Here is a 230,686-nt window from a genome sequence, read left to right as displayed (position 1 = left end):
AATGCCATGATTTCGAATTAAGACAGCACCGCAATCTGATTGAATGTGTTTTTTGAATGCTTCGCCTAGAAGCGGAATGTGTGCATAGTTTTCAATAATTGGAATACGAATGGTTGCCCCTTCTTCCCAAATATTAAGCGCTTTTATAATTTCTTGATTTCGAATCATTACTTCTTTATCGTATAGGTTTGTAATCACATTATTATCGGTTGTATGAACATGTAGAACACAGCCAGCATTTGTATGGTTATAAATATGTGTATGTAAAATGGTTTCAGCGGAAGGGCGTAATTCCGTCTCCAATACGGGATTTCCTTGATGATTCACTAATAAAAAGTCATCTGGCGTTGTTTTTGTTTTATCTTTTCCGCTAGCTGAAATAAGAAAGGTAAGCGGTTCATGACTTACCTTGATAGAGATATTACCACTTGTTGCTGGGAACCAATTTCGATTTGTTAATTCTTTTTTTAATTCACTTAACGTATGCCATTTACGAAAAAGTTGTTTCATAGTTTTACCTCCAACAAGTGCTGCAACTCGTTTTGAATATCAGAAAATGTATGAAATGGTGTATAAGGAATATGATATTCTTTGCACTTTGTAATGAGAAAATCACGTGCGAATACTTTATCAGCTTGCTTAGCTGCTTGTAAATCTGTAATAGAATCACCAATGACAATGCGAAAGTCTTGTTGAGAGCTAAGCTTTCGAATCAGCGTGGATTTACAGAGGCCACAATGATGGTTACAATGTTTATCACAAGGATATGGCCATTTTATTTCAATGTATTCTTTTGAAAAGTCAGCTTCATTACAATAAATCTTTTCTTTTGGAACAAGCCCATCTAAAAGGGGATGCACAAAGAAATCCATTCCTCCTGAAATGACATAGAAAGAAAGATCATTTTTATTTATAAACTGTACAAATTCCTGAAAACCACTACGTATACTTGCCTTGTTTTTTAAAAATGAAATGATATTGTCATGGAGATTGGTCGGTAATAAATGAAAAAGTTGCGACACACCTTCTTGAATCGAAAGATCTTGAGCTAATATCTGTTTCTTTATTTCCTCAGCCTTTGGTGGCGCGAAATGTTCCATAATAGAAATGATATTGTCGTTATTTGTAATTGTGCCATCAAAGTCGCAGAAGATTTGAATGCTCATATTTTCACCTCACGCGATGGGTTTCCCCATAATTGTAGTGCGGTATGTAAATCAGCATCATCTACTTCATGTAATGGTGTTCCTTGCAAAGTTGCATTAATTGCTGCACGAAATGCTTTTCCTCCGCCTTGGGCGCCATTGGGATGACCATGGATACCACCACCAGCGTTAATGACAACATCATTTCCAAAGTCACGAAGGGTAAATGGAACAAATCCAGGGTGAATGCCAGCTGATGGAACAGGGAAACTTCTTTTTAAATGAGAATCTGCTATTGTTAATGTTTCTGCAATTTGAAGGGCATCTTCTTTTTCTAACGCAACATTTCCATATGGCGATGGGAATAAAGAAAAGTCTGCACCAGCATAACGAAGCAATTTTCCAAGTAATAGGGAATGGGAAAAGCCGTATAATTTTGATGATGTATAAGCACCGCTAACAGCAGGGTGAGCCATGATAGGAACATGGATATCTTGATCTTCCGCTAGTGCTTGTAGTACATCTAATCCATATGCAAATGCATTAAACAGCAGAAGACCAGCACCAGCATTTACTGCCCGTTTCGCCTTTTCTTTTACATCATAAGTACGCCCGGTTATATTTACTGCATATAAAGTTCTATGACCATATGTTTCATAAACAGATTGCAATACTTCTTTTCCAGAACGAACTCGTTTTTCAAGTGGTGTTAATGCATTTTCGAATAAAATTTCATCATCTTTTACGATATCCACGCCGCCAATTGCTTGATCACGAAGCTGCGTCTTCAAATATCCAATATTTCGCCCAATCATTCCTTTAAAAATGCTCATTAAAAGTGGACGATTATGAACATGTAACCTCTTTCTCACACCCTCAATTCCAAATTTTGGCCCAGAGAACTGTCTTTTCAAATCATCTGAGAACGTGAGATCAATAAGTTTAATTTCCCCATCTAATGATAATTTTCCAAACGTTGTCGTTAAAATTGCTGGTAAATCGGGACTGAAATTTAACGATGGATAATGAATTTTGATTATACCTTTTGTTACTTTTTTGCCAAGATAGTTGTTTACATCTTCTTGTTGTGGGAGTTCTTCTACATGAACAACATTTCCTTTATGTTGTTTTAATTGTTTTTGTAATAAGTGGGGTAAATGTGTCCATGAACCAATCGTTAAGCCAAGAGCGATTTGCTCTGCTGTTTTTGTTAAGTTGTGAGAATCATCATGAATTAAATATGTTGCAATTATTCCGCTCATTTTCATAACCTCCTAGTTAAATAAAAAAACCTCTCAGCTAAGGAGAGGTTTTTTTACAACCAGCTCCTTATCTGTCAGCGCAACGCTGCGAGAATTAGCACCGTGTCTACATTTGTAGATCGGTTGCCGGGCTTCGTCGGGCTCGTCCCTCCACCTGCTCTTGATAAGAAGTATTTGGAAAAATTTTAATTTTTTCGATATCTGAATTTTGACAGAGATAATTTAAATTGTCAATGATTTTTTGAAAATTTTTAATTTACTAATTCGATGAATGGCTTCTTGCAATCGTTCTTCGGTATGTAAGAGGCCAATTCTCACATAGCCTTCACCATGTTCTCCAAACCCAACGCCCGGAGCGACTGCAACGTGCGCTTGATTTAATAATAGATCGGCAAATTGTTCAGAATGATAACCATTTGGAACTGGTAACCAAGCAAAGAAGGATCCCTTTGGGGCCGTAACATTCCAGCCGATGGAATGACATGCTGAGATAAGGGCATTCCTCCTAGATTCATAGCGGTTCACTAATTCGGTTACACATGTTTGCGAACTTAATAACGCTTCGCAAGCAGCTTCCTGGATAGCACCGAAAAGACTAACATACATATGATCTTGCAGTAGATGAATCGTTTCGATGACACTTTCATTCCCAACTGCAAAGGCAATACGCCAACCAGCCATATTAAATGTTTTTGATAATGTATAAATTTCAATGCCTACATTTTTAGCACCGTTAGCCTGTAGAAAACTGATCGGTTTTTTTGTATCAAAACCGATAGCGCCATAAGCAAAATCATGAACAACTAAAATATTGTGTTCATCTGCAAAACGGACTGTTTCTTCAAAGAATTCCTTTGAAGCGATAGCACCAGTTGGATTGTTTGGGTAATTTAAAAACATTAATTTTGCCTGTTTGGCAGTATCTTTGCTTATTTTCATGTAATCCGGTAAAAAATGATTCTCTGCTAATAGTGGCATTGTTTCAAGCTTTGCCTTCGCTAAAGCAATACCAGATAAATAGTCAGGATATCCAGGATCAGGAACAAGAATTGTTTCACCAGGATTTGTAAAACAAAGTGGCAATTCTACTAATCCCGCTTTTCCACCAAATAAAATCGCAACTTCTGTTTTGGGATTTATGTTTACCCCGTATTCACGTTCATAAAATATTGCAACAGCCTCTTTTAAGCTGTTATGTCCACGAAATGGTGGATATTTATGATGAAGCCCCTTTTCTGCTGCATGTTGTAAAGATTTTACGATATGCGGCGGTGTTGGTTGATCGGGATTCCCTTGCCCTAAGTTGATGACATCATGTCCAGCTTCTATTACTTTATTGACTTTTGCGACAAGTGAAGCGAAAAATTGTGTTGGAAGTGATGTCATAAGCTTGGAAGGTTGAAAATCTTTCATACTTTCCACCTCTTTTGAAAGTTGTTACAATTCTAGTGACAAATGATATAATCTTTCCAAGATTTTGTAAAGAGAAAAATAAAGAATGGGGCTGAAAAAATGAAAGTCGCATGTATTCAAATGGATATTGTTTTTGGTGATGTAACTTTAAATGTAGAGCACGCAGAGAAAAAAATAGAAGAGGCAATGAAAGAGAAACCAGATGTAATTGTATTGCCTGAACTTTGGACAACAGGATATGATTTGAAGCGACTTCCTGAAATTTCGGATAAGGACGGAAAACAAACAAAAGAAGTGCTTTCAAAATGGGCAAAAGAATTTAGCGTGAACATTGTCGGCGGTTCTGTTGCAAAGCAGACAGAGAAAGGTGTTACAAATACGATGTATATTATAAATCGCCAAGGAAACGTACAACATGAATATAGCAAAGTGCACTTGTTTCAATTAATGAACGAACATAAGTATTTAATAGCAGGACATGAAACAGGAGAATTTACTTTAGATGAAGTTCAGTGCGGAGGGGTTATTTGCTATGATATTCGTTTTCCAGAATGGATACGCGTACATACTGCTAAAGGAGCAAAAATCGTATTTGTAGTAGCAGAATGGCCGCTTGTTCGCATTGAGCATTGGCGTTTATTACTGCAAGCGAGAGCAATTGAAAATCAATGTTATGTCGTAGCGTGTAATCGAGTAGGAAAAGATTCAAATAACGTGTTTGGCGGTCACTCGCTTATTATTGACCCATGGGGGAAAATTGTCGCGGAGGCACAAGAAGGAGAAATCATTCTTTATGGACATATAGAGCTAGAAAAGATAGAAGAGGTTCGAAAAGGAATTCCCGTCTTTATGGATCGCCGTTTGGAATTGTATAAATAAAAAGATTGACAAATGATTTTTATTCTTGTTATAGTCTTCATCAGAAAGTTAAAAATTCGAATAAGTCGTACAACTCTTATCAAGAGCAGGTGGAGGGATTTGGCCCTATGAAACCCAGCAACCGACCGTAATACCATTGTGAAATGGGGCGCTTATGCGCCAAAAAGGCACGGTGCTAATTCCAGCAGAAAATGAATTTTCTGGCAGATAAGAGGGGAGAAGATACACTTCAAACCTCTTTCTTCATGGAAAGAGGTTTTTCTTATGTTGAGGAAACCTCTGAATTAAAAAGGAGGATGAGACAGTGGGATATTATGCATTAACGGAAGAAACAGCAGTACAATATGTCAAAGAGCAGGGATATTTTGAAAAAGAAGCAACAATCGTTTGCCGAGAAATAGGGGATGGGAACTTAAATTATGTATTCCATCTTCATGATGGGGAGCAAGGAATCATTGTAAAGCAAGCACTTCCATATGCAAAAGTAGTTGGTGAAAGTTGGCCGCTTTCGCTTAATAGGGCGACCATTGAAAGTTCGGCATTACAAATTTTTGCTAAGTATGTGCCAGAATTTGTTCCAAAAGTATACGGACATGACAAAGAATTGGCTGTAATAGTGATGGAAGATTTATCATCTTTGACAATTGCACGTAAAGGGTTCATCGAAGGAGAAGAGTATCCATTATTGTCTGAGCATGTAGGTCGTTTTTTAGGGAAAGTGCTATTTTATACTTCGGATTTTGGACTGAATGCCGAAGAAAAAAGAGTGTTAGATGGAAAATTTATAAACCCTGATCTTTGTAAAATTACAGAAGATCTCGTTTTTACAGATCCGTTTGGAAATTACGAGACAAACGACTATGAGACAGAACTTCGGTCTGTTATAGAAGAGCTTTGGTGTGATAAAAATTTAAAACTGCAAGTTGCGCAATATAAATATAAATTTTTAACGAGAAAGGAAGCCTTAATTCACGGGGATTTACATACAGGAAGCATTTTTGCTTCTTCACAAGAAACGAAAATCATTGATCCTGAGTTTGCAACTTTCGGCCCGATTGGATTCGATTTAGGACAGTTTATAGCAAATTTATTATTAAATGCCTTATCAAGAGAAGAGAAACGAGAAATTATATTTTTTCATATTGAAAAAACATGGGGCTATTTCGTAGATACATTTACAAAACTTTGGATATTGGAAGGCGTTGAAACGTATACGAAGGAAAAGCAATGGCTTCCGATTGTTCTGCAACATATTTTTCGTGATGCGGTTGGATTTGCTGGTTGTGAAGTTATACGCAGAACGGTAGGCTTGGCACATGTAGTAGATTTAGATGGAATTGCTGACAAGGATAGAAGAATACAAGTAAAAAAACAAGCTCTATATTTGGGTAGAAGTCTATTATTACATCAACCAAAGGGTGCAGACATTCAAGTATTCAAAACGTTATTTCAACATATTATTTCTGAAGGAGGGATAAGAGTGTGAATACAACCGTTGCAGTTCCAAGAGCGATAAGTTGGAAAGGTGATTCTATTGCTATTTTGAATCAAACGAAGTTACCGCATGTTACGGAATACAAAACATTAACAAGTATTGAAGATGTTTGGAAAAGTATTGTTATGCTAGAGGTAAGAGGAGCGCCAGCGATTGGTATTATGGCCGCTTTTGGATTAGCTTTAGCTGCTCAAAAATATGAAGCTATAAATATAGTGGAATTTAAAGCGAAATTTAATCGAGACTGTAATTATTTAGGGACTTCGCGTCCGACAGCAGTTAATTTATTTTGGGCTATCGACCGTATGAGAGCTGCGATTGAAGAGGTATCCACGATAAAGACAGCACGAAAAATATTAGAAGAAGAAGCATTGCAAATTCAACAAGAAGATGAACAAGTGTGCCGGAGTATTGGAGAACATGCGTTAACATGTTTCCGAGACGGCGACCGTATTTTAACAATTTGTAATGCAGGTAGTATTGCGACTGCTCGTTATGGCACGGCATTAGCACCATTTTATATCGGAAAAGAAAAAGGAATTCATTTACATGCTTATGCTTGTGAAACAAGACCTGTTTTACAAGGGGCACGCTTGACCGCATGGGAGTTGAAGGAAGCTGGTATTGATGTAACGCTTATTACAGATAATATGGCTGCCCATACAATTCGAACAAAGAACATCTCTGCTATTATTGTAGGAGCGGATCGAATTGTGGTAAATGGAGATACTGCAAATAAAGTAGGAACTTTAAATTTAGCTATATTAGCAAAACATTATCAAGTTCCTTTTTATGTTGCTGCTCCTTTGTCTACATTTGATATGAAAACGAAAACAGGGAATGAAATCATAATCGAAGAGCGGGATGAGACAGAAGTAACAAAGATAAACGGACAACAAATTGCCCCGGCTGGAATTCATATATATAATCCAGCATTTGATATAACACCTCATGAATTCATTTCAGGAATCATTACCGAGAAAGGGATTTTACAGGGAGATTATACAAAAGAAATTGCTTCTTTATTTGAAAAGTAACCTTATGCAAGGGAGTTTGTTATTTCTATGCCCCTATTTCTTGTACATACTTATGTATATAAGAGAAAGGGGGAAAAAAGGTGGAAGAATGGATATCGATGATTGGCAACGTAGGGTTTCCGATTGTTGTGACATTATATTTACTACACCGCATTGAAAATAAGTTGGATGGTGTCATTGTCGCAATCGAGAAACTCCCGCAGCAAATGAAAGGATATGAAGCACCTTACGAACCGAAATAAGAAAGAGCCCGTCCTAAAAAACTTTTAGGGCGGGCTCTTTTCAGAAAAATTATTGGGCTGTATAGCCTCCATCAATCACAACGGCTTGTCCAGTTATTCCTTTTGCTTGTTCACTGGCTAAAAATAAGGCATAGTTAGCAATCTCTTGTACTTCCAGTAATCGTTTTTGCGGCACAAGAGGATAAATAACATCTTCTAATACGCGTTCAAGTGGTACATTTCTCGTATGAGCTAAGTCTTGGAGTTGATTGCGAACAAGAGGAGTATCAACGTATCCTGGACAAAGAGCATTTGCTGTAATTCCATGCGTTGCCCCTTCTAACGCAGCTACTTTTGTTAATCCAATTACACCGTGTTTGGCGCTATTATAAGCAGCTTTTCCAGCGAATCCAACGAGTCCATTAACCGAGGCAATATTAATAATGCGTCCATATTGTTGTTTTTTCATAATAGGAAAGGCATGTTTTATTGCGATAAACGGTGCAATCTGCATAATTTTAATAAGAAGCTCGAACGTATCAGTTGGAAATTCATCAATGGGGGAAACATGTTGCATACCAGCGTTATTGATTAGGACATGTAACGAACCAAATTCTGCTACTGTTTTAGCAATGGCTTCCTCGATTTCTTGCTCAGATGTCACGTCACATTTTAATCCAATTGCTGTATGGCCCATCTTTTGTAACTGTTCAGCCGCACTTTTGGCGCGCTCTTCAAGGCGATCGCTCACGACAACTTTTGCTCTTTCTTTTGCAAAGGCAGCAGCCATTTCATACCCAATACCACTCGCAGCACCTGTTAGAAAAATAACTTGGTTTGTAATCATGATGAAATACACTCCTTTATATGAGATAAGATTTGTCTTACTTGCATTATTTAGAGAGTATAGAATGAAAATCCTGCAAACATTTGGAGAAAAACAGTTAGCTATCTTGTATAACAAGATAGAAGGAGGATTTGAATGATGTCGACAAGTCAAATGCTAAAGGGAATTTTAGAAGGGTGTCTCCTTGCTATCATTTCTGAGGGAGAGATATACGGATATGAAATGAGTGAAAAGCTAGCGAAGTATGGTTTCACCATGGCGAGTGAAGGCAGTATTTATCCGCTATTAATCCGAATGCAAAAAGAAGGTTTCATTACAAGTACAATGAAAGAATCGCCATCTGGTCCAAAGCGAAAATATTATACATTAACAGAAAAAGGGGAAGATGCACTCGATGATTTTATGGAGCGCTGGGAAGCGATGCGTAGTAGCGTGGAGCGTTTATTACAAGGAAAGGGAAGAAGATGATACAGGTTTCCAAAGAAGGAGAAAAGTTTTTAACAGATACAAAGGTATATTTATTGACAAAAGGAATTAAAGAGGAAGAGATCAACACATTTTTAGAAGATGCTGAACTTCATTTGATAGAGGGAGAAAAGGAAGGGAAGACAGTTAAGGATATATTTGGAGATTCGCCAAAAGAGTATGCGGATGAATTGGCGAAAGAAATGGAACGAGATACAAAAGAAAATAGGAAGCTATTAATTGCACTTATAATAGGTGTATTTGCGTACTGGTCGATTCCAGATCTTTTATTTCATAGTGTGAACGAGCCAGTATCTATAACACTTCTTAGTTTCATTGGTTATCCAATTGTATTGGCTATTAGTATTCCTTTGGGGATTATTGCCTTTCGTAAGTCTGCATTTCTTAAAAGTAAATTAAAAGAATTTTCGATATTATTTATAGGTATCACACTTTTACCGATAGGTTTGATTGTTTTTATTATGCTACTTAACAAATGGTATGAGCCACCGCTTTTTTATTTATCCTCGGTGCAAAGTTATATATTAGGAGGGTTACTCCTATTCATATTGGCGATTATTAATATGCGTTTAGCAAGCTGGATGGGATTGCTTCAAGTGGTTGTGTTGTTTACCATTATGTTTATATTTCAATGTACAGCGGTGAAAGATACGAATTTGAGTGCTTTAGAACCAATCTTTTTATATGGTAGTTTAATTGTATTAATGAAAATAGATTTAAAAAGGACAGGAAAAGAAATAAACGCATAAATGAAGGAGAGAGGAGGTTGTCAATTGCTCTTGTTTGTATCATATCTATTTGTTTTTTCCTATTAGCTAGTTTAGGACTATATACTACTTTTGTTAAAAAAATAGATGAAGAGTATTTTGGAAATTTGCTTGAAGATACATCAGGATATTTTTTTTGTTTGGCTGAATAGGAAAAGGGCTGCTTTGGATGTGTAAGCGAATATTCCCGAATCGATATTATAAGATTATATTTCGTTTGATTACATGCTCCTTTAGTTGTTTATTTCTTTTCTGTGCTACATGTATATGGTTTTTAGATTGGAACGGTTTATTTTAAATAGTAACGTTCTCAAGTTACTGTTTTTCTTTATGCAATAAAACGCTTTGTAAAGCTAACTGTTTTTGTTCTTTTGTTAAGAGAGAATCGAGGGGAACCTTATCTGGTCGCGGAACAATTTTATGCATAAGGTTACTTGCTGAAGGGTGATGTTCAGATCCAATGGGAGAATGAGGATCAGCATGGGTAAGTTTTCCATGAATGCGTCTTGTAAATAAAATATGTCCGATTTCATGAGCGAGTGTATAAATGTTCCGCATAGGTGCAGCTGAATTTGTCAAAATAATATAACCGGTAAGATGATTTTGCTTTGCTAAAGAATAAGCACAAGCAATGACCGATTGTTCTTGAAAGTAGTTGCTTCCAATATAGCAAATATAAATATCACAATTTGGAATTTGTGAAGCGCATGTATGAAAAAAGGATGAAACTTTTGGTTGTTCTTGAATAGAGGCAATATAGCTAATTTCATAATCATCAAAGCGGAAGGAATCGTCTAATGTAAGGACATCTTGAATGCGAAACGATATAGGATGCCAGATGAATTCGGCAACGGCTATATCTTTTGCGATACGATTATTTGTAATATTAGATCCTGGTGTAATGCAGATGCATATGTTTATATACGGGGACATGGGAAAACACCTCAAAAGAAAACAAAGTAGTGCTATACAGTATGACAGAAAGCCAGCATGTGTATAGATGGAATCACTATAAGAAGTAATTTTATCCTGCAGTAGCCTGGTTGGTGAGGCCTCATAATCAGTGAGGGATGAAGCCCCCAGCGATTAAAGCTTCCCTTTATCCCCTTATTGACGTTAGCAAGATTCTTTACATTTATACAGCGATTGAAAAAAATAATTTCAATCTATTTAGATTTTAGGTGAGTTAGGGAAAATATTTATGAAATGGGTACATGCAAAGACTCGCTTTTTTTGTGTACTAGGTGCACTATGTCAATAGAAATTATGATTATTATAGAGAGATTTTTGTGAAGTGGCTTATTAACAGCTGTTTTTTTACAGATAAATAAGTGTAATTAGAATTCAGAAAATATTCATAGTTAAATGAAGTAAGTGGCATTTCTTTTTGATATAGTAAAAAAAAGGGGGCAAATATATGTATACATTAAAAATTGTTTCAGACCGAGAAGCTGTCTATCAGTTTGCAAGTTATGTGAAAGTTGTTCAAGGGGTAGAGAACGTATATGTAGAGGTAGGGGAGCCTTTATATGAACACCCACTCATGAAATTTTATGTACATATTGCAATTCAAGAAGCATATGAAAATGAAAAGGCACTGAAAGAAATTGCAAGATTAGTAGAATTAGGACGGTTTACATATGTTCATTACCGAAATGAAGAAATTGAACAGGCATTTGAAGCAGTAAAATATGAAAGTTTTCAAAAATAACGAAAAGAAAGGGAAGCGAATGCTTCCCTTTTTGATGGATCAATTTTTGAGAAGATAAATTGTCATACTTACAGTATTCTTTGTTTAAAATAGGAAAAAATAATACGAGGTTTGTTATGATAAGAAAGGAGAGTTTTTATAATGGGATATATTGAAGAGTTACGGAAATCAGTTGGTACGAGGCCGTTAATTCTTGTCGGATCAGCCGTCATTATTTTAAATGAAAAGCAAGAAGTATTCCTGCAATATCGTTCTGATACATATGATTGGGGAGTGCCAGGGGGCGCAATGGAACTTGGAGAAACGACAGAAGAAACGGCTCGGCGAGAATTATTTGAAAAGACTGGATTAGAAGCAAAGATATTACAATTTCTTGGTGTTCTGTCTGGAAAGGATCTTTATTATCGCTATCCAAGCGGGGATGAGATTTATCATGTTATTCATCTGTATCAAGCTCATCATGTTAGTACAAAAGTAGAATTAGATAAAGAAAGATCGAGTATTGCATACTTCTCTATTCAGAAATTGCCCAATTTAAATAAGATAACGGAAAAAATATTACAAAAGTTTTTCTATACGCTAACAGAATAGAAGTCTGATATTTACCTTATTTTAAATATTTTGATTCTTTAGGGATATTTATAGTATAATACATATAGATAGGCATCTTATGTTATTCCATCTAAAAATTTATTAGGATACATAAGAGAGGGGTAAGTATAAGATGCAGAATGTTGTGATTACAGCAGCAGTTCGTTCACCAATCGGAACTTTCGGAGGAGCGCTAAAAAATGTAACACCAGTAGAATTAGCGGTTCCTGTGCTTCAAGAAGCTGTAAAACGAAGCGGAGTAGAGCCTCATGAAGTGGACGAAGTCATTTTAGGGCACTGCATTCAACGAACGGATGAGGCAAATACAGCGCGAACAGCTGCATTAGCAGCAGGATTTCCAGAAACAGTTACAGGTTATACGATTCAGCGTCAATGTTCTTCAGGCATGCAAGCGATTATGTCTGCAGCAATGCAAATTCAGTTAGGTATGAGTGATGTGGTCGCTGCAGGCGGAGTAGAGGCGATGAGCTCTAGTCCCTATGCGTTAAAACAGCACCGCTGGGGACAGCGTCTTCAGCACGGCGAAATTCGTGATACGGTGTGGGAAGTTTTAGAAGATCCTCTTCATCATATGATGATGGGTGAAACGGCAGAAAATTTAGTTGAACAATATAATATTACAAGAGAAGAACAAGATGAAATTGCGCTTCGTAGTCATCAGCTAGCCCTTCAAGCTATTGAATCTGGTTATTTTGATAACCAAATTGTGCCGCTCACAATAAAAGAACGAAGAAAAGAAGTTGTGTTTTCGCAAGATGAACATCCGCGTGCTGACATTACAGCGGAAAAGTTGGCCAATTTAAAACCGGCATTTCGTAAAGACGGTTCTGTAACGGCTGGAAATGCATCAGGTATTAATGATGGTAGCGCTGCTTTAGTGCTAATGAGTGAAGAGAAAGCGAAGGAAAAAGGTTTGCAACCATTAGCGAAGGTTGTAGGGTATTCAGTAGCCGGAGTAGATCCTAAAATTATGGGAATTGGTCCAGCGCCAGCAATTCGTAAAGGATTAGAAAAAGTGAATTGGTCGTTGGAAGATGCCGACTTACTGGAAATTAATGAAGCTTTTGCGGCTCAATATTTGGCGGTCGAAAAGGAACTCGGTTTAAATCGTGAAAAGGTAAATGTGAATGGTAGTGGCGTGGGTCTTGGTCATCCAATTGGATGCACAGGAGCACGCATTACGGTAAGCTTAATTCATGAATTAAAAAGACGGGGTCTTGAAAAGGGAATTGCTTCCCTTTGTGTTGGCGGCGGTATTGGAGTAGCATTATTTATAGAAGCATTATAAAAAAGAAGCGGCAGTGACCGCTTCTTTTTTATGATTGAAATAAATGATGGAATAATCGCTCGCGATTTTCGAAAAAGAGTTTTGTTATTTGATAGTGCCCGGTTTCTTCTTAATGTTACATTTAGATGAAAATGGAGCGATGGTAATGTCTGAATAGCAAGTAAGCAATAAGGATAAACCGTGAAATTATGCATTTGCTCTTTTTATAAAGAGATGCTTTTTAGAAAAGGGTCATGTTTATTCAATATATAAATCTCAATTCATCGAAGATTTTGTTTCTAGTATAGAAGCGAATACGAGGGTAAGACAGCTTGCAAGGAAAAGAATAAATTGTAAAACTCCAAATCCTAATCCTTCTCATCCATATGTATGTCTCTTTAAAAGGAAAATTAACACTGTAGAAAAAAGACCAACTAGTGCGGGAATATATTTTATTATTTTTAAATGCTTCCAAAAGAAAAAACAGAGATATGTACTTATGAAAAGCGGTATGAGAATCAGAAAAAAGACGAGTGTTATAGACAAAAATATTCCTCCTTCCTCTTTATTCCTGATGATAAAAAGTCTATCATTGAATGTGTAGATATGCCAATGTGAAAATAAGTATTGCATAGAAATGAAGGAAGTCGTTATGATAAAGTAAAACTTTAATCAGTGGGAGGGCTTCATCCCTTATTGATTATGAATCCTTGCCAATCGGGCTGTTACTGCCCTGAAATGGCGGGGTAAAGTGTGCGTGTTATACATATAAATTCATGCGTTAGCTATGAAAAAAGGAGATGTTCTCTTATTTTGTTTCATGCCGCATGGCGCTAAAGTAGACTTCCGTTTTCATATTTTACAAATAGAGAGTATAATAGTATCCAGGTTTACAAGTGTTGTTTACGGGATTTTCACTATTTCCGTTCTATATAAAATGAAAGCAGTATTTTGTTAAATGAATGAAAGTGTTAGGAGTAATAGAATTATGAAAGTATGGAAAAGTATTTGTATTTTATGTAGTTGTCTCTTGATATTAAGTGGTTGTTTTCAAAAGGAAGAAAAGAAAGAACCGAAGAAGACGAAGGTAGAAGCAATTCCAGTGACGGCTGAATATGGTGGGAAAGAATTGAAAAAAGTTGGACAAGCTGTAAAAGAAAAAGGATGGGGAACATTTAAATTACAAAAATTGAAACACGTAAATCAAACATTCGAAGTAGCCCCAGTGAAAATTCATGTACAAGATGTGAAAGTTATTGAGCTATCACAAATGAGTAAAGAGGCAAAGGATACATTGAAAGTTTATACAGCTTTAAGCCCAGAGGAAGTGCAGCGCAGACTTGGAGATAAAGTGAGTCAAGAAGATGCTGAATTATATGCTTCTTTAAGTGGTCAAGAAATTAAGGACACGATACGTTATGTTGAAATTTCATATAAAGTAGAAAACAGTGGAGATAAAGCCATGCAGTTTTCCGCTATAAATGATGTTATGATTAATGAAACACAGCAATTCAATGTAACAAAGCAGAATTTCTTATATGAAGAGAATACAATCGCTGGCACAGAAAGTGTATCAAGAGAGGAGTATAACCCAGGTGAAACGAGGGGTGGTATGATTGGGCTGATACTTGAAGATGGAAAAACAGATGTTACAAACATTTCATTTACAACAGATGTTCTCGCAAGTAAGGATACGCATGAAACAATTTCAGAACCAAAAACGTTCAACATTGCGCTATCTAAATGAAATATCATGAATACAAAAAACAATCAGCTTTCTGTTTCGGCTGATTGTTTTTCTATTTCTTTTACGTACGTATCTACTTTTTGAAACTGTTTTTTAATTTTAAAAGCATCTTTTTGTTCTTGAAATTGTTTTTCATTATACGGTCCAAATCGTTTATTTTGTTTGATATCAATAATCCAATAATACTCGTTTTGTTTATTCGTTAATGTTGCCTCAGGATTATGTGGATCTGATGTTTCCTCAATTTGTTTTGCGGTAATGTATCTATCATCCCAAGCAATTTCTGTTATGTTTGCGGGGATATATTGTGTCGCATATACAGCATCTTGTGTTGGGAAAAGTTCAAATGCATTCCCGGAAGTATTAATAAGTTCATATTCCTCATTAATAGTATAAGTTGGATGATTTCCGCTTCCTGTACAACCTGTGAGTAATATAGTGACAAATAGAATGATCCATCGTCTCAATATGAGTACCTCCTTACAATGCTGTTGTAACACATTGTACAAGAAATGAGAAAGAAACGCTAGTTTACAATGTTTTTTAGAAATGATACGATGAAACGAGTAAAGAAGGATACGAAGGAGTCGACATAAGATGAAGTTAAAGATGCATCGCCCAGCGGTGGTAATGAATCGCATTGGTGCTTCCATAATTGATATGTTTCTAATCTCTGTTTTATACGGGGTGATTGTAGCTATCATAACTGGAAACTACAGTGCGATTTTTAATCGTTTTAATGTTAGCTTGGGTGATTATCGATATGATCTTACACTTGTTTTTCTATTAATGGCTATTTATTTTATTTTTCTTCCCTTTATTTGGAATGGTTGTACCATTGGGAAAAAAATGACTAGAATAAAACTTATATCATTAACAAAGGAAACGTTAACGATACAAATGCTAATGGTACGTTTTTTTGTATTGTTAGTACCGAACATAGTATTTCTTGGAATCCCAGCAATATGTAATGTATATATGATGCTATTTCGTCAAGATAATTGTGGATTCCATGATTTAGTTACAAAGACGAAAGTAATGGGTCTCGTTTAAGAGAGAATAAAGAATGGAAGACAAGTATAGGGTGAATATAAGGAAGTACTTTTCTATATGATTCTCTCTATAGAGATGAAGGATGTATGAGCGTTAGTTTTTCTAACATTCGTACATCCTTATTTTTTAATCAAATTACATTTATCTCGCTATTTTAGAGCGCCCGATTAGTAAGAGTTCATCATTCGTCAGGATGAAGAAAATCTCCACTGATTAACATTTCCCTTTATACATATTTCGTTAGTGTCTTATATGAGTCAGAAAAAGAAAACTAGATTAAAGTTGCTGTCGAGGGAATGGCTGTTCCTGCTTGCGGATTTATCTAGGAAAGGAGTATACTGAAGGACGGTAGGACTTTTAGAAGGGGTAATGACGATGAAACTTGCAGGAAAGGTCATCGTTGTAACTGGCGGTGGGATTGGTATTGGTATTGGACGCAGTACAGCTCTTTTATTGGCAGCAAAAGGTGCTAAAGTGATTGTAACAGATATTGATAGAGAAAGCGGACAAGCGACAGCAGAAGAAATTGTAAATTTAGGTGGAGAAGCACGATTTGTATCTCATAATATGGACAGACAGAGGGAATGGCAACATGTTATTGATGTTGCCATTGCTGCTTATCATCGCATTGATATGTTATTTCATAATGCTGTGTTATATAAAATTGACGCTATTTTCTCTGATCAACAAGGAAACGATTCCAATGCACTTTGTATGAATGACGTTTCGATCGAAATAAAACAATTGACGTCATCATTTATGAAACAGCAAGAAGAAGTGATGCTAACGGATTTGCCTATCTTCGGTGTTATTAGTGCAAAGAAGCAATCATTTCATACAGCTGAAACCCTAGTATAATAGTGGAAAACCGCCCTCGATTTGTACGTAAACACAAAGCCTTTTAGGTAGACCATTTTAAAATGGAAAATCCATATGGTGGAAGTGTAACTTGTAATGAATTTGTTTCTGCTGCAAATTCTTCATTTGTATATAAATTAATGACTTTTTTACTAGAAATATGAAACGGCATAGGAGCCGAAATTTCATGAGTTGTTGGATTTAAAACAAAGAAAATCGTTTCTTCTCTATATGTCTTCGTATAAGAGATATAACCTTGCTTATCATTTGCCTCAATAAATTGAAAGGTTCCATGACCACCAAATGCTTTATATTGTTTTCGTAATGAAATTAATGTTTGTACATGTTCAAATAAGGCTTTATCTTGCTTGTCTTCTTCCCAAATCATGCATTTTCGGCAACCGGGATCCATGCCGCCATCTAGCCCAATTTCATCACCATAATAAATGCATGGTGAGCCGATAAACGAAAGATGGAATACGTAAAGAAGTTTTACCTTACCTTTGTTACCGCCACATATTGTTAAAATTCTAGGTGTATCATGGCTACCTAATAAGTGAAAAGCTACCTCATTTACATTCATGGGATAGGAATGAAGAAAAGCTGTAATTTGCTCCATAAATGTACTCGGTGCTATTGTTTCATATGCAAAATAAGAAAGAAGAGCATTTGTAACTGGATAACTCATGACGGCATCAAATTGATCGCCCTGCAGCCATGGTAGTGCATCGTGCCAAATTTCACCTACAATGTAGACTTCGGGTTTAATCGATTTGATTTCGCTACGAAATTCTCGCCAAAATGCATGGTCAATTTCATTTGCTACATCAAGACGCCAACCGTCAATGTTACATTCTTTTACCCAATAGCGTCCTACTTCCAGTAAATATTCTTTAACTTCAGGATGAGCGGTATTAAATTTTGGCATTTGCGGTGTAAATGCGAATGTATCATAGTTCGGACGTGGCTCGGTTACAATCGGGAATTCATGAATATGAAACCAGTCTTTATATAGAGAACACTCGCCCTTCTTTATAACATCTTGAAATTTATCGAAAAAGTATCCGCTATGATTAAAAACGGCATCAAGCATGACTTTAATTCCTCGGTTATGACACTCGTTTATTAACCTTTTAAAAATTTCTTTCGTACCAAATTGCGAATCAATTTCCGTATAATCAATTGTGTCATATTTATGATTGGAATGTGCTGTAAAGATCGGAGTAAAGTATATACCAGAAATACCGAGTTTCACGAGATAATCAAGATGTTCAATGACGCCAGTAAAATCTCCACCGAAGAAGTTTGTTGGTGTTGGATCTGTACTCCCCCACGGAAGAGTATGCTCAGGATTCCGTGTAATATCTCCGTTTGCAAAACGTTCTGGGAAAATTTGATACCATACTGTATCCTTCACCCATGATGGTGCTGTAAAGACATCCTTTTCATGAATAAAAGGGAAACAAAAGAAATTCCCAACGTCATGATCTGGAATTTCAGAGAAGAAGCCTCGCTCTGTATAAATAAGTGTTTCATCGTTATTGTGTAGTTTGAATCCATATCGCAAACGTTTAAATTTTGGTGTGACTGAAACGAACCAATAATCAAATAAAGCGCAAGATCCAGTCTTTCTCATAGGAGTTTGAGTTGTAATCCACTTTTTATCTTTCCATTCATAAGGGTCGCCATGAACAAGTAGGGCTTCATTTACATCATCCTTTTTTGTGCGGAGCTGAATATGAAGTGTACGTTTATTGTAAGCGTATGCATAATGTTCTTTCGGTCGATGATATATTGCTTCTTGCAACATAGAGAAAAATCCCCTTTCATTTTTTATAAAACAGCAATATATTACAAACGATTGTTTTTTATGTATAACGTTGTTTATAGGAGTAGAATTTATATTTTCATTCGTATTTATTTTTTGTATATGTTTTATGAATTATTTTGTACAGTGGCTAATCAATATTAGCTTTATTTCAGTTGGAAAATAGATTGTATGACAGAGTTATTGTTTACAAAGATAACTTTAAATATGATTTAGTTAGCTATAAGTGACAATTATTCGTCATTAGCTTATATGAAATGGTAGCGAAAAATAGTATATTATAGTATAGGAAAATAAACCTATATCCTTTACAATACATGAAGTGGGAGGATATTCGTTTACATTGATATAATTTATTAAAACGCGAAAGAAATGGGACTTTCTTTTTTCTATAACCCACAAATTTGCAAAATCAAAATAGATGAAGAATAAGAAGAGAGGAGGAGATTGTATGACAGTTACGATTAAAGATGTAGCGAAAAAAGCGAATGTTGCGCCATCAACGGTGTCTCGTGTGATTGCTGATAATCCAAGTATAAGTGAAAAGACGAAGCGGCGAGTTCGTAAAGTTATGAGCGAGCTCGGATATCATCCGAATTTAAATGCAAGAAGCCTTGCCAATCAAACGACGAAAACGATCGGTCTTGTTATGCCAAGTTCTGCAAATAAAGCATTTCAAAACCCGTTTTTTCCAGAAGTTATTCGTGGGATTAGTTCGTTTGCTCATGTTGAAGGGTATGCTTTATATATGTCAACAGGTGAGACGGAAGAAGAGATTTTTAATGGAGTCATCAAAATGGTGCAAGGACGTCAAATAGGAGGCATTATCCTACTATATTCACGTGAAAATGACCGGATTATTCAATATTTAAATGAACAAAATTTCCCGTTTGTTTTAATCGGAAAACCGTATGAGAAAAAAGACAAAATTACATATGTTGATAATGATAACTATACAGCTGCAAGAGAAGTTGCAGAATATTTTATTTCTTTAGGACATAAACGAATTGCATTTATTGGTGGTGGCTCCGATTTACTCGTAACAAAAGATCGCTTAGCTGGGATGAGTGATGCTTTAAAGTTAGCGGATATTCAGTTACCGAGTGAATATATATTCCATTTAGATTTCTCAAGGGAAAGTGGTCAGCAAGCTGTAGAAGAATTAATGGGATTAGAAGAACCACCAACAGCAATTATGGCTACAGACGATCTAATTGGCCTCGGTGTATTAAGTGCCCTTACAGCAAAAGGGATTTCCGTACCGAAAGATGTTTCGTTAGTGAGCTTTAACAATGCGTTGTTATCCGAGATTGCGAGTCCACCTTTGACAACAGTAGATGTCAACATTTATCAATTAGGTTATGAAGCTGCAAAAGCATTAGTCGATAAAGTGGAGCATTCAGAATCAAGTTCAAAATGTATTGTGATTCCACATAAATTATTGAAACGTCAGACTTGTGAGTATTATGAAAAAAGCTAAGAGTGTTCATGAAGTGCACCCCAACTGTTAGACCGCGTCTAACAGTTGGAGGTGCATTTCATTATCTTTTCGCTGTTTGTTTTAAGAAATTTTCTAAACGATCGCAGCCCTCTTTTAATGTTTCCATACTATACGCGTAGGAAAGACGGATATATCCTTCACCGTAATCTGAAAATGCTGTTCCAGGAACAACAGCAACTCCAGCTTTTTTCACAAGGTCAATAGCAAAGTCAAATGATGAAGAAGTGAGATGACCAACATACGGGAAGAAATAAAAGGCGCCCGTTGGTTTTTCGACAGAGAGCCCCATTTGTATGAGTCGATTGTAGACATAATCACGACGTTTTTTATATTGATGGCGCATCATTTTCGGTGCATCTTTTGCTGCTGTTAATGCTTCAATTGCGGCATATTGAGCAATCGAAGTTGCGCAAGTTACATTATATTGATGAACTTTTAAAATATGTTCTGCTAAATATTGTGGGGCAAATAAAAGACCAATGCGCCATCCTGTCATCGAATGTGATTTAGATAAGCCGTTAATAACAATTGTTTTATTGCGCATGTCTGGAAACTGAGCGATAGATCGATGACTTTCTTCATAGACAAGTTCGCTGTAAATTTCATCAGATAAAACGAAAATATTTTTATCTTTTAATACATTTACAATATCCGTTAGTTCTTCTTTTGATAGTGTAACACCAGTCGGATTAGAAGGATAAGGTAAAACAATGCATCTTGTTCGATCTGTCATTGCATTTTGAATCGCTTTTGCTGTTAAACGAAATCCTGTTGGACGAACATCTACAAAAACAGGAGTTGCACCACAAAGTCTAATGATTGGTTCATAGCCAGGATAAATAGGCGCGGGTAAAATAACTTCTGTTCCAGGTTCTAAAATAGTACGGAATGCAATATCAATCGCTTCGCTAGCCCCAATTGTAATGATGGTTTCGTTTTCAGGTGTATAGTGTAAGTTATAATTTTCCTTTAGAAAATTGCAAGCTACTTTGCGTAACTCTAGTAGACCAGCATTATGTGTATAACTTGTATAATTTTCTGTGATTGCTCTCTTAGCAGCTTCTTTTACTAAAGAAGGAGTTGGAAAATCAGGTTGCCCAATTGTTAAAGAGATAATATTGTCATAGTTTTGAATCATATTAGAGAATTGACGGATACCAGAAATTTTAATATCCTTCACTTTTGGATTAATAAATTGTTCCATGTTGACTCCCTTTCTTCGGCTTGAAAAATTATATTTATTTTATCATATTTTTAATTTTTTCGCTTTTCAGCGAAAAAAAAGTCGCTTTTCAGCGACTTTTTAATACCCGTATTCCCAATCTATTTCATCTTCATTCCAAAGTACGGAAGAAACTTTTCCAAGATGTATAACCGTTTCGTTTACAGCGCAAGTACAATTTTCATCTCCAGTTTTGTTTTGTAACTCTTCATACACTGACTTTTCAACATTTTCGAGGACGACTAGATTCTCCTCTTTTAAAACAAGGGTAGTTCCTGCCATATTTATCTCCTCCTACTAAAATAATGATTACTTATTTATAAACATAGATAGTATGGATTATATGTTTGATGTTGTTATAGTTGTCCGTATATTTGGCTTGTTGTGCTTTAATTTTTAATCCGTATTCATTGTATACTGCATCATAGTAATTTGGTACATGGTTTACAATCATTTCGGAAAGTTGTAACATTTCTTATTGTTTGTTCACAAATGATTTACAAATATAAACGGAAAAATCTAAATTTTGAAACAAAGTAGACTTTAAAATGATATAATCAAATCAAAATACATATAGGAGATGAAAGGCTATGGAGCTAATCCGTGATTTAATGATCCAAGTTGCGATTATTATTTTGCCGCTATTTTTATATGAAGCAATCCGTCTTAATCATTATCAAAATATGCTTCCAAAGCCCAATTGTTATTTTATTACATTTTTGTCCAGTGTTACACTTGTGCTTTCGATGACATATCCAATTTGTTTTGGAGAGATTTGTAATTTTAATTTTCATGCGATTCCAATTATGAGTAGTTTCTTATATGGTGGAATGATTGGTTTGATTCCAACTATGATTTTTCTCATATATGAATGGTTTTTACATGGTTTCAATTGGTTTCGGATCATAGAGGTCATTGTGTTAGTCATTATCCCATTATTATTATCAAAAAAGTGGACAGTCTTTCCAAGAAATAAAAAGCTTATTTTATCATTTATTGTCGCGTCTTTATATGTGCTAATCTGTCTCGTAATAGAAATATTTGATGTGTTATTAGGAACTGGATTTACCTCTTCTACTTCACATGTATATAGCGGGTATATCGTTGCTTTATTTATTATGGTGATGACAATGGTATTTCAAGTATATTTAACAGAGTACTTAAATGAAAATGTATTACTGCGTGCAGAAATGCAAAAATCAGAAAAATTAAATATTGTTAGTGAGCTAGCAGCAAGTGTCGCACACGAAGTTAGAAACCCTCTTACTGTTGTGCGTGGTTTTATTCAATTACTCGATAGTACAGAAGATGTGAAAAATAAAGAGTATATGCGTCTTGTATTAGCTGAATTAGACCGAGCAGAACAAATTATTTCTGATTATTTAAATTTAGCCAGGCCACAAATTGAACAAAAAGAACATATTTGTTTATCTGCACAATTAATTGAAATGACTACGTTAATGTCTTCATTTGCAGCAATGCAAGGTGTGTATTTACAGGTTGAAATCTCTGAAAATCTTTATACGATAGGTGATAAGACGAAATTGAAGCAAGCGATTATGAATGTTGTAAAGAATGGCATCGAAGCGATTCAAGAAAACAAAGGCTATTTAAAGGTTACTGCTATTCAGAAAGGTGACACCATTATTGTGCGAGTAAAAGATAGTGGAATTGGCATGACGAAAGAGCAACTAGCGAGACTTGGACAGCCTTATTACTCATTGAAAGAAAAAGGAACGGGCCTGGGGCTTATGGTAACATTTCGTATTTTACAAGCACATAACGGTACGCTGGAATATAATAGTGAAAGTGGGAAAGGGACAGAAGCGATTATTACATTACCAGCAGTTAAAAATAAGGAATAAAAGTTACCGTAAAAGGTAACTTTTTTTATATGAAAACTTGATTATTAGATAGTAAATTGTGACAAGGTGACACTCATGGATTTTTTTCTTGTTTTACACGAACAAATAGATTTTTAAAGGATTGAAATAAACTTTGTTCCTTTGATGCGGCAATCATGCGCTTTGTTTCTTGAATTTCACGAATGACTTGCATCAGTTGAGCATCACGATTATTGTCTTTATTATAAATTTGCTGGATCAGTTTATTCATTTTTTCTTCTTGTTTGGATTCACGCTTATACATATGATTCATTAATAAGTCCATTTTTTCTTTTTGTAAAGCATCGGTATGAGCTGCATGATCGACAAGCTCTTGTAGCATTTTTCCTTGTTTTCCTTCTTTTACATATACTTGTTGCATTAATTCATCAAGTTTTTCATCTTTCAAACGGTTTTGCGTAATGAGCGTAGAGTTTTGATGAATAATTGCTTCATTCAATTGAGCTAACATTTCAAGCTTTAACATGAATTCTTCAAAATTACGATTTTCATCTTTCTTTTGCATGTCTTGCTGCTCTTTTGTAACATTGATTTCCACGGGCGGATGATCTTTTTCCTTTAAAATAATCGGAATCGTTTCTGTAATATCTTCTTGTAAAGTAGCTGCTCGTTCATGAATTAATTTTAATAGCTTTACATCATCTAGTTTGTATATACGAGCATCGGCAGTTCTTGCAATGTTATAACCATACTCTTCTAAAAGTTGACTATATTTTCGAACTATATGTTTTGGGATTCCTGTTTTATTTGTGACATCTTTCGTTTTATAGATTGTCTCCATGATATTTCCTCCCCAAAAAGTATCGTATATATCAATTCCATATTTTATGTGGACTTCCTTTGAAAAAGAATGTCGTAAGTCTAGAAAAATTCTACATAATTAGCGAAAGTTTGAAGGGAAATGAATGTTTTTTGACGCAAATAAGAGAGAGAATGAAAATAATGTCTGAAAACAAATGGATAAAAAGTTTGTTATAATAGCCTAGTCAAAGAAAAGGATTTAAAAAGCGGAGGCATACGTATGAAACAATTGAAAGGGATTATTATTTTAATCATTGCAGTTCTTTCTATTTTAGTGGCTGTTTATGAAGCACTTATACCGACAGAACAAGTAAAACAAAAGGACGGTACATATGATCAAGTTCTAGAATTTCCGAAAGAGCGTTATCCAGAAACCGGAAAGCATATAGAAAATGCAATAAAGGAAGGACATTCTAAAATCTGTACGATTGATAGAAATGGCGCTGGCGACAGACGAAAGCAATCTTTAGCTCCATATCCACCAAAAAAAGGATATGATCGTGATGAATGGCCGATGGCAATGTGTAAAGAAGGAGGCAAGGGGGCCCATATTGAGTATATTAGTCCTGCTGATAATAGAGGAGCTGGCTCATGGGTCGGTAATAAGTTGGATAAATATCAAGATGGTACACGTGTGAAATTTGTAGTGAAATAACGGAAGACAGGAGTGTTGTTTGTGGAATTAACAATTTCTTATGCGCAGTTCATTGTAATGAATTACGATGGACCACCACCGGATATAGAGTGGACGGATGAGGCGTTTGAGAGAGGATATGTGCAAGCGGATGATGCGGTTATTTTTGAAGCAATCTCTGATTATACATGTGAAGTAGAAGGATATGTAGGTCAGCATAGAGAGAGAGAAGGGATTGTAAGAAAGGTATCTGTTCCTTTTGTTGTAAAAGATGAGGGAGTGTTTGTGAAAAGTATTCTTTCTAATACAGTGCATATTGACGTTCCAAAAGGAAATTATATGTTAGTGTTGCAAGTGATTCCCCTTGAAGAGCCAACAGATGATGAACTGTATAGAGTGCGATATGAGTTATATTTTGAAAGAGAAGAATAGTTACGACACTACGATTTGAGAAGAAAGCGAGTTACATAAAAAATAGGTATCCCTATCGAGTAGGATACCTATTTTTATTAAGCGTTCGTTTTCAGTAGTGTACGAGCTTCTTTTGCAGCTTCAACCATATGTTCTAAAGCAGGTAGAACTTCTTCTGTTCTTCTTGTTTTTAACCCGCAGTCTGGATTAATCCAAAAGTATTTTGGGTTACAAACTTTTAAAGATTGCTCTACAATTGTATACATTTCTTCTTTACTTGGTACACGTGGACTATGAATATCGTAGACTCCTAGACCAATTCCTTTTTCATATGTCGTATGTTCGAGTGTATGGATAAATTCTCCGTGACTTCTTGATGTTTCAATTGAAATCACATCAGCATCTAACGCGCGAATCGCATCGACAATATCTTCAAAATTGCTATAGCACATATGTGTATGAATTTGTGTTTCATTTGCCACAGAAGCTGTTGCTAAGCGGAATGACTGAACTGCCCACTCAATATATGAATCCCAGTCCTTTTCTTTTAATGGCATACCTTCGCGAAGAGCTGGTTCGTCAACTTGAATGACTCTAATACCTGATGATTCAAGTCGTTCAACTTCATGACGAAGCGCTAGTGCAATTTGGTAAGATACTTCCTTGCGAGGGATATCATTTCGAACAAATGACCAATTTAGAATTGTTACAGGACCTGTTAGCATACCTTTTACGACTTTATTTGTAAGACTTTGTGCATACACAGTTTCTTTCACTGTCATGTCGTTAATAAATGCAACATCACCGTAAATGATTGGTGGTTTCACACAGCGCGAACCGTATGATTGCACCCAACCGTTTTTAGTAAAGGAGAATCCAGCAAGCCGTTCACCGAAGTATTCCACCATATCAGTTCTTTCGAATTCACCATGAACAAGTACATCAAGACCAATATTCTCTTGGTAGCGAATCCACTTTTCGGTTTCTTTTTCAATAAAGTGTTCATACTGTTCGTTTGTAATCTCGCCATTTCGCCATTGTTTACGCGTTTGACGAACTTCAGGAGTTTGCGGAAAACTACCGATTGTCGTTGTAGGAAGTAACGGTAATTGTAAAGCTTTTTGTTGCAAATCATAACGTTGTTCAAATGGAAGAGGACGAGAGAAGTCTTCTTCTTTTAGAGATGTTCTCGCCGTTTGAACATCTTTCCGATTTCTTGCAGCAGAAGAACGGACTGCTTCATGAGCGTTACGATAAGTAGTGATTTCTATTTCGATACTGTTCAAACCTTCAGAAAGGCCACGTTTTATATGAGTAAGTTCTTCTAATTTTTGGTTTGCAAATGCAAGTGCATCAAATAGTTCCGGTGATAAATGTGTTTCTACTGTCTTATCAACTGGTGTATGTAATAAACTACACGAAGGCTGAATGATCCAATCTTTCGGCGCAATGTGTGTCTTTAATGCTTCAAATAAAGTGAAGACCTCATCAAGATTGGCTCTCCAGATGTTACGGCCATCTATACAGCCGATAGCTAATGTTTTCTCGGCCGGAAATCCATGTTCTACAATTGCTTTTATATTTCCTTCTTTACCGTGAACAAAGTCCAGTCCAATGCCGGCTACTGGGAATGTAATAAGTTCTGTATAGTTTTCTTCAACACTATCAAAATATGTTTGTAAAATTAAGTTTGCACTTGGAACTTCTTTTTGAATGGTTTCATAAAGTTTTTTCGCCTCTATCATTTCCTCTTTTGTTAAGGAAACAAAAATAGGTTCATCAATTTGGATGAGTCGCGCTCCAGCTTCATGAAGCTCATGTAATAATTGTACATATGGTGCAACGAGTTTGTGTAAAATGGTGGAGAATTGATCTTGTGTATATCCTTTTGCTAATTTTAAAAATGTATAGGGGCCTAATATAACAGGCTTTCCGTCTATTCCTAATTCTCGCTTTGCTTCCTCATATAAGCGGAGTGGACGATTATCTTTCAAAGAAATATTTAGTCCTTCTTCATACTCAGGAACAATATAATGATAGTTTGTATTGAACCATTTTGTCATTTCAGAGGCTACATGATCTTTGGAACCGCGTGCCATTGCAAAATATATATCAAGGTAAGAGGAGAAGTTTGAAAAACGTGATGGAATAAAACCAAACATATAAGCAGTGTCTAGCACGTGATCATAATATGTAAAATCACCAATTGGAATGAAATCGATTCCTTTTTCTTTTTGAACCTTTAAATGTTGAAGATGGATTTCTTTCATTGTTGTTACAAATTGTTGTTCGTCAATTTTTTGTGCCCAGAAGGCTTCCAATGTTTTTTTCCACTCTCGCTGTAATCCAATTCGTGGATAACCTAAATTACTTGTGTGAAGTGCCATTTAAATTTCCTCCTCAATTATAAGTAAGCATTTCGGTTTACTTGGAAATACACGTAACAATAAGCATAAAAGGATATAAAATAACCTTAGTTTATTGTTTATAACACCTAATCATCATCCGTGAGTCTATCAGTGTTGTTAAAATAGGCAGGTCTCCTGGCTTATGCCTTATACAATTTCTTTCACCTTCCCTTTTAAATACAAATCGTTTCATTTGTGTACCTATTTTCCTCATTGAAAGGAATTTAACAAGCGAATATGATATTGAAACAAATTCTAACATAATTTTTAGAATTTTGTCTACTGTTTTAAAATAACAAAATTCTAATTTTTTGTTTCTTATGATCCGGAAAAATATATTAGGTAGTGTGAATTGTATGCTGGATCATTTTTGTCCCGATATTTTAAGGCAGTAAGACTCCCACCTCAAGATGCAGAGAGAAGCAAGGAAGATAGGTGGGAGATCAACTGCCCGTAACAGCCCGATTGGTGAGGGCTCATAATCAGTGGGGGATGAAGAAAACCCCCACTGATTAAAGTTTCACTTTATCTTAACTTACTTGTTTATGTTTCTTCTTTTCGCCTGTGAAAAGTCGCTCTTTACTCATTAATAAAATGCAAATATTTCTCAAAGATATTTTGTTTAAGAAATCGAAGTACAATTCATAAAGAATATTGTTATATACAGTTTGACTTGTACTATGAGAATTTCACAAAAAGCATAAAACATATTATGGTCAAATTTGACTAAAAGGCAAACTGTTTTCTTATGTCAAAATCTTCACGCCTATAAATAAGAACTTGAAACTTGGAGCTATAAGGAATAGGAAATCATATGCTTTTCTATTATTTAAAATGGTTTTTCTTTTCATTGTTGAATAAGAATAGAGAAGAGAGAAAAATGGTAAGAGCTTATGTATTGAGCGGATGGAGTGATAAGAAGTTGAAAAAGAATACGTAAGCAGGCTGGGACGTGCGCAGTAAAGATGTACAGTTGATAGATCTAGAATGAGGTGAAATGAGTTATGAGAGCATGGAAGTGTATTTCAAATCAAGAAATGTTTCTTATGCCCCTGCAACCTATTTTATGGATAGAAGGAGGAGGAAAAGGAGAAAAGGAGAGTACAGCTGTTCCAAATGTAACAGCAACTTTACAAATTCGTAGCATGGAAGAAGAGAATTTTTCATATCAAATTGTTTACGATATAGATGGTATTCTCTATATGCAGCTTGAAATCGAAAATAAGGGAGAGAAGGAGATTTCTCGTATAATTGTAAGTCACATGATTCGGGATCATTTTTTGTATGTACCTAATACATTAGAGATGAATAAAGGGACAGGAGAATTTTTATTTCAACTTGTTAGATGGCGAATTGAAAAATTGCTTCCTAACGAAAAAGCTCGGTTAGTTTGTCAGCTCAAAATAGCAAGGCCTAATATCCTTGATACGATGTCATTAAGCGCTACATATACATTTCAGTCCGCAGGAATAACTTACGGACCTTTGCAAACGAAAGAAGCGCGTATAATAAAACGATAAAAGGAACCATTTCATTGGTTCCTTTTTTAGTGAAGATTGTGTTTTTTTAGTAATTCTTTTTGCTCTATTCCTTTTTTACCTACATAGTTGTTTTTGTATCCGAAATATAGAATGAATAAGAATGACGCGACATTTATAATAGCATCAATTTGATCATGTGTAATAAAGGTTAATCCAAATGATTCAAATAGTAGTTTTAAAGATAAAAGAAATCCTGCAACAAAGCGTATAATGTCTGATACGTTTTCTTTTTTGGACATGATATTCCTCCTTGTTATCAAGCTTATATACTATATATATGAAATAGAATAAAAAACGAATACAAGCTTATAAAAAGAAAGGGTGCGAAATTCGTACATTTTTTTGAGGCAAAAAAACATTATTATTATAAAAACATATAGTATGAGTAAAGGAGGTTATACATGAAGCATAAAGGGAAAATTAGTGGGTTATTATTAGGAAATACAGTTGCAGTTACAGAGTGGATTGCTTTGCAGGATGTAATTGCCAAAATGGATGCTCGTTCTTTTTGGACCGTCCTTATTATTTATATTATACAAATGATATTCAGTTATTATTTTGGGCATCGTTATGATAAAAAGCAGGGAGAAAGCCATGACCGGTTAGGAATAAAAAGTAATGAATTTATGATAGATTTTTTTTGGAAAATGGCTGCCTTGTCAGAAAGGAATACCCACAAAGTTACTGTATACATGATTTCCATTTATGAATGGAGTGAATTAATAAGCAATTTGCAAGAGAAAAAAATAAATCAGTTAGTAAAAAAAGTAGAAAATATACTTGTAAATACGGTTCGGAAAAGTGATGTTGTGGCACGTTGGGAAGAAAATCAATATGTAATTATAGCGGTTGATAATGGATATGAAAATTCTAGTATAATCAATCGATTTTTAAATAATATAACGAAAGAACTAGAAAATGATATGGTGAATATTACATTTTTATTTGGAGCTGCTAGTTATCCGATAGAAGGAAGAACAATAGAAGAATTATTAAATAAGGCGAAAACGAATCTATATAAAAATAGGGATCTAAAACATCATAAATAGTAAAAAGTATTTCGTAACAATTTTATCTCTTTTGTTACAAAGAAATGGTCTTTTGTAACAAAAGTCTTTAAAAATACATGTAATCAGCATATAATTGTGATGGATGTGTCAAGCTATTTTGCACATTGTTTTTTTAATTGAAAGTGTAGAGAGGGAAGGACTCTACACTTTTCCTTTTAAGGGAAGGAAAAGAAAAATTGTAAGTTGTTGCAAGTCAGCCTTTACAATGTGTAAAATGAACAAGTAGATTGGTAGAAAGAGAGAAAGGAAATGGTACAATGATAGACGTAAGGAGTCAGAGCCAGCGATCGCCTTTCGTCAGGCGGCTGGTAATAATTGCTCTCGCAATCAGTGCTATCGCAGCAGGGTTTTTCTTGTTTCGCTCCTTTACATCGCCTGCGAAGGCTGTAGCAAATCAAGTGAACATCATTCAAATGGCTAGTGAACAGTCTAAAGTTGAATTAGCTAAGCAAGCACCGGTGAAATTTAATGGACAAGTACGTAAAGTCGCTTATTTAACATTTGATGATGGACCGAGTGAATTTCAAAAAGAAATTTTAGATATTTTAAAGGATAATGAAATAAAAGGGACCTTTTTCATGATTGGTAGTAATATTGCATCCCATAGTGAGAGTGTGAAACGTTTAGTAAAGGAAGGACATTATCCTGGTGTTCATAGCATGACACATAATTATGCGAAACTTTATAAACAAGGGCAATTTGTAGAAGAGATGAAACAAGCACAAAATATGGTGAAAGATATTACAGGGATTCATCCAAAACTTGTTCGGTGTCCATATGGTAGTATGCCAGGATTAAATCAAGGGTTACGTGATCAAATGGTAGCCGCAGGTATGAAAGAATGGGATTGGACGATTGATTCTTTAGATTGGAAATTACCAGGAAATCCAAATGGTGTAGTGCAAAATGTAATTTCAGGGGCTAAACAAGACCGAGAAGTTATTTTAATGCACGAGAAGAAACAAACTGTACAAGCTTTACAAACAATTATTAATGATCTTCGTAAAAAAGGATATGAGTTTGAAGTATATGAGGAATCAGCTCATTTCCCATTAAATTTTTGGCATGATGATCGCATTTAAGTAGGAGGAAAATACGTTGAAGTATAATAAAATAGCAATCGTAACGGCATTATCTATGACTTTATTAGCAGGGTGTTTTGGCCCAAAACCAGAGGAAGAACTATATGTGGCATTTGAAAATGCTGCAAAGCAAGAAAAAACGATGTTTGAAGACGCAAAAAAATTAGAAGCTATGGAAAAAGAAGGACAAGCATTATACACACAAATTGTGCAGGAAGGAAAGGACAATAATCAAGCTGTGAAAGAAAAGCTTAACCAAGCTATTAAAAATACAGCAGAGCGTGGAAAAATCATTAATAAAGAAAAAGAAGCATTAAAGAAAGCGCAAGAAGAGATGAAGTCAGTTGATAAATATGTAAAAAAAATTGAGGATAGTAAGTTAAAAGAAAAAGCGGATCAAGTGAATCGTACATATGAAAAACGACATGAATCATTTAAAAAGATGTATGATAGCTACACGAAATCATTAAAAGCAGAAAAAGAATTATATACAATGTTACAAGATAAAAATGTAAAATTAAAAGCGATTAGTGATAAAGTGAAAGCAGTAAATCAATCTTATAAAGATATCGATACTGAAAAAGATAAGTTTAATGAATATACGAAATCATATAATAAAGAAAAAGTCGTTTTCTATAAAGAAGCAAAAATTAAAATTAAAGAAGAAAAATAAGGATTGGCCATATGGCCAATCCTTATTTTTTTGTATACGTACGTCGATACCACGGAATCGCTTCGCTTAATTTTTTTTCTTGTTTTAAGGCTTCAGGACCGATGAAATTTTGAAGGGTCTTCTTTGCTGCTGTTAAAGAAAGGGTAGTTTTGGGATTACGATAGGAAGATTCAAGAGCACCAAGATGTGGGAGAGTACGAAAATCATCTTTTGTGGGAGGAATGTGGAAAAAATAATCACCTAGACGGATCAAGACATCAGACTGTTGTTGACTGAAGCGTGGGTTTCTAGAAAAATGTAGACCTTCTTTAATCGCCTTTTTTTCAGCGATTAGGCGCTCTAAAGCAACTTTTTTTAACCAATATAAATATTTAGGGTTTGTAGCTGCCTTTGCATGACGATTTACAACAAAAATAGATTGAGCTAATTGATTAACAGAATATTGTTTTTGTGAATGAGATTGAGGTTGGGAGTGTTTCATTGTGTGGATCTCCTTTCTAGTTTTTCACTATTATAGCATAAATAGAATAAGTCATTATTATATACAAAAAATGATTGTGTATATGTTTAATATTAAAGCAATCTTGTTCCAAAAAACAACTATTTTGTATAATAGTGATAGGAAGGGGTTTTAGAAATTTGATTATGAAAGAGTGAAAAAAATGAAAGATATATTGAAACAGCAATATGCCATTATCGATATCGGTTCGAATACGATGAGGCTGGTAATTTATGAAAGACAAAATGGTGGCTTTTATAAGGAGATTGAAAATATAAAAGTTGTCGCTCGTCTAAGAAATTATTTGCGAGGCGGTCTATTGATAGAAGAAGGCACAAAAATATTGCTTCAAACATTGCGCCAATTTCAAGAAAGTACAAGGTTCTATCATTTACAAAATGTACTTTGTGTTGCTACAGCGACTATTCGTCAAGCTAAAAATCAGGAGGAAATAAAAAGGCTTGTTGCAAGAGAAACAGACTTTACGCTTCGGATTTTGTCTGAATATGAAGAAGCACGTTATGGGTATTTGGCAGTCATGAATTCCACTTCATTTTGTGAAGGGATTACTGTTGATATCGGCGGAGGAAGTACAGAAGTTACATATTTTAAAGATAGAGAAATTGTAGAATATTATAGTTTTTCATTTGGAGCTCTTTCTTTGAAACAACAATTTATTCAGCATGAGATACCAACTACAGAAGAATTGAAGAAATTGAGAAACTATCTATATGATCAATTTCAAACGTTGCCGTGGTTAAGAGGAAAAAAACTACCGCTTATTGCGATTGGTGGTAGTGCTAGAAATTTGGTCAAAATTCATCAAAATTTAATTTCCTATCCTTTAGCAGGCCTACATCTGTACAAGATGAAAGAAAAAGATATAAAGGATGTACAAGAAGAGTTGATGAAGCTTTCTTTTGCTGATTTACAAAAGTTAGATGGATTAGCAAAAGATAGAGCAGATACAATCATTCCAGCGGTTGAAGTCTTTCATATTCTCACAAATATGATTGAGGCGCCAGCATTTGTATTAAGTAGGAAAGGTTTGCGGGAAGGTGTATTTTATGAAGAATTAACAAGGGGATTTGGAATTTCCTATTATCCAAATGTGATAGAAGAAAGCTTATATTTATTGTCACATGAATATGAAATAAATATGGATTTTGTTATTCAGCTTATTAAACATGGAGCGGTTATTTGTAAACAGCTTGAGAAAGCTGGACTTATTTCTTTATCAGAACAAGACTGGAAAGCATTTTATCAAGCGGCTAAAGTATTTAATATCGGGAAATATATCGATGAAGAAGCAAGCCGTTTACATACATTTTATTTATTAGCGAATAAAACAATTGACGGTATGATACATAAAGAGCGAGTTAGATTGGCACTTATTGCTTCATATAAGTCAAAGGTGTTATTTAAGCAGCATTTAGCGCCATTTGAAGATTGGTTTGACAAAAATGAGCAGAAAAAAATGCGCTTTTTAGGAGCGGTATTGCAATTTTCGGCTGCTTTAAATGTGAGGCAGCGACAGCTTATCGAAAACATACACATAGAACGAAATAAAGATGCACTTGTATTTCAAGTCTTTTGTAAGCAAGCCGTTTTAGCAGAAATAGTGGAAGCAGAGAAACAAAAAAAACAGTTAGAAAAGATATTAAAGATGAACATTCAGTTGGTATTTACAAAAGAATGTTAAGAAGTACGGATATCTTTACAAAAATTTTACACTTAAATAAATTGGAATTTGATACAATAAATGTACTTAAATTATATTGAGAAAGTTTCAAGGGGAAGTGTGAATAGAATGGAATTATTGAAGGGGAATAGATTAAATTTAAACGATACTGCTTATTACAATAATAGAGAGTTAAGCTGGTTAGCTTTTAATGAGCGCGTATTAGAAGAGGCAAAAGATGTGGGGAATCCGCTTTTAGAAAGATTGAAGTTTATTAGTATTTTCAGTTCAAATTTAGATGAATTTTTCATGGTGCGTGTAGCTGGATTAAAAGATCAAGTAAAGGCTGGATTTAATCAACCGGAAAATAAAGCGGGATTAACGCCAAAGCAACAGCTTAACAAGATTGCAATGAAGGCTCATGAATTAATGGAAGTTCAGTATGATACATTTAAAAATGTCATATTACCTGCACTTAAAGAAGAGGGAATTGAACCTTTAGGATTTCAAGATTTAACAAAGGAACAACGTGCATTTATTGAAGAATATTTTGACGAACAAATTTTTCCTGTTCTAACACCTGTAGCGATTGATGCATACCGTCCGTTTCCGATGCTTTTAAATAAAAGCTTAAACTTAGCTACTATTCTTTATGATGAAAAGCAAGTCGAAGAGGAAAATCGGACGAAACTTGGCATTGTACAAGTGCCATCATTGCTGGAACGTTTTATTTTTTTACCAAGTGAAGGCCAGAAGCAGAAATTTATTTTATTAGAGGATGTTATTAGTAGCTTTACTCATAAATTATTTACAGGATATAAAGTATCATCTGTTACACGCTTTCGCATTACACGAAATGCGGATTTAACAATACATGAAGAAGGCGCACGAGACTTATTAAAAGTAATTGAGAAAGAGCTGAAAAAACGGAAATGGGGCGCGGCTGTTCGCTTAGAAGTTGGAGAAGAGCATGTTGATGAAAGAGTGTTAACTCTTTTGTATGAAGTATTAGAGGTAAAAGATGAAGATGTGTACATGATAGATGGCCCACTGGATTTAACATGTTTATTTTCTCTTTATAAAGAATTAGCACCTTTACATGAACACCTTGTATATCCAGCGCTGATTCCGCAACCGCCACGAGATTTAGATGATGAAGAAAATGTATTTGAAAAAGTGGAGGAGCATGATATTTTATTGCATCATCCGTTTGAATCGTTTCAACCTGTTGTTGAGTTTATACGTGATGCAGCAGATGATCCGAATGTATTAGCGATAAAACAAACACTGTATCGTGTAAGCGGAGATTCTCCCATTATTCAAGCATTGAAGACAGCGGCAGAAAAAGGGAAACAAGTAACTGTATTAGTTGAATTGAAAGCTCGATTTGATGAAGAAAATAATGTGCATTGGGCAAAGGAACTTGAGCAAGAGGGATGTCATGTTATTTATGGTGTGAGTCACTTGAAGACGCATAGTAAAATTACCCTTGTTGTCCGAAGAAAAAACGGAAAAATTGAAAGATTTGTGCATTTAGGGACCGGGAATTATAATGATGCTACTGCGAAATTATATACGGATTTTGGCTATATTACATCTAGAAAAGAGTTTGGAGTAGATGCAACAAATTTCTTTAACTATTTAAGCGGTTATACAACAAAACCACATTTTCATCAGATTTCAGTAGCACCTTTTGATATTCGTAAACAATTTATGAATCTGATAGATGAAGAAATTCGTTACCATAAACAATATGGGAATGGACGTATTATTGCAAAGATGAATTCTTTAACAGATAAACCGCTAATTAAAAAGTTATACGAAGCATCGCAAGCCGGGGTTAAGATCGAACTCATTGTGAGAGGAATATGCTGTTTGCGCCCAGGCATTCAAGGAGTAAGTGAAAATATTCGGGTAATTAGTGTTGTTGGACGTTACTTGGAGCATAGTCGCATTTATTATTTCCATCATAATGGTCATGAAAAAGTTTACTTATCTTCAGCGGACTGGATGACACGGAATATGGAAAAAAGAATCGAAATATCTTTTCCGATACTAGAGTTTGAAATGAAAGCTAGAATAAAAGCAATTTTGCAGCTTATTTTAGCCGATAATGTGAAAACTCGGGAACAAAATAAAGATGGTGAATATTATTACGTAATAAATAACGAAGTTGAAAAAATTGATAGTCAAGTGAAATTGTTTAAGCTAGCTTATCAAGAGATGGATGCAGAATGAAATGAGGAGAGAGAGCCAAAAAGGGATTTCCATCAAATGACATACCATATATAAGTTCGTCGTTGCACATATATAGTACTGAAAAGAGGGTATCCCGTAACTTTTAGGATACCCTCTTTTGCTTTCTCTTTCCAATATTGTTAGTGAAAAATGAGGATGGAGAAAATAGTTTGTTAAACTTGCATAATCCATTCATAAATACAGTTATGTTTAGAAATGGATGGGAAATGACTATTAATAAAAGTACGGTTGGCAAGAAGCTCCGTAACAAGGATATGGTGCTGGTGGATAAGGTGGATAGAATGGTCGAGGACCAAAGGCCAATGCCCCGCCAAGTAATCCGCCAGCAATTCCAGCTAAAAACGGAACACCAAAAAACGGTAGAAAGCGTGAGTCGCCTGCTGGACCAACAGGTGCTGAACGAACTGGGATGGGCTGATAGTAGGAATACATGTAACAACCTCCTTTACTGGACTCATTGTTATCATATGGGGGAAAAACGTGGATGAGCGAGTACAAGAAAGGATATATGAAAATAGGCGTAAGGGTGTTACTTTTCCGTATGCTGTAATGTGAAAAGGGTGATTTCAGGACGAGCCATAAATCGAAAGGGAATTCTAGTCCTGCCAAGACCACGGTTCACATAGAGAACTAAGTCATTGATATGGTAAAACCCTTCAATATATTGTTTAGCAAGCGTTGAAGTAATAACGGCCCCTAGAAACGGCAATTGAACTTGCCCGCCATGACTATGTCCAGAAAGTTGGACATTTACTGGGAATTTGGCGACCTTTGATGCTATATCAGGTTCATGAACAAGAACAATTGTATAGATATTGTGTTTAATATGTTGTAAAGTTTCTTCAATTTTTGGTTTTCCAAGGAGTATGTCATCAATTCCAACAATAGAGATTTCGGTACCATCGAATAATCGAATTCTCTTTTCTTTGTTTTGAAGCAGTTCAAAGCCGGATTCACTCATAATTTGCTGATAGTATTCCGTTCCATAACCGCCGTGATCATGATTTCCATAGATTGCAAATTTTCCAAACGGCGCTCTAATATTACGTAAAATAGCAGAGACGAAAGGAGTTTCGCCATATGTTTGATAATTATCGATTAGATCACCAGTAAACAGGACGATATCGGGTGTAGCATCATTTATTTTAGAAACAATGGTTGATAAACGCTGAAGAGAGAAATAATAACCTAAATGTACGTCGCTAAATTGTATAATTTTCATACCATGAAAGCTTTTAGGGATAAGGGGGGATTGAAGTGTATGGTGTGTAAAAGATAGGAAATTAGGTTCTATATATTTTGCATAGTAATAGCCGATACCAGCTGTAATACAAGTATAAAGGCAAGTGCGTATTCCTGTTTTCATAAAATTTCTTCTTGTCATTTGTTTCATAGAATCATGGATAGGTTTCATGTTTTGAAATAAGGAATATGAATACGATTCATAATGGGTTACCTTTCTCCTTTCTAGTAAGTTCTTGTACATAAAGATATCAGAAAAATTTAAAAATATAAAGAATTCTATCCGATAAAATGGTAAAATGAATGTGTATTCATTTTTGAAGGAGGGGATAGGATTGGAACGTAAAGTAGTCGTGATAACAGGCGGTTCAAGTGGAATGGGGAAAGGGATGGCAACTAGATTTGCGAAGGAAGGAACAAGAGTTGTTATTACAGGGCGTACGAAAGAAAAGCTGGAAGAAACAAAAAAAGACATTGAACAATTTGACGGACAGGTTTTAACAGTACAAATGGATGTTCGAAATACGGAGGATATTCAGCGTATGATTGAATCTATTGATAAGGAATTTGGACGTATTGATGTTTTGATTAATAATGCGGCAGGTAATTTTATTTGTCCGGCAGAAGAGTTATCTATTAATGGATGGAATGCTGTAATTAATATTGTATTGAATGGAACGTTTTATTGTAGTCAAGCGGTAGGAAAGTATTGGATTGAAAAAGGGATAAAAGGAAATATCATTAACATGGTAGCTACATATGCATGGGATGCTGGCCCTGGTGTAATTCATTCCGCAGCAGCGAAAGCTGGAGTGCTAGCAATGACAAAAACGTTAGCTGTAGAATGGGGGCGTAAATATGGTATTCGCGTTAATGCGATTGCCCCTGGTCCGATTGAAAGAACAGGTGGTGCAGATAAATTATGGATTTCAGAAGAAATGGCAAAACGTACCGTGCAGAGTGTTCCACTAGGAAGATTAGGAACACCAGAAGAAATCGCAAGCTTAGCGTTTTATTTATGTTCTGATGAGGCAGCGTACATAAATGGAACATGCATGACAATGGATGGTGGACAACATTTACATCAGTATCCGTTTTAAAGGGATGGGGACATAGATCGGAATCATGATCTATGTATCGTAAAATGTGACGAATTTGTGACACGTTAGAAAAAGGTATTTACAGAAGAGTATATATGAGGTATATTTAAGACCTCTTTTTTCTTCATAGTAGAATTGCTAATTCCCCTTAGCATTTTACCCCTCTAATCCCTTCAGGAAAACTGAAGGGATTTTTTATTATTTTTCTATACATACCGTGTTATAATTTTTTGAAAAGTAAAGGGAGGGAAGCAGTTTGATAGACGCATTAGATGTAATGAGTAATTTGGATAAAGTCCTTCCTTATTATCAAGCTATTTTTAGCGCTGATGAACATACAGTAGTTGGATATGAAGTAGTGGGACGTATCCAAACAGAAGAAGGGATACAAAGCCTGTCTTCTTTCTTTCATGATGATTCTGTTCCAAGTGAGTTTCAGCTTGAAGTGGATAATAACATTGTGGAAAAAGCTTTAAATCAATATTTAAAAACAAATCAATCTTTTTTATTGTTTATACACCGAAATGTTAATGTGCTAATGAATGATGAAGAAGAAAGTTTACTACAGCTTTTATTGATGTATGAAAAAAAAGGATTAAACGTAAGCAATATTGTTTTAGAAATAACGGAGCATGAGTGTAAGGAAGACATTGAACAATTTAATCATTTGTTAATGTATTATCGTACATATGGCATTCGAATTGCAATCAATAAAGTAGGAACAGGTATGAGTAATTTGGAACGAATTAGTGTGTTAGCACCTGATATTTTGAAAGTAGATTTAACAAATTTAAGGCAAACAGCCCTTTTACAATCATACCAAGATATTTTGTATTCTCTATCCCTACTTGCAAGAAGAATTGGTGCAACTTTATTATATGAAGAAATTGATGCGTTTTACCAACTGCAATATGCATGGAAAAACGGAGGAAGGTATTATCAAGGGGATTATTTGAAAGAGTGCTTGCCAGATTTTATTGAAGCAAATATTTTGAAAGAACGTCTTGGTAATGAGTGCCATCAATTTATTCAACATGAAAAGAAGAAATTACAAAAGATTTATCAGCTCACCGAAACATTGCGTGAGCAAGTTGGGAATATTTTATTAAAGCAAAAAAAGAATGAAAATGTGAATGAGTGGCTATTACATTTTAGTCAACATGTATCGTATTGTAGCTTCCGTGTCTTTATCTGCAATGAAGATGGTTTTCAGCAATCAGGAAACGTTATGAAAAAAGATGGGGAATGGATTGTTATGCCTGAATATTATATGAAAAATTGGAGTTGGCGCCCATACTTTTTAGAAAATATAATGAAAATGCGATTTGAGAACAAAGCGAGACTTTCGGATTTATACGCAGATATTGAAACAGGGGAAATGGTGCGAACATTTTCTTTTCCGATTGACGACGAACATTTCTTATTTATTGATTTATCGTATGAATTTTTATATGAAGAAGATGTTTTATTTTAATGCACGAAGCAATTCGTGCATTTTTTTGTTTGTTTTTATCATAAATTGGTAATAGTGAAAATGGTGGTGAAAATGCTGTCTATCATTGTAAAGATTTTACGAACGAAACCATCACTTTCTTTGCATAATCATTGTTACAATGAATACTACAAAGACAAGCTCTTGTAAAGGAAGGTGAAAAAATGAGGAAATATGGAATATGGTTTGTTCTATTTTTGTGTGTTGCCTTTCTAGTGGGGTATAGTGTTACAACGGTTCTTGGGAAAGAAGAAATGAAAGTAAATCAAAAAGAAATATTTACAACAATTCAAAAAGGATATGAAGCGCAATTTTCGATTCGTGGAAAACAGTTATCAATGGAAAAAATGTATGAGGTACTGTCACCATATTTTACAAATAACTTCTTACAAGTGTTTACGGATGAAAATAGTAATCATGACAAACAAAGTGGTGAATATTTACTTCCTACAAAAGAAGCCCCTTTTAGTTTTTCTTCTCAAACGAAACTAGCTTATAATGAAGAGTATCGTCTTTTATATGTATATGAACGCGGAAAAAATAAACAGTATCAAATTGTTACGTTACAAAAGGATGACGGAAGATGGAAGTTAGCCGGCTACCATGAAAGTCAGGAGCTTTTGACAGAAATAACAAAATCACAAGAATTAAAAGAACAGGAATAGTGCATTTTGCCTATTCCTGTTCTATGTTTAATAACTGTTGTAATTTCTCAATTTGAAAGCCAGCGACTACTTCTCCATCAACAACAACAGTAGGTGTTGAATAGGAATCGTAATCATATAACAAACGATCACGAGCAGCTGCATCTTTTTTTACGTTAAATTCTTCATATGCTACGTTATTATATTTTAAAAATTCTTTTACAATTGCACATGGCGGGCAATCAGGTTGAGTATAGACCTCGACTTTTTTCATAATGATTCTCCTCCTATTTTCTGTTTTTTATTATATTCTCCAGCTAAAAAAACCGCAACAAAGAAGACAAAAGATATTCTTTCTGCTTTTTACCTCTTATTTCGACAAATTTTAGTTGAGTTTCTTGCTAATACCCTTTATCCTAGAGTGTGGGACATTTTTTCTGTTATGACGGATAGAATGAGTATAGCTGTAAAACATAATTGATAGGAAGATTAGAGAAAGGAGAGATTTCATGTCTCTACTCCAAGGAATTTTAACTCGACTTGTTAGTCTACAAGAACAAGCTGAAAGCGGTGAAGTAGCACAACGCTATTTCGAAGTGAACGGTGAACGTAAATGTAGCGTGAAATTTTTTGATAAAAGTGAAATGTATGAGTTAGAAGTGTATCAACAAGGTGAAAAACCACAAGTATATCAATTTGATAACATTGATATGGTTGCGATTGAGATTTACGATATCATTTCTTGATACATATAAAAAAGGTATCGCCAAGGGGCGGTACCTTTTTTGTATGTTAAGAATCGCATATGAGCACTTTCATTCGAAATTGTAAAAGTATGTATAATAAAAATTTTTTCTTCCTACACTGATAATAAAATTTTTTAAGGAGTGGTGAAGGTGGAAGGGATGCCGAGGGTTATTTGTCCTAAATGTCATAGTATATTTGAAATAAAGGATGTATTAACAGCTCAGTCGAATCAAAATGTTATTTACACATGTCCCTCGTGTCAGTATATCATGAGAAATATTGAGACGAGTAAAGGATAGAAGTGTTATATTTTTTACTTTTGTCCCATATAATGAAATGACAAAAAAAGTCTGTCTAATTGGGAGGACGTGACTATATGGGCGGGGAGCATAAATTTTATAATATATCCGAAAGATACATGGATTTTGAAACAGTGTTTACTCATATTTGTCATTTTATGAAAAGAGATCCAAGGAATTTATACCGGTTATCAATTGGAACTGATTCGCAAGCACATCAAAAGGAAACTCGTTTTGTTACAGCAGTACATATTCATCGTGTTGGTAAAGGAGCATGGGGATGCTTGCACTATAAAGCTATACATCAAAAATTACCAACATTACGCGAAAAAATATATTTAGAAACACAACTAAGTCAAGAGATTGCATGTTTATTTACAGCAGAACGGATGCAGAAGATCTGGGATTTATTGCATCCTTATGCTCATGAAGGTGCTGGTTTTGTAATGGAAATTCACTTGGATATAGGAAATGATGGGTTAACGAAAGAATTTATTTCTGATATGACAAGAAAAATAAGAGAGATGGGATTGACCGCTAAAATCAAACCAGATTCTTATGCAGCCTTTAGTTATGCAAATCGATATACAAAATAAAAATGAATTTTTTGTCTATTAAATTAAATAAATATTTTATATAATAAACAAAAGGAAATGATTGTAAGGAGAGGAGTACATGCAGAAAGAATTTGGATTAACAAATGAAGAAAAAGAGTTATTGTTAGAAGTTTTATTTCAACAAAATTATGCAAGTGAAATTTTAGCTGTTGAGCTGACAGATATTGAAAGCGGCCTTAAGAAAACAAATATTTCCCAATATAAAAGAATCGCGAGATTATTTTATAGATTAAAAAATGAAGGTTATTAAGGACTACCAGAAAGGTAGTTTTTTTTTTGAGTTCTATGATAAAATGATGTGTGTATATTATATTTTATAGGAATTCGTTACGGACAACATAACGATGTGAAAACGCTGTCATAATATATGAATAGCAGTGGGAAATAAAGTGAAACTTGAATGCGCGGGGGATTTTCTTCATCCCCTACTCATGATGAACCCTCACCAAACGGGCTGTTACGGGCAGTTAATCTCCCACCTAATTTCTCTGCTTCTCTCTGAATCTTGAGGTGGGAGTCTTACTGCCCTAAAATAGCAGGATAAAAAAGAAAGCAGAAGGTTTTTCAGGCTGTACGGGAAATTGTTATGAACAGGAAAAAGGGATAAAAATGGGGGATGTAAAATGATTAGTATTCCGAAAGATGAGTTTCAACAAGTTCTTGTAAAGGATTTAATGATTTCATCAGAAAAGGTTGCACACGTTCAAATTGGTAACAGTTTAGAGCATGCGTTACTTGTTTTAGTGAAGTCCGGATATTCTGCAATTCCTGTGTTAGATCCGATGTATAAATTGCATGGGCTCATTAGTACTGCCATGATTTTAGATGGAATTTTAGGATTAGAGCGCATTGAATTTGAGAAACTTGAGAATATGAAAGTGGAAGAAGTAATGAAAAAAGATATTCCGTTCCTTAAGTTAGATGATTCATTTACGAAAGCATTAGGAATGACGATTGATCATCCTTTTATTTGTGTTGTGAATGATGAGGAGTACTTTGAAGGCATTTTAACGCGACGAGCTATTTTAAAGCTGTTAAATAAAAAAGTAAGGCAGTATAATCGGTAGTGAAGGGCAAGCGACTTCGTAGACAAAAAAGAAGTCGCTTTTTTATCGTGCATCTATTATATTTAAAAAGAAATAAAGATGAAAAGGTAAGCAAACTTTACACTTATTTCACCATGAAAAATGTAAGTTAGACTGTGCATGTTAATAAACATAATGCATATATTGAGGGTAGATGGGTGTTTCGTCATGTAATGACAATACGATAGGGATTTTATGTTAGAAAGGTCAGCTTGGATATTCTCCATTGACTTAATGTTTGTTTTATATGTAGGACAAGGAAAGAGGGAGAAAGTTGCAAATCGATGATTTTCAAATGATGGTTGTCTTAGCACAAGAATCCAATATGAGAAGAGCGGCGGAGCGTTTATTTGTTTCGCAGCCTGCACTAAGTCAACGATTACAATCTATGGAGAAACAATGGGGAATGAAATTTTTTATTCGCTCGCAAAAGGGATTGACAATTACACCAGAAGGGGAAAAGGTAGCTAGTTATGCGAAGGAGATGTTAGAAAGAGAAGAAGCAATTAAGAGTGAGTTAGCAATCTACCACACTGAGACATATGGAACTTTGAAAATTGCTGTTGCTTCTGTCATTGGACAATATTGGTTACCTCCTGTTTTGAAAAAATTTGTACAAAAATATCCTTTTGTGAAGATCTCGCTTTTTACAGGTTGGAGTAGCGAAGTGCAAAAGCATTTTTATGAAGGAGACGTCCATGTTGCTATTTTAAGAGGGACGCAAGAATATAAAGGGCATAAACAACAATTATTTGAGGATGAATTATACTTAGTTGATACAGAAATAAAAGATATTTCTATGTTGAAGGATACAAATAGACCTTTTATACAATTTAAAAGTGATTCAACATACTATGGGCAAATTCAAAATTGGTGGTACGGGCTATTTTCTAATCCTCCTAAACGTACAATCGTTGTAGATCAGATTGAAACGTGTAAGCAACTTGTTTTAAATGGTATTGGCTATGCTTTGTTGCCTTCTACAGTGTTAAAAGAAGTAAAGACAAATACATATAAAACACCTGTACAATTAACAAGAGAAACTTGGCTATTAACAAGTGATTCTGCTAGACAATTAAAGCAAGTGCAAGCATTTTTAGAAATTATAGAAGAAATTCAAAAGGAAAAATAAGATTATTATCTTGCTACTAGCTCTTTCGTTTGATAGAGTAACAATATAAATGGATTTAGGAGGCAACAAGCATGAAAATGATGGATGCAAATGAAATTATTTCATTTATTCAAAAAAGTGAAAAGAAAACTCCTGTGAAGGTATACATAAAAGGGGATTTAAAAGAGGTAACATTCCCTGAAACCGTACAAGCATTTGTGAACAAAAAAGCGGGTGTGTTATTTGGAGAATGGTCTGAAATTAAGGCGGTTCTTGAAGAAAATAAAAAACACATTGCAGATTATGTTGTGGAAAATGACCGTCGTAATTCTGCAATTCCAATGCTTGATTTAAAAGGTATTAAAGCACGTATTGAGCCAGGTGCGATTATTCGTGATCATGTCGAAATTGGTGATAATGCTGTTATTATGATGAATGCAACAATTAACATCGGTGCCGTAATCGGTGAAGGTTCTATGATTGATATGAACGCTGTATTAGGCGGACGTGCAACAGTAGGTAAAAACTGTCACGTAGGTGCAGGTGCAGTTCTTGCAGGTGTTATTGAGCCACCTTCTGCTAAACCAGTTATCATTGAAGACGATGTTGTAATTGGTGCAAATGTAGTTGTTTTAGAAGGTGTGACAGTAGGAAAAGGTGCGGTTGTTGCAGCGGGTGCGATTGTAACAGAAGATGTACCTCCATACACAGTAGTTGCAGGGACACCAGCACGTGTCATTAAAAAAATTGATGAGAAAACAAAATCTAAAACAGAAATTAAGCAAGAGCTTCGTCAATTAAACCCAGAAAAATAAAAAAGCAAAAAGCGTAAGGGAATGAAGAAGCCCTTACGCTTTTTATAAATGGCGGTGTAGATATGACAATCAGTAAATTTGCACAAATTCGTAGGGATTTACATCAAATTCCTGAATTAGGATTTCAGGAGTGGAAAACACAGCAATATATTTTAAATTATATTGAGACACTTCCTAATGAACACATTGAAGTAAAGACATGGAAAACAGGGGTTATCGTTAAAGTTAAGGGAAAGAACCCATTAAAAACAATTGGTTATCGTGCGGATATAGATGGTTTGCCAATTGTAGAGGAAACAGGATATGAATTCGCTTCGACTCATGAAGGAATGATGCATGCGTGCGGTCATGATTTTCATACTACAATTGGCTTAGGGTTGCTTACAGCTACTGTAAATGACAGAATAGATGATGACCTTGTTTTTCTATTCCAGCCCGCTGAAGAAGGGCCTGGCGGGGCACTTCCTATGCTAGAAAGCGAAGAATTAAAAGAATGGAAACCAAATATGATTCTTGGGCTTCATATTGCACCAGAATATCCAGTCGGAACGATTGCTACAAAAGAAGGGTTACTCTTTGCAAATACATCAGAATTGTATATTGATTTAAAGGGAAAAGGTGGACATGCGGCATACCCACATATGGCGAATGATATGATTGTTGCGGCTAGTCATCTTGTTACCCAGCTTCAATCTGTCATTAGTCGTAATGTGAATCCATTGGATAGTGCAGTGATTACAATTGGTAAAATTACAGGTGGAACCGTTCAAAATATAATTGCAGAAAAGTCTCGTTTAGAGGGGACAATTCGAACATTATCTGTTGAATCAATGAAGCGAGTGAAAGATAGAATTGAAGCGATTGTTGCTGGGATTGAGGCTGCATTCCAATGTGAGGCGGTTATTGATTATGGTGCAATGTATCATCAAGTATATAATCATGAAGCATTAACAAAAGAATTTATGGAGTTCGCTTCAAAAGATACGAATATGAATGTGGTTACTTGCACGGAGGCTATGACGGGAGAAGATTTCGGATACATGCTTCGCGATATTCCAGGATTTATGTTTTGGCTTGGTGTCGATTCTGAATATGGTTTGCATCATGCGAAACTAAAGCCAAATGAAGCGGCAATTGATCGAGCAATTGAATTTTTAAATCAATATGTAAAATGGAAAGGGAACAGGGAGTAGACCTGTTCTTTTTTTACGACACGATTTTGGAGAGCAATCCTCGGTGGGGAGATAAAGGAGTTTTAAAATATGTTCTACGAAAAATTAGAATGGGTGTAATGGGAGTAAATTCGGCATATAAGTTAGCAAAGAAGCGATATGTTTTAGTTTACTTTTTATATAAAACGTGTGTAAAATCAATGTGATACATTGAAAAAGGTGGGGAGTCAGGTGCAAATCAGTAGTGCAATATTATGTTTCTTTCTGTATACATACGTTATTATTGCTGCGATATATTTCGGTATCAGCTTTTACGCATATCGCTTAGCTAATAAAGATGAATATAAAGAAACATACCAGTGGGTGAAGAAATACTTATCCCCTGTACTAGAAATTATGAATGGCTTTGTTCTTTTTTTATTTATTGGATTAGTTGCATTTTCAACAAGTTTTGTCGGAAATAAGGCAACTTTATTTGGAATCGGTATTATTATTTTTATGCTGTTAGGTGTTCGAATTGGGAATGCTGTGTTTTGGAATGAACAGAAAATTGAAGGGTGGACAGGGATGTTCATTCCATGTATGCTTGCTGCTATCGTTACAAATATAGAACATGAATATTACCAGCTTCATTTTTGGTTAATTATTGTTTTAACAATTCTTTCTGTTTTATATATAAGTACTGCGTTTTTGACGTACTGTGCAAATGAAAAAGGGGATAAAAATGGTGTTCGCTTTTTTAGGGGGAGAGCACTATTTTGGAGTGTGCCAACAATGTTTGTAATAGTGGTTATCGCAGTAATTATGAACGGCCATCATTTTGGAGGATGGCAACTATTTTTTGGAACATGGTGGATATTTATCATTTCCTTTTGTGCTTTTTTAGGAGCGACGCATTATTTATTTCATCAACATCACTATATGTGGGCACTTTTATTTGCTTTTGCGCAACTGTTGTTTGCATTTTTTGGTCAAGAAACATTAGTATTCGTTTTTCAAACGTTTAGTTCGTTTGGAAATATTTTTGTATTTGGAATGCTAGTCTGCAGTATTTCATTGTATGTACAACAATATTTTTACATACAAAAACAGTAGTAGTAGGCAAGGTTCGCTAGTGAAAATAAAGTATGCTACAATAAAATGAAGTTGGATTTGATGTTATTGGAGGAATTCATGTGAGTGAAAAAGAGAAAGAGTTTGCTGTCATTGGACTTGGACGTTTTGGAGGCAGCATTTGCCGTGAATTAGCACAATTAGGTATGGAAGTAATGGCAATTGACTTAGATGAAGATAAAATTAATGAATTTGCAAATATTGCATCTCATGCTGTAATTGCAGATTCCACAGATGAAATGGTCTTAAAAAGTCTTGGTATCCGCAACTTTGATCACGTTGTTGTAGCAATTGGAGATAATTTAAATGCTAGTATTTTAACAACACTTATTTTAAAAGAATTAGGTGTGAAAAATATTACTGTAAAAGCTCAGAATGATTATCATGAAAAAGTATTAAGTAAAATAGGGGCAGATCATATTGTTCATCCTGAGCGTGATATGGGAAAACGTATTGCAAATAATATTGCTTCTAGCAACGTATTAGATTATTTAGAGCTTTCAGATGAACATAGTATTGTAGAGATTATAGCTAATAAAAAAATCGATGGTCATTCGTTAATCGAACTGGATATTCGTGCGAAATTTGGCTTGAATATCGTAGCGATAAAACGAGGTAAAGAAGTGATTGTCTCGCCGCGAGCTACTGAAAATATCCAGTCTGGGGATATTTTAATTGTGATTGGTCATGATGACGAAGTGGATCGTTTTAAGCATTTCTTACGATGAAAGAATCGTAAGAAAAAAGGCTTGGCTTGTAGATGAGGTCACGGAAAAAATCCACTTCATAATAAAAAGGAGCCCATCACCTACTATATATAGGTGATGGGCTCCTTTTTTTGTAGCTAATGTTTCGTTGGATTGTTATCATTTTAACATGAATGAAGAAAGACCAATTCGTTATACAAATTGGTCTTTTCACTTTTATAATATGTTCCATTAAAATAAGACTATTTCTTTTGGAGCATGTTTTTTTATATTTCCATAATGATTGGTAAAATCATTGGACGACGTTTCGTCTTTTCGTATAGGAATGGAGCTAATGTATCTGTAATTTCATTTTTAATTTCAGACCATTGTGTTGTCTTTCGTTCCATCACCTTGTCTAGATGTGTTGTAATTAATGTTTGTGCGTCATTAATTAAATCGCTGCTTTCACGCATATAAACGAATCCGCGAGAGATGATATCAGGTCCTGCGGCAATTTTAAATTCTTTCATATCGATGCTTACAACGACGATTACAAGTCCTTCTTCTGAAAGAATACGACGGTCACGTAATACGATATTTCCGATGTCGCCGATTCCATTTCCATCAATATAAACAGACCCTGAAGGGATTTTCCCAGCAATATTTGCTTCATCTGAGCGCAGAGCGAGTACATCACCATTGTCCATGATAAAACAATTTTCTTCAGGAATACCACAATCATTTGCTAAGCTCATATGCATGCGTTGCATACGATATTCGCCGTGAATAGGCATGAAATATTTCGGTTTAATGAGGCGTAACATAAGTTTTTGTTCTTCTTGTCCGCCGTGACCGCTCGTATGAATATTTGTAAGCTTACCATGGATAACCTCGGCACCAGCACGGTATAACATGTTGATTGTGCGGCTTACACTAACTGTATTTCCTGGAATAGGGGAAGAAGAAAATACAACCGTATCTCCAGGGATAATTTGAATTTGACGATGTGTACCATTGGCAATGCGAGAAAGTGCCGCCATTGGTTCACCTTGACTACCTGTGCATAAAATAACAATTTTGTTAGCAGGCAGTTTATTAATTTGAGCTGCATCAACGAATGTATCTTTTGGACAACGAATATAACCAAGGTCTTGTCCGATTTGAATGGCAGCTTCCATACTTCGACCAAATACAGCTACCTTGCGATTGTTTTCAACAGCAGCTTCGACAACTTGTTGTAAACGGTGGATATTAGATGCGAAAGTAGCAAAAATAATACGACCTTCTACTTTGCGGAAAATATCTTGAATGCTATCACCAACACGACGTTCAGACATTGTAAAGTTAGGAACTTCACTATTTGTGCTATCGGATAATAGGCAAAGTACACCGTCTTTACCGATTTCAGCCATTTTTGTTAAATTTGCTGGCTCACCAACTGGTGTGAAATCAAATTTAAAGTCTCCCGTATGAACAATTTGCCCTTGTGGTGTTTTCACAACAACGCCAAATGAGTCTGGAATGCTATGTGTCGTACGGAAGAAGGAAACTGATGTTTTTTTAAATTTAATTACATCATCTTCCTGAATTTCGTAAAGTTTGGCTTTACGAAGTAAACCGTGCTCTTCTAATTTATTTTTAATTAGGGCAATCGCTAATTTTCCCCCGTAAATCGGAACATTTACTTGGCGTAATAAGTAAGGGATTCCACCGATATGATCTTCGTGACCATGTGTGATGAAGACGCCTTTAATTTTATCTTCGTTTCGTACAAAATAAGTGTAATCAGGGATCACATAGTCGATCCCGAGAAGTTCGTCTTCTGGAAATTTAATTCCAGCATCAATTATAATAATTTCATCTTGAAATTGAACAGCATATGTATTTTTGCCGATTTCGCCCAGTCCACCAAGAGCGAATACGGCAACCTGATCGTTTTTTAGGAATTTCATAAATTATACGATCTCCGTTAGCTTTAAATCAGCATTTTGCTTTTCGTATTCAAGATGAGCGCCAGTCACTGACTGAACAAACTCAATGTTATATGCGAACTTTTTTAATTTTGCACGAACGTCTCTTTCAGAGTCAGCCTCTAAATATAGAACTTTTGTATTTTCACGTACTGGAACCTCAGTCATTTTTTCTTGATAAAATACTTTAAAAATCATTGGAAAAACCTCTCCTTGTCTATGTTTTGCATTATCTGTTACCTATTATAAAGCAAACAGTCATGTTTTTCATGTTTTTTCGAATGGGAATGAAGAAAAAGCCCGAAATGGGCACGATTTAAGCCATTGTTTTTTTTCGTACTAAATCATTCAAATAGCGTTTTAGCTTTTTCTTCAATTTTTTTAGCATAGCCGCTCCTTCCTTTCCTTATTGTAAAACATACACGTATATTCATCGGGTTTTCTTGCATTATCTTATTCATCGTTTATCGTTTAAGTGCTGGTATGAATAGCACGTCATAATTGACAGTCATTTTACTCGTTATGTGTATAGTATGAGAAAGATGAGAAAAGAAAATTCATTTAGAAAAACCTTGGTACTCGTTCTCGTTAATATATGTGTATGATATGGATAAGGTTAGAAAGCGAATACTTACTTTAAGTATGGTTAATATGTTATACTTTTTTTTGGTATTTGAAAAGTAATAGTAAAGTTAGAAGTATATAAGAAGTGGAAAGGGTTTTGATAAATGAATGATAAAATTGTCTTTTTTGATATTGATGGAACATTGTTAGATCATGATAAAAAAATTCCGCAATCTACAAGAGAAGCGGTGCGTACTTTACAAGAAAAGGGAGTCCATGTGGCAATTGCAACGGGACGTGCTCCATTTATGTTCGAAGATATCCGTCATGAGCTCAATATTCATAATTATGTTAGTTTTAATGGTCAATATGTTGTATTTGAGGATGAGGTCATCTTTAAAAATCCACTACGTCCAGAAGCACTTCGTAAATTTACAACATTTGCAAAGCAAGAAGGGTATCCACTTGTTTATTTAGATGAACAAGATATGAAAGTAACGGTAGAATATCATGATTATGTAAAAGAAGGTTTGGGGAGTTTGCATTTTGAACACCCGGTATATGAGCCTAATTTTTATGAAAACCGTGATATTTATCAAACGCTTGTTTTCTGTCAAACAGGTGAAGAAGAAAAGTTTATTCATGATTATCCAGATTTTCATTTTATTCGTTGGCACGCATATTCAATGGATATTCTTCCAAATGGAGGTTCAAAAGCGAAAGGAATCGAAAAGTTTATTGAAAAATTAGGATTTCAGAAAGAACAAGTGTATGCTTTTGGGGATGGACTGAATGATTTAGAAATGATTGAAGCAGTTGGAACAGGAATTGTAATGGGAAATGGTCATGAAGAGCTGAAGAAACTTGCAAATTATGTAACAAAAGATGTGAGTGAAGACGGGATTCATCACGGGCTACAGTGGGCTGGATTAATTTAAGATAGAGATGAAAACCATTTCATAAAGAAAAATCAGATAAGAATAAAAAAGCAGAAGCGTGGCTTCTGCTTTTTAGCGTTCAAGAGGTTTTGCGTTTTCAGGAGCAGCAAAAGGATTATCTTGATTAATATGGTCATAAAACATGACGCCATTTAAATGATCGATTTCATGTTGAAAGACAATCGCTGGTAAGCCTTTTAACCGTAATTTTACTTCTTCTCCATCAACAGTTGTTGCTTTCACTGTAATTCTTGCATAGCGAGGAACGTATCCAGGTACTTCACGATCGACAGATAAACATCCTTCGCCAGCTGGTAAGTATGTACGTTCAACGGAATGACTAATAATTTTTGGATTGAACAATGCATAGCTATATAATGTTTCATGTGCATCTGTAACATGAATCGCAATCATTCTTTTCGAAATACCAATTTGTGGAGCCGCTAATCCAATCCCTGGGCGCAAATTATATTTTTCAACCATTTCCGGATTTTGACTGTTTATGACAAATTCAATCATTTCTTTTAGTGTTTGTGTATCTTCTTCGCTAGCTGGTAGCTGTACTTCTTCTGCTACTGCTCTGAGAATCGGATTTCCTTCACGAATTACATCGTTCATTGTAAGCATATGTAATCTCTCCTTTCTCCTTAAGTCTACCAAAGGAAATAAAAAAAGTCATGGCAAAGCATATGTAGTACATTGCGAAAAGAGTGTCTTGTTCAAATTTTCAATTCCTTGAAGGAAAAAAGACCCCAAAAAAATCAGGTTTCACTGACTTTTGGGGCACCTCTTTTTCATAGTTGTTGTGTCTTACATTAACGAATACAAGCAGCACCAACGATAATTAAAAGGATAAACAATACAACGATTAAAGCAAAACCGCGTCCAGATCCGCCGCAAGAACCGCCGTAGCCGTAAGAAGGGTATGAGCAAGTTGGATAACAATATGTGTATCCGTACATATATATGACCTCCTTTATCATTTTCCGCTAATATTGCGGTTACTTATAATGTATGGAAGAGTAGAGGGAAATGTATGGGCATTTACCTAGAAAAGGAAGAAGTGTTGCATATTTTTGTTGTAAAGAGAGAAAAACTAAAGAGAATTAAATCGTTTACATATTATTCTAGGGTCAAGAACAAGTGAAACAGGGAATAATATAACAGTAGGTATATGCTTACTAATACAGATGTGAAAATAAAAACATGTATGGATGGCGAAACCTTCAATGTTGTTCATAAAAAAATCGTAATTAAAGTAATTGACATCGTGATTAGAATAGTTGTAAACTAAAAAACGTGATCAAGATTGTATTAATATGTTTCTAAAAAAACATTAGTACAGATTGTTAGGTACACAAATTTATTCTCAGCCGATAAGGATTCCTATCGGTTTACATGATTGCGTTTTCTTTCTAGATGTATGCTAGTGAAAGCGTTTCAGAATATGGTTCAAGAGAGGAAGAGGTGAACGGAATGGGTACTAAAACAAAAAAGACCCTATTTAATGTTGATGAGCAAATGAAAGCTATCGCAGCTCAATTTGAAACATTACAAATTTTAAATGAAAAAGGCGAAGTTGTGAATGAAGCAGCAATGCCTAATTTAACTGATGATCAATTAAAAGAATTAATGCGCCGTATGGTGTATACTCGCGTACTAGATCAACGTTCTATTTCTTTAAACCGTCAAGGACGTTTAGGTTTCTATGCACCAACAGCTGGACAAGAAGCTTCTCAATTAGCAAGTCATTTTGCGCTTGAAGCAGACGACTTTATTTTACCAGGATATCGTGACGTTCCACAATTAGTATGGCACGGTCTACCATTATACCAAGCATTCTTATTCTCTCGTGGACATTTCATGGGTAACCAAATGCCAGAGAACGTAAATGCACTTCCTCCACAAATTATTATCGGTGCGCAAATTATCCAAACTGCTGGTGTTGCGTTAGGTATGAAATTACGTGGTAAAAAATCTGTTGCAATTACTTACACTGGTGACGGCGGTGCATCTCAAGGTGACTTCTATGAAGGTATGAACTTTGCAGGTGCGTTCAAAGCTCCAGCAATCTTTGTTGTTCAAAACAACCGTTATGCAATCTCTACTCCAGTAGAAAAACAATCTGCAGCAAAAACTGTAGCTCAAAAAGCAGTAGCAGCAGGTATTTATGGAATTCAAGTAGACGGTATGGACCCATTAGCTGTATATACAGCAACTGCTTTTGCTCGTGAGCGCGCAGTAAATGGTGAAGGTCCTACTTTAATCGAGACTTTAACATTCCGTTATGGTCCACATACAATGGCTGGTGATGACCCAACTCGTTACCGTACAAAAGATATCGAAAATGAATGGGAACAAAAAGACCCAATCGTACGCTTCCGTGCATTCTTAGAAAATAAAGGCCTATGGTCTCAAGAAGAAGAAGAAAAAGTAATCGAAGAAGCAAAAGAAGATATCAAACAAGCTATTGCTAAGGCTGACCAAGCTCCAAAACAAAAAGTAACTGATTTAATGGAAATCATGTACGAAGAAATGCCTTACAACTTAGCTGAACAATATGAAATTTACAAAGAAAAGGAGTCGAAGTAAGCCATGGCTCAAATGACAATGATTCAAGCAATCACTGATGCTTTACGCGTTGAAATGAAAAATGATCCTAACGTACTTGTTTTTGGTGAAGACGTTGGTGTAAACGGCGGTGTATTCCGTGCTACTGAAGGTTTGCAAGCTGAATTTGGCGAAGACCGTGTAATGGATACTCCACTTGCAGAATCTGGTATTGGTGGACTTTCAATCGGTTTAGCACTTCAAGGCTTCCGTCCAGTTCCAGAAATTCAATTCTTCGGTTTCGTTTACGAAGTAATGGATTCAATTGCTGGTCAAATGGCTCGTATGCGTTATCGTTCTGGTGGTCGTTGGACTGCTCCAATCACAGTTCGTTCTCCATTCGGTGGTGGCGTTCATACTCCAGAATTACACGCTGATAGCTTAGAAGGTTTAGTGGCACAACAACCAGGTCTAAAAGTTGTTATCCCATCTACTCCATACGATGCAAAAGGTCTTTTAATTTCTGCGATTCGTGACAACGATCCAGTTATTTACCTAGAGCATATGAAATTATATCGTTCATTCCGCCAAGAAGTACCAGAAGGCGAATACACAATTGAATTAGGCAAAGCTGAGGTAAAACGCGAAGGTAAAGATGTATCTGTTTTTGCGTACGGTGCTATGGTACATGCTGCATTAAAAGCTGCTGAAGAGCTTGAAAAAGAAGGTATCTCTTTAGAGGTTGTTGACTTACGTACAGTTCAACCATTAGACATCGAAACAATCATTGCATCTGTTGAGAAAACAGGCCGTGCAATCGTTGTTCAAGAAGCTCAAAAACAAGCTGGTATTGCAGCAAACGTGGTAGCGGAAATTAATGACCGCGCAATCTTAAGCTTAGAAGCTCCAGTTCTACGTGTTGCAGCTGCTGATACAGTATTCCCATTCTCTCAAGCTGAGAGCGTATGGTTACCAAACCATAAAGATATTGTTGAAGCTGTTAAAAAAGTAATGAACTTCTAATTTTAGTTATTCATGTGCAAAAGAAGTCAGCACATGCTGATTTCTTTTGTACATATTCCATAATAATGAAATGAATCAGGGGGATGAATTCCGTGGCATTTGAATTTAAACTACCAGATATCGGTGAAGGTATCCACGAAGGTGAAATCGTAAAATGGTTTATTAAACCAGGCGATGAAGTAAACGAAGACGATGTACTTCTTGAAGTACAAAATGATAAAGCAGTAGTAGAAATTCCTTCTCCTGTAAAAGGTAAAGTACTTGAAGTACTTGTAGAAGAAGGAACAGTTGCAGTAGTAGGAGATGTTCTTGTTAGATTTGACGCTCCTGGTTACGAAAACCTTAAATTTAAAGGTGACGAGCATGACGATGCTCCAAAAGCTGAGGAAGCAAAAGAAGAAGCTCCAGCAGCAGCTACTCCAGCGCCAGAAACAACAAATGAACGCGTAATCGCTATGCCATCTGTTCGTAAATATGCTCGTGAAAAAGGTGTAGACATCCATAAAGTAGCTGGATCTGGTAAAAACGGTCGCATTGTAAAAGCTGACATCGATGCATTTGTAAATGGTGGACAAGCAGCGACTACTGAAGCTCCAGCAGCAGCAGCTACTCCAGTGGCTCAAGAAGAGGCACCAAAAGCACAACCAATCCCAGCTGGTGAATACCCAGAAACTCGGGAGAAAATGAGCGGTATCCGTAAAGCGATTGCTAAAGCAATGGTTAACTCTAAACATACAGCTCCTCACGTAACATTAATGGACGAAGTAGATGTAACAGAGCTTGTTGCTCATCGTAAGAAATTCAAAGCTGTTGCAGCTGACAAAGGTATTAAATTAACTTACCTTCCATATGTTGTAAAAGCTTTAACATCTGCATTACGTGAATTCCCAATGTTGAACACTTCTTTAGATGATGCAACTCAAGAAATTGTTCATAAACATTACTTCAATATTGGTATCGCAGCTGATACTGATAAAGGTCTTTTAGTACCAGTTGTTAAAGATGCTGATCGCAAGTCTATCTTTGCAATCTCTAATGAGATTAATGAGCTTGCTACAAAAGCACGCGAAGGTCGCTTAGCTCCTGCTGAAATGAAAGGTGCTTCTTGCACAATCACAAACATTGGTTCTGCAGGTGGACAATGGTTCACTCCAGTTATCAATCACCCAGAAGTAGCAATCCTTGGTATTGGTCGCATCGCTGAAAAACCAGTTGTAAAAAATGGTGAGATCGTTGCAGCTCCAGTATTAGCATTATCTCTAAGCTTTGACCATCGTTTAATTGACGGTGCAACTGCTCAAAAAGCATTAAACCAAATTAAACGTCTATTAAACGACCCACAATTATTAGTAATGGAGGCGTAATAACAATGGTAGTAGGAGATTTCCCAATTGAATTAGATACAGTCGTTGTTGGTGCAGGTCCTGGTGGATATGTTGCAGCAATTCGTGCAGCACAATTAGGTCAAAAGGTAGCAGTTATTGAAAAAGCTAACCTTGGTGGTGTATGCTTAAACGTTGGATGTATTCCTTCTAAAGCGTTAATTAATGCAGGTCATCGTTTTGAGCATGCAAAACATTCTGATGACATGGGTATTATCGCTGAAAACGTAAAAGTGGATTTCACAAAAGTTCAAGAATGGAAAAATGGCGTAGTTAAGAAATTAACTGGCGGTGTAGAAGGCCTTCTTAAAGGAAACAAAGTTGAAATCATTCGCGGTGAAGCTTACTTCGTAGATGCGAATACATTACGTGTAATGACTGAAGATGCAGCACAAACTTATACATTCAAAAATGCAATCCTTGCAACTGGTTCTACACCAATTGAAATTCCAGGATTCAAATACTCTAAACGTGTTATCAACTCTACAGGTGCTTTAAGCTTACCTGAAATTCCTAAAAAACTTGTTGTAATCGGCGGCGGTTACATCGGTATGGAATTAGGTACTGCTTATGCTAACTTCGGTACAGAAGTTACTGTAGTAGAAGCTGGTGACGAAATCTTAGCTGGTTTCGAAAAAGCAATGAGCTCAGTTGTGAAACGCGCTCTTCAGAAAAAAGGAAACGTTACAATCCATACGAAAGCTATGGCTAAAGGCGTTGAAGAAACTGAAAACGGCGTAAAAGTTAGCTTCGAAGTAAAAGGCGAAGTACAAACTGTAGAAGCAGATTACGTATTAGTAACTGTAGGTCGTCGTCCAAATACGCAAGAAATCGGTCTTGAGCAAGTTGGAATTAAAATGACTGATCGCGGTCTAATCGAAATCGATGAGCAATGTCGTACAAATGTATCAAACATCTATGCAATCGGTGATATCGTTCCTGGACCACCATTAGCGCACAAAGCTTCTTACGAAGGTAAAGTAGCAGCTGAAGCTATTAGTGGCCATGCAGCAGCAATCGATTACATTGGAATTCCAGCAGTATGCTTCACTGATCCAGAATTAGCATCTGTTGGTTATACAAAGAAACAAGCAGAAGAAGCTGGAATGAGCGTAGCTGTATCTAAATTCCCATTCGCTGCAAACGGTCGTGCATTATCATTAAACAGCACAGACGGTTTCTTACAACTTGTAACACGTAAAGAAGATGGTCTTCTTGTAGGTGCGCAAGTTGCAGGTGCAGGTGCTTCTGATATTATCTCTGAGCTAGGACTAGCTATCGAAGCTGGTATGACAGCAGAAGATATTGCACAAACAATCCATGCTCACCCAACATTAGGTGAAATTACAATGGAAGCAGCAGAAGTTGCTCTTGGAATGCCAATTCACATTGTAAAATAATATAGTAAGTAAGAAAAAACGTCTCTTATTCTGTAAGAGACGTTTTTTCTTACTTTGAAGGTTTTTTTTATTTCGCTATTTTAGGGTAGTAGCAGCTCGATTGGTGAGGGCTCATAATCAGTAGGGGGATGAAGAACACCCCACTGATTAAAATTACACTTTATTGGAGTTGTTGTATGGAGACAAACTTGTAGATGTGAAACGAAAGCAGTTCACCCTATAAAGGATTGTGGTTTTAAGAAAATAAACTTGTTCCTATTATGGAATTGATTTGCTTTCAATCCCATATATTATAATAAAATAGAGCATGTCAAAGGAGACGGTTCCGTGAAATTCATACATGTTATATTTTATCATTTTCTTTTATGGAGTGGTTTTTCTATTGTGTTATCCTTATCAAGTGGTGATAAGGTTCATTATAAAATAATGCTCTTCTTTGTGTTTCTCTATCTTGCATATGTAATTGCGTATGTTATGCTTCCTATAAGAAAACAAGCATTTATTCTCACTTGTATAAATAGCATCTTGTTTTTAATCATATCGTACCTCTTTTAAATCTTATCGTTTATAAAAATACATGGTTCTTCCATTAAATAGTTGTAGTTCACCCTCTAATTTTTTTGCTAAAAAACGACAAAATTCATTTGCTTTTCCTTTGTCCCCAAATGTTGCTGTAGAAGGCAAAGAAATTTGAATAAAGGTTTGGTCATTTTCCGAGTCAACTCCTACATAAATACAGTTATATCTCTCATGATTCGATTTTAGTTCTAGCGTCGAATTTGAAGTATCCACTATTTCATAAGGGAAGGCAAAGTTTGCATATGCGTAATGAATTTGCCTGCCAGTTTGTGAAGTGATTGTTTTATAATATTGAAAAAGTTCTTTTATGTCGTCTAATGAGACAGACTGTGTTTTAGATTTAGATACAAGTTTTATAAAGGCATGCTGCATAAAAAATCTCCTCCTAACGTCATTTACAATTTCATTGTAACATTATTGTAAATTTTTTGACAATTAAAAGGTTATTGCTTTTTTTCGTGTAATATATACGGGAAGGAAATGGTCTTTAGAAAGGAGCAGTAAGATGTTCGAGAAATTGTATGATGAACATGAGAATGTCCATATACGCTTTTTAGGATTTATGACGCATGAAAATCGCTATGATTTTGGAGTTATTTATACAAATATGTTTTTTGGAAAACCACTTGTCGTTTGTATGCAGACGGGGCGAGCAACACTTCTTGGACCAGATGATGTAGAAAATACCCAACATTTACAAGAAATATTTAAATTGGCATCAGAAGTAGAAGCGAATGATTTAGCACAATTTTTTAAATTTCTTGTTCCACAAACTTCCTCTGTACATGCTGAGTATGAAGAATGAAAAACAGAAACAGTCGTATGAAATATGGCTGTTTTTTGTATGATTGTTTCATACTAATATGAAATAAAAATTTTTAATGTGTTATACTAAAAACCTATTGACTTAAAAAGTATAACATATTAAAATGAAGTCAGAAAGTTAAGCGGTTACAAAAAAGTTTTTGGGATTACAAACTTAGGGGGAAAAGAAAAATGGGAACAATCGTATGTCAAGATTGTGAAAATACAATCGCACACTTCGAAGATGAAAAGGTAACAATACTTTACGGCAAATGTGGATCTTGCGGATGTGGTCACAAGGAACATACAAAGGCCCAGTAGTATATAAATTTGGCAGCTAGAAAAGTTTTTAGGACCATTAACTTAGGGGGAAAGAAAAATGGGAACAATTGTATGTCAAATTTGTGAAAGTACAATCGCATACTTTGAAGAGGAAAAAACAACAGTACTTTATGGGAAATGTGGGTCTCATTGCGAATGCAATCACAAGGAACATGCAAAAGCCCAATAATATATAGAACGTGTAAAGAATTCAATATAACAGTATGAAAGAAACTTAGGGGGAAAAGAAGATGGGAACAATCGTATGCCAAGTTTGTGAAGAAACAATCGCGCATTTTGAGGATGAAAAAACGACAGTACTTTACGGCAAATGTGGATCTCATTGTAAATGTGACCATAAGCAACATGTAAAAGCTTAATAGTAGAAAAAAGCGTCTGCGTATGCAGACGCTTTTTTAATAGATGGTAGTTGTGTGTCCGATAGTTGCTACAATTGCATCGTCTCTAATCGGGATAAATCCTAGTGAGGTTTGTGGCGGGGGATGAGAAGCATATTGACTCATGATGCGACTATCTATACGCGTAATAAAATCGGTTAAATAGGCTGAAATAAAAGCAGAGGGGATTCTTCTATCATTTAACAGATAAATGATTTGTTCTTTTGTTTTTACACCAACTCCATGACCGTAATAAAAAGAGTTACCTAAATAAATTGCATTTTCTCCTTGCCATTCGATAGAAGCAGGATTCACTTGAGGATTTTTAAAGTAGACTAAATCACCTGGTACAATATCTCCACCTGTCTTTGTCATTAATTTTAAATCACGATCATAATCCCATGTATATAATAGAAGGTTTGCAAATAAATGGTTGAATATTTCTTCATCATATAGCTCTAACAATGCTTTATAAAATATAATAATCATTGCTGTTGCACATTCAGTTCCGTACATTTTCCCATTTTTAAAAATATCTCGTATGGCAATAGAAGATGATACACCGGGACGCAATCGAAATCCTCCTAGCGCTGTTCGTTGCCAATATTCTTCATTACAAAAAGATGTCACGAATGTACGGAACTGAAATCCACTTTGAAAAAGTTCCAATGCAGAGGTAATAATATGCATCCTTATATTTAAATCAAAGTTGAGTTCAGCGACTGTCCGAAAGGAGTATACTTCTTGATTTCCAGTCATGATAGATAACATTTGTTGTTTTTCGTTAGCAAATGATTCATTTTCATTCATGATATAAGGATGTACAATAGAACGACCAATCACAATCATAATGGTATCCCACCTATACGTTACATTCTGTAATAGCGTATGAATGAAAGAGGAAATGGTGAAAAAAAAGCCTATCAACTAACTGATAGGCTTAAATTCCTTAATGACACGCAATGTTTGGAGTGTCATATCTTCTGGACCTTGAACAGGTAATCCAGCTTCTAAATTTTTCTGGATATAATCTAAGTTTTCTTGTGTAATAATTTCTCCTGGAGTAAAGATTGGAATCCCTGGTGGATAAACCATTACAAAATCAGCTATAATGCGGCCAGCAGCATCTTCAAACGGAATAACTTCTGTTTCTGAATAAAAAGCATCTCGTGGAGAAAGGGCTAGTACAGGAATTTCTGGGATTTCTACTTGTACTTGAACGCCTTTATCTGCACGATGTTTAAATGTTGTGGCTAGTTCTTGTAGAGCTGCAATGAGTACATTTGTCTCGTCTTCCGTGTCTCCTAGTGTAATCAGGCATAGAATGTTATATAGGTCTGAAAGCTCGACTTCAATATTATAGTGTTTTCTTAACCATAACTCGGCTTCATGGCCTGTAATTCCTAAGTCTTTTACAGATATGATAAGCTTCGTTGGATCGTAACGAAATGTTGCGTCGGTACCTAACATTTCTTTTCCAGGACAATAAAGATGTTCAATATGATTTACAGCATTACGAACACGCTCAGCTAGCTTTATTGTTTTTGTTATTAACTCTTTTCCTTCTGTTGCCAGTCGTTTTCTTGCAACATCAAGGGAAGCTAATAAAATATAAGAAGTCGATGTTGTAGTAAGCATGCTAATGATGGATTGGACATGCTTTACATTTACAAGGCCCTCTCTTACATTTAAAATGGAACTTTGTGTTAAAGAGCCACCTAGTTTATGCACACTTGTTGCAGCCATATCTGCGCCAGCTTGCATCGCTGACATCGGTAACTCATCATGGAAATGAATATGGACACCATGAGCTTCATCAACTAGTACAGGTATTTCATAGGAATGGGCTAATTCAACAATTTGCTGCAAATCTGCGGCAAATCCAAAGTATGTTGGATTAATTACAAGTAATCCTTTCGCATCGGGATGTTCATCGAGTGCTTTTTTTACAGAATGTATGGTAATACCATGTGAAATACCAAGTTTCGCATCAATTTCAGGATGAATGAAAATTGGTTTTGCACCTGAGAAAATAATGGCTGACATTACAGATTTATGAACGTTTCGTGGTACAAGAATTTTATCTCCGGGACCACATACGCTCATCACCATTGTCATAATTGCTCCGCTTGTACCTTGAACGGAAAAAAACGTATGATCTGCACCGAACGCTGCTGCGGCTAAATCTTGTGCTTCTTTAATCATACCTTTTGGGTGATGTAAATCATCAAGCGGTGCAATGTTAATTAAGTCAATTGCTAATGCATTATGCCCAATAAATTCACGAAATACAGGATCCATTCCTTGTCCTTTCTTATGACCAGGAATATGGAATTGAATTGGATTTCGCTTACTGTGCTCTACTAAAGCGGTAAACAATGGTGTTTTGTATTGGGACAATCTATACACCCCTTCTTTTATTTATTTTGATTTGTTTTATGTGACTCTGTTCTATTAGAAGATGTTTTGTTATATCATCGTTCTCAAGAACTAGATTTGTTTGACTTACCACTCATAAAAAATGGAAGTATCATTTTATTTTCTATAAAACAAAAGCATTATATCACCAATAATTATAGATGTATAGAAAAATATTATTTTTAACTGTATGGATTTAAAATATAAAGTAGGGGATATATACCGAAACAGTTTATGGATATAATGACAGCTTAGACTAGCAAAATAGTGTATAATGCAAAGAGGCTATATCACGGATGAAATTGTAGTCTTTACGGTAGCATAATAACAGAACAATAAAGATAGATGAGGTGTAAATATGGAATATCAATATCCACTTGATTATGACTGGTCGAATGAAGAGATGATTACTGTTGTGAAATTTTATGAGGCGATAGAAAAAGCAAATGAAAAAGGAATTGTTAAAGAAGAATTGATGGATTTATATCGCAAGTTCAAAAGAATTGTTCCATCCAAAGCTGAAGAAAAGAAAATTGATAAAGAATTTCAGGAAGTAAGTGGTTATTCAATATACCGTACGATACAAAAAGGGAAAGATACAGAAGAGCATAAGATTGTTAAAATGTAAAAAAATTTTGAAAAATAAATTTTAGAGTGCTATAATATGATAACAACTAAAAACGGACAATAGCAATTGTCCGTTTTCTACTATCGATTGCAAATCTTATATAAAGGAAGGAGTGAGTGGATCGTCGATTCAATCTTAGTTTGAAATTGTTCATTTGTCATAGATGAAAATTCCTCTGGCGCTATATGAATTCCAACTAATAACTCAGCCTTTTTTACAGTAGCTAATCGTTCAATTATTTTTTGTAATTCTTTTGATTCTAATGTGTCATGTGGTAGAACATCTGGTTTAGTGTGGTCAATGGACCAAACGAAGTGATTTGGTATATTTGTTTTTAAATCATTTAAATGTTCTAATAAGGCATGAGCCGCCACCTCTTTTTGTGGACACTCATAGATTAAACCAAAGTATATGAAAGCATGGGTGCCCCATAAGCCAATTTGAAAGTGTGGTAACATTTTATAGCCGCGTTTATTTGTTGAAAAAGCAACCCAAGTATCGTTTGGTGGATTGACTTTGCGACGTGCATGTTTGGCAACATGATAGAAAAAAGGTTCGCCAGTTTGGTCAGATAAGTAATGGGAAAATTGTTCCCCTAATGTTTCTAATTTTGGCTGGATATGTGTTTTGATTGCATTCATACGTCTTTCAAGACCGTCAACTGAAAAGACAGCAAAGTCAGCTGATTGAAAAGTTTGTAATGTCATAATCGTTCCTCCAACTCCTAGTTTGTTTTTATTTTAGCATAGCTTGTACGATTCATAAAAAGAACAGCACAAAAAAATCGGTAAAAAAATATAAATTTGTTGCATAGATACTTTATCCAACATAGTATAGTATAAAACAAAAAATCAGAAAATTAAGTTAATTCTAGTCCGAGGGCAGACGAATATTGGGAGGAGGCAAATACTATGAGACAAGTGATTAATGCATTAAAGAGAACAGATGCAGAAAAAAGAATTCCGGTATTAAGATTAGAGTTAGATTATGAATTAGCAACGTTATATGATGCGATGATGGAAAATGACAATCAGAAAAAAGAAGAGTGTGTCCAAAAATTGGAAGTCTTAAGACTTGAAATGATTCGTTTAGAAGCGTAATAATAGTATATGTATAAAAATTAAGTTGGTGCGAACCTTATAAAGGGTTCGTTTTTTCTGTGAACAGTATAGATCGGAGTGTTTAAAATATGCAAGAGGTATGGAAAGAAATTGATACACATGCAAAACAGTGGGTTCGAGAAGCAGGAGCGAGCTTAAGGGCATCGCTAAAACAAGCCCTTATCATTGAAACAAAGTCAAATGCGGCCGATCTAGTAACGAATATGGATCGGGAAATAGAACAATTTTTTATTGGGAAAATTAAAGAAACATTCCCAGAACATTATATTTTAGGAGAAGAAGGGTATGGGGATGAAGTCACTTCTTCTAATGGGATTGTTTGGTTAATTGATCCAATTGATGGTACGATGAATTTTGTTCATCAAAAACGAAATTTTGCTATTTCGATTGGTATTTATGAGAACGGTATCGGAATAATCGGCCTTATCTATGATCCCGTACATGATGAGTTATACCATGCTGTAAAAGGGGAAGGAGCGTTTTGTAATGGTGTATCTATTCCGATGTTACAAGAAGGAGCGTTAGAAAGTAGCATAGTTGCTTTAAATGCGACATGGCTTACTGATAACCCGTTGCTTCATATGGAAAAAATGATGCAGCTTGTTACAAAGGCAAGAGGAACACGTTCGTATGGTTGTGCGGCATTAGAGATGGTCTATGTGGCAACTGGAAGGTTGGATGCTTATATAACGCCGCGGTTATCTCCTTGGGATTTTGGTGGTGGGAAAATTATTGTTGAAGAAGTTGGTGGCAAAGTGACAACATTTACTGGGACACCAATTTCTATTGTAGAAAAAAGTAGTGTACTAGTGGCGAAACCTGGCGTATATGATGAATTATTACCATTTGTATCACAATAACAAAAAAAGTAAGAGGCTATAGAAAGCTTCTTACTTTTTCACGTTATTGTGATTTGCGCATTTTTCGTTTTGTTATAAAGCCGTATCCAACTGTAACAAATGTACCAATAATGCAAATAATAATACCAATGGGACTATTTTCAGCAATCATAATACCAATGCCGATTAAGAAAATAACACCGATAATAGCTGTTAATAAAAAGCGGTACTGAATGTGTTCCATATCTTCACCCTCCAATTTTATTTTACTTTCACAAAAGTAAGAATACAACTATATTTTTATTCTTGATTTTATTTTGATTGCCATTATATCCTCTTCGCTCTTATAATAGAGAAGGATTAAAAAGACACTAGGAGTTGGACATGTTGAAAAAACGACAAGATTTACGTAATATAGCAATTATTGCCCACGTTGACCATGGTAAAACAACACTTGTTGACCAGTTATTACGTCAAGCGGGAACGTTCCGTGCAAATGAGCATGTAGAAGAACGTGCAATGGATTCGAATGATTTAGAGAGAGAACGCGGTATTACGATTTTAGCGAAAAATACAGCGATTCACTATGAAGATAAACGAATTAACATTTTAGATACACCTGGACACGCTGATTTCGGTGGTGAAGTAGAACGAATCATGCGAATGGTTGATGGTGTTTTACTTGTTGTTGATGCATATGAAGGTTGTATGCCACAAACACGATTTGTATTAAAGAAAGCACTTGAGCAAAATTTAACGCCAATCGTTGTTGTAAACAAAATTGACCGCGACTTTGCTCGTCCAGAAGAAGTTGTTGATGAAGTATTAGATTTATTCATTGAGCTAGGTGCAAATGAAGATCAATTAGAGTTCCCGGTTGTATTCGCTTCAGCGATGAACGGAACAGCAAGCTTGGATCCAAATCCAGCAAATCAAGAAGAGAATATGAAATCATTATTTGAAACAATTATCAATCATATTCCAGCACCAATCGATAATAGCGATGAGCCATTGCAATTCCAAGTAGCTCTTCTTGACTATAATGATTATGTAGGTCGTATCGGAGTTGGGCGCGTATTCCGCGGTACAATGAAGGTAGGACAGCAAGTTGCTTTAATGAAGGTTGACGGAAGTGTGAAGCAATTCCGCGTAACAAAAATCTTTGGTTACATGGGATTAAAACGTCAAGAAATTGAAGAAGCAAAAGCTGGCGATTTAGTAGCTGTTTCTGGTATGGAAGACATTAACGTTGGGGAAACAGTATGTCCGATTGAACATCAAGAAGCTCTACCTTTATTACGTATTGATGAGCCGACATTACAAATGACGTTCCTTGTAAATAACAGCCCATTTGCAGGTCGTGAAGGAAAATATATTACATCTCGTAAAATCGAAGAGCGTCTTCGCTCGCAATTAGAAACAGATGTAAGTTTACGTGTAGAGAATACAGACTCTCCTGATGCATGGATTGTATCTGGCCGTGGGGAATTACATTTGTCAATCTTAATTGAAAATATGCGTCGTGAAGGCTATGAATTACAAGTATCAAAACCAGAAGTAATTATTAAAGACGTCGATGGTGTGAGATGTGAGCCTGTAGAGCGCGTACAAATCGATGTACCAGAAGAATACACTGGTTCCATTATGGAATCTATGGGAGCTCGTAAAGGTGAAATGTTAGATATGGTGAATAACGGAAATGGTCAAGTTCGTCTAACATTTATGGTACCAGCACGTGGATTAATTGGTTATACAACAGAATTCTTAACGTTAACACGTGGTTATGGTATTTTGAACCACACATTTGACAGCTATCAACCAGTACATGCTGGACAAGTTGGTGGACGTCGTCAAGGTGTTCTCGTTTCACTCGAAACAGGGAAAGCATCACAATACGGTATTATGCAAGTTGAAGATCGCGGTGTCATCTTCGTTGAACCTGGTACAGAAGTATATACAGGTATGATTGTTGGAGAGCATACACGTGAAAATGATTTAACGGTTAACATTGTAAAAATGAAACAACAAACTAACGTTCGTTCTGCAACAAAAGATCAAACTTCAACAATGAAAAAACCACGCATTATGACATTAGAAGAATCATTAGAGTATTTAAATGATGATGAGTATTGTGAAGTAACGCCAGAATCTATTCGTCTGCGCAAAAAAATTCTAGATAAAAATGAACGTGAAAAAGCTGCGAAGAGAAAGAAATCTGTAGAAGCGTAAGAGAAGGAGCTGTCTTTTCAAAAGACGGCTCTTTTTTTAAGGGTTATTTTTTGAAAATTTACTCTTTTTAGTGGACAGTATTTTTGTTGCAAGGTACTCTTATAGTAGGTAGTGGAAAATATAATAAAAACTAGAAGAACGCGATTTTTGTTGTTAGTAGGGGGAGAAAAGAGGATGCTTGAGAAAATGTCTTTTTTTGCAAAGCTATATCAAGTAGATGTAAATCCTAAAATGGGAATGTGGATGCTTTACGGCACTATTATCGTTTTAAGTGCCATTGTTTATCATTTAGGGTTTGCGAGGAAGTTATCGGTATTAAAAAATGTTGTTATTTATGCTTTGTTAGCGATTGGATGCACCGTTCTTACATTTTTTGCTGTTTTTTTACCAGTTGGGGAAGGGCTTGTTGTAGCGATAATTGTATTAGGAATTTATAAACTGCGCCTGCGACAAGCAAAACAACAAAAAGTAAGTTAAGAGGAGGGGAACTTCATGCATTCCGTACAAGATGCATTATACAACTGGTTAACAATCAAAATAATTGTTGAAGCACGACCAGATGATATAGCTGCGCAAGAAACCTATGAGCTATTTCACAACATATTATATGAAGATCATCAATTAAAGAATGTGAAAGTAGAAAAAAGAGAAGAGATGTATATAGTTACGTATGAAAAAGAGAAAGAAATGGGTTATGCGAGGTTTCCGTTAGAATTAATCGATTGTTTTATAGACTAGATAAAGTGAAACTTTAATCAGTGTGGTTCTCTTCATCCCCCACTGATTATGAGGCTTCACCAATCGGGAACCAGAGAAATATAAATAAGCCCTTATCTGAATGATTAAGGACTTATTTATGTTACCACTCATCTTCTACTGTTTTATCTTGGTATAAATGAAACTTTCCGGTTGCGTGGCGTTTCATTGTACGTTCTGCAATACGTTCTGTACATTCTGGGCACAGATATGTATGAATTGGGCGGTTACGAAGCTTTTTAGCCAAAGGATTTTCATCATCTAGCTTATCTTTTTTATCGCAAATCATGCATTTGACTCTCATTTCGTCACCTCAATACAAATTCTATCGATATAAGTATATCATGTAAGTTCAATGTTTTTGAGATATAGAGGAAAAAAATAATATTTTCGCAATTCTAAAAATAAGTTATCCTAAAGATAGGAAACATTTGGAGGTGGAAATATGGCGAATATAGTGGAGCTTAAATTATCGGAATCTTTCATACGAATTTTACGTAGAGAGAATATTGTTACAGTTGCTACAGTTGATTTTGAAAAAAAGATTCCCAATGTAAGTGCTATTTCATGGATATATGCAATGAGTGAAGAAAGTATTCGTTTTGCTGTTGATCAGCGCTCGCGTATTGTAGAAAATTTGCGTCACAATACAGGAATTGTATTCACAATCATGGCGAATGAATCCGTATTTTCCATAAGCGGCGAGGCAAAATTTATAACTGAAAAGATGGAAGGAATTCCTTTGAAATTAACAGTGATAGAGGTAGCGATAAAAGAGGTTCGTGATGTGATGTTTTATGGGGCAAGGCTTGCTACTGAACCAACTTTTGAGAAGACATATGATTTACGAGCGGCTAAACAATTAGATCATCAAGTGCTGACGGGTATGAAAGAATTATAAAGGCGATTATGTGTACCTTCTTCTTTTCAGCGAGTGAATAGATAACTTTTGTCTTCTTATAGGTTATAAATTTTGATTTGTTTTCTAAATTGAAGAGGAAGAAAAAATTAAATTTATATGAATTTCGATTCTACCTCGTTTGTACGGTACATATAATTATAACAATGGTTCGTCCATATTATTATGGATGAAACCCTTGTTCTACAAACTTAAAAGTGGAGTCAGGGGGTAACAGGTTGGATAAAATCTACGTGTTAGATACGAATGTACTTTTACAGGATCCGTTATCTATTTTTTCTTTTGAAACAAATGAAGTAGTGATTCCAGCAGTTGTATTAGAAGAGGTTGATTCGAAAAAGCGCTATATGGATGAAGTTGGACGAAATGCTCGCTATGTATCTAAGTTAATCGATAAATTTCGTGAACTTGGAAAGTTATATGACAGTATTCCTCTTGAAAATGGAGGGACATTTCGGATTGAGTTAAATCATCGTTCATTTGTTCAACTGCAAGACATTTTTGTAGAAAAAACAAATGATAATCGCATTTTAGCAGTGGCAAAAAATTTATCATTAGAAGAGCAAGAAAAAGAGGATGGAAAGCCAGTTATTTTAGTCAGTAAGGATGTCCTCGTCAGAGTGAAGGCGGACGCCTTAGGACTGCAAGCTGAAGATTATTTAAGCGATCGAGTTATTGAAGTGGAGAATATATATTCGGGTTTTTTAGAAGGTTACATATCAAAAGTACAATTGGATTATTTTTATGAAAAAGGAGAACTTCCTTTATCGGAAATTGCGAATCATCCGTTTTATCCCAATCAGTTTATTGTGATGAAAGATGCGCTTGGTGGATCAAGCTCTGCGCTTGGAATTGTAGATAGTTTAGGGAAAAAAGTGAAAAAGTTAGTGTTTCATAATGAACAAGTTTGGGGAATACGTCCGCGCAATGTACAGCAAATTATGGGATTAGAATTGTTGTTGCGAGAAGATATTCCGTTAGTTACTTTAACAGGAAAGGCGGGGACAGGGAAAACGTTGCTCGCTTTAGCTGCTGGGCTTATGCAAACAGAAGATTTAGGATTGTATAAAAAGCTCCTTGTAGCGAGGCCTATTGTTCCTGTTGGGAAAGATATCGGTTATTTACCAGGTGAAAAAGAGGAAAAGTTGAGACCGTGGATGCAACCGATTTTTGATAATCTTGAATATTTATTCAATACGAAAAAACCAGGGGAATTAGATGCTATATTAGCTGGTATGGGCTCAATTGAAGTAGAGGCACTGACGTATATAAGGGGAAGAAGTATTCCAGATCAATTTATTATTATCGATGAAGCGCAAAACTTAACAAAACATGAAGTGAAGACGATTTTAACAAGGGTAGGGGAAAAGAGTAAGATCGTATTAATGGGAGACCCGCAGCAAATTGATCATCCTTATTTAGATGAATATAATAATGGTTTAACATATGTGGTCGAGAAACTGAAGGAACAAAAAATTAGCGGTCATGTGAAGTTCGTGAAAGGTGAGCGATCTAATTTAGCTCAATTAGCAGCGGATTTATTGTAAAAAGGAGTAGGGATAATCCCTACTCCTTTTTGTCAAAACAGAAAAGAATCACTCGTGATTGAATACAGAATATCACTCATATAATTATGAATTTCCGGATATTTCGAACCGGATTATTTTGATTCGAACCATCTCCAAAATAAAGATGAACAGGCCCGTCTTCTCTCAGTGGTTTCCCATCTTTTGAAAAACCAAGAATGGCATCTTGTGCTTGTTCTAGCGGCAATGTAATTTCATCATGGAGTGTTTCTATCTTTACCTCAGTCGCATCGTCCATCACTTCCGCGTTTTTAAGAAAGGGTTGAAATGGCATTCCGAAAGTCCCTGTAATCAGTTTTTCCTTTTTAAATTGTTTGACGCTTTTTTGAATTGGTGGGAAAGCTGCTCCATCACGAATCTCTCGATCCCAATGTTCAGAAGTATGCTTTAAATATGTTTCTAATTCAGATGTTTCTTGTTGTGGTTCATGAAAGTAAGTTGTTAAGTCTACTTTTCGATCATCAAAAATCCAAACGCTTGGATCAATCGTAAGTGGAAAACGAACTTTTCCACTAATAAACAAAATTTCGCTCATTGTTGTTCCCCCATTTGTATTATACTCCCACTTTTCAGTATAATAGGATTAGACAAGGATGTCACAAAAAATGTTTCTATTGCAATTTGTCAAAACTATCGCTAATATTAATAGATAGGATAGGAGAGTAGGACGGAAACGGAGGGAATCAATTTGGCGTCTGAGACAGTAGCAAATCATCAGGAAAAGGCACTTGCCCTTCTACAAGCGGATGCGGAGAAGATTTTAAGACTTATTAAGGTACAAATGGACCACCTTACGATGCCGCAGTGTCCATTATATGAAGAAGTGCTAGATACACAAATGTTTGGTTTATCCCGTGAGGTTGACTTTGCGGTTCGTCTTGATCTTATTTCTGAAGAACAAGGAAAAGAGATGTTAGGAGAGCTTGAACGGGAATTATCGGCACTTCATGAAGCATTTACAAATAAAAAATGATGACGGGTTCAAATAAAGGGGCTCAAACTGAATCAGTTTGAGCTTTTTATTTGTCTATAAAGCAGGAAGACAATATATACATATGGAATACAACAATAATTAAAATGAAAATAGAAAGAGGAAATGAAATGAAAAAAATATGGAAAAGAATGGACTATTCATTATTACTTCCTCTTATTATTTTATGTGTGTTGGGAGTTATAATGGTATACAGTGCTAGCTCCATCGTTGCGATTATGAAGAATAAACCAGCGAACTTCTTTTTTAATAAACAATTATTCATTTTAGCTATTGGAGGAAGCGTATTCGTTCTTATTTCGATTATTCCGTATAGACTTTGGAGAAAAAGAATTATTGTAGTATTAATGAGCTTGGGAAGTATAGGATTATTAGCAGCGGCTTATTTGTTTGGTAAAGAGGTAAACGGTGCAAAAGGCTGGATATTAGGAATACAGCCGGCAGAATTCGTGAAAATAGTCATTATTATTTTATTAGCTCGTTTTTTTGCAAGGAAACAAGAGACGGATACGCCGGTTTTTCAAGGTTCCGCACTTACACTGTTTGTTGTTGGTTTGATCATGTTTATTATTTTAAAGCAAAATGATTTAGGAACGGACATATTAATTGGGGGCATGGTAGGAATTATGTTCCTTTGCTCAGGTGTTCGTATTAATATATGGATAAAACGATTTATATTAACCTCTATCGTTTGGATTCCTGTTCTGTATTTTATAGGGAATCACATGCTTAGCGAATATCAAAAAGCTCGTTTTGCTGTGTTTCTCGATCCATTTGCAGATCCACAAGGGAATGGATTTCAACTCATAAATTCGTATGTTGCTATTGCTTCAGGAGGTCTACATGGTAAGGGGCTAAGTAATAGTATACAAAAATATGGATATTTACCAGAACCGCAAACCGATTTTATTATGGCAATTATATCTGAAGAGCTTGGTTTTATCGGGGTAGCGATTGTTTTAATTAGTTTGTTACTGATTATTATTCGCGCATTTCGAATTGCACAAAAATGTAAAGATCCTTTTGGCAGTTTAATTGCAATTGGACTTGCCAGTTTAATTGGTGTTCAAACGTTTGTTAATGTTGGTGGTATGTCTGGCGTAATCCCACTTACTGGTGTACCTTTACCATTTGTCAGTTACGGTGGTAGTTCTTTAACGGCAAACTTAATTGCGATGGGCATATTATTTAATATAAGTAGTCATGTGAAACAGCAAGAGAAACAACGAAGAGAAGTGGAACCGGAAAGAGAGAAAAAGGAACCGCATCTTGTTGTGGTGAAATAAAGTGAAAGAATGATGAGTATTACAACATTATAATTTCCAGAAAAGAGGTTGTCCGAAAAGTTATATTTTAGGGCAACCTCTTTTCTTATAAGTTAAAGTGTTATACTTTTTGTTTGTTTGCAATAAAAGTATGTCATTTTTATTCGAATATGTTATACAAAAAGGGTGTTAGAATGTGGAGAGGTATGCTATACTATTTTTATGAAACAAATTGATTAGAAAACTTATCATTTGTTGAAAAATAAGGTATGATGTATAAAAATAAAGTGAAACTTTCTAGGTATAGGTTGAAAAAGAAAGTGAAGAACTTCACGCTCTTTAGGGTGTGTATCTATGTCTATGTAATCTCTAGAGTGGTAGGAAAGTAGAGGGGGAAAATTATGACAAAGCTGCAACGCATTAAAAAAGTATTGGTAGCTAATCGTGGAGAAATTGCAATTCGTGTATTTAGAGCTTGTGCAGAGCTTGGTTTAAGTACAGTTGCAATTTATTCAAAAGAAGATAGCCGTTCTTATCATCGATATAAAGCGGATGAATCTTATTTAGTAGGGGAAGGCAAGAAGCCGATTGATGCTTACTTGGATATTGAAGGGATTATTGAAATTGCTAAAAATAACAATGTAGATGCTATTCATCCTGGTTATGGCTTCTTATCAGAAAATATTCAATTTGCAAAACGCTGTGAAGAAGAGGGAATCATTTTTATTGGACCGAAAAGTAAACACCTAAATATGTTTGGAGATAAAGTAAAAGCAAGAACACAGGCGCAATTAGCAAATATTCCAGTCATTCCTGGTAGCGATGGACCTGTGGATTCATTAGAAGATGTTGAAGAATTTGCGGCAAAATATGGATACCCAATTATTATTAAAGCTTCCCTTGGTGGTGGCGGTAGAGGTATGCGTATTGTTCGCAATCATAATGAGCTGGAAGAATCATATAATCGAGCAAAATCAGAAGCGAAAGCAGCTTTTGGTAACGATGAAGTATATGTTGAAAAATTTGTTGAAAAACCTAAGCATATAGAAGTGCAAATATTAGCAGATGAAGAAGGGAATGTCGTTCATTTATATGAACGAGATTGCTCTGTACAACGTCGTCATCAAAAAGTGGTTGAAATTGCACCAAGTGTATCACTTTCGGATGACCTGCGCCATCGTATTTGTCAGGCGGCAGTGAAGTTGACGAAAAATGTGAATTATTTAAATGCTGGTACAGTGGAATTTCTTGTGAAAGGTGATGATTTTTATTTCATCGAAGTAAATCCACGTGTACAAGTAGAACATACGATTACAGAGATGATTACAGGGATTGATATCGTACAATCACAAATCTTAATCGCAGATGGCCACACTTTACATAGCGAGATTGTGAGCATACCAAAACAAGAAGATATCATCATTCATGGTTATGCCATCCAATCACGTGTAACAACAGAAGATCCGCTCAATAACTTTATGCCTGATACAGGAAAAATTATGGCATACCGTTCGGGTGGAGGATTCGGTGTTCGTCTTGACACAGGTAATAGCTTTCAAGGGGCAGTTATTACGCCGTACTATGATTCTTTACTTGTAAAAGTGACAACTTGGGCACTTACATTTGAACAAGCTGCCGCAAAAATGGAGCGTAACTTAAAAGAATTCCGTATTCGTGGTATTAAAACAAATATTCCATTCTTAGAGAATGTAGTGAAGCATAAAAATTTCTTATCAGGAGAATATGACACATCATTTATAGATGCATCACCTGAATTATTTGTATTCCCAAAACGAAAAGACCGTGGTACAAAGATGTTGAGTTATATCGGGACAGTAACGGTAAATGGTTTCCCAGGAGTAGGGAAAAAAGAAAAGCCGATTTTCCCAGATGCACGTATACCAAATGTAAAACATTATGAACCGATCCAAATAGGCACAAAACAAATTTTAGATAAGCATGGTGCAGATGGCCTTGTAAAATGGGTACAAGATCAAAAACGTGTACTGTTAACGGATACAACATTCCGTGATGCCCACCAATCTCTATTAGCAACGCGTGTGCGTACAAAAGATTTAATGCAAATTGCTGAGCCGACGGCGAGAATGTTACCAAATTTATTCTCTACAGAGATGTGGGGAGGAGCTACATTTGATGTGGCATACCGTTTCTTGAAAGAAGACCCATGGGAACGATTACTGCAACTTCGTGAAAGTATGCCGAATGTATTATTCCAAATGTTACTTCGTTCAGCAAATGCAGTGGGCTACAAAAACTATCCAGATAATCTCATTCAAAAGTTTGTAGAATGTTCTGCGCAAGCTGGCATTGATGTTTTCCGCATATTTGATAGTTTAAACTGGGTTGAAGGTATGAGAGTTGCTATTCATGCTGTACGAGATAGCGGTAAGATTGCGGAAGCAACAATGTGTTATACAGGGGATATTCATGACTCAATGCGCAGTAAATACGACTTGCAATACTATAAAAACTTAGCAAAAGAACTAGAAGCATCTGGTGCCCATATTTTAGGTATTAAAGATATGGCTGGATTATTAAAACCAAATGCGGCTTATGATCTCATTTCAGCCTTAAAAGATACGGTATCAATTCCAATTCACCTTCATACGCATGATACGAGTGGAAATGGTATCTTAACGTATACGAAGGCAATTGAAGCTGGCGTTGATATTGTCGATGTAGCAGTAAGCTCTATGGCAGGCTTAACGTCACAACCAAGTGCAAATACGTTATATTACGCATTAGGTGGGAATGAAAGACAGCCAGATGTCAATATTCAATCGTTAGAAAAACTTTCTCATTACTGGGAAGATATACGAAAATATTATGCGCCGTTTGAAAGTGGTATGAATGCTCCACATACTGAGATATATATGCATGAAATGCCAGGCGGTCAGTATAGTAACTTGCAACAACAAGCGAAAGCAGTTGGATTAGGAGATCGTTTCGATGAAGTAAAAGCGATGTATCGCCGTGTGAATGATATGTTCGGGGATATTGTAAAAGTAACACCATCATCAAAAGTTGTTGGGGATATGGCATTGTTTATGGTACAAAACCATTTGACTGAACAAGATATTTTTGAACGTGGCCATGCTTTAGATTTCCCAAGCTCAGTTGTTGAGATGTTCTCTGGTGATCTTGGACAGCCATATGGTGGTTTTCCAAAAGAATTACAAAAAATTATCTTAAAAGGAAAAGAGCCATTAACTGTAAGACCAGGTGAATTATTAGAACCAGTGGACTTTGATGCTTTAAAAGAAGAGTTATTCCATAAGCTAGGACGCGAAGTAACAATTTTTGATGTTGTTGCATATGCGTTATATCCAAAAGTATTTATGGATTATGAGAAGGTTGCAGGACTTTATGGAGATGTATCTGTGCTTGATACTCCAACATTCTTCCATGGTATGAGACTTGGAGAAGAAATCGGTGTTGAAATTGAACGTGGTAAAACATTGATGGTGAAATTAGTTTCAATTGGAGAACCACAACCAGATGGAACGCGTGTACTTTACTTTGAATTTAATGGGCAACCTCGTGAAATTGTTGTGAAGGATGAAAGTATTAAGGCGACAGTTGCACAACGCGTGAAAGGAAATCGTGAGAACCCAAATCACATTAGCGCAACAATGCCAGGGACAGTTATTAAAGTTGTTGTGAATGAAGGCGATGAAGTGAAAAAAGGTGATTCTATGGCAATTACAGAAGCAATGAAAATGGAAACAACTGTTCAAGCGCCGTTCAATGGAAAAGTGAAGAAAGTGTACGTGAAAGATGGAGATGCAATTCAAACAGGAGATTTATTAATTGAATTGGAACAATAATGATAAAAGCAACTACAAGTCAGTTGATTTTATCTAACATGGATTCGTCGTTGTAAATCATAAACATAAAGAAAACGAGCTGCTTGATCGCAGCTCGTTTTCTTTATGAAAAGAATCGTTTGTTTTCTGTTGAGGACGATTGGTTTGCATTTACCTTACTTCGAGTTCCTAACATGACTAAATAACATAATACAGCAAAGAGACATGAAATAAAGAGAGAGTGCAGTAATGCCATTGTGAGACTAGCGTTTGTATATACAACTAAAATTCCTACGATTGCTTGAAGTGTAACAAGGATGAATGAAGTAATCCATCCAAGGTATACGACGCGTTCCTGTTTATAATGACGAATAGCGAGAATCATTGCGTATACGATCCAAGCAAATAGTAAGATTGCAGCAATACGATGTCCCATTTGCACCCATTCATGTAATTGAGTAGGCCATGGTCGATTTTTACTACAAAGCGGAAATTCTGGACATGCTAAGCTTGCACGCTCATGACGTACAAGAGCTCCTGTATAGACAACAAGATAGCTGTAAATTGTTACACCATAAATATGGAATTTCATCTTTTTATCCATAATAAGAGAACGTGCATCAAATTTTTTATCGATTTCAAAAATGAGACACGCTAATAAAATAACAGAAGCAAACGAAATTAAGGAAATACCAAAATGAATAGCGAGTACAGCAGGGACTTGTCCCCAAACAACAGCTGCTGCGCCCATTAATGCTTGTGCAACTAAAAACACAAAAGATAAAATAGCAAGCGGTTTTGTTTCGCGCACATGTTTATAATATTTCCAAGATAAAATACAAAGGAGTGTAACAAGAATTCCTGCCGATCCAGATGTTAAACGGTGACTTAGCTCAATAATTGTTTCCATTGATAGATTAGATGGAACAAGTTCACCGTTACAAAGTGGCCATGACTTACCGCATCCTTGACCAGAATCAGTTTTTGTAACTAATGCTCCCCCTAGTAGAACACCTAATAGGTCTAGGCTTGTAATGACTGCTAACCATTTAATAAAGCGTTGCAATCTTTTTCACCATCTTTCTGTTATGAAGTTATTGTAAAATATTTTCATTCCGATTGCGTTTGGAGAGTCAAACGCATTACAGTCCTAATAATATATAAAAACTAATAAAATAGCAAAGAAATGAAGAGGTAGAATAAAACGCGTTCAAAAAGAAAAAACGGATCAAAAAATACATATTTTAGTGAAAAATACTTTTATTATGAAAAGAAATGGGGAGAATGCATGCTAAATATGACAAAATAGTTTATTATAGAGGATAATATCATGTTATGATAGGGATGAACCGGAAAAAGTTTTTAAATATTCGACACAAAAAGTTCATGTTTTCTTCACAAAATGTTTGGGAAATATGATTTAATATATGGGAGTATGAGCGTAGAGTAGCAGTGGAATGAGTTAACAATATTTCTATTGTAATAATATAGCTATATAGAAGCGTACTGCTTTAGAGAGTCTAAGCACAGAAGAAGGACGAATGTTTTAAGAGGGGGTTGAAATGATGAACCATGCAACAAGTGAACTGCATGATGAGTCAGCTGTAACAGATGTACCGGAGACAACGCGTGTCCAAGATTTATTAGCGCTCGTTAAAATGGGGATTGTCAATTCAAATACATTAACTGTATTTACTGGATTTTGGTTAGCGCTACATTTTAATGGGTTGAATGCTTTAGAGCATTTAGATAAAATGTTCTTTACAATCGTAGGTTCCGCACTCATTATGGCAGGGTCATGTAGCTTAAATAACTATATTGATCGCGATATTGATCACTTAATGGAGCGGACAAAAAATCGTCCGACGGTAACAGGAAAATATAAACCTGGATTTGTATTAACGTTAGGTGTTACTTTATTACTTCTTGGATTTGTATTTTTGTTATTGACAACAGCGATGGCAGCATCTATAGGTTTTATTGGTGCTTTCACATATGTCGTTTTATATTCTTTATGGACAAAAAGAGCATATACGCTAAATACAGTGGTAGGTAGCGTATCTGGAGCGGTTCCGCCTTTAATTGGTTGGGCGGCAATTCATCCTAGCTTAGATCATCCAATCGCTTGGATGTTATTCTTAATTATGTTTATTTGGCAAATCCCACATTTTCTCGCTTTAGCGATGAAGCGTGTTGATGAATATCGAAATGCAGGAATTCCAATGCTTCCGGTTGTTCATGGATTTGATATTACAAAACGCCAAATTATGATTTGGACAGTATGTTTATTACCATTACCATTTTATATGAGTGGGCTTGGCATAACATTTATGGTAATTGCAACATTGCTTAACATCGGATGGATTGTTTTGGGATTCTATGGATTCCGTAAGAAAGATGACATCAAATGGTCCGTTCAAATGTTTGTCTACTCCTTGAATTATTTGACAATCTTATTTGTGTCAATGATTGTAGTTACATTCTTCTAAGACAACGACACGAGTGGATTTCTTTACGTTGAGATTTACTTTACTTATTATAAAGTATAATCTAATTCACAAAGAAAGTGGGGGTTGTTTGTATGAAGAAACAGTGGCGACTGTTTTCGTTCGTTTCACTGATGGCTTTACTGTTAGGGGGATGCGGTAAAGCCTTTCAATCTACTTTAATTCCACAAGGTGAAGTAGCGAAAATGCAATATGATTTACTGTTGTTAGCAAGTGCAATTATGGTAGGTGTAGTATTGGTAGTTACTATTATTTTCTTGTATGTAATTGTGCGTTTCCGACAAAGGAAAGGGCAGGAGGATTACATTCCACAGCAAGTTGAAGGAAATCACAAACTAGAGATTATATGGACAGTTATTCCAATTATACTTTTATTGATATTAGCTGTTCCAACGGTTACATATACATTCAAACTTGCTGATGTAAGTGCAATGGAGAAAAAGAATATCGATAAAGACACAATCGTTGTTGATGTAACAGCGAATCTTTATTGGTGGGAATTTTCTTATAAATCAGAAAAGATAGTGACTTCTCAAGATTTAGTTATCCCCACAGGTAAGAAGGTTTATTTAAATTTGAAAGGTGCCGACATTAAGCATTCGTTCTGGGTTCCATCATTAGCTGGAAAAATGGATACGAATACAGATAATGTAAATAAAATGTGGTTAAAAGCAGATAAAGCGGGCACTTATAATGGATTTTGTACAGAATTTTGTGGTCCATCACATTCATTAATGCAATTTAAAGTAAAAGCTGTTAATGAAAGCGAGTACAAAAATTGGATTGCTGATATGAAGAAAATTGATGGCAAAAAAGAAGTAGCTTCTACAAAAGAGCAAGAAGGTAAAGAAATATTTGATAAAAGCTGTATTGGTTGCCATGCAGTTGGATCAAATGATAGTAGACCACCTTCTGCACGTATCGCACCAAACCTAGCAAACTTCGCTAATCGCGATATGGTTGCCGGCATTGCCGAAAACAATGATGAAAATGTGAAGAAATGGCTGAAAGATCCTGAAAATATGAAGCCAGGAAATAAAATGACTGGCAAATATGGAAATTTAACGGATGCCCAAGTTGATGCATTAAATGCATATTTGAAGACGTTAAAAGTTGAGAAATAATAGGGATTATGATTTGCGAAGGGGAGGTTGAAGACGTGAGTTCTGTAGCAAAAAAACAGGGGATGGGTGCTGTTATATGGGATTATTTAACGACAGTAGACCATAAAAAAATTGCCATTCTCTATTTAATTGCAGGTGGATTATTTTTTATCATCGGCGGAATAGAAGCACTATTTATCCGTCTACAATTAGCAATTCCAAACAATGATTTTCTTGTTGGAGATGCTTACAATCAAGTATTAACGATGCACGGTACAACAATGATTTTCCTCGCAGCTATGCCGCTTGTGTTTGCATTTATGAATGCTGCTGTGCCACTTCAAATTGGGGCGCGTGATGTAGCATTTCCATTTTTAAACTCACTTGGATTTTGGTTATTTTTCTTTGGAGGCGTATTTTTAAACTTAAGTTGGTTTTTAGGAGGAGCTCCTGATGCAGGGTGGACATCGTATGCATCGTTATCTTTAGCTTCTGAAGGACATGGTATTGATTTTTATGTATTGGGATTGCAAATATCAGGTCTCGGTACGCTAATTGGTGGTATTAATTTTCTTGTTACGATCATTAATATGCGTGCACCAGGAATGACATATATGCGAATGCCGATGTTTACATGGACAACATTTGTCACATCTTCACTTATTTTATTCGCTTTCCCACCATTAACAGTTGGATTAGGGTTACTTATGTTAGATCGTTTATTTGGTACAAGTTTTTTCAACCCAGCTTTGGGAGGGAATACGATTATATGGGAGCATTTATTCTGGATCTTTGGGCATCCAGAAGTGTACATTCTTATACTTCCAGCTTTCGGAATATTCTCAGAAATCTTTGCGACATTTGCCAAAAAACGATTATTCGGCTATTCATCGATGGTATTTGCAACAGTATTAATTGGATTTTTAGGATTTATGGTATGGGCACACCATATGTTTACAGTTGGTCTCGGTCCTGTTGCGAATGCTATCTTTTCTGTTGCAACGATGGCAATTGCAGTACCGACGGGAATTAAAATCTTTAACTGGCTCTTTACAATGTGGGGAGGAAGTATTCGTTTTACAACACCGATGATGTGGGCTGTTGGTTTTATTCCATCATTTGTAATGGGCGGTGTAACAGGGGTTATGCTTGCTTCTGCACCAGCTGATTATCAGTTCCATGATAACTATTTCGTTGTAGCGCATTTTCACTACGTAATCGTTGGAGGCGTTGTGTTTGGTTTATTGGCAGGAGCGCATTATTATTGGCCTCTTATGTTTAACAAAGTATTGAATGAAACATTGGGGAAATTTACATTTTGGTTATTCTTTATCGGTTTCCATTTAACGTTCTTTATTCAACACTTCCTTGGATTAATTGGGATGCCGCGCCGTTATTACACGTATTTACCAGGTCAAGGATTAGAAATGGGGAACTTAATTAGTTCGATTGGTTCTGCGTTTATGGGACTTGGAACAATCGTTCTTTTATATAACATCGTGAAAACGACAGTGTCTAAAGAACAAGCAGGGCGTGATCCATGGGATGGTCGCACGCTGGAATGGACGATGCCTGCTCCTACGCCAGAATATAACTTTAAGCAATTACCGTTCGTCCGCGGATTAGATCCTTTTTGGATTGAGAAACGTGATGGGAATAAAGAGATGACACCAGCAGAGCCTATCGGTGACATCCATATGCCAAACGCTTCATTTTCACCATTTGTCATATCGCTTGGCTTATTTATAGCAGCATTTGGCGCGATGTATATGCAAGGTGGAAAAGATAAGTTTTGGCTCTTGGTAGCCATTATTGGGCTTATCATTACATTCGGTACAATGTTCTTCCGATCTATAATTGATGATCACGGTTATCATATTCATAAAGAAGACTTGGATGATAAGGGGGGCACGGCATAATGCATGTAGAGGAAAAATTAACGAATGAAACATTTCCAGCAGAGCCTGAAAAAGCAACCCTCGAAGGAAAAAATAAGTTTGTCGGATTTTGGCTGTTCCTTGGAGGCGAAACAGTATTGTTCGCTTCCTTGTTTGGAACATATTTAGCATTAAAAAATTCAACAAACGGTGGTCCTTCTTCGCAAGAAATGTTTCAAATGCCACTTGTGTTTATTATGACAATGCTTCTATTAACAAGTAGTTTAACGAGTGTATATGCAATGTATCATATGAAGAACTTTCATTTTAAACAAATGCAGCTTTGGTTACTTGTTACGGTGCTGTTAGGTTTAGGGTTTCTAGGGTTTGAAATTTATGAGTTTTATCATTATGCGCACGAATTTAAGCATACTATGAGAAGCAGTGCATTTGGTTCAGCTTTTTATGCGTTAGTTGGCACGCATGGATTACACGTATTGTTTGGACTATGTTGGATTTTAACTTTGATTTTTCGCAATGCGAAACGTGGTTTGAATTTATATAATGCTCCAAAGTTTTATGTTGCATCTATTTATTGGCACTTTATTGATGTAGTTTGGGTGTTTATTTTCACTGTAGTATATTTGATGGGAATGGTGGGATAAACAATGGCGACAAAGCAAACAAATAATTCAAAGGTAGATCTCGTTTATCGTAGAAGAAAAAGTGCAGAGGAAATGAAACATCAAGTTATTACATTTGGATTAATGATTTTTTTGACAATTGTAGCATTTGTAGCAGTGGCGTATCCAAAGACATTTAGTCCTATTTTCTCTGTCCCGTTTATTTTATTATTAGCGGTCGTTCAAGTCATATTTCAATTGTATTATTTTATGCACATGAGTCATAAAGGACATGAAGCAGCTTCGTTCTTTCTATACTCTGGATTGTTAATCGGACTATTAACGGTTTTGGCCTTCATGACAATTGTGTGGATATAAGAAGACATGAGGGGAGGGCCTTTGGATTACTATGGCCCTCCTTTTTTATGAAGCGACTACATTTTTGAAAGGTGGGTGTAAATCATGAGTAACTTGTGGATATTTGGTTTTCAAGCATTATGGAGTCCGATTTTTTTCATATTTATGATTTCGATTCTCATCTGTTACTTTTTCATCATTGGACCGTATAGAACAAGATTTGAACATGCAGAAAAGGTTAGTAAAAAACAGATATTTTATTTTACGTCAGGAATTATTCTTCTATATATTGTAAAGGGAGGACCGATTGATTTAATAGGACATATTATTTTCAGTGCTCATATGCTTGAAATGGCAGTGATGTATATCGCGGTACCTCCATTACTGTTATTAGGAATACCAGTTTGGTTATATAGCTATATTACATCTTTTAGAGCGATTCAAGTTATTTTAAAGTTATTTGCGAAACCATTGATTGCTTTATTTGTATTTAATGGCTTGTTTTCTTTTTATCATTTGCCACTTGTATTTGATGCGGTAAAGCAAAGTCAAGTAGCGCACCCCATTGTTTTAGCTATATTGTTTTTTACATCGGTAATGATGTGGTGGCCGATGTTAAATCCATTGCCAGAGCAACAGTCATTAAGTGATATAAAAAAGTTAGGATATATGTTTGCTAACGGTATTTTATTAACGCCAGCTTGTGCATTAATTATTTTTGCAAGCGAGCCATTATTTGCGACCTATACAGATTCAAGCGCTTGGATGAAAGCGATGGAACTTTGTGTACCAGCAGGGACATTGACCGATTTAAATATTACAGGTCCAGAGTTTTTGCATTGGATGCCCGTTGTACAAGATCAGCAAACGGGTGGTATCATTATGAAAATTGTTCAGGAAATCGTGTATGGTACAATGATTGGATATGTATTTTTTAAATGGGCTCGTAAAGAACGGGAAAAAGATGAAGAACAATTACAAGCAGTTCCGCCATATTTGCAAACAAAATAAACAGAATAGGGAAAGTTTTCGGGAGAACAAATAAAACAGGCGCATATCTGTATCGATGCGCCTGTTTTATTTAAGTTGCCTATAAAAGTCTAATTCGTGAGGAATGAAGAATGATGAAAGTGTCACCTTATTCAATCATTTGAAATTCTTTTAGTTCTTTTTCAATATTTTGAAGAAGTTGTTCACTTTTTTGAATAACATTTGTAGGGAAAGTTTCATCTGTACCATACTCAACACCGTGTGGATAATAATGTTTTCCTAACAGTGGTGCAAGCAATTTAATCTGTGCGTGTCGCCCTCCAATATCTCCTTCGACTGCGACACCTTGTACTCTTAAATAATATACATCTTTTAATATCTCGAATTTATAATCATATGTAACCCTCTCATAATCCCATTGGCCTGCTAGCACGAAATGGTGATTTTTCATAATTTCTGTAAGAAGTGTAAAGTCAATTACTGTTCCAATGAGTTTTGAATTTGCGAATTGCATGGAATCCCTCCTTATAAAATAGTAGACGTCAATTTTATAATAGTATGAAAAATTAGAAAACGCAATTCGTATTGGGAGAAAAGAGAGAATCACAACTTTTTTCATCAAAATATGGTATAGTGAAAGAAAAGAGTACGGTACACACAAAAGGGAAAGACTAGTAAGGAATTTGTGTATATCTCAACTTTATGTTTGCCCAGGAGGTATATCGTTTGAAGAAATTATTGCGTATCGTAATGATTACGATTTTTATTTTAGCTATTGATTTGTACGGGAAATTACTCGTTTCACAATATATATTAAGCCCTTCTCATTATAAGCAAGAACAAAAACTCGTAAAGAAAAAGAAGCCGGTAACTGAGGGAGAGGCACAAACGATTGCTGACTTTTTAGGGAGAGATGCTGAAAATTTACTAGCCAAGTGGGGGGAGCCATCTCGGATTGAGCCTTCTGCATATGGATATGAATGGTGGGTATATAATCAAGATTTATCACAATATGTTCAATTTGGAATTGCTGAGCATAAAATTGTAACAGCTTATGCAGCTGGAGATCAAGTTGATGTGACACCATTTCGTATGAATGAAAAATATGAAGAAGCATATAAAAAGAAGCCATTTTCTCATGAGATTTCTTTGAAAAAGGGAAAGAATAGTTATCAATTTGAATTGTCTGATACTGAAATAATGGAACAACCACTTATTTCAATTGAAGAGGATAGTTGGGCACAGTTGTATTTTGATCACTTTACGCATGAGCTTGTTGGAATTCGTTATATGGATGATGATACATTACTACGTCAAAGACCGTATCAACTTGTATATTCCGGTGAATTAATGCCAGAACAACCGATGTCTCCAGAGAAAATGTCACAAGTAGAACATGGAAATATGCAGCAAATTTTAGATTTAACAAATATTATTCGAGAACGTCATCAGTTACCTTTATTAACATGGGATCAACAAACTGCAGATGTTGCATTTGGACATAGTAAAGATATGAAGGAAAATAATTATTTTTCACATGATTCACCAAAATATGGCACATTAGGAGATCGATTACAGCGAGGGCAAGTGGCTTTCCAATTAGCTGGTGAAAATATAGCAGCTCAACATAGTGATGGGATTGCTGCACTGCAAGGCTGGTTGAATAGTGAGGGTCACCGAAAAAACTTGCTAAATGAGCAGTTTACTGGACTTGGTGTCGGTGTATATGACAAGTTTTATACGCAAAATTTTATAAGGAAATAAAAAGGTGCATGAATCGTTTAAAAATAGGCGAACCATGCGCCTTTTTTTTCTTACAATATAGTAGATATATATGAAGAGGTGAGGATTATGCCAACGACAAAAAGAGCGTTACATCCTTCTGTTCAACAATTTAAAGAGTTTGTTAATCATCATCCTAAAATGGTTCATGAAGTTCGCAGTGGCCAAAAAACATGGCAACAATTTTATGAAGAATGGTATTTACTTGGGGAAAAAGATGAAATATGGAAACAGTATCAAGCGGATGGTGAACAAGTATCTTCTCCAGCACAAGAAAGTAAAGAGGAAAGAACTTCAGATTTAATGGAGCAAATGCTTTCTTTTTTCAAAAAATTAAATGTAGAAGAGATGCAGCAACATTTAACAAATGTAACGAGTGCAATCGGAAGTGTCCAACAAGTGATTCAACAATTTAAAGAGAATCGTACACAACCAGAGCAAAGAAATTCTGAAAATAATCCGTTTTTCTTTCAAAAAGATTAGGGGGAAAAGAGGATGAGAGCGGAACTGATGGAATTTATAAAAGCGAATGAAGATTTAGAACGCTATATTCGAGAAGAGCCATATTGGTATCGTAAACTGTCGCGTAATCCAGATGAAAAGGAAGCTTTTGAACTCGCTGCTTTACAACATTTCAAAAAAACTATACCGGATAAAGTAGAAAAATTTCAAAATCAATTAGCGGTGGCGTCCATTATGATTGATATGTTTCAATACATGGCTCAGCAAAATGCAACGTAATGGGAAAGAAAAACTATGTCCGTCATATAAAACTTTTGTTACAATAGAAACGTATTATTGAAAAAAAGGAGTTACAGCATGACGGAAATTTGTTTAGTACGACATGGACAAACTGATTGGAACTTTCAAGAGATTATTCAAGGACGTGAAGATATTCCGCTAAATGAAGTGGGGAAAAAGCAAGCGAGTCAAAGTGCTGCTGCTTTACAATTAGAAACATGGGATGTAATTATTAGTAGTCCTTTGATTCGGGCTCAGGAAACAGCACAAGCAATTGGTGAAGCGGTAGGAATACATTCAATTATTTTGGATGAACGCTTTGTTGAACGGAATTTTGGAGAAGCTTCTGGGAAGCCAGTTGCGACAGTGAGAGAGCAGATTGCAATCGGAAACGTAGAAGGTATGGAATCGGATGAAGAGATTGTAAATCGCTGTTTTACAGCGCTACAAGATGTTGCAAAAAAGCATGCAGGAAAGCGCATCATCATTGTGGCACATTCACATGCAATTAAAGCAATTTTGCACGCGATTTTGCCAGAAGAAATTACATTTAAAACACCTTTGAAAAACGCTTGTATGAATTATGTAAAAGAAGATCAAGGAAAATGGGAAGTTTTAAAATATAACATTGCAGAGCACATTTGCGTATAAGGATGAGAATGGGGAGTTCTATGGCTACTATGTTATATGTAAGTGAGACGGCCAGATTAGTAGTTCTGCTTTAAAATATGTTATGATAGATACTTGGAGGTGTCTCTCATGATTGTAGCGACGCTAGAAAGCGTATTAATTTTAGATAAGGCAGAACAACTGGCACAGGCAGTTGTTTATTCAGATATAGCAGAGAACTATCGCAAGTGTTTCAAGGACTTACAGGAAGATTCGGAAGCGCAGGAGCTCATTCGTCAGTTCGCGGCGATGAAAGAGCGCTATGAGGAAGTTAGAAGATTTGGTAAGTATCATCCGGATTATGCTTTTGTTTCGGCAAAGATGCGAGAATTAAAGCGATCTGTAGATTTGTATGATAAGATTGCTGCTTTTAAAAAAGCGGAAAGTAATTTACAAAAATTATTAGATGAAGTGAGCGTGGCAATTGGCTCGGAAATTTCATCTGCGATTAAAGTTCCTACCGGAAATCCATTTTTTGATGCAGGTGGTTGTGGAGGCGGTTGTGGCTCCGGAGGTAGTTGTGGCTGTAAAAAAACGGGGTAATATACCCCGTTTTTGAAATGTGAAAGAAAAATAAGACCAAAGCTATGGTGTGCTATAATGTCGAAAATTTCTGATTTATGTTAGTAGAATATATAAAGAGTATGATGAAGGAGAAGATTATGTTTGGACAACGACAGAGTTTGATTGTTTATTTACATTCATTAAAACATGCCAAAATTTTACGTAAATACGGTAATATTCATTACATATCAAAACGATTAAAATATGCAGTTGTATATTGTGATATGGATCAATTAGAACATATGATGCATAAGTTAAATAAACTTCCGTTTGTTAAGAGGATTGAACAATCGTATCGTCCGTTTCTAAAAACGGAATTTGAAAATTCACGTCCAGATCGTGCGAAAGAATATGATTATAGTTAAGTAAAAACCCCCCTAGCCGATTTGGGCAGGGGGGTTTTTCGCGTGGAGGGAGGCCCCCTACTGATGAAAGTTTTACTTTATTTCATTGGGGGAATAAAGTGATTCATTCGCAAAATGCCAATTAGATGATTAAAGTACAACTCTTTTTCTGGGAAAGTTGTAGATGGTTTCACAGTAAAGGGAATTACTTTTTTGCCGATTTGTTCAGCAGTTTCTTCAAATAAAATCATTCGCTTACTTTTTTTATGATCAAGTATAGGGATGCCTTCACGACATATGTATAGTGGCTGGAAATCGCCTACAGTTGTTGGTTTTAGGATGACAACAAGTGAACATACTTTTTTATGATTTTTAACGGTTTCGAATTGTAACATATGCGTTACACGTTCTTTGTTTGCTTTGGCAATTTCAAGTAATTCATATAAGTCAGAGTAGCCTTCTCCTAGTTCAATAAAACGTTGAATCATATCATTTTCCTCCTCTTTCTTTTACTGTATCATTTCATTTTTTAAATGAAAAGAAGGCAAAGAAAAAAACCCTGCAAAGCAGGGCCCTTCTTATACTAGTATGTACTAGTAAGAAGGCAAAGGGAGAGGAGAAACCGGAGGAAGAACTTATGGGGAAACGTAAGTCTTCTCCGCGGTTGGCAACAACATCGAAGATGATGTTGTTATCTTTATTTATGTCCAATCTAATTGAAGATATACATAATGAATTTAAAATTTATCGTAGGCTTTTTATTTTTCTTTTATTTTATGATAGGATAAAAAAGGTAAAGTGAACTCGCTGCGTTAATCATAAATAGATAAAGTGTACAGGTTCATTCATTTTCTATTATATTCTTGAAGTGATTGTGAGCTGAATATACACATAAAATATTGCTGAAAATAAATATTTTTCTTTTCATAAGTAACGGATTCAGTTATTCTGTAATGGTAAAATAATTAGAAAATATTGAGGTTTGATAGCGGTTACGAATAATCGCTCCATAGTTTATAGATTGAAATAAAGGTAGTGACAACAAATGAGAGTAGTTTCTGGTAAATGTAAGGGACATCCGCTTAAAGCTGTGCCTGGTAGTACAACACGTCCAACAACAGATAAAGTAAAAGAATCTATTTTTAATATAATAGGTCCATACTTTGAGGGAGGGAGTGCCCTTGATTTATTTGGCGGAAGCGGAGGTCTTGGGATTGAAGCGCTTAGCCGAGGAATGGACAAAGTAATCTTTGTTGATCGAGATCATAAAGCAGTGAAAATAATTCATCAAAATTTGGAAAGTTGTAGAGTACATAATCAAGCTGAAGTATATAGAAATGATGCGGAAAGAGCTGTGAAAGCGCTAGTTAAACGTGAGGTTTCATTCGATCTAATCCTATTAGATCCGCCATATAAAGATCAAAAAATAGTCTCTCTCATTAGCATTATAGATCAACATGGATTGCTGAATGAAGATGGTTTAATTATGGCAGAGCATGGGAATGAAGTGATCTTACCTGAAACAATAGGAGAGCTTGTAAAGGTAAGAGCAGAAAAGTACGGTATTACAGCCATTTCGATTTATAAGTATGAAGGTGGGGGGACCGAATGACAAGCATAGCAATTTCTTCAGGGAGTTTTGATCCAATAACTCTTGGACATTTGGACATCATTAAAAGGGGAGCAAAGGTGTTCGACGAAGTATATGTTGTCGTCTTAAATAATTCAGCAAAGAAGCCATTTTTTTCGGTGGAAGAGCGTTTAGAGTTAATCCGAGAAGCAACAAAGGAGATTCCAAATGTGAAAGTAGATTCACATAGTGGGTTGTTGGTTGAATATGCGAAAATGCGCAATGCAAATGCCATTTTGCGAGGGTTACGAGCTGTTTCTGATTTCGAGTATGAGATGCAAATTACTTCGATGAATCGAAAGTTAGATGAGAATATTGAAACGTTTTTTATTATGACAAATAATCAATATTCATTCCTAAGTTCAAGTATTGTGAAGGAGGTAGCTCGTTACGGAGGGAACGTATCAGGACTTGTTCCATCTTGTGTTGAACGTGCTTTAAAAGAAAAGTTTCAAACCCCGTTAAAATAAAACGGGGTTTTTCTTTACTGATTTTGTTATAGGGAGCAGTGAGATTTTCTCGTAACTCTGTTCGATTCGCTAACGCGTTACAGAGTTAGCGTATGGTGCGTAAGAATAATAAAATAACATATAGATACAAACAAAGTAGTGTAAAAATGGGTCCATAGTGAAGAAGTAATTCCCAAGTATTTGTAAGTGCTGAAGAATAATTGGATAAAAAGACAGGGATATCTTGTTGGTTCGGTGAAAAAGAATGTGATTTTTCATACAGTGGTCCCCAAAATATAAATGTGTAAATAGGAGCAAGAATACTTTGAATGATTCGGGCAAAAAAGTAGGGTTTAAAGCGAATATCAGTATCAGCTAGTATACTTGCTACTTGCGCTTGAATCGAAAGGCCGCTGAAGGCAAGGATAAAGCTTGTAATCATTGCTTGTTCCAAAATAGTTGTATCATTTGTTTGGCTAATCATTTTACTTCCTAGTGTCATTTCAAAAAGGCCAGATAAAATAGGAATACTAAAATGAGTGGACAATTGGAAGAAAGATAAAATATGTTGCATAATAAAACTCAGAGTTGCTGTAATTTGAAAAACGGTAATCATTTTATTGAAAACAGAGAATAAGATAATAAATCCGCCAATCATAAGTAGCGTTTGAATGGAAGAAATAATGGCATCTGCTAGCAGTTTTCCAATTGGTCTTTTTTCTTGTAAACGTGTCTCATGGAGAATGGAAAAAGCATGTTGTAATGGACGTTTTTGAACGGGTGATGCATGTTTTATGTAAGGTTTATTGTCACCATAAAAGCGCATAAGTAGTCCGACAGTAAAGTTACTTATATAATGTGCGGCGGCTAAAATGAAGCCTAATTTTGGATTATTAAAGAACCCGATAGATACAGCACCGAAAATAAATAATGGGTTGGAAGAATTTGTGAAAGAGACGAGGCGTTCTGCTTCAATTTGTGTTAGTTGGTTACTTTGACGTAATCTAGCGCTTAGTTTCGCGCCAGCAGGAAAACCAGAGGCCATTCCCATTGCCCAAACAAACCCGCCGATACCAGGGACTCGGAAGAGAGGGCGCATAAGAGGTTCTAAAAGGACACCGATAAATTTTACAACGCCTATGCTAATTAAAAGCTCGGCAACGATAAAAAAAGGTAATAATGAAGGAAAGACAACCTCCCACCACATATTTAATCCGCGAATAGAAGATTGTAATGCGGCTTGGGGATGAAGTACAAGAGAGAATGTTAGAAATAGCGTTGTGATTGTGAGAAAAGCTGTTTTCCATTTTTCATACATACTGCAAAATCCCCCTTTGTCCCAAAAAACGTTCATTTCAGTATACGTGGATACATAGTAAATTTAGACCATAAGTATGAAAAAGGGGTAAAAAAAGTTTAAGGGTGATTGATATGAGAGAACCGAAAATAGGCTTGGCTCTTGGCTCTGGTGGGGCAAAAGGATTTGCTCATGTAGGGGTTATTAAGATATTACGTGAGTCTAATATTCCTATTGATATGATAGCAGGAAGTAGTATGGGGGCGCTAATTGGAACATTTTATGCTACAAGTTGTAATGTTGAAAGACTTTATCGAATGGCTTCAGTATTTAAGAGGAAATATTATTTAGATTTTACTGTTCCGAAAATGGGATTTATTTCTGGAAAACGTGTAAAAGATATGATTAAAATGTTTACATATAACAAAAAAATGGAAGAGTTAGATATCCCAACTGCAGTTGTAGCCACTGACATTTTAAAGGGGGAAAAAGTTGTATTTACAAAAGGATCTATTGCTGATGCTGTTAGGGCAAGTATTGCTGTACCAGGAGTGTTTGTTCCTGAAAAAATAGATGGGCGCTTATTAGTGGATGGAGGAGTGATTGATCGTATTCCTGTATCCGTCGTCAAAGATTTAGGGGCTGATATTGTAATTGCTGTAGATGTATCCCCTATTAAAGTAAATGGTGAAATCAATTCTATTTATGACGTAATTATGCAAAGCATTGAAATTATGCAGTATGAACTTGTTGTTAATCGACAAATTGCATCAGATTTAATGATGCGTCCAGCAGTAGAACAGTTTAGTTCTCGTGCCTTTACAAATATTGAAGAAATTATTCGAGTAGGAGAAGAAGAAGCAAAGAAACATATTCAAGATATTTACTTATTAATTGAGCAGTGGAAGGAGAAAAATAATGTTTAAGCGTTTTCGGTTTATATATGCGATTTTAATTGGAGTTATATTGGCGATGCTACTTGTATATGTTCGCCTGCCTTACTATATAACAAAACCAGGAATGGCTGCGAAGTTAACCCCTTATGTACAAGTGGAAGACGGAAAGAAAGAATCTGGTGACTTTATGCTTGTGACAGTTTCGATGGGACCTGCTAATGTAATCAATTTGATAGCTGCACAATTTAACAAATATAACCATATTTCAAAAGCGGAGGAAATATTGCAAAAAGGTGAGAGTGATGAAGAATATCAATTTCGCCAAGAGTACGCGATGAAACACTCTCAAAATGCTGCTATTTATAATGCATATAAACGAGCGAATCGTCCTGTTTCTTTTCAAAATAAAGGGATATTAGTCGCTGGTGTTGCAGACAATATGCCGGCAGAAAGAAAATTAAAGCTTGGAGATGTAATTGTAGCTGTTGATGAAAAAGCATTTGAAACGACAGAGCGATTTGCTGAATATATGACAAATAAAAAAGAAGGCGATGTTGTACATATTGAATATATAAGAAATGGAAAACATTTGAAAGAACAGTTGGCAGTAAAAGAAATCCCTGGTGGTAAGGGACGTGTTGGTATTGGAGTTTCTATTGTCACAGAACGAGAGTTAGTTGCAGATCCAAAAGTGAAGATTGATTCTCATGAGATTGGAGGACCATCAGCAGGCCTGATGTTTACGTTAGAGATTTATAATCAATTAATTGAAAACGATATGACAAAAGGGCATGAAATTGCTGGAACAGGTACAATTAATGAAAAAGGAGAGGTTGGTCCAATTGGCGGAATTCAACAAAAGGTGGTAGCTGCAAGCGACGCAGGAGCTGAAATCTTCTTTGCTCCCAATGAAAAAGGAGCGAAAAACTCAAATTATAAAAAGGCGCTTGAAGCTGCTAAAGATATTAAAACAAAAATGAAAATTGTACCGGTGGATACATTGGACGATGCATTAGCTTATTTAGAAAAGATGCCGGAGAAAAAGTAACTTCTTTTTTAAAAGTTTTTTCATTGAACTTAAAACGGAAAGCGATATGAATGATTCGTTCATATCGCTTTCCGTTTTTATAAAAATGTCTTGTCTATTTCATTATATCGAATTGGATGTTGTGTTATATTTTGTTGTATACATTTTGTGCGTAAAGGTTCTTGTAAAGCGGAAAGATAGACGGCATTTGCTCGTCGTTCTATGTTTAAAACAGGATGTTCAAATGTTTTTGTATGAGTCAGAAGAGGAAGACTTATTTGTTTTTTATTTTTAGAAAGGTAAGATTGCCCTTTTTGGGACATGCCAAGTAACCGAATATACGGTGCATGGTTTTCGATTGCGGCGCTCTCTATCTCTTCTTTTGTTGTATTGGTTAAAATATGCGTGCATACTCGCTGCAATCTTGTCCACGTATATCGTTTTGTTTTTATAGCCTCCATAAATGTAAGGAAGGATGTGGCATGCTGTATTTTAGCTAATATACGATGTTCTAAACCTTCTTCCATTTCGTATATATGTTGGAGTTCTTTAGCAGACATCGTCAAGAGTTTGTACTTGAAAAGAGGGAAATACGTTTCCCAATTATGTAATACATGGTATACATGATAATATTCTTCTAAAAGAGAAGAGGTACAATTCGGTACAAATGGATCTATACTGGTAAAGGAGCAATCCTCGATAAACAGTTGTTTGCGAATGCTTGTTGCACTGGCGATGTGCTTGTCTGTAAAGGATTCATCGTGGTAATGAGCTGCGAATCTTTTTATCGTATGAGCACGAATCATACTTTTTTGTGACAAAATGGCTTGAATATAATGTAATCCTAATATATTGTTTGGTTGTGACATATCAATTGTGTTATGTCCTGATAAAATATGAGAAAAGGCTTCAGAAGTTGCTTTTGCATAGCTATTTCCTTCGCTTATATATTGCTGTACGAGCTGATGAAAAGTATTTTGCTTCTTTTGCTGTAAAGATAGAGTATTGTAGAAGTTTTGAACGTGTCCATCTTCACTTCCAAAACAAATATCTGAAACACCAAGCGCGTTTAAAATAGAAATGCCCCCATTTGCAAATGTTTCCGCTTTTTGAGTTGCAAATGCATAAGGAAGTTCTACAACAAGATCAATACCGCCAGCTAAAGCCATTTTTGTTCGATGCCATTTAGATACGAGAGCTGGCTCACCACGTTGTAAAAAAGATCCACTCATGACCGCAATCGTAACATCGCATTGTGTTAACTTTTTTGTTTGTTGCACATGATAAACATGACCGTTATGAAAGGGGTTGTATTCAACGATAATACCGCTTGCCTTTATAATAATCTCTCCTTTCAGTGTAGCATCTTTTCGAAAAACATGATAATCTATATATTATTTACTATAATGACTTCATTATAGTGTAAAGAAAAAACATTGACAAATATAAAATGGCTAGCTATAATTTTGTTTGTTGCCTTGAGGTGATATGATATGAAATGGTCCATCCATCAATTAAACAAATTGAGACATAAAGGATTGACTTTGGATGAGATGGTAGATGTAAGTGAGCTGAAAGAAATCGAGAAAGACATTCGTTCGATTGATCCTGTTCATGTAACGGGTAGAGTTGATTTTGGCTCCAATAAGTTTACGTTTCATCTACATATAACAGGAAGCATGATTTTACCATGTTCTCGCTCTTTAGTAGATGTGACATTACCATTTGACGTGAAAACAACTGAGGTGTTCCAAACTTCAGAAGAAGAGTATGAAACAGAAGCAGAAATCCATTATTTAGAAGGAGAAGTACTTGACTTACTCCCTGTAATCAAGGAAAATATACTTTTGGAAATCCCAATGCAAATTTTCAGTGATGATGTTTCTGGAGGAACACCGATGCAAGGTCAAGACTGGCAAGTGATTTCGGAGGAAAGCAAAGAAAAGTCTGTTGATCCACGATTAGCAGGACTTGCGAAGTTTTTTGACAAATAATCGGAAGACTGGTTCAGGCCTTCATATGAAAATAATAATTTCTTTTAAGGAGGTGGGAAGAATGGCTGTACCTTTTAGAAGAACTTCTAAAACAGTAAAAAGAAAGCGTCGTACGCATTTCAAATTATCAGTACCTGGTATGGTAGAGTGCCCAAGCTGTGGTGAAGCGAAATTAGCTCACCGTGTATGTAAAGCATGCGGTACTTACAAAGGTAAAGAAGTAATCAGCAAGTAATTACGAAAAAATAAACGTAGAAGGATATCCTTTTACGTTTATTTTTTTGTTTTTTATAAAAGTGTTTGAATGGATCCCGCTATTTTAGAGCAGTAAGTCTCACGCGCCTTAAGGTTCGGAGAGAAACAAGGAAGAAAAGTAGGAGCGCGGTTTCCTGTAACTGAAGGGCTCATAATCAGTGGGGATGAATGAGATGAAGTATTTTCATGCTCTTCCTGTAGCTTTTAGAAAATAAAAAATATATTCTTTGCCTATTTGTATTCTATCTTTTCTAGTAACTGCATATGTTTAATAAAAAATGCATAAGGAGGACTAGAAAGATGGTGACAACAAGACAAGATGCATGGACTGATGATGAAGATTTGCTTCTAGCAGAGGTAGTGCTCCGGCATATTCGAGAAGGTGGAACACAACTGTCGGCTTTTAAGGAAGTCGGGAGAAACCTATCTCGCACACCTGCAGCCTGTGGATTTAGATGGAATTCTTATGTTAGAAAGCAATATAAAGAACGTATTGAAGAAGCGAAACAAATTCGAAAACGAGAAAATTATGAACAAAAGCAACCGAAAGTTATATCTCATACTTCTACGACAATTACATTGGATGATGTGATCCATTTTTTGCAAACATATAAAGATGAACAAGAATCAAGAGTGTTACAACAGAAAATTGAATTACTACAAAAGGAAAAAGAAAGACTTCTTCAGCGTCTATCCGTATATGAGGAAGAGTACCGAACGCTGCTTGATTATATTGATCGAAAAAGAAGTGTAATGGTTTTAGAGGCAAAAGGAGAAAACGTTATTCATACGAATGAAACGTTAGAAAAAATAAAAAAATAAAAACAGCTGGGAAGCAGCTGTTTTTATTTTTTTGTGAGGTGTTCTTGAATGTTAAGATAGAACATAATGAATACTATTTCATGCAGATTCTTCGTTTGTAACCGTATTCAAATTAGTTTCTGGATGCCAAATATAAAATTCACCATCTGCAGTTGTGACTTGTTGGAATGATAATGTATTCCAAAATGATGCGGATTGAATACGAGCGATTGTTTTGATAGGTATTTGTAAATTTTTCGCATAATTTACAAGCATTCGACCGAAACCTTGTTTTTGAAAAGATGGTAATACTTCCAGTTTGGACAGTTCGATATAAGGTCCTGTAATATCAAGATTTGCTTCGCCATGTCTTCTCATATACAAGCTCATGCGTGCAATGAGAGAACCACCGTAATAAATTCCATAAAACGGGGATTCGCTATCGTTCTCAATTATGTTAGCTTGTAACTCTTCGAACATAGAAAGCTCTTGAGCGCCACATCCTTTAAATTTTTTAAATTCGTCTAACGTTTTATAATTGATGAGCAAGCGCTCAACTTTTGGGAATATCATATCACCACATCCTTTTCTCGTCTTAAAAAAAGAAAAGTAAAAATATTTACAATAATATTATAACTTATTTTGTTATTTTTATGAAGAGTATGGGATATTTCTTTCGTATTTTTTTGTAAATTTGTTACACTAAAGGGTGAGATGTGTTTTTTAGTATATATGTTCTACATAAAGAGGTGTTTCCTCTACCTAGAAATTTTAAAATAGAGATCAAATATATGAATGGAGAGGAGTTAAGGAGCTTTAAAGGGATAGCTGAAAGCTCTTATGACCATAAATATGAAAATTGGAATTGTTGGCCCTGGAGCTATTGGATTGCTATATGCGTTTTATTTTAAAAAAAGTAATCAAGATGTTACATTGTTTACAAGAACTTCTGAGCAAGCAAAACAATTAACAAAAACAGGAGTAACTTGTATTCAGGATGAAATATCAGAAACGGTTTTTCCAAAAGTATTACCAGTAGAAAGTGTTGAAAAGGAGAACTTGGACTATATATTTATTGCCGTCAAGCAATATCATGTAAATCATATACTCCCTTTTCTAAGTAAGCAGCGAGTCGTATTTTTACAAAATGGGATGTCTCATCTTCAGCTTATAGAAGAATTACCGTGTGAAAATATAGCTGTAGGTATTGTCGAACATGGAGCCAAAAAAGAAAATCTTTATACGGTATGTCATACGGGAGTAGGAATAACAAAATTTGGTGTTGTTAAAGGTGATGCGCTTCAATTTGAACCGATATTCGAGTGTTTTGCTTCGCAACGCTTTTCTATGCGATTTGAAGATGACTGGAAACAGATTATGTACAATAAATTAATTGTAAATGTGTGTATTAATCCATTAACAGCTTTGTTTGGAGTTTGTAATGGAGAGTTAATATCTAACCCTTTCTTTCATCAAGCGATGAAGCAAGTATTTCAAGAAGTTGCATTTCTTATTGAAAAAGAGAAAGAAGAAGAGTTATGGAATATGGTGTGTCAAGTGTGTCAAAAAACATCTTGTAATACTTCTTCGATGTTAGCAGATGTACGAGAAAAGCGAAAAACAGAAATTGAAGCGATCGTTGGGTATGTTTTAGATGAAGCGAAGGCACGGCAGAAACAAGTACATATACTTCCATTTTTATACAATACGATAAGAGGTTTAGAAACGTAAGTTATATTCTTTGCTTTTGTGCGAAACATTGACTACAATTTGGAATGGTGAAAGAACAGGATATGAAAGGAAGAATTATATGGAGATAAAAGAAATCTCTGTTCCGCTACAAGGTGTTGTAGGGGACTACATAAAGAGTGACAATAAGATACAGACATGTTTTGACTATGCATTGACAGAGGAAGGTTTTAAACAGCGCTTGTATGATTTGCGCAATCGCAAGTTCTTCCGTCAAGAGTTGGTGGAACATTTATTAGAATATAATAAGCAATTGCAAGCAGGACAATCTACGATTCAAAATATAGAAGCGTTAGCAGATGAGAATACATATGTTGTGATTGGAGGACAGCAGGCTGGATTATTAACAGGGCCGCTTTATACGGTGCATAAAGTAATCTCGATTTTACAGCTTGCAAAAGAAAAGGAAGCCAGCCTAGGTACTCGAGTTGTTCCTGTTTTTTGGATTGCTGGTGAAGATCACGATGTTGATGAAATTAATCATACGTTTGTAACGAAAAATAAAAAAATTAAAAAGATGATTTTTCATGATCGTCATTCGAAAAAAGCGAGTGCTTCAGAATCGGAAATTTCTATTGAAGATTGTAGCAAGTGGATCGAGGAGATTTTTAAAACGTATCCGGAGACAAATTTCACAAAAGATGTACTACAGTTTATTCAAGAGGCTTTAGAAGAATCTAGTACATATGTAGACTTCTTTGCGCGTTTGATTACGAAGTTATTTGCGGATACAGGTTTAATTCTTGTCGATTCACATCATCCAAATCTTAGAAAATTAGAAGTATCCTTTTTCAAAAGGATTGTAAGTCAGTACAAAGAAGTTCAGGAAGCTCTTCATAATCAACAACAGCTTGTTAAAGAATACGGGTATAAACCTATCATTGAAACGAAACAAAATGCTATACATGTATTTATGCAAATTGATGAAGAACGTGTACTGCTAGAAGAAGAGAACGGTAAGTTTGTAGGAAAAAGTGGCGCTTATTCATTTTCATATGAAGAATTGATAGAGGAAATGGAAAAAAGTCCAGAACGGTTTAGTAATAATGTTGTAACGAGACCTCTTATGCAAGAATATCTCTTCCCGACAGTAGCTTTTATTGGAGGGCCGGGAGAAATTGCTTATTGGAGCGAATTGCAACAAGTATTTCATGTGTTTGATTTTCAGATGCCTCCTGTTGTTCCGCGTCTTACAATTAGTTATATGGAGCGCGATATTATAACGGATTTATATGATTTAAATCTCAAAGAAGAGGATCCATTTGTAAAGGATCTTGAGAAGCTGCGTGAAAAATGGTTATCAAATCAAGTGGAAGAACCGGTTGAAGAGAGATTTCAGGAAGCGAAAAAGAATATGATGGACATTCACTCTTCCTTGCGACAATTCGTAAATAGAATTGATCCAGGTTTAAAGGAATTTGCCGGAAAAAACAAAAGAAAGATTCAAGAACAAATTGAGCTGTTAGAAAGAATGCTAAAACAAAATCTGGAAAGAAAACATGAAGTGGAATTGAATAAGTTTCGTCGTTTGCAATATGCACTTCGGCCGTTAGGGGCACCGCAAGAGCGAGTATGGAACGTGTGTTATTATCTGAATCAGTATGGTCTTGATTTTGTGGAAAGAGTAACAAAACAATCGTATTCTTGGAATGGAACACATCATGTTATAAAACTATAAAATCTTGCTCTTCGGAGCAGGATTTTATTTTTGTTCCGTGGAATTACCTGTAACATGATTTTTTTCTGAATTATTAGTTTTATAGACGAGGAAATGTTAAGGACAATAAAAAGAGACATATATGACAAAATAGCACAAAATGTAAACGTATTATTAGGTTTTTCGACAGGTTTTTATTTAAATTCCCGCAAAAAATGATAAAATTTAGTATATAATAAATTAAAACTACGATTTGTGGAAATCGATTTCCACTCATAGTGCGTTAAATGAGCTGCTTGCTTGTAGCGTTTTATTTCTTCACTCATTTATAGGTGAAGAAAAAGAAAAGTTCAACATAATTATTTGGAAAAAGAGTAGGTGCAACGATGTTTAAACACGTAACAGTGCTTTTAGAGGAAACAGTAGATGGCTTGGATATAAAGCCAAATGGTACATATGTAGATTGTACACTAGGTGGCGGAGGACATAGTTCTTATTTATTATCTCAGCTAACGGAAGGAGGAAAGTTAATTGCATTTGATCAAGATGAAATTGCAATTCAAAATGCAAAAGACAAATTTTCTTCTTATGGTGAGCAATTTATAGCAGTAAAAAGTAATTTTCGTTATTTATCAGAGAAACTACATGAGTTAGGGATTACAGAAGTAGACGGAATTTTATTTGATTTAGGTGTTTCTTCTCCACAATTAGATACACCAGAACGCGGTTTTAGCTATCATCATGATGCACCGTTAGATATGCGAATGGACCAAGATGCTCCATTAACAGCATATGATGTTGTAAATAACTGGTCGTATGAACAACTTGTAAGGATTTTTTTTCAATATGGTGAAGAAAAATTTTCAAAACAAATTGCAAGGAAAATTGAAGCGTATCGTGAAAAGAAGGCAATTGAAACGACTGGGGAATTAGTGGAGCTAATCAAAGAAGGAATTCCTGCTCCTGCTCGTAGGACTGGCGGACATCCTGCAAAACGAGTTTTTCAAGCGATTCGCATTGCTGTAAATGATGAGTTGAAAGTATTTGAGGAAGCGTTGGAAGCGGCAATTGAAATGGTGAAACCTGGTGGAAGAATTAGCGTTATTACGTTCCATTCACTAGAAGATCGTATTTGTAAAACAACATTTAAACGAAATAGTACAACACCAGACCTTCCTCCAGGACTGCCGATTATCCCAGATGAGTTTAAGCCGAAACTAAAGCTCATTACAAGAAAACCGATTTTACCATCTGACGTAGAGTTAGAAGAAAATAATCGAGCGCGTTCGGCAAAGTTACGGATTGCTGAAAAACGATAAAAAGGGGAGAGAGGTATGAGTAATTTAGCTGTAAAGTACAAACAACAAACGCAAGAACAGGTACAAGTACAATCGCAAGCGCCGCAGCAGATGGTACAGCCAAAGAAGGCGAAGATTACACGAATAGAGAAGTTGTTGTATGTGGCATTTATCGGCTTTTTATTATACGCTTGTGTGGCGTTTATTGGAAATAAAGCGGGATTATATCAAGTGGATAGAGAAGCAGCGAAGATAGAAGATACAATTGTGAAACAACAAAAAGAGAATCAAGAGTTGCAAGCTGAAGTAGAAAAGTTAAGTCGTTATGAGCGAATCGCTAAAATTGCAAAAAAACACGGGCTAGAAATTAATGCAAATAATGTGAAAGGCTTACATTAATGCAAATAGGTGTGAAACAATGATGAAGATGAACATGAACAAATTTCATACCAATAAGGGAGCAGGTTACTTTATGATATTTTTCCTCCTGCTCTTTTTGCTGTTGTTAGCCCGATTCTTTTATATTCAAGCAACAGGAACAGTGCATAATCAAGATTTAAGGAAACTAGCCCAAGCTAAACATAATAAAACAGGTGTACTAGAAGCAAACCGCGGTACCATTTATGATCAAAATGGTCATGTTCTTGCGCAGGATGCAAACTCATATAAGCTTGTTGCGGCACTTAAAGGTGATAATGCCGTTAAAAACAAAGAAGATGCAGCGAAAAAAATCGCTAGTGTACTTGATAAAGATGAAGAGAAAATTTTAACGACTCTAAAAAAAGACAAGAGCCAAGTAGAATTTGGAGCGTTAGGAAAGAATTTAACGAAAGAAACGAAAGAACAAATAGAAGCTTTAAAGATACCTGGAATTTCGTTTATTACAGAAAAAGCTAGGGTATATCCAAATGGAGACTTCGCTTCTTACATACTAGGGTACTCAAGGATAAATGATGAAGGTGCCACAGTAGGGGCGGGAGGCTTAGAAAAGAGTTTAGATAAGTTTTTACGCGCTTCTAATGGAAGTGTAGGATATACAGGAGGGCATAACGGTGTTCCTCTTGAAGGCGGAAAACAAAGTATAAAGCCTCCTAAAAACGGCGATAATGTCTATTTGACAATTGATCAGCGCATTCAAAGCTTTTTAGAAAATGCAATGAAGGCAGCGGCAGAGCATTATGAACCAGGAATGCTAACGGCAGTGGTCGCTGATCCGAAAACAGGGAAAATATTAGCAATGTCTAGTAGTCCTAGTTATGATCCGAATAAACCGAAGATAGAGAACTACTTAAATGTACCAGTTGCAACTACATTTGAGCCAGGATCAACAATGAAAATATTTACATTAGCAGCAGCAATTAATGAAGGAAAATATAATGGACAAGAATATTATCAATCTGGTACGTATCCAGTTGGCAACCGGAGAATAAAAGACCATAACGGCGGTGCTGGATGGGGATCCATTACATTTGATGAAGGAGTTGAACGTTCTTCTAACGTTGCATTTGCAATTTTGGGGGATAAAAAACTTGGTCCAGATTTATTCCGTCAATATATTCATAAGTTTGGCTTGGATGAAAAGACTGGCATCGATTTGCCAGGAGAAGTTGATAATAAAATTGTATTTGATTCGCAAATTCAGCAAGTAACAACTGCGTTTGGTCAAGGCTCTACTGTAACTCCAATACAGCTTGTACAAGCTGCAACAGCGATTGCAAATGAAGGGAAAATGATGAAACCATATGTTATTGATCGAATTGTAGATCCGATAACAGGAAAGGTAGAACTACAACATAAACCAGAAGAGGTAGGGAAACCAGTTTCAAAAGAAACGGCGGCGCAAGTTAGACAATTATTAGAACGTGTCGTTACATCACCAAAAGGAACAGGTAATGCCTATAAGATTGACGGATATTCAGTAGGTGGTAAAACGGGTACAGCACAAATTCCTGATGGAAAAGGTGGGTACATGACTGGTAGAGAAAATTATATTTTCTCTTTCCTCGGTATGGCACCGATGGATGATCCTCAATTGGTTGTTTACTTAGCAATTAAACAACCAAAACTAAAAGACGATGAATACGGAGCAAAGCCGCTTGCTGAAATTTTCAAATCGGTAACAAAAGATAGCTTAGAATATTTAAAGATTAAACCGAAGGAAGTAAAAGATCCGAAGAAATATGTGAAAGAACAGCAAGTAGTCGTTCCGGATGTTACAGGAAAAACAATGGAAGAAGCAAAAAAAATACTAGAAAAAGTGAATGTTAGACCAACTATACTAGGTGAAGGTAAAGTGAAGCAACAAGTGCCGAAAGCGACTGAAAAAACATTAAAAGGTGATCGTATTTTCTTAGTTGGTGAGAAACCAAAGATGCCGAATATCCAAGGCTGGGCACTGCGAGATGTGATGAATTTAGCAAAAACGTTAAATCTCAATTTAAAACCTTCTGGAACAGGATATGTAACCGAGCAAAATGTGGAAGAAGGGGCATTGTTGCAACCAGGGACGGAATTAGCTGTGACACTTATACCACCACTTGAACCACAACAAGAGGCAGAGGAGCCACAGTAGGAAATTGTGAAAGTGATAAACAAAAGTAGAAAGTTCTAATCAAATCGGTACAAGCATATATTGGAACAAGCTAGGCGTAAGGGGGGCTTGTTCCAATATGCGTGTCTCGAATGTAACGGTGAGAAAACGACTAATTTTTATACTGATATGTGGCTTGCTTGTTTTTACGATTATCGATATTCGGCTTGGATATGTACAATTTTTCCTTGGGAATATGCTAACGGATCGTGCAAAAGATTCATGGAGTCGTAATATTACCTTTGAACCAGAGCGTGGGAAGATTTTAGATCGAAATGGTGTAGAACTCGCAACAAATAAAAGTGCGCCAACTGTTTTTGTTGTACCAAGACAACTCGAAAATCCAGCGGAAACTGCAGAGAAGTTGGCTGCAGTTTTAGGTGTGGAGAGAGAAGAAATTTATAAACGAATTACAAAGAAAGAATCTATCGTGAGACTCGACAAAGGTGGAAGGAAAATTTCGCATGATAAGGCGAAAGAAGTACGAGGGTTAAGTTTAAAAGGTGTATATATTGCTGAAGATTCTATTCGGCATTATCCATTTGGTAAATATTTAGCGCATGTGTTAGGATTTGCTGGGAGCGATAATCAAGGTTTGATGGGGCTTGAAGCATATTATGATAAAGAGCTAAATGGTGACAAAGGTTATGTTCGTTTTTTTGCTGATGCAAAAGGGCAGCGAATGCCTAATGTGGGAGACGACTTTAAAAAGCCAGAAGCGGGTTTGAATTTAAGGTTAACAATTGACTCTCGTATACAAGCAATCATGGAGAGGGAACTAAATATCGCGGATTCGACTTATAATCCGGATGGTATGATCGCAATTGCGATGAATCCGAAAAATGGTGAGATACTGGGGATGTCGAGTCGTCCAAGTTTTGATCCAGCAGATTTTCAAAGCGTTTCTCCAGAAGTATTTAATCGAAACTTGCCCGTATGGAGTACATATGAACCAGGATCAACTTTTAAAATTATTACCTTAGCTGCGGCTTTAAATGAAAAATTAGTAGACTTAGAGAAAGATACGTTTTATGATGATGGAGCAGCTGAAGTTGGTGGCGCTAGGCTGCGATGCTGGAAAGCTGGAGGCCACGGAAGTCAAACGTTTTTAGAAGTCGTGCAAAACTCTTGTAACCCTGGATTTATTGAGCTTGGAGATCGCCTCGGTAAAGAAAAGTTATTCCAATATATTCGAGATTTTGGGTTTGGGCAAAAAACGGGAATTGACTTGCAAGGAGAAGGGAAAGGGATTTTATTTAATCTTGATAAGGTAGGACCAGTTGAACAAGCGACAACATCATTTGGGCAAGGGGTTTCTGTTACACCCATTCAGCAAGTTGCCGCGGTAGCAGCTGCTGTCAATGGTGGGAATTTATATCAACCTTATATTGCTAAAGAATTTGTTGATCCAATTACGAAACAAGTTGTCAGTAAGAAAAGTCCAAGTGCGAAAAGGAAGGTTATTTCCAAGGAAACATCAGAGAAGGTTCGATATGCGTTAGAGAATGTTGTTGCGAAAGGTTCTGGTAGGAGCGCTTATATTGATGGGTATCGTGTTGGAGGAAAGACAGGAACAGCGCAAAAGGTAAAGGATGGAAAATATTTAGACAATAACTATATTGTATCTTTTATCAGCTTTGCACCAGCAGATGATCCGCAAATTGTTGTGTATGTTGCCGTTGATAACCCGAAAGGGATCACGCAATTTGGTGGTGTAGTTGCTGCACCGATTGTAGGGAATATACTTCGTGATGTTCTTCCTGCTATGGGGGTAGAGCCGAGAAAAGAACAAGTGGAAAAAGAATATAAATGGGGCGATACACCTACTGTAGAAGTTCCAGATTTAATTGGTATGGATAAAAAAGATTTACAAACACAACTCATAGACTTGAAGCTTGATGTGAGCGGTGAAGGAAAAAAGGTGATTAAGCAATCACCAGAAGCTGGTACAAAAGTAAAAGAAGGCTCAAAAATTAGAATTTACTTCGGTAATTAAAGGTAAGAGATTGTGTTTTATGGTACAATTGGTGGAAGTTAGTTCTATCATTTAGAGAAATGTTCTCATGAAAATTCATTCTTATGAAAAGAAGACATATGATTTTTAAGTATGAGAACGAAAGGTGAGTGGACTGGAATGAGACAATCGTGTGTCTCATTCATACATGGTTGCTTTTAGACCATGGGGTCGTTACCTCCCGATTCAAATGAGAAGTGGGAGGTAACTTATTTAATAAAAAAGATAAATAAACAATGTAGAGAGGGTTTAGTGAAATGAAGTTGCACACACTTGTATCATGTTTGCATGATTTTCCAGTTGTTCCAAAAGAAAATCCAGAAATTACATCTATTGAAGCAGATTCACGTAAGGTAACAAATGGAAGCTTATTTGTATGTATGAAAGGATATACGGTTGATAGCCATGATTTTGCTGAGCAAGCAGCCGCGCAAGGTGCGGCTGCTATTGTTGCGGAAAGACCGATTGATGTTGACGTTCCAGTTGTACTTGTGAAAGATACTTTTCGTTCATTAGCTGTGTTAGCGGACTATTTTTATGAGCAGCCAACACATAAATTGCACCTCATTGGTATTACAGGTACAAATGGAAAGACAACAACATCGCACATTATAGATGAAATTATGCGAGCACACGGTCATAAAACAGGACTAATTGGAACAATTAATATGAAAATCGGTGATGAAACATTTGCAGTGAAAAATACAACACCTGATGCATTGACGCTTCAACAAACATTTCACCGTATGGTGGAAGAAAATGTGAATAGTGCAGTCATGGAAGTTTCTTCACATGCATTAGATCTGGGTCGTGTACATGGTTGTGATTATGATGTAGCAGTATTTACAAATTTAACACAAGATCATTTAGATTATCACAAGACGATGGAAGAGTATAAGCATGCTAAAGGATTACTTTTTGCTCAGCTTGGTAATAGCTATCATCATAATCGTGAAAAGTATGCCGTATTAAATAATGATGATGCAGCAACAGAAGGGTATATAAGAAGTACAGCGGCTACGGTTGTTACGTATGGAATTGATACCCACAGTGATGTAATGGCGAAGGATATCGTTATGACAAGCGGCGGTACGACATTTACTCTTGTTACACCGTACGAAAGTAAAAAAATTACGATGAAATTAATTGGGAAGTTTAATGTATATAATGCTTTAGCCGCTACAGCAGCAGGACTTGTATCTGGTGTATTTCTGCAAACAATCATAGATGTTTTAGAACATTTAACTGGTGTCGCAGGTCGATTTGAAGTTGTAGATGGTGGTCAGGATTATACAGTAATTGTTGATTATGCGCATACGCCTGATAGTTTAGAAAATGTATTAACAACGGCGAAGCAATTTGCAAAAGGTAATGTATATTGCATCGTTGGTTGCGGTGGGGATCGTGATAAAACGAAAAGACCGATTATGGCAGGTGTCGCGACAGAATATGCAACGCATGCTATCTTAACTTCAGATAATCCGAGAAGTGAAGATCCACAAGCTATTTTGGATGATATGTTAACTGGTGTAAAAGGGAATAATTATGAAGTAATTGTTGATCGGAAGAAAGCGATTTTTCATGCTATTTCTGAAGCACAAGCGGATGATATTATTATTATTGCTGGAAAAGGTCATGAAACGTATCAAATTATTGGAAAAGAAGTACATCATTTTGACGATCGTGAAGTTGCTAAAGAAGCAATCACAGAACGTTTAAACAACAGAGAGTAACAACATGAGAGGGGGACTACATGTGCTTGAACAAGGTTTATTAGTAACGGCTGGGGTAGCGTTCTTAATTTCAGTTGCCCTTTCGCCATTGTTTATTCCGTTTTTACGAAAATTAAAGTTTGGACAGAGCATTCGCGATGAAGGACCAAAATCGCATCAAAAAAAATCAGGAACACCAACGATGGGTGGTATTGTTATTTACGTGTCTATGATGGTAACAACACTCATTATGGCAATTAAGTTTGAACATTTAGGCGCAGAAGTGTCATTACTATTATTAGTAACGTTCGGTTACGGGTTGATTGGGTTTTTAGATGATTATATAAAAGTCGTTAAGAAACGTAATCTTGGTTTAACATCAAAACAGAAATTACTTGGGCAACTGATTATTGCCATTGCGTTTTTTGCTATTGCGAAAGGGCAAGGGTTTGATACACATTTAATGATTCCAGGAACGGATATGAAATTTGATTTACACTGGGCATATTTTATTCTTGTGTTGTTTATGCTTATTGGGGGATCAAATGCAGTCAATTTGACAGACGGACTAGATGGTTTGCTATCAGGAACAGCCGCTATCGCATTTGGTGCGTTTAGTATCATAGCAGTAGCGCAAGAGCAATATGCTGTAGCGATTTTCTGTATGGCAGTTGTAGGGGCTGTACTTGGGTTCTTAGTATTTAATGCGAATCCAGCCAAAGTCTTTATGGGTGATACAGGCTCACTTGCTTTAGGTGGTGCAATTGCAGCTGTGGCGATTTTGTTAAAACAAGAATTATTACTTGTTATTATCGGCGGCGTATTTGTAATGGAAACTTTATCTGTTATTATCCAAGTTATTTCATTTAAAACAACTGGAAAACGTGTCTTTAAAATGAGTCCACTACATCATCATTATGAATTATGTGGTTGGTCAGAATGGCGTGTTGTTGTAACATTTTGGTCTGTAGGATTTTTACTAGCAGTATTAGGAATTTATATCGGGGTGTGGATGTAATTGAAAACGGTAACTGATTATCAAAATAAAAATATTCTTGTATTAGGCATTGCAAAAAGTGGTTATGCAGCAGCAAATTTATTAAAAAGCTTAGGAGCAAATGTCATTGTAAATGATGGAAAGCCTTTAGCGAATAATGAGTTAGCAGCAGAACTACAAGCGAAAGGAATGGATGTAGTATGCGGGGGACATCCATTAGAATTATTAGAAAGAAATATTGCGCTTGTAGTGAAAAATCCAGGAATCCCCTATTCCAATCCACTGCTAGTTGCAGCGAAAGAGAAACAGATTCCTATTATCACTGAAATAGAATTAGCATATCGTATTTCAGAGGTACCATTTATTGGTATTACAGGGTCAAATGGTAAAACAACAACAACAATGCTAACGTTTGAAATGTTAAAAGAGGGAGAAAAGCATCCCGTTATTGCTGGTAACATAGGAACAGTAGCATGTGAAGTAGCACAATCAGTGAAAGGGAATGAAGTGCTTGTGACGGAACTTTCGTCATTTCAATTAATGGGTGTAGAGACATTTCAGCCTAAGGTTGCAGCGTTTTTAAACTTATTTGAAGCACATTTAGATTACCATGGTACAAAAAAAGAATATGGTTTAGCGAAAGCGAATATTTTTAAAAACCAGACGGCAGCAGATTATAGTGTGATAAATGCAGATGATGCAGATGTGATGGCATTATCTGCCGATAGCAAAGGGCAAAAGATATTGTTTTCTGCTACAAAAGAAATTGAAGATGGCGCATGTATAAAAGAGAATGCTCTTTATTTTAAAGGTGAGAAAGTTGTTGAAATCAAGGACGTTGTTTTACCAGGTAAACACAACCTGGAAAATATTTTGGCGGCAATGAGTATTGCGAAATTGTTAGGTGTAGCAAATGAGGCAATTGTTGCCGTGTTAAAACGATTCACAGGTGTAAAGCATCGCTTAGAATATGTGACAACGATTCATAACCGAAAGTTTTATAATGATTCAAAAGCAACGAATATGTTGGCGACTGAGAAGGCATTATCAGCATTTACAAGCCCTGTCATTCTACTTGCAGGTGGACTAGATCGCGGGAATGAATTTGATGATTTAATTCCATATTTTGAACAACATGTAAAAGCGATTGTAACATATGGACAAACTGCACCGAAACTAGTTCATGCAGCTGAAAAAGCAGGGTTAGCAATTATTGAAACTGTCAATCATTTAGAAGAAGCGGTAGAAAGAGCATATGCTCACTCTACTGATGGAGATGTTATCTTACTTTCACCAGCATGCGCGAGCTGGGATCAATTTAAAACATTTGAAGAAAGAGGAGACATTTTTATACAAGCTGTGCATAAACTTATATAAAGTAAATCAAAACATCAGTAGGCTGACACCTACTGATGTTTTGTTACATAGGACAAAAATGCTTTGTCTATAAAGGTGGTGGTCAATGCCAATGAAAAAAACGCCTGATTTTATTCTCATTATTGTTACACTTTTATTATTAACAATCGGAATGATTATGGTCTACAGTGCAAGTGCTGTCTGGGCTTCCTATAAGATGGGAGATTCATTCTTTTTTGCGAAACGGCAACTACTATTTGCAGGACTTGGAGTAGTGGCGATGTTTTTTATTATGAAAGTCGATTATTGGGTGTGGCGAACCTACTCCAAGGTCATTTTACTCGTTTGTTTTATTCTTCTTATTCTTGTTCTCATTCCTGGAGTCGGACTTGTTCGAGGAGGAGCGCGGAGCTGGATTGGTATCGGAGCGTTTTCCATTCAACCTTCAGAGTTTATGAAATTTGCGATGATTATTTTCTTAGCCAAATTTTTGGCGGAAAAACAGAAGGTAATTCCATCGTTTAAACGAGGGTTACTTCCTGCACTTAGTTTTGTTTTTGTCGCTTTTGGAATGATTATGCTTCAGCCGGATTTAGGAACAGGAACAGTTATGGTTGGGACATGTATTATTATGATCTTTATTTCAGGAGCCCGCGTTTTTCATTTTGCAATGTTAGGATTAGTTGGTATGGCTGGATTTGTTGGATTAATTGCCTCGGCACCTTATCGAATAAAGCGAATTACATCTTATTTAGATCCTTGGTCGGATCCTCTTGGAAGTGGATTCCAAATTATTCAATCATTACTTGCGATTGGTCCAGGTGGTTTATTTGGACTAGGACTAGGACAAAGCAGACAAAAGTTTCTATATTTACCAGAACCACAAACAGATTTTATATTTGCAATTTTGTCAGAAGAACTAGGTTTTATTGGCGGTTCGTTTGTGTTATTATTATTTAGTCTGTTATTATGGCGCGGAATTCGTATAGCGTTAGGAGCGCCTGATTTATATGGTACGTTTTTAGCAGTAGGTATTGTGGCGATGATTGCGATTCAAGTGATGATTAATGTTGGTGTTGTAACAGGGCTGATGCCTGTTACAGGAATTACTTTGCCATTTTTAAGTTATGGTGGATCAAGTTTGACTTTGATGCTAATGGCAGTTGGCGTATTGTTGAATATAAGCCGCCATTCTCGCTACTAAACCCTGTTTATAAGACAGGGTTTTTCGTATGTATGAGAACGTCATTTATCCCGCAATAGCCCGATTGGTGAGGGCTCATCAAAGTTTCACTTTATCATACAAATATAAACATGTGTACAATTGAAATTAGAATAGAGAAGCGGAGGAATTTGTAGTGCGAATATTAGTTAGTGGTGGTGGCACAGGTGGCCATATATATCCAGCCCTTGCTTTAATTAGAGAGATAAAGAAGCTACATCCAGAAGCACGATTTTTATATATCGGTACAGAAAATGGACTGGAAAGTATGATTGTTTCAAAGGCAGGTATACCATTCCAATCCATTGTAATTAGTGGATTTAAACGTAAAATATCCTTTGATAATGTGAAAACAGTTATGCGTTTTGTGAAAGGTGTGCAAGATAGTAAAAGATATATTCGTCGTTTTAATCCTGATGTTGTAATTGGAACGGGTGGATATGTATGTGGTCCTGTTGTATATGCAGCAGCAAAATTAGGAATTCCAACGATTGTGCACGAACAAAATAGTGTACCAGGGGTAACAAATAAGTTTTTAAGTCGCTATGTGGATAAAGTTGCAGTTTGTTTTGAAGCAGCTTCGGAACACTTCCCACAATCTAAAGTCGTAATGACGGGAAATCCGCGTGCATCGGAAGTAATGAATCAAAATGGAATGAAAGGGAAGCGTTCTGTTGGATTATCACTTTCTAAAAAATCGGTTCTTATTTTTGGCGGAAGCCGTGGCGCAAGACCGATTAATGATGCTTTTGTAGAAGCGATTGAACAATTTGGCAACAAAAACTATGAAGTATTGTATATTACTGGTGAAGTGCATTATGATAAAGTTATGGAAATTGTGAGAGAAAAAGGAAATCCGGATAACGTTATTATTAAGCCGTTTATTCATAATATGCCAGAGGTACTTACTGGCGTAGATCTTGTTGTTTCACGAGCTGGTGCAACGACATTGGCAGAATTGACTGCGTTAGGAAAGCCAAGTATTCTTATTCCGAGTCCTTATGTGACAAACAATCATCAAGAGAAAAATGCGAAAACAATTGTTGATAAAGGAGCAGCTAAAATGCTTCTTGAAAAAGATTTAACAGCTGAAACGCTTCTTCATAATATTGATGAAATTTTGTTAAACACTCAAACATTGCAAAATATGAAATTAGCTGCGAAACAGTTAGGAATTCCAGATGCGGCGAATAAGCTATTTGAAGTCATGAAACAACTTATGAAAAAATAACCTTAGGTGAATGTCCTGCATATTACTGTAATAAGGAGACTTAATATGGAGGAGATCATCATGAAACAATTAGCAAAGGAACTCATAGAAGCAAAGGTTGGGAAAGTGTTTCTAGATGAATCATTAGCTCGATATACAACTATGAAAATAGGTGGGCCAGCTGATATATTTGTTACACCGACAAGCATTTCTAGTATTGAAAAGATTTTAGCTTTAGTGAAGAAATATAAAGTGAACTGGACGGCAATTGGACGTGGTTCCAACCTTCTTGTTTCTGATAAAGGTATAGAGGGGGTTGTGATTCGCTTAGGAGAAGGATTAGACCATCTTGAAGTCGAAGAAGCTACTGTAAGAGTTGGTGGAGGATACCCTCTTATTAAGTTGTCAACATTACTTAGCCGCCAAGGATTAGCAGGATTGGAATTTGCAAGTGGAATTCCAGGAAGTGTTGGCGGTGCGGTATACATGAATGCTGGGGCTCATAAATCCGATATTTCGAAAATTTTAACGAGAGCTTACGTTATGTTTGAAGATGGAACAGTTACTTGGTTGTCAAAAGAAGAAATGGGATTTTCTTACCGTACTTCCGTTTTACAGACAAAGCTTCCAGGCATTGTATTAGGAGCTGAATTTCAACTCGAACGAGGAAATCGAGAAGAAATCGTTCGCATGATGCAAAAGAATAAAGATTATCGCCGTGACACACAGCCGTGGAGCCACCCTTGTGCCGGAAGTATATTTAGAAATCCGTTGCCACATTTTGCTGGAGATTTAATCGAAAGGGCTGGACTTCGTGGATATCAAATTGGTGGTGCGAAAGTGTCTGAAATGCATGGGAATTTTATTGTTAATACAGGAATAGCATCAGCTCAAGATGTTTTGGACTTAATTGGATTTGTTAAAAGAAACATCAAAGAGAAATTTGATATAGATATGCATACAGAAGTAGAAATCATTGGAAGATAACTGTTATCTGTTCCGCTCGATATCATTTATGGTATAATAAGAAGATAGAACGGCATGACAAACATGCCGTTCTTTATGTTACATAGGGGGATCGTACATGAAAAATAGTAAAATTATTAAACTACAAGATCGTGTACCAAAATTAAAAAATCAAAAGAAGAGGAATAAACCGCCTGTCAATCACCGATTAATTTTATACATATCAATTTTATTTTTATTAGTGCTCTTTTTAATTTATTTTCGGTCTCCGCTAAGTAATATAAAAAAGATCAGTGTTTTTGGTAATCATTATATGACAGATGAACAGGTTATGAAAAAGTCTGGAATAACGTATGAAACAAGTTATTTCCGAGTAACAGCACGTCAAGCAGAAGAAAATTTAAAGAAACAAATAGAAATTAAATCGGTAGATGTTAAGAAACGTTTTCCTAATAAAATTGACATACACATCGAAGAATATGTAACGATAGGTTATATTAATAAGGATGGGAAGTTACAACCGCTTTTAGCAAATGGGAAAACATTAGATATACTACCGAGCGGAAAGTTGCCTGTCGCAGCTCCAATTTTTGAACCGTTTAAAGAGGAAAAAATGAAAGAATTAATTTCAGAATTAGAAAAATTAACTCCAACTATTCTAAGATCCATTTCTGAGATTCGTTATACTCCAACGAATTCAAATGAAAGTCATCTTACCTTATATATGAATGAAGGTTATGAAGTTAGTACAACCATTCAAGATTTTGCAAAGCGAATGGAAGCTTATCCATTAATTTTGAAACAAATTGAGCCGGGTAGAAAGGCTTTCATTGATTTGGAGGTTGCCACATACTTTAAATATTTAGATGATGAAAAGAAGAAATAGTAGAATAGTAGTTTTGTTTCTTTTTAATAGCATATAAGCACGTATGTTCTTTTAGTTGGATTTTATTTAGCGATAAGGAACGATTTGCTAAAAATTATTTAGATTTTCTTTGATTCACACTAGTATTGATACAAGTTTCACTTTTCTATAAGAACATCTTAGTGTAGACTTATATTTGGCGGTAGTCTTTACACTTGAAATAGAATTATTTCAAGATAAAGCATTCATTTGTGGGTTACAGCCTATTTTAAAATGAATATGAAATAAAAATAAGAAAAATATAGGGTTAAAAAAGGGAAATGCATAAAGACGTTGAATATTTTTCTTATAAATAGTAAAGCTGCGATTGTTGTTCCATATATGGAGTTGTATGGTATAAATAAAGAAGGAGGTGCCAAAGAATGAACAGCAATGAAATATATGTTAGTCTTGACATCGGTACATCCAATGTTAAAGTCATTATTGGTGAAATGGTCAATGATGGTTTAAACATTATTGGTGTTGGAAATGTAAAATCAAATGGTTTAAAAAAAGGCTCAATAGTTGACATAGACGAGACTGTTCAATCGATAAAAAAAGCAATTGAACAAGCTGAGCGTATGGTAGGAATCCATATTGAACAGGTTGTTGTAGGTGTCAATGCAAACCAAGTGCAGTTACTCCCTTGTCATGGAGTAGTAGCTGTTTCAAATGAAGATCGTGAAATCGGGAATGAAGATGTTTTACGAGTTCTAGATGCAGCACAAGTTGTATCGATTGCTCCTGAACGTGAATTTATTGATGTGGTACCTCGACAGTTTATTGTAGATGGTCTTGACGAGATTAACGATCCACGCGGGATGATTGGTGTAAGATTAGAGATGGAAGGTACATTAATTACAGGCTCACGAACTTTACTACATAACTTACTTCGTTGTGTAGAGAAAGCGGGTCTTGAAATTGTTGATATTTGTTTACAGCCTTTAGCAGCTGCCACAGTTGCTTTATCATCAGATGAAAAAAATAGAGGAGTAGCCCTTGTTGATATTGGCGGAGGTTCTACGACTTTAGCTATTTTTAGAGATGGAGAGTTACAAGCAACAAGTGTATTGCCAATTGGTGGAGATCACATAACGAAGGATATTGCAATTGGACTAAAAACTTCAACAGAGAATGCGGATCAAATTAAACTGAAATATGGACATGCCTTTTATGACACTGCTTCTGAAGAAGAGGTGTTCACAGTTCCTATTATGGGAAGTGACCAAACAGAACAATACTCTCAACTAGAGTTATCTGATATTATCGAAGCGCGTGTAGAGGAAATTTTAATGCTTGTTCAAGAAGAGGTGCGTAAATTGGGAGTGAAGCAGGTAGCTTCTGGTTATGTGCTCACAGGTGGTATTGCTTCTATGCCAGGTGTTCTTGATCTTGCGTATGATATTTTACATGAAAATGTTCGTATCACAACGCCAGATTATATCGGTGTTCGCGAACCTCAATATACAATTGGGGTTGGATTAATCAAATACTCTTACCAAAAAGCAAAATTACGAGGAAAAAGTGTTCAAGAAACAGAGGAGCAGTTTGAACCGATGCCTGCGCCTATGTCGGTACAACAACAGCAACCAGCGAAACAAAAAACTCGTAATCAAAACAACAAAAAACAAAAAGATGAACGTATGATGTCAAAAGTAAAACGTGTATTCCAGTATTTATGGGATTAAATTTGGACACGAAAAATGAGGTTCTAGGGGGATTTCGACATGTTAGAGTTTGATACTACTCAAGATCAATTAGCGAATATTAAAGTTATCGGTGTCGGCGGTGGCGGAAATAATGCTGTGAACCGTATGATTGAACATGGCGTACAAGGTGTAGACTTTATCGCTGTGAATACTGATGCACAAGCATTAAATCTATCAAAAGCTGAAACGAAAATGCAAATTGGTGAAAAACTAACGCGTGGGCTTGGTGCTGGTGCGAATCCTGAAGTAGGAAAAAAAGCTGCTGAAGAGAGTAAAGAGCAGATTCAAGAAGCACTTCGCGGTGCAGATATGGTCTTTGTAACGGCTGGTATGGGCGGTGGCACTGGAACTGGTGCAGCTCCAGTTGTTGCACAAGTTGCAAAGGAATTAGGCGCATTAACAGTAGGTGTTGTAACACGCCCGTTTACATTTGAAGGACGCAAACGTGCTACGCAAGCAGCATCTGGTATCGCTGCATTTAAAGAAAATGTAGATACATTGATTGTCATTCCAAATGATCGCTTATTAGAGATTGTAGATAAAAACACACCAATGTTAGAAGCTTTCCGTGAAGCGGATAACGTATTACGTCAAGGTGTTCAAGGTATTTCAGATTTAATTGCAACGCCTGGTTTAATTAACTTAGACTTTGCAGACGTAAAAACAATTATGTCTAATAGAGGTTCAGCATTAATGGGTATCGGTTCTGGTAATGGTGAAAACCGTGCTGCAGAGGCTGCGAAAAAGGCAATTTCTAGCCCATTGCTAGAAACATCTATTGATGGTGCGCAAGGTGTTATTATGAATATTACAGGTGGCGCAAACTTAAGTTTATATGAAGTACAAGAAGCAGCAGACATTGTAGCTTCAGCTTCAGATCCTGAAGTGAATATGATTTTTGGTTCTGTTATCAATGAAGGATTAAAAGATGATATTGTTGTAACTGTTATTGCAACTGGCTTCGATGATAGCATTGTAGCACAGCAACCAAAACCATTAGTACGTCCAAAAGTAAATTCAAATCATGTACAACCACAGGCTGCGGTTCAACCACCAAAACATCGTGAAGTAAAACGAGAAGTGAAGCGCGAAGAGCCTGTTATGCACGATCGTAATACAGATGCAGATGATATTGATATTCCAGCATTTTTACGCAACCGTCGTAGAAGATAAGGAAATAAAAAGGAGCATTTATAAAGCTCCTTTTTATTTTGAAAACTATTACAACAAGCAAAAGGGATCTATATTTTTATAGGTCCCTTTTGCTTGTTTCCTATTCTCCGCGACAGATTCTGTCTAGAACCACCAAAATAACAAAAAAACCACTCCGCAAATTGACACACTTTCTCATTGGATATGCATTATACTAGTCTCAACTAAAAAAAAGAGGTGAATGGTTTGGTTGTTTACGCCGACATTGTTTGGTTGTTAAACGCCTGCATTGATTTTCTTTTACTTTTATTAACAGCAACTGTGCTAAAAAAGAGGATCAAAAGATGGAGGCTAGTGCTGGGAGCGTTGATTGGTTCCACAATTGTTATTTTTGCCTTTACTCCTTTTTCTTCTATGATGACACATCCAATTATGAAACTACTATATTCGTTATGCATTGTGTATGCAACATTTGGTTTTTCGAATTTTAGAGATTATGCACAGACCGTTTTTACTTTTTATTTTGTTACATTCATGGTAGGAGGAGGGTTAATAGGAACTCATTTTTTCCTCCAAACAAATGAAAAGGTAAATGGTTTGGTACAATCACAATCTATTTCTTATGGCGATCCAGTCAGTTGGATGTTTGTTGTTGTTGGTTTTCCTATTATTTATTATTTTTCGAAGAAGCGAATTGAAAATGTAGAAGTAACGAAAATTCATTATGATCAAATTATTAAAGTGAATATTAAACTTGCAGAAAATGAAATTGTGTTAGATGGTTTAATTGATAGTGGAAATCAGCTTCATGATCCATTAACGAAAACACCAGTTATGGTTATCCATATTTCATGTTTAGAACATTGTTTGCCAACATGGTTAACCGAACAAGTTTATGCGAAAACGGAGGTTCCTCAAATACCGGAAGATGATTCGGGCTGGGCGACGCGATTGCGCTTAATTCCTTTTCGAGCAGTAGGAATTGATCATCAATTTTTATGGGCTATTAAGCCTGATATTGTTCATGTTCAACATGAAGGACGAAATATCATTGTAAATAAAGTGTTACTTGGCTTAAATACACAACGGTTTTCTACTAATGGAGAGTATCAATGTATCGTGCATCCGAAGATGTTGCTATCACAAAAAGTAACGATTGCTTAATAATGAGAGGTGGGGAAACATGGTGAAATTGAAGCTGTATTTCGTTTATCTTTGGTATAAAATATTGTTGAAGTTGGGAATTAAGACCGATGAAATTTATTATATTGGTGGCAGTGAGGCATTACCACCACCTTTAACAAAAGAGGAAGAAGAAGTTTTATTAAATAAATTACCAAAAGGGGATCAAGCGGCCAGGTCTTTATTAATTGAGCGAAATTTACGTCTCGTCGTATATATAGCTCGTAAATTTGAAAATACAGGGATTAATATAGAGGACTTAATCAGTATTGGCACAATCGGCTTGATTAAAGCGGTAAATACCTTTAACCCTGAAAAGAAAATTAAATTAGCGACATACGCATCTCGGTGTATTGAAAATGAAATTCTTATGCATTTACGTAGAAATAATAAAAATCGTTCTGAAGTATCGTTTGATGAACCGTTAAATATTGATTGGGATGGGAATGAGTTGTTGCTCTCAGATGTGCTTGGTACGGATGACGACATTATTACAAAGGATTTAGAAGCTAATGTAGATCGATATCTTCTCATGAAAGCTTTACATCAATTAAATGATCGAGAGAAACAAATTATGGAGCTGCGTTTCGGGCTTGCAGGTGGCGAAGAGAAAACACAAAAAGATGTAGCCGATATGTTAGGGATTTCGCAGTCTTATATTTCTCGTTTGGAAAAAAGAATTATAAAAAGGTTACGAAAAGAATTTAATAAGATGGTATAAAGGAAGTATGAAAAAGAACGTCATATGATAGAGAATGCGAAGACCAATCGGAAGCCCGGTTGGTTTTTGTTGTTTCTTGATAGCAAAATTATGACATGCTTATGAGAAAGAGAAGAAAAACTGTATGCATAAAATTCCCTCCAAAGGAGATACTTTACACTGTACAGCAACTCCCGATAGGAGGGAACACTTTGACGAGAAATAAGGTAGAAATTTGCGGTGTTGATACAGCTAAACTTCCAGTACTAAAAAATGATGAGATGCGTAAATTATTTCGAGAAATGCAAAGTGGAGAGACAAGCGCAAGAGAGAAATTAGTGAATGGAAATTTACGACTTGTATTAAGCGTCATTCAACGATTTAACAATAGAGGAGAATTTGTTGATGATTTATTTCAAGTTGGCTGCATTGGACTCATGAAATCCATTGATAATTTTGATTTAAGTCAAAATGTTAAATTTTCAACATATGCTGTGCCGATGATTATTGGGGAAATACGAAGATATTTGCGCGATAATAATCCAATCCGCGTGTCTCGTTCATTGCGGGATATTGCGTATAAAGCATTGCAAGTAAGAGAGAAATTAATTGCTGAAAACTCCAAAGAGCCAACAGCGATGGATATTGCGCAAGTTCTTGATGTTACACATGAGGAAATTGTGTTCGCGCTTGATGCAATTCAAGATCCAGTTTCATTATTTGAGCCGATTTATAATGATGGGGGAGACCCTATTTTTGTAATGGATCAGCTGAGCGATGAAAAACAAAAGGACGAGCAGTGGGTTGAAGAATTAGCATTAAAAGAAGGAATGAAACGACTCAATGATCGAGAAAAGATGATTATTCGAAAGCGCTTTTTTCAAGGGAAAACACAAATGGAAGTTGCAGAAGAAATTGGAATTTCCCAAGCGCAAGTATCAAGATTAGAGAAGTCGGCGATTAAACAAATGAATAAGACAATTCAAGGCTAAGGTTTCCCCATTTATGGGGAGACCTTTTTTACATATAAACGCGTTTATCCCACTACTTTAGGGCAATAAGAGTTGGAGAGAAACAAGGAAGATAGATGGAAATAGGCTTTTCATCAGTAGCGGATGAAAGAATCCCTCACAGCTGAAAGTTTCGCTTTATATTCCGCTCATAGAGAGAATGTAGTGTTCATATAATGAGAATAAAATGGATTTTCTATCAGTGAAGGCTACTTCCTGTTCATGAGGGAAAAGGAGTGAATCATAATGATCAGAATTTCAGAATTTCAGATGAAAGATGTTGTAAATGTTTCGGATGGCAAAAAACTCGGAAATATTGGTGACATTGATATAGATATGCATACGGGGAAAATTCAAGCTGTTATTATTTCAAAGCAAGCACGTATGCTAGGGTTATTTGGTAGAGAAGAAGAGATTGTTATTAATTGGAATAAAATTGTAAAAATTGGTGAGGATGTCATACTTGTAAGAGCAGATCATGTCAATTCTGTAACAGAATCAATACAAACACCGACAATTTCTTAAAGAATATTACAAATTCCTCTTTTTTTTATGTTGTCATTATGGAAAAATAAAAGTATGGTAAAATAGACAGGAAGTACCATGATTTTTAAGCTATTTTAATGAAGAAGGAGCCGCTTTATGAGAGAACCATTTAAATATGTGGACGGTATATTGTATTTACAAGCATGGGAAGATCTTGGGAACATTACTGCTGGCTTTACAACAAAAGATGGTGGAGTAAGTACAGGCTCCTTTCATGCGATGAATTTAGGATTACATGTGAATGATATCATTGAGAATGTTCATGAAAATAGACGTATTTTAGCAAATAAGTTACATAAACCATTAGAAAATTGGATTTGTTCGGAACAGGTTCATGATCATCATGTAGAAAAAGTAGGACATGAAGAAAAAGGGCGCGGAGTTTATGTATATGAAGATGGGATCCAAAAGACTGATGGTATCTATACAGCTGATAAAGATGTATGTTTAACATCTTGTTATGCTGATTGTGTGCCTCTCTTTTTCTATGCACCCTCACATGGTTTGATAGGTCTTGCGCATGCTGGATGGAAAGGAACTGTGAAAGAGATTGCAAATGAAATGATTCAAAAATGGAAAGCTGAGGGCGTTTCTACTACTGACATTCACGTTGCGATTGGACCTTCGATTGGAGCGTGTTGCTATGTTGTAGATGATCGTGTCCTATCAGCAGCAAAACAAGTCATAAATGGATCTGTTCCTTATAAAGTCATTTCAGATGGACAATACGCGATTGACTTAAAAGAGATAAATCGTATAGTATGCTTACAAGCTGGCATAAAAGAAGAACATATTGTGATGTCATCTCTTTGTACAAGCTGTGAAGAACAATTATTTTTCTCGCATCGCCGCGACCAAGGAAAGACAGGAAGAATGTTGAGTTTCATAGGTTTTAAGGAGGATTGAAAGACAGTGACAGTACAAGAGAATTTAGCAGTGATACATGAAGAGATGAAACAAGCATGTGATCGAGCTGGACGCTCCATCCATGATGTGAAACTTGTTGCAGTAACAAAAACAGTTGGAATTGAAAAAACGAATGAGGTAGTAGAGGCCGGGATTACTGATTTAGGTGAGAACAGAAATGAAGGGTTTTTACAAAAATATGAGCATTTTGGCTCACAAGCCAATTGGCATTTTATCGGTTCCTTACAAACGAGAAAAGTAAAAGAAATTATTAATCATATTGACTATTTGCATTCATTAGATCGTCTTTCTCTTGCAAAAGAGATTCAAAAGCGTGCTACAAAGCCTGTTAAATGTTTTATACAGGTAAAAACATCGCGTGAAGAATCAAAACAAGGGTTACAAGCTGAGGAACTTATTGAGTTTGTTCATGCTTTGAAGGAATTTGATAAAATTGAAGTTGTTGGATTGATGACAATGGCACCATTTACGGAAGAGGAAGCAGAAATACGTGGCTGCTTTAGAGCGCTTCGCATGTTGCAACAGCAAGTACAGGAATTAAGGCTTTCATATGCTCCGTGCAAAGAGCTATCAATGGGAATGTCTAATGATTATACAATCGCGATTGAAGAAGGTGCTACATATATTCGTTTGGGAACGATTTTAGTAGGAAAAGCATAAAAGGAAGGAGAATGTATTATGAGTTGGTCAAAAGTGAAGTATTTCTTTTTTGACACGCCAGAGGAAAAAGAAGCAGCTCAATATGCTTACGAAAAGGAGCAAACAGAAATGAAAAAACAGCAAGAACCTCCAGAACAACAAGATGTACCATTTACAAAAGTACAACCGAAACAAAATGTCGTGAGCATTGAAACAGCAAAGCAATCTTCTAAAGTTGTTTTGTTAGAACCGCGTACGTATTCAGAAGCACAAGGGATTGCAGACCATCTAAAAGGAAAGCGTGCTGTAGTCATTAATTTGCAAAGAATGTCCACTGATCAAGCGGTACGCATCGTTGACTTTTTAAGTGGTACTGTATACGCTATAGGCGGGGATATTCAAAAGTTAGGACCAAAAACATTTATGTGTACACCTGAGAATGTGGATATTGTTGGAGCAATTTCCGAGTTATTCGGTGAAGAGGAAGAGACAAATATAAAGAGGTGGTAATACGCCATGATTATGATTTTAAAAGCTTTGCTCTTAGTCATTCAAATTTACTCCTGGGCGCTTATTGTCTACATTCTTCTAACTTGGTTTCCAGGCGCTAGAGAATCAGCAGTTGGTGAGTTTTTAGCCCGCATTTGCGAACCGTATTTAGAGCCATTTCGGAGAGTAATTCCACCACTTGGTGTAATTGATATTTCTCCGATTGTTGCAATTATTGCATTAAAGCTTGCTAGCAGCGGCTTAGTAACTTTATTTGGCTACTTTTTATAAGATCGGTTGCATGCATGAGCATTTACGAACATTTTAGGCCTGAAGAGGCAAGTTTTGTTGATAAAGTGTTGGAATGGAAACAAGCAGTAGAAGAGTACCATCAAGTAAAATTAACAGATTTCCTTGATCCACGTCAGCAACAAATTGTAGCTACAATAGTTGGACAGCAAGGAGATGTTTCTTTACAATTCAATGGTGCAGCGCCAAACGCGGAGAGAAAAAGGGCACTTATTTACCCAGATTATCTTGTTTTAAATGAAGAAGAATTTCAAGTAGAAGTATTAGAAATTGATTATCCTTCCAAATTTTATACGCTTGAACATAGACAAATACTAGGTGCACTTATGTCCCTTGGTTTAAAAAGAGAAAAGTACGGTGATATTTTTATTCAAGAAAATCGTGCCCAAATTGTAGTTGCAAAAGAAGTTGTTTCTTATATTGAAATGAACTTACAATCAATTGGAAAAACAAAGGTGTCTCTCTTCGTTGTATCAACAGGAAATGTTTTGCAATTGCAAGATGAATGGAGAGAGCAATCTGGAACTGTTTCGTCACTACGCTTAGATGTATTGTTAGCTGAAATTTTGCATCTATCACGTCAAAAAGTACAACCCCTTATAAAAAATGGGCTTGTAAAAGTGAACTGGAAAGTTGTAGACCAAACTTCATATGAATGTTTTCCAGGAGATATTCTGTCGGTCAGAGGACATGGAAGAAGTAAATTGTTTTCGGTCGAAGGAAGAACGAAAAAAGACAAATGGCGAGTTTTGTATGGTATACTAAAATGATTGATTTTTTAGAAGGAAAAACTCTTATTTTGTCGAAGAAAAGATATAATTAAAAGAGGAAAATTTAGATAACTACTTGGAGGTGGCGTTTGTGCCGTTAACACCATTAGATATTCATAATAAAGAATTTAGTCGCGGATTTCGTGGCTATGATGAAGATCAAGTAAATGAATTTCTTGATCAAATCATTAAAGATTATGAATTAGTCATTCGTGAAAAGAAAGCTTTAGAAGAGAAGGTTGCTCAATTAGAAGGAAAGCTAGATCATTTTTCTAATATTGAGGACACGCTAAATAAGTCTATTGTTGTAGCGCAAGAAGCAGCGGAAGAAGTAAAACGCAATGCACAAAAAGAAGCAAAACTAATCGTTCGTGAAGCGGAAAAAAATGCGGATCGAATCATTAATGAAGCGTTAGTGAAATCAAGAAAAGTTGCCTTTGATATTGAAGAGCTAAAGAAACAAGCAAAAGTGTTCCGTACTCGTTTCCGCATGTTATTAGAAACACAGCTTGAAATGCTAAACAACGACGATTGGGACAAGCTCATTGAATTAGAAGACGAAGTGGACGAACTGTTGAAAAAAGAAGAAACAGTGTAAGCTTGACGTTTTTCTCATTATTACATATAATTTTAAACAACATATTGATTAAGAAAAACGAAGATAGGGATAAGTACCTTTTTCACCCCTTATAAAGCGAACTGAGGATGGTGTGAGCTCAGGATAAGGAGATAAATGGGAAATCACCCTGGAGTTCCGCGCTGAAAAAATGAGTAAGCGTAGGCGTATATTCGCGTTAAGAATATAAAGTGAATCATGTGCATTCGTATATGATTTAATAGGGTGGTACCGCGGGAGACTTTCTCGTCCCTTTTTGGGATGTGAAAGTCTCTTTTTTATTTCGTTTTTAAGTCTTTTTATGATACATGTAAGGAGGAATTGAGCATGGAGTACAAAAATACATTACTGATGCCAAAAACAGAGTTCCCAATGCGTGGGAATTTACCAAAACGTGAGCCTGCAATGCAAGAAAAATGGGCTGAAATGAACATTTATGAAAAAGTACAAGAACGTACAAAAGGACGTCCTTTATTCGTATTACACGATGGTCCTCCATATGCAAATGGTGATATTCATATGGGACACGCACTAAATAAAGTATTAAAAGACTTTATTGTACGCTATAAATCAATGACTGGTTATTGTGCTCCTTATGTTCCAGGTTGGGATACGCATGGTTTACCAATTGAGCAGGCTTTAACGAATAAGGGAGTAAAGCGTAAAGAAATGCCGGTTGCAGAATTCCGTAAATTATGTGCGGAATATGCATACGAACAAGTAAATCGTCAGCGTGAACAATTTAAACGCCTTGGTGTACGTGCGGATTGGGATCATCCATATATTACTTTGGAACCAGCATATGAAGCACAACAAATTAAAGTATTTGGAGAAATGGCGAAAAAAGGCTATATCTATAAAGGACAAAAACCTGTTTACTGGTCTCCCACGAGTGAATCTGCTTTAGCTGAGGCTGAAATTGAGTACAAAGATAAAAAATCAGCATCTATTTACGTTGCATTTGAAGTGAAAGATGGAAAAGACGTATTAGAAGGTGACGAGAAATTTATCATTTGGACAACGACGCCTTGGACATTGCCAGCTAACTTAGGTATTTCTGTTCATCCAAAACTTGAATATAGCATCGTTAAAGTAAAGGATGAAAAATATATCATTGCTTCTGAACTGTTGGATACAGTGGCAAAAACATTAGAATGGGAAAACCCTGAAGTTGTTAGAACAGTAAAAGGTAGTGAACTTGAATATACAGTTGCAAAACATCCATTCTATGACCGCGATTCTTTAGTTATGCTTGGCGAGCATGTAACGACAGATGCTGGTACAGGTTGTGTACATACAGCACCTGGACACGGGGAAGATGATTTCATTGTTGGGCAAAAGTATGGTCTAGAAGTTCTTTGTCCGGTTGACGATAAAGGTGTATTAACAAGTGAAGCACCTGGATTTGAAGGCTTATTCTATGATAAAGCAAACAAACCAATTACGGAAAAATTAGAAGAAGTTGGCGCATTGTTGAAATTAACATTTATTACGCATTCATATCCACATGACTGGAGAACGAAAAAACCAATTATTTTCCGTGCAACAGCACAATGGTTTGCATCTATTGAGGCATTCCGCAGTGAATTATTACAAGCTGTGAAAGAAACAAAATGGGTACCAGCGTGGGGAGAAACTCGTCTTCATAATATGGTTCGTGACCGCGGTGACTGGTGTATTTCGCGTCAACGTGCATGGGGTGTACCAATTCCTGTGTTCTATGCGGAAAATGATGATCCAATTATTACAGATGAAACAATTAATCATGTAGCAAACTTATTCCGTGAACATGGTTCTAACGTATGGTTTGAACGCGAAGCGAAAGATTTACTACCAGAAGGATTCACACATCCATCTAGTCCAAATGGTGAATTCCGTAAAGAAACAGATATTATGGATGTATGGTTTGATTCTGGTTCTTCTCACCAAGCTGTATTAGAAGAACGTGACGAGTTGCAACGTCCGGCTGATTTATATTTAGAGGGATCTGACCAATATCGTGGTTGGTTTAACTCTTCGTTATCAACAGCTATTGCTGTAACAGGTAAAGCACCATATAAAGGTGTGCTAAGCCACGGCTTCGTACTTGATGGTGAAGGTCGCAAGATGAGTAAATCAATCGGAAACATTGTTGTACCGAAGAAGATTATGGATCAATTAGGTGGAGATATTTTACGCCTTTGGGTATCTTCTGTTGATTATCAGTCTGATGTACGTATTTCAGATGATATTTTAAAACAAGTTGCAGAAGTATATCGCAAAATCCGTAATACATTCCGTTTCCTATTAGGAAACTTAGCTGACTTTAATCCGGTTCAAGATGCAGTAGCAAAAGCGGAACTGCGTGAAGTAGACCGCTATATGTTAGTGAAATTAAATGACTTAATTGCGAAAGTAAAAGAAGCGTATGAAACTTATGACTTTGCGGCAGTATATCATGCAATTCATAACTTCTGTACAATCGATTTAAGTTCATTCTATTTAGATTTTGCAAAAGATATTTTATACATTGAAGCGACAAATCATCATGATCGTCGTGCAATTCAAACAGTGTTATATGATGTTCTTGTTGCGTTAACGAAACTTGTAACACCGATTTTACCTCATACGGCTGATGAAGTGTGGCCATATATTCCAGGTGTGACAGAAGAGAGCGTCCAATTAACAGATATGCCAGAAGCTATCGAATTAAAAGGTGCGGAAGCATTAAAAACAAAATGGGATGCATTTATGACGCTTCGTAGTGACGTGTTAAAAGCACTAGAAGTGGCGCGTAATGAGAAAGTGATTGGTAAATCATTGACAGCTAGCATTACATTATTCCCAACAGCAGAAATGAAAGAAATGTTAGAATCTATTCAAGAAGATTTAAAACAACTATTTATCGTTTCTGAATATAAACTTGGTGGAACGATGGAAGAAGCACCAGCGGATGCACAAAAATATGAACATACGGCCGTTCTTGTTACACAAGCAAACGGTGAAACTTGTGAACGATGCTGGGTTGTTTCTGAAACAGTTGGCAACGATGACGAGCATAAAACATTATGTGAGCGTTGTGCGACTGTTGTGAAAGAGAATTATGTAAAATAATCATATAAAAAACTGATCGCTCATATAGCGGTCAGTTTTTTTGTATATCGTGTATGATATAACAAGTACAAAGTTACTTATGAAAAATGAATGAAGCAAAATAGAAGAACTTCCTATGAAGGAAAAATGTGTGTGCGGTAAGTAAGTGGAATTCGGATACACTAACGGTACATTGCAGCTAGGAGGAATGTACACGTGAATGAAATCTATATGGACATAAAACGAGAATTACAAGTGATGAGAAAAGAATTACAGGAGCGATTGGCAAAGGAAGTAAATCGTACATATCAGATGGAATTTGGACAAGAACTGGGATATGAAATACAACTAGATGCAAAGAAGAAATTACTTTTACATGATATAAGAGAGGACTTAAAAGATGTTGAGCGAGCATTATTTAAAATGGAGATTGATATGTATGGTGTTTGTGAAGAAACAGGAGAAATGATTTCTTTAAAACGTATGAAGATGTTGCCAACAGCTCGTACCATTTATGAATTTTCATATGAAAAAGTAAATGTGTAATTCGCACAACGATATTATAGTACCTTTTTTCATTTTATTTTATTCTTCGATAAAGGTTCATTGTGAAAAGGTAGCAGCTATGCTAAAATTTTGAGGTACACTGTCTTTGTGGGGGAAATGAAATGATATATTATTTAATAGCGTTAGTTGTTATTGCGATCGATCAAATATCGAAATGGTTTATTGTCAAGAACATGGAATTAGGTGCAAGTATCCCGATTATCGATAATGTATTATACATAACATCACATCGAAACAGAGGAGCTGCTTGGGGTATTTTAGAAAACAAAATGTGGTTCTTCTATATCATTACAGTTGTTTTTGTAGGATTTATTGTCTTTTATATGAAGAAGTATGCAAAAACAGATAAACTGTTAGGGATTTCTCTCGGTCTTATTTTAGGTGGAGCGATTGGTAATTTTATTGATCGTGTATTTAGACAAGAAGTAGTGGATTTTATTCACGTGTATATTTTTTCATACAATTATCCGGTATTTAATATAGCTGATTCGGCTTTATGTATTGGTGTTGTATTAATTATTATTCAAACATTATTAGAAGGAAAGAAAATGAAGGAGTAATTGAATGAGCGAAGTAGTACAAGTAACAGTTTTAGAAGAACAGAAAAACGAACGGATTGATAAATTTGTTGCAAGTGTAAATCATGAGTGGTCTCGAACACAAGTACAACAATGGATTAAAGACGGCGTCATAACAGTAAATGGAAAGACGGTTAAAGGAAATTATAAAGTAAAAGAAAATGATGAAATTACAGTAACAATTCCGGAACCAGAAGAATTGGATATTCGTGCCGAAGATATGAATTTAGAGATTTATTACGAAGATGCGGATGTACTAGTTGTTAATAAACCGCGCGGTATGGTTGTACATCCAGCACCGGGGCACACGAGCGGTACACTTGTTAATGGCTTAATGCATCATTGTACAGATTTATCAGGTATTAACGGTGTCATGCGCCCTGGTATTGTACACCGCATTGATAAAGACACATCAGGTTTATTAATGGTTGCGAAAAATGATATGGCGCATGAATCTTTAGTAAATCAGCTAGTAGAAAAAACAGTGACGAGACGCTATAAGGCAATTGTGCATGGTGTAATCCCGCATGATAAAGGAACAATTGATGCGCCAATTGCTCGAGATAAGAAAGATCGCCAAAGTATGGCTGTTGATGAAAATGGGAAGCATGCAGTTACGCATTTTCAAGTGTTAGAACGATTTAAGGACTTTACGCTTGTCGAATGTCGTTTAGAAACAGGGCGAACACATCAAATTCGTGTTCATATGAAATATATTGGATATCCTCTTGCTGGGGATCCGAAATATGGTCCGAAAAAGACATTACATTTAAATGGACAAGCGCTTCATGCGGGAATTTTAGGATTTAATCATCCGCGTACAGGTGAATATTTACAGTTTGAAGCACCTGCACCAGCTATATTCGAGGAAACATTAAATATTTTACGGAAATAGTATTGACAAAACGAATAAAAACTGCGATACTAACAACAGTTAAATAATGATCCTTTAACACAGCCCCGTGAGGTTGAGAAGGTAACGGTTTGAAATACTTAGGGTATGCTTGTACCCTTTTTTCAAAAGTCCTCTCGCACACGCTGGGAGGACTTTTTTTATACGATTCCTCTCACGCAAAAAAAGCTTGGAGGTGTAAAGCATGAAAGAAAAAGCTGTTGTTTTAGATGACCAAATGATTCGTCGCGCTTTAACGCGTATTAGTCACGAAATTGTGGAGCATAATAAAGGTGTTGACCAATGCGTTTTAGTCGGAATTAAAACGCGTGGAATTTTTCTAGCAAAACGTTTAGCAGAAAAAATTAGTCAGATTGAAGGAAAAGAGATTGAAGTTGGAGAGTTAGACATTACGCTATATCGTGATGATTTAACGCTACAATCTAAAGATAAAGAACCGCTTGTAAAAGGCTCTGATATTCCTGTAGATATTACAAAGAAAAAAGTGATTCTTGTAGACGATGTATTATATACAGGGAGAACAGTTCGCGCTGCAATGGATGCACTAATGGATTTAGGAAGACCATCACAAATTCAGTTAGCTGTTCTTGTAGATAGAGGTCATCGTGAGTTACCAATTCGCGCTGATTATGTAGGGAAAAACATTCCAACATCAAGTGAAGAACGTATTGAAGTTGATTTGCAAGAGACAGATCAACAAGATCGAGTAAGCATATACGAAAAGTAAATCCCTTTTAAATGTAGTCCTGTGAGGCTGCCAAAGGGTCTTGGCTTTCATATGTCAAATTTGTCATATGAAAGTATAGGACTCTTTGTGCACAGGCACAAAGAGTTTTTTTATTATAAAGTTTTAAACTGAAGGAGGATATAACAATGGAGCAAAAGCCAGTGTTAGACATTCATGAAGTACCGAAACCGGGAAGATGGTTATTTTTAAGCATACAACATTTGTTTGCAATGTTCGGATCAACAGTACTGGTTCCATTTTTAACAGGATTAAATCCATCAGTAACTTTAATCTCCAGTGGATTAGGAACATTAGCGTTTCTTCTTATAACAAAAGGGCAAGTACCTGCCTATTTAGGATCATCGTTCGCATTTATTGCTCCGATTATAACGGCAAAAACCGCGGGTGGGCCGGGAGCAGCAATGCTCGGTGGTATGCTAGCAGGACTTGTTTATCTCCTAGTTTCGCTAGGAATTAAAAAATCAGGATCAGCTTGGATTATGAAATTACTTCCTCCAATTGTAGTTGGTCCAGTTGTAATGGTTATCGGTTTAGCTTTAGCGCATACGGCTGTGAATATGGCAATGAATGATGCGGATGGAAAATATAGCTTCACACACTTCTCAGTAGCATTAGTTACATTAGCAATTACGATTATTTGCTCCATATTTGGAAGAGGATTTTTCAGTATTATACCGGTATTGATTGGAATTATTGGCGGATATATTTTTGCATACTTCCAAGGGCTAGTCGATTTAAAGCCAGTAGCTGAGGCAAGATGGTTTGATGTACCAGACTTTGTTGTACCGTTTGTAACATATACCCCGGAATTTTCTTGGAAGATTATGCTTCTAATGGTTCCAGTAGCACTGGTAACGATCTCAGAACACATTGGACACCAAATTGTACTTGGAAATGTTATTAATAGAGATTTAATTGCAAAACCAGGCTTACATCGTTCAATCTTTGGTGATGGTGTAGCAACATTAATAGCATCTGTAATTGGTGGACCACCGAATACAACATATGGTGAAAATATCGGAGTGCTAGCAATTACAAGAGCGTATAGTGTATATTTATTCGCTGGATCAGCAATCTTCGCAATCGCGTTTGGATTTATCGGTAAGATTGCAGCGCTGATTCATTCGATTCCAACACCAGTTATGGGCGGTGTCTCCATCTTACTCTTTGGTGTCATCGCATCAAGTGGTTTACGCATGATGGTGGACGAAAAAACAGACTTAAGTGACAAACGTAACTTAATGATCGCATCTGTTATTCTTGTCATTGGTATAGGCGGTGCAGTGCTTCATATCGGAGAATCATTCCAAGTAGAAGGAATGGCGCTTGCAGCAATTGTAGGCGTGCTGTTAAATCTACTATTACCAGAAATGAAAGAAAAACAGCAATCTAAGCGGATTGCTTCATAAAAATGAACCTTTTAATTCAGTCCTGTGAGACAGAAAAGGGTGGCTTCTTTCTTGCACCCTAGTCTCACATGACTAGGGTATTTTTATGCGATTATTGTTATAGAAATACGAAAAGTGTTATCATAAAAATCAGAAAGATGAGGGATGACAATGAGCCAGTTGTTAACGATGAGTGAATTATCGAAACAAGAGATTTCAGAAATCCTAAAAGATGCAGAAGATTTTGCGAATGGGGAAGAAAGAAAAGCGACAGAGCAAACATTTGTAGCAAACTTGTTTTTTGAGAATAGTACGAGAACAAGATTTAGCTTCGAGGTTGCTGAGAAGAGATTGGGATTAGAAGTATTAAACTTCTCAGCAGATTCTTCTAGCGTACAAAAAGGAGAAACGCTATACGATACGATAAGAACACTAGAATCAATTGGAGCCAAAGCAGTAGTCATCCGCCATCAGCAAGACCGCTACTTCGATGAGCTAAAAGACAAAGTAAATATCCCGATTTTAAATGCAGGTGATGGATGTGGAAATCATCCGACGCAATGTTTGTTAGATCTTCTAACAATTAAACAAGAGTTTGGGAGATTTGAAGGATTAAAGATTGCGATTGTAGGAGACATTCGTCACAGCCGAGTGGCACGCTCGAATGCAGAAGCATTAACGAAATTAGGTGCAACAATTTACTTTGCTAGCCCAGAAGAGTGGAAAGATGAAACAAATACATTCGGAACATATAGAAGCTTAGATGAACTTATTCCAGAAATTGATGTGATGATGTTACTTCGTGTGCAGCATGAGCGTCATGATCATTATGAAACAGACATCATGAGAGAGTATCATGAAAACCACGGATTAACAATTGAACGAGAAAAACGTATGAAAGAAGGAAGCATTATTATGCACCCGGCTCCAGTAAATCGTGATGTAGAAATTGCAAGTGAACTTGTTGAGTGTGAGCGTTCTCGCATATTCAAACAGATGGAAAATGGAGTTTACGTAAGAATGGCTGTTTTAAAACGCGCATTACCAAATGTATTAGGAGGAATGAAACATGAATTATTTGTTTAAAAATGGACGTTACTTAAATGAAGATGGAAAAATCGTAGCAACAGATCTTCTTGTACAAGATGGTAAAATTGCAAAAATAGCAGAAAATATTTCAGCTGAAAATGCGGAAGTAATCGATGTAAATGGAAAATTAATCGCACCTGGATTAGTAGATGTACACGTTCATCTTCGCGAACCAGGTGGTGAACATAAAGAAACAATTGAAACTGGTACACTTGCAGCAGCAAAAGGGGGCTTTACAACAATTTGTGCGATGCCAAATACACGCCCAGTACCAGATAGTAAAGAGCATATGGAAGACTTGCAAAAACGAATTAAAGAAAAAGCACATGTAAATGTACTGCCATATGGTGCAATTACAGTGCGTCAAGCAGGTTCTGAAATGACGGACTTTGAAACGTTAAAAGAACTTGGAGCATTCGCATTTACTGATGATGGAGTAGGCGTACAAGATGCAAGTATGATGTTAGCGGCTATGAAGCGTGCAGCTAAATTAAATATGGCAGTTGTTGCCCATTGCGAAGAAAATACGCTTATTAATAAAGGTTGTGTACATGAAGGGAAATTTTCCGAGAAACATGGATTAAACGGTATCCCATCAGTATGTGAATCTGTACATATTGCCAGGGACATTTTACTAGCGGAAGCAGCAGATTGTCACTATCACGTTTGTCACGTAAGTACAAAAGGGTCAGTACGAGTAATTCGTGATGCAAAACGTGCAGGCATTAAAGTAACAGCGGAAGTAACGCCACACCACTTAGTGCTATGTGAAGATGATATCCCATCTGTTGATCCAAACTTTAAAATGAACCCACCACTTCGAGGAAGAGAAGATCAAGAAGCACTCATTGAAGGTTTATTAGATGGAACAATCGACATCATTGCAACGGATCATGCACCGCATACAGCAGAAGAAAAAGCACAAGGCATTGAAAGAGCACCATTTGGAATTACTGGTTTTGAAACAGCGTTCCCATTACTATATACAAACCTTGTGAAAAAAGGAATTATCACATTAGAACAGCTTATTCAATTCTTAACAGAAAAGCCAGCAGATACATTTGGTTTAGAAACAGGGCGCCTAAAAGAAGGAAGAGCAGCTGATATTACCATTATTGATTTAGAACAAGAAGAAAAAATTGACCCAACAACATTCTTATCAAAAGGAAAAAATACGCCATTTGCAGGCTGGAAGTGTCAAGGATGGCCAGTTATGACATTAGTTGGTGGGAAGATCGCATGGCAAAAGGAGAGTGCATTAGTATGAAAAGACAGCTTATCTTAGAAGATGGAACAGTATTAATTGGAAAAGGCTTCGGCGGAGAAATTGAAAAATCAGGTGAAGTTGTATTTACAACTGGTATGACAGGATACCAAGAAACTTTATCTGATCCATCATACTGCGGTCAAATCGTAACATTTACGTATCCATTGATCGGAAACTATGGTATTAACCGTGATGATTTTGAATCGATTCAACCATCTGTACACGGTTTAATTGTAAATGAAATTTGCGATCATCCATCGAACTTCCGTAATGAAATTTCGTTAGATGAGTATTTAAAAGAGCGAAATATTCCAGGATTATCAGGAATTGATACGAGAAAATTAACAAGAAAAATTCGTCAATATGGAACAATGCGCGGACGTCTTTGTAATATGGATGTCGATGTAGATTACATTGTCAGTCAATTAAAAGCTACAGTATTTACCGATCATGTAAAGCGTGTGTCAACAAAAGATCCATATCCAAGCCCAGGTCGTGGCTACCGCGTTGTCCTTGTTGATTTCGGAATGAAGCACGGTATTTTACGCGAATTAAATAAGCGTGATTGCGATGTTATTGTTGTTCCTTACGATACATCGGCAGAAGAAATTTTACGCTTAAGCCCAGATGGAATTATGTTAAGTAACGGACCAGGGGATCCAAAAGATGTACCAGAAGCGATTGAAATGTTAAAAGGAATTATTGGAAAAGTACCTTTATTCGGTATTTGCCTTGGGCATCAACTATTTGCCTTAGCATCAGGTGCAAATACAGTGAAATTAAAATTTGGTCACCGTGGATTAAACCATCCAGTAAAACATCTTGAAACTGGAAAAGTAGCTATCACTTCTCAAAACCATGGGTATGCAGTAGAAGAGGAATCTGTAAAAGGAACAGACCTTGAGATTACACACGTTGCTTTAAATGATGGAACAGTAGAAGGACTTCGTCATAAGAAGTTCCCGGCATTTACAGTGCAATATCATCCAGAAGCATCAGCAGGGCCAGAAGATGCAAATGACTTATTTGAAGATTTCTTAACAATGATTGCAAACTTTAAGAAAGAAGGGGAAGAGTTATGCCAAAACGCCTAGACATTAACACAATTTTAGTAATCGGATCAGGACCAATTGTAATTGGGCAAGCAGCGGAGTTTGATTACTCTGGAACGCAAGCTTGTCAATCTTTAAAAGAGGAAGGTTACAAAGTAATCCTTGTTAACTCGAACCCAGCAACAATTATGACAGACACTGCAACAGCAGATAAAGTATATATTGAACCATTAACATTAGAATTTGTAAGCCGCATTATTCGTAAAGAGCGTCCAGATGCAATTTTGCCGACACTTGGCGGACAAACAGGATTAAATATGGCTGTTGAACTTGCAAAATCAGGCGTGCTTGAAGAGTGTGGAGTTGAAATTTTAGGAACGAAATTATCAGCAATTGAGCAAGCGGAAGATCGCGATTTATTCCGTACATTAATGCAAGAATTAAACGAACCAACACCACCAAGTGAAATTATTCATACACTTGATGAAGCATATGAATTTGTAAAAGAAATTGGTTATCCAGTCATTGTTCGTCCTGCATTTACGCTAGGCGGAACAGGCGGCGGGATTTGCCACAATGAAGAAGAGTTAATCGAAATTGTAACAAGTGGTTTGAAACATAGCCCAGTAACACAATGTTTATTAGAAAAAAGCATCGCTGGCTTTAAAGAAATCGAATATGAAGTAATGCGTGATGCAAATGACAATGCCATCGTAGTATGTAACATGGAAAACATCGATCCAGTTGGCGTGCACACAGGGGATTCTATTGTTGTAGCACCGAGTCAAACATTAAGTGATCGCGAATATCAGATGTTGCGTAATACGTCATTAAGAATTATTCGTGCATTAGGAATTGAAGGGGGATGTAACGTTCAGCTTGCGCTAGATCCATATAGCTTCCAATACTATGTAATCGAAGTAAATCCACGTGTAAGTCGTTCATCTGCTTTAGCATCAAAAGCGACGGGATACCCAATTGCGAAATTAGCAGCAAAAATTGCAGTCGGTTTAACATTAGATGAAATTGTAAACCCGGTAACACAAAAAACGTATGCTTGCTTCGAGCCAGCGTTAGACTATGTTGTTTCGAAAATTCCACGCTGGCCTTTCGATAAGTTTGAATCAGCAAATAGAACGCTTGGAACACAAATGAAAGCAACGGGTGAAGTTATGTCAATCGGACGTAACTTAGAAGAATCATTATTAAAAGCGGTTCGCTCTCTAGAACTTGGTATTTATCATCTAGAGCTAGATCACTTAAAAGAGCTTGATAAAGAAACAATGAAGAAACGTATTATAAAAGCAGATGATGAGCGTCTATTTGTTGTAGCAGAAGCAATTCGCCAAGGTGTAACGAAAGAAGAGATTCATGAATGGTGTGAAATGGACTTCTTCTTCTTACAAAAAATCGAAAACATCGTAAATATGGAGCGAAAAGTAAAAGCAAACGTTGGAGACATGGAAGTATTACGAGAAGCAAAAGAAATGGGCTTTAGTGATCATTACATTGCGGCTGCTTGGAATAAAACAGAATGTGAAATTTACGCTACGCGTAAAGAAAATGGCATGATGCCAGTATTTAAAATGGTAGATACTTGTGCGGCAGAATTCGAATCTGCAACGCCTTACTACTACAGCACATATGGTGACGAAAACGAATCAATCGTTACAGAGCGCAAAAGTGTAATGGTACTAGGTTCTGGTCCGATCCGCATCGGTCAAGGGGTTGAATTTGACTATGCGACAGTTCATTCTGTATGGGCAATTAAAGAAGCTGGCTACGAAGCAATTATTGTGAATAATAACCCAGAAACAGTTTCAACAGACTTCAGTATTTCTGACAAATTGTACTTTGAACCATTAACAATTGAAGATGTTATGCACATCATTGATTTAGAGAAGCCAGAAGGTGTTATTGTACAATTCGGTGGACAGACAGCAATTAACTTAGCGGCAAAATTAGCAGAGCGCGGCGTGAAAATTTTAGGAACATCTCTTGAAGATTTAGATCGTGCTGAAGATCGTGATAAGTTCGAAGCAGCATTAACAGAGCTTGGTATTCCGCAACCGGTTGGTAAAACAGCAACAACAGTAGAACAAGCGGTAGCAATTGCTGAAGAAATTGGCTATCCAGTACTCGTAAGACCATCTTACGTACTTGGCGGACGTGCAATGGAAATTGTGTATCGTCAAGAAGAACTGCTTCACTATATGAAAAATGCAGTAAAAGTACATGCGGATCACCCAGTATTAATTGACCGCTACATGGTTGGGAAAGAAATTGAAGTAGATGCAATTTCTGACGGTGAAAATGTATACATTCCAGGTATTATGGAACATATTGAACGCGCTGGGGTTCACTCTGGTGATTCAATCGGAGTATATCCTCCACAAAGCCTATCAGCGAAAGTGAAGGAGCAAATTATTGAAAATACAATTGCACTTGGAAGAGGATTAAATATTGTTGGATTACTAAATATCCAATTTGTAGTCTTCAAAGATGAAGTGTATGTCATTGAAGTAAACCCACGTGCAAGCCGTACAGTACCGTTCTTAAGTAAGATTACAGGTGTTCCAATGGCAAACATCGCAACGAAAGTCATTTTAGGTAAAAATCTTGTAGAACAAGGTTATGAAACTGGTTATCACCCAGAAAATAACGAAGTATATGTAAAAGCGCCAGTATTCTCGTTTGCAAAACTGCGCTCTGTTGATACAACATTAGGACCTGAAATGAAGTCGACAGGGGAAGTAATGGGGAAAGACTTAACACTTGAAAAAGCATTATATAAAGGATTAGTTGCTGCGGGAATCAGCATTCCAACACATGGATCTGCCATTATTACAGTTGCGGATAAAGATAAAGAAGAAGCGATTGAAATCGCAAGACGCTTCCATGAAATTGGCTATAACTTATTAGCAACAGCAGGAACAGCAAAATCGTTAACAGAGCAAAATATTCCAGTGCAAGTTGTAAATAAAATTGACTCTGAAGATTACAACTTACTTGATATTATTCGTCAAGGAAAAGCACAGTTTGTTATCAACACATTAACAAAAGGAAAACAACCAGCGCGTGATGGTTTCCGCATTCGTCGTGAATCTGTGGAAAATGGTGTAGCTTGTTTAACATCACTTGATACAACAAGAGCGATTTTACGAGTACTAGAATCTATGACGTTCTCAGCTCACGCAATGAAAGAAATCGCGCCAACAAAGCGTCACGAGGTGGTACATGCATGATGCAAAAGCAAAATATGATTGTCGTTAACCAAACAGAAATTGCAAAAAACATTTATGAATTAGTGCTTCAAGGTGATCTTGTACAGCAAATGAACGAACCAGGGCAGTTCGTACACATTAAGGTAGCAGAGGGGATTACTCCCCTTCTGCGCCGCCCAATTAGTATTTGTAATGTCGATCAAGAAAAAAACGAATTTACAATGCTATATCGTGCGGAAGGACAAGGAACAAAAACATTAGCAAAAAGAAAACAAGGTGAATTAGTAGACGTATTAGGACCGCTAGGACATGGGTTTCCAGTAGAAGAAGCGGAAGCTGGACAAACGGCTTTATTAGTAGGAGGCGGAATTGGTGTACCACCACTTTATGAGCTATCGCAACGCCTTGTTGCAAAAGGTGTACGTGTCATTCACATCTTAGGATTTCAAACGAAAGACGTTGTTTTCTATGAAGAGAAGTTTGCAGAACTTGGTGATACATATGTTGCAACCGTTGATGGTACACATGGTACAAAAGGGTTTGTAACAGATGTAATAGATAACTATGGAATTGACTTTGATATTTTATACTCATGTGGACCTTTAGCGATGCTACGTGCATTAGAAGGGCGTTATAAAGAGAAAAAAGCCTACATTTCACTAGAAGAACGTATGGGATGTGGGATTGGAGCATGTTTCGCATGTGTATGCCACTTACAAGAAGATTCAAGTGGACATTCTTATAAGAAAGTGTGCAGCGATGGACCTGTATTTCCAATCGGGGAGGTTGTACTATGAACAGATTGCAAGTTGAATTGCCAGGATTATCATTAAAAAATCCAATCATCCCAGCATCTGGTTGCTTCGGGTTTGGCCGTGAATATGCTCAGTTTTATGATTTAAGTGTACTGGGCTCAATCATGATTAAAGCAACGACAGAACAACCACGCTACGGAAATCCGACGCCTCGTGTGGCGGAAACACCAGGTGGTATGTTAAATGCAATCGGACTTCAAAATCCAGGGCTAGAAAAGGTAATGAACTCTGAATTACCATGGTTAGAACAATTTGATCTCCCAATTATAGCGAATGTTGCAGGTTCACAAATTGAAGATTATGTAGCAGTAGCAACGGAAATTTCAAAAGCACCGAATGTTCATGCGCTAGAATTAAATATTTCTTGTCCAAACGTAAAAACGGGAGGTATCGCTTTTGGTACAAATCCTGAAATTGCTGCTGATTTAACGAAGCGAGTAAAAGAGGTTTCTGAAGTGCCGGTATATGTGAAATTGTCACCGAACGTGACAAACATTGTGGAGATTGCGAAGGCAATTGAAAATGCAGGTGCGGACGGATTAACGATGATTAATACATTGCTTGGTATGCGTCTAGATTTAAAAACAGCAAAACCAATTTTAGCAAACCGTACAGGTGGACTATCAGGTCCTGCAATTAAACCGGTGGCGATTCGTATGGTACATGAAGTAAGCCAAGCGGTTAACATTCCGATTATTGGAATGGGTGGCATTGAGTCGGCAGAAGATGTTATTGAATTCTTCTATGCTGGTGCAAGTGCAGTGGCAGTTGGTACAGCAAATTTTGTTGATCCACTCGTATGCCCAACCATTATTGAAGAATTACCATCGTTATTAGATGAATTAGGATTTGATTACATTTCGGAATGTCAAGGAAGGAGCTGGAAGTAAGTATGTCACAGTCGCTAATTGTTGCGTTAGATTTTCCAGGAAAAAAAGAGGTAGAACAATTTTTACAACACTTTGAAGGGGAAGAGTTATTTGTCAAAGTTGGTATGGAGTTGTTTTATAAAGAAGGCCCAGCAATTATTACGTACTTAAAAGAAAAAGGGCATAACATCTTTCTAGATTTAAAACTTCATGATATTCCAAATACAGTAAAAAGCGCTATGCGTAGCCTAGCTAGTCTAGATGTTGATATGGTAAATGTTCATGCTGCTGGGGGAAGTAGTATGATGAAAGCTGCGATTGAGGGATTAGAGGAAGGTAAGCAAGAAGGAAAAAAGAGACCGATTTGTATTGCAGTTACACAACTAACAAGCACTTCGGAAGCTATGATGAAAAAAGAGATTGGCATTGAGAAAACGTTAGAAGAAGCGGTTGCTCATTATGCAAAATTAACGAAAGAAAGTGGACTTGATGGCGTTGTTTGTTCAACACTTGAAGTTCCCAAATTACGTGAAGTATGCGGAAATGAATTTGTAACAGTAACACCGGGGATTCGTCTTGCAAGTGATGATGTGAATGACCAAGTGCGCGTAGCAACACCGAAACGTGCGAGGGAACTTGGCTCAAGCTACATCGTAGTGGGACGTAGTATTGCAAAAGCAGAAAATCCGCTTGAAGCGTATCAAACAGTAAAACAACAGTGGGAAGGTGTAACAGTATGAAAAAAGAAATCGCATCGCATTTATTAGAAATTGGAGCAGTATTTTTACAACCGAATGATCCGTTCACTTGGTCTTCTGGTATGAAATCACCAATTTATTGTGATAACCGTTTAACTTTATCATATCCAAAAGTACGTCAAGCGATTGCAGCTGGATTAGAAGAGTTAATTAAAGAGCACTTTGGGGCTGTAGAAGTTATTGCAGGAACAGCAACTGCTGGTATTGCGCACGCTGCATGGGTAAGCGATCGTATGGATTTACCAATGTGCTACGTACGTAGTAAAGCAAAAGGCCACGGTAAAGGGAATCAAATCGAAGGAAAAGCTGAAAAAGGTCAAAAAGTAGTAGTAGTAGAAGACTTAATTTCAACTGGCGGTAGTGCGATTACATGTGTAGAAGCACTTCGCGAAGCTGGCTGTGAAGTATTAGGAATCGTATCAATTTTCACATACGAGCTTGAAGCAGGAAAAGAAAAACTAGCGGCAGCTAATGTAGCATCATATTCTTTAAGCGACTATAGCACATTAACTAAAGTAGCGGAAGAAAAAGGTATGATTGGACAAGCTGAAACGAAAAAACTACAAGAATGGAGCAAAAATCCAGCTGACGAGGCTTGGATTACAGCGTAACATAAAAACGACTGCGGGGGAACGCAGTCGTTTTTTATATCATCGTTAAAACTTCATGTAAAGAAGATATAGTAGGAACATCGCACTTGAGTTGCGAGGTATCCCGATTTAACCACATATCTTGCATTCCAGCTTATACTACTAATTGCATCAGTTTCTAATCAATTACCAATATAATAGAAATCTTTCATTTTGAGGTTCGATTGTAATACAGTTCTTTGAAAAATTTCAGGGTCTGGTTTCGATATACCAATTCTCTCAGTGGTATCATAATCAAGTAAAGTCCTATCAATATCAAAGAAAATCCTATTACAATCGCCTTATTAATGACTACTTAGCACTTTCCACAATTTCATATCCTCTTACAAACAAGAGAGTCATATAAGAAACAATAAATGAGAAGATGCTGTACATGCCAACCCAAAAGAAAAAATTTGGAGTGAAGGCGATAACCCCTATTATTAAAAAGCTAGCAAACGTTACAATTGGCATTACGTAATACGTTTTCGTTCTACGTGTTCCAATAACAGAAACGATAAAGATAAGTAATGGACAAATTAATAAGACGAAAATCAATTCATTCATAGTTATGTCCCCTTTTCTAATTGCAGTAATCTGTTTTTCGTAAACGTTTTGAAATAAATACTCTCTTAATATAATTTCGCTAACATATAAATAATCCCTTTTGAAAGTCAGTAATTCATGATGAACTTTACAATAAAAAACGTAAGCAAGAGAATACTTGCTTACGTTATAGAATAAACATCGCGACGATCGTGGTGACAAGTAAGCCAATCACAACTGGTAAAAAGTTTCGGCGTGCAAGTTCAAACGGATCGACTTTACAAATCGCAGCGGCAGGAATAAGCGCCCAAGGAATTAAGGCACCGCCCCCAGTCCATATGGCAGCGATTTGTCCAAGTGCTGTTAATGTAGCTGTTCCATGACCAAGTGCTGTTCCGAAAAGATTTGCGATTGAACCAGCAAGTGATATACCTGAAAAGCCAGACCCATCTAATCCTGTTATAACACCAACGATAGTTAATGTTCCGGCCGATACATATTGATTTAAAGGAACCGTTTGAGATAAGGCGATTCCTAAGTCATTAATGATTCCGTGTGAACCTTTCGGTAAATAGTCTCCAATAATTTTTATAAATCCGCTATCTCCTAAATAAAAAAGTGCAGCAATTGGAATAATAGGGCCAAAGATTTTAAATCCAAATTGTAGCCCTTCTATAAAATAATCGGTCGTTTTATTCAGTCCATTTCCTTTGTAAGCGATGAGGGAAATGATGATAATCATAATAACAGTCGTCCCGCCAATAAGCGCTGTTGCGTCGCTTCCTTGTAGTTTAAATTGAATCATACAAAGAATATCTATGGCATATACGATCGGAATGCAAATAGCGAGCCATTTTTTTGTCCGAGGAGATAATGAAGTGAGTGTTTTTGAAGAATCGGTTGACTGGATAGATTCTTGTATGGGGGAGCCTGTATGAAATTCTTTTCGTAAGAAGAAAAAAGCAACAGAAGTTGTAACAATGCCCATAACGATAACGAGGGGGACACTGGCAGAAACGACGCTGGAAACAGGAAGACCAGCAGCGTCTGCGGTTAATTTTGGTGCGCCTTGAATAACGAAGTCACCTGATAAGGCGATGCCGTGTCCGAATAAGTTCATAGCGATCGCAACTCCAATTGGCGGAAGTCCAACGCGAACAGCGACTGGTAATAAAATGGCTCCCATTAAGGCGACAGCTGGAGAAGGCCAAAAGAAGAAAGAAATTGTCATCATTAAAAGACCGATAATCCAGTAAGCGAGTGTAGGTGTACGAATCATCTTTGTAAATGGTGAAATCATCGTATCATTTATGCCGGTATGAACGAGTAAATTGCTCATTGATACAATAATGGAAATGATTAATATAGTTGGTAATAGTTCGGTAATGGCGTAAATGAAACTTTGAAATATGCTGCTAACGGCAAGAGGGATAGAACTTGTTGCGGTTAATGCTAGTAAAAAAATAAAAATGATACAAATGATTGTCGTATCTTTCCGGAGAATAAAGAAGGTAATAATGGTTAGCAAACAAAGAACATAGAGAGCATGTAAAAGCGTTAATTCAACTCCCATAACATTCACATCCTTAGACATTCGTGTGGTTCATTGTATGAAAGCAGTGAAAGTATGTGAGTAAAGGAAATAGAAAAAAAGTGAAATTTCATGTATTGTAATGGTGAGATTTAAAAATGGAATTTAAGGAGTGTTTATGCGTAAAAAATTGGTTTTTGGAGATTCATCGTCTCTTGTATTCTAGTCATCATTTTAAATCTATTTACAAACAATGAATGGATCAGTATCATACCTGTTTTCGGGTTTGTGCTTATACTGTTATACCGTTTGAATGATATGAAACAACATAGCAAGAAAAGTATTGGAATTATGATAGGTATCATTGTTGTTTGTTCATTTTTCAAGGGTGGTTACTTTTTGTAAAATGGTTATATTTAATATTGATTTTGATAATGTTAGCGGTAGTTTTTTAGAAAGTAAATGAAAAAATTTTTGCGAATGAATAGAAGAAAATGCCACCGAATAAAGGTGGCATTTTCTTATTTTACTGCATGAGCTTTTTGTATCTTTTTAATTAAACGAATCTGTCCACGATGATTGATTTCATCTTCAAAAACGTGAAACCATTTAAAGTAGTTGTTTGCTGGTTTATCATGCCAAAAGCTTGTCTTTTTAAATAACCATTCTTCAGGTAATGATTGAAAAGTTTCAATTGTTTTAGAGCGTACTTCTAGTAATGTATTGATGTAAAATTCTATGGAGTTTCCTTTTATTTTTTCTCGTCCAAGATCCCCTAACTCAACACCAGGTAACCAACGTTCTAATTCAGCATCTGTCGGTTCACGATCCTCAAAGGTATGAATTTGGTAGTAAAATTCAATAGCAGCCATGTGACATAATAGCATGCCAATTGAATTTGCTTCTTCATCATATAAATAATCAAGTTCTTCAATTGTTAAACCTTCCACCGCTTGCATCGTTGTGTAACGGGCGTAATTCATCATGGAAACAAGTTTTGAAAATTCAATCTGTAAACCATCTATCTTATCGATTACAAAGTTCAATTAAACTTCCCCCTCTTTAAACGAATACCCTAGAGAAGGAATTCTATGTGCAGAGAAAAAATCCTGTTGAAAAATTCATACTATTAACAAGGAATAACAATTAGCTCTTTATTTGATGCTGTAATCACTTCATAAACATCTTTTGTAATGACGATATCGTCTTCCATTCTACAACTACCTCAGTTTGGTATATACATACCTGGTTACTGTAACAACCATACCTTTTTGTATATTTAAGCTTTTAATTTCATTACAGTATCAGCATCAGGCGTTACATACAGTGTTTGTTGATGATCATATGTAACAAAACCAAGCTTTGCACCACTTGGTTTTTTGACGTGGCGAATTTTCGTGAAATCTACGGGAACTGAACTAGAATTTTTCGCTTTACTGTAATACGCTGCAATTTTCGCAGCTTCTAGTAATGTTTCTTCCGACGGTTCTAAAGAGCGGATGACCACGTGAGAACCTGGTATATCTTTCGTATGTAACCAAATTTCATCACGACGCGCAAATTTCGTAGTCAAATAGTCATTTTGTTTATTGTTTTTGCCAACTAAAATTTCGGTTCCATCACTTGCAACATATTTATCTAATAATGGTTTTGTCGACTTTTTCTTTACATGTTTCGCTTTGCGGTTACGAAGGTATCCTTCTTCAGCTAGTTCTTCACGAATTTCTTCGATATCTTTTGACGAGGCGGCGTCCATTTGTTGAAGTAAGCTGTCAAAATAGAGAATTTCTTCCTTTGTTTTTTCAATTTGTTCTTTGACAATTGCTACAGAGTTTTTTGCTTTTTGATACTTTTGAAAATAACGCTGTGCATTTTCTGAAGGTGTTTTAAATGGATCTAATGTAATTGTTACCGTTCCGCCATTTTCATCATAATAATTTACAACTTCCACTTCTTTGTCACCTTTTTTTATTGCGTATATGTTCGCTGTTAACAACTCTCCAAACAATTGATATTTATCCGCTTTTCCGGCATCTTGTAATGTTCTTTTTAGTTTTATTAATTTCTTTTCATTTTTCGCTTTTTCATTATGCATAAATCGTTCTAAATCATGAGCTTGTTGTTTGACGCGATCTCGTTCTGCTTTACCGAAGAAGAATCGATCTAATAATTCACTAACGGATGAGAAAGTTTTTTCAGCTCCTTGCAAATGAGAAAGTGGAAATAGATAAAAGAACTCTTTTCCGTTTGCAGTAATCATTGTTGGTATATATTGATGTTCTTTTAATGGCTTTTGTAAGCTGAAGAAAGCTTCGGATACTGCTTTTTCATTTACCATACCCGCTTTTTTGACCACTTCTTTTGCAAACAGCGGAGAAATTCCCATGAAAGCTCCGACGAGTTGTTTATCCATATTTCCAGATAGGAAGTCTAGCGGCCGAATCAATTCATCTTTTGTTTCAATGTACAGTGGATTAATTTTATGTTGTGCTGGTGGTGCAACGTATTCAGTCCCAGCATATACAGTGCGATGACGATTTACTGCTAAAGAAACGTGTTTCAAACTATCTAAAATAATATTTGTTTTTTCGTCTACCAAAATGATGTTACTATGGCGCCCCATTATTTCAATAACTAATGTTTTTAAAGATTCATCGCCAATTTCATTGCGACTGCGGACAGTAATTTGAATGATTCGTTCTAAATCGATTTGCTCGATTTTTTCAATAAATCCCCCCTCTAAATGTTTGCGAAGTAACATGCAAAACATAGGTGGTAATGCTGGTGAATCATAACTTTGTGTTGTGATATGCATACGAGCATATGTCGGATGAGCAGAAAGAATCAATTTTTGATTTTTTCCATGCGCGCGAATATGTAATAAAATTTCATATTTTGAAGGTTGATATATTTTTGAAATTCTCCCCGTTTGCAGAGAATTTGAAATCTCATGCGTAATCGCTCTTGTAAATAATCCATCGAATGCCATGATGAACACTCCTTTCTAACTAAATGTTAATTATAGCATTTTTTTGGACGAGGCTGAATAAGCTTTCATTAGAGCATGTCTGCAATCAGGAGGTCGATAGCGAAATGAATTGGTATGAAATGCGTGCGCATGAAGTGGAGGAGAGAACGAATACGAATGTGAAGACAGGACTTTCAGAACAAGAAGCAGAAGGACGTCTAAAGAAGTTTGGTCCAAATGAGTTACAGGAAGCAAAGAGGCCTTCTGCACTTCTTGTATTTCTAGCCCAGTTTAAAGATTTTATGGTTCTTGTATTGTTTGGAGCGACAATCATTTCTGCCTTTTTGGGAGAATATATCGATTCAATCGCAATTGTCGCAATCGTTATTCTCAATGGAATTCTCGGCTTTTTTCAAGAGAGAAAAGCAGAAAAATCATTGGAGGCATTAAAAGAGTTAGCCGCCCCGCAAGTAACAGTTTTACGAAATGGCAAATGGATAAAAGCGCCGTCTAAAGCACTTGTTCTGGGAGATATTATTAAGTTTTCTAGCGGCGACCGTATTGGGGCAGATGTTCGCCTTGTTGAAACATCGAGTTTATATATTGAAGAATCTGCTTTAACAGGGGAATCTGTACCTGTTCAAAAGAAAGTAGAAGCATTAAGTGGGCAAGATGTCGCAATTGGTGATCAAAAAAATATAGCGTTTATGGGAACGATGATTACGAGAGGGTCTGGGATAGGAGTTGTAGTCGCAACGGGGATGAATACAGCTATGGGGCAGATTGCGAATATGTTGCAAAATGCAGAACCAATGGAAACGCCTTTACAAAGAAGATTAGAACAACTTGGGAAGATTTTAATTATTGTTGCGCTTATTCTAACAGCACTTGTTGTATTGGCGGGCGTATATCAAGGAAATGAAGTCTATCATATGTTTTTAGCGGGGGTGTCACTTGCCGTTGCAGCAATTCCGGAAGGATTACCAGCTATTGTTACAGTTGCTTTATCGCTTGGCGTACAGCGCATGATTAAGAAAAAGGCCATTGTACGCAAACTGCCAGCAGTGGAAACGCTAGGGTGTGCTTCGGTAATTTGTTCCGATAAAACAGGGACGATGACACAAAATAAAATGATGGTAACGCATATGTGGTCAGGTGGTGAATTATGGAAGGTTACTGGGAAAGGATATGAGCCAACAGGATCTTTTATGAAAGGTGAAGAGAAGATCAATCCAGGGAATACAAAATCTTTGTATCAATTATTAACATTTGGTTGTCTATGCAATCATGCCCAAATTATGAAAAAGAAGAAAGAATATGTGTTAGATGGAGATCCTACAGAAGGTGCTCTTGTTGCAGTAGCCATGAAGGCTGGAATCTCTCGAGAAGCATTAAAAGAGAAATTTGAAATTATTCACGAGTTTCCTTTTGATTCCACTCGTAAGATGATGAGTATCATTGTTCGCGATCGTGATGGAAAGAAGTTTGTTGTGACAAAAGGTGCTCCAGACGTGCTTTTACAAAAGAGTCAAACGATTTTATGGGGAAATAAACAACAGCCTTTTAGTGAGCTGTATCGGAAGGAAGTGCAAGCGGCAATTCATAGCCTTGGAAGTCAAGCACTTAGAACCATTGCCGTTGCTTTTAAACCATTAAAAGTAACAGATCCAATTCACGATGAACAAGAAATAGAGAAAGACTTTATGCTTGTTGGAATTCAAGGAATGATTGATCCGCCAAGACCTGAAGTTAAGCAGGCTGTACAGGAATGTAAAGAAGCAGGTATTAAAACAGTAATGATTACCGGGGATCATAAAGTAACAGCAATGGCTATTGCTGAAGAACTAGGGATTTTACCACGGAATGGTCGCGTTGTAGAAGGGGTAGAACTTGCGAATATGACAGTAGAGGAACTTGAGGATATTGTGGAAGATACGTATGTGTTTGCCCGTGTTTCTCCAGAGCATAAATTAAAAATTGTGAAAGCACTTCAAAATAAAGGACATATTGTAGCGATGACAGGAGATGGAGTAAATGATGCACCAGCTATTAAAGCTGCGGATATTGGAATTTCAATGGGAATAACGGGAACGGATGTGGCAAAAGAAGCCTCTTCCCTTGTGTTGTTAGATGATAACTTTGCTACAATTAAAGCAGCTATTAAAGAGGGAAGAAATATATATGAAAACATTCGGAAATTTATTCGCTATTTATTAGCATCAAATGTTGGAGAGATTTTAGTGATGTTATTTGCGATGCTGCTTGCGTTACCTCTTCCAATGGTTCCGATTCAAATTTTATGGGTGAATTTAGTAACGGATGGGTTACCAGCGATGGCATTAGGGTTGGATGCTCCTGAAGGGGATGTGATGAAACGAAATCCAAGACATCCGAAAGAAGGAGTATTTGCAAGAGGACTCGCATGGAAAATTGTCAGTCGAGGATTTTTAATTGGATCAGTTACTTTACTAGCATTTATTATTGCTTATAATCAACATCCGAATGAGTTAAAATACGCACAAACAGTGGCATTTGCGACGCTTGTGTTAGCACAGCTCATCCACGTATTTGACTGCCGTAGTGAACATTCTGTGTTCCATCGCAATCCGTTTGGAAATATATATTTAGTTGGTGCGGTCATTGTTTCCATCCTATTGATGCTTGTGGTCATTTATTATCCACCATTGCAACCAATCTTTAGTACATTGCCAATTCAAGCAAGAGATTGGTTATTAATTGTAGGGCTATCCTCTATTCCAACATTTTTATTAGTAGGCTCGTTATTGACAGGAAATAAAGAGAAAAAGAAAAAGTCTTTGTTATATAAGAAAGGATTAAACTTGAAATAGTCAATGAAATGAAAATGTGATATAATTTACAGAAGGTAGTAGAGCGATATCTCTATTACCTTTTTCATTGAGTTATTTCATGGCTTGGATGTGATAAAGATGATTTCTAGTATGACAGGTTTTGGAAGGGCGAAAGTAGAAAAGGATGCCTTTCAAATTACAGTAGAAATGAAGTCAGTGAACCATCGCTTTTTAGAGATGAACATTCGACTTCCGAAACAAATGATGGTTTTCGAAGATAAAATTCGTAAAATTATTGCGGAGAAAGTTCGCCGCGGACGTATTGAAGTGTCTATTAGTATTGCTGGGGAAGGACTTGTAGAAAGAAAATTAAGTGTGAATTGGTCGCTTCTCGATCAGTACAAATCGATTATGGAAGATGTAAAAATGAAATTTCAATTACAGGATTCCATTACCTTGCAACAATTAATGACAATGCCAGAAGTAACGGCGATTGAAGAAGTGGAAAATGTAAATGAACAATTTGAGCATAGTTTATATGAGGCTGTTCGCCAAGCTGCGCATATGTTAAAAACAATGAGAGACGGCGAAGGAGAACGATTACATAAAGATATAGCACATCGTTTACAAGAGATTCACAATTGTGTGGATGCAATTATTCCGCACGCACCAATTGTTGTTCAAAGATATCGTGAACGATTAGAAAATCGCTTAAAAGAAATACATAGCCAAGATTTAGATGAACAACGAGTGCTTACAGAAGTGGCAATGTTTGCAGAGCGCTCGGATATTCATGAAGAATTAGTCAGATTGCAAAGTCATTTAGACCAATTTCGCGAGGCGCTCGAACTAAAGGAGCCTGTTGGTAGAAAAATGGACTTCATTGTGCAGGAAATGCACCGGGAAATTAATACGATTGGTTCTAAGGCAAATGACTTAACGATTTCAAAATATGTCGTGGAAATGAAAAATAACCTTGAAAAAATTCGTGAACAGGTACAAAATATTGAATAGCTGTCAAAAAAGATATAAAGTTATACGTGGTAGAGAAATCGGATAGACTTACTAGGAGGCACAAATTATGGCCATGCGATTTTTAAATATTGGATATGGAAATATCGTATCTGCTCATCGAATTATTGCTATTGTAAGTCCGGAATCAGCTCCTATTAAACGAACGGTACAGGAAGCGCGTGAGCATAATGCACTACTTGATGCTACGTATGGGAGGAAAACAAGGGCGGTTATTGTTATGGATGATGGGCATGTTGTACTAAGTCCAATTCAACCAGAAACGATTGCACATCGTTTAAATAATAAAGAAGATTTAAGTGAGGAAGGGTAGGTTTTACATATTTATGAGAAGTAGAAGAGGGTTGCTCATTGTTCTTTCAGGACCTTCGGGCGTTGGAAAAGGAACAGTTCGTAAAGAATTGTTCAGTCATGAAGATACACAATTTCAGTACTCTATTTCAGTAACGACTCGTAAACCACGTGAGGGTGAAATAGATGGTATAGATTATTTCTTTAAAGAAAGAGAAGAATTTGAAGAAATGATTCGTAACGACCAGTTACTTGAATGGGCAGAGTTCGTTGGGAATTACTACGGAACGCCGATTGACTATGTTGAAAAGACTTTATCAGAAGGAAAAGATGTATTTCTAGAAATTGAAGTACAAGGAGCAATTCAAGTAAAGAAAGCATTCCCAGAAGGAGTGTTTATCTTTTTAGCGCCTCCGAGCCTATCGGAATTGAAAAATAGAATCGTAGGGCGTGGTACGGAGACGGAAGAAGTAATTGCAAATCGTTTAACTGTAGCAAAAGAAGAAATTGAAATGATGGACGCTTATGATTATGTTGTAGAAAACGATCAAGTTGAATTAGCTTGCGAACGAATTAAAGCAATTGTGGTTGGTGAACATTGTCGCCGCGAAAGAGTAGCACAATATTATAAGGAAATGACGGAGGGTATATAATATGTTAAATCCATCAATTGACTCATTACTAAAAAAAATCGACTCTAAGTATACATTAGTAACAGTAGCAGCGAAGCGTGCTCGTGAAATGCAACTAGCGAACGATTGTGCTGTTGAAAACCCAGTTTCTCATAAATGTGTAGGGAAAGCATTAGAAGAAATTGATGCAGAATCATTAAGCTACGTACCAAGCGAAGAGAAAGTATCTGAGTAAGACTTTCTTTTCGACAAATGAAAACATAGACTTTATAATTTTCTATGTAACGGTAACAACCTATTTACAAGTAGGTTGTTATTTTTTTACGATAGGAATTTATAAGGAAATAAAAGAAATATGAAATGGTAGCACTTGACGAACTGAAATGGTTGTATTTCAGTAGAATAAGTTTGAACAAGAAAGAGGACGAGTTATATGCTAAAAGGGAAAAAAATACTTCTATGTGTAACTGGGGGAATTGCCGTTTTTAAAGCGGCAGCATTAACGAGTAAGTTGACACAAGCAGGAGCGCTTGTAAAGGTTATAATGAGTGAATCGGCGATGAAGTTTGTTACACCTCTTACATTTCAAGCGCTTTCTCGCCATGATGTATATACAGATACATTTGACGAAAAGGATTCTGCGGTAATCGCTCATATTGATTTAGCTGATTGGGCAGATGTTATATTAGTTGCGCCAGCTACAGCGAATTGTATCGGAAAATTAGCGAATGGGATTGCGGACGATATGATTACTACTACATTATTAGCTACTACAGCGCCGGTTTGGATTGCGCCAGCTATGAATGTACATATGTATGAAAATCAAATTGTTCAAAAAAACATGATGACACTGCGGAATTTAGGGTATACATTTATTGAGCCTGGAGAAGGCTTTTTAGCATGCGGCTATGTGGCGAAAGGACGATTAGAAGAGCCTGAAATCATTATGGCACGATTGGAAGAACAGTTTTCAGCCGGACAAACATTGCGCGGAAAAAGAATATTAATAACAGCGGGTCCTACTCGTGAAAAGATAGATCCAGTTCGTTTTATGACAAATTTTTCTTCAGGGAAGATGGGCTATGCTATAGCTGAAACTGCTGCAAATCTTGGAGCGGATGTCATACTTGTTTCGGGACCGACAGCATTAGCGCCGCCTATAAACGTTACAACTATACAAGTGGAATCGGCACAAGATATGTTAGAGGCCGTATTGCAACATTATTCTGAAATGGATGTTGTCATAAAAACAGCCGCTGTAGCCGATTATCGCCCTAAATTTATGCATGATCATAAGATGAAAAAACAAGATGGTGATGCTGTCATTGAATTAGAAAGAACAACTGATATTTTAAAAACATTGGGTGAGAGAAAAGAGCATCAATTGCTTGTTGGCTTTGCTGCTGAAACGAAAAATATTGCAGAATATGCAACGAGAAAATTACGTGAAAAGAATGCTGATATGATTGTTGCAAATGATGTAAAAGCGCAAGGGGCAGGATTTGGTACAGATACAAATATCGTAACCATGTATAGAAAAGATGGGAATGTGATTGAGTTGCCACTTTTATCGAAAAAGGAAGTCGCTTATGAAATATTGAAGCAAATTGAATCGATGTTAGAAGATGATCGTATATGAAATTTGCGAGTGTAATTGTTGATGTGCCGGCCCGTCAAACAGATAGGCCGTTTGACTATATCATTCCTAAGAAGTGGGAAGATATTGTGCAAACTGGTATGCGAGTCGTTGTTCCGTTTGGACCGCGAAAGTTACAAGGATTTATTATCGACATAAAAGACTCTGTAGATGTAGAAAGTAAAAAATTAAAATCATTGCATGAAATATTAGACGTCACACCAGTTCTAAATGAAGAGTTACTAAAGCTTGGCTTTTGGCTTACGGAAGAGACGTTATGCTATACAATTTCTGCTTTTCAAGTGATGCTTCCAACTGCAATTAAAGCTACTTACAAGAAATTGTTACAGCTTCATAATTCGGATGAAGTTTCCCCTGAAATAGATCACTTATTTCAAGGGAAAGATAGAATAGATTGGGAAGAAGTTGCTTCGCAGCCAGAGCTATATCGCATGGTGCAAAAAGAAATTACAAACGGTACAGTGGAAGTAATTTATAAAGTAAAGGATAAAGTGCAAAAGAAAAAACAAAGAGTCGTTCAGCCTGAATTACAAGAGAAAGAATTAGAAGCTGCGGCATTTGAATTGAAAAGTAAAAAACAACAAGATATATTATATTATTTTATGGAAAATTACCACACTGTACCATTAAAAGTATTGAAAGAAGAATTACAAATAACAGATGCCCCCATTAAATCGCTCGTGAAAAAAGGTTTATTGTCTGAGAAATATATAGAGGTATATCGTAATCCTTATGATGAAGATGATTTTGAGAAGACAAAACCATTTCCATTAACAGATGAACAAAAACAAGTGATTACACCCATTTTGTCAGCTATTAAAAATGAAACTTACAATTCATTTTTATTATATGGAGTCACGGGAAGTGGAAAAACAGAAGTGTATTTACAATCAATCGCTGCGGTATTAGAAAAAGGAAAAGAAGCGATTGTACTTGTTCCGGAAATTGCCTTAACCCCGCAAATGGTAGAGCGTTTCAAAGGGCGATTTGGTTCGCAAGTTGCGGTTCTTCATAGCGCGCTTTCTGTTGGAGAAAAATATGATGAGTGGCGGAAAATTTTAAGAAAAGAAGTAAAAGTTGTAGTTGGTGCACGTTCTGCGATTTTTGCTCCATTTGAAAATTTAGGGATTATTATTATTGATGAAGAGCATGAATCAAGTTATAAACAAGAGGATAATCCGAGATATCATGCTAGAGATGTTGCAATTTGGAGAGGGCGATATCATCATTGTCCGATCGTGCTTGGTAGCGCCACGCCGACACTTGAATCGTTTGCTAGGGCAAAGAAAGGCGTTTACGAGCTGTTAACGATGGAGAAGCGAATGAATGAGCAAGCATTGCCTACAGTAGACATTATAGATATGCGCGAAGAACTTCGCGATGGAAATCGTTCTATGTTCTCTAGAGCATTACATGAAAAAATTGCTGATCGATTAAAGAAAAAGGAACAAATGGTGCTTTTCTTAAATCGCCGCGGACATTCTACATTTGTGATGTGCCGAGATTGCGGTTATGTAGTACAATGTCCTCACTGTGATATATCACTTACGTATCATAAAATAAATCATCGTTTGAAGTGCCACTATTGTAGTTATGAGGAACAGATGCCAACAGCTTGTCCGGCATGTAATAGTTCGCATATTCGTTTTTTTGGTACAGGAACGCAAAAGGTAGAAGAAGAGTTAACAAAATTATTCCCTGAGGCACGAGTGATTCGAATGGATGTGGATACAACAAGTCGTAAGGGAATGCATGAAAAACTATTAAAAGCATTTGGAGAAGAGAAAGCGGATATCTTACTTGGCACACAAATGATTGCAAAAGGATTAGATTTTCCAAAAGTTACGCTTGTTGGTGTTCTAACAGCTGATACAATGCTTCATTTGCCGGATTTTAGGGCGAGCGAAAAAACGTATCAATTATTAACACAAGTTAGCGGTAGAGCCGGACGTCATGACTTGCCAGGAGAAGTAGTGATTCAAACATATACACCGGAACATTATAGTATAGAGCTGGCAAAGGGCCAAAAATATGATTTGTTTTTTGAACAGGAAATGCAAATGAGAAGAATGAGGCAATATCCACCATACTATTATGTTGCACTTGTCACTGTATCGCATCCGGAGTTATTAAAAGCAGTGCAGGTGACAGAAAAAATTGTCGGCTATTTACGGGCAAAGTGTTCGCGGCAAGCGATGGTCTTAGGTCCAGTTGCGTCACCGATTCCAAGGATAAAAGATAGATATCGTTATCAATGCATGATAAAATACAAACGGGAACCAAACTTAAAGTACGTGCTCAAAATGATAAATGAACATTATCAAGCAGAAATGCAAAAGGACTTACAAATCTCAATTGATTTTAATCCAACGATGTTAATGTAACGGAGGGAATTATGGCAGTTTTAGAAATTGTAAAGCATCCCAATGAGGTGCTAGAAACCCCATGTGAACGGGTAATGAACTTTGATAAAAAGTTAGTGACTTTATTGAAAGATATGTATGAGACAATGGTGGCGGCAGATGGCGTAGGCTTAGCGGCTCCGCAAGTCGGTGTAAGCTTGCAAGTAGCTGTTATTGATATTGGAGATGATACGGGGAAAATTGAACTCATCAATCCAGTTATTTTAGAAAAACGTGGTGAACAAGTAGGTCCCGAGGGCTGCCTAAGCTTTCCGGGACTTTATGGTGAAGTAGAACGAGCGGAATATATTAAAGTTCGAGCGCAAAATCGTCGCGGGAAGATATTTCTATTAGAAGCAAATGACTTCTTAGCGCGTGCAATTCAACATGAAATCGATCATTTACATGGTGTATTATTTACATCAAAAGTAACGAGATATTATGAAGAAAATGAATTAGAAGAGAACTAAAAGGAGCGGTCTTTGCATGATAAAAGTAGTATTTATGGGGACACCGGACTTTTCTGTACCGGTGCTTCGTCGTCTTATTGAGGATGGATATGATGTAGTTGGTGTTGTAACACAGCCAGATCGTCCAGTAGGCAGAAAAAAAGTGATGACGCCAACGCCTGTTAAGGTTGAAGCGGAAAAGCATGGTATTCCAGTATTACAACCTTTAAAAATTCGAGAACAAGATGAATATGAGAAAGTATTGGCGCTAGAGCCTGATTTAATCGTAACAGCTGCGTTCGGACAAATTATACCAAAAGAAATTTTAGAAGCACCGAAATATGGCTGTATTAATGTACATGCATCACTACTTCCAGAGCTTCGCGGTGGTGCACCAATTCATTATGCCATTATGCAAGGAAAAGAAAAAACAGGTATTACTATTATGTACATGGTTGAAAAATTAGATGCTGGTGATATTTTAACGCAAGTAGAAGTGGAAATTGAAGAACGTGAAACAACAGGGTCATTGTTCGATAAATTGAGTGAAGCTGGAGCACACTTATTATCTAAAACGGTGCCGCTTTTAGTTCAAGGTAAATTAGAACCAATTAAACAAAACGAGGAAAAAGTGACATTTGCTTATAATATTAAGCGTGAGCAAGAAAAAATTAATTGGGCGAAAACAGGTGAGGAAGTATACAATCACATTCGCGGTTTAAATCCATGGCCGGTTGCCTATACGACTTTAGCTGGACAAGTGGTAAAAGTATGGTGGGGAGAAAAAGTTCCTACAGCGAATCATGCTCAGCCTGGAACAATTGTAGAAATTCAAGAGGATGGTTTTATTGTAGCTACTGGAAATGAAACAGGTATTAAGATTACAGAGTTGCAGCCATCTGGTAAAAAACGCATGAGTTCTTCACAATTTTTACGTGGAGCAAAACTGGAGATTGGTACGAAGTTAGGAGAAGATGCATGAGACAAAACGTTCGTGAGTTAGCTCTTGATGGATTAATGCAAGTAGAAAAAAGTGGCGCTTACAGTAACTTGTTATTAAATCATTTAATTGAAAAAAGTACAATTAGTAAAAAAGATATCGGTTTACTAACTGAGATTGTGTATGGAACGATTCAACGCCGTGACACATTAGACTATTATTTACAACCGTTTTTAAGAAAAAAAGTGGAAGCATGGGTAAGGGTATTACTTCGTTTATCTTTATATCAAATGCTTTATTTAGACCGAGTTCCAGAACGAGCTGCTATTCATGAAGCAGTTGAAATCGCAAAACGTCGTGGACATAAAGGAATTGCCGGAATGGTGAATGGGGTATTGCGCTCTATTCAACGAGAAGGTGTACCTTCTTTAGATGAGTTGAAAGATCCTGTGGAGCGTCTTGCGATTGCGATGAGTCATCCGACATGGCTTGTACAAGAATGGGTAGCTGCATATGGTTTAGAGACAGCAGAAAAAATGTGTGAAGTAAATATGTTACCACCTGTACCAACAGCGCGAGTAAATGTTGATAAAATAACAGTAGAAGAAGCGATTGATTTGTTAAATCAAGAAGGCGTTGAAGCAAAGCGCGGTGATTTATCTGATGATGCAATTCAAATTGAAAAAGGAAATATAGCTCATACAGAAGCGTTCCAAAAAGGTTTTCTTTCTATTCAAGATGAAAGCTCCATGCTTGTCGCACGAGCTGTAGAGCCAAGTAAAGGAGATATCATTCTTGATAGCTGTGCTGCTCCTGGCGGAAAAACAATGCATATGGCAGAACGATTACGAGGAACTGGTAAGGTTATGTCCCTTGATTTACATGCTCATAAAGTGCGTTTAATTAGACAACAAGCGAATCGACTTGATCTGGAGAATGTGGAAACAAAGGCATTGGATGCTAGAAAGGTGCAAGAGCACTTTCACAATGAAAGTTTCGATAAAATATTAGTTGATGCACCATGCTCTGGATTTGGTGTCATTCGACGTAAACCGGATATTAAATTAGGGAAAGAAAAAGGAGATAGTGAAAGACTGTCGACAATTCAACAAACGATATTAGATCAAGTTGCTCCTCTGTTAAAGGCAGGCGGTCGACTTGTCTATAGTACATGTACAATTGAAAAAATAGAGAATGAACAAGTGGTAGAAAAATTTTTACAAAAGCATCCAGAATTTGAGTGGGATACTACGATGCAAGAACGTATGCCAGAAAAATTACGTCCGTATATCAATAAAGGACAAGTGCAAATTTTACCGCATTATTTTGCAACGGATGGCTTTTATATTGCTTGTTTAAGAAAGAAGGTGTAGCATCATGGAAACAACTACAAGAAAACAAAAGAAAGCTTTAGAAACAAAGAAACCATCGATTTACTCTTTACAACTTCATGAAATGCAAGATTGGTTAAAGGAACAAGGAGAGCCAAAGTTTCGAGCTGGACAAATTTTTGATTGGCTGTATAAAAAACGTGTAAAAAATTACGAGGATATGACAAATCTTTCTAAAGGATTGCGTGAAAAATTGTCGAATTCCTTTGATATTACTACTTTAAATACATTAGTAAAACAAACCTCTTCTGATGGTACGATTAAATTTTTATTCCAATTATACGATGGATATTCTATTGAAACAGTATTGATGCGACATGAGTATGGAAATTCTATTTGTGTAACAACTCAGGTAGGCTGCCGCATTGGCTGTACGTTCTGTGCGTCAACATTAGGAGGTTTAAAACGAAACCTAGAGGCTGGGGAAATCGTTGCACAAGTAGTAGAAGTACAGCGCGCGCTTGATGAAACAAATGAACGCGTAAGTTCCCTTGTCGTAATGGGAATTGGTGAACCGTTTGACAACTATGACCACTTAATGTCATTCTTGCGCATTGTTAACCATGAAAAGGGAATCAATATTGGAGCACGTCATATGACTGTTTCAACGAGTGGAATTATCCCGAAAATTTATAAGTTTGCCGAAGAAGATTTGCAAATTAACTTTGCGATTTCATTGCACGCTCCTAACACAGAACTGCGTTCAAAATTAATGCCGATTAACCGCGCTTATAAATTACCGGATTTAATGGAAGCTATTAAATACTATATAAATAGAACAGGGCGCCGCGTTACGTTCGAGTACGGCTTGTTTGGTGGAGAGAACGATCAAGTGGAGCACGCTGAAGAGCTGGCGCAACTTTTAAAAGGTGTAAAATGTCATGTGAATTTAATTCCGGTAAACTATGTACCAGAGCGAGACTACGTCAGAACACCACGAGAGCAAATTTTCTTATTTGAAAAAACGTTAAAAGATCGTGGTGTGAATGTAACGATTCGCCGTGAACAAGGTCATGATATTGATGCTGCCTGCGGTCAGTTGCGTGCAAAGGAGCGCAAAGAAGAGACGAGGTGACAAAATGAAAGCCGTGTTTCTATCGGATAAAGGAAAAGTGCGTCAACACAATGAAGATAGTGCAGGAGTTTTTCATAATTTAGATGGAGATATTTTAGCTGTAGTAGCTGATGGAATGGGAGGTCATCGAGCTGGGGATGTCGCTAGTTCGATGGCTATTCAGCTATTCCACGATTATTGGAAGCAAACATATAATATGAATGAACCGAAAAAAATAGAAGAATGGTTACATAACAACGTTGAAATGATTAATGAACGCATTTATGAATACTCGAAGCAGCATGTAGAGTGCAGTGGTATGGGAACAACGATTATTGCAGCGATATGTACAAGAGGTTTCGTTACGATTGGACATATTGGAGATAGTCGTTGTTATATGATATCTGATGGAGAAATATCGCTTGTAACAGAGGACCATTCACTTGTAAATGAACTGGTTAGACATGGTGAAATTTCAAAAGAAGATGCGGAATATCATCCGAAAAAAAATGTGCTTTTGCGTGCGCTTGGAACAGAAGAAAAGGTCGGATTAGACGTTAAAACATTAGTGCTGGAAGAGAACGATCAATTGCTTCTTTGCTCTGATGGATTATCAAATAAAGTTGCCATAAATGACATGCGAAGGATTTTGCAATTAAATGAACAACTTGAGACAAAGGGAGAACATCTGATTCAATTGGCGAATGATCGTGGTGGAGAAGATAACATTACCCTTGTCATTGTTGATTATGCGGATTCGGCAAACGAAAGTAGGTGAATTACAACGTGCTGATTGGAAAACGCCTAAACGACCGTTATAAGCTACTGGAAATGATTGGTGGCGGAGGGATGGCCAATGTATATTTAGCTCATGATGATATACTAGGTCGGGATGTAGCGGTAAAAATTTTAAGACTCGATTATGCGAATAATGAAGAGTTTATTAAACGTTTCCATAGAGAAGCGCAATCTGTTACAACGTTGTCGCATCCAAATATTGTAAATATGTATGATGTTGGGGAAGAAGATGGGATTTATTATCTTGTTATGGAATATGTACCTGGACAAACATTAAAGCAATACATAAATCAGCGTGGAATGTTGTCGATAGCTGAAGCACTTGATATTATGGAGCAATTAACAGCTGCAATGGCACATGCACATCATTTTGAAATTGTTCACCGAGATATTAAACCGCATAATATTCTCATTCGAAATGATGGAATTGTGAAAGTTACAGATTTTGGAATTGCGACAGCTACAAGTGCAACTACGATAACGCATACGAACTCTGTGCTTGGATCTGTACATTATTTGTCTCCAGAACAGGCACGCGGAGGAATAGCCAATAAACAATCGGATATTTATTCACTTGGGATTGTTATGTTTGAATTGCTAACAGGACGACAACCATTTTCAGGAGAATCTGCTGTTGCTATAGCTTTAAAACATTTGCAAAATGAAACACCGTCTCCAAAACGTTGGAATCCAGAGATTCCGCAAAGTGTAGAAAATATTATTTTAAAAGCAACTGCAAAAGATCCTTTTCATCGATATCAGTCTGCGAATGCAATGAAAAGAGATATTGAAACAGCGTTATATCCAGAGCGCATTAACGAGCAACCGTTTTATATTCCAGAAGATATAGAAGCAACAAAAGCAATTCCGATTATTCAACAAGAACAACTATTTGGAAATGTAGGCGAGGAAACAATTGTATTACATGGAAATAAAGGAGAAGAGCACATAAAAGAAGAAGTGCAACCAAAGATAGAAAAAAAACGAAGTAATAAATGGTTAAAGGTATTAATTACAACGTTTTTATTTTTAGCAATTGGTATTACGTTAGCGCTTACGGTAATTCCAGGATTTTTTATACCGAAAGATGTGAAAATTCCCGATGTGGCTGGTATGAAGTATGAGTCTGCTGTTACGGCTCTTGTTGAGAAAGGATTTGAAGTGGCTGAACCAAATATCGTTTATATAGACGATGTTGAAGAAGGAAGAGTCATTAAAACAAATCCAGCGGCTGGAAGAGTTGTAAAGGAAAACTCTAAGATTACGATCTATCAATCCGGTGGGAAGAAAAAAAGCAAAATGGATAATTTAGTTGGAAAAGATTATGAGAGTTTGAAGGATGAATGGGAAGGGAAATATAAAATAATTGTTCCATCCTATATGGAAAGCGAGAAGCCAAAAGGACAGGTTATAGACCAAAGTCCAGCTCCAAATCAAATGATTGTGGAATCGGAACAAGAAGTGAAAGTTTGGGTTAGTAAAGGACCTTATCAAATTAGGCTTGGTGATTTTTCTGGTTGGACGGAAAACTATGTGAATAGTTATTTAAATGAAAATAAACTTGTACCGAATATAAAAAGAGAATATTCGGATACAGTGGAGAAAGGTCTCGTAATTTCTCAATCACCAAAGCCAGGAACACCTTTAAAAGCTACAGATAAAGTATTTGTGACGATTTCAGATGGTCCGAAACCGAAAGTAACGAAAACTGTAAAAGTAGATAATATTTCACTGCCATATGAAGCTCCTGTAATAGGTGAGAAAAAGCCACAAACAATCGAAATTTATAAAGAGGATATGCAGCATAAAATGGACAAACCGATTGAAACGCGAACGATAACAGAATCGGCCACTATTTCTCTAGAATTTGTCATTCAAGAAGGAACGAAAGGACATTATAAGATTGTTCGAGATGGTATAACAATTATAGATAAAGAAGTGCCATATCCAGCTGAATAACACGAAATTTCTTTTTGTGAATTCCATCTCCTAGTATAGAAGGAGATGGAATTCGTTACACTTTCCTGTTAAGCCTGTTTACAGGGTAGACAGTATAACGAGAAAGGTGTTACCCTTTAAGATGAAAAATAATAAAATGAGAGCAATTTGAGTAGTGGTTATTCGTATATACATTACATATCGATTATTATAAAAGAGGTTCATTATGTTGAAATAGACAATAGTGATGAAAGCTTGATGCTATATAAATAAAGGAGAATTGTATGCCAGAAGGAAAAATTATTAAGGCTTTAAGCGGTTTTTATTATGTGCAACATGAAGAAGGCATTACACAATGCCGTGGTCGTGGTGTATTCAGAAAGAATAAAATCACACCGCTTGTAGGAGATCAAGTCGTTTTTCAAGCAGAGAATCAAAACGAAGGTTACGTTTTAGAAGTATTTGAACGGAAAAATGAGCTTGTTAGACCCCCTATTGCGAATGTCGATCAAGCGATTCTTGTGTTTTCTGCAGTGGAACCAGATTTTAATCCAGGTCTGCTTGATCGTTTTCTAGTATTGATTGAATATCATAACATTAAGCCGATCATTTGTATTAGTAAAATGGATTTAGTAGATGAGCCAATGAGAGAAATGGTTGAATCTTATGCAAATGATTATCGTGAAATGGGATATGATGTATTATTTACTTCTATTAATACAGAAGAAAGTATTGAAATCTTAAAACCATTTCTTGAAGAATGTGTCTCAGTTGTTGCGGGACAATCTGGCGTTGGAAAATCATCTATGTTAAATGTATTGAGACCAGATTTAGAGTTAAAAACAAATGATATTTCTTCGCATTTAGGTCGTGGGAAACATACGACGAGGCATGTAGAATTAATTTCAGTTGGAAGTGGATTGGTAGCAGATACACCAGGATTTAGTTCTCTTGATTTTATCGATATTGAAGTAGAAGACTTGACACTTTGTTTTCCAGAGTTGAAAGAAGAGAGTCAATATTGTAAATTTAGAGGGTGTACACATCTTTCTGAACCGAAATGCGCGGTGAAAGCTGCGGTCGAGGAAGGAAGGATTGCTGATTACCGTTATGAACACTATAAACAATTTGTAGAAGAAATTAGAGAAAGAAAGCCGAGGTATTAGTCATGATTAAAATTGCACCATCGATTTTATCAGCAGATTTTTCAAAACTAGGGGAAGAAATTAAAGATGTAGAAAAAGGGGGAGCGGATTATATTCATGTTGATGTAATGGATGGACACTTTGTTCCAAATATTACGATTGGTCCGCTTATTGTAGAGGCAATTCGTCCGATTACATCTTTACCGTTAGATGTACATTTAATGATTGAAAACCCAGATCAGTATATTCCTACTTTTGCAAAAGCAGGGGCAGATATTATTACTGTTCACGTAGAAGCATGTCCACATCTACATCGCACTATTCAGTTAATTAAATCGCATGGTATTAAGGCTGGGGTTGTGCTAAATCCACATACACCAGTTTCTATCATTGAACATGTATTGGAAGATATTGATATGGTATTGCTTATGACAGTAAATCCAGGTTTTGGTGGACAGAAATTTATCCATTCTGTTTTACCAAAAATTAAACAAGTATCAGAAATGGTAGAAGAGCGTAATTTACAAGTAGAAATTGAAGTTGATGGTGGTGTAAATGCAGAAACTGCAAGACTTTGTATCGAAGCTGGTGCAAATGTTCTTGTAGCTGGTTCTGCAGTATATAATCAAAAAGACCGCGGCGAAGCAATTCGAGTTATTCGCGGATAAGAAATACGTATTAGAAATGTATAAAGACCTGTTAGAACGGGATCACACAAAAAAGCAATCTACCGACTGGCAGATTGCTTTTTTTGATAGAAGGGGACGGAAAAATGATTATTCATATTTTAGCAGGAGGACCTGAAGAACATTGTGCGGATTTTTCTTTATATGAAAATGCCGAGGTAGTGTGGGCAGCGGTTGACCGCGGAGTGTATCGCTTATTAAAGCAAGGAATTGTCCCGGCTGTTGCGTTTGGTGATTATGATTCAGTTACCGATGATGAGTTAGCTTGGATGCAAAAACAGACAGATGATTTACATATTGTACCGAGGGAAAAAGATCAAACGGATTTAGAAATTGCTATTCGGTGGGCTTTAAATCAAAATCCGAAGTTTATTCGTATTTTTGGTGCTACTGGTGGGAGACTTGATCATGGTTTAGCTAATATACAAATGCTTTTGAAAGGTTTAGAAAAAGAAATAGATATGTATATTGTAGATCAAAAAAATGAAATATGTGTAAAGAGTGCAGGAGCATATGATATTGAAGAAAATAAACAGTTTCCATATGTTTCTTTTGTACCAGTGACAAAGATTGTAAAAGGTATTACGCTTCGCGGTTTTAAATATCCTTTAACAAATAGAACCATTGAATGGGGATCGACGCTTTGCATTAGTAATGAACTTGCCAATGAAAAAGGTACTTTTTCATTTACTTCTGGCATATTAATGATGATAAGAAGCACTGATTAAAGAAACAAATTTGCTCCTAGCATCATATAGTAAACAAGTGGAGTAATGGGGATTAGGAGGGAAACCATGAGATTTTATACAATTAAGTTACCTAAATTTCTTGGTGGAATTGTTCGCGCGGTGTTAAATACCTTTAAAAAGGACTAAAAAAGCACCTTTTACCGGTGCTTTTTTCATTGTAATAATAAAAAAAAGAGCCAAACGGCTCTTTTTTTATTATTAAACACGTTCGATTTTGCCAGATTTTAATGCTCTAGCAGAAACGTAAACACGTTGAACTTTACCGTTGATGCGTACGCGAACTTTTTGAAGGTTAGCGCCCCATTTACGTTTTGTAGCGTTCATTGCGTGAGAACGAGAGTTACCAGAACGAGCTTTTCTTCCAGTGATAGCACAAACACGAGCCATGTATATTTCCCTCCTTAACTACCTTACCATACGTAATTTTTCAATGTTAGTCTTTTATGCGATGCTAAAAACACTACTATAATTTAACACAACTAAAAACAGAATGCAACCGTGTATAACAAAGAAATCAAGAAAAATTACTTGACACTAAATACCAGTAGGAAAAAGAAGGAAACAAGAAAAATCTCTTGACATATTATAGTAGTACATGTTGTATAATAACAATGGACTATTTTGCTCATCATAGAAAAGCACAATGTGCTGGAAATATGAGAGTGAAAAGAAAGAACGATGGAATTTTCTTTGAAAAGATTATATGATAGTAATTAAAGTAGTCTAGCTCACTTTCACCATTTATGAAGGGGGAAAAGAGATGTCAATTGAAATTAAAACGAAGTACGGTCAAATTGATATTAGTACAGATGTAATTGCAACAATTGCTGGAGGTGCCGCAGTAGATTGCTACGGTATCGTAGGTATGGCTTCAAAAAATCAATTGAAAGATGGATTAACAGATATTTTACGAAAAGAAAACTTTACTCGAGGCGTTATTGTTCGTAAAGAAGAAGATGAAGTACATATTGATATGTATATTATTGTGAGCTATGGTACAAAAATTTCAGAAGTAGCACATAACGTCCAAACGAAAGTAAAATATACATTAGATCAAACGGTAGGACTAGCCGTAGATTCTGTAAACATCTACGTACAAGGAGTTAAAGTAATAAACTTGTAATGTGCATTAAGGAGGAAAATCTGTGTCAATTCAAATAATTGATGGAAAACGTTTATCTCAAATGATTATTCAAGGAGCGAATAATTTAACTAACAATGTTAAACTTGTTGACGCATTGAACGTTTTTCCAGTTCCAGATGGCGATACCGGTACAAATATGAATTTATCAATGACTTCAGGGGCGCGTGAAGTTAAGGCAAATCCTTCACAGCATGCTGGTAAAGTCGGTGTAAGTTTAGCAAAAGGATTATTAATGGGAGCACGCGGTAATTCAGGTGTTATTTTATCTCAATTATTCCGTGGTTTTTCTAAATCCATTGAACAAAAAGAAGAATTAACAACAGTTGATTTTGCGGCAGCTTTAGAAGCTGGTGTAGAAACAGCATATAAAGCAGTTATGAAACCGATTGAAGGAACGATTTTAACAGTTGCAAGAGAAACGGCTAAATATGCAGTCACAGTTGCGAAAAAACAGCGTGACTTTGTTTTGTTTATGGAGGACGTTGTAAAAGAAGCGAATGCATCGTTAAATCGTACGCCAGATTTATTACCTGTATTAAAACAAGTTGGCGTTGTAGATAGCGGTGGTAAAGGTCTTGTTGTTGTATATGAAGGATTTTTGGCAGAATTAAAAGGAGAAACAATTGCTTCTAATGAGCCGACGCAACCACCTATGAATGAACTGGTACGTGCAGAACATCACCGTAGTGTACAAAGCCAATTGAGTACAGAAGATATTAAGTATGGTTATTGTACAGAGTTTATGGTGAAATTAGATGCAGAGAAGGCGAAGGAACATAATTTCTCTGAACAAAAATTCCGTGAAGATATTAGTGTATATGGAGATTCATTATTAGTTGTATCAGATGATGAAATCGTAAAAGTACATATTCATGTAGAACATCCTGGTGATGCAATGAACTATGGCCAACGCTACGGTAGTTTAATTAATATTAAAGTAGAAAATATGCGTGAACAGCATACTGCTTTATTAGATGAACCGGCACCAGTGCGTGAAAAAGTGAGTACAACAAAGGAAAAACAACCATATGGTATTGTAACTGTAGCAATGGGATCAGGTATTAAAACATTATTCGAAAGCATTGGCGCAACTCAAGTAATCGAAGGTGGCCAAACGATGAATCCTAGCACAGAGGATATCGTAAAGGCAATTGAAGAAGCAAATGCTGAGAAAATCATTATTTTACCGAACAATGGCAATATTGTGATGGCAGCAGAACAAGCGGCTTCTGTTGTGGATCAAGAAGTTCTTGTTGTTCGTTCAAAAACAGTTCCTCAAGGAATGGCTGCAATGCTAGCATTTAATCCAGCTGCTACTTTAGAGGAAAATGAAGAGAACATGAAAGAAGCATTATCTCATGTGAAAACAGGTCAAATTACGTATGCCGTTCGCGATACAGAAATTGACGGTGTAGCGATTCAAAAAGACGACTTCATGTGTATTGCAGATGGAAAAATTGTATCTACTAATCCTCAAAAAGTAGGGGCAACGAAGCAATTGTTAGAAAGTATGATTGATGAAGATTCTGAAATCGTAACGATATTACAAGGTGAAGATACAACAGCAGAAGAAGTTGCAGAAGTCATTGCATTTGTAGAAGAGAAATTTGAAGATGTAGAGGTTGAGGTGCATCAAGGAAATCAACCTGTATATTCTTTCATAGTTTCTGTAGAGTAAGATTTGCTAATGAACAAGAATGAATGATATGTAAAGTGTCTATCGTTCTTATTCAAAAGGCTAGTATATGATGAATGAAAAAGAGCCTTGCTGGTATAGTAGGGCTCTTTTTCATTCGGTTCTGTAAGAGTGGTTTCTTTTAGAATGCCTATGATACAATAGAAATCGTGGAAGCGAGCGATTGCAATATAAAATAAATTTGGATACTTGCAATCTTAATACGAAAAATTGACAAAGGTAAACAGAATGAACGAAGAAAATGATGTGACGGAGTGTGGAGATTTTGAATGAAGTTGTGCAAGTTCCTGTTACGGATGTAAAAGGAATCGGGACAGAAACATCTGAGCTATTACATGAGATGGGAATTTATACAGTCACGCATCTATTAGAGCATTTCCCATACCGCTATGAAGATTATGCAATGAAAGATTTAGCGGATGTAAAACATGAAGAACGTGTGACCGTTGAAGGGAAAGTTCATAGCGCTCCTATACTACAATACTATGGGAAGAAAAAATCTCGGCTTACTGTTCGCGTGCTCGTTGGTCGTTATTTAATTACTGCTGTATGTTTTAATAGACCTTATTATAAGCAAAAACTAAAGCTTGATGAAGTAGTTACCATTACTGGTAAATGGGATCAGCATCGTCAAACGATCTCTGTGTCTGAATTGCACTTTGGGCCATTTGTGCGGAAGCAAGAAATAGAGCCGGTATATTCGGTAAAAGGAAAGTTAACGGTGAAGCAAATGAGACGCTTTATCGCACAAGCTTTGAAAGAATATGGCAATGCTATAGTTGAGTTGTTACCAAATGGTTTACTTGGTCGATATAAGTTATTACCGCGTTATGAAGCACTTCGAGCGCTTCATTTTCCGGTTAATCAAGAAGATTTAAAACAAGCTCGTCGGCGGTTTGTATATGAGGAATTTTTCTTATTTCAGTTGAAAATGCAAGCTCTTCGTAAAATAGAAAGAGAAAATTCACAAGGAACGAAGAAAGATGTTTCAGTGGAAGGATTAAAAGAATTTATTGATGCGCTTCCATTTCCTCTTACAGGGGCACAGCAGCGTGTTATTACTGAAATTTTAAAAGACATGCGATCTCCGTATCGTATGAATCGCCTATTACAAGGTGACGTTGGGTCAGGGAAGACAGTTGTTGCCGCGATTGCTTTATATGCTGCTAAACTCGCTCATTATCAAGGTGCCTTAATGGTTCCTACTGAAATTTTAGCTGAACAACATTTTCAGTCATTGACAGAAATTTTCTCGCATTTTCATTTAAATGTGGAATTATTAACAAGTTCAGTGAAAGGGGCGCGTCGCCGAGAAATTTTAGCAAAATTAGAACAAGGTGAAATTGATATTCTTGTTGGGACACATGCTTTAATTCAAGATGAGGTTATTTTCCATAAACTCGGATTGGTTATTACGGATGAACAACATCGGTTTGGAGTAGCGCAGCGTCGTGTGTTGCGCGAAAAAGGAGAAAGTCCTGATGTTTTGTTTATGACGGCGACTCCTATTCCTCGAACATTAGCGATAACTGCTTTTGGAGAGATGGACGTTTCGATTATTGATGAAATGCCAGCTGGTCGTAAAGTGATTGAAACATATTGGACAAAGCATGATATGTTAGATCGCGTCTTAAATTTTGTTGCGAAAGAAGTAAAAAAAGGAAGACAAGCCTATGTAATTTGTCCGCTAATTGAAGAATCTGAGAAACTTGATGTGCAAAATGCAATTGATTTGCATAGTATGTTAACGCATCATTATCAAGGGGAATTTCAGGTTGGATTAATGCATGGACGTTTATCAGCTCAAGAAAAAGAAGAAGTGATGGAACAATTTAGTGAAAATAAAGTACAAATCCTTGTTTCAACGACAGTCGTTGAAGTTGGCGTGAATGTACCGAATGCAACAGTTATGGTCATTTATGATGCCGAGCGTTTTGGTTTATCGCAGCTTCATCAGTTGCGAGGGCGCGTTGGACGCGGTAGTGAGCAATCTTACTGCTTGCTAATTGCAGATCCGAAATCAGAAACGGGAAAAGAACGGATGCGCATTATGACTGAAACAAATGATGGATTTGTATTGTCAGAAAAAGACTTAGAATTACGTGGGCCTGGAGATTTTTTTGGAAGTAAGCAAAGTGGTCTACCAGAGTTTAAGGTGGCTGACATAGTACATGATTATCGAGCGTTAGAAACAGCAAGGCAGGATGCTGCGCTTCTTGTAGAATCGGAAGCATTTTGGTATAACGAGCAGTATGCAGCATTGCGCATGTATTTAGAAGGAACAGGTGTTTTTCAAGGTGAAAAGCTCGATTAAGAGAGAGTGTGAAAGTTTTTGTTGCATTCTACTTTTAATGAATATATACTACTGTTAGTACCTAGTCATAAAAAATGGATGGTGCGGTATGAAAAAAAGAAGAAGTAAAAAAGAAAGACAAGCGTTATTACAACAAACAATAGAAACCAATCCGTTTATAACGGATGAAGATTTAGCGGAACGATTTCAAGTTAGTATACAGACGGTTCGTCTTGATCGTATGGAGTTATCCATTCCAGAGTTAAGAGAAAGAATTAAGCATGTAGCTACAAAAAACCATGAAGAGAATGTAAAATCGTTACCACTTGAGGAAATTGTTGGGGAAATTATTGATATAGAATTAGATAGACATGCAATTTCCATTTTTGAAGTGAAACTAGAACATGTTTTTCAAAGAAATCAAATTGCCCGCGGGCATCATTTGTTTGCTCAAGCAAACTCACTAGCTGTTGCGGTTATTGATGAAGATCTAGCTTTAACTGCAAAGTCTACCATTCGATATATCCGTCCTGTAAAATTAGGAGAGCGTGTTGTTGCGAAAGCGCGCGTTGAGGATGTTGAGAATGATAAAGGGCGGACGATTGTCAAAGTGCGGAGCTTTGTTGGAGAAGAATTAGTTTTTACAGGCACTTTTGAAATGTATCGATCTAGTAATTATAGTGAGGAAGGTAACAATTTATGAAAATCGCAATAGATGCAATGGGCGGCGATCATGCTCCAAAGGCTGTAGTATTAGGAGCAATGAAAGCTATTAAAGAATATTCAGATTTACATATTACATTAGTAGGAAAAGAAGAGGAAATTCGTCAATACTTAACGAACGAAGAGCGAATTACTATACTTCATACAGATGAAAAAATTGAAGCGACAGATGAACCGGTAAGAGCAGTTCGTCGCAAAAAGCAAGCTTCAATGGTGCTAGCAGCGCAGCAAGTAAAAGAAGGGGAAGCAGATGCTTGTATATCAGCTGGTAGTACAGGAGCTTTAATGGCAGCTGGTTTGTTCGTTGTCGGCCGAATGGAAGGGATTGAACGACCTGCTTTGTCACCTACTATGCCAACTGTTGGTGGAGAAGGCTTTGTTATGTTAGATGTTGGAGCTAATGTTGATGCCAAGCCGATTCATTTATATCAATATGCATTAATGGGTTCTGTATATGCAGAAAAAGTAAGAGGAATTAAAAATCCACGTGTTGGACTATTAAATGTTGGTACCGAAGATGGGAAAGGGAATGATCTTTCAAAACAAGTATTTTCTATGTTAAAAGATGCCCCAATTCACTTTGTTGGGAACGTTGAATCAAGAGATTTATTGCAAGGTGTGGCAGATGTTGTTGTATGTGACGGTTTCACAGGAAATGTGGCACTAAAGTCATTAGAGGGAACCGCACTTGCATTATTCTCTATGTTAAAAGAGCAATTGATGAGCTCATTTACAAGTAAACTAGCAGCAGCAGTATTAAAACCGAAATTGATGACGTTAAAAGATAAAATGGATTATTCGGAGTATGGTGGGGCAGCGCTGTTTGGATTAAAGGCGCCTGTCATCAAGGCTCACGGTTCTTCTAATGACCAATCTATATTTAGTGCGATTCGTCAAACGAGAGAGATGGTAGCGAAAGAAGTTATTCCTACAATTTCAAGTGTAATGGAGAAAGAGCCACTCCGATAAGAGGAGGATTTGAAATGGGAAAACTAGCATTTCTTTTTCCAGGCCAAGGTTCACAGGCAGTAGGAATGGGAAAACAGTTAGCTGAAAATAATAAAAAAGTAGCAGAGGTATTTCAAAAAGCGGATCAAGTTTTAAATGAGCCTCTTTCACAAGTGATTTTTGAAGGGCCTCAGGAGAAACTAACATTAACGACAAATGCACAGCCGGCATTACTCACAACTAGTTTTGCAATTTTAACTGCCTTAAATGAATACGATATTACGCCTGATTATGTAGCAGGACATAGTCTAGGTGAATATAGTGCGCTTGTTGCAGCTGGAGCATTAACATTTGAAGATGCTGTTTATGCTGTGAGAAAACGTGGTGAATATATGGAAGAAGCTGTTCCAGGTGGGGAGGGCGCGATGGCAGCTATATTAGGTGCTGATCCGAATATCCTGAAACAAGTTACAGAAGAAGTGACAAATGAGGGGCATGCGGTGCAAATTGCCAATATGAACAGTGTAAAGCAAATTGTAATTTCTGGGACAAAGCAAGGGGTAGAGCTTGCTTCTCAAAAGGCAAAAGAAAAAGGAGCGAAGCGAGCGATTCCCCTTCGAGTAAGCGGACCGTTTCATTCTTCTCTTATGAAGCCGGCAGCTGAAAAATTTAAAAGTGTGCTAAATGAAATTGTAATTCAAGATACAAAGATCCCCGTTATTGCAAATGTTACAGCAGACTGTATGACAAACAAGGAAGAGATTCAAGAAAAGCTGATTGAACAACTTTATTCACCTGTGTTATGGTACCCATCCATTGAATGTATGATTGAGCAAGGTGTAGATACATTTATTGAGATTGGACCTGGAAAAGTACTTGCTGGTCTTATGAAAGCAATTGATTCATCTGTGAAAGTATATACGGTCTATGATGAAGAAACATTAAAAGATACCATTTCAAGTTTGAGAGGAGAAAGAGGATGTTAAAAGAGAAAATAGCACTTGTTACAGGTGCATCGCGTGGAATCGGTCGTGCAATTGCAATCGATTTAGCAAAACAAGGGGCGAAAGTGATTGTAAATTATGCCGGAAATGAGCAAAAAGCGAATGAAGTTGTAGATGAAATCAAGAAAATAGGATCAGAAGCAATTGCAGTAAAAGCAGATGTTGCAATTGCGGATGATGTTACAAATATGGTAAAACAGGCAGTAGATACGTTTGGACAAATTGATATTCTTGTGAATAATGCTGGCGTAACAAGAGATAATTTGTTAATGCGTATGAAAGAAGAAGAATGGGATACAGTTATGAATACAAACCTAAAAGGTGTATTCCTATGTACAAAAGCTGTATCTCGCTACATGATGCGCCAGCGTTATGGACGCATTATTAATATTGCATCTGTTGTAGGCGTGACTGGAAATCCAGGACAAGCAAACTATGTAGCTGCAAAGGCTGGAGTAATCGGTTTGACGAAGACATCGGCTAAGGAGTTAGCAAGCCGAAATATTACAGTAAATGCAATTGCTCCTGGATTTATTACGACTGATATGACAGATGTATTAGATGAAAAGGTAAAAGAAGAAATGTTAAAATTAATACCTGCTGCTCAGTTTGGTGAAGCGCAAGATATTGCGAATGCTGTAACATTTTTTGCTACGGATCAAAGCAAATATATTACAGGACAAACCTTACACGTTGATGGTGGCATGGTAATGTAAGAAAAGAAATAAGGAAAGAATCGATTTTACCTAGTTTTTTTTGATAATATTTAATATAATACTTGAGGGGAGGTGAATGGAATGGCAGATGTTTTAGAGCGTGTAACAAAAATCATCGTTGATCGTTTAGGTGTAGAAGAAACTGAGGTAGTACCAGCTGCGAGCTTTAAAGAAGATTTAGGCGCAGACTCCCTAGATGTAGTAGAACTTGTAATGCAATTAGAAGATGAGTTTGAAATGGAAATTTCTGATGAAGATGCTGAAAAGATTGCTACTGTTGGCGATGCTGTGACTTACATAGAGAGTCATCTATAATGTTTGAGTGAAGTCCCGTTTTTTAGCGGGGCTTTCTCGGCTTATATCTGGAGGGACCTATGCCGTACCGTAAATATAGAGAAAAAAAATATGAAGCAAAATATCGTGAAGCTTTTAGAGCGTTTCAACAAAAATTAGGTATTACGTTTACAAATGAAAAATTATTAATTCAAGCATTTACGCATTCATCGTATGTGAATGAGCATCGAAAAAAGCCGCATGAAGATAATGAACGCCTTGAGTTTCTTGGCGATGCTGTATTAGAGCTAACTGTATCACAGTATCTGTTTCAAAAATATCCGACAATGAGTGAAGGTGAGTTAACAAAACTGCGTGCAGCTGTTGTTTGTGAGCCATCTCTTGTACGTTTCGCTAATGAACTATCATTCGGTAGCCTTGTCTTATTAGGAAAAGGAGAAGAAATGACAGGCGGACGTGAACGACCAGCTTTATTAGCGGATGTCTTTGAAGCGTTTATTGGTGCCCTTTATCTTGATCAAGGATTAGATACAGTTTGGGGATTTTTAAAAGAAATTGTATATCCGAAAATTAACGAAGGTGCTTTTTCTCATGTGATGGATTATAAGAGTCAATTGCAGGAATTGATTCAACGTGATGGTAGCGGCAATATAGAGTACCAAATCTTGCAAGAAAAAGGACCTGCTCATAATCGAGAGTTCGTGTCCCGTGTTACATTAAATAGTGTAGCACTTGGTCTTGGAAGTGGAAAATCAAAAAAAGAAGCAGAACAACAAGCTGCTGCAGAAGCGTTGAGAAAATTAAAAGAACAATCATAAGGAATCCCCCTCATGTAAAGGGGGATTCCTTATGCATAGAGTGAAACTTTCTTTTTTATCCCGCTATTTTAGGGCAGTAAGACTCCCACCTCAAGATGCAGAGAGAAGCAAGGAAGATAGGTGGGAGTAGGGCTGCCCGTAACAGCCCGATTGGTGAGGGCTCATAATCAGTGGGGGATGAAGAAAACCCCCACTGATTAAAGTTCCACTTTATGTTAAGTGAATAGGAAAGTCTGTGCATGAAATGAGTTTATTTGATTAAATATTGTGTAACAACAGAGAACAGGAGGAAGGCCTTTCGTGTTTTTAAAGAGATTAGAAATAGCTGGATTTAAATCCTTCGCGGAACGTGTTGCTGTAGATTTCGTTCCGGGTGTAACATCGGTTGTTGGTCCGAATGGAAGCGGAAAAAGTAATATTACGGATGCAATTCGCTGGGTACTTGGTGAACAATCTGCCAAATCATTGCGCGGTGCAAAAATGGAGGATATTATTTTTGCTGGTAGTGATACGAGAAGAGCGGTTAATGTAGCGGAAGTAACATTAACTTTAAATAATGAAGATCAGCGCTTACCGATTGAATATAATGAAGTATGTGTAACACGCCGTGTTTCTCGTTCAGGCGATAGCGATTTTTTCATTAATAAACAGTCTTGTAGGTTGAAAGATATTATTGATTTATTTATGGACTCTGGTATGGGTCGAGAGGCTTTTTCAATCATTAGCCAAGGGAAAGTAGAAGAAATTTTAAGTAGTAAATCAGAAGAACGTCGCGGTGTGTTTGAAGAAGCAGCAGGCGTACTAAAGTATAAGTTGCGTAAAAAGAAAGCAGAAGGAAAATTAGCGGAAACGCAAGATAATTTAAATCGAGTTCAAGATATTATTCATGAATTAAGCAGTCAAGTAGAGCCTCTTGAAAGACAAGCTTCCGTTGCAAAAGATTATTTAGAGAAAAAGGAAGAGTTAGAAAAAGTTGAAGCAGCTCTTATTGTGTATGAAATTGAAGAATTATATAAAAAATGGGAAGCTCTTCGTCAACAATTTGGACATAATAAAGCTGAAGAAGTGAAGGTAGCAAGTCACTTACAAAAAAATGAGGCGGAACTTGAAGAGTTACGCGGGCAATTACAAGCTATTGATGAGTCTATTCATTCCTTGCAAGAAGTTCTTCTCCTTTCTAGTAAAGAATTAGAAAAGCTAGAGGGACAACGTGAATTGCTGAAGGAAAGAAAACAAAATGCCACAACACATTGCGCGCAATTAGAACAGTTAATCATTGAATTAACTGAAAAAATAGATGGCTATGAAGGTGAAATTGAAACAAGTACTGAAGAATTAATGAATTTTGCTAAACAAGTGAAAGAATTGGAACAGAAGTTACAAGAAAACGAAAAACTTCTTTCAACATATGAGGAGAATTTAGAGGAACAGATTGAGAATTTAAAAGGTGATTACATTGAACTTTTAAATAAGCAGGCAAGTTATCGTAATGAGCTTTCTATGATTGAAGAACAATTTAAACAACAAAACTCTAAAAACCAGCGCCTTGATGAAGAAAACGAAAAATATGTTCAAATGCGTATGCAAATTACAGCAAAAAAGGCGAAAATTGTAGAAAATTATGAACAGGTAAAAGAGAAAGTCGCTCATATTGTTCAGGATATACATAAGACAGAAGCTGCACTAGGAAAATGTAAATTGCAATATAGTGAAAATGAATCAAAGTTATATCAAGCGTATCAATTTGTTCAGCAAGCACGTTCAAGAAAAGAAATGCTAGAAGAAATGCAAGAGGATTATTCTGGTTTCTATCAAGGTGTACGTGAAGTATTAAAAGCTCGTGACAATATACTTCAAGGGATTGAAGGGGCGGTAGCAGAGCTTCTTACTGTACCGAAGGAGTATGAAGTGGCACTGGAGATTGCGCTTGGTGCCGCAATGCAGCATATTGTTGTTCAAACAGAAGAGCATGCTCGTAAGGCGATTACCTTTTTAAAGCAGAATAGACACGGACGAGCAACATTTTTACCTCAAGCAGTCATTAAGGGAAGATCTTTATCAGTGGATCAGTTGCGTATAATCAATCAACATCCTGCTTTTGTCGGTGTTGCAGCAGAGCTTGTGCAGTACGATCATAAATATGAAAATATCGTTTCAAATTTATTAGGTACAGTTGTTGTTGCAAAAGACTTACGGGGAGCAAACGAATTGGCGAAACAATTGCAATATCGCTACCGTATTGTGACGATTGAAGGAGATGTTGTGAACCCGGGCGGTTCTATGACCGGTGGCGCTGTGAAGCAAGCGAAATCTTCTTTATTAGGACGTCAGCGTGAATTGGAAGAGTGGAATGAGAAACTTGCTGACATGGAAGAAAAAACAACGAAATTAGAAAACTTTGTGAAAGCATTGAAGCAAGAAATTCAAGAGAAAGAAGAACAAGTGAAAGAATTGCGTCAAACGCTAGAAGCTGAACGTGTCATCGAACAGAAATTAAAAGAAGAAACGAATCAACTTGCGTTAGAAGAGCATCGAATTAATGACCGTTTATCAATCTATGATTTAGAGATTGAAGGCTTTATGCAAGATCAAGTGAAAATGCAAGGACGCAAGGCGGAGCTAGAAGAGATTTTAGCGAACCTTCAACAAGAGATTCACGCACTAGATACAGAAATTGTAACTTTAACAAAACAGAAAAGTGAACAGCACTCTTCGAAAGAAAAGGTGCAGGCAGAAATTACTGAGTTAAAAGTACAAGCTGCTGAAAAACAACAGCGTCTATCTAACCAAAAGGAAAAAGTGGAGCGCTTAACCAAAGAGAAAGATGAAGCGGAGCGTACTCTTGTTAAAACGAAAGAAGATTTATCGTTCTTAAAGCAAGAAATGACATCAAATTCGAGCGGTGAAGAACAAATTGCAAGTATGATCGAAAAGAAAACATACGATCGAAATCAGACAACAGAATTAATACGATCTCGACGTGAACAAAGAGTGGAATTCCAAGCGCGAGTAGAGCGCTTAGAACGCGACGTGAAAGATGCGCAGGGCAAACATAAGTATATTTTGGAAATGATAAGAGATCAAGAAGTTAAGATTAACCGACTTGATGTAGAATTAGAGAATAGGTTGCAGCATTTGCGTGAAACATATACGATTTCATTTGAAGCAGCAAAATTAAAATATACAATGACAATGCCTGCGGAAGAAGCTCGTAAAAAAGTCAAATTAATTAAATTATCAATAGAAGAGCTGGGAACTGTAAACTTAGGTGCAATTGATGAATATGAGCGTGTAGCAGAGCGTCATACATTCTTATTAGAACAGCGAGATGATCTAGAAGAAGCGAAAGAGACATTACACCAAGTAATTACAGAGATGGATGAAGAGATGAAAAAACGTTTTTCTACTACATTCCAATCTATTCGCACGGAATTCCAAGATGTATTCTGTGAATTGTTTGGTGGAGGAAGAGCAGATTTAGTGATGACCAATCCACAAGATTTATTAAATACAGGGATTGACATTGTTGCACAGCCTCCGGGTAAGAAATTGCAAAATTTAGGGCTGTTATCGGGCGGAGAACGTGCGCTAACTGCCATTGCCTTGCTCTTTGGTATTTTAAAGGTACGTCCAGTTCCTTTCTGCGTACTAGATGAGGTGGAAGCGGCTCTTGATGAAGCAAATGTGGCTCGTTTCGCGCAGTATTTGAAAAAATTTAGCGATGAAACGCAGTTTATTGTCATTACGCACCGAAAAGGTACAATGGAAGAGTCAGATGTTTTATATGGCGTAACGATGCAAGAATCAGGTGTATCGAAGCTTGTTTCTGTTCGTTTAGATGATGGAGAAAAACTGGTAGCAAGTAAATAGAAAGGATGGGAAGAATGAGTTTCTTTAAAAAGTTAAAAGAGAAGATTTCAAAACAAACAGATACTGTGACAGAGAAGTTTAAACATGGATTAGAAAAAACGAGAAATTCATTTGCTGACAAAGTAAATGATTTAGTGTATCGCTATCGTAAAGTGGATGAGGACTTCTTTGAAGAGTTAGAAGAGATATTGATCGGTGCCGATGTTGGAGTTACAACAGTAATGGAACTAATCGATCAGCTGAAAGATGAAGTGAAACGTCGTAACATTCAAGATCCAAAAGAAGTACAAGCTGTTATTTCTGAAAAATTGATCGATATTTATAAAGGTGAAGAAGAATTTAGTAATGAAATCAATATGCAGCAAGATCAATTAACAGTTATTTTATTTGTAGGTGTGAATGGAGTAGGGAAAACAACAACAATTGGAAAGATGGCACATAAATTTAAGTCAGAAGGAAAGTCTGTTTTATTAGCGGCGGGAGATACATTCCGTGCTGGAGCGATTGAGCAGTTAGAAGTATGGGGCGATCGCGTTGGTGTGGAAGTAATTAAGCAAGGATCAGGATCAGATCCAGCGGCTGTTATGTATGATGCTGTACAAGCGGCGAAAGCGCGTAAAGTAGACGTGTTATTATGTGATACAGCAGGACGTTTGCAAAATAAAGTAAACTTAATGAAAGAGTTAGAAAAGGTAAAACGTGTTATTGAACGTGAAATACCGGGAGCTCCTCATGAAGTATTATTAGTAATTGACGCAACAACTGGACAAAATGGTTTAAGCCAAGCGAAAACATTCCGTGAAGCAACGAATGTTACTGGCATTGTTTTAACGAAGTTAGATGGAACTGCTAAAGGTGGTATTGTATTAGCGATTCGTAACGAAATGGATGTACCGGTGAAATTTGTTGGATTAGGAGAGCAAATGGATGACTTACAGCAGTTTGACCCAGAACAATATGTGTATGGTTTATTTGCGAACTTAGTAGAAACAGAAGAAGTATAAGTGAAAGAAGCGGTATTTCCGCTTCTTTTTTATAAAAATATAGGGATGTTAAGAAAAAAACTTGACACTCTTTTGTACTCCATGTAAACTAATTCATGTAAAGGGAAATCACTTAACAAAGGATGATCCAACATGCTCGAAAAAACAACGAGAATGAATTACTTGTTTGATTTTTATCAATCGTTGTTAACGCAAAAACAAAGAAGTTATATGTCGCTTTATTATTTAGACGATTTATCTCTTGGTGAAATTGCGGAAGAATTTGATGTAAGTCGCCAAGCCGTGTATGATAATATTAAACGGACTGAGGCGATGCTTGAAGAATATGAAGAGAAATTAATGCTACTTCACAAATTTCAAGCAAGGCAGCAACTTGTTGCAGAGCTAAAACAGCTTATCAATGAAGAAGAGCATGTGAATGACAAGATGAAACAAGTTGTTGAAGATATCGAAAAACTAGATTAGGAGGGCGGCAATATGGCATTTGAAGGATTAGCCGACCGACTTCAACAGACGATGCAAAAAATCCGCGGCAAAGGAAAAGTTTCCGAATCCGATGTGAAAGAAATGATGAGAGAAGTTCGTCTCGCTCTTTTAGAAGCGGATGTTAACTTTAAGGTAGTAAAAGATTTTGTAAAGCGTGTGTCTGAGCGCGCTGTCGGACAAGATGTAATGAAAAGTTTAACACCTGGCCAACAAGTCATTAAGGTAGTACAGGAAGAACTGACAGAGCTTATGGGTGGAGAACAAAGTAAAATTGCTGTCGCAAATAAGCCGCCAACTATCATTATGATGGTCGGTTTACAAGGTGCAGGTAAAACAACAACAACAGGGAAACTTGCGAATTTGCTTCGAAAAAAGCATAATCGAAAACCAATGCTTGTTGCGGCGGATATTTATCGGCCAGCAGCGATTAAACAGCTTGAAACATTAGGGAAACAATTGGACATGCCTGTATTCTCGCTAGGGGATCAAGTGAGTCCAGTAGAAATCGCAAAACAAGCGATTGCTAAAGCAAAAGAAGAGCATCATGATTATGTTTTAATTGATACGGCAGGTCGTCTGCATATTGATGAAGAACTAATGGATGAATTAGCAAAAGTCAAAGAAGTTGCGAACCCTGATGAAATTTTCCTTGTTGTAGATGCAATGACAGGACAAGATGCGGTAAATGTTGCGAAAAGCTTCCATGAACAGTTAGGTTTAACTGGTGTTGTGTTGACGAAACTAGATGGTGATACGCGCGGTGGTGCAGCGCTATCTATTAAAGCGGTAACCAATACACCAATTAAATTTGCAGGTATGGGCGAAAAGCTAGATGCCATTGAACCGTTCCATCCAGAACGTATGGCCTCTCGTATTTTAGGGATGGGTGACGTTCTAACATTAATTGAAAAGGCGCAAGCTACAGTTGATGAAGAAAAAGCGAAAGAGCTGGAGCAAAAAATGCGTACGCTCTCGTTTACACTGGATGATTTCCTTGAGCAACTTGGACAAGTGCGTCAACTTGGACCGCTTGATGAGTTATTAGGAATGCTTCCTGGTGCGAACAAAATTAAAGGGCTCAAAAATGCAAAAGTTGATGACAAGCAAATTGGGCATATTGAAGCAATTATTCGTTCTATGACAAAACTAGAACGAGAACAACCGGAAATAATCAATGCTAGTCGAAAAAAGCGCATCGCCAAAGGCAGTGGTACAACTGTACAAGAAATTAATCGTCTCCTCAAACAGTTTGAAGACATGAAAAAGATGATGAAGACGATGACAGGCATGCAAAAAGGGAAGAAAAAAGGACTAGGTGGATTGAAGTTTCCATTTATGTAAGAGAAAAAAGATAGCTCTGTTAAGAAAAAATACTTTACAAAGCAATAGTCTTTTTGCTAATATAATTATCTGTGTGAAATAAATTCGGAGGTGCTTTATAAATGGCAGTTAAAATTCGTTTAAAACGTATGGGAGCTAAGAAGTCTCCTTTCTATCGTGTAGTTGTTGCAGATTCTCGTTCTCCTCGTGACGGACGTTTCATCGAGGAAATCGGTACTTACAATCCAGTTGCTCAACCAGCTGAAGTAAAAATCGATGAAGAAGCAGCATTAAAATGGTTAGGAAATGGTGCGAAACCATCTGATACAGTTCGCAATCTTTTCTCTAACCAAGGTATCATGGAGAAATTCCACTTATCTAAACAAGGTAAGTAATTGAGGTTATGACTATGGAAAGGTTAATCGAAACGATTGTCAAGCCTCTTGTAGATCATCCTGAAGATGTAAAAGTTATGCAGGAATTCCACAGCGGAGAGATAAAGTATCGATTAACAGTACATCCTGAGGATGTTGGAAAAGTCATTGGCAAGCAAGGGCGAGTTGCCAAAGCAATTCGAACTCTCTTGTATTCAGTGGGACATCATAATCATGAAAAAGTAACACTGGAAATTAAATAAACGTAAAAAGGGCGAGGAGTGATTTCCTCTCCCTTTTTTAACATGTAAAGAGAATTTGTATGCTCCGTATATAAAATGGAGATGCTGAATTTATATAGAAACCAGAGGTGACATACTGTTTATGACAAAATGGTTTAATGTAGGGAAAATTGTAAATACCCATGGTGTGAGAGGAGAGATTCGCGTCATTTCTCGTACCGATTTCCCAGAAGAGCGATATAAAGTTGGAAATACATTGTACATATGGGGAGATAAAGGGACTGAACCTCTTCCGGTAAAGGTTACATCTCATCGTCAACATAAAACGTTTGACCTATTAACATTTGAAGGATATAACAATGTAAATGAAGTTGAGAAATTTAAAGGTTCCCTGCTAAAAGTACCAGAAGAACAATTGGGCGAACTAGCAGAAGGTGAATATTACTACCATGAAGTAATCGGTTGCAAAGTTGTAACGGAAAATGGCGAAGAGTTAGGGACGATTACGGAAATTTTATCTCCTGGTGCGAATGATGTTTGGGTAATTAAGCGTCCAAAAGGGCAAGATTTGTTAATTCCATACATTGACGATATTGTATTGCAAGTTAATGTGGAACAAAAACAAGTAATCATTCATGTAATGGAAGGATTGCTATGATGAAAATTGATATTTTAACATTATTTCCAGATATGTTCACGGGTGTATTTGGGTCTTCAATCTTAAAGAAAGCGCAAGAAAAAGAAGCGGTTGAACTTCGTGTCGTAAATTTTCGTGATTATACAACAAGTAAGCATAATAGTGTAGATGATTATCCGTACGGTGGGGGCGCTGGTATGGTATTAACGCCCCAGCCTATATTTGATGCAGTAGAAGATTTAACAAAAGAAACAACAAAAAAGCCAAGAGTTGTATTAATGTGCCCACAAGGGGAAAGGTTCACACAAAAAAAAGCTGAAGAATTAGCTAAGGAAGAGCATGTGATCTTCGTATGTGGTCATTATGAAGGATACGATGAGCGCGTTCGTGAGCATCTAGTAACGGATGAAATTTCCATCGGTGACTACGTATTAACTGGTGGAGAATTAGCGTCAATGGTCATAACAGATAGCGTTGTACGTCTTTTACCAGGAGTATTAGGAAATCAAAACTCACAAGTGGAAGATTCTTTTAGCACTGGACTACTAGAACATCCACATTATACGCGTCCAGCTGATTTTCGCGGGATGAAGGTGCCGGATGTACTTATGTCAGGAAACCATAAAAAAATTGATGAGTGGCGCCATAAGGAATCGTTGCGTCGTACGTATACGCGTAGACCGGATTTACTGGAAGGACGCGAGCTAACAAAACAAGAAGAAATGTGGCTTGAGCAAATCAAAGAAGAACAATAAAAACTTCATATATTTTCTATTGCAACAGGCCTAGCAATATGCTATTATAACATTTGTGCTACTGAAGGCAGTAGCTATATTAACGATGTTCCGCTGTAATTTATGAATGACTTTATAAGAGCATCTGTTTAAAGGAGAGAATTGAATATGCAACAATTAATTGCAGAAATTACAAAAAGCCAATTAAAAACTGATTTACCTTCATTCCGTCCTGGTGACACTTTACGTGTACACGTAAAAGTAGTTGAAGGTACTCGTGAGAGAATTCAGATTTTTGAAGGTGTTGTAATTAAACGTCGTGGTGGCGGAATTAGTGAAACGTTCACAGTTCGTAAAATTTCTTACGGTGTAGGTGTTGAACGTACATTCCCAATTCACACACCAAGAATCGCGAAAATCGAAGTACTTCGCCGTGGTAAAGTACGTCGTGCTAAGTTATACTACTTACGTAACCTTCGCGGTAAAGCAGCACGTATTAAAGAAATTCGATAAGACATGTATGGGAGCTTGTAAATGCACAAGCTCCCTTTTTCCAATCTATATAGATTTTGATATAATACGAGCAGCTTATAGAATTGTGGAGGGGTTATACATGAAAAAGGAAAAAAGTTCGCTTTGGGAATGGATCAAAGCAATTTTGATCGCTGTTGTATTAGCGGGCGTTATTAAGCAGTTTTTCTTTGCGCCAATTCTCGTAGATGGTGTTTCGATGTCACCAACACTTCATGATCGGGATCGAATGATTGTGAATAAAATTGGATACCACATCGGTAAACCGAACCGTTTTGATATTATTGTATTCCAAGCAACGGAAGATAAGGATTATATTAAACGTGTTATTGGCTTACCGGGTGATGAAATCGAATATCGCAATGATACACTATATGTAAATGGAAAACCTTATGAGGAACCATACTTAGAGAAACAGAAAAAACAGCTTGTTGATGCGCCACTTACATATGATTTCAAACTTGAAGAAATTACAGGTAAGAAAACTGTTCCAAAAGATCAATTATTTGTATTAGGTGATAATCGTCGTTTTAGTAAAGATAGTCGCAGCATCGGAACAATTAAAATGGATCAAGTAATTGGAAAAGCAAATGTATTATACTGGCCGTTAAAAGATGCACGTATTGTGAAATAAACAAAAAAGAAGGTGGCAACATGGCAATTCAATGGTTTCCAGGGCATATGGCAAAAGCTAGACGCCAAGTAACAGAAAAGTTAAAGTTAATCGATGTTGTAATTGAATTAGTAGATGCACGTTTACCTTTATCTTCTCGAAACCCAATGATTGATGAAATCATTACACATAAACCAAGGTTAGTTGTTTTAAATAAAGCAGACATGGCGGATGATCGTCTCACTAAACAATGGATTACATATTTTGAAGAAAAAGGCCATAAGGCAATTTCAATCAACGCTCAAGCTGGACAAGGTATGAAAGAGATTACAGCTGCATGTAAAGAGCTTGTAAAGGAAAAGTTCGATAAAATGATTGCGAAAGGAATTAAACCAAGAGCAATCCGTGCATTGATTGTTGGTATCCCAAATGTCGGTAAATCGACACTCATTAATAAGTTAGCAAAGAAAAACATTGCAAAAACTGGCGACCGTCCAGGGGTAACAACAGCACAGCAATGGATTAAAGTTGGTAAAGAAATGGAGTTATTAGATACGCCAGGAATTTTATGGCCGAAATTTGAAGATGAATTAGTTGGACTTCGTCTTGCAACGACTGGTGCTATTAAAGATTCCATTTTAAACTTACAAGACGTGGCAGTTTATGCTCTTCGTTTTATGGAAAAACATTATCCAGAACGTTTAAAAGAGCGTTATAAATTAGAAGATATTCCAGAAGATATTGTTGAACTATTTGATGCAATTGGAAAAAATAGAGGCTGCTTAATGGGTGGCGGACTTATTGATTATGATAAGACTTCAGAGCTTATTCTTCGTGAACTTCGCGGTGGTAAACTGGGAAGAATGACATTTGAATCACCGGAGGAATTTGCAGAAGAAGCATAAGAAGGCGTGCGGTTGTACGTCTTTTCTTTTTGAGTGTTTCAAAAAGGAGGGCATAGAGTATGGAAAAATGGACGATTAAAGAAGCAAGTTGTTTATTGCAAGACATTGTAACGGAAGAGGATGAGCGTTTTCAAATATTATTAAAAGATGAGCGAAAAGGAATTCAAAATGCAATTTCCAAATGGCGAAAACAGAAAAAGAAAATGCAAGAAGAGAAAGAACAATTTCTAGAAATGTCTAAATATGAAAATGCATTACGCAAGCAGGGGATTTCCTATATTGCTGGCATAGATGAAGTTGGAAGAGGTCCTTTAGCTGGACCTGTTGTAACGGCTGCTGTCATTCTTCCAGAGGAATTCTATATACCGGGGCTAAATGACTCGAAAAAGCTCAGTGAAGCAAAGCGTGAGCTGTTTTATGATGAGATTAAAGAGAAGGCGATTGCAATTGGCATTGGGATTGTCTCGCCTCAAGTGATTGATGAAATTAATATTTATCAAGCGACGAAACAAGCAATGTTAGATGCGGTTGCCAATTTATCTTATGCACCGGAGCATTTATTAATCGATGCGATGAAACTGCCGACATCTATCCCTCAAACATCGATTGTGAAAGGAGATGCGAGAAGTATTTCTATTTCTGCAGCTTCCATTATTGCAAAGGTTACTCGTGATCGAATGATGAAAGAGCTTGGCAAAACATATCCTGAGTATGGTTTCGAAAAACATATGGGTTATGGTACGAAACAACATTTAGAAGCAATCGAGACATACGGAGTGCTAGAAGAGCACCGCAAAACCTTTGCTCCCATTAAAGACATGATAAAAAATAAGCTGTGAATCTACAGCTTATTTTTTTATTTTCGTATATAAACATTACTATTTTTCGAAAAGAATAAAGCGATTTCAGTTTTCTGACACTTTATTGTAGACATGGTGGCAATCATTTTATACAATGGCAATGTAATGTTTTTTAAACATTAAAAAACTTTTTGAGTAAAACAGGAAAACAGGGGAGGATGGGACCATGAATATCCATGAGTACCAAGGTAAGGCAATCCTTAGAAGCTATGGGGTTAGCGTTCCGAACGGGAAGGTTGCATTTACAGTAGAAGAAGCTGTAGAAGCAGCGAAAGAATTAGGCACAGACGTATGTGTAGTAAAAGCGCAAATTCACGCTGGTGGACGCGGCAAAGCCGGCGGTGTAAAAGTTGCGAAAAATTTAGATGAAGTTCGTACATATGCGGAAAATATTTTAGGTAGTACGCTTGTTACGCATCAAACAGGTCCTGAAGGTAAAGAAGTAAAACGCTTACTTATCGAGGAAGGATGCGACATTAAAAAAGAATATTATGTAGGTCTTGTGTTAGATCGTGCAACTTCTCAAGTTGTTTTAATGGCTTCTGAAGAAGGTGGAACAGAAATTGAAGAAGTAGCAGCAAAAACACCAGAAAAAATCTTTAAAGAATATATCGATCCGGCAGTAGGCTTACAAGGCTTCCAAGCGCGCCGAATCGCATTTCATATTAATATCCCAAAAGAGCTTGTTGGACAAGCTGTGAAGTTTATGATGGGCTTATATCGTGTATTTATCGAAAAAGATTGCTCTATTGCGGAAATCAACCCACTTGTTACAACAGGTGAGGGTAAAGTTATGGCACTAGATGCGAAATTAAATTTTGATTCGAACGCATTATATCGTCATAAAGACATTTTAGAGCTTCGTGATCTTGATGAAGAAGATCCAAAAGAAATTGAAGCTTCTAAATATGATTTAAACTATATTCCTTTAGATGGAAATATCGGTTGTATGGTTAACGGTGCTGGTTTAGCGATGGCCACAATGGATATTATTAAGCATTATCATGGGGACCCAGCTAACTTCTTAGATGTTGGTGGTGGCGCTACAGCTGAAAAAGTTACAGAAGCATTCAAAATTATTCTTTCTGACAAAAACGTAAAAGGTATTTTTGTTAATATTTTTGGTGGCATTATGAAATGTGATGTAATCGCAGAAGGCGTTGTTGAAGCAACGAAACAAGTAGGATTAGAATTACCACTTGTTGTTCGTCTAGAAGGTACGAATGTAGAATTAGGTAAGAAAATTTTAAATGAATCTGGCTTAAATATTGTTGCAGCAGAATCTATGGCAGACGGTGCGCAAAAAATTGTTTCACTAGTGGGCTAATAGAAAGCGGGGGAGAAAAATGAGCGTATTAGTTAATAAAGATACAAAAGTTATTGTTCAAGGTATTACTGGTTCTCAAGGTCTATTTCATACAAAACAAATGATTGAATATGGTACAAAAATTGTCGGTGGTGTTACACCTGGTAAAGGTGGTACAGAAATCGAAGGTGTACCTGTATTCAATACAGTAGAAGATGCAGTGAAATCGACGGGTGCGAATGCTTCTGTTGTATACGTTCCACCTGCTTTTGCAGCGGATGCAATTATGGAAGCTGTTGATGCAGAACTTGATTTAGTTGTATGTATTACAGAAGGAATTCCTGTATTAGATATGGTAAAAGTGAAGAAATATATGGCAGGTAAACATACGCGTTTACTTGGACCGAACTGCCCTGGTATTATTACGCCAGACGAGTGTAAGATTGGTATTATGCCAGGGTATATTCATAAAAAAGGCCATGTAGGTATCGTGTCTCGCTCTGGTACATTAACATATGAGGCTGTGCATCAATTAACGCAAGCAGGAATTGGTCAATCAACTGCTGTAGGTATTGGGGGAGACCCTGTTAATGGTACTGATTTTATTGATGCATTAAAAGCATTTAATGAAGATGAGGAAACACATGCAGTTATTATGATTGGTGAAATCGGTGGAACAGCAGAAGAAGAAGCTGCTGAATGGGTAAAAGCAAATATGACAAAACCTGTTGTCGGTTTCATTGGCGGTCAAACAGCACCAGCAGGTAAGCGTATGGGTCATGCTGGTGCGATTATTTCTGGCGGTAAAGGAACAGCTGCTGAAAAAATTAAAACAATGGAAGCATGCGGTATTAAAGTTGCTGAAACGCCAGCTGTAATGGGTGAAACATTAATCTCTGTTTTGAAAGAAAAGGGATTATTTGAAACTTGTAAAAACTACTAATCTTTTTGAAAGGCACCTTCTCATTGAGGGTGTCTTTTTACCTATTTTTTGTTTACATAATAAAAATTATGGGTAAGGAGAATGTTTATGAAGCGAGAACGATTACTCCATTTGCACTATTTTTTAGCAGACCATTGGAAAGTATTAAAAAAATTGCTCCATATGGATCCGCAGTTAAGAGATGTTTATAAATTTAGTCCGGAACAATTTGAACAGTATATAGGATTATCCTCAAAGCTATCATTTGAACTTGTAAATTTTCTTCAAACATCAACACCTCCGCAATGTATGCAGCATTTAGAAAAAAATCAAATGTTTTATGTCACGATATGGGATAAAGATTATCCTCGTTTATTAAGGGAAATACCAGATCCTCCTTTCATTTTGTATGGGAAAGGACGAAGGGAGTATTTAAAGAAAATGGATCCATTCGCAGTAGTTGGGACAAGAAAGCCGTCTTTATATTCAAAAGAAAGCATACAATCTATTTTACAACCACTGATAAATAAAGGATGGTTAATTGTGAGCGGATTTGCAAGCGGAATTGATACAATGGCTCATAGAATTGCAGTAGAGCAGGAAGGAGCGACTATTGCGGTGTTAGGACATGGATTGCAGTATATGTATCCGAAAGAAAATGATCGTTTGTATACAATGTGGAAAAAACAAATGTTGCTATTAACTGAATATCCGCCGCATTATCCGCCAAAAAAATGGTATTTTCCTAAAAGAAATCGCATTATAAGTGGGCTTTGTAAAGGAACTTTAGTTATAGAGGCGAAATCAAGAAGTGGCTCACTTATTACTGCCGACTTTGCTTTAGAGCAAAATAGAGAGGTATTTGCACTGCCAGGCCCTATATTTGTAGAGAGTGCATGTGGAACAAATCAATTAATTCAGCAAGGGGCAAAACTTGTTCAAAACGCAACAGATATACTCGAAGAATTTGTAAATTAACCGTATATTTTTATGTTTTTATTAAACAATTATTGACAAATGATAGATTGGCACTGTATGGTATACTCATTCTTGATTGACAAAAACAAGAGAAATCAATAAGATTAATGAAGACTTGAATCCACCTCTTAAGGAGGCACTAGCATGTCAGATTACCTTGTAATCGTGGAGTCGCCTTCTAAGGCGAAGACCATTGAAAAATATTTAGGAAAAAAATACAAAGTTGTCGCGTCTATGGGACATGTACGCGATTTACCTAAAAGTCAAATGGGGATAGAGGTAAAAAATAACTTTACTCCAAAGTATATTACCATTCGTGGTAAGGGTCCCGTTTTAAAAGAGTTAAAATCAGCGGCAAAAAAAGCAAAGAAAGTCTATCTCGCAGCCGATCCAGATCGCGAGGGAGAAGCGATTGCTTGGCATTTAGCAAACACGTTAAATGTTGACGTTGAGTCCGACTGCCGAGTTGTGTTTAATGAAATTACGAAAGATGCAATAAAAGAGTCCTTTAAACACCCTCGTGCAATCAATATGGATTTAGTAGATGCACAGCAGGCGAGACGAATACTAGATCGTCTTGTTGGCTATAATATTAGTCCTTTATTATGGAAGAAAGTGAAAAAAGGATTAAGTGCAGGGCGCGTACAATCTGTAGCGGTTCGGTTAATCATTGAGCGTGAACGAGAAATTCAAAGTTTCGTTCCTGAAGAGTTCTGGACAATTAAAACAGAATTTGTCAAAGGGAAAGAAACATTTGAAGCAGCTTTTTACGGTGTAAATGGTGAAAAAGTTCAGCTGACGAATGAAGCGCAAGTAAAAGATATAATTGAAAAAATAAAAGATAATGCGTTTTCGGTTGAAGATGTAACAAAAAAAGAGCGAAAACGTAATCCGGCTTTACCGTTTACAACATCTTCATTACAGCAAGAAGCCGCACGCAAGTTAAATATGCGGGCGAAGAAAACAATGATGCTTGCACAGCAGCTGTATGAAGGGATGGACATCGGAAAGCAAGGAACAGTAGGTCTCATCACGTATATGAGAACAGATTCAACACGTATCTCTGAAACTGCGCAAGAAGAAGCTCGTTCTTACATCGGTGATGCATTTGGTTCAGAATACATAGGAACAGGGAAGAAGAAGGAAACAAAAAAAGCGAATGCACAAGATGCGCATGAAGCAATTCGTCCAACTTCTGTAATGAGAAAACCGGATGAATTGAAAAGTTTTCTAAGCCGAGATCAATATCGTTTGTATAAATTAATTTGGGAGCGATTTGTTGCAAGTCAAATGGCATCTGCTATAATGGATACTGTTACAGCAAAGCTCATTAATAATGATGTTCAGTTCCGTGCGAGTGGATCTGTAGTGAAATTCCCAGGGTTTATGAAAGTGTATGTGGAATCAAAAGATGATGGTGCAGAAGAAAAAGATAAGATGTTGCCGCCTTTAGAAGTAGGAGAAACGGTATTCTCAAAAGATGTAGAACCGAAGCAACATTTTACACAGCCGCCACCGCGTTATACAGAAGCACGTCTCGTTCGCACACTTGAGGAACTTGGAATTGGAAGACCATCAACGTATGTGCCAACGCTTGAAACGATTCAAAAGCGGGGATATGTTGCATTAGACAATAAACGATTTGTTCCTACTGAACTAGGTGAAATTGTAACTGAACTTATGTTAGAGTTTTTCCCAGAAATTATTAATATCGAATTCACTGCCAATATGGAGCAAAATCTCGATGAGATAGAAGAAGGAAAAGCAAATTGGGTAACAATTGTCGATGATTTCTATACAGGCTTTGAGCCGCGTTTAGAGAAAGCGGAGAAGGAAATGCGTGAAATAGAGATTAAAGACGAACCAGCTGGGGAAGACTGTGAATTATGCGGTCACCCAATGGTCTTTAAAATGGGTAGATATGGGAAGTTTATGGCTTGTTCAAATTTTCCAGATTGTCGTAATACAAAGCCGATTGTAAAAGAAATCGGTGTAACTTGTCCGAAATGTGAAAAAGGACAAATTATTGAACGTCGAAGCAATAACAAGAAACGACTTTTCTATGGATGTAGTACATATCCAGAATGTGACTTTGTATCCTGGGATAAGCCAATTGGCCGTAAATGTCCAAAATGTGAAGGAATGCTTGTAGAGAAAAAGTTGAAAAAAGGCGTTCAGGTACAATGTATTTCGTGTGATTATGAAGAAGAACAACAAATGTGAGCGTAACTGCTCACATTTTTTTCGGGAAAGAAAAGGAAAGGTGATAGATATATATGACAACACAAGTAGTAAACGTCATTGGAGCGGGTCTTGCGGGAAGTGAAGCAGCTTATCAAATTGCAAAACGTGGTATCCAAGTCCATTTATATGAAATGAGACCTGTAAAGCAAACGCCAGCTCATCATACAGATAAATTCGCTGAATTAGTATGTAGTAATTCACTTCGTGCGAATACATTAACAAACGCAGTGGGAGTTATTAAAGAGGAAATGCGTCGAATGGACTCTGTCATTATTCGCGCAGCTGATGAATGTTCTGTACCAGCAGGAGGAGCATTAGCTGTAGATCGTCACGAGTTTGCAGCAAAGGTAACAAAATATGTGAAGGATCATCCAAACGTAACTGTAATGAATGAAGAGATTACAGAAATACCAGAAGGGCCAACTGTTATTGCGACAGGTCCACTTACATCTCCAGCTCTTGCAGCGCAATTAAAAGAGTTGACGGGTGAAGATTATTTCTATTTTTATGATGCAGCTGCACCAATTATAGAAAAAGATAGTATTGATATGAATAAAGTATATTTAAAATCTCGATACGATAAAGGAGAAGCGGCGTATTTAAACTGTCCAATGACAGAAGACGAATTCAACCGTTTCTATGATGCGTTAATTGCTGCTGAGACAGTACCATTAAAAGAGTTTGAAAAAGAAATTTTCTTTGAAGGATGTATGCCAGTTGAAGTGATGGCAGCAAGAGGCAGACAAACATTATTGTTCGGTCCGATGAAACCGGTCGGATTAGAAGATCCAAAGACAGGTAAAACACCTTATGCGGTTGTTCAATTACGTCAAGATGATGCAGCAGGAACACTATATAATATTGTAGGTTTTCAAACACATTTAAAATGGGGACCGCAAAAAGAGGTATTACAGTTAATTCCAGGTCTTGAAAGCGCAGAAATTGTACGCTATGGCGTTATGCATCGCAATACATTTATTAATTCGCCAAAGTTACTTCGTCCAACGTATCAATATAAACATCGTGATGATTTATTCTTTGCTGGTCAAATGACTGGGGTAGAGGGATACGTAGAGTCTGCAGCTTCAGGTTTATTAGCGGGTATTAATGCAGCTCGTCTTCTTAAAGGAGAAGAACCTGTTGTATTACCAACTGTGACAGCAATGGGAAGTATGGCGAATTACATTACTTCGACAAACGCGAAAAATTTCCAACCAATGAATGCAAACTTCGGTCTATTTGCACCGCTAGAAAAGAAAATTAAAAAGAAACAAGAGCGCAATGAAGCATACGCAACACGTGCTTTAGAAACAATTCAAAATTTTGTAAATATTTAGTTAAATTTCTTGCAAAGGCTACTGAGTTGTGATACGATTTAGTAGCCTTTATTGGGGTGATTTGTGTGAATGTGAAGAAATTGTTACAATTATTCGTTGGATATTTACAAATTGAAAGAAATTATTCAAAATATACAATTGCAAGTTATCAAAACGATTTAGAACATTTTGTGCAATTTATGGAACGAGAAGGTATATCCTCTTTTTTAGATGTTACATACGTCGATGTTCGGTTGTATTTAACAACATTGCACGATGAAAAATTAGCCCGTAAATCTGTCGCAAGGAAAGTATCAAGCTTACGAAGTTTATATCGTTTTTTGATGCGTGAAGGATACCGAGAAGATAATCCGTTTGCACTTGCGTCGCTCCCAAAAAAAGAATGGTCAATCCCAAAATTTTTATACGCTGAAGAGCTAGAGAACTTATTTGAAGTTTCTGATACGAAGACGCCGCTAGGGCAAAGAAATCAAGCGTTATTAGAACTTATGTATGCAACGGGAATTCGCGTGAGTGAATGTGTGACTTTAAAGCTTACAGATATTGATTTCTCAGTAGGAACAATTTTGGTGATGGGAAAAGGGAAAAAACAAAGATATATTCCGTTCGGAAGTTATGCACAAGATGCTTTAATTACTTATATAGAAAACGGGAGAAAACAATTAGCTAAAAAAACAGAGGAATACTCTCAAATGGTGTTTTTAAATGCGAAGGGGATGCCGTTAACAGATCGAGGTGTACGCTATATTTTAAATGAGCTAATTAAGAAGACTTCTCTTACAATGCGAATTAGTCCACATATGCTGCGGCATACATTTGCGACGCATATGCTTGATGAAGGTGCGGATTTACGCGCGGTACAAGAGCTATTAGGTCATGAAAATTTATCAACGACACAAATTTATACGCATGTTTCGAAAGAAAGATTACGTTCTGTTTACATGAAGCATCACCCACGAGCATAAATTGCTTGTAAAGCGAGAAAAACATATAAAAGGAGTTTTTTCTATGGGAAATTTCCATGCTACAACGATATTTGCAATTCATCATAATGGAAAGTGTGCCATGGCTGGTGATGGACAGGTGACACTTGGGAATGCCGTTGTAATGAAGCATACAGCTCGCAAAGTTCGAAAATTATTTCAAGGAAAAGTGTTAGCAGGTTTTGCAGGATCCGTTGCAGATGCATTTACTCTTTTTGAAATGTTTGAAGGGAAATTAGAAGAGTATAATGGGAATCTACAACGAGCTGCAGTTGAAATGGCAAAGCAATGGCGGGGTGACAAAATGCTGCGTCAATTAGAAGCGATGCTTATCGTTATGGATGAAACGACTTTACTTCTTGTTTCGGGTACAGGAGAAGTAATAGAACCAGATGATGGTATTTTAGCAATTGGTTCAGGTGGCCATTATGCATTAGCTGCAGGACGCGCATTAAAAAGGCATGCGAGCGAACATTTAACGGCGAAAGAAATCGCGAAAGCTAGTTTAGAGATTGCTGGCGATATTTGTGTATATACAAATCACAACATAATTGTGGAAGAATTGTAGAATCGTAAGGGAGGCATTTTATATGCATTTACATTTTACTCCGCGGCAAATTGTGGAAAAATTAGATCAATATATCATTGGTCAAAAAGACGCGAAAAAAGCGGTTGCGGTTGCGCTTCGAAATCGATATCGTCGCAGTAAGTTACCGGAAGATTTGCGCGATGAAATTGCGCCGAAAAACATCTTAATGATCGGTCCGACAGGTGTCGGGAAAACAGAGGTAGCACGACGTATGGCGAAGCTTGTTGGAGCTCCTTTTATTAAGGTTGAAGCGACAAAATTCACAGAGGTTGGATATGTCGGTCGTGATGTAGAATCTATGGTGCGAGACCTTGTTGAAACGTCTGTTCGTATTGTGAAAGAAGAGATGATGGTAAAGGTGAAAGATAAGGCGGAAGAGCAAGCAAATCAACGCCTTGTTGAAATTTTAGTGCCAAGCCCCCAAAAACAAACAGGATTCAAAAATCCATTAGAAATGTTATTTGGTGGAAATCAAAATGTAAATCAAACATCTGAATCACAAGATGATACAGAAATCGAAAAGAAACGTCAAGAAGTTGAAAAGCAACTTGCTGCTGGATTACTTGAAGAGGAAATTGTATCCATTGAAGTAACAGAACAACAGTCATCCATGTTTGATATGTTACAAGGAACCGGAATGGAACAAATGGGGATGAATTTCCAAGATGCACTAGGAAGTTTTATGCCGAAAAAAACAAAAAAACGAAAACTTTCTGTAAAAGAAGCAAGAAAAGTCTTGACAAATGAAGAAGCACAGCGCTTAATTGATATGGATGAAGTTACACAAGAGGCTGTTTATCGTGCTGAACAGCTCGGAATTATTTTTATTGATGAAATTGACAAAATTGCTGGTAAGCAGTCGAATAGCGTAGACGTATCACGTGAAGGTGTGCAACGTGACATTTTACCGATTGTAGAGGGGTCAAATGTTGCTACAAAATATGGATCAGTAAAAACAGATTATATTTTATTTGTTGCAGCCGGTGCATTTCATATGTCGAAACCGTCTGATTTGATTCCGGAATTGCAAGGGAGATTTCCGATAAGAGTGGAATTGACGAAATTGTCAGTAGATGATTTTGTGAAAATTCTTATTGAGCCAGACAATGCTTTAGTGAAGCAATATGCAGCACTGTTGGCAACTGAAGGTATAGAAATTGAATTTTCTGACGAAGCTATTCGTAAGATTGCTGAGATTGCTTATCAAGTTAATCAAGATACGGATAACATTGGAGCAAGAAGACTTCATACGATTATGGAGAAACTTCTTGAAGATTTATCATTTGAAGCATCTGAAATTACGTTAGAAAAAGTAACGATAACACCTCAATATGTAGAGGAGAAATTAGCGACAATTGCTAAAAATAAAGATGTGAGCCAGTTTATTTTGTAATAGTATCATCAGGTGACTCGCCCTAGTTTCCAAGTGATGAAAAATATGTGAGTAACATGTAGGAGGAACTTTTGAAATGGAATTATTAGCAAAAACAAGAAAATTAAATGCTTTATTACAAAGCGCAGCAGGAAAACCTGTAAACTTTAGAGAAATGTCTGACACAATGTGTGAAGTAATTGAAGCGAACGTATTCGTTGTGAGCCGTCGCGGTAAATTACTAGGATATGCAATCCATCAACAAATCGAGAATGAGCGTATGAAGCAAATGCTTGCAGAGCGTCAATTCCCAGAGGAATATACACAAAACTTATTCAACATTACTGAAACATCTTCAAACTTAGATGTAAATAGTGAATATACAGCTTTCCCTGTAGAAAACAAAGAATTATTCGGGCAAGGTTTAACGACAATCGTGCCAATCGTGGGCGGCGGTGAGCGTCTAGGTACATTAGTATTAGCTCGTCTAGGTAATGAATTCTTAGATGATGATTTAATTCTTGCTGAGTACAGTGCAACTGTAGTAGGTATGGAAATTTTACGTGAAAAAGCAGAAGAAATTGAAGAAGAAGCTCGTAGTAAAGCTGTTGTTCAAATGGCGATTAGCTCTCTATCTTATAGTGAGTTAGAAGCGATTGAACATATTTTTGAAGAGTTAAACGGAACAGAAGGTTTACTTGTTGCAAGTAAAATTGCTGATCGCGTAGGAATCACTCGTTCTGTAATTGTAAATGCACTTCGTAAATTAGAAAGTGCGGGAGTTATTGAATCACGTTCTTTAGGTATGAAAGGAACATACATTAAAGTATTAAATGATAAATTCTTACACGAACTTGCAAAATTAAAAACAAACTAATGTAAGTAAAAAGCTTTCCTCAAATGAGGAGAGCTTTTTTGTTTTGCGTGCCTAGCTAAGCTGGGCACTGCTTGCTGGTGAAAGAGAGCCAAGTCGTCTAGTAGCTGACAGGCAACTGGTGGAGAGATCCTAAGGTGGAAGCCCTGTGACAAGGCAACTTCTCTGTTTCAGTTTTCCACTCTACTTCATATAAAGTTTGGAAAAGAAAAAGGGTGGCTATACTGTAATTACATTTGGGAAAATGGTGAATGAAATCGGAAGTGAAAAGAAAGTTTTACATTGATTGTATTTTCGGCTTGATTGTGATATTTCATTATGATATAGTAATCAGTGGTGTCAGTACAAAGTACACACGTTTGCTGATTTAAGTGTTGGTGCTACTCTTGTAGTTTCACTTAAAGATGAAGCGAACGGAGGATATCAAAAACCATTTAGGAGGAACTAAATTATGTCAGTAATTTCTATGAAGCAATTGCTTGAAGCTGGTGTTCATTTCGGACATCAAACACGTCGTTGGAACCCAAAAATGAAACGTTACATTTTCACAGAGCGTAACGGTATTTACATCATCGACTTACAAAAAACTGTGAAAAAAGTTGAAGAAGCTTTCAACGTAATGCGTAACATCGCTGCTGAAGGTGGCGACATTTTATTCGTAGGTACAAAAAAACAAGCACAAGAAGCTATTAAAGAAGAAGCAACTCGTGCTGGTATGTACTTCGTAAACCAACGTTGGTTAGGTGGAACGTTAACAAACTTCCAAACAATCCAAAAACGTATTAAACGTCTTAAAGACATCGAAAGAATGCAAGAAGATGGTACATTCGATGTACTTCCTAAGAAAGAAGTAGTTCAACTTAAAAAAGAGTTAGAGCGTCTTGAAAAATTCTTAGGCGGTATTAAAGATATGAAAGGTCTTCCAAGTGCATTATTCGTAGTAGACCCTCGTAAAGAGCGTATCGCCGTTGCTGAAGCACGCAAATTAAACATTCCAATCATCGGTATCGTTGATACAAACTGTGATCCAGACGAAATCGATCACGTAATCCCAGCAAACGATGATGCAATTCGTGCTGTAAAACTTCTTACATCTAAAATGGCAGACGCGATCCTTGAAGCAAAACAAGGTGAAGAAACTGTTACTGCGTAACAAATTTGGAAAGGTGATAAGGGGTTCGGCCTTTTATCACCTTTTTTAAGGTATAAATACATATTTTAGGAGGATGAAAAGTATGGCAATTACTGCACAAATGGTAAAAGAACTTCGCGAAAAAACTGGCGCAGGTATGATGGACTGCAAAAAAGCTTTAACAGAAATGAATGGCGATATGGAGAAAGCAATTGATTTCTTACGTGAAAAAGGAATTGCTAAAGCTGCTAAAAAAGCAGACCGCATCGCTGCTGAAGGTTTAACTTATATCGAAACAAAAGGTAACGAAGCTTTAATCTTAGAATTAAACTCTGAAACTGACTTTGTTGCGAAAAACGAAGGTTTCCAAACTTTAACAAAAGAATTAGCAGCTCACTTATTAGCTAACAAGCCTGCAACTGTTGAAGAAGCATTAGCTCAATCATATGAGAACGGTAAAACAGTAGAAGAGCACATCAACGAAGCAATCGCAAAAATTGGTGAAAAACTTACTCTTCGTCGCTTTGAAATTGTATCAAAAACTGATGCGGATGCATTCGGTGCTTACCTACACATGGGCGGACGCATCGGTGTAGTAACAGTTCTTGAAGGTACTACTGATGAAGAAACTGCTAAAGATGTAGCAATGCACGTTGCAGCAGTTAACCCTAAATATATCGACCGCGATGCTGTAACAGCTGAAGAAGTTGAACATGAGCGTCAAGTATTAACTCAACAAGCTCTTAATGAAGGCAAACCAGAAAAAATCGTTGCTAAGATGGTTGAAGGTCGCCTAGGTAAATTCTTCGAAGAGATTTGCTTACTTGACCAAGCATTCGTTAAAAACCCTGATATGAAAGTTCGTCAGTTCGTTGAATCTAAAGGCGGAACAGTAAAAGGATTTGTTCGCTACGCTGTTGGTGAAGGTATTGAGAAGCGTGAAGACAACTTTGCCGAAGAAGTAATGAACCAAGTAAAAGGTAACAACTAATACAGATTAGGGAACACATTGTGTTCCCTTTTTTAAAATAAAGATGTAAGTAATTGGAGGTTCATTATGACGAAACCGAAATATAATCGTGTAGTATTAAAGTTAAGCGGTGAAGCTTTAGCTGGTGAAAAAGGATTTGGAATTAACCCAGCTGTTATTAAGTCAGTTGCGGAGCAAGTAAAAGAAATTGCAGAACTTGATGTTGAAGTTGCTGTTGTTGTTGGTGGCGGTAACATTTGGCGTGGGAAAATCGGAAGTGAAATGGGCATGGACCGCGCAGGCGCAGATTATATGGGCATGTTAGCGACAGTAATGAATTCATTAGCTCTTCAAGATAGTTTAGAGAACATGGGCATTCAAACGCGTGTTCAAACGTCAATTGAAATGCGTCAAGTAGCAGAGCCTTACATTCGTCGTAAAGCAGTTCGTCATCTAGAGAAAAAACGCGTTGTTATTTTTGCAGCAGGTACAGGTAACCCATACTTCTCTACAGATACGACTGCAGCATTGCGCGCAGCGGAAATTGAAGCGGATGTTATTTTAATGGCAAAAAATAATGTGGATGGCGTATATAACGCAGATCCATCTGTTGATCCAACAGCTACAAAATATGAATCACTTACATACTTAGACGTATTAAAAGAAGGTTTAGGTGTAATGGATTCTACAGCTTCTTCATTATGTATGGATAACGACATTCCATTAATTGTATTCTCAATTATGGAAAAAGGAAATATTAAACGCGCTGTTTTAGGCGAAAATATCGGAACAATTGTAAGGGGGAAATAACCATGGGACAACAAGTAATTAAATCGTCAACTGAAAAAATGGAAAAAGCAGTTGCTGCTTATTCTCGTGAATTAGCAACAGTTCGTGCTGGTCGTGCTAGCGCATCTGTATTAGACAAAGTACAAGTAGATTACTACGGTGCACCAACACCAGTTGTGCAATTAGCGAACATCACGGTTCCGGAAGCACGTCTACTTGTTATTCAACCTTATGACAAAACTTCTATTGGTGATATTGAAAAAGCAATCTTAAAAGCAGATTTAGGCTTAAATCCTTCTAACGATGGATCAGTAATTCGTATTGCATTTCCTGCATTAACAGAAGAGCGCCGTCGTGAACTTGTGAAAGTTGTAAAGAAATATGCTGAAGATGCAAAAGTTGCTGTTCGTAACGTTCGTCGTGACGGTAACGATGAACTTAAAAAGCTTGAAAAAGCTGGTGAAATCACAGAAGATGATTTAAGAGGATATACAGAAGATATCCAAAAAGAAACAGATAAATATATTGCAAAAGTTGACGAAATCGCAAAAAACAAAGAACAAGAAATCATGGAAGTGTAATAGCGATACCTTCGCAAATATGACCCTCTTCTTAAGGGGGTCTTTTTACACTTTTTGGCATACGTCTGCTTGTTGGAGGGTATGAATGATGTTAAAAAAGTTTCCTTTTTTTAAAGGTAAAAAAGTCACATCGTTTGACCATCTCATAGAAGAAGCAAAAAAGGGACATATCCCAGAGCATATTGCAATCATTATGGATGGTAATGGAAGGTGGGCAAAAAAAAGAGCGATGCCTCGTATTGCTGGACATCATGAAGGGATGCAAGTCGTAAAGAAGATTACGAAATTTGCTAGTAAACTTGATGTAAAAGTGTTGACTCTTTATGCTTTTTCTACCGAGAATTGGAAAAGACCAAAAAAGGAAGTTGAGTATTTAATGAAACTTCCGGAAGAATTTCTAGGTACATTTTTGCCAGAACTAATTGAAGAAAATGTACAGGTTCGAGTAATTGGACAAAAAGATCGCCTTCCTACGCATACGCGTAGAGCGATGGAAAAAGCTATGGAAGATACAAAAGAGAATACGGGATTAATTCTTAATTTTGCGTTAAACTATGGAAGTCGCGATGAAATCGTTTCGGCTGTGCAACATATGGTGAAAGATAGCGAAGAAGGAAAAGTACGTTCAGAAGATATCAATGAAGAAATGATTTCTTCCTATTTAATGACAAGTACTTTACCTGACCCAGACTTGCTTATTCGTACAAGTGGGGAAGTGCGTATTAGTAATTTCATGTTATGGCAAATTGCGTATACAGAGCTTTGGTTTACAAATGTGTACTGGCCGGATTTTACCGAGGAACATTTGCTACATGCGATTACTGACTTTCAACAGAGAGGGCGCAGATTCGGAGGCGTTTAGAAAGAGAGGGTTTGGTAGTGAAACAGAGAATTATTACTGGAGTGATTGCTGCCGCGCTATTCATTCCCATCGTATTTTACGGAGGGGTGCCTTTTACAGTTTTAGTGTATGCACTAGCTTCAATTGGATTATATGAATTAATTCGCATGAATAAGCTTCCACTTATTTCAGTGCCAACAGTTTTAGCTGCGGTATTGTTATGGATTATTTTAGTTCCAAGTAATACGATAGGAGCGTTTGATTGGATTGGGTTGGATAAATTAGAAATCACATTTTTGATTGTTTTACTACTTTTATCATATACAGTCCTTTCAAAGAATACATTTACTTTTGATCATGCTGCATTTTTATTAATGGCAACAACGTACGTTGCAATGGGATTCTTATATTTAAATGAAACAAGAATAGCAGGGATCCATTACGTATTTTATGCATTATTTGTTATTTGGGCAACAGATTCAGGAGCATATTTCATAGGGAAAGCAATTGGAAAGAGAAAGTTATGGCCAGAAATTAGTCCAAATAAAACAATAGAAGGCTCACTAGGCGGAATTGTTTGTGGAATTGTTGTTGCATTTGTGTACAATCTATTCTTTCAAGTGCAAGAGAACGTTGGAATGTTAATTATTGTCACAATTGCCATTTCAATATTTGGACAAATTGGTGATCTAGTACAATCAGCATTTAAACGTCATTACGGTGTGAAAGATTCCGGTACAATTTTGCCGGGCCATGGTGGCATTTTAGATCGAACAGATAGTTGGCTATTTGTATTGCCAATTTTACACTTTTTACATTTCATTTCATAAATGAACGAGGGGTTGGAATTATGAAAAACATTAGTTTATTAGGTGCAAGTGGCTCAATCGGAACACAAACATTGGATGTGCTGCGTTCGCACCCAAATCAATTCCGTCTCGTTGCATTTTCTGTAGGGAAAAATATTGACTACGCAGTAAAAGTGATTCAAGAATTTTCTCCAGAGCTTGTTTCTGTACAAAGAGAAGAAGATGTTATCAAGTTACAAGCTATTGCAGGAAATACAAAGGTTGTACATGGTAATGAAGGTTTGTTAGAGGTAGCGCTTCATCCGCGTGCAGAAGTTGTGATAAATGCTGTTGTAGGTAGTGTTGGGTTATTACCAACACTTCGTGCAATTGAGGCGAAAAAAACAATCGGAATTGCAAACAAAGAAACATTAGTAACTGCGGGACACATTGTCATGGAAGCCGCGCGTAAGCATAACGTATCGCTATTACCAGTTGATAGTGAACATTCAGCTATTTTTCAATGTTTGAATGGGGAAAATGAAAAGCGAATCTCTCGATTAATTATAACTGCTTCAGGCGGAAGTTTTCGTGATAAAACGAGAGATGAGTTACGTCATGTGACTGTAGAGGATGCACTTCGTCATCCGAACTGGTCAATGGGTTCGAAAATTACAATTGATTCTGCTACAATGATGAATAAGGGGCTGGAAGTAATTGAAGCACATTGGCTTTTCGGCATCCCTTATGAGCAAATCGATGTTGTTCTACATAAAGAAAGTATTATACATTCTATGGTTGAATTTGAAGACCGTAGTGTAATGGCTCAGCTTGGCTCACCAGATATGCGTGTACCAATTCAATATGCACTTACATATCCTGATAGATTGCCGCTTGCAGATACGAAACAACTAAATCTATGGGAAATGGGAACATTGCATTTTGAAAAGATGGATCAAAATCGTTTTCGTTGCTTACGATTTGCATATGAAGCTGGAAAGATGGGTGGAAGCATGCCAGCTGTAATGAATGCAGCAAATGAAGTGGCTGTAGCAGCCTTTTTACAAAAGAAAATCGGTTTCTTAACAGTAGAAGACCTCATTGAAAAAGCAATGCACCATCACAATGTCATTGCACGTCCGAGCTTAGAGGAAATTCAAGAAATTGATGCGGCCACAAGACGGTTTGTGATGGAACAAATTTAGCAAAGGTGGTTATGGAATTGAATACAGCGATTGCCTTTATATTAATTTTTGGTGCACTCGTATTTTTCCATGAGCTAGGGCATCTCTATTTTGCAAAAAGAGCAGGGATTTTATGTCGTGAGTTTGCGATTGGTTTTGGACCAAAAATTTTTTCGTTTGAAAAGAATGAAACGGTTTATACAGTTCGATTACTGCCTCTTGGCGGCTATGTTAGAATGGCTGGTGAAGATGCAGAAACAGTTGAATTAAAACCAGGTACAAAGGTTGGACTCGTATTAAATGAAAACGAAGAAGTTGTAAAGTTGGTTTTAGATAATCGAGAAAAATATCCGAATGTCCGCGTCATAGAAGTAGAACAAGTGGACTTAGAACATAACCTTACAATCTCTGGTTACGAAGAATATGAGGAAGAGATTCAAACATTCCGTGTGCATGAAAAAGCTCGCATTATTTCAACTGGAGAGGAAATCCAAATTGCGCCATTTCATAGACAATTTGGTTCTAAAACATTAGGACAGCGAGCGTTAACAATCTTTGCAGGGCCAGCTATGAACTTCATTCTTGCATTTGTTGTTTTTGTCATCATTGGATTAGTACAAGGTGTTCCTGCCGATAAGCCGATGATTGGGCAGGTAATGAAGGGTAGTATAGCTGAACAAGTGGGCTTGAAACCAAATGATAGGATTCAAGCGATTGATGGGAAAAATACACCGACTTGGAAAGATGTTGTAACCATTGTCCGTGAAAGTCCCGATAAGGAAATTACGCTTCATGTAAAACGTGATAGTGACCAATTTCATGTAAAGGTTACGCCAACAGCTGATCAAGAAGGGAAAGAAAAGGTTGGTAGAATTGGTGTATATTCTTCAGTAGAAAAGTCTATTATCGGTTCTATTAAATCAGGGTTTGAACAGACTTATACATGGACAAAGCTTATCTTTGATTCTCTTGTAAAATTAGTTACTGGTCAATTTTCTATTAATGATTTATCAGGTCCGGTTGGGATTTATAATTTAACAGATCAAGTGGTGAATTATGGTGTTATACGTGTTCTAAGCTTGGCAGCAGTTTTAAGTATAAATCTTGGTTTATTTAACTTATTACCAGTTCCAGCTCTTGATGGAGGACGCTTATTCTTCTTCTTAATCGAAGCGTTGCGAGGTAAGCCAATCGACCGTCAAAAAGAAGGAATGGTTCATTTTATAGGATTTGCTTTATTAATGTTACTTATGTTAGTTGTAACATGGAATGACATTCGAAAGTTTTTCTTGTAAAATAGAATCAAACGAATAGTGAATGTGAATTTCATCATGTCCGCTATGGATTTTGAATGAAATGAATCGAACACTGAGTTGTAATCCCTCGCCGAATTTGAGGTGAGGGTTTGTTATGTATTTGAGTAAAATAAAGAGGTGCGAATAGATGAAACAAAGTATGGTGTTTAGTCCTACATTACGAGAAGTGCCAGCAGATGCTGAAATTAAAAGTCATCAGTTACTGCTTCGTGCAGGTTTTATGCGTCAAAACGCTTCTGGGATTTATAGTTTTCTACCATTAGGATTAAAAGTATTGCATAAAGTAGAACACATTATTCGTGAAGAGATGGAACGTGCGGGAGCAGTAGAATTATTAATGCCTGCATTGCAAGCAGCAGAATTATGGCAAGAATCAGGTCGTTGGTACTCTTACGGTTCTGAGCTTATGCGTATGAAAGATCGTAATGATCGTGAATTTGCATTAGGAGCAACGCATGAAGAAGTGATTACAGATCTTGTCCGTGATGAGATTAAATCGTATAAAAAATTACCTTTAACGTTATATCAAATTCAAACGAAATTCCGTGATGAACAACGCCCACGTTTTGGATTATTACGCGGAAGAGAATTTTTAATGAAAGATGCGTATTCTTTCCATGCAACACAAGAAAGTTTAGATGAAGTGTATGATCGTTTATTCCAAGCGTATTCTAATATTTTTGCTCGCTGTGGTCTGAACTTCCGTGCTGTTATTGCGGATTCTGGTGCTATGGGTGGTAAAGATACTCATGAATTTATGGTATTATCTGATGTAGGAGAGGACACAATCGCGTATTCTGATACATCTGATTATGCAGCCAATATTGAAATGGCTCCTGTTGTTGCTACTTATACAAAGAGCGATGAAGCGGAAAAAGCGCTTGAAAAGGTAGCGACGCCAGATCAAAAAGCAATTGAAGAAGTATCTGCTTTCTTAAACATTGAACCATCTCAGTGTATAAAAACAATGGTATTTAAAGTAGATGACAAATTTGTTGTTGTACTTGTTCGCGGAGATCATGAAGTAAATGATATAAAAGTGAAAAATGTATATGGCGCTTCAGTTGTCGAACTTGCTTCGCACGAAGAGGTAAGAAGTTTATTGAATTGCGAAGTAGGATCTTTAGGGCCAATTGGGATGGCAGAGGATGTAGAAGTGATTGCTGACCATGCTGTAGCGGCAATTGTAAATGGTTGTTGCGGTGCAAATGAAGAAGGGTTCCATTATGTAAACGTAAATGCAGAGCGTGACTTTAAAGTAAACCAATACGCAGATTTACGATTTATTCAAGAAGGCGACCAGTCTCCAGATGGAAAAGGTACAATTTGTTTTGCTCGCGGAATTGAAGTTGGTCATGTCTTTAAGTTAGGAACGCGCTATAGTGAAGCAATGAATGCAACATTCTTAGACGAAAACGGAAAAACAAAACCACTTATTATGGGTTGTTATGGTATCGGTGTTTCTCGTACAGTAGCAGCGATTGCTGAACAATTTAATGATGAGAATGGATTAGTATGGCCAAAAGCGGTTGCACCGTTCCATGTACATGTTATTCCAGTTAATATGAAGTCTGATGTACAATGTGAAGTTGCTGAAAATATTTACACTTCTTTACAAGAGCAAGGATATGAAGTGTTATTAGATAATCGTGCAGAACGTGCAGGTGTTAAATTTGCTGACGCTGATTTATTTGGCCTACCAGTTCGTGTAACGGTTGGTAAGAAAGCAGACGAAGGAATTGTAGAAGTAAAAGTACGTGCGACAAATGAATCCGCAGAAGTAAAAGTGGAGGAACTTCACACGTATATTGCTGATATTTTAAAATAAAAAGAGGTACCTCGCTATGAGGTACCTTCTCTTTCTTTGAAGGGCATTTCAATTTATAATAGCAGATGGAAGGAGGTTGCTTATGTCATTAACAAATGAACAGCAAGAGCGTTTTCATATTTTGCTTCAGCAATTGCAAATACCAGAAGATCTTGTGAATCGATATTTACAAGGCGGCGGTATTCAAAAGTTAGTTGTTGATAAGGCGAACAAAAGCTGGCATTTTGCTTTACAAGTGCCGCGCATTTTGCCAACAGAACTGTATGAATTGCTTGAAAGACAGCTTAAGCAGTCATTTTCTCATATTGCAAAAACATCATTTGCATTAGAAGCCGAGAGCAAACAGTTTACGGAAGAAGAAGTGAAAGCGTACTGGTCGCTATGTACAGAGAGAATTACAATTTCTCCTATGTTTGCATATTTAAAGAAGCAACTTCCCCATGTAAATGGTGTGAAGTTGTTACTAGATGTAAAGAATGAATTAGAAGCAACAGCATTAAAGAAAAATATAGCTAAGTCTGTTGGTGATCAATATGAAGTGTTTGGATTCCCACGATTTCAAGTGGATACCAATGTAAAGAAAAATGATGAAGAAGTTCAAAAGTTTAGAGAACAAACTGAGCAAGAAGATCGACAGCGCGTCATACAGGCTATGGAAGAAATGGCGAAGAAACAAGCTGAAGAAAGCGAAGTTGTACATGAAGGTCCTGTTGTACTCGGTTATCTTATTAAACCTGATGAAGAAATTACACCGCTGCGTGAAATTCAAGACGAGGAAAGAAGAAAAACCGTTCAAGGATATGTTTTCCATGTGGAAACGAAAGAACTTCGTAGCGGACGTACATTATTAACGTTAAAAATAACGGATTACACAGACTCCATTATGATAAAAATGTTCTCGCGCGATAAGGAAGATATTCCGGTGTTACAATCGCTGAAAAAAGGAATGTGGATTAAAGCGCGAGGATCGGTTCAAAATGATACGTTTGTTCGCGATTTAGTGATGATTGCGAATGATATTAACGAAATAACAGGACCTTCTCGTAAAGATAAAGCGCCAGAAGGTGAAAAGCGAGTAGAGCTGCATTTGCATACACCGATGAGCCAAATGGATGCCGTGACATCAGTATCTAAGCTTGTTGCACAAGCTGGAAAGTGGGGGCATGAAGCGATTGCGATTACCGATCATGCTGTGGCGCAATCTTTCCCAGAAGCATATTCAGCAGGGAAAAAAGCAGGGATAAAGGTCATTTATGGTGTAGAAGCAAACTTAGTAAATGATGGAGTTCCAATTGCTTATAATGAAGAGCACAGATTGCTTGAGGATGAAACATACGTTGTTTTTGACGTTGAAACAACAGGATTATCCGCGGTATATGATACGGTGATTGAATTAGCGGCAGTAAAGATAAAAGGCGGAGAAATTATCGATCGGTTTGAATCTTTTGCAAATCCGCATCAACCGCTCTCAGCGACAATTATCGAGTTAACAGGCATTACAGATGATATGTTGACAGACGCACCAGAAGTAGGAGAAGTATTTAAAAAGTTTCAAGCGTGGATGGGCGATCATACACTTGTTGCCCATAATGCAAGTTTCGATATGGGATTCTTAAATGTAGGATTTAAAAAATGTGGTTTAGATAAACCCAAAAATCCAGTTATTGATACATTGGAGTTAGCTAGATTCCTATTCCCAGACATGAAGAATCATCGCTTAAATACGCTTTGTAAAAAGCTTGATATTGAATTAACGCAGCATCACCGTGCGATTTATGACACGGAAGCAACAGGATATTTACTTGCGAAAATGCTGAAAGAGGTTATTGAAAAAGGATTTGAATATCATGACCAATTAAATGACAGCATGGGACAAGGTGATTCGTATAAACGAGGAAGACCAAGTCACGCTACGTTGCTTGCTACGTCTGATGAAGGACTAAAAAACTTATATAAACTTATTTCCTATTCGCATGTGAATTATTTTTATCGTGTACCACGAATACCGAGATCGTTATTGAAAAAGCATCGAGAAGGTATATTAGTAGGGACAGCTTGTGATAAAGGTGAAGTATTTGAAGCGATGATGCAAAAAGCACCGGAAGAAGTAGAAGAAATTGCGCAGTTTTATGATTATATTGAAGTAATGCCTCCAGAAGTGTTACGACATTTAGTAGAGCTAGAATTAGTTCGAGATGAAGGACAATTGAAAACAATCATTTCTAATTTGGTAAAATTAGGTGAAACGTTAGATAAACCAGTTGTTGCGACTGGTAATGTCCATTATTTGAATCCAGAAGATGCTATTTATCGTAAAATTTTAGTAAGTTCGCAAGGCGGTGCAAATCCGTTAAATCGTCATTCTTTACCACCAGTATATTTCCGTACAACAGATGAAATGTTAGATTGTTTCTCTTTCTTAGGGGAAGAAAAAGCAAAAGAAATTGTTGTCACAAATACACAAAAAATTGCATCGTTAATCGGTGAGGTTCATCCGGTAAAAGACGATTTGTATACACCGAAAATTGAAGGTGCAGACGATGAGACGCGCGATATGAGTTACAAAATGGCGCGCAGTATTTATGGAGAAGAACTTCCAGAAATTGTAGAAGCTCGTTTGGAAAAAGAATTAAAAAGTATTATTGGGCATGGCTTTGCTGTTATTTATTTAATCTCACACAAATTGGTGAAAAAGTCACTTATAGATGGTTACCTTGTAGGTTCACGTGGATCGGTTGGATCATCATTTGTGGCGACAATGATGGAAATTACAGAAGTAAATCCATTGCCGCCACATTATGTATGTCCAAAGTGTAAGCAATCAGAATTCTTTAATGACGGTTCTGTCGGATCTGGTTTTGACTTACCGGACAAAAATTGTCCAAACTGTAATGTTCCATATAAAAAAGATGGACATGATATTCCGTTCGAAACGTTCCTTGGTTTTAAAGGAGATAAGGTACCGGATATTGATTTGAGTGCGACACGTTCTTAACTGAAAAGGTTAAGCACTAGCATCTGCTAGGAGAACTGCTATTCCGAAGTGTGGAATGATGGGGTAACGTCCTGAAACACACTCACTGAAGCTACGGCAAGCGATAGCGATATTGCAAACATCAACATCGTTTGAAGCCCGTTAAAGTAGGCTGAAGTTCACCCTAACGTAAAGACGAGGAAAGGAAGGTGGGAACCTTCTGTGAATGATAGGTCTGGTGTCTATAAAATTTCTATGGTTAGAATCAGTAGAATCACTGGGACGAACCCTCGACTGACTTTTCGTGAATGTCACGTTGCAGAAATGTAACGGGGTCCAAAGAGGACTTCCAAGTGTGGATGAGTAAGCGTTTGGTTATGAAAATCCATACTGTGTTACAGGCACAGTCAAGCTTGGCGGAATTTAGGGGGAACCTAAGGGAATGATGTACAGATAGGAATAGTGGAACGTGTGAAGCTTTCGACATAAGAGAAGGTTGCACTTCGATGACGATGGTATGTGGAAAGGCAGATGCTATAACACATTTTATGAAAGTGGCAGTCGTGCCGTAGTACCGCTTGATGAAATGCCGAAGATGACTGAATAACCAATAAGTCGGAGGATAAAAACATTTCAGAGGGAAGGGCACAAGTCGTTAACGTCGAAACAAAAAACTTCGACAAAGTTAACGATGGAACGCCGTGTGAGTGTGAAAGCCTCATGCACGGTGTGGAGTGGGGGAAAAGCTGGAGATAATATCAAATGCTTACCTATCACTATATTTTTCCGGAGAATATCAACCGCGTGCACATAATTACACAAAGGTGCTATTTGGTGAAGATTATGTGTATCGTGCTGGAACAATTGGTACAGTTGCAGAGAAAACAGCTTACGGTTATGTAAAAGGGTATGCGTCGGATCGTAATTTAACAATCCGAAATGCGGAAGTGGATCGCCTTGTTGCAGGATGTACAGGTGTAAAACGTACAACTGGACAGCATCCAGGTGGTATTATCGTTGTACCAGATTACATGGATATCTTCGATTTCTCACCAATTCAGTATCCTGCAGACTCTGTTGGAGCAGAATGGAGAACGACACACTTTGACTTCCATTCTATCCATGATAATTTATTGAAACTTGACATACTTGGACACGATGATCCAACTGTTATTCGTATGTTACAAGATTTAAGTGGAATTGATCCAAAGACGATACCAACAGATGACCCCGAAGTAATGAAGATTTTTTCCAGTCCAGAATCTTTAGGGGTAACAGAGGAACAAATTAATTGTAAGACAGGTACACTTGGTATACCGGAGTTTGGAACAAAATTTGTAAGACAGATGTTAGAGGAAACAAAACCAACAACATTTTCCGAGCTTGTCCAAATTTCTGGACTATCGCACGGTACAGACGTATGGCTTGGAAATGCCAACGAGTTAATTTATAACGGTACATGTACATTAAGTGAAGTTATCGGTTGTCGTGATGACATCATGGTGTATTTAATTTATCAAGGGCTAGATCCGTCATTGGCCTTTAAAATCATGGAGTCAGTGCGTAAAGGTAAAGGTGTGCCGGAAGAATGGGAAGAGGCAATGCGTAATAACAATGTACCTGGGTGGTATATTGATTCATGTAAGAAGATTAAGTATATGTTCCCTAAGGCGCACGCGGCAGCTTACGTATTAATGGCTGTGCGCATTGCCTATTTCAAAGTGCATTTCCCGCTCTTATTCTATGCAGCATACTTTACAGTACGAGCTGATGATTTTGATGTAGATGTAATGGCAAAAGGATCAGCGTCAATTCGCGCAAAAATTGAAGAAATTGCACAAAAAGGATTGGATGCTTCGCCAAAAGAGAAGAGTTTGTTAACTGTATTAGAAATGACATTAGAAATGTGTGAACGTGGTTATTCTTTCCAAAAGGTTGACTTATACCGTTCGCATGCAACAGATTTTATTATCGATGGAGATACATTAATTCCTCCATTTAACGCAGTGTCTGGTCTTGGGACAAACGCAGCAATTAGTATTGTAGAAGCACGTAAAAATGGCGACTTTTTATCAAAAGAAGATCTGCAACAAAGAAGTAAGCTTTCTAAAACAATTATTGAGTATTTAGATAGTCAAGGTTGTTTAGGGGATTTACCAGATCAAAACCAATTATCACTGTTCTAAGGGGGAGGAAAAGTCTTTACAAATCAACATTTTCTATGGTACACTATTAACCGAGATAACCATGTCATGTATATTTTTCGAAAAGAAGAGTGGGGAAACCCACTCTTTCGTGTTACTATCTATGTTTTACCTACAATTGTAGGTGGGACATTTCTGTCGTATATACATATTTTGTTACAAGTTTTACTTCTTAAATTTGGTAATACTAAGACAGATATTCCCTGCTAAGCGGCAGGGGCTTTTGTTAGCTAACAAGAAAGAATAAGACAGGCCGCTTTATGATAAAGCGGGGCTTTTCTTTCAAATGGTACATGGCGGCAGGAAGGAGGCTGTTTATGGATAAGAAAGTCACAGAAGTTGTTGAAGCACTTGCGCAGCCGATTGTTGAAGAGTTAAATCTTGAACTTGTAGATGTAGAATATGTGAAAGAAGGAAAAGACTGGTTCCTACGCGTATTCATCGATTCTGAAACCGGAGTCGACATTGAAGAATGCGGTGCGGTAAGTGAACGTTTAAGTGAAGCTTTAGATAAAGAGGATCCAATTCCTCATCTGTACTTTTTGGATGTATCATCTCCAGGAGCGGAACGCCCATTAAAGAAAGAAAAAGACTTCGAACAAGCTGTAGGAAGTCAAGTAGCCATTAAAACATACGAGCCGATTGATGGTGAAAAGATGTTTGAAGGAAAATTGCTTTCTTATGATGGTACAACAATTACATTATTATTAACGATTAAAACACGTAAAAAAGAAATCCAAATTCCAATGGATAAAGTTGCCAATGCGCGACTTGCAGTTACGTTTTAGTTAGAAGGGGGATCCTCATGAGCACTGAGTTGTTAGATGCTTTGCTCGTATTAGAATCAGAAAAAGGTATTAGCAAAGATATTATTATTGATGCGATTGAAGCAGCTTTAATCTCTGCTTATAAGCGCAATTTTAACCAAGCACAAAATGTTCGAGTTAGCTTTAATCCGGAAGTAGGGACAATTCAAGTTTTAGCACGTAAAGATGTTGTTGATAACGTATTTGACCCACGTCTTGAAATTTCTGTGGAAGAAGCAAGACAAATGAATCCAAACTATCAAAATGGTGATGTACTAGAAATTGAAGTAACGCCAAAAGATTTTGGACGCATTGCGGCGCAAACTGCAAAGCAAGTTGTCACACAACGTGTACGCGAAGCAGAGCGCGGCGTTATTTATTCAGAATTTAGCGATCGTGAAGAAGACATTATGGTCGGTATTGTTCAAAGACAAGATGCTCGCTTTATTTATGTAAGCTTAGGAAAAGTGGAAGCACTTTTACCAGTAAGTGAGCAAATGCCAAATGAACAATATAAACCACATGATCGCATCCGTGTATTCATTACAAAAGTCGAAAAAACGACAAAAGGACCACAAATTTACGTATCACGTACACACCCTGGTCTTCTAAAGCGTTTATTTGAAATGGAAGTTCCAGAGATTTATGATGGAACAGTAGAGATTCGTTCTGTTGCACGTGAAGCAGGCGATCGTTCTAAAATCTCTGTATATGCGGAGAATATTGATGTTGATCCAGTTGGTTCTTGCGTGGGGCCGAAAGGGCAGCGTGTACAACGCATTGTAGATGAACTAAAAGGTGAAAAAATTGACATTGTTCGCTGGTCAAATGATCCAGTAGAATATGTTGCCAATGCATTAAGTCCATCACAGGTTGTATCAGTACTTGTGAATGAAGAAGAAAAAGCAACAACTGTTATCGTTCCAGACCATCAGCTTTCGTTAGCAATTGGTAAGCGTGGACAAAACGCGCGTCTTGCGGCAAAATTAACGGGCTGGAAAATTGATATTAAAAGCGAGTCTGATGCGAAACAACTTGGTATTGTAACAGAAGAAGACAACATGATCGCATTCGATTCAGTTGAAGACGAAATCGAATAGAGGTGATGAGTATGAGCAATCGAAAAGTTCCGTTACGAAAGTGCGTTGTAACGCAGGAAATGAAGCCGAAACGAGAGCTCGTTCGCATTGTTCGTTCCAAAGAAGGTGAAGTGTCTATTGATTTAACTGGAAAAAAATCAGGACGCGGCGCATATTTGTCATTGGACAAAGAATGCATCCTTCAAGCACAAAAGAAGAACATTTTGGAACATCATCTAAAAGCGAAAATCGACAGTTCTCTCTATGAAGAACTTCTTGAACTTGTTGAGAAGGAGTCGAAATAAGTGTCCGATTGGAAATCGTTTTTAGGCCTAGCAAATCGCGCCCGAAAAATTATTTCGGGTGAAGAACTTGTTTTAAAAGAAGTACGAAGTGGCAAGGCGAAGCTTGTATTGCTTTCTGAGGATGCGTCTGCGAACACGACAAAGCGCATCACAGATAAAACCACGTACTACAACATACCAATGAGAAAAGTCGAAAATCGACAACAATTAGGGCATGCGATTGGGAGAGACGAACGAGTCGTTGTAGCTGTGTTAGATGAGGGCTTTGCGAAAAAGCTGCGTAGCATGCTCGATACAACTTACCGGGGGTGAAGGTATGAGTAAGATTCGAGTATATGAATATGCAAAGAAGTACAATATTTCAAGTAAAGATATTATTACAAAACTAAAAGAAATGAATATTGAGGTTTCGAATCATATGACAATGTTAGACGATGAAGTAGTAAACAAATTAGATAATGAGTATAATAATGAAGCGAAAAAACCTTCTGTTGCAGATGAGTTTGAAGTAGAAGAAAAGGTTGTTCGCAGCAAAAAGAACAGCAATAAGAAAAAGAAAAAAGGCAAAGGAAATCAAGATAAACGTCAAGAGAACTTTGCTGGAAAACAGCAAGCGCAAACTGTAGAAACACCAGATAAAATTACTTTCTCTGGAACGCTTACAGTAGGAGAACTTGCGAACAAACTTGGCAAGGAGCCATCTGAAATTATTAAGAAGCTCTTTATGCTAGGAATTATGGCAACGATTAACCAAGATCTTGATAAAGATACAATCGAGTTAATTGCAGGCGACTACGGTATTGAAGTAGAAGAAGAAGTAGTCGTAGATGAAATTGAGTTCGAAACATTTATCGATGAACAAGATGAAGAAGAAGGGGACTTAAAAGAGCGCCCAGCTGTTGTAACAATTATGGGTCACGTTGACCATGGTAAAACAACATTACTTGACTCAATTCGTAATTCAAAAGTAACTGCTGGTGAAGCAGGCGGAATTACGCAACATATTGGTGCATACCAAGTAGAAGTAAATGATAAGAAAATTACATTCTTAGATACTCCAGGTCACGCGGCGTTTACAACGATGCGTGCTCGCGGTGCACAAGTAACGGATATTACAATTCTTGTTGTAGCAGCTGATGACGGTGTAATGCCACAAACAGTTGAAGCGATTAACCACGCAAAAGCTGCAGGAGTACCAATTATTGTAGCGGTGAATAAAATGGATAAACCAGCAGCAAATCCAGATCGCGTTATGCAAGAATTAACGGAGTATGAATTAGTACCAGAAGCTTGGGGTGGCGATACAATCTTCGTACCAATCTCAGCGATTAAAGGTGAAGGAATTGACAATTTATTAGAAATGATTCTTCTTGTAAGTGAAGTAGAAGAATATAAAGCAAATCCAAATCGCTATGCAACAGGTACTGTAATTGAAGCGCAACTTGACAAAGGAAAAGGTACAATCGCAACATTACTTGTACAAAACGGTACACTTCGCGTTGGTGATCCAATCGTTGTTGGTACAACATACGGTCGCGTTCGTGCAATGGTAAATGATATTGGCCGTCGTGTAAAAGTTGCTGGACCATCTACTCCTGTTGAAATTACGGGTTTAAATGAAGTTCCACAAGCAGGCGATCGCTTTATGGCATTTGCTGACGAGAAAAAAGCACGTCAAATTGGTGAATCACGTGCACAACAAGCATTGCTTGCACAACGTGGTGAAAAATCTAAATTAAGCCTAGAAGATTTATTCCAACAAATCCAAGAGGGCGATGTAAAAGAAATTAACTTAATCGTTAAAGCTGATGTACAAGGTTCTGTAGAAGCAATGGCTGCATCACTTCGCAAAATTGATGTAGAAGGCGTTAAAGTAAAAATTATTCATACAGGCGTAGGTGCGATCACAGAATCTGATATTATTTTAGCTTCTGCATCTAATGCAATTGTAATTGGATTTAACGTACGTCCAGATGTGAATGCGAAGCGTACAGCTGAATCTGAAAATGTTGACATTCGCTTGCATCGTATTATCTATAAAGTAATTGAAGAAATTGAAGCGGCAATGCGCGGTATGCTTGATCCAGAATTTGAAGAAAAAGTAATCGGTCAAGCTGAAGTTCGTCAAACGTTTAAAGTAACAAAAGTTGGAACGATTGCTGGATGTTATGTAACAGACGGTAAAATTACGCGTGATAGCGGCGTGCGTATTATTCGCGATGGCGTTGTCATTTATGAAGGACAGCTTGATACATTAAAACGTTTTAAAGATGATGTAAAAGAAGTAGCACAAAACTATGAGTGCGGTATTACAATTGAGAAGTACAATGATATTAAAGAAGGAGACATCATTGAAGCATTCATTATGGAAGAAGTGAAGCGATGATTATCGCTTCACTCTCATTCGAATGCATCATATACGATGTGCATTCTTTAAAAGAGAAACGAGCAATTTTACAACGTGTGCTAACCCGCGTGAAACAGCGATATAATGTCGCTGTTTCTGAAGTGGGGCACCAAGATGTATGGCAACGTACGGAAATTGCAATTGTTTCTGTATCCTCAAATCGCGTTGTCTGCGAGAAAGAAATGAATCGTGTACTGGAGTATATCGACTCGTTTCCGGAGATAGAACGAACGATAACGCACTTGGAATGGTATTGAATGAGGTGAATAGTTATGAAATTACGTGCAAACCGTGTGGGAGAGCAAATGAAAAAAGAATTAGGTGATATTATTAGTCGCAAAATTAAAGACCCACGTGTTGGATTTGTCACAGTAACAGATGTAAAGGTAAGTGGAGATTTACAAATTGCCACAGTATATATTTCTGTTTTAGGAGATGAAGAACAGAAAGAAAATACATTAAAAGGCTTAGCGAAAGCGAAAGGGTTTATTCGTTCAGAAATTGGCCAACGTATTCGTCTTCGTAAAACACCGGAAATCTCCTTTGAATTTGATGAATCTATCGGATATGGTCATCGAATTGATACACTTTTACATGAAATTAATAAAGAAGGTAAACGTGAAGAATAATGGATAGACATTTGTCTATCCATTTTTTCAATAGAAAGTTTGTTTTGCATATTAGATATGTAAGTAGACAAGCATAGTGAAAAATATTTACTTAACTTTTGCAAAAGGATAACAATGAGGTGAACATATGGAAGGTGTAGTATTATTACATAAACCAAAAGGAATGACTTCGCACGATTGTGTATTTAAGTTGCGAAAAATATTACGTGAAAAGCGAATTGGTCACACAGGTACGTTAGATCCAGATGTAACAGGAGTGTTACCGATTTGTGTGGGACGTGCTACAAAGATTGCACAATTTTTGACGAGTGAAACAAAAACTTATGAAGGTGAAGTGACATTAGGATTTTCAACTACTACTGAAGATGCTTCTGGTGAAGTAGTTGAAAAACAAGATGTAAATCGCACAATTACACGCAAGGAGATTGAAACGGTACTAGCAGAATTGACAGGTACGCTTGAACAAGTGCCACCTATGTATTCGGCTGTAAAGGTGAACGGGAAAAAATTATATGAGTATGCGAGAGCAGGGCAAGAAGTGAAGCGCCCAGTTCGTACCATTACAATTCATGAGTTTACACTACTTGACGACCGCGAAACATTTGAAGGTGCAAATATTTCATTCCGCTTCCGTGTTACATGTAGTAAAGGAACGTATGTGAGAACATTGGCAGTTATGATTGGTGAAAAACTAGGATTCCCGGCACATATGTCTGATCTTGTTAGAACGGCTTCAGGGGAATTTCAGCTACATGATTGCGTATCATTTGAAGAAATTGAGGAAAACATGCAAAATGGAACAGTAGAGTCTGTTTTTATTTCAATTGATGAAGCGTTAAGTAAGTTTCCAAAAATAGTGGTAGACGAGAACCAAGCAGAAAAAATAAAAAACGGTATGTTTTTAAAAAATGAAATGCAGGCAGAAGCTCCATTTATTACAGTATTTGACCGTAATAATCATTGTTTAGCGATTTATGAACATCATCCAAAACGTCCAGGCATGTTAAAGCCAATGAAAGTACTTGTGAATAATCAAGAATTAAAGCTATAATGAAGTATTAGAAGGATTATTACAGAAAAAGGTGAACGCAAGCGTGAAACTCATTCATTTAACTCATCCCCATGATTTAAATAAACTAGAATTACCACCTACTGTAATGGCATTAGGATATTTTGATGGCATTCATTTGGGACATCAACGTGTAATTCAAACGGCAAAAAAAATAGCGGATGAAAGAGGATGGAAAAGTGCGGTCATGACATTTCATCCACACCCATCTGTTGTATTAGGGAAAAAAGAAGCACATGTGGCATATATTACACCGCCAAGTTTGAAAGAAAAAGTAATTGCAGATTTAGGTATTGACCTACTATATGTGGTGAAATTTGATGAATCATTCGCCGGATTATTACCACAGCAGTTTGTCGATGAATATGTTATTGGGCTAAATGTTAAGCACGTAGTAGCAGGATTTGATTATTCATATGGACGTTTAGGAAAAGGTACGATGGAGACTTTGCCATTTCATGCAAGAGGGGAGTTTACACAAACCGTGATTGAAAAAGTTGAATTTCAGGAAGAAAAAGTAAGTTCTACAGCGTTACGAAAATTCATTCGTAATGGAGAAATGGAACAAATTCCATCTATTTTAGGTAGACCTTATACGGTAGAAGGAAAAGTTGTTCACGGTGATAAACGTGGGCGCCAAATTGGTTTTCCAACTGCCAATGTTGCTTTAAATGGTGACTATTTATTGCCGCCTGTTGGAGTATACGCAGTGCGATTAAAGGTTCATGATAATTGGCATGATGGTGTATGTAATATTGGATATAAACCAACTTTTAAAGAAAATGAGCGCCAGCTATCTATTGAAGTACATGTATTCCAATTTAGTGAAGATATTTATGATCAGACTGTTACTGTTGAATGGCATATGCGTATTCGAGAAGAAAAGAAATTTAATGGTATCGATGAATTAGTTGCACAAATTGCTGAAGATAAAAATACAGCGCAAGAATATTTTAAGACAGAAAAGAATGTGCTTGCTTTTTCCAATGAAAAGTAGTATTCTATGTTATGTACTTTATGACAACCATTGCTTGGCATAGCGACTCACCGACGCATGCTAGGGAATTGGGGGTTTACTTATTAGGAGGTGAAATAGGATGGCTTTAACACAAGAGCGTAAAAATGAAATCATTGCACAATTTAGAACTCATGAGACTGATACTGGTTCTCCAGAGGTTCAAATTGCTGTCCTAACAGAGCAAATTAACACTCTAAACGAGCACTTACGTACTCACAAGAAAGATCATCATTCACGCCGTGGTCTATTAAAGATGGTTGGTAAACGTCGTAACTTACTTACTTACCTTCGTAATAGCGATATCACACGTTACCGTGAATTAATCACAAAGCTTGGCTTACGTCGATAGTCAAAAAAGCGGGAATCTTCCCGCTTTTTTGTTAGGTAAAAATATATCTTCTACTCTTTATAGCTTACTTAATTTTCGGTAATACTAAAGGGAGAATATTTTGATATATAATCCATTTACATAGAAGAAGTGAATATTTTAAATTGAGAGGGGTACTTAAATGAGTCAAGAAAAGCAAGTCTTCTCGATAGATTTAGCTGGTCGCCAGCTAACAATTGAAACAGGTCAGCTTGCAAAACAAGCGAATGGAGCAGTATTAGTAAGATATGGCGATACAGCAGTTCTATCTACAGCAACTGCATCAAAAGAGGCAAAGGATGTAGATTTCTTCCCGCTTACAGTAAACTATGAAGAGCGTTTATATGCAGTCGGAAAAATCCCAGGTGGTTTCATTAAGCGTGAAGGACGTCCAAGTGAAAAAGCAATTTTAGCAAGTCGTTTAATTGATCGACCAATTCGTCCGCTTTTCGCAGATGGTTTCCGTAATGAAGTACAAGTTGTCAGCATTGTAATGAGTGTTGATCAAGATTGTTCTTCTGAGATGGCAGCTATGCTTGGTTCTTCATTGGCATTATCTATTTCAGATATTCCATTTGAAGGTCCAATTGCAGGGGCAACAGTAGGTCGTATTGACGGTAAATTTGTTATTAACCCAACGGTAGAACAACAAGAGAAAAGTGATATTCACCTTGTTGTAGCGGGTACAAAAGACGCGATTAACATGGTAGAAGCAGGAGCTGATCAAGTACCTGAAGAAACAATGTTAGAAGCAATTATGTTTGGTCATGAAGAGATTAAACGTTTAATTGCTTTCCAAGAAGAAATTGTACAAGCTGTCGGGAAAGAAAAAATGGAAGTAAAACTTTATGAAGTGGATGCTGAACTGGAAAAAGCTGTACGTGAAATGGCAGAAAAGGATATGCATACTGCAATTCAAGTACATGAAAAGCATGCGCGTGAAGATGCAATTAACGAAGTAAAACAACGTGTCATTGCTCATTATGAAGAGCAAGAAGTTGAGGCGGAAGTATTAGGACAAGTAAGTGAGATTTTATATAAAATTGTCAAAGAAGAAGTACGTCGTCTTATTACCGTTGAAAAAGTTCGCCCAGATGGACGTAAGAGTGATGAAATTCGTCCTTTAGCGTCAGAGGTTGGCATTTTACCTCGTACGCACGGTTCTGGTCTATTTACACGTGGACAAACACAAGCATTAAGTATTTGTACGTTAGGTGCATTAGGCGATGTGCAAATTTTAGATGGTCTTGGTGTAGAAGAATCGAAACGTTTTATGCATCATTACAATTTCCCTTCTTTCAGTGTTGGTGAAACAAGACCGATGCGTGGACCAGGTCGCCGTGAAATTGGTCATGGAGCATTAGGAGAACGTGCTCTCGAACCTGTAATTCCATCTGAAAAAGATTTCCCATATACAGTACGTCTTGTATCTGAAGTTTTAGAATCTAATGGTTCTACTTCACAAGCAAGTATTTGCGGTAGTACGTTAGCAATGATGGATGCGGGTGTACCACTTAAAGCGCCAGTTGCTGGTATCGCAATGGGACTTGTGAAATCTGGTGAGCATTATACAATTTTAACGGATATTCAAGGTATGGAAGACCATTTAGGTGATATGGACTTTAAAGTGGCAGGTACAGCAAAAGGTGTAACTGCTCTGCAAATGGACATTAAAATCGATGGCCTTTCTCGTGAAATCTTAGAAGAAGCATTACAACAAGCTAAGATTGGACGCATGCACATTCTAGATCATATGTTATCTGTTATTGCTGAACCTCGTAAAGAGCTATCTGAATATGCTCCGAAAATTATTACGATGGCAATTAATCCGGATAAAATCCGTGATGTTATCGGGCCTAGCGGTAAACAAATTAACAAAATTATTGAAGAAACAGGCGTGAAGATTGATATTGAACAAGACGGTACAGTCTTTATTTCTTCAATTAACCAACAGATGAATGAGAAAGCGAAGAAAATCATCGAAGATATCGTTCGCGAAGTACAAGTAGGAGAAATATACTTAGGAAAAGTAAAACGTATTGAAAAATTCGGTGCATTTGTAGAATTGTTCAGCGGTAAAGATGGTCTTGTTCATATTTCTGAACTGGCTCTTGAGCGTGTAGGTAAAGTGGAAGACGTTGTAAAAATCGGTGATGAAATTTCAGTGAAAGTAATCGAGATTGATAAACAAGGTCGTGTAAACTTATCTAGAAAAGTATTGCTAAAAGAAGAGCAAGAAAAAGAGGCAGCAAAAGAGGAAGCGATCCAAGAATAAAAATGAAGAAAAAAGCCAGATTTCTGGCTTTTTTTGTTATATAAAAAAATATACATAATATAGATTTTTATATGTAGCAAGGTATAGTTTTTATAATAACGCTCAAATTAACAAAGATAAGAAGAGAATATATGGCTCTTTTTGTATAGTTAATGGGAGGGTTTATATGAAAACTCGTATATTTATATATCTAGCGGCATTCTTATTTTGTACCGGGCTATTTTCATACTCAGTGTTTGCCAATGATGAGTTGTATGCCGAAATTCAAAAGCAAGCCAAACAACATTTTATTGCTCCGCAAAATGCAGTGATTGATAAGATTTGGAAAGCGACACCAGGGTATAATGGCAAAGAAGTGGATGTAGAAGCATCCTATAAGAATATGAAGAAATTGCAAAAATTTAATGAAAAACAACTCGTATTTCGAGAAATATCACCTACTATTCATTTAGAAGACCTAGCTCCTGCTCCTATTTATCGCGGTCATCCACAGAAAAAAATGGTTGGATTAACGATCAATGTAGCTTGGGGAAATGAATATTTACCGCGCATATTAGAAACGTTGAAAAAGCACAATGTGAAGGCAACTTTCTTTTTGGAAGGACGCTGGGTGAAAGAGAATGTAAGGTTTGCGAAAATGATTGTAGATGAAAAGCAAGAGATAGGAAATCATTCGTATACGCATCCTGATATGAAAACGTTGTCCATACCTCAAATAAAAGAACAATTACAAAAAACAAATCAAATTATTGAGGCAACGACCAACCAAAAAGTTCGATGGTTTGCGCCGCCAAGTGGAAGTTTCCGCGATGAAGTTGTAAAGGTGGCCGATGATTTAAAGATGGGAACGATTATGTGGACGGTGGATACGATTGATTGGCAACGACCAGAGCCAGATGTACTTTTGCAAAGAGTGATGCGGAAAATACATCCAGGTGCTATCGTGTTAATGCATCCTACATCTTCGACAGCGGAAGCGCTTGATTCGATGATTAGACAAATGAAAAACAAGGGATATAAGCTTGGAAATATTTCAGAATTAATGGATGAAAAACGGATTGATTAAATACATTTGCATGACATTCATGTGCAAACTTGTTATCATTAAATAATAGCGATTATTTAGAGAAACTGGCATTAGGAGGAAGTTTTTTTGATTAAAAAATATACTTGTAAGAATGGTGTAAGAATTGTTATGGAGAATATACCTACTGTGCGTTCAGTTGCAATTGGGATATGGATCCATGCAGGTTCTAGAAATGAAAATGAGAAAAATAATGGGATTTCACACTTTTTGGAGCACATGTTTTTTAAAGGTACAAAGACACGTAGCGCGAAAGAGATTGCGGAATCATTTGACAGTATCGGCGGTCAAGTAAATGCATTTACATCAAAAGAATACACATGCTATTATGCAAAAGTGCTTGATGAGCACGCAAAATATGCGCTTGATGTGTTAGCGGATATGTTCTTTAACTCAACATTTGATGAGACTGAATTGAAAAAAGAGAAGAAGGTTGTATTTGAAGAAATTAAAATGTACGAAGATACACCAGATGATATTGTACATGACATATTAACGAAAGCAACATACGAAACGCATCCACTTGGATATCCAATTTTGGGAACAGAAGAAACGCTTGAAACATTTACAGGAGACACGTTGCGACAATACATTAAAGATCATTACACACCTGAAAATGTTGTTGTATCAATTGCTGGAAATATTGATGAAACGTTTGTACAAACGGTAGAACAATACTTTGGTAATTATGAGGGAACAACAAATCGTGAGCAAGTACATAGCCCAATTTTCCATTTCAATAAAGTCGCTCGCAAGAAAGAAACAGAACAAGCGCATTTATGTTTAGGATTTAAAGGATTACAGATGGGGCATGACGATATTTATAACTTGATCGTACTCAATAATATTTTAGGTGGTAGCATGAGCAGCCGCTTATTCCAAGAAGTACGGGAACAACGCGGTCTAGCATACTCTGTATTCTCATATCATTCTTCTTACGAAGATACGGGAATGCTAACTATTTATGGTGGTACAGGAAGTCAACAATTAGATACATTGTATGACACAATACAAGAAACATTAGACACATTGAAAAATACAGGTATTACAGAAAAAGAACTTGTGAATAGTAAAGAGCAGCTAAAAGGGAATTTAATGTTAAGTTTAGAGAGTACGAATAGTCGTATGAGTCGCAATGGTAAAAATGAATTGCTTCTAAGAAAACATCGCTCTCTTGATGAAATTATCGAAAGCATTAACAACGTGACAAAGTCAAATGTTGATGCATTGATTCGTGATATATTTACAAATGAATTTTCAGCAGCACTAATTAGTCCAAATGGTGAGTTACCAAAAAGCATGAAATAAACAAAAAACTGTATCTCGTGAATGCGAGATACAGTTTTTTTGTTTTTCGGCAATCAAATTTCTGTTATTTTTTGTACATATATAGAATAGGGTACTTATTATAGAACGTTATTTTGCAAAAAATGAAGGAGGAGAAAATGGTGCGGTTAAGCGAATTAAGCGGAAAAGAAATTGTCGACTTAGAACGAGCAGAGAAGATGGGAGTATTAGGGCATGCGGATTTAGAAATTAATGAGAAAGATGGAAAGATTCAAGCTCTCATTATCCCTGTTGGAAAGTGGGGCGGTTTTAAAAGAGAGCAGCAGGAAGTTAGAGTAGAATGGAGCAGAATTAAGAAGGTAGGCCACGATATGATTATTTTTGATTTAGCAAATCATCCGAAATCAAAGTAAAAGATAGCCAATTTGGTTATCTTTTTTTATTTCTTCACAATTTAGTAGAAAGATGATAGAAGTTTAGCGATAAAGTGAAATTTTAAACAGTGGGAGGGCTTCACTCCACTGATTATGAACCTTCACCAATCGGGCTGTTACTGTCCTAAACTAGCGGAATAAAAGTAAGGGATTGTAGATGCACTGTAGAAACTATTCATGCACGCTTTCTGTTTTTCAATCACCTCTAACTCGTACGGTACATATGATGTGGAGAAAAAAGAAAAAATAGGCATTTTTCTTATAAATGAAAGAAAAAGAAGGTGAATTAGAGAATGTTGACTGAGATGCACATTGCTGTCATAGGAGGAGATGCAAGACAGCTAGAGGTAATTCGCAAGTTGGTCGAACTTGATGCGAAACTTTCATTGATAGGATTTGATCAATTAGATCATGGCTTCACTGGGGCAGCAAAAGAGACTATGCAAGATCTAGATTTCACTTCTTTAGATGCAATTATTTTACCGGTAGCAGGAACAAATGCAAAAGGAGAAGTAGATACGATCTTTTCTAATGAAAAAGTTTCAATCACTAAGGAACAAGTTGAAAAAACACCAGCAAACTTTACTATATATTCGGGAATCGGTACGCCGTACTTGGAGAATCTTGTAGCTACTACTAATCGAAAGCTTGTAAAATTATTTGATCGTGATGATGTGGCTATTTATAATTCTATTCCAACAGTAGAAGGTACCTTAATGATGGTTATTCAGCATACAGATTATACGATTCACGGATCGAATGTTATGGTTTTAGGATTTGGTCGAACGGGAATGAGTGTCGCAAGAGCGTTTCAATCATTAGGAGCACATGTCAAAGTTGGCGCAAGACGTTCAGAACATATCGCTCGTATTACAGAAATGCAGTTTTCTCCTTTTTATATGCAGGATATTGGGAAGGAAGTAAAGAATGTTGACATTGTCATTAATACAGTTCCGCATCTTGTTGTAACAGCTAATGTGATTTCCCGTATGCCAGCACATACATTAATTATTGATTTAGCGTCTAAGCCAGGCGGAACGGATTTTCGTTATGCAGAGAAACGAGGTGTGAAGGCATTATTAGCACCTGGTCTTCCGGGAATTGTTGCTCCAAAAACAGCTGGGCAAATTTTGGCGAATGTTCTTTCTCAGTTATTAAAAGCAGATATGATGGCCAGAGAGGAGAATGAAAAATGAACTTGAAAGGAAAACGAATTGGCTTTGGATTCACAGGCTCTCACTGTACGTATGAAGAAGTAATGCCACATTTAGAAAAGTTAGTTGCAGAGGGAGCTGAAGTAAGACCGGTTGTTTCCTATACTGTACAATCAACAAATACTAGATTTGGCGAAGGGGCAGAGTGGATTGATAAAATTGAAGAAATAACCGGACATAAAGTAATCAATACAATTGTTGGAGCGGAACCACTTGGTCCGAAGATTCCACTAGACTGTATGGTAATCGCTCCGTTAACAGGAAACTCAATGAGTAAATTTGCAAATGCGATGACAGATTCACCAGTCTTAATGGCAGCGAAAGCTACTCTTAGAAATGGAAAGCCTGTTGTATTAGCCGTATCTACAAATGATGCTCTTGGATTAAATGGTGTCAACCTAATTACACCAACAAGATGGCGACAAAGTGCGAACGCTTATATGTCGCCATCTTGAGGGAGCTTAGGATAAAGAATAAGTTCGAAATCATCGAGCCTTTGCCATTTTTCCTTTTTATAAACAGCCTTTTCTAAAACCGACTTTAGGAGATTGTTTTTCTTTTTTGGATCATCTGTTTTAAAGTACAAATCAAGAACATGCTCCACTTGAGGGATTGTATCCTTCTTCACTTTTTCCTTCTTAATTTCCGCTTTAATTTCTTTCTTTAAGTTTTCCATCGCGGAAGTAATTTCATTAATACGGTCAGAAACGACTTGTGAGCGTTCTACAAACATATCGACGGTATAAATGCCACGCTCTAATAAATCGTGTAAATTATTTTTTTGTTTTTGGACATCCACTAATTCTTTCTCAAGTTTTCGTAAGGTAGCTTCATTCATTTGAATAACTTGTGTTTCTTTTAATTTGTCACTTTGCTTATGTTTTTCAAAATCAGCTTTATAGTTGATGTACCATTTTTTTAAAGCCTCGAGTAAACGCTTCTCAATTAATTCAGTATAGCTAGATTTGTTTTCACAGCCACGGTGTTTACAATCCATCGTTTCTTTTCGATTCTTTGGATAACGTTGTACCATACTGTAACCACATTTAGCACATTTAATAATACCAGCTAATGGATTCTTTATCCCGTTCGTATTGTATGGAATGTGATACCTTGAGTTTAATTTTTCTTGCACTTGCTCAAACAAGCTTTCAGGTATGATAGGCTCATGCTTGCCATCAGCAATAATCCAATCAGCTTTATCTTGACGCGCACAACTTCTTTTTACAGCATCAGAACGTTTTACTTCTTTTCGCTTTTGCCATGTTACTTTTCCAATGTACACATTGTTTTTTAAAATATCTAATATACTGTACGGGCTCCAGTCGTTCCCAAGCTTACTTTTGTAGCCAAGTCCATTTAGTTTGCGCATAATTGCATTTGCACCCATATCTTCATTTGCATACCAATCAAATATCATTCTTACGACAGAAGCTTCTTCTGGATTAATCGTTAACGTACGCTCTCGCTTATTTAAACGATGGATATCATACCCGAATGGTGCATGGGTACCGAGGTAATTACCAGCTTCTACACTTGCAATACGGCCGCGTTGCATACGTCGCGTAATAATCTTTAACTCCTTACGTGCCATAAACGCTTCAAATTCGCTATATTCTTCATCCCACTCATCATTAAGGTCATAAGTCTTTCTAGGCGTCACAATCTTCGTATTCGAGCGTTTAAACGTCTCTAAAATGATACCTTGCTCTTTCATCCCACCACGACCTAACCGATCCATATCCATACAAAGCACAACATCATATTTGTTATCTTCAATTTCTTCAAGCAGCGCCAACATCTCAGGACGTTTCACCAAGCTCTCACCAGAAACGATTTCTTCACGGACGGATAAAACATTTAAATTCATTTCCTTCGCTATTTTCAGCAGAGTAGCGCGGTGCTTTGCTAACGTTTCGCCTTCACCGCGTGCTTCGGCTTCGAGGTCGGCGCGAGATTTTCTTAGGTAGATTGCGGTTTTCATGGTTAGACCTCCTTGTTAATAGTTATTATACGAGATATAGATAAATAATAGAAAAAAACTAATAATAAAAGAAAAGCTCCAGGAAGGAGCTTAATAAGTTTCTTTATGTTCTTTTTTATAAACTTTTCGATTTATTTCTTTATTAGTTGAGGAGAGTGCAAATTTATTATCCTCATGTTCATTTTTTTGTTCATGTTCTTTTTCTTTTTCATATTTTAGATAAATCTCAGCAGAAAAGTCGCATAAATAGAATATATCTTTGTCTGTAGAACCTTTAGGGAAACAAATAGTTCTCTTTTCATCAATTATATGCCCGTGGACTAACTTTTCAATTTTTATTTTGTCTTCACTAACAGGCTTTATACGATACTTGATTGGCGACTTTTGAGCATTTATTTTTGAAAAAATAAAAGAATACAAGGAAACGAGTATTAAAGGTAAGAGTACCACTGTAGCAAGAGAGTTTAGATTAACCCCGATATATGTAAGTTGATTAAATATAAAGCAATAAAATACTAACCCTAATATCATGTTGAACATAATTAATGGCATAATTACACGGTTAAATTTTTTGAATTTCTTCACAATCGACGGACTAAAAATTACAATCAAAAGTGAAAGAAGAAAAATTAGAAATGACCAGGACATAAAGTTTTTGTAAATACCTGGGTTATCAATATCAACTTTACTAAATGAATAATTAAACGCTAATCCACTTCCAGCGAACAAGGCAGTAAAATATAATACGGCTGAAAGGAAATGCCATACTTTTAAATTTACTTGTTGAACCTTGCTTAAAAAAAGTTTATTTATTTCATCTGTAGCTAATACTTGAATTAAGCGCGTAGCTATAAAATAAGCTAGGGTAACTAAACCACTGACAAGCGCAACAAATCCTTGTGGAGATTTTAAAAAACTATCAATCCAAACGAGCAACTGTTATCCCTGCTTTCATAATAGTTTCATGATATAAATTATTTTTATTAAGAATTATTGAACAGTAACAAATTTTTTAAAGAATGCCTTACGTTTTGTTTTATCATACACGTATGGATTGTTAAATTTTTTGACCCAAGACTTATCTTCAACTTTTAAATCTTCAATCTTAAATCCAAGATATGTATTCAAAGAATCTCTATCCAAGTTAGTACTGTATGTTTTCCCATCGAACGGCAGAGTCATTTTTACTGTATTTAAATCTGGAAATTGTCTTAGTAATCTAGCAGGTTCACTTACAAACATTTTCTCAATAGCATCCCCTGTTGAAAAATATTGTTTATATTGTTCTTCAGTAACGTTGCTATCTGGTTTTGCTGATTTATAAGATGCAAATGAATCGTGGAATGTAATTTCGGCTTCTTTATTATTAAGTTTCATATCTTTAATAAAATTTCCGCCTCTGATGTTTTGAGCATAAGAAGTAAATTCTTTTTGTTTTTCTTCAGCTTTTTTTTGTTCCTCAGCTAATTTCTTCTCTTCAGCTTTTTGCTTCTCTTCCGCCTCTTTTTGCTCTTTAGCTTTTTGTTTCTCTTCGGCTTTTTGTTTCTCTTCGGCTTTTTGTTTTTCTTCAGCTTCTTTTTGTTCTTTAGCTTTTTGTTTCTCTTCGGCTTCTTTTTGCTCTTTAGCTTTTTGCTTCTCTTCGGCTTTTAGCTTTTCTTCAGCTTTTTGTTTAGCGAGAATTTCTTGTTTTTCCTGTGGCGTCATGTTCATGTTAACTACAATTAATGAAATAATAGATAAAATAAAGGCTATACCTGTAAACTTAAAATATTTCTTAGTGTTTGGTTTCTTTTTTAAACGAAATACCAAAGATGTGATTAATAAAATAAACGTGGCTAGCATTGTTATTGCAAATAGAAATGAGAAAAATATTTTCATTTATGTAGCTCCTAACTTATAAATTTGTATTTTAAATTCATATTAATAACTTTTTAAACTAGCAAAACTTTCTGGAATTCCATAGATCTCAGCTATTACTTGAATTGATAGATTTGTATCTTGATATTCAGAAATCATTTCATCAGGTAATAAGAGTTCGACTGCAAATGTATTTGCTTCGATCTCTAATCGATCTACAGAAAAAAAGGTTTTATTTCGTGAAAATGGAGTATTAGCTTTTGGGTGTAATAGAGCATGTCCTAGTTCGTGAGCACAGACAAAGCGTTGTGTGGTTTCATCAATCCTATTATTAATATGAATGAATTTAAAGCGTTTATAAGTGTTGTAAAAACCAAGAGTATTCCCAAGGTCTTCAAACAACACTATAATATCTTTTCGTTTAGCAATTTCAAAGGGGTTTGTTGTGCCGTGTTTTTTACAATTTTCATTACGTAGTCTTTAATTTTCATTTCTTGCTCCGTTCAATCTTTTTTATACTTGTTTGGAGTGAATTTTTGTTTTGCTAATTGTTTTGCCATGCGCATAGAGTTTTCTAGAGAAATACGAATCATTTCTTTTGTATGTTCGTCTATTGGTTCTCCGTCAAACATTAAAGCATCTTCGCTATTTTCTAAGTCTTTTAAAGTTTTTTCTAAGTCACGAGCGATATCACGAGTATCTTTTTTGCTTAAATCAGGAAGTTCATTAGACATCCTTGATTCATCTTCTCTTCCTAATAAATAATCTGTTGTTACTCCTAAAACATTCGCTAAATCTTTTAGCATTTCGTTTGAGGGAGTGCTATGCCCATTCTCATAGTTACTAATGGTGCCTTTAGTGGTATTTACTTTATCGGCTAATCCTTGCTGAGTGAGCTTACGCGTTTTACGCATCTCTTTTAATCTTTGTCTCAACATTTTTAGCACCTCCCGTTAATAAAAAAGTACAAAGATATTGTACCTTATATAGATGGATTGTAAAACTTTGTATAAGATAATTGTACAAATGTGTTTAAGTACAATTATCTTATATATATAATAAAAGTACAAAATACTTATACAAAGAGCGAGACAGTGAACAAAAATATCAAATTAATTAGAGCTAGGAAAAAAAGTAAGTTAACGCAACAAGATCTTGCAAAAAGAATGCAAGTTACAAAATCTACAATAAGTAATTGGGAAAATGGTTATAGTAATCCAAATCTTGAAAAGGCTATTAGATTAGCAACTATTCTTGGTCGTGATATAAAGGATTTAATTTGAGGTACAAGAGTACAAGAATCTTATACTTTTTTGGTGGGAAGTAGGTGGAAAAATGCCATCAACTAACATGGCAGTACCATCAGAACTGTCGCATAAACATATAAAAAGCACTTCAAGAGGTGACACCATGAGCCAACAAGAAGAATATGCGGCGACTTATGAATTTGGAAAAACGAAAGTCCATGTTGTGGCTCCTGAGCCAAAATCACAAAAGGATATTGATAAAATCCGTCAAGCATATTACAAGGCTGGTTGGGCCATCATCAAAGAAATACAAGTAAAAGCAAACGTTGAGGAATAGTTCCTCTCTTTTTATACGAAAAGTAGACAAGTTACATATGTACTAAATTCATTGTAACTATTTGAAAACTAAATATGGAGGCGAACAGATATGGGAACAAGCATATACTGCAATTCAGCGATAGGAGAATTATTACAGAATGCCAGAGAATGTTGTGACAATGTTCAGCTGAAAACGAAGAAAGGGTGGAGTTAGTATAGTCATATGGACACAACTTAGTTAAGTCCTTACAATGGATTTCAAGGAGGAAGTGTCCGTATGGCAAACAAGAAATTTAATGCAGAATTTAAAAAGATG

General features: G+C 36.5%; 228 protein-coding genes, 12 pseudogenes, 3 riboswitches and 1 other annotated feature (1 of these 244 cut by a window edge). Of the genes and pseudogenes, 192 read left to right on the top strand and 48 right to left on the bottom strand.

Going from position 1 to position 230,686, the window contains the following annotated elements; genetic code table 11:
- The 4 genes from MR063_RS01200 to MR063_RS01185 form a co-directional block, all read right to left on the bottom strand.
- Positions 1-510 carry the 5' portion of a methylthioribulose 1-phosphate dehydratase gene (locus tag MR063_RS01200; RefSeq protein WP_242192913.1) on the bottom strand. The gene continues 129 nt to the left of window position 1, outside the view, so 510 of the gene's 639 nt are visible here — the first part of the coding sequence; it begins with the start codon at positions 508-510; its stop codon lies beyond the left edge, outside the window.
- Positions 507-1,166, bottom strand: coding sequence for a 2-hydroxy-3-keto-5-methylthiopentenyl-1-phosphate phosphatase (locus tag MR063_RS01195; protein WP_242192912.1), 660 nt, complete (start codon positions 1,164-1,166; stop codon positions 507-509). Before MR063_RS01195 ends, MR063_RS01200 begins: the two co-directional genes overlap by 4 nt.
- Positions 1,163-2,407 (bottom strand): 2,3-diketo-5-methylthiopentyl-1-phosphate enolase, encoded by a 1,245-nt coding sequence (gene mtnW, locus MR063_RS01190; protein WP_242192905.1) that lies wholly within the window; start codon positions 2,405-2,407, stop codon positions 1,163-1,165. Before mtnW ends, MR063_RS01195 begins: the two co-directional genes overlap by 4 nt.
- A gap of 64 nt (positions 2,408-2,471) precedes the next feature.
- A riboswitch (SAM riboswitch) is annotated at positions 2,472-2,577 on the bottom strand.
- A 52-nt stretch (positions 2,578-2,629) separates the two neighbouring features.
- The gene (locus MR063_RS01185) at positions 2,630-3,820 is read right to left on the bottom strand and encodes a pyridoxal phosphate-dependent aminotransferase (protein WP_242192903.1); all 1,191 of its coding nucleotides are present in this window, start codon (positions 3,818-3,820) and stop codon (positions 2,630-2,632) included.
- Positions 3,821-3,834: 14 nt separating this feature from the next.
- Here MR063_RS01185 and MR063_RS01180 point away from each other — a divergent pair.
- From MR063_RS01180 to MR063_RS01165, 4 genes and pseudogenes are all read left to right on the top strand, one after another.
- Positions 3,835-4,699, top strand: a pseudogene (locus tag MR063_RS01180) (carbon-nitrogen family hydrolase).
- Between the two features lie 73 nt (positions 4,700-4,772).
- Positions 4,773-4,913: riboswitch (SAM riboswitch) on the top strand.
- 90 nt (positions 4,914-5,003) lie between these two features.
- On the top strand, positions 5,004-6,185 hold the full coding sequence (gene mtnK / locus MR063_RS01175; RefSeq protein WP_242192902.1) for an S-methyl-5-thioribose kinase: 1,182 nt from the start codon (positions 5,004-5,006) through the stop codon (positions 6,183-6,185).
- Positions 6,182-7,231, top strand: a complete 1,050-nt coding sequence (gene mtnA, locus MR063_RS01170; protein WP_242192899.1) for an S-methyl-5-thioribose-1-phosphate isomerase — start codon at positions 6,182-6,184, stop codon at positions 7,229-7,231. The genes mtnK and mtnA overlap by 4 nt, the downstream gene beginning before the upstream one ends.
- 80 nt (positions 7,232-7,311) lie before the next feature.
- The gene (locus tag MR063_RS01165; protein ID WP_012095188.1) at positions 7,312-7,473 is read left to right on the top strand and encodes a YvrJ family protein; all 162 of its coding nucleotides are present in this window, start codon (positions 7,312-7,314) and stop codon (positions 7,471-7,473) included.
- 49 nt (positions 7,474-7,522) lie between these two features.
- On the opposite strand, the gene MR063_RS01160 is transcribed toward MR063_RS01165, so the two are convergent.
- Complete coding sequence (locus MR063_RS01160; protein WP_242192898.1) at positions 7,523-8,299, bottom strand: 3-hydroxybutyrate dehydrogenase; 777 nt, start codon at positions 8,297-8,299, stop codon at positions 7,523-7,525.
- 138 nt (positions 8,300-8,437) lie between these two features.
- Here MR063_RS01160 and MR063_RS01155 point away from each other — a divergent pair, with 138 nt between their 5' ends.
- Both MR063_RS01155 and MR063_RS01150 read left to right on the top strand, forming a co-directional pair.
- Entirely contained in the window at positions 8,438-8,767 is a 330-nt protein-coding gene (locus MR063_RS01155) for a PadR family transcriptional regulator (protein ID WP_242192897.1), read from the top strand.
- Positions 8,767-9,534 carry a DUF1129 domain-containing protein gene (locus MR063_RS01150; protein WP_242193331.1) on the top strand — a complete coding sequence of 256 codons (768 nt, stop codon included), beginning with the start codon at positions 8,767-8,769 and terminating at the stop codon, positions 9,532-9,534. The genes MR063_RS01155 and MR063_RS01150 overlap by 1 nt, the downstream gene beginning before the upstream one ends.
- A 333-nt stretch (positions 9,535-9,867) precedes the next feature.
- On the opposite strand, the gene MR063_RS01140 is transcribed toward MR063_RS01150, so the two are convergent.
- The gene (locus MR063_RS01140; RefSeq protein WP_242192896.1) at positions 9,868-10,485 is read right to left on the bottom strand and encodes an ImmA/IrrE family metallo-endopeptidase; all 618 of its coding nucleotides are present in this window, start codon (positions 10,483-10,485) and stop codon (positions 9,868-9,870) included.
- A 484-nt stretch (positions 10,486-10,969) separates the two neighbouring features.
- Here MR063_RS01140 and MR063_RS01135 point away from each other — a divergent pair, with 484 nt between their 5' ends.
- From MR063_RS01135 to MR063_RS01125, 3 genes are all read left to right on the top strand, one after another.
- Positions 10,970-11,263: a DUF3928 family protein gene (locus tag MR063_RS01135; RefSeq protein WP_242192895.1), complete on the top strand. Its 294-nt coding sequence runs from the start codon at positions 10,970-10,972 to the stop codon at positions 11,261-11,263.
- Between the two features lie 141 nt (positions 11,264-11,404).
- Positions 11,405-11,854 (top strand): NUDIX hydrolase, encoded by a 450-nt coding sequence (locus tag MR063_RS01130; protein ID WP_242192894.1) that lies wholly within the window; start codon positions 11,405-11,407, stop codon positions 11,852-11,854.
- Between the two features lie 133 nt (positions 11,855-11,987).
- The gene (locus tag MR063_RS01125) at positions 11,988-13,163 is read left to right on the top strand and encodes an acetyl-CoA C-acetyltransferase (protein WP_242192893.1); all 1,176 of its coding nucleotides are present in this window, start codon (positions 11,988-11,990) and stop codon (positions 13,161-13,163) included.
- 28 nt (positions 13,164-13,191) lie between these two features.
- Here MR063_RS01125 and MR063_RS22270 read toward each other — a convergent pair.
- Positions 13,192-13,272, bottom strand: a pseudogene (locus MR063_RS22270) (AAA family ATPase); the annotation flags it as partial.
- A 146-nt stretch (positions 13,273-13,418) separates the two neighbouring features.
- Positions 13,419-13,688: pseudogene (locus MR063_RS21930) on the bottom strand (hypothetical protein).
- Between the two features lie 439 nt (positions 13,689-14,127).
- Between MR063_RS21930 and MR063_RS01115 the strand changes: the two are divergent.
- Positions 14,128-14,889, top strand: coding sequence for a hypothetical protein (locus MR063_RS01115; protein WP_242193330.1), 762 nt, complete (start codon positions 14,128-14,130; stop codon positions 14,887-14,889).
- 23 nt (positions 14,890-14,912) lie between these two features.
- On the opposite strand, the gene MR063_RS01110 is transcribed toward MR063_RS01115, so the two are convergent.
- On the bottom strand, positions 14,913-15,356 hold the full coding sequence (locus MR063_RS01110; RefSeq protein WP_242143596.1) for a DUF3997 domain-containing protein: 444 nt from the start codon (positions 15,354-15,356) through the stop codon (positions 14,913-14,915).
- A gap of 130 nt (positions 15,357-15,486) precedes the next feature.
- Between MR063_RS01110 and MR063_RS01105 the strand changes: the two genes are divergently transcribed.
- Positions 15,487-15,942 (top strand): RDD family protein, encoded by a 456-nt coding sequence (locus tag MR063_RS01105; protein ID WP_242192892.1) that lies wholly within the window; start codon positions 15,487-15,489, stop codon positions 15,940-15,942.
- Positions 15,943-16,287: 345 nt separating this feature from the next.
- Positions 16,288-16,800 (top strand): annotated as a pseudogene (locus MR063_RS01100) (SDR family NAD(P)-dependent oxidoreductase); the annotation flags it as partial.
- Positions 16,801-16,843: 43 nt separating this feature from the next.
- On the opposite strand, the gene MR063_RS01095 reads toward MR063_RS01100, so the two are convergent.
- Positions 16,844-18,610, bottom strand: coding sequence for an alpha-glycosidase (locus MR063_RS01095; RefSeq protein ID WP_242192885.1), 1,767 nt, complete (start codon positions 18,608-18,610; stop codon positions 16,844-16,846).
- Between the two features lie 469 nt (positions 18,611-19,079).
- Between MR063_RS01095 and MR063_RS01090 the strand changes: the two genes are divergently transcribed.
- Positions 19,080-20,108 (top strand): LacI family DNA-binding transcriptional regulator, encoded by a 1,029-nt coding sequence (locus MR063_RS01090; RefSeq protein WP_242192883.1) that lies wholly within the window; start codon positions 19,080-19,082, stop codon positions 20,106-20,108.
- Between the two features lie 61 nt (positions 20,109-20,169).
- Here the strand turns inward: MR063_RS01090 and MR063_RS01085 are convergent, their stop codons facing one another.
- Positions 20,170-21,333 carry an aminotransferase A gene (locus tag MR063_RS01085; protein ID WP_242192882.1) on the bottom strand — a complete coding sequence of 388 codons (1,164 nt, stop codon included), beginning with the start codon at positions 21,331-21,333 and terminating at the stop codon, positions 20,170-20,172.
- A 99-nt stretch (positions 21,334-21,432) separates the two neighbouring features.
- Positions 21,433-21,633: a hypothetical protein gene (locus MR063_RS01080; protein WP_242143590.1), complete on the bottom strand. Its 201-nt coding sequence runs from the start codon at positions 21,631-21,633 to the stop codon at positions 21,433-21,435.
- 308 nt (positions 21,634-21,941) lie between these two features.
- Between MR063_RS01080 and MR063_RS01075 the strand changes: the two genes are divergently transcribed.
- Positions 21,942-23,216, top strand: coding sequence for a sensor histidine kinase (locus MR063_RS01075; RefSeq protein WP_242192881.1), 1,275 nt, complete (start codon positions 21,942-21,944; stop codon positions 23,214-23,216).
- A gap of 73 nt (positions 23,217-23,289) precedes the next feature.
- Here the strand turns inward: MR063_RS01075 and MR063_RS01070 are convergent, their stop codons facing one another.
- Positions 23,290-24,036: a DUF3967 domain-containing protein gene (locus MR063_RS01070; protein WP_242192879.1), complete on the bottom strand. Its 747-nt coding sequence runs from the start codon at positions 24,034-24,036 to the stop codon at positions 23,290-23,292.
- 240 nt (positions 24,037-24,276) lie between these two features.
- Here MR063_RS01070 and MR063_RS01065 point away from each other — a divergent pair, with 240 nt between their 5' ends.
- Positions 24,277-24,711 carry a NucA/NucB deoxyribonuclease domain-containing protein gene (locus MR063_RS01065; RefSeq protein ID WP_242143587.1) on the top strand — a complete coding sequence of 145 codons (435 nt, stop codon included), beginning with the start codon at positions 24,277-24,279 and terminating at the stop codon, positions 24,709-24,711.
- Positions 24,712-24,732: 21 nt separating this feature from the next.
- The gene (gene comJ / locus MR063_RS01060) at positions 24,733-25,122 is read left to right on the top strand and encodes a competence protein ComJ (RefSeq protein ID WP_242143586.1); all 390 of its coding nucleotides are present in this window, start codon (positions 24,733-24,735) and stop codon (positions 25,120-25,122) included.
- A gap of 77 nt (positions 25,123-25,199) precedes the next feature.
- Here the strand turns inward: comJ and metE are convergent, their stop codons facing one another.
- On the bottom strand, positions 25,200-27,488 hold the full coding sequence (gene metE / locus MR063_RS01055; protein WP_242192877.1) for a 5-methyltetrahydropteroyltriglutamate--homocysteine S-methyltransferase: 2,289 nt from the start codon (positions 27,486-27,488) through the stop codon (positions 25,200-25,202).
- Between the two features lie 129 nt (positions 27,489-27,617).
- Positions 27,618-27,729, bottom strand: a riboswitch (cobalamin riboswitch).
- A gap of 784 nt (positions 27,730-28,513) precedes the next feature.
- Between metE and MR063_RS01050 the strand changes: the two genes are divergently transcribed.
- A complete protein-coding gene (locus tag MR063_RS01050; protein ID WP_242192875.1) occupies positions 28,514-29,029 on the top strand; it encodes a hypothetical protein in 516 nt (171 codons plus the stop codon).
- A gap of 26 nt (positions 29,030-29,055) precedes the next feature.
- Here MR063_RS01050 and MR063_RS01045 read toward each other — a convergent pair whose 3' ends face one another.
- A complete protein-coding gene (locus MR063_RS01045; protein ID WP_242192870.1) occupies positions 29,056-29,289 on the bottom strand; it encodes a phage holin in 234 nt (77 codons plus the stop codon).
- Between the two features lie 162 nt (positions 29,290-29,451).
- Between MR063_RS01045 and MR063_RS01040 the strand changes: the two genes are divergently transcribed.
- The 3 genes from MR063_RS01040 to MR063_RS01030 all read left to right on the top strand — a co-directional run bounded on the left by MR063_RS01040 (position 29,452) and on the right by MR063_RS01030 (position 31,875).
- Positions 29,452-30,099, top strand: coding sequence for a diguanylate cyclase domain-containing protein (locus MR063_RS01040; RefSeq protein ID WP_242192868.1), 648 nt, complete (start codon positions 29,452-29,454; stop codon positions 30,097-30,099).
- A 278-nt stretch (positions 30,100-30,377) separates the two neighbouring features.
- Complete coding sequence (locus MR063_RS01035) at positions 30,378-31,202, top strand: peptidoglycan-N-acetylglucosamine deacetylase (protein ID WP_242192866.1); 825 nt, start codon at positions 30,378-30,380, stop codon at positions 31,200-31,202.
- Between the two features lie 55 nt (positions 31,203-31,257).
- A complete protein-coding gene (locus MR063_RS01030) occupies positions 31,258-31,875 on the top strand; it encodes a YkyA family protein (RefSeq protein ID WP_242193328.1) in 618 nt (205 codons plus the stop codon).
- A gap of 22 nt (positions 31,876-31,897) precedes the next feature.
- Here MR063_RS01030 and MR063_RS01025 read toward each other — a convergent pair whose 3' ends face one another.
- On the bottom strand, positions 31,898-32,356 hold the full coding sequence (locus MR063_RS01025) for a YkyB family protein (RefSeq protein ID WP_242192865.1): 459 nt from the start codon (positions 32,354-32,356) through the stop codon (positions 31,898-31,900).
- Positions 32,357-32,537: 181 nt separating this feature from the next.
- Between MR063_RS01025 and MR063_RS01020 the strand changes: the two genes are divergently transcribed.
- Positions 32,538-34,076, top strand: coding sequence for a Ppx/GppA family phosphatase (locus tag MR063_RS01020; protein WP_242193326.1), 1,539 nt, complete (start codon positions 32,538-32,540; stop codon positions 34,074-34,076).
- A 108-nt stretch (positions 34,077-34,184) separates the two neighbouring features.
- Positions 34,185-36,293 carry an RNA degradosome polyphosphate kinase gene (locus tag MR063_RS01015; RefSeq protein ID WP_242192863.1) on the top strand — a complete coding sequence of 703 codons (2,109 nt, stop codon included), beginning with the start codon at positions 34,185-34,187 and terminating at the stop codon, positions 36,291-36,293.
- A gap of 234 nt (positions 36,294-36,527) precedes the next feature.
- Here MR063_RS01015 and MR063_RS01010 read toward each other — a convergent pair whose 3' ends face one another.
- Both MR063_RS01010 and MR063_RS01005 read right to left on the bottom strand, forming a co-directional pair.
- A complete protein-coding gene (locus MR063_RS01010) occupies positions 36,528-36,746 on the bottom strand; it encodes a hypothetical protein (protein ID WP_242143576.1) in 219 nt (72 codons plus the stop codon).
- 97 nt (positions 36,747-36,843) lie between these two features.
- Positions 36,844-37,707, bottom strand: coding sequence for a metallophosphoesterase (locus tag MR063_RS01005; protein WP_242193324.1), 864 nt, complete (start codon positions 37,705-37,707; stop codon positions 36,844-36,846).
- A gap of 184 nt (positions 37,708-37,891) precedes the next feature.
- On the opposite strand from MR063_RS01005, the gene fadH reads away from it, so the two are divergent.
- The 3 genes from fadH to MR063_RS00990 all read left to right on the top strand — a co-directional run bounded on the left by fadH (position 37,892) and on the right by MR063_RS00990 (position 40,813).
- Complete coding sequence (gene fadH, locus MR063_RS01000; RefSeq protein ID WP_242192862.1) at positions 37,892-38,656, top strand: 2,4-dienoyl-CoA reductase; 765 nt, start codon at positions 37,892-37,894, stop codon at positions 38,654-38,656.
- 256 nt (positions 38,657-38,912) lie between these two features.
- The gene (locus MR063_RS00995) at positions 38,913-40,130 is read left to right on the top strand and encodes an EAL domain-containing protein (RefSeq protein ID WP_242192860.1); all 1,218 of its coding nucleotides are present in this window, start codon (positions 38,913-38,915) and stop codon (positions 40,128-40,130) included.
- A gap of 182 nt (positions 40,131-40,312) precedes the next feature.
- Entirely contained in the window at positions 40,313-40,813 is a 501-nt protein-coding gene (locus tag MR063_RS00990; RefSeq protein WP_242143573.1) for a DUF3993 domain-containing protein, read from the top strand.
- Positions 40,814-40,823: 10 nt separating this feature from the next.
- On the opposite strand, the gene MR063_RS00985 is transcribed toward MR063_RS00990, so the two are convergent.
- On the bottom strand, positions 40,824-41,066 hold the full coding sequence (locus MR063_RS00985) for a glutaredoxin domain-containing protein (protein WP_242192859.1): 243 nt from the start codon (positions 41,064-41,066) through the stop codon (positions 40,824-40,826).
- Between the two features lie 235 nt (positions 41,067-41,301).
- Here MR063_RS00985 and MR063_RS00980 point away from each other — a divergent pair, with 235 nt between their 5' ends.
- The 10 genes from MR063_RS00980 to MR063_RS00935 all read left to right on the top strand — a co-directional run bounded on the left by MR063_RS00980 (position 41,302) and on the right by MR063_RS00935 (position 48,479).
- Positions 41,302-41,538, top strand: coding sequence for a YkuJ family protein (locus MR063_RS00980; protein WP_000055151.1), 237 nt, complete (start codon positions 41,302-41,304; stop codon positions 41,536-41,538).
- Positions 41,539-41,688: 150 nt separating this feature from the next.
- On the top strand, positions 41,689-41,838 hold the full coding sequence (locus tag MR063_RS21925; protein ID WP_242143571.1) for a zinc-ribbon domain-containing protein: 150 nt from the start codon (positions 41,689-41,691) through the stop codon (positions 41,836-41,838).
- A gap of 77 nt (positions 41,839-41,915) precedes the next feature.
- Positions 41,916-42,434, top strand: coding sequence for a ribonuclease H-like YkuK family protein (locus MR063_RS00970; RefSeq protein WP_242192857.1), 519 nt, complete (start codon positions 41,916-41,918; stop codon positions 42,432-42,434).
- A gap of 79 nt (positions 42,435-42,513) precedes the next feature.
- Positions 42,514-42,705 carry an antirepressor AbbA gene (gene abbA, locus MR063_RS00965; protein WP_242143569.1) on the top strand — a complete coding sequence of 64 codons (192 nt, stop codon included), beginning with the start codon at positions 42,514-42,516 and terminating at the stop codon, positions 42,703-42,705.
- A 373-nt stretch (positions 42,706-43,078) separates the two neighbouring features.
- Complete coding sequence (gene cbpB / locus MR063_RS00960; protein ID WP_242143568.1) at positions 43,079-43,522, top strand: cyclic-di-AMP-binding protein CbpB; 444 nt, start codon at positions 43,079-43,081, stop codon at positions 43,520-43,522.
- A 292-nt stretch (positions 43,523-43,814) separates the two neighbouring features.
- A complete protein-coding gene (locus MR063_RS00955; protein WP_012095141.1) occupies positions 43,815-44,672 on the top strand; it encodes a LysR family transcriptional regulator in 858 nt (285 codons plus the stop codon).
- Positions 44,673-44,743: 71 nt separating this feature from the next.
- Positions 44,744-45,466, top strand: coding sequence for a 2,3,4,5-tetrahydropyridine-2,6-dicarboxylate N-acetyltransferase (dapD, locus tag MR063_RS00950; RefSeq protein ID WP_242143567.1), 723 nt, complete (start codon positions 44,744-44,746; stop codon positions 45,464-45,466).
- 62 nt (positions 45,467-45,528) lie between these two features.
- Positions 45,529-46,659, top strand: a complete 1,131-nt coding sequence (locus MR063_RS00945) for an N-acetyldiaminopimelate deacetylase (protein WP_242192853.1) — start codon at positions 45,529-45,531, stop codon at positions 46,657-46,659.
- A gap of 210 nt (positions 46,660-46,869) precedes the next feature.
- Positions 46,870-47,733 carry a cytochrome C oxidase assembly protein gene (locus MR063_RS00940; protein ID WP_242192851.1) on the top strand — a complete coding sequence of 288 codons (864 nt, stop codon included), beginning with the start codon at positions 46,870-46,872 and terminating at the stop codon, positions 47,731-47,733.
- Positions 47,734-47,813: 80 nt separating this feature from the next.
- Entirely contained in the window at positions 47,814-48,479 is a 666-nt protein-coding gene (locus tag MR063_RS00935; RefSeq protein ID WP_012095136.1) for a potassium channel family protein, read from the top strand.
- Between the two features lie 245 nt (positions 48,480-48,724).
- Here MR063_RS00935 and rnjA read toward each other — a convergent pair whose 3' ends face one another.
- Both rnjA and MR063_RS00925 read right to left on the bottom strand, forming a co-directional pair.
- A complete protein-coding gene (gene rnjA, locus MR063_RS00930) occupies positions 48,725-50,392 on the bottom strand; it encodes a ribonuclease J1 (protein ID WP_242143564.1) in 1,668 nt (555 codons plus the stop codon).
- A 3-nt stretch (positions 50,393-50,395) separates the two neighbouring features.
- Positions 50,396-50,608 carry a DNA-dependent RNA polymerase subunit epsilon gene (locus MR063_RS00925; RefSeq protein ID WP_012095134.1) on the bottom strand — a complete coding sequence of 71 codons (213 nt, stop codon included), beginning with the start codon at positions 50,606-50,608 and terminating at the stop codon, positions 50,396-50,398.
- 530 nt (positions 50,609-51,138) lie between these two features.
- Here MR063_RS00925 and MR063_RS00920 point away from each other — a divergent pair.
- Positions 51,139-51,912 (top strand): Cof-type HAD-IIB family hydrolase, encoded by a 774-nt coding sequence (locus MR063_RS00920; RefSeq protein ID WP_242192848.1) that lies wholly within the window; start codon positions 51,139-51,141, stop codon positions 51,910-51,912.
- A 72-nt stretch (positions 51,913-51,984) separates the two neighbouring features.
- On the opposite strand, the gene def (MR063_RS00915) is transcribed toward MR063_RS00920, so the two are convergent.
- Together def (MR063_RS00915) and MR063_RS00910 are read right to left on the bottom strand one after the other, a co-directional pair.
- Positions 51,985-52,539, bottom strand: a complete 555-nt coding sequence (gene def, locus MR063_RS00915; protein ID WP_242192846.1) for a peptide deformylase — start codon at positions 52,537-52,539, stop codon at positions 51,985-51,987.
- A gap of 188 nt (positions 52,540-52,727) precedes the next feature.
- Positions 52,728-52,874, bottom strand: a complete 147-nt coding sequence (locus MR063_RS00910) for a YjcZ family sporulation protein (RefSeq protein ID WP_000274566.1) — start codon at positions 52,872-52,874, stop codon at positions 52,728-52,730.
- Positions 52,875-53,388: 514 nt separating this feature from the next.
- On the opposite strand from MR063_RS00910, the gene pdhA reads away from it, so the two are divergent.
- The 5 genes from pdhA to MR063_RS00885 all read left to right on the top strand — a co-directional run bounded on the left by pdhA (position 53,389) and on the right by MR063_RS00885 (position 58,822).
- Entirely contained in the window at positions 53,389-54,504 is a 1,116-nt protein-coding gene (gene pdhA, locus MR063_RS00905) for a pyruvate dehydrogenase E1 component subunit alpha (protein ID WP_242143560.1), read from the top strand.
- A gap of 3 nt (positions 54,505-54,507) precedes the next feature.
- Positions 54,508-55,485 (top strand): alpha-ketoacid dehydrogenase subunit beta, encoded by a 978-nt coding sequence (gene pdhB / locus MR063_RS00900; RefSeq protein WP_242143559.1) that lies wholly within the window; start codon positions 54,508-54,510, stop codon positions 55,483-55,485.
- Positions 55,486-55,577: 92 nt separating this feature from the next.
- Complete coding sequence (locus MR063_RS00895; RefSeq protein WP_242192843.1) at positions 55,578-56,849, top strand: dihydrolipoamide acetyltransferase family protein; 1,272 nt, start codon at positions 55,578-55,580, stop codon at positions 56,847-56,849.
- Between the two features lie 5 nt (positions 56,850-56,854).
- On the top strand, positions 56,855-58,267 hold the full coding sequence (gene lpdA, locus MR063_RS00890) for a dihydrolipoyl dehydrogenase (protein ID WP_242143557.1): 1,413 nt from the start codon (positions 56,855-56,857) through the stop codon (positions 58,265-58,267).
- Positions 58,268-58,594: 327 nt separating this feature from the next.
- Positions 58,595-58,822, top strand: a complete 228-nt coding sequence (locus tag MR063_RS00885) for a hypothetical protein (protein ID WP_242143556.1) — start codon at positions 58,595-58,597, stop codon at positions 58,820-58,822.
- Positions 58,823-58,825: 3 nt separating this feature from the next.
- Here the strand turns inward: MR063_RS00885 and MR063_RS00880 are convergent, their stop codons facing one another.
- A complete protein-coding gene (locus tag MR063_RS00880; protein ID WP_242192841.1) occupies positions 58,826-59,218 on the bottom strand; it encodes a DUF1885 family protein in 393 nt (130 codons plus the stop codon).
- A gap of 133 nt (positions 59,219-59,351) precedes the next feature.
- Here MR063_RS00880 and MR063_RS00875 point away from each other — a divergent pair, with 133 nt between their 5' ends.
- The 4 genes from MR063_RS00875 (at position 59,352) to MR063_RS00860 (ending at position 60,351) form a co-directional block, all read left to right on the top strand.
- Positions 59,352-59,651, top strand: coding sequence for a DUF3055 domain-containing protein (locus tag MR063_RS00875; RefSeq protein ID WP_242192839.1), 300 nt, complete (start codon positions 59,352-59,354; stop codon positions 59,649-59,651).
- A 191-nt stretch (positions 59,652-59,842) separates the two neighbouring features.
- Positions 59,843-59,971, top strand: coding sequence for a GapA-binding peptide SR1P (locus MR063_RS00870; RefSeq protein ID WP_242143553.1), 129 nt, complete (start codon positions 59,843-59,845; stop codon positions 59,969-59,971).
- Between the two features lie 58 nt (positions 59,972-60,029).
- Positions 60,030-60,161, top strand: a complete 132-nt coding sequence (locus tag MR063_RS00865) for a GapA-binding peptide SR1P (RefSeq protein WP_242192837.1) — start codon at positions 60,030-60,032, stop codon at positions 60,159-60,161.
- A gap of 61 nt (positions 60,162-60,222) precedes the next feature.
- Positions 60,223-60,351, top strand: coding sequence for a GapA-binding peptide SR1P (locus MR063_RS00860; RefSeq protein WP_242192835.1), 129 nt, complete (start codon positions 60,223-60,225; stop codon positions 60,349-60,351).
- A 36-nt stretch (positions 60,352-60,387) separates the two neighbouring features.
- Here MR063_RS00860 and MR063_RS00855 read toward each other — a convergent pair whose 3' ends face one another.
- Both MR063_RS00855 and MR063_RS00850 read right to left on the bottom strand, forming a co-directional pair.
- The gene (locus MR063_RS00855) at positions 60,388-61,218 is read right to left on the bottom strand and encodes a protein-glutamine gamma-glutamyltransferase (RefSeq protein ID WP_242192833.1); all 831 of its coding nucleotides are present in this window, start codon (positions 61,216-61,218) and stop codon (positions 60,388-60,390) included.
- Between the two features lie 78 nt (positions 61,219-61,296).
- Positions 61,297-62,769, bottom strand: a complete 1,473-nt coding sequence (locus tag MR063_RS00850; RefSeq protein ID WP_277927736.1) for an aminotransferase class I/II-fold pyridoxal phosphate-dependent enzyme — start codon at positions 62,767-62,769, stop codon at positions 61,297-61,299.
- A gap of 376 nt (positions 62,770-63,145) precedes the next feature.
- On the opposite strand from MR063_RS00850, the gene MR063_RS00845 reads away from it, so the two are divergent.
- Complete coding sequence (locus MR063_RS00845) at positions 63,146-63,415, top strand: UPF0223 family protein (protein WP_242143548.1); 270 nt, start codon at positions 63,146-63,148, stop codon at positions 63,413-63,415.
- Between the two features lie 80 nt (positions 63,416-63,495).
- Here the strand turns inward: MR063_RS00845 and MR063_RS00840 are convergent, their stop codons facing one another.
- Positions 63,496-64,122, bottom strand: coding sequence for a YktB family protein (locus tag MR063_RS00840; protein ID WP_242192829.1), 627 nt, complete (start codon positions 64,120-64,122; stop codon positions 63,496-63,498).
- A 204-nt stretch (positions 64,123-64,326) separates the two neighbouring features.
- Here MR063_RS00840 and MR063_RS00835 point away from each other — a divergent pair, with 204 nt between their 5' ends.
- Positions 64,327-64,515: a hypothetical protein gene (locus MR063_RS00835; RefSeq protein ID WP_001250169.1), complete on the top strand. Its 189-nt coding sequence runs from the start codon at positions 64,327-64,329 to the stop codon at positions 64,513-64,515.
- Positions 64,516-64,604: 89 nt separating this feature from the next.
- Complete coding sequence (locus MR063_RS00830) at positions 64,605-65,396, top strand: inositol monophosphatase family protein (protein WP_242192827.1); 792 nt, start codon at positions 64,605-64,607, stop codon at positions 65,394-65,396.
- Between the two features lie 43 nt (positions 65,397-65,439).
- Here MR063_RS00830 and MR063_RS00825 read toward each other — a convergent pair whose 3' ends face one another.
- Positions 65,440-65,619 (bottom strand): DUF5325 family protein, encoded by a 180-nt coding sequence (locus MR063_RS00825; RefSeq protein WP_000400124.1) that lies wholly within the window; start codon positions 65,617-65,619, stop codon positions 65,440-65,442.
- Positions 65,620-65,759: 140 nt separating this feature from the next.
- Here MR063_RS00825 and typA point away from each other — a divergent pair, with 140 nt between their 5' ends.
- From typA to MR063_RS00810, 3 genes are all read left to right on the top strand, one after another.
- The gene (gene typA, locus MR063_RS00820; RefSeq protein WP_242143545.1) at positions 65,760-67,604 is read left to right on the top strand and encodes a translational GTPase TypA; all 1,845 of its coding nucleotides are present in this window, start codon (positions 65,760-65,762) and stop codon (positions 67,602-67,604) included.
- A gap of 174 nt (positions 67,605-67,778) precedes the next feature.
- Positions 67,779-68,081: a YlaH-like family protein gene (locus MR063_RS00815; RefSeq protein ID WP_242143544.1), complete on the top strand. Its 303-nt coding sequence runs from the start codon at positions 67,779-67,781 to the stop codon at positions 68,079-68,081.
- A 15-nt stretch (positions 68,082-68,096) separates the two neighbouring features.
- The gene (locus MR063_RS00810; RefSeq protein ID WP_242143543.1) at positions 68,097-68,342 is read left to right on the top strand and encodes a hypothetical protein; all 246 of its coding nucleotides are present in this window, start codon (positions 68,097-68,099) and stop codon (positions 68,340-68,342) included.
- A gap of 121 nt (positions 68,343-68,463) precedes the next feature.
- Here the strand turns inward: MR063_RS00810 and MR063_RS00805 are convergent, their stop codons facing one another.
- Complete coding sequence (locus MR063_RS00805; RefSeq protein ID WP_012095103.1) at positions 68,464-68,664, bottom strand: YlaI family protein; 201 nt, start codon at positions 68,662-68,664, stop codon at positions 68,464-68,466.
- Between the two features lie 141 nt (positions 68,665-68,805).
- On the opposite strand from MR063_RS00805, the gene MR063_RS00800 reads away from it, so the two are divergent.
- Both MR063_RS00800 and MR063_RS00795 read left to right on the top strand, forming a co-directional pair.
- On the top strand, positions 68,806-69,261 hold the full coding sequence (locus tag MR063_RS00800; RefSeq protein WP_242192825.1) for a pyridoxamine 5'-phosphate oxidase family protein: 456 nt from the start codon (positions 68,806-68,808) through the stop codon (positions 69,259-69,261).
- Positions 69,262-69,497: 236 nt separating this feature from the next.
- Positions 69,498-70,826, top strand: coding sequence for a PhoH family protein (locus MR063_RS00795; RefSeq protein WP_242192822.1), 1,329 nt, complete (start codon positions 69,498-69,500; stop codon positions 70,824-70,826).
- Between the two features lie 76 nt (positions 70,827-70,902).
- Here the strand turns inward: MR063_RS00795 and MR063_RS00790 are convergent, their stop codons facing one another.
- Positions 70,903-71,400, bottom strand: coding sequence for a molybdopterin-binding protein (locus tag MR063_RS00790; RefSeq protein WP_242192819.1), 498 nt, complete (start codon positions 71,398-71,400; stop codon positions 70,903-70,905).
- 153 nt (positions 71,401-71,553) lie between these two features.
- Between MR063_RS00790 and MR063_RS00785 the strand changes: the two genes are divergently transcribed.
- The 3 genes from MR063_RS00785 (at position 71,554) to pyc (ending at position 76,969) form a co-directional block, all read left to right on the top strand.
- A complete protein-coding gene (locus tag MR063_RS00785; RefSeq protein ID WP_242143539.1) occupies positions 71,554-71,838 on the top strand; it encodes an Fpa/YlaN family protein in 285 nt (94 codons plus the stop codon).
- Between the two features lie 128 nt (positions 71,839-71,966).
- On the top strand, positions 71,967-73,142 hold the full coding sequence (locus MR063_RS00780; RefSeq protein ID WP_242192817.1) for an FtsW/RodA/SpoVE family cell cycle protein: 1,176 nt from the start codon (positions 71,967-71,969) through the stop codon (positions 73,140-73,142).
- Between the two features lie 380 nt (positions 73,143-73,522).
- A complete protein-coding gene (gene pyc / locus MR063_RS00775) occupies positions 73,523-76,969 on the top strand; it encodes a pyruvate carboxylase (protein WP_242192814.1) in 3,447 nt (1,148 codons plus the stop codon).
- 103 nt (positions 76,970-77,072) lie between these two features.
- On the opposite strand, the gene MR063_RS00770 is transcribed toward pyc, so the two are convergent.
- Positions 77,073-78,014 carry a COX15/CtaA family protein gene (locus tag MR063_RS00770; protein ID WP_242192812.1) on the bottom strand — a complete coding sequence of 314 codons (942 nt, stop codon included), beginning with the start codon at positions 78,012-78,014 and terminating at the stop codon, positions 77,073-77,075.
- 499 nt (positions 78,015-78,513) lie between these two features.
- Between MR063_RS00770 and cyoE the strand changes: the two genes are divergently transcribed.
- The 6 genes from cyoE to ctaG all read left to right on the top strand — a co-directional run bounded on the left by cyoE (position 78,514) and on the right by ctaG (position 84,426).
- Positions 78,514-79,437 (top strand): heme o synthase, encoded by a 924-nt coding sequence (gene cyoE, locus MR063_RS00765; RefSeq protein WP_242192810.1) that lies wholly within the window; start codon positions 78,514-78,516, stop codon positions 79,435-79,437.
- Positions 79,438-79,529: 92 nt separating this feature from the next.
- Positions 79,530-80,579 carry a cytochrome c oxidase subunit II gene (gene coxB / locus MR063_RS00760; protein ID WP_242192808.1) on the top strand — a complete coding sequence of 350 codons (1,050 nt, stop codon included), beginning with the start codon at positions 79,530-79,532 and terminating at the stop codon, positions 80,577-80,579.
- Positions 80,580-80,641: 62 nt separating this feature from the next.
- Positions 80,642-82,477, top strand: coding sequence for a cytochrome c oxidase subunit I (ctaD, locus tag MR063_RS00755; RefSeq protein WP_242193323.1), 1,836 nt, complete (start codon positions 80,642-80,644; stop codon positions 82,475-82,477).
- Positions 82,477-83,100, top strand: a complete 624-nt coding sequence (gene ctaE / locus MR063_RS00750; RefSeq protein WP_048721906.1) for a cytochrome c oxidase subunit III — start codon at positions 82,477-82,479, stop codon at positions 83,098-83,100. Before ctaD ends, ctaE begins: the two co-directional genes overlap by 1 nt.
- A 3-nt stretch (positions 83,101-83,103) precedes the next feature.
- A complete protein-coding gene (ctaF, locus tag MR063_RS00745) occupies positions 83,104-83,436 on the top strand; it encodes a cytochrome c oxidase subunit IVB (RefSeq protein WP_242143533.1) in 333 nt (110 codons plus the stop codon).
- Positions 83,437-83,520: 84 nt separating this feature from the next.
- Complete coding sequence (ctaG, locus tag MR063_RS00740; protein ID WP_242143532.1) at positions 83,521-84,426, top strand: cytochrome c oxidase assembly factor CtaG; 906 nt, start codon at positions 83,521-83,523, stop codon at positions 84,424-84,426.
- Positions 84,427-84,553: 127 nt separating this feature from the next.
- Here the strand turns inward: ctaG and MR063_RS00735 are convergent, their stop codons facing one another.
- Complete coding sequence (locus MR063_RS00735) at positions 84,554-84,919, bottom strand: YugN family protein (protein WP_242192803.1); 366 nt, start codon at positions 84,917-84,919, stop codon at positions 84,554-84,556.
- A gap of 212 nt (positions 84,920-85,131) precedes the next feature.
- Between MR063_RS00735 and MR063_RS00730 the strand changes: the two genes are divergently transcribed.
- The 6 genes from MR063_RS00730 to MR063_RS00705 all read left to right on the top strand — a co-directional run bounded on the left by MR063_RS00730 (position 85,132) and on the right by MR063_RS00705 (position 88,526).
- Entirely contained in the window at positions 85,132-86,169 is a 1,038-nt protein-coding gene (locus MR063_RS00730) for a CAP domain-containing protein (protein ID WP_242143530.1), read from the top strand.
- 87 nt (positions 86,170-86,256) lie between these two features.
- Entirely contained in the window at positions 86,257-86,670 is a 414-nt protein-coding gene (locus MR063_RS00725) for a YlbD family protein (protein ID WP_242192801.1), read from the top strand.
- A gap of 12 nt (positions 86,671-86,682) precedes the next feature.
- Entirely contained in the window at positions 86,683-86,928 is a 246-nt protein-coding gene (locus MR063_RS00720; protein ID WP_242143528.1) for a YlbE-like family protein, read from the top strand.
- A 78-nt stretch (positions 86,929-87,006) separates the two neighbouring features.
- Positions 87,007-87,579 carry a histidine phosphatase family protein gene (locus MR063_RS00715; RefSeq protein ID WP_242192799.1) on the top strand — a complete coding sequence of 191 codons (573 nt, stop codon included), beginning with the start codon at positions 87,007-87,009 and terminating at the stop codon, positions 87,577-87,579.
- A gap of 108 nt (positions 87,580-87,687) precedes the next feature.
- Complete coding sequence (locus MR063_RS00710) at positions 87,688-88,140, top strand: YlbF/YmcA family competence regulator (RefSeq protein ID WP_242192797.1); 453 nt, start codon at positions 87,688-87,690, stop codon at positions 88,138-88,140.
- A 119-nt stretch (positions 88,141-88,259) separates the two neighbouring features.
- Positions 88,260-88,526 carry a YlbG family protein gene (locus MR063_RS00705; RefSeq protein ID WP_012095083.1) on the top strand — a complete coding sequence of 89 codons (267 nt, stop codon included), beginning with the start codon at positions 88,260-88,262 and terminating at the stop codon, positions 88,524-88,526.
- Between the two features lie 77 nt (positions 88,527-88,603).
- On the opposite strand, the gene MR063_RS00700 is transcribed toward MR063_RS00705, so the two are convergent.
- A complete protein-coding gene (locus MR063_RS00700) occupies positions 88,604-88,993 on the bottom strand; it encodes a DUF7147 family protein (RefSeq protein WP_242143525.1) in 390 nt (129 codons plus the stop codon).
- A gap of 557 nt (positions 88,994-89,550) precedes the next feature.
- Here MR063_RS00700 and rsmD point away from each other — a divergent pair.
- Entirely contained in the window at positions 89,551-90,117 is a 567-nt protein-coding gene (rsmD, locus tag MR063_RS00695) for a 16S rRNA (guanine(966)-N(2))-methyltransferase RsmD (RefSeq protein WP_242192795.1), read from the top strand.
- Positions 90,114-90,605: a pantetheine-phosphate adenylyltransferase gene (gene coaD, locus MR063_RS00690; RefSeq protein ID WP_242143523.1), complete on the top strand. Its 492-nt coding sequence runs from the start codon at positions 90,114-90,116 to the stop codon at positions 90,603-90,605. Before rsmD ends, coaD begins: the two co-directional genes overlap by 4 nt.
- 85 nt (positions 90,606-90,690) lie before the next feature.
- Here the strand turns inward: coaD and ylbJ are convergent, their stop codons facing one another.
- Entirely contained in the window at positions 90,691-91,902 is a 1,212-nt protein-coding gene (ylbJ, locus tag MR063_RS00685) for a sporulation integral membrane protein YlbJ (RefSeq protein WP_242192793.1), read from the bottom strand.
- A 113-nt stretch (positions 91,903-92,015) separates the two neighbouring features.
- On the opposite strand from ylbJ, the gene MR063_RS00680 reads away from it, so the two are divergent.
- Positions 92,016-92,807, top strand: coding sequence for a patatin-like phospholipase family protein (locus MR063_RS00680; protein WP_242192791.1), 792 nt, complete (start codon positions 92,016-92,018; stop codon positions 92,805-92,807).
- On the top strand, positions 92,800-93,825 hold the full coding sequence (locus MR063_RS00675) for a SepM family pheromone-processing serine protease (RefSeq protein WP_242192788.1): 1,026 nt from the start codon (positions 92,800-92,802) through the stop codon (positions 93,823-93,825). Before MR063_RS00680 ends, MR063_RS00675 begins: the two co-directional genes overlap by 8 nt.
- A 77-nt stretch (positions 93,826-93,902) precedes the next feature.
- On the opposite strand, the gene MR063_RS00670 is transcribed toward MR063_RS00675, so the two are convergent.
- Positions 93,903-95,144 carry a nucleotidyltransferase gene (locus MR063_RS00670; RefSeq protein WP_313928198.1) on the bottom strand — a complete coding sequence of 414 codons (1,242 nt, stop codon included), beginning with the start codon at positions 95,142-95,144 and terminating at the stop codon, positions 93,903-93,905.
- A gap of 153 nt (positions 95,145-95,297) precedes the next feature.
- Between MR063_RS00670 and MR063_RS00665 the strand changes: the two genes are divergently transcribed.
- The 3 genes from MR063_RS00665 (at position 95,298) to MR063_RS00655 (ending at position 96,875) form a co-directional block, all read left to right on the top strand.
- Positions 95,298-95,798 carry a YceD family protein gene (locus tag MR063_RS00665; RefSeq protein ID WP_242192787.1) on the top strand — a complete coding sequence of 167 codons (501 nt, stop codon included), beginning with the start codon at positions 95,298-95,300 and terminating at the stop codon, positions 95,796-95,798.
- 61 nt (positions 95,799-95,859) lie between these two features.
- Entirely contained in the window at positions 95,860-96,033 is a 174-nt protein-coding gene (gene rpmF / locus MR063_RS00660) for a 50S ribosomal protein L32 (RefSeq protein WP_001984764.1), read from the top strand.
- Positions 96,034-96,353: 320 nt separating this feature from the next.
- On the top strand, positions 96,354-96,875 hold the full coding sequence (locus MR063_RS00655; RefSeq protein WP_242144466.1) for an RsfA family transcriptional regulator: 522 nt from the start codon (positions 96,354-96,356) through the stop codon (positions 96,873-96,875).
- A 78-nt stretch (positions 96,876-96,953) separates the two neighbouring features.
- On the opposite strand, the gene MR063_RS00650 is transcribed toward MR063_RS00655, so the two are convergent.
- Complete coding sequence (locus MR063_RS00650) at positions 96,954-97,427, bottom strand: N-acetyltransferase (protein WP_242192785.1); 474 nt, start codon at positions 97,425-97,427, stop codon at positions 96,954-96,956.
- 273 nt (positions 97,428-97,700) lie between these two features.
- Here MR063_RS00650 and panE point away from each other — a divergent pair, with 273 nt between their 5' ends.
- The 39 genes from panE to pyrE all read left to right on the top strand — a co-directional run bounded on the left by panE (position 97,701) and on the right by pyrE (position 141,529).
- Complete coding sequence (gene panE, locus MR063_RS00645) at positions 97,701-98,585, top strand: 2-dehydropantoate 2-reductase (protein ID WP_242193322.1); 885 nt, start codon at positions 97,701-97,703, stop codon at positions 98,583-98,585.
- A 79-nt stretch (positions 98,586-98,664) separates the two neighbouring features.
- Positions 98,665-100,281, top strand: a complete 1,617-nt coding sequence (gene bshC, locus MR063_RS00640; RefSeq protein ID WP_242192784.1) for a bacillithiol biosynthesis cysteine-adding enzyme BshC — start codon at positions 98,665-98,667, stop codon at positions 100,279-100,281.
- Between the two features lie 365 nt (positions 100,282-100,646).
- The gene (gene rsmH, locus MR063_RS00635) at positions 100,647-101,579 is read left to right on the top strand and encodes a 16S rRNA (cytosine(1402)-N(4))-methyltransferase RsmH (RefSeq protein ID WP_242144469.1); all 933 of its coding nucleotides are present in this window, start codon (positions 100,647-100,649) and stop codon (positions 101,577-101,579) included.
- A 15-nt stretch (positions 101,580-101,594) separates the two neighbouring features.
- Positions 101,595-101,957, top strand: coding sequence for a cell division protein FtsL (ftsL, locus tag MR063_RS00630; RefSeq protein WP_242144470.1), 363 nt, complete (start codon positions 101,595-101,597; stop codon positions 101,955-101,957).
- Between the two features lie 22 nt (positions 101,958-101,979).
- A complete protein-coding gene (locus tag MR063_RS00625) occupies positions 101,980-104,130 on the top strand; it encodes a penicillin-binding protein (RefSeq protein ID WP_242193321.1) in 2,151 nt (716 codons plus the stop codon).
- Positions 104,131-104,227: 97 nt separating this feature from the next.
- Positions 104,228-106,144: a stage V sporulation protein D gene (locus MR063_RS00620; RefSeq protein ID WP_242144471.1), complete on the top strand. Its 1,917-nt coding sequence runs from the start codon at positions 104,228-104,230 to the stop codon at positions 106,142-106,144.
- Positions 106,145-106,419: 275 nt separating this feature from the next.
- Positions 106,420-107,895 carry a UDP-N-acetylmuramoyl-L-alanyl-D-glutamate--2,6-diaminopimelate ligase gene (locus tag MR063_RS00615; protein WP_242192780.1) on the top strand — a complete coding sequence of 492 codons (1,476 nt, stop codon included), beginning with the start codon at positions 106,420-106,422 and terminating at the stop codon, positions 107,893-107,895.
- A gap of 22 nt (positions 107,896-107,917) precedes the next feature.
- Entirely contained in the window at positions 107,918-108,892 is a 975-nt protein-coding gene (gene mraY / locus MR063_RS00610; RefSeq protein ID WP_242144473.1) for a phospho-N-acetylmuramoyl-pentapeptide-transferase, read from the top strand.
- Positions 108,893-110,248: a UDP-N-acetylmuramoyl-L-alanine--D-glutamate ligase gene (gene murD / locus MR063_RS00605; protein WP_242192779.1), complete on the top strand. Its 1,356-nt coding sequence runs from the start codon at positions 108,893-108,895 to the stop codon at positions 110,246-110,248.
- Positions 110,249-110,333: 85 nt separating this feature from the next.
- Positions 110,334-111,431 (top strand): stage V sporulation protein E, encoded by a 1,098-nt coding sequence (spoVE, locus tag MR063_RS00600; RefSeq protein ID WP_242144475.1) that lies wholly within the window; start codon positions 110,334-110,336, stop codon positions 111,429-111,431.
- 154 nt (positions 111,432-111,585) lie between these two features.
- On the top strand, positions 111,586-112,680 hold the full coding sequence (gene murG, locus MR063_RS00595) for an undecaprenyldiphospho-muramoylpentapeptide beta-N-acetylglucosaminyltransferase (RefSeq protein ID WP_242192778.1): 1,095 nt from the start codon (positions 111,586-111,588) through the stop codon (positions 112,678-112,680).
- A gap of 60 nt (positions 112,681-112,740) precedes the next feature.
- On the top strand, positions 112,741-113,646 hold the full coding sequence (murB, locus tag MR063_RS00590; RefSeq protein WP_242192776.1) for a UDP-N-acetylmuramate dehydrogenase: 906 nt from the start codon (positions 112,741-112,743) through the stop codon (positions 113,644-113,646).
- Positions 113,647-113,743: 97 nt separating this feature from the next.
- The gene (gene divIB, locus MR063_RS00585; RefSeq protein WP_242192774.1) at positions 113,744-114,511 is read left to right on the top strand and encodes a cell division protein DivIB; all 768 of its coding nucleotides are present in this window, start codon (positions 113,744-113,746) and stop codon (positions 114,509-114,511) included.
- 401 nt (positions 114,512-114,912) lie between these two features.
- Complete coding sequence (gene ftsA / locus MR063_RS00580; RefSeq protein ID WP_242192773.1) at positions 114,913-116,217, top strand: cell division protein FtsA; 1,305 nt, start codon at positions 114,913-114,915, stop codon at positions 116,215-116,217.
- 39 nt (positions 116,218-116,256) lie between these two features.
- Positions 116,257-117,411: a cell division protein FtsZ gene (ftsZ, locus tag MR063_RS00575; protein WP_242192772.1), complete on the top strand. Its 1,155-nt coding sequence runs from the start codon at positions 116,257-116,259 to the stop codon at positions 117,409-117,411.
- 225 nt (positions 117,412-117,636) lie between these two features.
- The gene (gene spoIIGA, locus MR063_RS00570) at positions 117,637-118,554 is read left to right on the top strand and encodes a sigma-E processing peptidase SpoIIGA (RefSeq protein WP_242192769.1); all 918 of its coding nucleotides are present in this window, start codon (positions 117,637-117,639) and stop codon (positions 118,552-118,554) included.
- A 19-nt stretch (positions 118,555-118,573) separates the two neighbouring features.
- Positions 118,574-119,293, top strand: a complete 720-nt coding sequence (sigE, locus tag MR063_RS00565; RefSeq protein ID WP_242144482.1) for an RNA polymerase sporulation sigma factor SigE — start codon at positions 118,574-118,576, stop codon at positions 119,291-119,293.
- A 191-nt stretch (positions 119,294-119,484) separates the two neighbouring features.
- Positions 119,485-120,264, top strand: a complete 780-nt coding sequence (sigG, locus tag MR063_RS00560; protein WP_012094993.1) for an RNA polymerase sporulation sigma factor SigG — start codon at positions 119,485-119,487, stop codon at positions 120,262-120,264.
- 264 nt (positions 120,265-120,528) lie between these two features.
- A complete protein-coding gene (locus MR063_RS00555; RefSeq protein WP_012094992.1) occupies positions 120,529-120,807 on the top strand; it encodes a YlmC/YmxH family sporulation protein in 279 nt (92 codons plus the stop codon).
- A gap of 117 nt (positions 120,808-120,924) precedes the next feature.
- On the top strand, positions 120,925-121,734 hold the full coding sequence (gene pgeF, locus MR063_RS00550; RefSeq protein WP_242192768.1) for a peptidoglycan editing factor PgeF: 810 nt from the start codon (positions 120,925-120,927) through the stop codon (positions 121,732-121,734).
- A 6-nt stretch (positions 121,735-121,740) separates the two neighbouring features.
- A complete protein-coding gene (locus MR063_RS00545; RefSeq protein WP_242192767.1) occupies positions 121,741-122,415 on the top strand; it encodes a YggS family pyridoxal phosphate-dependent enzyme in 675 nt (224 codons plus the stop codon).
- 18 nt (positions 122,416-122,433) lie between these two features.
- Positions 122,434-122,904, top strand: coding sequence for a cell division protein SepF (locus tag MR063_RS00540; protein ID WP_242144485.1), 471 nt, complete (start codon positions 122,434-122,436; stop codon positions 122,902-122,904).
- A gap of 6 nt (positions 122,905-122,910) precedes the next feature.
- Positions 122,911-123,174, top strand: a complete 264-nt coding sequence (locus tag MR063_RS00535) for a YggT family protein (RefSeq protein ID WP_242144486.1) — start codon at positions 122,911-122,913, stop codon at positions 123,172-123,174.
- Between the two features lie 14 nt (positions 123,175-123,188).
- Positions 123,189-123,962 (top strand): YlmH family RNA-binding protein, encoded by a 774-nt coding sequence (locus MR063_RS00530; RefSeq protein WP_242144487.1) that lies wholly within the window; start codon positions 123,189-123,191, stop codon positions 123,960-123,962.
- 91 nt (positions 123,963-124,053) lie between these two features.
- The gene (gene divIVA / locus MR063_RS00525; RefSeq protein ID WP_097895105.1) at positions 124,054-124,560 is read left to right on the top strand and encodes a septum site-determining protein DivIVA; all 507 of its coding nucleotides are present in this window, start codon (positions 124,054-124,056) and stop codon (positions 124,558-124,560) included.
- 51 nt (positions 124,561-124,611) lie between these two features.
- Positions 124,612-124,835 (top strand) — a binding site (T-box leader).
- Positions 124,836-124,905: 70 nt separating this feature from the next.
- Entirely contained in the window at positions 124,906-127,671 is a 2,766-nt protein-coding gene (ileS, locus tag MR063_RS00520) for an isoleucine--tRNA ligase (protein ID WP_242192766.1), read from the top strand.
- 195 nt (positions 127,672-127,866) lie between these two features.
- Positions 127,867-128,196: a TraR/DksA C4-type zinc finger protein gene (locus MR063_RS00515; protein WP_242144489.1), complete on the top strand. Its 330-nt coding sequence runs from the start codon at positions 127,867-127,869 to the stop codon at positions 128,194-128,196.
- Between the two features lie 122 nt (positions 128,197-128,318).
- Positions 128,319-128,777, top strand: coding sequence for a lipoprotein signal peptidase LspA (gene lspA / locus MR063_RS00510; RefSeq protein ID WP_242144490.1), 459 nt, complete (start codon positions 128,319-128,321; stop codon positions 128,775-128,777).
- Positions 128,778-128,781: 4 nt separating this feature from the next.
- The gene (locus MR063_RS00505) at positions 128,782-129,690 is read left to right on the top strand and encodes an RluA family pseudouridine synthase (protein WP_242192764.1); all 909 of its coding nucleotides are present in this window, start codon (positions 128,782-128,784) and stop codon (positions 129,688-129,690) included.
- 202 nt (positions 129,691-129,892) lie between these two features.
- On the top strand, positions 129,893-130,435 hold the full coding sequence (gene pyrR / locus MR063_RS00500; protein WP_242192756.1) for a bifunctional pyrimidine operon transcriptional regulator/uracil phosphoribosyltransferase: 543 nt from the start codon (positions 129,893-129,895) through the stop codon (positions 130,433-130,435).
- Positions 130,436-130,581: 146 nt separating this feature from the next.
- Complete coding sequence (locus tag MR063_RS00495) at positions 130,582-131,865, top strand: solute carrier family 23 protein (RefSeq protein ID WP_242192748.1); 1,284 nt, start codon at positions 130,582-130,584, stop codon at positions 131,863-131,865.
- 150 nt (positions 131,866-132,015) lie between these two features.
- The gene (locus MR063_RS00490; protein WP_242192740.1) at positions 132,016-132,930 is read left to right on the top strand and encodes an aspartate carbamoyltransferase catalytic subunit; all 915 of its coding nucleotides are present in this window, start codon (positions 132,016-132,018) and stop codon (positions 132,928-132,930) included.
- Positions 132,914-134,200: a dihydroorotase gene (pyrC, locus tag MR063_RS00485; protein WP_242192738.1), complete on the top strand. Its 1,287-nt coding sequence runs from the start codon at positions 132,914-132,916 to the stop codon at positions 134,198-134,200. The genes MR063_RS00490 and pyrC overlap by 17 nt, the downstream gene beginning before the upstream one ends.
- Complete coding sequence (locus MR063_RS00480) at positions 134,197-135,294, top strand: carbamoyl phosphate synthase small subunit (protein ID WP_242192734.1); 1,098 nt, start codon at positions 134,197-134,199, stop codon at positions 135,292-135,294. The genes pyrC and MR063_RS00480 overlap by 4 nt, the downstream gene beginning before the upstream one ends.
- Complete coding sequence (gene carB / locus MR063_RS00475) at positions 135,279-138,497, top strand: carbamoyl-phosphate synthase large subunit (RefSeq protein ID WP_242192728.1); 3,219 nt, start codon at positions 135,279-135,281, stop codon at positions 138,495-138,497. Before MR063_RS00480 ends, carB begins: the two co-directional genes overlap by 16 nt.
- On the top strand, positions 138,494-139,273 hold the full coding sequence (pyrK, locus tag MR063_RS00470) for a dihydroorotate oxidase B electron transfer subunit (protein ID WP_242192726.1): 780 nt from the start codon (positions 138,494-138,496) through the stop codon (positions 139,271-139,273). Before carB ends, pyrK begins: the two co-directional genes overlap by 4 nt.
- On the top strand, positions 139,270-140,181 hold the full coding sequence (gene pyrD / locus MR063_RS00465) for a dihydroorotate oxidase B catalytic subunit (RefSeq protein ID WP_242192724.1): 912 nt from the start codon (positions 139,270-139,272) through the stop codon (positions 140,179-140,181). Before pyrK ends, pyrD begins: the two co-directional genes overlap by 4 nt.
- A gap of 2 nt (positions 140,182-140,183) precedes the next feature.
- Positions 140,184-140,900, top strand: coding sequence for an orotidine-5'-phosphate decarboxylase (gene pyrF, locus MR063_RS00460; protein ID WP_242192722.1), 717 nt, complete (start codon positions 140,184-140,186; stop codon positions 140,898-140,900).
- Entirely contained in the window at positions 140,897-141,529 is a 633-nt protein-coding gene (pyrE, locus tag MR063_RS00455; RefSeq protein ID WP_242192720.1) for an orotate phosphoribosyltransferase, read from the top strand. Before pyrF ends, pyrE begins: the two co-directional genes overlap by 4 nt.
- Positions 141,530-141,563: 34 nt before the next feature.
- Here pyrE and MR063_RS00450 read toward each other — a convergent pair.
- The 3 genes and pseudogenes from MR063_RS00450 to MR063_RS00440 all read right to left on the bottom strand — a co-directional run.
- Positions 141,564-141,795, bottom strand: a pseudogene (locus tag MR063_RS00450) (HAD family hydrolase); the annotation flags it as partial.
- 64 nt (positions 141,796-141,859) lie between these two features.
- Complete coding sequence (locus tag MR063_RS00445) at positions 141,860-142,114, bottom strand: YbeF family protein (RefSeq protein ID WP_242144501.1); 255 nt, start codon at positions 142,112-142,114, stop codon at positions 141,860-141,862.
- Between the two features lie 166 nt (positions 142,115-142,280).
- Positions 142,281-143,666 (bottom strand): hypothetical protein, encoded by a 1,386-nt coding sequence (locus MR063_RS00440; RefSeq protein ID WP_242144502.1) that lies wholly within the window; start codon positions 143,664-143,666, stop codon positions 142,281-142,283.
- A 147-nt stretch (positions 143,667-143,813) separates the two neighbouring features.
- Here MR063_RS00440 and MR063_RS00435 point away from each other — a divergent pair.
- Positions 143,814-144,014: pseudogene (locus tag MR063_RS00435) on the top strand (YoqO family protein); the annotation flags it as partial.
- A 131-nt stretch (positions 144,015-144,145) separates the two neighbouring features.
- Here MR063_RS00435 and MR063_RS00430 read toward each other — a convergent pair.
- The 3 genes and pseudogenes from MR063_RS00430 to MR063_RS00420 all read right to left on the bottom strand — a co-directional run bounded on the left by MR063_RS00430 (position 144,146) and on the right by MR063_RS00420 (position 146,613).
- Positions 144,146-144,670 (bottom strand): DinB family protein, encoded by a 525-nt coding sequence (locus MR063_RS00430; RefSeq protein WP_242192717.1) that lies wholly within the window; start codon positions 144,668-144,670, stop codon positions 144,146-144,148.
- Between the two features lie 83 nt (positions 144,671-144,753).
- Positions 144,754-144,901: pseudogene (locus tag MR063_RS00425) on the bottom strand (M24 family metallopeptidase); the annotation flags it as partial.
- A gap of 2 nt (positions 144,902-144,903) precedes the next feature.
- Complete coding sequence (locus MR063_RS00420) at positions 144,904-146,613, bottom strand: Rqc2 family fibronectin-binding protein (RefSeq protein ID WP_242192716.1); 1,710 nt, start codon at positions 146,611-146,613, stop codon at positions 144,904-144,906.
- A gap of 104 nt (positions 146,614-146,717) precedes the next feature.
- Here MR063_RS00420 and MR063_RS00415 point away from each other — a divergent pair, with 104 nt between their 5' ends.
- From MR063_RS00415 to spoVM, 17 genes are all read left to right on the top strand, one after another.
- Positions 146,718-149,441 carry a calcium-translocating P-type ATPase, SERCA-type gene (locus MR063_RS00415; protein ID WP_242192715.1) on the top strand — a complete coding sequence of 908 codons (2,724 nt, stop codon included), beginning with the start codon at positions 146,718-146,720 and terminating at the stop codon, positions 149,439-149,441.
- A 99-nt stretch (positions 149,442-149,540) separates the two neighbouring features.
- On the top strand, positions 149,541-150,416 hold the full coding sequence (locus MR063_RS00410) for a YicC/YloC family endoribonuclease (protein ID WP_242192713.1): 876 nt from the start codon (positions 149,541-149,543) through the stop codon (positions 150,414-150,416).
- A gap of 67 nt (positions 150,417-150,483) precedes the next feature.
- The gene (gene remA, locus MR063_RS00405) at positions 150,484-150,747 is read left to right on the top strand and encodes an extracellular matrix/biofilm regulator RemA (protein ID WP_001251456.1); all 264 of its coding nucleotides are present in this window, start codon (positions 150,484-150,486) and stop codon (positions 150,745-150,747) included.
- A gap of 13 nt (positions 150,748-150,760) precedes the next feature.
- Positions 150,761-151,378 (top strand): guanylate kinase, encoded by a 618-nt coding sequence (gene gmk / locus MR063_RS00400; protein WP_242144506.1) that lies wholly within the window; start codon positions 150,761-150,763, stop codon positions 151,376-151,378.
- Position 151,379: 1 nt separating this feature from the next.
- Positions 151,380-151,592: a DNA-directed RNA polymerase subunit omega gene (gene rpoZ, locus MR063_RS00395; RefSeq protein ID WP_242144507.1), complete on the top strand. Its 213-nt coding sequence runs from the start codon at positions 151,380-151,382 to the stop codon at positions 151,590-151,592.
- 198 nt (positions 151,593-151,790) lie between these two features.
- Complete coding sequence (coaBC, locus tag MR063_RS00390) at positions 151,791-152,996, top strand: bifunctional phosphopantothenoylcysteine decarboxylase/phosphopantothenate--cysteine ligase CoaBC (protein ID WP_242192711.1); 1,206 nt, start codon at positions 151,791-151,793, stop codon at positions 152,994-152,996.
- Positions 152,993-155,398: a primosomal protein N' gene (gene priA / locus MR063_RS00385; RefSeq protein ID WP_242192710.1), complete on the top strand. Its 2,406-nt coding sequence runs from the start codon at positions 152,993-152,995 to the stop codon at positions 155,396-155,398. The genes coaBC and priA overlap by 4 nt, the downstream gene beginning before the upstream one ends.
- Positions 155,399-155,409: 11 nt before the next feature.
- Positions 155,410-155,886: a peptide deformylase gene (gene def / locus MR063_RS00380; RefSeq protein ID WP_242192709.1), complete on the top strand. Its 477-nt coding sequence runs from the start codon at positions 155,410-155,412 to the stop codon at positions 155,884-155,886.
- 16 nt (positions 155,887-155,902) lie between these two features.
- Complete coding sequence (fmt, locus tag MR063_RS00375; protein ID WP_242192708.1) at positions 155,903-156,847, top strand: methionyl-tRNA formyltransferase; 945 nt, start codon at positions 155,903-155,905, stop codon at positions 156,845-156,847.
- Positions 156,844-158,178, top strand: coding sequence for a 16S rRNA (cytosine(967)-C(5))-methyltransferase RsmB (gene rsmB, locus MR063_RS00370; protein WP_242192707.1), 1,335 nt, complete (start codon positions 156,844-156,846; stop codon positions 158,176-158,178). Before fmt ends, rsmB begins: the two co-directional genes overlap by 4 nt.
- Positions 158,179-158,182: 4 nt before the next feature.
- Positions 158,183-159,271 carry a dual-specificity RNA methyltransferase RlmN gene (rlmN, locus tag MR063_RS00365; RefSeq protein WP_242144513.1) on the top strand — a complete coding sequence of 363 codons (1,089 nt, stop codon included), beginning with the start codon at positions 158,183-158,185 and terminating at the stop codon, positions 159,269-159,271.
- A gap of 4 nt (positions 159,272-159,275) precedes the next feature.
- The gene (locus tag MR063_RS00360; protein WP_242192702.1) at positions 159,276-160,028 is read left to right on the top strand and encodes a Stp1/IreP family PP2C-type Ser/Thr phosphatase; all 753 of its coding nucleotides are present in this window, start codon (positions 159,276-159,278) and stop codon (positions 160,026-160,028) included.
- A gap of 8 nt (positions 160,029-160,036) precedes the next feature.
- A complete protein-coding gene (pknB, locus tag MR063_RS00355; protein ID WP_242192699.1) occupies positions 160,037-162,007 on the top strand; it encodes a Stk1 family PASTA domain-containing Ser/Thr kinase in 1,971 nt (656 codons plus the stop codon).
- Between the two features lie 263 nt (positions 162,008-162,270).
- On the top strand, positions 162,271-163,152 hold the full coding sequence (rsgA, locus tag MR063_RS00350) for a ribosome small subunit-dependent GTPase A (protein WP_242144516.1): 882 nt from the start codon (positions 162,271-162,273) through the stop codon (positions 163,150-163,152).
- Positions 163,153-163,154: 2 nt separating this feature from the next.
- A complete protein-coding gene (rpe, locus tag MR063_RS00345) occupies positions 163,155-163,799 on the top strand; it encodes a ribulose-phosphate 3-epimerase (RefSeq protein ID WP_242192697.1) in 645 nt (214 codons plus the stop codon).
- A 104-nt stretch (positions 163,800-163,903) separates the two neighbouring features.
- Positions 163,904-164,545: a thiamine diphosphokinase gene (locus tag MR063_RS00340; protein ID WP_242192695.1), complete on the top strand. Its 642-nt coding sequence runs from the start codon at positions 163,904-163,906 to the stop codon at positions 164,543-164,545.
- Between the two features lie 66 nt (positions 164,546-164,611).
- Positions 164,612-164,692: a stage V sporulation protein SpoVM gene (gene spoVM, locus MR063_RS00335; RefSeq protein ID WP_001213600.1), complete on the top strand. Its 81-nt coding sequence runs from the start codon at positions 164,612-164,614 to the stop codon at positions 164,690-164,692.
- A 72-nt stretch (positions 164,693-164,764) separates the two neighbouring features.
- Here spoVM and rpmB read toward each other — a convergent pair whose 3' ends face one another.
- The gene (gene rpmB / locus MR063_RS00330; RefSeq protein ID WP_012094952.1) at positions 164,765-164,953 is read right to left on the bottom strand and encodes a 50S ribosomal protein L28; all 189 of its coding nucleotides are present in this window, start codon (positions 164,951-164,953) and stop codon (positions 164,765-164,767) included.
- A gap of 373 nt (positions 164,954-165,326) precedes the next feature.
- Between rpmB and MR063_RS00325 the strand changes: the two genes are divergently transcribed.
- From MR063_RS00325 to dpaB, 57 genes and pseudogenes are all read left to right on the top strand, one after another.
- A complete protein-coding gene (locus MR063_RS00325) occupies positions 165,327-165,689 on the top strand; it encodes an Asp23/Gls24 family envelope stress response protein (protein ID WP_042979435.1) in 363 nt (120 codons plus the stop codon).
- A 22-nt stretch (positions 165,690-165,711) separates the two neighbouring features.
- The gene (locus MR063_RS00320) at positions 165,712-167,388 is read left to right on the top strand and encodes a DAK2 domain-containing protein (RefSeq protein WP_242192693.1); all 1,677 of its coding nucleotides are present in this window, start codon (positions 165,712-165,714) and stop codon (positions 167,386-167,388) included.
- Positions 167,389-167,671: 283 nt separating this feature from the next.
- Positions 167,672-169,720 (top strand): ATP-dependent DNA helicase RecG, encoded by a 2,049-nt coding sequence (gene recG, locus MR063_RS00315; RefSeq protein WP_242192691.1) that lies wholly within the window; start codon positions 167,672-167,674, stop codon positions 169,718-169,720.
- An 88-nt stretch (positions 169,721-169,808) separates the two neighbouring features.
- The gene (gene fapR / locus MR063_RS00310) at positions 169,809-170,402 is read left to right on the top strand and encodes a transcription factor FapR (protein ID WP_242144521.1); all 594 of its coding nucleotides are present in this window, start codon (positions 169,809-169,811) and stop codon (positions 170,400-170,402) included.
- Positions 170,399-171,391, top strand: coding sequence for a phosphate acyltransferase PlsX (gene plsX, locus MR063_RS00305; RefSeq protein WP_242144522.1), 993 nt, complete (start codon positions 170,399-170,401; stop codon positions 171,389-171,391). Before fapR ends, plsX begins: the two co-directional genes overlap by 4 nt.
- A 14-nt stretch (positions 171,392-171,405) precedes the next feature.
- Positions 171,406-172,356 (top strand): ACP S-malonyltransferase, encoded by a 951-nt coding sequence (fabD, locus tag MR063_RS00300; RefSeq protein WP_242192689.1) that lies wholly within the window; start codon positions 171,406-171,408, stop codon positions 172,354-172,356.
- Positions 172,350-173,090, top strand: coding sequence for a 3-oxoacyl-[acyl-carrier-protein] reductase (gene fabG, locus MR063_RS00295; protein ID WP_242192687.1), 741 nt, complete (start codon positions 172,350-172,352; stop codon positions 173,088-173,090). Before fabD ends, fabG begins: the two co-directional genes overlap by 7 nt.
- An 81-nt stretch (positions 173,091-173,171) precedes the next feature.
- Positions 173,172-173,405 (top strand): acyl carrier protein, encoded by a 234-nt coding sequence (acpP, locus tag MR063_RS00290; protein ID WP_000786062.1) that lies wholly within the window; start codon positions 173,172-173,174, stop codon positions 173,403-173,405.
- 59 nt (positions 173,406-173,464) lie between these two features.
- Entirely contained in the window at positions 173,465-174,202 is a 738-nt protein-coding gene (gene rncS / locus MR063_RS00285; RefSeq protein WP_242192684.1) for a ribonuclease III, read from the top strand.
- A 300-nt stretch (positions 174,203-174,502) separates the two neighbouring features.
- Entirely contained in the window at positions 174,503-178,072 is a 3,570-nt protein-coding gene (smc, locus tag MR063_RS00280) for a chromosome segregation protein SMC (protein ID WP_242192683.1), read from the top strand.
- A 14-nt stretch (positions 178,073-178,086) separates the two neighbouring features.
- The gene (gene ftsY / locus MR063_RS00275; RefSeq protein WP_242144527.1) at positions 178,087-179,076 is read left to right on the top strand and encodes a signal recognition particle-docking protein FtsY; all 990 of its coding nucleotides are present in this window, start codon (positions 178,087-178,089) and stop codon (positions 179,074-179,076) included.
- A gap of 132 nt (positions 179,077-179,208) precedes the next feature.
- Positions 179,209-179,541, top strand: a complete 333-nt coding sequence (locus tag MR063_RS00270; RefSeq protein ID WP_012094941.1) for a putative DNA-binding protein — start codon at positions 179,209-179,211, stop codon at positions 179,539-179,541.
- Between the two features lie 12 nt (positions 179,542-179,553).
- Positions 179,554-180,903 (top strand): signal recognition particle protein, encoded by a 1,350-nt coding sequence (gene ffh, locus MR063_RS00265; protein WP_242192682.1) that lies wholly within the window; start codon positions 179,554-179,556, stop codon positions 180,901-180,903.
- A 101-nt stretch (positions 180,904-181,004) separates the two neighbouring features.
- Positions 181,005-181,277 carry a 30S ribosomal protein S16 gene (gene rpsP / locus MR063_RS00260; RefSeq protein WP_242144529.1) on the top strand — a complete coding sequence of 91 codons (273 nt, stop codon included), beginning with the start codon at positions 181,005-181,007 and terminating at the stop codon, positions 181,275-181,277.
- Positions 181,278-181,291: 14 nt separating this feature from the next.
- On the top strand, positions 181,292-181,519 hold the full coding sequence (locus MR063_RS00255; RefSeq protein ID WP_012094938.1) for a KH domain-containing protein: 228 nt from the start codon (positions 181,292-181,294) through the stop codon (positions 181,517-181,519).
- 121 nt (positions 181,520-181,640) lie between these two features.
- Positions 181,641-182,156, top strand: coding sequence for a ribosome maturation factor RimM (rimM, locus tag MR063_RS00250; RefSeq protein ID WP_242144530.1), 516 nt, complete (start codon positions 181,641-181,643; stop codon positions 182,154-182,156).
- Positions 182,156-182,890: a tRNA (guanosine(37)-N1)-methyltransferase TrmD gene (trmD, locus tag MR063_RS00245; RefSeq protein WP_242192681.1), complete on the top strand. Its 735-nt coding sequence runs from the start codon at positions 182,156-182,158 to the stop codon at positions 182,888-182,890. Before rimM ends, trmD begins: the two co-directional genes overlap by 1 nt.
- 147 nt (positions 182,891-183,037) lie before the next feature.
- The gene (rplS, locus tag MR063_RS00240; RefSeq protein WP_242144532.1) at positions 183,038-183,382 is read left to right on the top strand and encodes a 50S ribosomal protein L19; all 345 of its coding nucleotides are present in this window, start codon (positions 183,038-183,040) and stop codon (positions 183,380-183,382) included.
- Positions 183,383-183,482: 100 nt separating this feature from the next.
- Positions 183,483-184,034, top strand: coding sequence for a signal peptidase I (gene lepB / locus MR063_RS00235; protein WP_242144533.1), 552 nt, complete (start codon positions 183,483-183,485; stop codon positions 184,032-184,034).
- Positions 184,035-184,054: 20 nt separating this feature from the next.
- Positions 184,055-184,918, top strand: coding sequence for a ribosome biogenesis GTPase YlqF (gene ylqF / locus MR063_RS00230; RefSeq protein ID WP_012094932.1), 864 nt, complete (start codon positions 184,055-184,057; stop codon positions 184,916-184,918).
- A 59-nt stretch (positions 184,919-184,977) separates the two neighbouring features.
- Positions 184,978-185,757, top strand: a complete 780-nt coding sequence (locus MR063_RS00225; protein WP_242192679.1) for a ribonuclease HII — start codon at positions 184,978-184,980, stop codon at positions 185,755-185,757.
- Positions 185,758-185,944: 187 nt separating this feature from the next.
- Complete coding sequence (gene sucC, locus MR063_RS00220; RefSeq protein ID WP_242192677.1) at positions 185,945-187,105, top strand: ADP-forming succinate--CoA ligase subunit beta; 1,161 nt, start codon at positions 185,945-185,947, stop codon at positions 187,103-187,105.
- 19 nt (positions 187,106-187,124) lie between these two features.
- Positions 187,125-188,027 (top strand): succinate--CoA ligase subunit alpha, encoded by a 903-nt coding sequence (sucD, locus tag MR063_RS00215; RefSeq protein ID WP_242144536.1) that lies wholly within the window; start codon positions 187,125-187,127, stop codon positions 188,025-188,027.
- Positions 188,028-188,114: 87 nt separating this feature from the next.
- The gene (dprA, locus tag MR063_RS00210; protein ID WP_242192676.1) at positions 188,115-188,984 is read left to right on the top strand and encodes a DNA-processing protein DprA; all 870 of its coding nucleotides are present in this window, start codon (positions 188,115-188,117) and stop codon (positions 188,982-188,984) included.
- Between the two features lie 144 nt (positions 188,985-189,128).
- On the top strand, positions 189,129-191,207 hold the full coding sequence (gene topA, locus MR063_RS00205) for a type I DNA topoisomerase (RefSeq protein ID WP_242192673.1): 2,079 nt from the start codon (positions 189,129-189,131) through the stop codon (positions 191,205-191,207).
- A 53-nt stretch (positions 191,208-191,260) separates the two neighbouring features.
- Positions 191,261-192,565, top strand: a complete 1,305-nt coding sequence (trmFO, locus tag MR063_RS00200; protein ID WP_242192671.1) for an FADH(2)-oxidizing methylenetetrahydrofolate--tRNA-(uracil(54)-C(5))-methyltransferase TrmFO — start codon at positions 191,261-191,263, stop codon at positions 192,563-192,565.
- A gap of 65 nt (positions 192,566-192,630) precedes the next feature.
- The gene (gene xerC / locus MR063_RS00195; RefSeq protein ID WP_242192667.1) at positions 192,631-193,530 is read left to right on the top strand and encodes a tyrosine recombinase XerC; all 900 of its coding nucleotides are present in this window, start codon (positions 192,631-192,633) and stop codon (positions 193,528-193,530) included.
- Between the two features lie 43 nt (positions 193,531-193,573).
- Positions 193,574-194,116: an ATP-dependent protease proteolytic subunit HslV gene (gene hslV, locus MR063_RS00190; protein WP_242144541.1), complete on the top strand. Its 543-nt coding sequence runs from the start codon at positions 193,574-193,576 to the stop codon at positions 194,114-194,116.
- Between the two features lie 22 nt (positions 194,117-194,138).
- Positions 194,139-195,530 (top strand): ATP-dependent protease ATPase subunit HslU, encoded by a 1,392-nt coding sequence (gene hslU / locus MR063_RS00185; RefSeq protein ID WP_242192666.1) that lies wholly within the window; start codon positions 194,139-194,141, stop codon positions 195,528-195,530.
- A gap of 76 nt (positions 195,531-195,606) precedes the next feature.
- Entirely contained in the window at positions 195,607-196,386 is a 780-nt protein-coding gene (gene codY / locus MR063_RS00180) for a GTP-sensing pleiotropic transcriptional regulator CodY (protein WP_242144543.1), read from the top strand.
- Between the two features lie 448 nt (positions 196,387-196,834).
- Entirely contained in the window at positions 196,835-197,536 is a 702-nt protein-coding gene (gene rpsB / locus MR063_RS00175) for a 30S ribosomal protein S2 (RefSeq protein ID WP_012094919.1), read from the top strand.
- Positions 197,537-197,618: 82 nt separating this feature from the next.
- Positions 197,619-198,506 (top strand): translation elongation factor Ts, encoded by an 888-nt coding sequence (gene tsf / locus MR063_RS00170; RefSeq protein ID WP_242144544.1) that lies wholly within the window; start codon positions 197,619-197,621, stop codon positions 198,504-198,506.
- Positions 198,507-198,572: 66 nt separating this feature from the next.
- Positions 198,573-199,295 (top strand): UMP kinase, encoded by a 723-nt coding sequence (gene pyrH, locus MR063_RS00165; protein ID WP_012094917.1) that lies wholly within the window; start codon positions 198,573-198,575, stop codon positions 199,293-199,295.
- 2 nt (positions 199,296-199,297) lie between these two features.
- Positions 199,298-199,855, top strand: a complete 558-nt coding sequence (frr, locus tag MR063_RS00160) for a ribosome recycling factor (RefSeq protein ID WP_242144545.1) — start codon at positions 199,298-199,300, stop codon at positions 199,853-199,855.
- 85 nt (positions 199,856-199,940) lie between these two features.
- Complete coding sequence (locus MR063_RS00155) at positions 199,941-200,717, top strand: isoprenyl transferase (RefSeq protein ID WP_242144546.1); 777 nt, start codon at positions 199,941-199,943, stop codon at positions 200,715-200,717.
- Positions 200,718-200,734: 17 nt separating this feature from the next.
- The gene (locus tag MR063_RS00150) at positions 200,735-201,526 is read left to right on the top strand and encodes a phosphatidate cytidylyltransferase (RefSeq protein WP_242192664.1); all 792 of its coding nucleotides are present in this window, start codon (positions 200,735-200,737) and stop codon (positions 201,524-201,526) included.
- A gap of 20 nt (positions 201,527-201,546) precedes the next feature.
- The gene (gene dxr / locus MR063_RS00145) at positions 201,547-202,689 is read left to right on the top strand and encodes a 1-deoxy-D-xylulose-5-phosphate reductoisomerase (protein WP_242192662.1); all 1,143 of its coding nucleotides are present in this window, start codon (positions 201,547-201,549) and stop codon (positions 202,687-202,689) included.
- A gap of 17 nt (positions 202,690-202,706) precedes the next feature.
- Positions 202,707-203,963, top strand: a complete 1,257-nt coding sequence (gene rseP / locus MR063_RS00140; RefSeq protein WP_242192661.1) for an RIP metalloprotease RseP — start codon at positions 202,707-202,709, stop codon at positions 203,961-203,963.
- Positions 203,964-204,111: 148 nt separating this feature from the next.
- Positions 204,112-205,812, top strand: coding sequence for a proline--tRNA ligase (locus MR063_RS00135; RefSeq protein WP_242192659.1), 1,701 nt, complete (start codon positions 204,112-204,114; stop codon positions 205,810-205,812).
- A gap of 82 nt (positions 205,813-205,894) precedes the next feature.
- Positions 205,895-208,792 (top strand): annotated as a pseudogene (locus MR063_RS00130) (PolC-type DNA polymerase III); the annotation flags it as partial.
- 764 nt (positions 208,793-209,556) lie between these two features.
- Positions 209,557-210,972: pseudogene (locus tag MR063_RS00125) on the top strand (PolC-type DNA polymerase III); the annotation flags it as partial.
- A gap of 335 nt (positions 210,973-211,307) precedes the next feature.
- Complete coding sequence (gene rimP, locus MR063_RS00120; RefSeq protein ID WP_012094909.1) at positions 211,308-211,778, top strand: ribosome maturation factor RimP; 471 nt, start codon at positions 211,308-211,310, stop codon at positions 211,776-211,778.
- A gap of 17 nt (positions 211,779-211,795) precedes the next feature.
- Entirely contained in the window at positions 211,796-212,896 is a 1,101-nt protein-coding gene (nusA, locus tag MR063_RS00115; protein WP_242192657.1) for a transcription termination factor NusA, read from the top strand.
- A gap of 11 nt (positions 212,897-212,907) precedes the next feature.
- Positions 212,908-213,180 (top strand): RNase P modulator RnpM, encoded by a 273-nt coding sequence (gene rnpM, locus MR063_RS00110; RefSeq protein ID WP_242192655.1) that lies wholly within the window; start codon positions 212,908-212,910, stop codon positions 213,178-213,180.
- Positions 213,181-213,492 (top strand): YlxQ family RNA-binding protein, encoded by a 312-nt coding sequence (locus tag MR063_RS00105; RefSeq protein WP_017151266.1) that lies wholly within the window; start codon positions 213,181-213,183, stop codon positions 213,490-213,492.
- Positions 213,493-213,496: 4 nt separating this feature from the next.
- Entirely contained in the window at positions 213,497-215,566 is a 2,070-nt protein-coding gene (gene infB / locus MR063_RS00100; protein WP_242144552.1) for a translation initiation factor IF-2, read from the top strand.
- Entirely contained in the window at positions 215,563-215,844 is a 282-nt protein-coding gene (locus MR063_RS00095) for a DUF503 domain-containing protein (RefSeq protein ID WP_242144553.1), read from the top strand. Before infB ends, MR063_RS00095 begins: the two co-directional genes overlap by 4 nt.
- A 15-nt stretch (positions 215,845-215,859) precedes the next feature.
- Entirely contained in the window at positions 215,860-216,216 is a 357-nt protein-coding gene (rbfA, locus tag MR063_RS00090) for a 30S ribosome-binding factor RbfA (RefSeq protein ID WP_012094903.1), read from the top strand.
- Positions 216,217-216,343: 127 nt separating this feature from the next.
- A complete protein-coding gene (gene truB / locus MR063_RS00085; protein WP_242192653.1) occupies positions 216,344-217,267 on the top strand; it encodes a tRNA pseudouridine(55) synthase TruB in 924 nt (307 codons plus the stop codon).
- Positions 217,268-217,310: 43 nt separating this feature from the next.
- The gene (gene ribF, locus MR063_RS00080; protein WP_242192651.1) at positions 217,311-218,282 is read left to right on the top strand and encodes a bifunctional riboflavin kinase/FAD synthetase; all 972 of its coding nucleotides are present in this window, start codon (positions 217,311-217,313) and stop codon (positions 218,280-218,282) included.
- 100 nt (positions 218,283-218,382) lie between these two features.
- The gene (rpsO, locus tag MR063_RS00075; protein WP_001229392.1) at positions 218,383-218,652 is read left to right on the top strand and encodes a 30S ribosomal protein S15; all 270 of its coding nucleotides are present in this window, start codon (positions 218,383-218,385) and stop codon (positions 218,650-218,652) included.
- Between the two features lie 160 nt (positions 218,653-218,812).
- Complete coding sequence (pnp, locus tag MR063_RS00070) at positions 218,813-220,945, top strand: polyribonucleotide nucleotidyltransferase (protein WP_242192649.1); 2,133 nt, start codon at positions 218,813-218,815, stop codon at positions 220,943-220,945.
- A gap of 166 nt (positions 220,946-221,111) precedes the next feature.
- Positions 221,112-222,011, top strand: coding sequence for a polysaccharide deacetylase family protein (locus tag MR063_RS00065; RefSeq protein WP_242192640.1), 900 nt, complete (start codon positions 221,112-221,114; stop codon positions 222,009-222,011).
- Positions 222,012-222,098: 87 nt separating this feature from the next.
- On the top strand, positions 222,099-223,337 hold the full coding sequence (locus MR063_RS00060; protein ID WP_242192638.1) for a M16 family metallopeptidase: 1,239 nt from the start codon (positions 222,099-222,101) through the stop codon (positions 223,335-223,337).
- 140 nt (positions 223,338-223,477) lie between these two features.
- Entirely contained in the window at positions 223,478-223,729 is a 252-nt protein-coding gene (locus MR063_RS00055; RefSeq protein ID WP_041810486.1) for a YlmC/YmxH family sporulation protein, read from the top strand.
- A 314-nt stretch (positions 223,730-224,043) separates the two neighbouring features.
- Entirely contained in the window at positions 224,044-224,946 is a 903-nt protein-coding gene (gene dpaA / locus MR063_RS00050; protein ID WP_242192636.1) for a dipicolinic acid synthetase subunit A, read from the top strand.
- Positions 224,943-225,413 (top strand): annotated as a pseudogene (gene dpaB, locus MR063_RS00045) (dipicolinate synthase subunit B); the annotation flags it as partial. The gene dpaA and the pseudogene dpaB, both read left to right, overlap by 4 nt.
- Here the strand turns inward: dpaB and MR063_RS00040 are convergent.
- From MR063_RS00040 to MR063_RS00020, 5 genes and pseudogenes are all read right to left on the bottom strand, one after another.
- The gene (locus tag MR063_RS00040; protein ID WP_242192634.1) at positions 225,401-226,948 is read right to left on the bottom strand and encodes a recombinase family protein; all 1,548 of its coding nucleotides are present in this window, start codon (positions 226,946-226,948) and stop codon (positions 225,401-225,403) included. The pseudogene dpaB and the gene MR063_RS00040 overlap by 13 nt on opposite strands.
- A 90-nt stretch (positions 226,949-227,038) precedes the next feature.
- Complete coding sequence (locus MR063_RS00035; RefSeq protein ID WP_098432550.1) at positions 227,039-227,884, bottom strand: hypothetical protein; 846 nt, start codon at positions 227,882-227,884, stop codon at positions 227,039-227,041.
- 54 nt (positions 227,885-227,938) lie between these two features.
- Positions 227,939-228,826: a hypothetical protein gene (locus MR063_RS00030; RefSeq protein WP_242192631.1), complete on the bottom strand. Its 888-nt coding sequence runs from the start codon at positions 228,824-228,826 to the stop codon at positions 227,939-227,941.
- A gap of 42 nt (positions 228,827-228,868) precedes the next feature.
- Positions 228,869-229,296 (bottom strand): annotated as a pseudogene (locus MR063_RS00025) (ImmA/IrrE family metallo-endopeptidase).
- Between the two features lie 12 nt (positions 229,297-229,308).
- A complete protein-coding gene (locus MR063_RS00020) occupies positions 229,309-229,743 on the bottom strand; it encodes a helix-turn-helix domain-containing protein (RefSeq protein WP_242192629.1) in 435 nt (144 codons plus the stop codon).
- A 156-nt stretch (positions 229,744-229,899) separates the two neighbouring features.
- On the opposite strand from MR063_RS00020, the gene MR063_RS00015 reads away from it, so the two are divergent.
- The 3 genes and pseudogenes from MR063_RS00015 to MR063_RS00005 all read left to right on the top strand — a co-directional run.
- Complete coding sequence (locus MR063_RS00015) at positions 229,900-230,088, top strand: helix-turn-helix transcriptional regulator (RefSeq protein WP_242192628.1); 189 nt, start codon at positions 229,900-229,902, stop codon at positions 230,086-230,088.
- 52 nt (positions 230,089-230,140) lie between these two features.
- Positions 230,141-230,389: a hypothetical protein gene (locus MR063_RS00010; protein ID WP_242192625.1), complete on the top strand. Its 249-nt coding sequence runs from the start codon at positions 230,141-230,143 to the stop codon at positions 230,387-230,389.
- A gap of 90 nt (positions 230,390-230,479) precedes the next feature.
- Positions 230,480-230,581 (top strand): annotated as a pseudogene (locus MR063_RS00005) (sporulation sigma factor-processing peptidase); the annotation flags it as partial.
- Positions 230,582-230,686 lie beyond the last annotated feature (105 nt).

It is taken from the genome of Bacillus cereus group sp. BfR-BA-01492 (assembly GCF_022662815.1).
Taxonomy (GTDB): Bacteria; Bacillota; Bacilli; order Bacillales; family Bacillaceae_G; genus Bacillus_A; species Bacillus_A cereus_BD.
This window is presented reverse-complemented; position numbering and strand designations above follow the sequence as displayed.

What these genes read in the sequence shown, in the direction of transcription:
- MR063_RS01195 (WP_242192912.1), bottom strand. Translation starts at nt 1,166, where the DNA reads ATGAGCATTCAAATCTTCTGCGACTTTGATGGCACAATTACAAATAAC.
- mtnW (WP_242192905.1), bottom strand. Translation starts at nt 2,407, where the DNA reads ATGAGCGGAATAATTGCAACATATTTAATTCATGATGATTCTCACAAC.
- MR063_RS01185 (WP_242192903.1), bottom strand. Translation starts at nt 3,820, where the DNA reads ATGAAAGATTTTCAACCTTCCAAGCTTATGACATCACTTCCAACACAA.
- MR063_RS01160 (WP_242192898.1), bottom strand. Translation starts at nt 8,299, where the DNA reads ATGATTACAAACCAAGTTATTTTTCTAACAGGTGCTGCGAGTGGTATT.
- MR063_RS01155 (WP_242192897.1), top strand. Translation starts at nt 8,438, where the DNA reads ATGTCGACAAGTCAAATGCTAAAGGGAATTTTAGAAGGGTGTCTCCTT.
- MR063_RS01140 (WP_242192896.1), bottom strand. Translation starts at nt 10,485, where the DNA reads ATGTCCCCGTATATAAACATATGCATCTGCATTACACCAGGATCTAAT.
- MR063_RS01135 (WP_242192895.1), top strand. Translation starts at nt 10,970, where the DNA reads ATGTATACATTAAAAATTGTTTCAGACCGAGAAGCTGTCTATCAGTTT.
- MR063_RS01130 (WP_242192894.1), top strand. Translation starts at nt 11,405, where the DNA reads ATGGGATATATTGAAGAGTTACGGAAATCAGTTGGTACGAGGCCGTTA.
- MR063_RS01125 (WP_242192893.1), top strand. Translation starts at nt 11,988, where the DNA reads ATGCAGAATGTTGTGATTACAGCAGCAGTTCGTTCACCAATCGGAACT.
- MR063_RS01105 (WP_242192892.1), top strand. Translation starts at nt 15,487, where the DNA reads ATGAAGTTAAAGATGCATCGCCCAGCGGTGGTAATGAATCGCATTGGT.
- MR063_RS01095 (WP_242192885.1), bottom strand. Translation starts at nt 18,610, where the DNA reads ATGTTGCAAGAAGCAATATATCATCGACCGAAAGAACATTATGCATAC.
- MR063_RS01090 (WP_242192883.1), top strand. Translation starts at nt 19,080, where the DNA reads ATGACAGTTACGATTAAAGATGTAGCGAAAAAAGCGAATGTTGCGCCA.
- MR063_RS01085 (WP_242192882.1), bottom strand. Translation starts at nt 21,333, where the DNA reads ATGGAACAATTTATTAATCCAAAAGTGAAGGATATTAAAATTTCTGGT.
- MR063_RS01080 (WP_242143590.1), bottom strand. Translation starts at nt 21,633, where the DNA reads ATGGCAGGAACTACCCTTGTTTTAAAAGAGGAGAATCTAGTCGTCCTC.
- MR063_RS01075 (WP_242192881.1), top strand. Translation starts at nt 21,942, where the DNA reads ATGGAGCTAATCCGTGATTTAATGATCCAAGTTGCGATTATTATTTTG.
- MR063_RS01070 (WP_242192879.1), bottom strand. Translation starts at nt 24,036, where the DNA reads ATGGAGACAATCTATAAAACGAAAGATGTCACAAATAAAACAGGAATC.
- MR063_RS01065 (WP_242143587.1), top strand. Translation starts at nt 24,277, where the DNA reads ATGAAACAATTGAAAGGGATTATTATTTTAATCATTGCAGTTCTTTCT.
- metE (WP_242192877.1), bottom strand. Translation starts at nt 27,488, where the DNA reads ATGGCACTTCACACAAGTAATTTAGGTTATCCACGAATTGGATTACAG.
- MR063_RS01050 (WP_242192875.1), top strand. Translation starts at nt 28,514, where the DNA reads ATGAGAGCATGGAAGTGTATTTCAAATCAAGAAATGTTTCTTATGCCC.
- MR063_RS01045 (WP_242192870.1), bottom strand. Translation starts at nt 29,289, where the DNA reads ATGTCCAAAAAAGAAAACGTATCAGACATTATACGCTTTGTTGCAGGA.
- MR063_RS01040 (WP_242192868.1), top strand. Translation starts at nt 29,452, where the DNA reads ATGAAGCATAAAGGGAAAATTAGTGGGTTATTATTAGGAAATACAGTT.
- MR063_RS01035 (WP_242192866.1), top strand. Translation starts at nt 30,378, where the DNA reads ATGATAGACGTAAGGAGTCAGAGCCAGCGATCGCCTTTCGTCAGGCGG.
- MR063_RS01030 (WP_242193328.1), top strand. Translation starts at nt 31,258, where the DNA reads ATGACTTTATTAGCAGGGTGTTTTGGCCCAAAACCAGAGGAAGAACTA.
- MR063_RS01025 (WP_242192865.1), bottom strand. Translation starts at nt 32,356, where the DNA reads ATGAAACACTCCCAACCTCAATCTCATTCACAAAAACAATATTCTGTT.
- MR063_RS01020 (WP_242193326.1), top strand. Translation starts at nt 32,538, where the DNA reads ATGAAAGATATATTGAAACAGCAATATGCCATTATCGATATCGGTTCG.
- MR063_RS01015 (WP_242192863.1), top strand. Translation starts at nt 34,185, where the DNA reads ATGGAATTATTGAAGGGGAATAGATTAAATTTAAACGATACTGCTTAT.
- MR063_RS01010 (WP_242143576.1), bottom strand. Translation starts at nt 36,746, where the DNA reads ATGTATTCCTACTATCAGCCCATCCCAGTTCGTTCAGCACCTGTTGGT.
- MR063_RS01005 (WP_242193324.1), bottom strand. Translation starts at nt 37,707, where the DNA reads ATGAAACAAATGACAAGAAGAAATTTTATGAAAACAGGAATACGCACT.
- MR063_RS00990 (WP_242143573.1), top strand. Translation starts at nt 40,313, where the DNA reads ATGAGGAAATATGGAATATGGTTTGTTCTATTTTTGTGTGTTGCCTTT.
- MR063_RS00985 (WP_242192859.1), bottom strand. Translation starts at nt 41,066, where the DNA reads ATGAAAAAAGTCGAGGTCTATACTCAACCTGATTGCCCGCCATGTGCA.
- MR063_RS00980 (WP_000055151.1), top strand. Translation starts at nt 41,302, where the DNA reads ATGTCTCTACTCCAAGGAATTTTAACTCGACTTGTTAGTCTACAAGAA.
- MR063_RS00970 (WP_242192857.1), top strand. Translation starts at nt 41,916, where the DNA reads ATGGGCGGGGAGCATAAATTTTATAATATATCCGAAAGATACATGGAT.
- abbA (WP_242143569.1), top strand. Translation starts at nt 42,514, where the DNA reads ATGCAGAAAGAATTTGGATTAACAAATGAAGAAAAAGAGTTATTGTTA.
- cbpB (WP_242143568.1), top strand. Translation starts at nt 43,079, where the DNA reads ATGATTAGTATTCCGAAAGATGAGTTTCAACAAGTTCTTGTAAAGGAT.
- dapD (WP_242143567.1), top strand. Translation starts at nt 44,744, where the DNA reads ATGAAAATGATGGATGCAAATGAAATTATTTCATTTATTCAAAAAAGT.
- MR063_RS00945 (WP_242192853.1), top strand. Translation starts at nt 45,529, where the DNA reads ATGACAATCAGTAAATTTGCACAAATTCGTAGGGATTTACATCAAATT.
- rnjA (WP_242143564.1), bottom strand. Translation starts at nt 50,392, where the DNA reads ATGAAATTCCTAAAAAACGATCAGGTTGCCGTATTCGCTCTTGGTGGA.
- MR063_RS00925 (WP_012095134.1), bottom strand. Translation starts at nt 50,608, where the DNA reads ATGATTTTTAAAGTATTTTATCAAGAAAAAATGACTGAGGTTCCAGTA.
- MR063_RS00920 (WP_242192848.1), top strand. Translation starts at nt 51,139, where the DNA reads ATGAATGATAAAATTGTCTTTTTTGATATTGATGGAACATTGTTAGAT.
- def (WP_242192846.1), bottom strand. Translation starts at nt 52,539, where the DNA reads ATGCTTACAATGAACGATGTAATTCGTGAAGGAAATCCGATTCTCAGA.
- MR063_RS00910 (WP_000274566.1), bottom strand. Translation starts at nt 52,874, where the DNA reads ATGTACGGATACACATATTGTTATCCAACTTGCTCATACCCTTCTTAC.
- pdhA (WP_242143560.1), top strand. Translation starts at nt 53,389, where the DNA reads ATGGGTACTAAAACAAAAAAGACCCTATTTAATGTTGATGAGCAAATG.
- pdhB (WP_242143559.1), top strand. Translation starts at nt 54,508, where the DNA reads ATGGCTCAAATGACAATGATTCAAGCAATCACTGATGCTTTACGCGTT.
- lpdA (WP_242143557.1), top strand. Translation starts at nt 56,855, where the DNA reads ATGGTAGTAGGAGATTTCCCAATTGAATTAGATACAGTCGTTGTTGGT.
- MR063_RS00880 (WP_242192841.1), bottom strand. Translation starts at nt 59,218, where the DNA reads ATGCAGCATGCCTTTATAAAACTTGTATCTAAATCTAAAACACAGTCT.
- MR063_RS00875 (WP_242192839.1), top strand. Translation starts at nt 59,352, where the DNA reads ATGTTCGAGAAATTGTATGATGAACATGAGAATGTCCATATACGCTTT.
- MR063_RS00870 (WP_242143553.1), top strand. Translation starts at nt 59,843, where the DNA reads ATGGGAACAATCGTATGTCAAGATTGTGAAAATACAATCGCACACTTC.
- MR063_RS00865 (WP_242192837.1), top strand. Translation starts at nt 60,030, where the DNA reads ATGGGAACAATTGTATGTCAAATTTGTGAAAGTACAATCGCATACTTT.
- MR063_RS00860 (WP_242192835.1), top strand. Translation starts at nt 60,223, where the DNA reads ATGGGAACAATCGTATGCCAAGTTTGTGAAGAAACAATCGCGCATTTT.
- MR063_RS00855 (WP_242192833.1), bottom strand. Translation starts at nt 61,218, where the DNA reads ATGATTGTGATTGGTCGTTCTATTGTACATCCTTATATCATGAATGAA.
- MR063_RS00845 (WP_242143548.1), top strand. Translation starts at nt 63,146, where the DNA reads ATGGAATATCAATATCCACTTGATTATGACTGGTCGAATGAAGAGATG.
- MR063_RS00840 (WP_242192829.1), bottom strand. Translation starts at nt 64,122, where the DNA reads ATGACATTACAAACTTTTCAATCAGCTGACTTTGCTGTCTTTTCAGTT.
- MR063_RS00835 (WP_001250169.1), top strand. Translation starts at nt 64,327, where the DNA reads ATGAGACAAGTGATTAATGCATTAAAGAGAACAGATGCAGAAAAAAGA.
- MR063_RS00830 (WP_242192827.1), top strand. Translation starts at nt 64,605, where the DNA reads ATGCAAGAGGTATGGAAAGAAATTGATACACATGCAAAACAGTGGGTT.
- MR063_RS00825 (WP_000400124.1), bottom strand. Translation starts at nt 65,619, where the DNA reads ATGGAACACATTCAGTACCGCTTTTTATTAACAGCTATTATCGGTGTT.
- typA (WP_242143545.1), top strand. Translation starts at nt 65,760, where the DNA reads ATGTTGAAAAAACGACAAGATTTACGTAATATAGCAATTATTGCCCAC.
- MR063_RS00815 (WP_242143544.1), top strand. Translation starts at nt 67,779, where the DNA reads ATGCTTGAGAAAATGTCTTTTTTTGCAAAGCTATATCAAGTAGATGTA.
- MR063_RS00810 (WP_242143543.1), top strand. Translation starts at nt 68,097, where the DNA reads ATGCATTCCGTACAAGATGCATTATACAACTGGTTAACAATCAAAATA.
- MR063_RS00805 (WP_012095103.1), bottom strand. Translation starts at nt 68,664, where the DNA reads ATGAGAGTCAAATGCATGATTTGCGATAAAAAAGATAAGCTAGATGAT.
- MR063_RS00800 (WP_242192825.1), top strand. Translation starts at nt 68,806, where the DNA reads ATGGCGAATATAGTGGAGCTTAAATTATCGGAATCTTTCATACGAATT.
- MR063_RS00790 (WP_242192819.1), bottom strand. Translation starts at nt 71,400, where the DNA reads ATGAGCGAAATTTTGTTTATTAGTGGAAAAGTTCGTTTTCCACTTACG.
- MR063_RS00780 (WP_242192817.1), top strand. Translation starts at nt 71,967, where the DNA reads ATGAAAAAAATATGGAAAAGAATGGACTATTCATTATTACTTCCTCTT.
- pyc (WP_242192814.1), top strand. Translation starts at nt 73,523, where the DNA reads ATGACAAAGCTGCAACGCATTAAAAAAGTATTGGTAGCTAATCGTGGA.
- cyoE (WP_242192810.1), top strand. Translation starts at nt 78,514, where the DNA reads ATGAACCATGCAACAAGTGAACTGCATGATGAGTCAGCTGTAACAGAT.
- coxB (WP_242192808.1), top strand. Translation starts at nt 79,530, where the DNA reads ATGAAGAAACAGTGGCGACTGTTTTCGTTCGTTTCACTGATGGCTTTA.
- ctaD (WP_242193323.1), top strand. Translation starts at nt 80,642, where the DNA reads ATGGGTGCTGTTATATGGGATTATTTAACGACAGTAGACCATAAAAAA.
- ctaE (WP_048721906.1), top strand. Translation starts at nt 82,477, where the DNA reads ATGCATGTAGAGGAAAAATTAACGAATGAAACATTTCCAGCAGAGCCT.
- ctaF (WP_242143533.1), top strand. Translation starts at nt 83,104, where the DNA reads ATGGCGACAAAGCAAACAAATAATTCAAAGGTAGATCTCGTTTATCGT.
- ctaG (WP_242143532.1), top strand. Translation starts at nt 83,521, where the DNA reads ATGAGTAACTTGTGGATATTTGGTTTTCAAGCATTATGGAGTCCGATT.
- MR063_RS00735 (WP_242192803.1), bottom strand. Translation starts at nt 84,919, where the DNA reads ATGCAATTCGCAAATTCAAAACTCATTGGAACAGTAATTGACTTTACA.
- MR063_RS00725 (WP_242192801.1), top strand. Translation starts at nt 86,257, where the DNA reads ATGCCAACGACAAAAAGAGCGTTACATCCTTCTGTTCAACAATTTAAA.
- MR063_RS00720 (WP_242143528.1), top strand. Translation starts at nt 86,683, where the DNA reads ATGAGAGCGGAACTGATGGAATTTATAAAAGCGAATGAAGATTTAGAA.
- MR063_RS00715 (WP_242192799.1), top strand. Translation starts at nt 87,007, where the DNA reads ATGACGGAAATTTGTTTAGTACGACATGGACAAACTGATTGGAACTTT.
- MR063_RS00710 (WP_242192797.1), top strand. Translation starts at nt 87,688, where the DNA reads ATGATTGTAGCGACGCTAGAAAGCGTATTAATTTTAGATAAGGCAGAA.
- MR063_RS00705 (WP_012095083.1), top strand. Translation starts at nt 88,260, where the DNA reads ATGTTTGGACAACGACAGAGTTTGATTGTTTATTTACATTCATTAAAA.
- MR063_RS00700 (WP_242143525.1), bottom strand. Translation starts at nt 88,993, where the DNA reads ATGATTCAACGTTTTATTGAACTAGGAGAAGGCTACTCTGACTTATAT.
- rsmD (WP_242192795.1), top strand. Translation starts at nt 89,551, where the DNA reads ATGAGAGTAGTTTCTGGTAAATGTAAGGGACATCCGCTTAAAGCTGTG.
- coaD (WP_242143523.1), top strand. Translation starts at nt 90,114, where the DNA reads ATGACAAGCATAGCAATTTCTTCAGGGAGTTTTGATCCAATAACTCTT.
- ylbJ (WP_242192793.1), bottom strand. Translation starts at nt 91,902, where the DNA reads ATGTATGAAAAATGGAAAACAGCTTTTCTCACAATCACAACGCTATTT.
- MR063_RS00680 (WP_242192791.1), top strand. Translation starts at nt 92,016, where the DNA reads ATGAGAGAACCGAAAATAGGCTTGGCTCTTGGCTCTGGTGGGGCAAAA.
- MR063_RS00675 (WP_242192788.1), top strand. Translation starts at nt 92,800, where the DNA reads ATGTTTAAGCGTTTTCGGTTTATATATGCGATTTTAATTGGAGTTATA.
- MR063_RS00665 (WP_242192787.1), top strand. Translation starts at nt 95,298, where the DNA reads ATGAAATGGTCCATCCATCAATTAAACAAATTGAGACATAAAGGATTG.
- rpmF (WP_001984764.1), top strand. Translation starts at nt 95,860, where the DNA reads ATGGCTGTACCTTTTAGAAGAACTTCTAAAACAGTAAAAAGAAAGCGT.
- MR063_RS00655 (WP_242144466.1), top strand. Translation starts at nt 96,354, where the DNA reads ATGGTGACAACAAGACAAGATGCATGGACTGATGATGAAGATTTGCTT.
- MR063_RS00650 (WP_242192785.1), bottom strand. Translation starts at nt 97,427, where the DNA reads ATGATATTCCCAAAAGTTGAGCGCTTGCTCATCAATTATAAAACGTTA.
- bshC (WP_242192784.1), top strand. Translation starts at nt 98,665, where the DNA reads ATGGAGATAAAAGAAATCTCTGTTCCGCTACAAGGTGTTGTAGGGGAC.
- rsmH (WP_242144469.1), top strand. Translation starts at nt 100,647, where the DNA reads ATGTTTAAACACGTAACAGTGCTTTTAGAGGAAACAGTAGATGGCTTG.
- ftsL (WP_242144470.1), top strand. Translation starts at nt 101,595, where the DNA reads ATGAGTAATTTAGCTGTAAAGTACAAACAACAAACGCAAGAACAGGTA.
- MR063_RS00625 (WP_242193321.1), top strand. Translation starts at nt 101,980, where the DNA reads ATGAAGATGAACATGAACAAATTTCATACCAATAAGGGAGCAGGTTAC.
- MR063_RS00620 (WP_242144471.1), top strand. Translation starts at nt 104,228, where the DNA reads ATGCGTGTCTCGAATGTAACGGTGAGAAAACGACTAATTTTTATACTG.
- MR063_RS00615 (WP_242192780.1), top strand. Translation starts at nt 106,420, where the DNA reads ATGAAGTTGCACACACTTGTATCATGTTTGCATGATTTTCCAGTTGTT.
- spoVE (WP_242144475.1), top strand. Translation starts at nt 110,334, where the DNA reads ATGCCAATGAAAAAAACGCCTGATTTTATTCTCATTATTGTTACACTT.
- murB (WP_242192776.1), top strand. Translation starts at nt 112,741, where the DNA reads ATGAAACAATTAGCAAAGGAACTCATAGAAGCAAAGGTTGGGAAAGTG.
- divIB (WP_242192774.1), top strand. Translation starts at nt 113,744, where the DNA reads ATGAAAAATAGTAAAATTATTAAACTACAAGATCGTGTACCAAAATTA.
- ftsA (WP_242192773.1), top strand. Translation starts at nt 114,913, where the DNA reads ATGAACAGCAATGAAATATATGTTAGTCTTGACATCGGTACATCCAAT.
- ftsZ (WP_242192772.1), top strand. Translation starts at nt 116,257, where the DNA reads ATGTTAGAGTTTGATACTACTCAAGATCAATTAGCGAATATTAAAGTT.
- sigE (WP_242144482.1), top strand. Translation starts at nt 118,574, where the DNA reads ATGGTGAAATTGAAGCTGTATTTCGTTTATCTTTGGTATAAAATATTG.
- MR063_RS00555 (WP_012094992.1), top strand. Translation starts at nt 120,529, where the DNA reads ATGATCAGAATTTCAGAATTTCAGATGAAAGATGTTGTAAATGTTTCG.
- pgeF (WP_242192768.1), top strand. Translation starts at nt 120,925, where the DNA reads ATGAGAGAACCATTTAAATATGTGGACGGTATATTGTATTTACAAGCA.
- MR063_RS00540 (WP_242144485.1), top strand. Translation starts at nt 122,434, where the DNA reads ATGAGTTGGTCAAAAGTGAAGTATTTCTTTTTTGACACGCCAGAGGAA.
- MR063_RS00535 (WP_242144486.1), top strand. Translation starts at nt 122,911, where the DNA reads ATGATTATGATTTTAAAAGCTTTGCTCTTAGTCATTCAAATTTACTCC.
- MR063_RS00530 (WP_242144487.1), top strand. Translation starts at nt 123,189, where the DNA reads ATGAGCATTTACGAACATTTTAGGCCTGAAGAGGCAAGTTTTGTTGAT.
- ileS (WP_242192766.1), top strand. Translation starts at nt 124,906, where the DNA reads ATGGAGTACAAAAATACATTACTGATGCCAAAAACAGAGTTCCCAATG.
- lspA (WP_242144490.1), top strand. Translation starts at nt 128,319, where the DNA reads ATGATATATTATTTAATAGCGTTAGTTGTTATTGCGATCGATCAAATA.
- MR063_RS00505 (WP_242192764.1), top strand. Translation starts at nt 128,782, where the DNA reads ATGAGCGAAGTAGTACAAGTAACAGTTTTAGAAGAACAGAAAAACGAA.
- pyrR (WP_242192756.1), top strand. Translation starts at nt 129,893, where the DNA reads ATGAAAGAAAAAGCTGTTGTTTTAGATGACCAAATGATTCGTCGCGCT.
- MR063_RS00495 (WP_242192748.1), top strand. Translation starts at nt 130,582, where the DNA reads ATGGAGCAAAAGCCAGTGTTAGACATTCATGAAGTACCGAAACCGGGA.
- MR063_RS00490 (WP_242192740.1), top strand. Translation starts at nt 132,016, where the DNA reads ATGAGCCAGTTGTTAACGATGAGTGAATTATCGAAACAAGAGATTTCA.
- pyrC (WP_242192738.1), top strand. Translation starts at nt 132,914, where the DNA reads ATGAATTATTTGTTTAAAAATGGACGTTACTTAAATGAAGATGGAAAA.
- MR063_RS00480 (WP_242192734.1), top strand. Translation starts at nt 134,197, where the DNA reads ATGAAAAGACAGCTTATCTTAGAAGATGGAACAGTATTAATTGGAAAA.
- carB (WP_242192728.1), top strand. Translation starts at nt 135,279, where the DNA reads ATGCCAAAACGCCTAGACATTAACACAATTTTAGTAATCGGATCAGGA.
- pyrK (WP_242192726.1), top strand. Translation starts at nt 138,494, where the DNA reads ATGATGCAAAAGCAAAATATGATTGTCGTTAACCAAACAGAAATTGCA.
- pyrD (WP_242192724.1), top strand. Translation starts at nt 139,270, where the DNA reads ATGAACAGATTGCAAGTTGAATTGCCAGGATTATCATTAAAAAATCCA.
- pyrF (WP_242192722.1), top strand. Translation starts at nt 140,184, where the DNA reads ATGTCACAGTCGCTAATTGTTGCGTTAGATTTTCCAGGAAAAAAAGAG.
- pyrE (WP_242192720.1), top strand. Translation starts at nt 140,897, where the DNA reads ATGAAAAAAGAAATCGCATCGCATTTATTAGAAATTGGAGCAGTATTT.
- MR063_RS00445 (WP_242144501.1), bottom strand. Translation starts at nt 142,114, where the DNA reads ATGAATGAATTGATTTTCGTCTTATTAATTTGTCCATTACTTATCTTT.
- MR063_RS00440 (WP_242144502.1), bottom strand. Translation starts at nt 143,666, where the DNA reads ATGGGAGTTGAATTAACGCTTTTACATGCTCTCTATGTTCTTTGTTTG.
- MR063_RS00420 (WP_242192716.1), bottom strand. Translation starts at nt 146,613, where the DNA reads ATGGCATTCGATGGATTATTTACAAGAGCGATTACGCATGAGATTTCA.
- MR063_RS00415 (WP_242192715.1), top strand. Translation starts at nt 146,718, where the DNA reads ATGAATTGGTATGAAATGCGTGCGCATGAAGTGGAGGAGAGAACGAAT.
- MR063_RS00410 (WP_242192713.1), top strand. Translation starts at nt 149,541, where the DNA reads ATGATTTCTAGTATGACAGGTTTTGGAAGGGCGAAAGTAGAAAAGGAT.
- remA (WP_001251456.1), top strand. Translation starts at nt 150,484, where the DNA reads ATGGCCATGCGATTTTTAAATATTGGATATGGAAATATCGTATCTGCT.
- gmk (WP_242144506.1), top strand. Translation starts at nt 150,761, where the DNA reads ATGAGAAGTAGAAGAGGGTTGCTCATTGTTCTTTCAGGACCTTCGGGC.
- rpoZ (WP_242144507.1), top strand. Translation starts at nt 151,380, where the DNA reads ATGTTAAATCCATCAATTGACTCATTACTAAAAAAAATCGACTCTAAG.
- coaBC (WP_242192711.1), top strand. Translation starts at nt 151,791, where the DNA reads ATGCTAAAAGGGAAAAAAATACTTCTATGTGTAACTGGGGGAATTGCC.
- priA (WP_242192710.1), top strand. Translation starts at nt 152,993, where the DNA reads ATGAAATTTGCGAGTGTAATTGTTGATGTGCCGGCCCGTCAAACAGAT.
- def (WP_242192709.1), top strand. Translation starts at nt 155,410, where the DNA reads ATGGCAGTTTTAGAAATTGTAAAGCATCCCAATGAGGTGCTAGAAACC.
- fmt (WP_242192708.1), top strand. Translation starts at nt 155,903, where the DNA reads ATGATAAAAGTAGTATTTATGGGGACACCGGACTTTTCTGTACCGGTG.
- rsmB (WP_242192707.1), top strand. Translation starts at nt 156,844, where the DNA reads ATGAGACAAAACGTTCGTGAGTTAGCTCTTGATGGATTAATGCAAGTA.
- rlmN (WP_242144513.1), top strand. Translation starts at nt 158,183, where the DNA reads ATGGAAACAACTACAAGAAAACAAAAGAAAGCTTTAGAAACAAAGAAA.
- MR063_RS00360 (WP_242192702.1), top strand. Translation starts at nt 159,276, where the DNA reads ATGAAAGCCGTGTTTCTATCGGATAAAGGAAAAGTGCGTCAACACAAT.
- rsgA (WP_242144516.1), top strand. Translation starts at nt 162,271, where the DNA reads ATGCCAGAAGGAAAAATTATTAAGGCTTTAAGCGGTTTTTATTATGTG.
- rpe (WP_242192697.1), top strand. Translation starts at nt 163,155, where the DNA reads ATGATTAAAATTGCACCATCGATTTTATCAGCAGATTTTTCAAAACTA.
- MR063_RS00340 (WP_242192695.1), top strand. Translation starts at nt 163,904, where the DNA reads ATGATTATTCATATTTTAGCAGGAGGACCTGAAGAACATTGTGCGGAT.
- spoVM (WP_001213600.1), top strand. Translation starts at nt 164,612, where the DNA reads ATGAGATTTTATACAATTAAGTTACCTAAATTTCTTGGTGGAATTGTT.
- rpmB (WP_012094952.1), bottom strand. Translation starts at nt 164,953, where the DNA reads ATGGCTCGTGTTTGTGCTATCACTGGAAGAAAAGCTCGTTCTGGTAAC.
- MR063_RS00325 (WP_042979435.1), top strand. Translation starts at nt 165,327, where the DNA reads ATGTCAATTGAAATTAAAACGAAGTACGGTCAAATTGATATTAGTACA.
- fapR (WP_242144521.1), top strand. Translation starts at nt 169,809, where the DNA reads ATGAAAAAAAGAAGAAGTAAAAAAGAAAGACAAGCGTTATTACAACAA.
- plsX (WP_242144522.1), top strand. Translation starts at nt 170,399, where the DNA reads ATGAAAATCGCAATAGATGCAATGGGCGGCGATCATGCTCCAAAGGCT.
- fabD (WP_242192689.1), top strand. Translation starts at nt 171,406, where the DNA reads ATGGGAAAACTAGCATTTCTTTTTCCAGGCCAAGGTTCACAGGCAGTA.
- fabG (WP_242192687.1), top strand. Translation starts at nt 172,350, where the DNA reads ATGTTAAAAGAGAAAATAGCACTTGTTACAGGTGCATCGCGTGGAATC.
- acpP (WP_000786062.1), top strand. Translation starts at nt 173,172, where the DNA reads ATGGCAGATGTTTTAGAGCGTGTAACAAAAATCATCGTTGATCGTTTA.
- rncS (WP_242192684.1), top strand. Translation starts at nt 173,465, where the DNA reads ATGCCGTACCGTAAATATAGAGAAAAAAAATATGAAGCAAAATATCGT.
- ftsY (WP_242144527.1), top strand. Translation starts at nt 178,087, where the DNA reads ATGAGTTTCTTTAAAAAGTTAAAAGAGAAGATTTCAAAACAAACAGAT.
- MR063_RS00270 (WP_012094941.1), top strand. Translation starts at nt 179,209, where the DNA reads ATGCTCGAAAAAACAACGAGAATGAATTACTTGTTTGATTTTTATCAA.
- ffh (WP_242192682.1), top strand. Translation starts at nt 179,554, where the DNA reads ATGGCATTTGAAGGATTAGCCGACCGACTTCAACAGACGATGCAAAAA.
- rpsP (WP_242144529.1), top strand. Translation starts at nt 181,005, where the DNA reads ATGGCAGTTAAAATTCGTTTAAAACGTATGGGAGCTAAGAAGTCTCCT.
- MR063_RS00255 (WP_012094938.1), top strand. Translation starts at nt 181,292, where the DNA reads ATGGAAAGGTTAATCGAAACGATTGTCAAGCCTCTTGTAGATCATCCT.
- rimM (WP_242144530.1), top strand. Translation starts at nt 181,641, where the DNA reads ATGACAAAATGGTTTAATGTAGGGAAAATTGTAAATACCCATGGTGTG.
- trmD (WP_242192681.1), top strand. Translation starts at nt 182,156, where the DNA reads ATGAAAATTGATATTTTAACATTATTTCCAGATATGTTCACGGGTGTA.
- rplS (WP_242144532.1), top strand. Translation starts at nt 183,038, where the DNA reads ATGCAACAATTAATTGCAGAAATTACAAAAAGCCAATTAAAAACTGAT.
- lepB (WP_242144533.1), top strand. Translation starts at nt 183,483, where the DNA reads ATGAAAAAGGAAAAAAGTTCGCTTTGGGAATGGATCAAAGCAATTTTG.
- ylqF (WP_012094932.1), top strand. Translation starts at nt 184,055, where the DNA reads ATGGCAATTCAATGGTTTCCAGGGCATATGGCAAAAGCTAGACGCCAA.
- MR063_RS00225 (WP_242192679.1), top strand. Translation starts at nt 184,978, where the DNA reads ATGGAAAAATGGACGATTAAAGAAGCAAGTTGTTTATTGCAAGACATT.
- sucC (WP_242192677.1), top strand. Translation starts at nt 185,945, where the DNA reads ATGAATATCCATGAGTACCAAGGTAAGGCAATCCTTAGAAGCTATGGG.
- sucD (WP_242144536.1), top strand. Translation starts at nt 187,125, where the DNA reads ATGAGCGTATTAGTTAATAAAGATACAAAAGTTATTGTTCAAGGTATT.
- dprA (WP_242192676.1), top strand. Translation starts at nt 188,115, where the DNA reads ATGAAGCGAGAACGATTACTCCATTTGCACTATTTTTTAGCAGACCAT.
- topA (WP_242192673.1), top strand. Translation starts at nt 189,129, where the DNA reads ATGTCAGATTACCTTGTAATCGTGGAGTCGCCTTCTAAGGCGAAGACC.
- trmFO (WP_242192671.1), top strand. Translation starts at nt 191,261, where the DNA reads ATGACAACACAAGTAGTAAACGTCATTGGAGCGGGTCTTGCGGGAAGT.
- hslV (WP_242144541.1), top strand. Translation starts at nt 193,574, where the DNA reads ATGGGAAATTTCCATGCTACAACGATATTTGCAATTCATCATAATGGA.
- hslU (WP_242192666.1), top strand. Translation starts at nt 194,139, where the DNA reads ATGCATTTACATTTTACTCCGCGGCAAATTGTGGAAAAATTAGATCAA.
- codY (WP_242144543.1), top strand. Translation starts at nt 195,607, where the DNA reads ATGGAATTATTAGCAAAAACAAGAAAATTAAATGCTTTATTACAAAGC.
- rpsB (WP_012094919.1), top strand. Translation starts at nt 196,835, where the DNA reads ATGTCAGTAATTTCTATGAAGCAATTGCTTGAAGCTGGTGTTCATTTC.
- tsf (WP_242144544.1), top strand. Translation starts at nt 197,619, where the DNA reads ATGGCAATTACTGCACAAATGGTAAAAGAACTTCGCGAAAAAACTGGC.
- pyrH (WP_012094917.1), top strand. Translation starts at nt 198,573, where the DNA reads ATGACGAAACCGAAATATAATCGTGTAGTATTAAAGTTAAGCGGTGAA.
- frr (WP_242144545.1), top strand. Translation starts at nt 199,298, where the DNA reads ATGGGACAACAAGTAATTAAATCGTCAACTGAAAAAATGGAAAAAGCA.
- MR063_RS00155 (WP_242144546.1), top strand. Translation starts at nt 199,941, where the DNA reads ATGATGTTAAAAAAGTTTCCTTTTTTTAAAGGTAAAAAAGTCACATCG.
- dxr (WP_242192662.1), top strand. Translation starts at nt 201,547, where the DNA reads ATGAAAAACATTAGTTTATTAGGTGCAAGTGGCTCAATCGGAACACAA.
- MR063_RS00135 (WP_242192659.1), top strand. Translation starts at nt 204,112, where the DNA reads ATGAAACAAAGTATGGTGTTTAGTCCTACATTACGAGAAGTGCCAGCA.
- rimP (WP_012094909.1), top strand. Translation starts at nt 211,308, where the DNA reads ATGGATAAGAAAGTCACAGAAGTTGTTGAAGCACTTGCGCAGCCGATT.
- nusA (WP_242192657.1), top strand. Translation starts at nt 211,796, where the DNA reads ATGAGCACTGAGTTGTTAGATGCTTTGCTCGTATTAGAATCAGAAAAA.
- rnpM (WP_242192655.1), top strand. Translation starts at nt 212,908, where the DNA reads ATGAGCAATCGAAAAGTTCCGTTACGAAAGTGCGTTGTAACGCAGGAA.
- infB (WP_242144552.1), top strand. Translation starts at nt 213,497, where the DNA reads ATGAGTAAGATTCGAGTATATGAATATGCAAAGAAGTACAATATTTCA.
- MR063_RS00095 (WP_242144553.1), top strand. Translation starts at nt 215,563, where the DNA reads ATGATTATCGCTTCACTCTCATTCGAATGCATCATATACGATGTGCAT.
- rbfA (WP_012094903.1), top strand. Translation starts at nt 215,860, where the DNA reads ATGAAATTACGTGCAAACCGTGTGGGAGAGCAAATGAAAAAAGAATTA.
- truB (WP_242192653.1), top strand. Translation starts at nt 216,344, where the DNA reads ATGGAAGGTGTAGTATTATTACATAAACCAAAAGGAATGACTTCGCAC.
- rpsO (WP_001229392.1), top strand. Translation starts at nt 218,383, where the DNA reads ATGGCTTTAACACAAGAGCGTAAAAATGAAATCATTGCACAATTTAGA.
- pnp (WP_242192649.1), top strand. Translation starts at nt 218,813, where the DNA reads ATGAGTCAAGAAAAGCAAGTCTTCTCGATAGATTTAGCTGGTCGCCAG.
- MR063_RS00065 (WP_242192640.1), top strand. Translation starts at nt 221,112, where the DNA reads ATGAAAACTCGTATATTTATATATCTAGCGGCATTCTTATTTTGTACC.
- dpaA (WP_242192636.1), top strand. Translation starts at nt 224,044, where the DNA reads ATGTTGACTGAGATGCACATTGCTGTCATAGGAGGAGATGCAAGACAG.
- MR063_RS00040 (WP_242192634.1), bottom strand. Translation starts at nt 226,948, where the DNA reads ATGAAAACCGCAATCTACCTAAGAAAATCTCGCGCCGACCTCGAAGCC.
- MR063_RS00030 (WP_242192631.1), bottom strand. Translation starts at nt 228,826, where the DNA reads ATGAAAATATTTTTCTCATTTCTATTTGCAATAACAATGCTAGCCACG.
- MR063_RS00020 (WP_242192629.1), bottom strand. Translation starts at nt 229,743, where the DNA reads ATGTTGAGACAAAGATTAAAAGAGATGCGTAAAACGCGTAAGCTCACT.
- MR063_RS00010 (WP_242192625.1), top strand. Translation starts at nt 230,141, where the DNA reads ATGCCATCAACTAACATGGCAGTACCATCAGAACTGTCGCATAAACAT.